The sequence below is a fragment of the Paenibacillus taihuensis genome, assembly GCF_003386535.1.
Taxonomy (GTDB): Bacteria; Bacillota; Bacilli; order Paenibacillales; family Paenibacillaceae; genus Paenibacillus_Z; species Paenibacillus_Z taihuensis.
In genome coordinates, this window is sequence record NZ_QTTN01000009.1 from 1 (window position 1) to 211565 (window position 211565).

General features: G+C 52.2%; 166 protein-coding genes and 1 pseudogene. 43 read left to right on the forward strand and 124 right to left on the reverse strand.

The window, feature by feature from the left end:
- Positions 1 to 357 precede the first annotated feature (357 nt).
- The 8 genes from A8990_RS09615 to A8990_RS09650 form a co-directional block, all read right to left on the reverse strand.
- Positions 358 to 1803, reverse strand: coding sequence for a polysaccharide-degrading enzyme (locus tag A8990_RS09615; RefSeq protein ID WP_116188815.1), 1446 nt, complete (start codon positions 1801 to 1803; stop codon positions 358 to 360).
- Positions 1804 to 1997: 194 nt separating this feature from the next.
- Positions 1998 to 4037, reverse strand: a complete 2040-nt coding sequence (locus tag A8990_RS09620; protein WP_116188816.1) for a family 20 glycosylhydrolase — start codon at positions 4035 to 4037, stop codon at positions 1998 to 2000.
- A gap of 30 nt (positions 4038 to 4067) precedes the next feature.
- Complete coding sequence (locus A8990_RS09625) at positions 4068 to 7910, reverse strand: alpha-amylase family protein (RefSeq protein WP_116188817.1); 3843 nt, start codon at positions 7908 to 7910, stop codon at positions 4068 to 4070.
- Between the two features lie 17 nt (positions 7911 to 7927).
- Positions 7928 to 8767, reverse strand: coding sequence for a PIG-L deacetylase family protein (locus A8990_RS09630; protein WP_116188818.1), 840 nt, complete (start codon positions 8765 to 8767; stop codon positions 7928 to 7930).
- The gene (locus tag A8990_RS09635) at positions 8764 to 9087 is read right to left on the reverse strand and encodes a hypothetical protein (protein WP_116188819.1); all 324 of its coding nucleotides are present in this window, start codon (positions 9085 to 9087) and stop codon (positions 8764 to 8766) included. Before A8990_RS09635 ends, A8990_RS09630 begins: the two co-directional genes overlap by 4 nt.
- A complete protein-coding gene (locus tag A8990_RS09640; protein WP_116188820.1) occupies positions 9077 to 10213 on the reverse strand; it encodes a carbohydrate kinase family protein in 1137 nt (378 codons plus the stop codon). The genes A8990_RS09635 and A8990_RS09640 overlap by 11 nt, the downstream gene beginning before the upstream one ends.
- Positions 10210 to 11109 (reverse strand): 6-phosphogluconolactonase, encoded by a 900-nt coding sequence (locus A8990_RS09645; protein ID WP_116188821.1) that lies wholly within the window; start codon positions 11107 to 11109, stop codon positions 10210 to 10212. Before A8990_RS09645 ends, A8990_RS09640 begins: the two co-directional genes overlap by 4 nt.
- A 619-nt stretch (positions 11110 to 11728) precedes the next feature.
- Positions 11729 to 13318, reverse strand: a complete 1590-nt coding sequence (locus A8990_RS09650) for an extracellular solute-binding protein (protein WP_116188822.1) — start codon at positions 13316 to 13318, stop codon at positions 11729 to 11731.
- A 184-nt stretch (positions 13319 to 13502) separates the two neighbouring features.
- On the opposite strand from A8990_RS09650, the gene A8990_RS09655 reads away from it, so the two are divergent.
- Positions 13503 to 15764 carry a helix-turn-helix domain-containing protein gene (locus A8990_RS09655; protein WP_181909489.1) on the forward strand — a complete coding sequence of 754 codons (2262 nt, stop codon included), beginning with the start codon at positions 13503 to 13505 and terminating at the stop codon, positions 15762 to 15764.
- Positions 15765 to 15841: 77 nt separating this feature from the next.
- Here the strand turns inward: A8990_RS09655 and A8990_RS09660 are convergent, their stop codons facing one another.
- The 8 genes from A8990_RS09660 to fba form a co-directional block, all read right to left on the reverse strand.
- On the reverse strand, positions 15842 to 16849 hold the full coding sequence (locus A8990_RS09660) for a Gfo/Idh/MocA family oxidoreductase (RefSeq protein ID WP_245995941.1): 1008 nt from the start codon (positions 16847 to 16849) through the stop codon (positions 15842 to 15844).
- Complete coding sequence (locus A8990_RS09665; RefSeq protein WP_116188825.1) at positions 16837 to 18282, reverse strand: hypothetical protein; 1446 nt, start codon at positions 18280 to 18282, stop codon at positions 16837 to 16839. Before A8990_RS09665 ends, A8990_RS09660 begins: the two co-directional genes overlap by 13 nt.
- 477 nt (positions 18283 to 18759) lie before the next feature.
- Positions 18760 to 19554 (reverse strand): sugar phosphate isomerase/epimerase family protein, encoded by a 795-nt coding sequence (locus A8990_RS09675; RefSeq protein WP_181909490.1) that lies wholly within the window; start codon positions 19552 to 19554, stop codon positions 18760 to 18762.
- A gap of 30 nt (positions 19555 to 19584) precedes the next feature.
- A complete protein-coding gene (locus A8990_RS09680; RefSeq protein ID WP_181909491.1) occupies positions 19585 to 20433 on the reverse strand; it encodes an AraC family transcriptional regulator in 849 nt (282 codons plus the stop codon).
- Between the two features lie 38 nt (positions 20434 to 20471).
- Positions 20472 to 21524, reverse strand: coding sequence for a zinc-dependent alcohol dehydrogenase (locus A8990_RS09685; RefSeq protein ID WP_116188829.1), 1053 nt, complete (start codon positions 21522 to 21524; stop codon positions 20472 to 20474).
- A gap of 233 nt (positions 21525 to 21757) precedes the next feature.
- Entirely contained in the window at positions 21758 to 23008 is a 1251-nt protein-coding gene (locus A8990_RS09690; protein WP_116188830.1) for a Gfo/Idh/MocA family protein, read from the reverse strand.
- A 91-nt stretch (positions 23009 to 23099) separates the two neighbouring features.
- Complete coding sequence (locus tag A8990_RS09695) at positions 23100 to 23825, reverse strand: DeoR/GlpR family DNA-binding transcription regulator (protein ID WP_245995928.1); 726 nt, start codon at positions 23823 to 23825, stop codon at positions 23100 to 23102.
- 27 nt (positions 23826 to 23852) lie between these two features.
- Positions 23853 to 24728, reverse strand: coding sequence for a class II fructose-1,6-bisphosphate aldolase (gene fba / locus A8990_RS09700; RefSeq protein WP_116188831.1), 876 nt, complete (start codon positions 24726 to 24728; stop codon positions 23853 to 23855).
- 208 nt (positions 24729 to 24936) lie between these two features.
- Between fba and A8990_RS09705 the strand changes: the two genes are divergently transcribed.
- A complete protein-coding gene (locus A8990_RS09705) occupies positions 24937 to 25989 on the forward strand; it encodes an SIS domain-containing protein (protein WP_116188832.1) in 1053 nt (350 codons plus the stop codon).
- A gap of 72 nt (positions 25990 to 26061) precedes the next feature.
- On the opposite strand, the gene A8990_RS09710 is transcribed toward A8990_RS09705, so the two are convergent.
- From A8990_RS09710 to A8990_RS09790, 16 genes are all read right to left on the reverse strand, one after another.
- Entirely contained in the window at positions 26062 to 27237 is a 1176-nt protein-coding gene (locus A8990_RS09710) for a hypothetical protein (RefSeq protein WP_116188833.1), read from the reverse strand.
- A 4-nt stretch (positions 27238 to 27241) separates the two neighbouring features.
- The gene (locus A8990_RS09715; RefSeq protein WP_116188834.1) at positions 27242 to 27979 is read right to left on the reverse strand and encodes a hypothetical protein; all 738 of its coding nucleotides are present in this window, start codon (positions 27977 to 27979) and stop codon (positions 27242 to 27244) included.
- Between the two features lie 22 nt (positions 27980 to 28001).
- Complete coding sequence (locus A8990_RS09720) at positions 28002 to 29309, reverse strand: hypothetical protein (protein WP_220376798.1); 1308 nt, start codon at positions 29307 to 29309, stop codon at positions 28002 to 28004.
- A complete protein-coding gene (locus tag A8990_RS09725) occupies positions 29257 to 31773 on the reverse strand; it encodes a hypothetical protein (RefSeq protein WP_116188835.1) in 2517 nt (838 codons plus the stop codon). The genes A8990_RS09720 and A8990_RS09725 overlap by 53 nt, the downstream gene beginning before the upstream one ends.
- Positions 31774 to 32032: 259 nt before the next feature.
- Entirely contained in the window at positions 32033 to 33010 is a 978-nt protein-coding gene (locus tag A8990_RS09730; protein ID WP_116188836.1) for an ABC transporter ATP-binding protein, read from the reverse strand.
- Positions 33007 to 34068, reverse strand: coding sequence for an ABC transporter ATP-binding protein (locus A8990_RS09735; protein WP_116188837.1), 1062 nt, complete (start codon positions 34066 to 34068; stop codon positions 33007 to 33009). Before A8990_RS09735 ends, A8990_RS09730 begins: the two co-directional genes overlap by 4 nt.
- A complete protein-coding gene (locus A8990_RS09740; RefSeq protein ID WP_116188838.1) occupies positions 34035 to 35009 on the reverse strand; it encodes an ABC transporter permease in 975 nt (324 codons plus the stop codon). The genes A8990_RS09735 and A8990_RS09740 overlap by 34 nt, the downstream gene beginning before the upstream one ends.
- Positions 35006 to 35977, reverse strand: a complete 972-nt coding sequence (locus A8990_RS09745; RefSeq protein ID WP_116188839.1) for an ABC transporter permease — start codon at positions 35975 to 35977, stop codon at positions 35006 to 35008. The genes A8990_RS09740 and A8990_RS09745 overlap by 4 nt, the downstream gene beginning before the upstream one ends.
- A gap of 90 nt (positions 35978 to 36067) precedes the next feature.
- Positions 36068 to 37870 carry an ABC transporter substrate-binding protein gene (locus A8990_RS09750; protein ID WP_116188840.1) on the reverse strand — a complete coding sequence of 601 codons (1803 nt, stop codon included), beginning with the start codon at positions 37868 to 37870 and terminating at the stop codon, positions 36068 to 36070.
- Positions 37871 to 38334: 464 nt separating this feature from the next.
- Positions 38335 to 38508, reverse strand: coding sequence for an aspartyl-phosphate phosphatase Spo0E family protein (locus A8990_RS09755; protein WP_116188841.1), 174 nt, complete (start codon positions 38506 to 38508; stop codon positions 38335 to 38337).
- A 195-nt stretch (positions 38509 to 38703) separates the two neighbouring features.
- Positions 38704 to 39015 (reverse strand): MocE family 2Fe-2S type ferredoxin, encoded by a 312-nt coding sequence (locus A8990_RS09760; protein WP_116188842.1) that lies wholly within the window; start codon positions 39013 to 39015, stop codon positions 38704 to 38706.
- Positions 39016 to 40116, reverse strand: coding sequence for a fatty acid desaturase family protein (locus A8990_RS09765; protein WP_116188843.1), 1101 nt, complete (start codon positions 40114 to 40116; stop codon positions 39016 to 39018).
- Positions 40117 to 40190: 74 nt separating this feature from the next.
- The gene (locus A8990_RS09770) at positions 40191 to 41216 is read right to left on the reverse strand and encodes a LacI family DNA-binding transcriptional regulator (RefSeq protein WP_116188844.1); all 1026 of its coding nucleotides are present in this window, start codon (positions 41214 to 41216) and stop codon (positions 40191 to 40193) included.
- Positions 41217 to 41366: 150 nt separating this feature from the next.
- Positions 41367 to 42269, reverse strand: coding sequence for a sugar phosphate isomerase/epimerase family protein (locus A8990_RS09775; RefSeq protein WP_116188845.1), 903 nt, complete (start codon positions 42267 to 42269; stop codon positions 41367 to 41369).
- 22 nt (positions 42270 to 42291) lie between these two features.
- Complete coding sequence (locus A8990_RS32065; protein ID WP_245995929.1) at positions 42292 to 44460, reverse strand: aldose epimerase family protein; 2169 nt, start codon at positions 44458 to 44460, stop codon at positions 42292 to 42294.
- 1084 nt (positions 44461 to 45544) lie between these two features.
- Positions 45545 to 47857, reverse strand: a complete 2313-nt coding sequence (locus A8990_RS09790) for a glycoside hydrolase (RefSeq protein WP_116188846.1) — start codon at positions 47855 to 47857, stop codon at positions 45545 to 45547.
- Positions 47858 to 48051: 194 nt separating this feature from the next.
- Between A8990_RS09790 and araC the strand changes: the two genes are divergently transcribed.
- The 4 genes from araC (at position 48052) to A8990_RS09810 (ending at position 53007) form a co-directional block, all read left to right on the forward strand.
- On the forward strand, positions 48052 to 48888 hold the full coding sequence (araC, locus tag A8990_RS09795; RefSeq protein WP_116188847.1) for an arabinose operon transcriptional regulator AraC: 837 nt from the start codon (positions 48052 to 48054) through the stop codon (positions 48886 to 48888).
- A gap of 140 nt (positions 48889 to 49028) precedes the next feature.
- A complete protein-coding gene (locus A8990_RS09800; protein WP_116188848.1) occupies positions 49029 to 50609 on the forward strand; it encodes a spore germination protein in 1581 nt (526 codons plus the stop codon).
- Positions 50610 to 50643: 34 nt separating this feature from the next.
- On the forward strand, positions 50644 to 51861 hold the full coding sequence (locus A8990_RS09805; RefSeq protein ID WP_116188849.1) for a Ger(x)C family spore germination protein: 1218 nt from the start codon (positions 50644 to 50646) through the stop codon (positions 51859 to 51861).
- A gap of 21 nt (positions 51862 to 51882) precedes the next feature.
- The gene (locus A8990_RS09810; RefSeq protein ID WP_116188850.1) at positions 51883 to 53007 is read left to right on the forward strand and encodes a GerAB/ArcD/ProY family transporter; all 1125 of its coding nucleotides are present in this window, start codon (positions 51883 to 51885) and stop codon (positions 53005 to 53007) included.
- On the opposite strand, the gene A8990_RS31485 is transcribed toward A8990_RS09810, so the two are convergent.
- From A8990_RS31485 to A8990_RS09825, 3 genes are all read right to left on the reverse strand, one after another.
- Positions 52945 to 53433, reverse strand: coding sequence for a YczF family membrane protein (locus A8990_RS31485; RefSeq protein ID WP_181909492.1), 489 nt, complete (start codon positions 53431 to 53433; stop codon positions 52945 to 52947). The two genes, A8990_RS09810 and A8990_RS31485, sit on opposite strands and share 63 nt — an antisense overlap.
- Positions 53434 to 53552: 119 nt before the next feature.
- Complete coding sequence (locus A8990_RS09820; protein WP_116188851.1) at positions 53553 to 55187, reverse strand: response regulator; 1635 nt, start codon at positions 55185 to 55187, stop codon at positions 53553 to 53555.
- A 12-nt stretch (positions 55188 to 55199) separates the two neighbouring features.
- Positions 55200 to 57014 carry a sensor histidine kinase gene (locus A8990_RS09825; protein ID WP_116188852.1) on the reverse strand — a complete coding sequence of 605 codons (1815 nt, stop codon included), beginning with the start codon at positions 57012 to 57014 and terminating at the stop codon, positions 55200 to 55202.
- 178 nt (positions 57015 to 57192) lie between these two features.
- Here A8990_RS09825 and A8990_RS09830 point away from each other — a divergent pair, with 178 nt between their 5' ends.
- From A8990_RS09830 to A8990_RS09855, 6 genes are all read left to right on the forward strand, one after another.
- Positions 57193 to 58593 (forward strand): ABC transporter substrate-binding protein, encoded by a 1401-nt coding sequence (locus A8990_RS09830; protein ID WP_181909493.1) that lies wholly within the window; start codon positions 57193 to 57195, stop codon positions 58591 to 58593.
- A 55-nt stretch (positions 58594 to 58648) separates the two neighbouring features.
- A complete protein-coding gene (locus tag A8990_RS09835) occupies positions 58649 to 59530 on the forward strand; it encodes a carbohydrate ABC transporter permease (protein WP_116188854.1) in 882 nt (293 codons plus the stop codon).
- Between the two features lie 13 nt (positions 59531 to 59543).
- Positions 59544 to 60365: a carbohydrate ABC transporter permease gene (locus tag A8990_RS09840; RefSeq protein WP_116188855.1), complete on the forward strand. Its 822-nt coding sequence runs from the start codon at positions 59544 to 59546 to the stop codon at positions 60363 to 60365.
- Positions 60362 to 62122, forward strand: a complete 1761-nt coding sequence (locus A8990_RS09845) for a glycoside hydrolase family 66 protein (RefSeq protein ID WP_116188856.1) — start codon at positions 60362 to 60364, stop codon at positions 62120 to 62122. The genes A8990_RS09840 and A8990_RS09845 overlap by 4 nt, the downstream gene beginning before the upstream one ends.
- 358 nt (positions 62123 to 62480) lie before the next feature.
- Positions 62481 to 63353, forward strand: coding sequence for a helix-turn-helix transcriptional regulator (locus A8990_RS09850; RefSeq protein ID WP_116188857.1), 873 nt, complete (start codon positions 62481 to 62483; stop codon positions 63351 to 63353).
- Between the two features lie 174 nt (positions 63354 to 63527).
- Positions 63528 to 63932: a CBS domain-containing protein gene (locus A8990_RS09855; protein WP_116188858.1), complete on the forward strand. Its 405-nt coding sequence runs from the start codon at positions 63528 to 63530 to the stop codon at positions 63930 to 63932.
- Between the two features lie 106 nt (positions 63933 to 64038).
- On the opposite strand, the gene A8990_RS09860 is transcribed toward A8990_RS09855, so the two are convergent.
- Positions 64039 to 64842: a sugar phosphate isomerase/epimerase family protein gene (locus tag A8990_RS09860; RefSeq protein WP_116188859.1), complete on the reverse strand. Its 804-nt coding sequence runs from the start codon at positions 64840 to 64842 to the stop codon at positions 64039 to 64041.
- A gap of 269 nt (positions 64843 to 65111) precedes the next feature.
- On the opposite strand from A8990_RS09860, the gene A8990_RS31490 reads away from it, so the two are divergent.
- Positions 65112 to 65276, forward strand: a complete 165-nt coding sequence (locus A8990_RS31490; protein WP_181909494.1) for a hypothetical protein — start codon at positions 65112 to 65114, stop codon at positions 65274 to 65276.
- 86 nt (positions 65277 to 65362) lie between these two features.
- On the opposite strand, the gene A8990_RS09865 is transcribed toward A8990_RS31490, so the two are convergent.
- The 12 genes and pseudogenes from A8990_RS09865 to A8990_RS09920 form a co-directional block, all read right to left on the reverse strand.
- Positions 65363 to 66622: an FAD-binding protein gene (locus A8990_RS09865; RefSeq protein ID WP_116188860.1), complete on the reverse strand. Its 1260-nt coding sequence runs from the start codon at positions 66620 to 66622 to the stop codon at positions 65363 to 65365.
- A gap of 26 nt (positions 66623 to 66648) precedes the next feature.
- Positions 66649 to 68229 (reverse strand): AMP-binding protein, encoded by a 1581-nt coding sequence (locus A8990_RS09870; protein WP_116188861.1) that lies wholly within the window; start codon positions 68227 to 68229, stop codon positions 66649 to 66651.
- A gap of 182 nt (positions 68230 to 68411) precedes the next feature.
- A pseudogene (locus A8990_RS09875) lies at positions 68412 to 68645 on the reverse strand (beta-galactosidase); the annotation flags it as partial.
- A 27-nt stretch (positions 68646 to 68672) separates the two neighbouring features.
- Positions 68673 to 69605 carry a phytanoyl-CoA dioxygenase family protein gene (locus tag A8990_RS09880; protein WP_116188863.1) on the reverse strand — a complete coding sequence of 311 codons (933 nt, stop codon included), beginning with the start codon at positions 69603 to 69605 and terminating at the stop codon, positions 68673 to 68675.
- Between the two features lie 60 nt (positions 69606 to 69665).
- A complete protein-coding gene (locus tag A8990_RS09885; protein ID WP_116188864.1) occupies positions 69666 to 71255 on the reverse strand; it encodes an ABC transporter substrate-binding protein in 1590 nt (529 codons plus the stop codon).
- A 48-nt stretch (positions 71256 to 71303) separates the two neighbouring features.
- A complete protein-coding gene (locus A8990_RS09890) occupies positions 71304 to 72269 on the reverse strand; it encodes a carbohydrate ABC transporter permease (protein WP_245995930.1) in 966 nt (321 codons plus the stop codon).
- 20 nt (positions 72270 to 72289) lie between these two features.
- On the reverse strand, positions 72290 to 73237 hold the full coding sequence (locus tag A8990_RS09895; protein WP_245995931.1) for an ABC transporter permease: 948 nt from the start codon (positions 73235 to 73237) through the stop codon (positions 72290 to 72292).
- Positions 73238 to 73414: 177 nt separating this feature from the next.
- The gene (locus A8990_RS09900; protein WP_116188865.1) at positions 73415 to 75040 is read right to left on the reverse strand and encodes a response regulator transcription factor; all 1626 of its coding nucleotides are present in this window, start codon (positions 75038 to 75040) and stop codon (positions 73415 to 73417) included.
- A gap of 1 nt (position 75041) precedes the next feature.
- Positions 75042 to 76823, reverse strand: coding sequence for a sensor histidine kinase (locus tag A8990_RS09905; protein ID WP_116188866.1), 1782 nt, complete (start codon positions 76821 to 76823; stop codon positions 75042 to 75044).
- 255 nt (positions 76824 to 77078) lie between these two features.
- Positions 77079 to 78764 carry an RICIN domain-containing protein gene (locus tag A8990_RS09910; protein WP_116188867.1) on the reverse strand — a complete coding sequence of 562 codons (1686 nt, stop codon included), beginning with the start codon at positions 78762 to 78764 and terminating at the stop codon, positions 77079 to 77081.
- 570 nt (positions 78765 to 79334) lie between these two features.
- Positions 79335 to 80426 carry an alpha-L-fucosidase gene (locus tag A8990_RS09915; protein ID WP_116188868.1) on the reverse strand — a complete coding sequence of 364 codons (1092 nt, stop codon included), beginning with the start codon at positions 80424 to 80426 and terminating at the stop codon, positions 79335 to 79337.
- Positions 80427 to 80551: 125 nt separating this feature from the next.
- Positions 80552 to 81466, reverse strand: coding sequence for a helix-turn-helix transcriptional regulator (locus tag A8990_RS09920; RefSeq protein WP_245995932.1), 915 nt, complete (start codon positions 81464 to 81466; stop codon positions 80552 to 80554).
- 173 nt (positions 81467 to 81639) lie between these two features.
- Here A8990_RS09920 and A8990_RS09925 point away from each other — a divergent pair, with 173 nt between their 5' ends.
- Positions 81640 to 82797 carry a Gfo/Idh/MocA family protein gene (locus tag A8990_RS09925; RefSeq protein WP_116188869.1) on the forward strand — a complete coding sequence of 386 codons (1158 nt, stop codon included), beginning with the start codon at positions 81640 to 81642 and terminating at the stop codon, positions 82795 to 82797.
- Between the two features lie 419 nt (positions 82798 to 83216).
- On the opposite strand, the gene A8990_RS09930 is transcribed toward A8990_RS09925, so the two are convergent.
- The 15 genes from A8990_RS09930 to A8990_RS10000 form a co-directional block, all read right to left on the reverse strand.
- Positions 83217 to 83540 carry an L-rhamnose mutarotase gene (locus tag A8990_RS09930; protein ID WP_116188870.1) on the reverse strand — a complete coding sequence of 108 codons (324 nt, stop codon included), beginning with the start codon at positions 83538 to 83540 and terminating at the stop codon, positions 83217 to 83219.
- Entirely contained in the window at positions 83537 to 84832 is a 1296-nt protein-coding gene (locus tag A8990_RS09935) for a Gfo/Idh/MocA family protein (RefSeq protein WP_116188871.1), read from the reverse strand. The genes A8990_RS09930 and A8990_RS09935 overlap by 4 nt, the downstream gene beginning before the upstream one ends.
- A gap of 70 nt (positions 84833 to 84902) precedes the next feature.
- On the reverse strand, positions 84903 to 86573 hold the full coding sequence (locus tag A8990_RS09940; RefSeq protein ID WP_116188872.1) for an ABC transporter substrate-binding protein: 1671 nt from the start codon (positions 86571 to 86573) through the stop codon (positions 84903 to 84905).
- A 66-nt stretch (positions 86574 to 86639) separates the two neighbouring features.
- Complete coding sequence (locus tag A8990_RS09945; protein WP_245995933.1) at positions 86640 to 87512, reverse strand: carbohydrate ABC transporter permease; 873 nt, start codon at positions 87510 to 87512, stop codon at positions 86640 to 86642.
- A 15-nt stretch (positions 87513 to 87527) separates the two neighbouring features.
- Entirely contained in the window at positions 87528 to 88475 is a 948-nt protein-coding gene (locus tag A8990_RS09950) for an ABC transporter permease (RefSeq protein ID WP_245995934.1), read from the reverse strand.
- Positions 88476 to 88695: 220 nt separating this feature from the next.
- Positions 88696 to 90918 (reverse strand): AraC family transcriptional regulator, encoded by a 2223-nt coding sequence (locus tag A8990_RS09955; RefSeq protein ID WP_116188873.1) that lies wholly within the window; start codon positions 90916 to 90918, stop codon positions 88696 to 88698.
- Positions 90919 to 91114: 196 nt separating this feature from the next.
- Complete coding sequence (locus A8990_RS09960; protein ID WP_116188874.1) at positions 91115 to 92212, reverse strand: mandelate racemase/muconate lactonizing enzyme family protein; 1098 nt, start codon at positions 92210 to 92212, stop codon at positions 91115 to 91117.
- A gap of 54 nt (positions 92213 to 92266) precedes the next feature.
- Positions 92267 to 93028, reverse strand: coding sequence for an SDR family NAD(P)-dependent oxidoreductase (locus tag A8990_RS09965; protein ID WP_116188875.1), 762 nt, complete (start codon positions 93026 to 93028; stop codon positions 92267 to 92269).
- Between the two features lie 55 nt (positions 93029 to 93083).
- Positions 93084 to 93749, reverse strand: coding sequence for a GntR family transcriptional regulator (locus A8990_RS09970; RefSeq protein WP_116188876.1), 666 nt, complete (start codon positions 93747 to 93749; stop codon positions 93084 to 93086).
- Between the two features lie 122 nt (positions 93750 to 93871).
- Positions 93872 to 94432 carry a TetR/AcrR family transcriptional regulator gene (locus A8990_RS09975; protein WP_116188877.1) on the reverse strand — a complete coding sequence of 187 codons (561 nt, stop codon included), beginning with the start codon at positions 94430 to 94432 and terminating at the stop codon, positions 93872 to 93874.
- Between the two features lie 37 nt (positions 94433 to 94469).
- Positions 94470 to 95606 (reverse strand): cytochrome P450, encoded by a 1137-nt coding sequence (locus A8990_RS09980; protein WP_116188878.1) that lies wholly within the window; start codon positions 95604 to 95606, stop codon positions 94470 to 94472.
- Between the two features lie 130 nt (positions 95607 to 95736).
- On the reverse strand, positions 95737 to 97929 hold the full coding sequence (locus A8990_RS09985) for an MMPL family transporter (RefSeq protein WP_116188879.1): 2193 nt from the start codon (positions 97927 to 97929) through the stop codon (positions 95737 to 95739).
- A 36-nt stretch (positions 97930 to 97965) separates the two neighbouring features.
- Positions 97966 to 98472 carry a MarR family winged helix-turn-helix transcriptional regulator gene (locus A8990_RS09990; protein WP_245995935.1) on the reverse strand — a complete coding sequence of 169 codons (507 nt, stop codon included), beginning with the start codon at positions 98470 to 98472 and terminating at the stop codon, positions 97966 to 97968.
- 183 nt (positions 98473 to 98655) lie between these two features.
- Entirely contained in the window at positions 98656 to 99648 is a 993-nt protein-coding gene (locus A8990_RS09995) for a Gfo/Idh/MocA family protein (protein WP_116188881.1), read from the reverse strand.
- Positions 99645 to 100676: an alcohol dehydrogenase catalytic domain-containing protein gene (locus A8990_RS10000; RefSeq protein ID WP_116188882.1), complete on the reverse strand. Its 1032-nt coding sequence runs from the start codon at positions 100674 to 100676 to the stop codon at positions 99645 to 99647. Before A8990_RS10000 ends, A8990_RS09995 begins: the two co-directional genes overlap by 4 nt.
- Positions 100677 to 100864: 188 nt before the next feature.
- On the opposite strand from A8990_RS10000, the gene A8990_RS10005 reads away from it, so the two are divergent.
- From A8990_RS10005 to A8990_RS31495, 3 genes are all read left to right on the forward strand, one after another.
- Positions 100865 to 101842, forward strand: coding sequence for a LacI family DNA-binding transcriptional regulator (locus tag A8990_RS10005; protein ID WP_116188883.1), 978 nt, complete (start codon positions 100865 to 100867; stop codon positions 101840 to 101842).
- A gap of 123 nt (positions 101843 to 101965) precedes the next feature.
- A complete protein-coding gene (locus tag A8990_RS10010; protein ID WP_116188884.1) occupies positions 101966 to 102745 on the forward strand; it encodes a Cof-type HAD-IIB family hydrolase in 780 nt (259 codons plus the stop codon).
- 136 nt (positions 102746 to 102881) lie between these two features.
- Positions 102882 to 103034, forward strand: coding sequence for a hypothetical protein (locus A8990_RS31495; RefSeq protein WP_181909495.1), 153 nt, complete (start codon positions 102882 to 102884; stop codon positions 103032 to 103034).
- Positions 103035 to 103260: 226 nt separating this feature from the next.
- Here the strand turns inward: A8990_RS31495 and A8990_RS10015 are convergent, their stop codons facing one another.
- Complete coding sequence (locus tag A8990_RS10015; protein ID WP_116188885.1) at positions 103261 to 104199, reverse strand: DUF4380 domain-containing protein; 939 nt, start codon at positions 104197 to 104199, stop codon at positions 103261 to 103263.
- A 27-nt stretch (positions 104200 to 104226) separates the two neighbouring features.
- The gene (locus A8990_RS10020) at positions 104227 to 107577 is read right to left on the reverse strand and encodes a DUF5107 domain-containing protein (RefSeq protein WP_245995936.1); all 3351 of its coding nucleotides are present in this window, start codon (positions 107575 to 107577) and stop codon (positions 104227 to 104229) included.
- A 194-nt stretch (positions 107578 to 107771) separates the two neighbouring features.
- Between A8990_RS10020 and A8990_RS10025 the strand changes: the two genes are divergently transcribed.
- Positions 107772 to 108662 (forward strand): AraC family transcriptional regulator, encoded by an 891-nt coding sequence (locus tag A8990_RS10025; protein ID WP_116188886.1) that lies wholly within the window; start codon positions 107772 to 107774, stop codon positions 108660 to 108662.
- Positions 108663 to 108989: 327 nt separating this feature from the next.
- On the opposite strand, the gene A8990_RS10030 is transcribed toward A8990_RS10025, so the two are convergent.
- From A8990_RS10030 to A8990_RS10060, 7 genes are all read right to left on the reverse strand, one after another.
- Entirely contained in the window at positions 108990 to 111104 is a 2115-nt protein-coding gene (locus A8990_RS10030; protein WP_116188887.1) for an alpha-galactosidase, read from the reverse strand.
- A gap of 35 nt (positions 111105 to 111139) precedes the next feature.
- Complete coding sequence (locus A8990_RS10035) at positions 111140 to 114238, reverse strand: discoidin domain-containing protein (RefSeq protein ID WP_116188888.1); 3099 nt, start codon at positions 114236 to 114238, stop codon at positions 111140 to 111142.
- Between the two features lie 59 nt (positions 114239 to 114297).
- Complete coding sequence (locus tag A8990_RS10040) at positions 114298 to 115116, reverse strand: carbohydrate ABC transporter permease (protein WP_245995937.1); 819 nt, start codon at positions 115114 to 115116, stop codon at positions 114298 to 114300.
- Positions 115116 to 115994, reverse strand: coding sequence for a carbohydrate ABC transporter permease (locus A8990_RS10045; RefSeq protein WP_116188889.1), 879 nt, complete (start codon positions 115992 to 115994; stop codon positions 115116 to 115118). The genes A8990_RS10040 and A8990_RS10045 overlap by 1 nt, the downstream gene beginning before the upstream one ends.
- A gap of 66 nt (positions 115995 to 116060) precedes the next feature.
- Positions 116061 to 117452 (reverse strand): ABC transporter substrate-binding protein, encoded by a 1392-nt coding sequence (locus A8990_RS10050; RefSeq protein ID WP_116188890.1) that lies wholly within the window; start codon positions 117450 to 117452, stop codon positions 116061 to 116063.
- 109 nt (positions 117453 to 117561) lie between these two features.
- Complete coding sequence (locus A8990_RS10055) at positions 117562 to 119166, reverse strand: response regulator (protein ID WP_116188891.1); 1605 nt, start codon at positions 119164 to 119166, stop codon at positions 117562 to 117564.
- A complete protein-coding gene (locus A8990_RS10060) occupies positions 119159 to 120949 on the reverse strand; it encodes a sensor histidine kinase (RefSeq protein WP_116188892.1) in 1791 nt (596 codons plus the stop codon). The genes A8990_RS10055 and A8990_RS10060 overlap by 8 nt, the downstream gene beginning before the upstream one ends.
- Positions 120950 to 121270: 321 nt before the next feature.
- Here A8990_RS10060 and A8990_RS10065 point away from each other — a divergent pair, with 321 nt between their 5' ends.
- Positions 121271 to 122044 (forward strand): phytanoyl-CoA dioxygenase family protein, encoded by a 774-nt coding sequence (locus A8990_RS10065; RefSeq protein ID WP_116188893.1) that lies wholly within the window; start codon positions 121271 to 121273, stop codon positions 122042 to 122044.
- A 58-nt stretch (positions 122045 to 122102) separates the two neighbouring features.
- On the opposite strand, the gene A8990_RS10070 is transcribed toward A8990_RS10065, so the two are convergent.
- Genes A8990_RS10070 through A8990_RS10080 form a run of 3 tightly spaced genes read right to left on the reverse strand, consistent with a single transcriptional unit; the run spans position 122103 to position 124400 of the window.
- A complete protein-coding gene (locus A8990_RS10070; protein WP_116188894.1) occupies positions 122103 to 122939 on the reverse strand; it encodes a M15 family metallopeptidase in 837 nt (278 codons plus the stop codon).
- A gap of 29 nt (positions 122940 to 122968) precedes the next feature.
- Positions 122969 to 123520 carry a VanZ family protein gene (locus A8990_RS10075; RefSeq protein ID WP_116188895.1) on the reverse strand — a complete coding sequence of 184 codons (552 nt, stop codon included), beginning with the start codon at positions 123518 to 123520 and terminating at the stop codon, positions 122969 to 122971.
- Positions 123513 to 124400, reverse strand: coding sequence for an AraC family transcriptional regulator (locus A8990_RS10080; RefSeq protein WP_116188896.1), 888 nt, complete (start codon positions 124398 to 124400; stop codon positions 123513 to 123515). The genes A8990_RS10075 and A8990_RS10080 overlap by 8 nt, the downstream gene beginning before the upstream one ends.
- 103 nt (positions 124401 to 124503) lie before the next feature.
- On the opposite strand from A8990_RS10080, the gene A8990_RS10085 reads away from it, so the two are divergent.
- Positions 124504 to 126039: a sulfatase family protein gene (locus tag A8990_RS10085; protein ID WP_116188897.1), complete on the forward strand. Its 1536-nt coding sequence runs from the start codon at positions 124504 to 124506 to the stop codon at positions 126037 to 126039.
- A 169-nt stretch (positions 126040 to 126208) separates the two neighbouring features.
- Here A8990_RS10085 and A8990_RS10090 read toward each other — a convergent pair whose 3' ends face one another.
- The 8 genes from A8990_RS10090 to A8990_RS10125 all read right to left on the reverse strand — a co-directional run bounded on the left by A8990_RS10090 (position 126209) and on the right by A8990_RS10125 (position 137116).
- A complete protein-coding gene (locus tag A8990_RS10090) occupies positions 126209 to 126985 on the reverse strand; it encodes a class I SAM-dependent methyltransferase (RefSeq protein ID WP_116188898.1) in 777 nt (258 codons plus the stop codon).
- A gap of 19 nt (positions 126986 to 127004) precedes the next feature.
- Positions 127005 to 129098 (reverse strand): DUF5054 domain-containing protein, encoded by a 2094-nt coding sequence (locus tag A8990_RS10095; protein WP_116188899.1) that lies wholly within the window; start codon positions 129096 to 129098, stop codon positions 127005 to 127007.
- 17 nt (positions 129099 to 129115) lie between these two features.
- Entirely contained in the window at positions 129116 to 130009 is an 894-nt protein-coding gene (locus A8990_RS10100; RefSeq protein ID WP_116188900.1) for a carbohydrate ABC transporter permease, read from the reverse strand.
- A gap of 16 nt (positions 130010 to 130025) precedes the next feature.
- A complete protein-coding gene (locus tag A8990_RS10105; protein WP_116188901.1) occupies positions 130026 to 130916 on the reverse strand; it encodes an ABC transporter permease in 891 nt (296 codons plus the stop codon).
- A gap of 93 nt (positions 130917 to 131009) precedes the next feature.
- Complete coding sequence (locus A8990_RS10110; RefSeq protein ID WP_116188902.1) at positions 131010 to 132743, reverse strand: extracellular solute-binding protein; 1734 nt, start codon at positions 132741 to 132743, stop codon at positions 131010 to 131012.
- A gap of 170 nt (positions 132744 to 132913) precedes the next feature.
- Positions 132914 to 134674, reverse strand: a complete 1761-nt coding sequence (locus A8990_RS10115; protein WP_147306792.1) for a sensor histidine kinase — start codon at positions 134672 to 134674, stop codon at positions 132914 to 132916.
- Positions 134671 to 136083 (reverse strand): response regulator transcription factor, encoded by a 1413-nt coding sequence (locus A8990_RS10120; protein WP_181909496.1) that lies wholly within the window; start codon positions 136081 to 136083, stop codon positions 134671 to 134673. The genes A8990_RS10115 and A8990_RS10120 overlap by 4 nt, the downstream gene beginning before the upstream one ends.
- A 196-nt stretch (positions 136084 to 136279) precedes the next feature.
- The gene (locus A8990_RS10125) at positions 136280 to 137116 is read right to left on the reverse strand and encodes a phytanoyl-CoA dioxygenase family protein (RefSeq protein WP_181909497.1); all 837 of its coding nucleotides are present in this window, start codon (positions 137114 to 137116) and stop codon (positions 136280 to 136282) included.
- A 143-nt stretch (positions 137117 to 137259) separates the two neighbouring features.
- Between A8990_RS10125 and A8990_RS10130 the strand changes: the two genes are divergently transcribed.
- A complete protein-coding gene (locus A8990_RS10130) occupies positions 137260 to 138114 on the forward strand; it encodes an AraC family transcriptional regulator (protein WP_116188906.1) in 855 nt (284 codons plus the stop codon).
- Between the two features lie 221 nt (positions 138115 to 138335).
- On the opposite strand, the gene A8990_RS10135 is transcribed toward A8990_RS10130, so the two are convergent.
- From A8990_RS10135 to A8990_RS10145, 3 genes are all read right to left on the reverse strand, one after another.
- Positions 138336 to 139145: an EcsC family protein gene (locus A8990_RS10135; protein ID WP_116188971.1), complete on the reverse strand. Its 810-nt coding sequence runs from the start codon at positions 139143 to 139145 to the stop codon at positions 138336 to 138338.
- A 284-nt stretch (positions 139146 to 139429) separates the two neighbouring features.
- Positions 139430 to 140311 carry an EamA family transporter gene (locus A8990_RS10140; protein WP_116188907.1) on the reverse strand — a complete coding sequence of 294 codons (882 nt, stop codon included), beginning with the start codon at positions 140309 to 140311 and terminating at the stop codon, positions 139430 to 139432.
- Between the two features lie 30 nt (positions 140312 to 140341).
- Positions 140342 to 141325: an SLAC1 anion channel family protein gene (locus A8990_RS10145; protein ID WP_116188908.1), complete on the reverse strand. Its 984-nt coding sequence runs from the start codon at positions 141323 to 141325 to the stop codon at positions 140342 to 140344.
- Between the two features lie 296 nt (positions 141326 to 141621).
- On the opposite strand from A8990_RS10145, the gene A8990_RS10150 reads away from it, so the two are divergent.
- Both A8990_RS10150 and A8990_RS10155 read left to right on the forward strand, forming a co-directional pair.
- A complete protein-coding gene (locus A8990_RS10150; RefSeq protein ID WP_116188909.1) occupies positions 141622 to 142386 on the forward strand; it encodes a pirin family protein in 765 nt (254 codons plus the stop codon).
- A 31-nt stretch (positions 142387 to 142417) separates the two neighbouring features.
- On the forward strand, positions 142418 to 143269 hold the full coding sequence (locus A8990_RS10155; protein ID WP_116188910.1) for an S-layer homology domain-containing protein: 852 nt from the start codon (positions 142418 to 142420) through the stop codon (positions 143267 to 143269).
- 78 nt (positions 143270 to 143347) lie between these two features.
- Here the strand turns inward: A8990_RS10155 and A8990_RS31500 are convergent, their stop codons facing one another.
- Positions 143348 to 143515 (reverse strand): hypothetical protein, encoded by a 168-nt coding sequence (locus A8990_RS31500; RefSeq protein WP_181909498.1) that lies wholly within the window; start codon positions 143513 to 143515, stop codon positions 143348 to 143350.
- A 138-nt stretch (positions 143516 to 143653) separates the two neighbouring features.
- Between A8990_RS31500 and A8990_RS10160 the strand changes: the two genes are divergently transcribed.
- From A8990_RS10160 to A8990_RS10170, 3 genes are all read left to right on the forward strand, one after another.
- A complete protein-coding gene (locus A8990_RS10160) occupies positions 143654 to 144619 on the forward strand; it encodes an SLAC1 anion channel family protein (RefSeq protein WP_116188911.1) in 966 nt (321 codons plus the stop codon).
- Positions 144620 to 145066: 447 nt separating this feature from the next.
- Positions 145067 to 146626, forward strand: coding sequence for a spore germination protein (locus A8990_RS10165; protein WP_116188912.1), 1560 nt, complete (start codon positions 145067 to 145069; stop codon positions 146624 to 146626).
- The gene (locus A8990_RS10170) at positions 146626 to 147843 is read left to right on the forward strand and encodes a Ger(x)C family spore germination protein (RefSeq protein WP_181909499.1); all 1218 of its coding nucleotides are present in this window, start codon (positions 146626 to 146628) and stop codon (positions 147841 to 147843) included. Before A8990_RS10165 ends, A8990_RS10170 begins: the two co-directional genes overlap by 1 nt.
- Before the next feature lie 10 nt (positions 147844 to 147853).
- Here A8990_RS10170 and A8990_RS10175 read toward each other — a convergent pair whose 3' ends face one another.
- Both A8990_RS10175 and A8990_RS10180 read right to left on the reverse strand, forming a co-directional pair.
- Positions 147854 to 148948 carry a GerAB/ArcD/ProY family transporter gene (locus A8990_RS10175; protein ID WP_116188914.1) on the reverse strand — a complete coding sequence of 365 codons (1095 nt, stop codon included), beginning with the start codon at positions 148946 to 148948 and terminating at the stop codon, positions 147854 to 147856.
- A gap of 167 nt (positions 148949 to 149115) precedes the next feature.
- The gene (locus tag A8990_RS10180) at positions 149116 to 151119 is read right to left on the reverse strand and encodes a methyl-accepting chemotaxis protein (RefSeq protein ID WP_116188915.1); all 2004 of its coding nucleotides are present in this window, start codon (positions 151117 to 151119) and stop codon (positions 149116 to 149118) included.
- Positions 151120 to 151339: 220 nt separating this feature from the next.
- Between A8990_RS10180 and A8990_RS10185 the strand changes: the two genes are divergently transcribed.
- On the forward strand, positions 151340 to 152017 hold the full coding sequence (locus A8990_RS10185) for a GntR family transcriptional regulator (protein WP_116188916.1): 678 nt from the start codon (positions 151340 to 151342) through the stop codon (positions 152015 to 152017).
- Positions 152018 to 152098: 81 nt separating this feature from the next.
- On the opposite strand, the gene A8990_RS10190 is transcribed toward A8990_RS10185, so the two are convergent.
- Entirely contained in the window at positions 152099 to 152320 is a 222-nt protein-coding gene (locus tag A8990_RS10190) for a hypothetical protein (protein WP_116188917.1), read from the reverse strand.
- Positions 152321 to 152632: 312 nt separating this feature from the next.
- Here A8990_RS10190 and A8990_RS10195 point away from each other — a divergent pair, with 312 nt between their 5' ends.
- Positions 152633 to 154525, forward strand: a complete 1893-nt coding sequence (locus tag A8990_RS10195; RefSeq protein WP_116188918.1) for a serine hydrolase domain-containing protein — start codon at positions 152633 to 152635, stop codon at positions 154523 to 154525.
- 437 nt (positions 154526 to 154962) lie between these two features.
- Here the strand turns inward: A8990_RS10195 and A8990_RS10200 are convergent, their stop codons facing one another.
- The 11 genes from A8990_RS10200 to A8990_RS10250 form a co-directional block, all read right to left on the reverse strand.
- Positions 154963 to 157443 carry a carbohydrate-binding protein gene (locus tag A8990_RS10200; protein WP_116188919.1) on the reverse strand — a complete coding sequence of 827 codons (2481 nt, stop codon included), beginning with the start codon at positions 157441 to 157443 and terminating at the stop codon, positions 154963 to 154965.
- 123 nt (positions 157444 to 157566) lie between these two features.
- Positions 157567 to 159210, reverse strand: coding sequence for an apiosidase-like domain-containing protein (locus tag A8990_RS10205; protein WP_116188920.1), 1644 nt, complete (start codon positions 159208 to 159210; stop codon positions 157567 to 157569).
- Positions 159211 to 159301: 91 nt separating this feature from the next.
- Positions 159302 to 162106 carry a sugar-binding protein gene (locus tag A8990_RS10210; RefSeq protein ID WP_181909500.1) on the reverse strand — a complete coding sequence of 935 codons (2805 nt, stop codon included), beginning with the start codon at positions 162104 to 162106 and terminating at the stop codon, positions 159302 to 159304.
- 274 nt (positions 162107 to 162380) lie between these two features.
- Entirely contained in the window at positions 162381 to 165092 is a 2712-nt protein-coding gene (locus tag A8990_RS10215) for a sugar-binding protein (protein WP_116188922.1), read from the reverse strand.
- A 123-nt stretch (positions 165093 to 165215) separates the two neighbouring features.
- Entirely contained in the window at positions 165216 to 166529 is a 1314-nt protein-coding gene (locus A8990_RS10220; RefSeq protein ID WP_116188923.1) for a carbohydrate ABC transporter permease, read from the reverse strand.
- A gap of 5 nt (positions 166530 to 166534) precedes the next feature.
- Positions 166535 to 167338, reverse strand: coding sequence for a carbohydrate ABC transporter permease (locus A8990_RS10225; RefSeq protein WP_245995938.1), 804 nt, complete (start codon positions 167336 to 167338; stop codon positions 166535 to 166537).
- 137 nt (positions 167339 to 167475) lie between these two features.
- On the reverse strand, positions 167476 to 168921 hold the full coding sequence (locus A8990_RS10230) for an extracellular solute-binding protein (protein WP_245995939.1): 1446 nt from the start codon (positions 168919 to 168921) through the stop codon (positions 167476 to 167478).
- A 99-nt stretch (positions 168922 to 169020) separates the two neighbouring features.
- The gene (locus A8990_RS10235; RefSeq protein WP_116188925.1) at positions 169021 to 170634 is read right to left on the reverse strand and encodes a response regulator; all 1614 of its coding nucleotides are present in this window, start codon (positions 170632 to 170634) and stop codon (positions 169021 to 169023) included.
- Positions 170631 to 172451 carry a cache domain-containing sensor histidine kinase gene (locus A8990_RS10240; RefSeq protein ID WP_116188926.1) on the reverse strand — a complete coding sequence of 607 codons (1821 nt, stop codon included), beginning with the start codon at positions 172449 to 172451 and terminating at the stop codon, positions 170631 to 170633. Before A8990_RS10240 ends, A8990_RS10235 begins: the two co-directional genes overlap by 4 nt.
- A 561-nt stretch (positions 172452 to 173012) precedes the next feature.
- The gene (locus A8990_RS10245; RefSeq protein ID WP_425463897.1) at positions 173013 to 173807 is read right to left on the reverse strand and encodes a TrmH family RNA methyltransferase; all 795 of its coding nucleotides are present in this window, start codon (positions 173805 to 173807) and stop codon (positions 173013 to 173015) included.
- A gap of 24 nt (positions 173808 to 173831) precedes the next feature.
- On the reverse strand, positions 173832 to 174497 hold the full coding sequence (locus tag A8990_RS10250; RefSeq protein WP_116188927.1) for a potassium channel family protein: 666 nt from the start codon (positions 174495 to 174497) through the stop codon (positions 173832 to 173834).
- Between the two features lie 161 nt (positions 174498 to 174658).
- On the opposite strand from A8990_RS10250, the gene sspI reads away from it, so the two are divergent.
- A complete protein-coding gene (gene sspI / locus A8990_RS10255; protein ID WP_116188928.1) occupies positions 174659 to 174898 on the forward strand; it encodes a small acid-soluble spore protein SspI in 240 nt (79 codons plus the stop codon).
- A gap of 103 nt (positions 174899 to 175001) precedes the next feature.
- Here sspI and A8990_RS10260 read toward each other — a convergent pair whose 3' ends face one another.
- The 11 genes from A8990_RS10260 to A8990_RS10310 form a co-directional block, all read right to left on the reverse strand.
- Positions 175002 to 176102 carry a Gfo/Idh/MocA family protein gene (locus A8990_RS10260; RefSeq protein WP_116188929.1) on the reverse strand — a complete coding sequence of 367 codons (1101 nt, stop codon included), beginning with the start codon at positions 176100 to 176102 and terminating at the stop codon, positions 175002 to 175004.
- 95 nt (positions 176103 to 176197) lie between these two features.
- On the reverse strand, positions 176198 to 177292 hold the full coding sequence (locus A8990_RS10265) for a Gfo/Idh/MocA family protein (RefSeq protein ID WP_116188930.1): 1095 nt from the start codon (positions 177290 to 177292) through the stop codon (positions 176198 to 176200).
- A gap of 37 nt (positions 177293 to 177329) precedes the next feature.
- The gene (locus A8990_RS10270) at positions 177330 to 177953 is read right to left on the reverse strand and encodes a ThuA domain-containing protein (protein ID WP_116188974.1); all 624 of its coding nucleotides are present in this window, start codon (positions 177951 to 177953) and stop codon (positions 177330 to 177332) included.
- A gap of 32 nt (positions 177954 to 177985) precedes the next feature.
- Positions 177986 to 179161, reverse strand: coding sequence for a Gfo/Idh/MocA family protein (locus A8990_RS10275; protein WP_116188931.1), 1176 nt, complete (start codon positions 179159 to 179161; stop codon positions 177986 to 177988).
- Between the two features lie 57 nt (positions 179162 to 179218).
- Positions 179219 to 180256, reverse strand: a complete 1038-nt coding sequence (locus tag A8990_RS10280) for a LacI family DNA-binding transcriptional regulator (protein ID WP_116188932.1) — start codon at positions 180254 to 180256, stop codon at positions 179219 to 179221.
- A 384-nt stretch (positions 180257 to 180640) separates the two neighbouring features.
- Positions 180641 to 180982: a hypothetical protein gene (locus A8990_RS10285; protein WP_116188933.1), complete on the reverse strand. Its 342-nt coding sequence runs from the start codon at positions 180980 to 180982 to the stop codon at positions 180641 to 180643.
- A 37-nt stretch (positions 180983 to 181019) separates the two neighbouring features.
- Positions 181020 to 181475, reverse strand: a complete 456-nt coding sequence (locus A8990_RS10290) for a VOC family protein (protein ID WP_116188934.1) — start codon at positions 181473 to 181475, stop codon at positions 181020 to 181022.
- Positions 181476 to 181595: 120 nt separating this feature from the next.
- Complete coding sequence (locus A8990_RS10295) at positions 181596 to 183185, reverse strand: peptide chain release factor 3 (protein WP_116188935.1); 1590 nt, start codon at positions 183183 to 183185, stop codon at positions 181596 to 181598.
- Positions 183186 to 183203: 18 nt separating this feature from the next.
- Positions 183204 to 183833: a cyclase family protein gene (locus A8990_RS10300; protein WP_116188936.1), complete on the reverse strand. Its 630-nt coding sequence runs from the start codon at positions 183831 to 183833 to the stop codon at positions 183204 to 183206.
- 21 nt (positions 183834 to 183854) lie between these two features.
- Entirely contained in the window at positions 183855 to 185402 is a 1548-nt protein-coding gene (gene zwf, locus A8990_RS10305) for a glucose-6-phosphate dehydrogenase (protein WP_245995940.1), read from the reverse strand.
- A gap of 139 nt (positions 185403 to 185541) precedes the next feature.
- Positions 185542 to 186318, reverse strand: a complete 777-nt coding sequence (locus tag A8990_RS10310) for a YwmB family TATA-box binding protein (RefSeq protein WP_181909501.1) — start codon at positions 186316 to 186318, stop codon at positions 185542 to 185544.
- Positions 186319 to 186439: 121 nt separating this feature from the next.
- Here A8990_RS10310 and A8990_RS10315 point away from each other — a divergent pair, with 121 nt between their 5' ends.
- From A8990_RS10315 to A8990_RS10355, 9 genes are all read left to right on the forward strand, one after another.
- Positions 186440 to 186868 (forward strand): hypothetical protein, encoded by a 429-nt coding sequence (locus A8990_RS10315; protein ID WP_116188939.1) that lies wholly within the window; start codon positions 186440 to 186442, stop codon positions 186866 to 186868.
- A 156-nt stretch (positions 186869 to 187024) separates the two neighbouring features.
- Positions 187025 to 188353 carry a flagellar filament capping protein FliD gene (gene fliD, locus A8990_RS10320; RefSeq protein WP_147306794.1) on the forward strand — a complete coding sequence of 443 codons (1329 nt, stop codon included), beginning with the start codon at positions 187025 to 187027 and terminating at the stop codon, positions 188351 to 188353.
- A 169-nt stretch (positions 188354 to 188522) separates the two neighbouring features.
- Entirely contained in the window at positions 188523 to 189536 is a 1014-nt protein-coding gene (locus tag A8990_RS10325) for a LacI family DNA-binding transcriptional regulator (RefSeq protein ID WP_116188941.1), read from the forward strand.
- Positions 189537 to 189566: 30 nt separating this feature from the next.
- Positions 189567 to 190391 carry an ABC transporter permease gene (locus A8990_RS10330; protein WP_116188942.1) on the forward strand — a complete coding sequence of 275 codons (825 nt, stop codon included), beginning with the start codon at positions 189567 to 189569 and terminating at the stop codon, positions 190389 to 190391.
- Between the two features lie 11 nt (positions 190392 to 190402).
- A complete protein-coding gene (locus A8990_RS10335) occupies positions 190403 to 191431 on the forward strand; it encodes an ABC transporter ATP-binding protein (protein WP_116188943.1) in 1029 nt (342 codons plus the stop codon).
- Positions 191432 to 191458: 27 nt separating this feature from the next.
- Positions 191459 to 192670, forward strand: a complete 1212-nt coding sequence (locus tag A8990_RS10340) for an extracellular solute-binding protein (protein WP_116188944.1) — start codon at positions 191459 to 191461, stop codon at positions 192668 to 192670.
- Positions 192667 to 193521 (forward strand): ABC transporter permease, encoded by an 855-nt coding sequence (locus A8990_RS10345; RefSeq protein ID WP_116188945.1) that lies wholly within the window; start codon positions 192667 to 192669, stop codon positions 193519 to 193521. The genes A8990_RS10340 and A8990_RS10345 overlap by 4 nt, the downstream gene beginning before the upstream one ends.
- Before the next feature lie 19 nt (positions 193522 to 193540).
- On the forward strand, positions 193541 to 194308 hold the full coding sequence (locus tag A8990_RS10350; protein ID WP_116188946.1) for a glycerophosphodiester phosphodiesterase: 768 nt from the start codon (positions 193541 to 193543) through the stop codon (positions 194306 to 194308).
- The gene (locus A8990_RS10355) at positions 194301 to 195230 is read left to right on the forward strand and encodes a hypothetical protein (RefSeq protein ID WP_116188947.1); all 930 of its coding nucleotides are present in this window, start codon (positions 194301 to 194303) and stop codon (positions 195228 to 195230) included. Before A8990_RS10350 ends, A8990_RS10355 begins: the two co-directional genes overlap by 8 nt.
- A gap of 76 nt (positions 195231 to 195306) precedes the next feature.
- On the opposite strand, the gene A8990_RS10360 is transcribed toward A8990_RS10355, so the two are convergent.
- Complete coding sequence (locus A8990_RS10360) at positions 195307 to 196674, reverse strand: molybdopterin molybdotransferase MoeA (protein WP_116188948.1); 1368 nt, start codon at positions 196672 to 196674, stop codon at positions 195307 to 195309.
- Between the two features lie 125 nt (positions 196675 to 196799).
- Here A8990_RS10360 and mobB point away from each other — a divergent pair, with 125 nt between their 5' ends.
- Entirely contained in the window at positions 196800 to 197327 is a 528-nt protein-coding gene (mobB, locus tag A8990_RS10365) for a molybdopterin-guanine dinucleotide biosynthesis protein B (protein WP_116188949.1), read from the forward strand.
- A gap of 124 nt (positions 197328 to 197451) precedes the next feature.
- Here the strand turns inward: mobB and A8990_RS10370 are convergent, their stop codons facing one another.
- The 3 genes from A8990_RS10370 to A8990_RS10375 are packed head-to-tail and all read right to left on the reverse strand — an operon-like array spanning position 197452 to position 198845.
- A complete protein-coding gene (locus A8990_RS10370) occupies positions 197452 to 197769 on the reverse strand; it encodes an L-rhamnose mutarotase (RefSeq protein ID WP_116188950.1) in 318 nt (105 codons plus the stop codon).
- A gap of 24 nt (positions 197770 to 197793) precedes the next feature.
- Positions 197794 to 198126, reverse strand: coding sequence for a hypothetical protein (locus tag A8990_RS31815; RefSeq protein WP_220376799.1), 333 nt, complete (start codon positions 198124 to 198126; stop codon positions 197794 to 197796).
- A complete protein-coding gene (locus A8990_RS10375) occupies positions 198072 to 198845 on the reverse strand; it encodes an L-arabinose isomerase family protein (protein ID WP_220376800.1) in 774 nt (257 codons plus the stop codon). The genes A8990_RS31815 and A8990_RS10375 overlap by 55 nt, the downstream gene beginning before the upstream one ends.
- Before the next feature lie 65 nt (positions 198846 to 198910).
- On the opposite strand from A8990_RS10375, the gene A8990_RS10380 reads away from it, so the two are divergent.
- On the forward strand, positions 198911 to 199657 hold the full coding sequence (locus tag A8990_RS10380; RefSeq protein WP_116188951.1) for a helix-turn-helix transcriptional regulator: 747 nt from the start codon (positions 198911 to 198913) through the stop codon (positions 199655 to 199657).
- A gap of 174 nt (positions 199658 to 199831) precedes the next feature.
- Here A8990_RS10380 and A8990_RS10385 read toward each other — a convergent pair whose 3' ends face one another.
- The 8 genes from A8990_RS10385 to A8990_RS10420 all read right to left on the reverse strand — a co-directional run bounded on the left by A8990_RS10385 (position 199832) and on the right by A8990_RS10420 (position 207858).
- A complete protein-coding gene (locus tag A8990_RS10385; RefSeq protein ID WP_281272497.1) occupies positions 199832 to 200530 on the reverse strand; it encodes a response regulator in 699 nt (232 codons plus the stop codon).
- Entirely contained in the window at positions 200530 to 201678 is a 1149-nt protein-coding gene (locus tag A8990_RS10390) for a sensor histidine kinase (RefSeq protein WP_220376801.1), read from the reverse strand. The genes A8990_RS10385 and A8990_RS10390 overlap by 1 nt, the downstream gene beginning before the upstream one ends.
- Before the next feature lie 102 nt (positions 201679 to 201780).
- Positions 201781 to 202497, reverse strand: coding sequence for a PspA/IM30 family protein (locus A8990_RS10395; RefSeq protein WP_116188952.1), 717 nt, complete (start codon positions 202495 to 202497; stop codon positions 201781 to 201783).
- A 1-nt stretch (position 202498) separates the two neighbouring features.
- The gene (locus tag A8990_RS10400) at positions 202499 to 202984 is read right to left on the reverse strand and encodes a PspC domain-containing protein (protein ID WP_116188953.1); all 486 of its coding nucleotides are present in this window, start codon (positions 202982 to 202984) and stop codon (positions 202499 to 202501) included.
- Positions 202984 to 203673: a PspA/IM30 family protein gene (locus A8990_RS10405; RefSeq protein ID WP_116188954.1), complete on the reverse strand. Its 690-nt coding sequence runs from the start codon at positions 203671 to 203673 to the stop codon at positions 202984 to 202986. Before A8990_RS10405 ends, A8990_RS10400 begins: the two co-directional genes overlap by 1 nt.
- Before the next feature lie 55 nt (positions 203674 to 203728).
- Complete coding sequence (locus tag A8990_RS10410; RefSeq protein WP_116188955.1) at positions 203729 to 204022, reverse strand: LiaF transmembrane domain-containing protein; 294 nt, start codon at positions 204020 to 204022, stop codon at positions 203729 to 203731.
- Positions 204023 to 204379: 357 nt separating this feature from the next.
- Positions 204380 to 206002 (reverse strand): response regulator, encoded by a 1623-nt coding sequence (locus tag A8990_RS10415; protein WP_116188956.1) that lies wholly within the window; start codon positions 206000 to 206002, stop codon positions 204380 to 204382.
- Positions 205999 to 207858, reverse strand: a complete 1860-nt coding sequence (locus tag A8990_RS10420) for a sensor histidine kinase (RefSeq protein WP_116188957.1) — start codon at positions 207856 to 207858, stop codon at positions 205999 to 206001. Before A8990_RS10420 ends, A8990_RS10415 begins: the two co-directional genes overlap by 4 nt.
- Positions 207859 to 208065: 207 nt before the next feature.
- Here A8990_RS10420 and A8990_RS10425 point away from each other — a divergent pair, with 207 nt between their 5' ends.
- From A8990_RS10425 to A8990_RS10435, 3 genes are all read left to right on the forward strand, one after another.
- Positions 208066 to 208947, forward strand: a complete 882-nt coding sequence (locus A8990_RS10425; RefSeq protein WP_116188958.1) for a carbohydrate ABC transporter permease — start codon at positions 208066 to 208068, stop codon at positions 208945 to 208947.
- Positions 208947 to 209786: a carbohydrate ABC transporter permease gene (locus tag A8990_RS10430; protein ID WP_116188959.1), complete on the forward strand. Its 840-nt coding sequence runs from the start codon at positions 208947 to 208949 to the stop codon at positions 209784 to 209786. Before A8990_RS10425 ends, A8990_RS10430 begins: the two co-directional genes overlap by 1 nt.
- Positions 209787 to 209901: 115 nt before the next feature.
- Complete coding sequence (locus A8990_RS10435; protein ID WP_116188960.1) at positions 209902 to 211209, forward strand: ABC transporter substrate-binding protein; 1308 nt, start codon at positions 209902 to 209904, stop codon at positions 211207 to 211209.
- Positions 211210 to 211565 lie beyond the last annotated feature (356 nt).

Sequence of the window (211565 nt, forward strand, 5' to 3'; positions counted from 1 at the left end):
GTTTCCGCCCATTGAGATCAGGAGCTGCATAACCGTTTCAAAGGGTAACTTTTTCTTTCGCGTAAAGTCTTTTTCGGGGTTTTTGACATACAGTGCTGGTGCGGCTGACATTTCTTGAATAAGGGATGTCAGCTTTTGTTTTAGTGAATTCGCGTACGTATTCATGGGCGAAACCTCCTCGTTTTTTCAAGGGGCTTCGCCACACATTTTCAACTGCTTGTCAAGTTCTTTTACTCTTTTTCACGCAAAAAAGGAGCAGGCTATCTTTCGATAACCTGCTCCTTTGCATAGATATTTGGTTCAACACCTTAACTTAATGACATTGGAACCGAAGGATCGGCTCTTCCCGCTATCCTGCTAATTCTCGAATGCGCCGATATCGATCGTGCTGTGTACCGCGCGTGCAATCGATGATTGATCCTTCACATATTCCATGTTGACTGGATAGGAGCTTGCGCCAGTTGACAGCGAGGTGCCTGCGTTAATAAGCGCAGAGCCAGTCGCCGGACGCAAGTCGAGCATAGAGAAGTTAGTGAAGCCTGGGGAGGTGCCGGTAATCGTGCCGGAGTGGGTCACCGTACCGCCGGAGCCGCTCGCGTTGTTCACATAGCCTGTGTTAATCCAGTTGTTGTACAGATTGGCCGTGCCCGTCTGGTCGATAATATTGAGGGTAGAACCGGATACGCTCTTATAAAACACATTGTTCCGCACATCCGCTGTTTCCGAGCTGGTCGATAGGCGCAGCAAGGTCGCCGAAGTCGCACGATTCGAGATGAAGGTGTTGTTGTATAAGTAGAGGGTTCCTTTGCGGTATAGGGAGGTCGTACCGTTGTCGCCGCCGTAGTGGACGAATTGCGGGTTGCGGGTATCGTTCGGCTTAATGAGAACGTTGCCGTAAACATAGGTTTTGTGATAATTCGCATCGCCGCTAATCACGGTTGTGTCGTCGCCTTCGACGAGATCGAGCTGGCGATTGCCGCCTTCAATCCAGTTGTACCGGATGACAGTGCCGGAGGAGCGGTCCTTCAGATTGTTGCCCGTGCAGCCGCTGCATAGGTCGCCGAGCCGGTTGTACTGGAAGGTTATACCGACCGCAGCTGTATAAATGTTATGCTCATACACGCTGCCGCTGTTCCCATTGCCGTAAATATAGTTGCCTTCGACGAGAATGTTACGGGATACGCCCGCATCCGTGCTTGCAACGAACAAGCCATTGCCGCCATCGGTGATGACATTGTTGCGGAACGTCAAATTCTCGCCGTACTCGACGAAGATCGGAGAAGCCGCCTTCAGATAGCTAACCGTCGTGCCCGCATTATTCTTGTAAGTGTAGCTCTGCTTGGCGCCGCGAATTTCCAAGTTCTCGATCGTGATGTACTTCGGCAAATTGCCGGTAGACGGATCGGACGCGCTGCCCGAGAAGCGTGCCCCGCCAATCTTGATGACGGAACGGTTGTCGTTCCAGAAATCAAGCGCGGCGCGGGTCGTTGCGCCATTGCCGTCAATGACAGGCCGCTGCCCGCTCGCGTTCGGCACGCCCGTTACCGTAATCGGCGCAGCCGCCGTTCCCATGCGGGAGATGACGATCTTCTCCTTGTATGGCGTAGAGCGCCAATAAATCTTCACCTGGTCGCCTGCGTTCAGCGATTCCCAAGGCACGTCGCCGATGTTGGCATACGTCTTGCCAGGCCCAACCTCATAGAGCGTTGCTGCGTACGCCTTGCCCGCGCCAGGCGTAAATCCAATCAACCCCAGTACAAGCAGCATTGCCATGAACACATAAACCGTTTGTCTTCTTCTCATCTTCATCCTCCTTAGTTGGAACTTCACCATCATCCGCGTTGCGCATAGCATGATGCAAGCCTACTAACGAACATTTACCACCTCCGTCCGCACTGAAGAATGACCCCAATATAGTGAAAAACCGACGAGAAACCAATCGTCGGTTTTTTATGTCCCTCACCATTTTCATGTTTTCTAACAAACAGACCAACTGACTAATTCGATGCCAAATTCGCCTCGCCCATAATGCGGATCTGCTCCTTCGGTTCCTCGTTCGAAGCCCCCTCGCGATCAGGGACGAACTTCATTTCCTTCACCGTGATGTTCCCTCCAACCGGACTGTCGACGAGCAGTCTGACCGCCGTTACCGTCCGGTCCGAATGCGGGTTCTCAATCAGCCATTTATAGTATGTTTCGTCCCCAATCTGAATCGGCAAAGACGTGAAAGCCGCTTCCATCAGGATGGCATCGACGTCATACTGCGCTGCGGTATGAATCGTTCCTCGAGACAGCTTCCGGTTCCAGAATCGATCCTTGTTCGAGATGTTGAAACCGTACGTGACCGGTACGCTCGCCTTCGATCCGTCCTCGTATTCCAGCACGTATTCGCCAATCCGGTACTCCCGGTTATCCAAGTAGATGCCGTCGATGAACTGGTGGTATTCGCGAAGATGATCGGTCGTGTGCACGACTTCGATATAGGCGGTTCCCTCGGCAGCACCATCGGCCACAGCAGCTCCGGCTTGGCGCAGCGCTTCTCTGTAGCGATATCGGTACAGCTCCTTGAAAGCAAGGCTCGCCGTCTCTTCATGCATCGTGTCATCATAGTTATCCCGCCAGAACAGATAAGCGGCGTAAGCCATCGAGAACAGCACGCCGTTGCGCTGCAGGTTCGCTTCCTTGAGCGCGCTCCAGTTCGAGATGATGCCGCCGAGCGGCTTCTGCCGAAGCCTTGTACTCCAATCGACGAAGGATGGCCCATCGAAATTGCCGTAGACTACAGGCATGCCCCGGTCAAAATATTGCTGTTCGAAATGCCGCTCAATGCCCCAGTACCAGTGCATCATCAGCATATCTCGCGGCACCAGGTCAATCGCTTTGAACGTAGCCGGGATCGTCTCGCCAAAATCGGCTCCCGTATAGTAATCGACCATACGCCGCTCCGCTCCGCCGTATGTTTTGCCATCGGACGTAATCGCGTTCAGCAGCTTCTCGCTCCACAGCATCGTTTGCGCGCCGCGTTCTTGCAAATACGCATAGATGCGGTTAATATCGTCGGCATACAGCTGCTCCGCCGGTTTGCCTTTGCACTTGTCGCACAGTCCTATGGAGTACAGTTCGTCATGACCGATATGAACCGTTCGCGGCTGGAACACATCCAGCACCTCGTCCAGCACATCGAACAGCAGCTCGTAGGAACGCTCGTCGGACGGACAATACGTATCCGGGTACGGATCGTTATGACGCTCTTTGATCTCCGGATGGTTAATGAGCAAGTAATCGCAATGGCTTAGGCTCGGCACCTCCGGGATGACGTCGAGATACCGCTCCTTGCAGTAATCGACCAGCTCACGAACCTGCTGCTGCGACAGATAGCGGCCGCCGCCGTTCTCGGCATGGATGGAATTTTTGTACCAGTTGAAGGTCTGCTCTTGGATGACAATCGTCTTCCCGCTGTACTCGTACATTTCCTCGCAATAGCGCACCCAGCCTTCGTTAATTTCCGGATGCTTCTTATATTCCATCGCCCCGCCGACTTCGATGACGATCGTGTTGTATTTGAAATAGACGAGCATATCGACGAAACGCTTGAAGTAAGGAATGTCTTCCTCCGTCGGCAGGTACACCTTCAACCCTCTGACCGAGCAGACCGGCTCATTGTAGAGCAAGCCTGATGGCAAGTAGCCTAGCCTGCGATCTACCTGCTTCGCCAATGTCTCTGCCCCGTACATGAAGCCTCGCTCATGCGCAGCGTAGATGGTGATCGCGTCGCCATCTGCATAAATGACATAGCTTTCCTCATGCTCGGCATACTCGCATCCCAGCTGCTCGCGGATCGCATGGCGGACCGCCACCGGCACGCCAATCTGGAACGCAACTTCTCGGTACGCCGATTCGCCTTCAGGGATAAGTGTTACTGCAGCTTCTGCTACAATGTCTCTGATGAAAGAAATGTCGCAAGCAATCGCCGTATTCTTCGTTAGCCAGCTTCCCGTGTGCAGCCAAGATGCATGCGCCGTCAAAAAATCGTCCATTTTCGCGTTCCTCCCGTTTCCGAGTTCCAATTAAACGATAGTCACTTCCAGCCGTGCAGAGACGCCAGTCGCGGTATCTTTGGCTGTAATCGTCCACGTCCCTGTCCGTTCATTGCATGGAATAACGAGTTCGTGTAAAAACGCCGAGCCGCCAATCAGAGCAATATTCTCATCATACAGCCATTGCCGCTTTCCATCCGGGTCGGTCAGTTGGAAGCAGATGACGCTTGTAAAATGGTGCTGCTGTGCCTCGTCCTCTAGGAGCAGTGCGATGCTGACAGCTGCCGCCTCGCCGCGCTTCCATTGCAGGCTCGGGGAAGACAGGCCGATGCCCCCGACGCGGCATGGCATCAGCGCGAACAGCTTCGTATCCCCTTCAGCAAGCGCGAAATCCGCCGTATCGGTCAAACCCAGATAGCGCTGCTCGCGGATATCGTACACATGCGCCTGCTTAGCGAATGCGAATCGCAGCTGCTCCGCCTCACCTTGCTGCTTCTTGCCCGCGCCGACGGCAAGACCGTCATGTCCGAGCTCCCGCTTGCCGGACATGCCTCTTATCGTCGCAACGTAAGCTGCGCTGCCGTTACGGTAATAGATGCTCTCGTAGCCCGCGTGAACCGGCGCGCCACTGTCAGGCTCAAGCAGCGAGGCCGGCTTCCCGGCAGCCGACAGGCCAATGAGCTCCCGCAGCAGCGCGCGCATGGAAGCGCCGTCCGGACCTCGATCCCGACGTTCCGCATAGTCGGCCATCGCCATGTTCAGATACACCGCTATGCCTGCGCCAACCGTGTTCACGTGGGCGGCGCTGACCTTGCGCATGAAGTCGTCGCGATAAGCCGGATGCCCGATGGCCGAACGAATGCCGAACTCGGCAAACCGAACGCCATGCATGCCTTCATCCAGCTTGAAGTACGGGAACTCCGCATTCGGCACGAACTCTTCGTTGATATAGAACGGCTCTGCTTCCATCGATAACCTATCGATGCCGAAGAGCGGATCGAGCTGCCCCCGTGCAAGCTTCTCGCAGTGCCGATCCATCAAACCGGTCTGGAAGTCGCCAATGACGACGCCGCCATCGTGGACGAATCTCGTGATTGCTTCCGTTTCTTCCGCGCTAAGCGCGATGGAGTATGGAAGCACAAGCAGCTTGAACCCCCGCTCTTGCAGCTCCCCTGCTTCGATCTGCTGCGACGCGAGAAAGACGTACTGATAACCGCAATCCTCCAGCAGATGAATCCAGCCCCGGCGGTTCTTCTCGAAGCGCGTCTTGTCTCCCGCGATATTCGTTCCTCTAACCGATGCCATCGAATAATGGACAGCTATGCCGCAGTGATCGCGCTCCGAGGCGTGAAGCAGCAGCTTGCCGATGCCCTCTTCGCGGATTTCCTTGAACGGCACGCTGAAATCCAAGGCGCTCGTACTAAATGTATAGTCGGGATTGATAAGGCTGTATTCCCAGAACAGATTACATAGCGTAAGCCCGTGATAAAGCGCATGCCACACACTGTGGCGTGCAGTTACGCCATCGACGCCGTAGCCGAACCAGCCGCCGATAATCGTTCCCGGTCTAGCAAAAGAACGATGGAACTCATACTGGTTGCCGACTCCGTACGCTTCGAAGTAGCCAACATGCTGATGAAGCCGGTAGTAATCGTAGCCGGAATAAGCAGTAGATGCCTGGCAGCCCGACATCCGAATGACGCCGCCCTCGTCAACGCTTCGCACGATAGAAGCAATCCGGCGGTACGATTCGACGAAGGTATGCTCCATGAATCGACGATGATCCGCCCACGGCGCATAGCGCGCTGTTCCCCGGGCTTCCTCCCGCGTGTATGGAATCGCCTCCTCCCATTCAGCGAAGGAGCTGCCCCATGACTGGTTCAGCGCCGCAATGCTGCCGCCATACTCCAGCTTCAGCCATCCCTGCATTTCCCGCATGCAGTATGGGCAGAAGCATAGATCGAGCTCGTCAGTGTAGCAGGTCAGCGAGCCCTCGTCGTTCGCGAAATAAGCGATCGGGCCAAAATGCTTAAACATCGACACTTTGCTCGTTATCTTCTGCTCCATTCCCTCCCAGAACGCAGGATCATTCAAGCAAGGGACGCGAACCAGGTATTGCTTATTCTTCGTTCGGTAGTACTTCTCCTTGCGCTCCGCATAGGGCGCACGATGATACCAGTAGATGCCGAGCCCTTCTGCGCCTGACATCGTGAGGGTCTTCGCGCTGCCGGGATAGAGCCCTGTAATGCCAAGTTCTCGGAAGAGATCGCCGACCAGCCCGAGAAAATCGCCATGTCCGCGGTTTTGCGGTGCCGTGAACACCTCGAAGTCGTCGATGCGGCGCTGCTCCGGCGTCACGACGATTGGACTTCCGCTCCAGTGCTGGATGCGCGTGCCGCCGACCCGCAAGTCAGCCTGCACCGTGACGTGCATCGATTTCAACGAAGCGCCAACCCGATAAGGCTCGGCCTTCACAAGCTTAACGCCGTCGCCGCTGAATTCATGCTCCGACTGCTGCAGCACCTGGCCGTAATCGTCGACGGCCTGCACCGTTAAGCTGCCGGGACCTCCTTGCAGCTGGAAGCTCGCTTCGATCAGATCGCCGCTTACAGCGGTTTGATGGCTGACTTCAGCTTCAGTGATGCTTGCTGCGAGCGGTGCCGAGAAGCCGTACGTGGCGAAGTCCAGCAATTCCCCAGCCGCCGCATAAGCGTTCAGCTCGACGCGGAATTCCCCGCCAGCGGCGATTCCAGGCTTCGACGCCAGTTCCAGCAAGCCGTCGCTCCCACAGACACCCGTGTCAACAACGTCGTCATAGCCGTTCTTGATCGTATAGCGAATCTCATCCGGAGCCACCGCGCCTGATGTGCGGATATGCCAAGCCGACGGCTGATGTTCTGCCTTATGCTTTGGCTGATCCGACACCAACTCAAGCTCCAGCACACAATCGGGCTCGCGCCGGGCAGTCCACACGACGCTGCGAAGCATCAGCTCATAGAACGACTCCAGAAACGCGAAGCTGCAGCTGCTCCGCACGCCTTGCCATCGGTCAATAACGGCATCGAACGTCGACTCTTTGCCGGTATAATCCTTATGCTGCGGCAGGATGTCGCGGGGAAAATAACCGAAGGCGATAACTCTGCCGCGGCCATACTCGCGTGCAGCCGCGATCGGCGCGCCATTCGCGCCGGCAATCAGCACTTCCGCTCCGTCAGCTGCTTCATAAGGATAATAAGCCAGCTCCTCGCATGGCAGCAGCTCAAGCGGCACGCCTTTTGTTACATAATGCCCCTCCGCCGGCGCTACCCATTTATCCGACCGCAGCAGGTCGAATCGAACCCTCGGATAGCCCTCGCCCGCATTGTTGTCGACGGCAAAGCCTTCCTCGAACAGATTGACGAGAGGCGACAACGCTACTAGTTCCGGCGACTTCGGTTTGTCTTCCCCATGGAACGGACGAATAAGCACAAGTCCCGCTCCGTTCTCCACTCTGCGAAGGATGGCGGCTCTCGTTGCCGCAGTGAAATGCGCCCAGCCGTTCACGCCGGGAATGACGAGCACATCGTAATGCTCCTCGCTCGCGAGCGCCTTTTCCAAGTTGTCGTACATGATATGCTGGTCGTCCACCGAGGCACGGATGTCGTAGAAGTCGCCGAAGCCCCATTTGTTGAGATCCCATGCCCGGTCGATCGTCACCGTCTCGTATAGAACGCCCGTGCGGCGGATGAACTCTACGATTTCACGTCCATATTTGACGCTCGGCACGAAGAACAGCTTGGGCTTGCTGCCGCTTCCGCCTGCCGCAGAGAGCAGCCTTTCCGGAAAAGCTTCGCCAACACTTGTGTCGTACCTGATGTCGTATTGGTAACTCATCCTCTACCACGCCTCCTTCAAATTTCGTAACGGTATAATTGATCGCACGGGAATGCTGTTCCATACTGGCTGCGCAGCGCGTTCGCCCGGTTCAAAACGCCGACGCGGTACACATCATCCACTTGGCTCACATAATGCTTGAACGCCAGCTGAACGACCGTTTCCGGGTGATGACGATAGACGCGCTTCTCGAGCGGATGACTGCCGATCCAGGCCTCCGTTCTCGCCATTTCCTCTTCCGTCGCGATGCCCCCATAAGGCTTATCCTCTTGAAAATAAATCGCAGCCGATGCCTCGCCGCCAAGCTCCCCGGCAACCTGAACCGCAGCCTCGCGAACGATAAAATGGTCGATATGCTCCTTGAACGCCAGCGGAAACACAAGCGCCGTATCCGGAAGCGTCGCCCACGCCTTCGTTCTGGCCACCATCCGCGCGAAGATCTCATGATCCTGTTCGGTGAAATCCGGATACATCCCATGCGGAAATTCCATCTCGCTGTCCGCCAGCTGCTTGCCCCTTGTGAAGCATTCGTTCTCGCCAAGCAGCTCGTAGCCATAGTTGTGCGGACCGAGCAGCTCGTCGATGCAGCTTAAATCCTCAAGCAGCCTCCGACCCGTAGCGAGCTTCACCCGATCCAGACTCGCGTCGAAGTTGCCGCATCCCGTATGTGCCAAGTAATTGCTGCGCGAGAAGACATTCACGATGCGAAACCGCTTCGTATGGAGAAGCCCTTGCTCCGCAAGCTCCTTCACATAACCGCCCAGGAAGAACAGGAAGTCGTCGTAATGCGGGGAGATCACGACGATGTTTCGCTCCGGAATGACCGCTTCAATCGGCATAGGCAGTAGGTTCGTCATTCGGACTCCTCCAACTCCAGCAGCTTATAAATTTCCGTGTACGAATCTTGGAAATACGGCAGCTGCAGCCGTGCCAGCTCCTCGTGCCTCGCATCCTGCTCGAGGAAAGCGACCGCCTGCTTCGCTGCCTCAAGTGTCTCGAACTCGCATTCCCAGACGAGCGTGTTCATCGCTTCCCTGCCGCTGTAGGGCAGGTATCTTCTGCCCTTCGGGAAAGCGTCAATCTTACGCTCCAGCTTCGCGAACTGCTGCTCCAGCTCCAGAAATTCCGCCCTGCTGGCGGCATGAAACCGCTGCACGAGCCGTAATTTATAGGCCACTTCCGCTCTCCTCCTCTACTTGTTCCTCATGCAGCAGCATGCGGTGAAATGCAGCATCAAGCCCAAGTCCGTGCTCGCTTGCGAACTGCCCGAGCAGCCCCGCGTCCGCATCCAGATGAATCGAATGCGGCGATGTAACGGCTAGCGCGGCGAGCAGCACGCCAAGCTCTACCGCACTCGACAGCGGCGTCTCGCCGAAGACAGCGTCAGCGCGCTCCTTCATGAGAGGCAGCCCGCAGCATAAGCCGCTAATGACGCCGCCGAGCAGAGCATCGCCCGCGCCTGCGGTGCTGACCGCCGCAACTCGCAATGCCGGCGTATGGACGCCGATCCCCGCTGCATAGCTGTAGCAGCCGTCCGCGCCGTCCGTCATGATGAGTCGAATGTCCGGCTGCTCGGCTCTCAATAACTCGTAGCAGCGCTCGGCGATTTCACGGCCGCCGTCCTCGCATGTCTCATCCAAGCCGGCGATGCAGCGCGCCTCTTCCCGGTTGACCGCGAGCAAGTCGGTCAGCCCGCAGCCGCCTAACCGGCGGAATGCATCCGCCTCGGAAGCCAGCGCCGAGGCGACATTAAAGCTGCCCCTTGCGCGTCCTTCCGCAAGGAGCGCTATTCGCGCTTCCAGCGGCACTTCCGGCGCCGCCAGCATAAGCTCGCCGCCGGCAGCTGGCGGCAGCCCCGCCAGAGCGCGGCCGATATCGCTCGCCGTCACCAGCCCGCTCGCGCTGTTCGACGTCGTTATATTCCCGCCGGAGAGGTCGGGATATTGGAAGCAGACGCTGAATAAGGTTCGCGCGTCCTCGACCATGTCCACGTAAGCAGCCGACATGCCGGTATCCTCCAGCTGCGCGAGCAGCGCATAGCCTTCAGCGTCTTTCCCTAGCTTGCCGATGGGATAGAGATCAATGCCGTCTCCGAGCAGCACCGCCGGATAGTGGCAAATAATATGCAGCTTGCAGTAATCCCAGTTGCCTGTCAGCTCGCCGAGCCGACTCTCATTTCTGCCGAGCGTATGCGCATCTGCAAGCTGGAATAGAATGCCGGAGCCGATTCCCCCGGTTCCGATTACCCTCGTAAACCGAAATCCATCCCCGCCGCTCGCCGACCTAAGCACCTTCACCCTCATACGTTCACCTCGTTAAACGCCCACTCCGGATGCTCGGAGATCGGATGCGTCGCCGTCTCCAGCGTTGCGGTGATGAGGGCGTCGGGATGCGATTGCAGCAGCGTCATCGGATACTCCGCCGTCTCCTCCGCGAATAGCACGACCCGAAGCGCCGTCTGCTTCCAAGCACCGGTATCGCTGTATATCCGCACCTTTCGTGCCGACAAGCATTCCTTCATCCCAAGCGTAATGGACATCGGCGGCACGAACTGGTACGCGCCTCCGTATGTTCGCTGCGCAAGCGCGATGATCGTATCGGGATTGTTGTCCTGCACACGAATCTCAGAGCTCCGCAGCTGTTCTACCGTAATCGCGCTGTACGGATGTCTGCGCGCCTGATTATAGGCGAGATGGCCGTCTTGTCCCCAGCCGCCGAGCGTCAGATCGATTTCGGCTTCGGCAATCTTTGCCTTGATCAGCTCAATCGAGGATGGCACCGGAAAATACCGCTGCTCCGCAGAAACCGCAAGCTCGGGATCAACGCCGCCATAGAAATGCGTTTCCATAAATGATCTGAAATTGTACGGATCATCGGGATGCAGCGGTCTGCCCTGCCAATCCAGACATTCGTCCATATGAAACACGGTCACGCGGGCTAGCGAGATCCGCTCCTCATTCACGATACGAACGAACGGCTCATACCAAGCCTTCGGCCCGCAAGGCACGATGGCACGAAACGGCCGCTCCTCTCCATTTGCACGCTTTATATCATCTGCGAACTCTCTTGCCATGAGCAGCCCCATCGCAGCGGAGTCGCTCACTATCCGCAGCGGGATCTTCCGAAGCGGATGCCCGCTCAGCTCAGATGCCGGCAGCTTGCACCATGCGTACAATTGTTTGGCTTCTATGTGGCTCATCGACTTGTGTCCTCCTCCAGTGATGGACGGCATAACAGGCTGACCGCCTCCATCTTAGCTTAGAAGAACAGGCCCGGGATGAACATCGGCTGTTCTTTGACTTCCTGGGCGATATGTTACATCAGGTGAAAAATGATGAAGGTGTTAGAAAATCGACCAGTTGAGCAGGATAACCTGACTAGACTAGTTTTTCAAGTGCGATCTCGGTCAGCCACCATCTTGCTGGGCATCGCTCTCGCAAACTGCCAAGAAGAGGAGCTGTGTTGGATTAATCCAACATAGAAAGCGATCTTGTCGGAAATAGACGAGCTATATTGGAAAAATCCATTCATTTCAGCTCGATTTCATCGAAATGGGCCTTTCCGCCCGAAAATGAGTGGAGAAATCCAACATAGCGCCAAATACAGCTTAATATCTGGATCTTTGAGTGGAAAAATCCAACATAGCTCCGTCCCACCTGCTGAGAATCATACGAGTGGACAAAACGGCCGCAATTCGGGCACCATCTTGCTAGGGTTACTTGGGCAGCTTCTCGAGAATCACGCGATTGCTATCAAAAAAGTCCGAGGCGCTTAGCACCTCGGACACGAACTCGATCTAGTTGCGATTCTCTCTCATTCTATTCCCAACCCGGCTCGATGCCCTTCTTCTTCAGCAGCTTATTGACCTCGTCAATAATCGCCTGTCCGCCGTTTTGCAAATACTCTTCGGCAGCGGCATCCCAGTTCGCCATGGGCTCTTCGCCAATAATCATCCGCGTCACATGATCGGTGAAAGCTTTCTCCAGCTCTGACTCCTTCTCATTGCGCAGCGGTGAATCGATATAATCCACCGGGTTTTTGTACATTTTCACATGCTCCAGCGTCTCTACCGCATCCGTCACAAATTGCTTCGCCAGCGGATCGGTAACCGCGTTCTGCGGCTGCAGCACTTCCTCGCTTGGCGCCCAATAGCGGCTGATTAAGTAGTTCTTGGGACGCAGGCTTTGCGCGTCTATCTTCTCGACCGGCTTGCCTTCCTTCATCTCGTAGCCTACGCCTACGCCGCCGTATTGCCAATCGAAGTCCGGATTTCCCGGCACCCGCTTCTCCCACGGAATCCAGGTGCTCATATAATCCAGCATGCCGAGGATCGTATCCGCCTTCTTCGGGTCATGCACTAATTTCGCATTCAGCGTTATCAGCTGGTAGATTCCATTGCCGGAGGAGATATAACCGCTCTGACCGTCATCCTGCACGAAAGGAGGAATGATGGCTAGAACAGCGGAAGGCTGCAGCTGTCTTAGTCCGGCGAAACGTTTCTCATTGAAATCGTATGGCTGCTCGAAGTACATCCCGATTTGTCCGGTGAAGAAGGCATCGCGAACGTCGCTCATTTTCGAGACCGGCCAATCCTTCGCAATCGCCCCAGCCTTGTACAGCTCCGCAAGGAACTGCACATGCTCTTTATTGCTGCTGGTGATCGTGCCCGGAATGAGCTGCCCCGCACTGTTGCGATAGTACCATGCTGAGGAGTCGTAGCCTACGCTCATTGCCGCGCCGTACAGGATGCCCGTCCCCACCGATGACATGCCAAGCCCAAGCGTGTCGTTCTTCCCGTTCCGGTCGGGATCGTCGTTCGTGAAGGCAATAAGCACATCCTTGAGCTCTTTATAGTTCGTCGGCATCTTCAGTCCGAGATTATCGAGCCAATCCTTGTGGATCACCGGCCGCTTGCCGTATTTCTTCGTGAACCAGCGCGGAATCGCATAGATGCTGCCATCGACGGAGACGGAGCTCCAAGCGCTTTGCGGAATTTGGGACAGTGTCGGATAACGCGCGATAAGATCGTTCAGCCTCAGAAAAGCACCCTGCCGCGCCCATTTCACGAAACGGCTGTCCGGAAACTCGAAGCCGATCATGTCCGGCAGCTCGCCGCTAGCCATCGTCACCGTCAGCTTGTCCGGATATTCTTGCATATAATAAAATTGCGGCTTGAAGTCGATGCCGAATTTAGCATCAATCGCTTGTACGGCGGCACCGTCCGGTGCAGGAATCTGGGAATCCCACGTACCGTCTATGTAACTGATCCGCGGCACTGCATCCGAAGCATAAAGGGGAGCAGGGGCATTCCCCTCATCGGGCACATTAGACATCGCATTATCGCCGCTGCAGCCTGCAATGGCGGCGAGCATGAAAGCGGCAAGCAAGCACGAAACCCCTCTTATCATGGCGCGATCTCCTTTCACAGCTGCTGGCGTTTGCTTCTAATTATCGTATAGACCGTCCTCCAAAACTAGCAGCAATTGTGAAAATATCCTTTTCATATCTAAATTTCTTCTATCTTGCCAATTCGGATGCTTAGGTGCTACGATGGTTTCATCTCATGTATTCCACATGAAACGGAGGAAAACAATGGGAAAAACCGAGCGTCTCAGGCGAGCGTCCAATTCCTTGTTTCTGCAGCTGCTGCTCAGCTTTCTAGCTATACTCGTTCCACTCATCTCATTCTTTTTCTTCTCCTTCACCCTTCTCAACAACCATGCCACTGATGAAGTGATCAAATACAACACCTTAAGCATGAACAAAACGATCGACAAATACGAGAACCACTTTAACCACATCCGTAATATTGGACTTGATCTGCTGCTCGATGAGAAGCTGGAGACGCTGAACCGTCCCACCGTCGATTATTTGAATGCCCGTGCGCTCATGCGAACGATTAACGGCTATCTTAGCCATAAAGAGATCGCGGTACAGAACATTCTGATCTATCTGAAGAAGAGCAACTTCGTTATTTCCGGCGATCGCGGCGTCCGAGCGGACGAGCTGTTCTCGAAGTACTATAAGAGTGATTCGTATCCGCCGAGCTTCTGGACGAAGCAGTTCACGGGCAGCGGCAGCCTCAGCATCCTGCCTGCCTCCGACTTCAAGGAGAAGGCCGGCAGCGTCATGTCTGCCAAAGGTCGGTTTATACCCGTTGTCGTACGCAATAACTTCTTCCCGGATTATCAAGTGATCGTTATGCTCGATGAGAATCTCATGCTGCAGGAGTTCCATGATTCGCCAGACGAGCCGTTCCTCATGTTCGCTGCAAGCGGCTTGCAGCTCGCGGCAGATAACGTCAGCGACAAAGAGCTTCAATCCGTGCCGCGAACAACTTCAACGAGCCATACTAGCTTCGTGAAGAAAGACGGCATCTACTACTTCCACAAGACCGGTTCTATTACCGGCATTCGCTATATGAGGATCGTTCCGGACAATCTCATCTCGGCGCAGATTAGCCAGGTGAATACGATTCTGCTTACACTGCTCATTCTGTTCGCGGCGGTCAGCGTCTGTGCTGCTTGGTTCTTCACGAAACGGTTCCATAATCCGGTTAAAAGCATCATGCGATCCATCCAGCAGCTGAATGCCCCGTCCCCTCGATCGGAGAGCAGCATCCATGAGTTCAAATACATCCACGACCAAGTCCGCCAGCTTGTGGAGACAAGCAATACCACTCACCATGCCGATGCCCGCAAAAACTCGCTGCTGCGCTATTATGCTTTTCTGAATAAAATCAAGAACATTAACGTCAAGGATCAGGAATACTACGATTTCAACGTGCAGGAGCCGTACCGACTGCTGCTGTTCCAGCTTCAATTCACGCCGCGCTTCTCCCGTGAAATTGATGCCGACGAGGGCAAGGCTTCCCTCTTCGTGCGAGAATATTTGGACACTCATCTGAAAGAGCATGTGGAGACGCAGACGATACAGCTTGAGCAAGACCTTATTCTGTCGCTCGTTATCGGCGGTCAGGTGCAGGAGGAACCGCCAGCTTTTCTTACCAGCTTGAAAGCCGTCTTCGATCTGGATCAACGCTATTGGTCTATGACGATTGGCGTCGGCAATTTGTATCGGAGCTCCGCTGACTTAACTCGTGCCTATGAGCAGGTGCAGTCGATTATGGAATACCGCAAGCTCGGAGGCGCTGCACAGATCCTGACTTCAGCAGACGCACCGCCGGACTACCAGGCGGTCATGAGCGGGCTTCAAGAACAGGAGCTGCAAGCGAATCTATCGGCGGGTAACGAGGATGCAGTCCTTCGGCTCATAGCCAAGGTGCTCGGTGTGATGGACAAGAAGGGCGCGACTGCGAATCAATTCTATGATTTTGCTGAGAGTATCGTTCAATTGTCGGCGAAGACCGCTTCTTCCATGCAGCTGGACTTGCTGGGATATAAGGGGTATCTCACTTCGCTTGGCAAGCTCAGATGCAGCTGTACGATGCAGGAGCTGCAATCGTACTTAACCTCGCTGCTAACCTATGTTATTGGTCGCATTCACGAGAAGAAGGCAGAGAAGGACAACATTATTACATTCGTGAAGAGCTATACGGAGCAGCATTATCAACATGACATCACGCTTGATATTCTCTCCGACAAGCTCGGTATCTCGGCGAGCTACTTATCGACGTATTTTAAGACGAAGACGGGCATGAACTTCATCGACTACATTAACAACTACCGGATTGAGCTGGCCAAGTCGCTTCTGAAGGCCGATGACATGCGCATTCAGGACGTCGCCTTGCAGGTCGGCTACCAGAATATAAATTCGTTCAACCGGATGTTTAAGAAGATCAGCGGCGTCACGCCGAGCGAATTCCGCAAGCAGCAATATCTTATTGAAGGCTGAGAAGAGCCGCGAGTCCCTGACCCAGTCGGTGGATTAAGCGGCTCTTCTCGCGTTTTGGCTGCGTGGTTAGTTGGCTTTTATGCGTAATAGGCCTCTGCCCGGCCGCGAATGGCTTCCATGATCTCGACCGATTGGATCGAAGAGCGGAGGTCCTGATCGAGCGGATCAGCACTAGTGAGAAGAGCGTTCAGGAATGAGGCATTCTCATCGTAGAAACCGAACGCACGCTGCCAATCTTCTTCTGCGGCAATTGTCTCCACGCGGCCCTGTTCCGAACAGATCAACCCCGTGAAGCTGCCCGCGTTCTCCATAAGAGGCATATACAGCTCATACGTGAACCCTTCGCCTCGCACCGTCACCAGCTCCCGCGCCATGCCCGAATGCGGATAGCAATTCAGCTGCACACGGATGCCATTCCGGAACGTGCCTTCCGCTGCAATATTCACGAGCCCGCCGGCTATTCCGGAGAGGTCGTCGTAGCGGAAGCGCAGACTCTCGTAATCAGCGCCTGCAATCCATTTCGCCGCGTCAATCGCGTGTATTGCCGTCGTGGAGAAGTCTGGGTCCGTTCGCCTCACGCGAATCATGTCATACGTCATGCTGTAGATATGTTTGCCCTGCTTCTCCTGTTCTTGCAGCTTAGCGATCAGCGCGCGTACGAGCGGAACATGCCGTCGATTGAACGCTACACGATGCTTGATGTCCTTCTCCTTCGCATACTCGGCGAGCTGAATGACCTCCGCCGTGTTCACCCCCGGCGGCTTCTCCAGCAGCAGGGCGATGCCCGCGTCCATCACCTTCATGGAAACCGACGCCGTCAGATGCTCGGGGACGAGAACCCAGACCGCATCGAGCTGCTCTTCCCCAAGCATCGCTTCGAAGCTGGTATAGGCCCGATCAAAACCATAGTCGGCGCGGTACGACTCCGCCGATTCTGCGTTGATGTCACAGCAGGCGGCGAGCCCGAGCTCTGGATACGCCGATTTGAGCTGCTTCAAGCTAGGACCGTGCGCTGCCCGGGAATGCCAGCCGCAGCCGATGACGCCGATTCGAATTCCGCCCGCGCTCATCATCAGACGCCGCACCGCCAATCCTGATCCTCGTGCGCCTTCAGCTGAATCGTCAGCGTGCCGTCTTCATTGATCGCTTGCGCGCAAGCCCAGTTCAGCAGCTTAATGACGCCAGGTCTTACTTCCAGCTGGATGGCGAGCTGAATCGCCTCCCCCCGCCAGTGCTGCGGCAATGTCATCGACACGAGACTTACCTTGCCCGGGATTGGGCAGCCGGGAGCGAGCTTCCCGCGCAGCTTCTCGCCGTCTTGCCCGGTCGCTTCCAGCCACAGCGTGCCCGGAGCGCTGGCGGAGCCGTCGTTGATCATCGCAAACACGAGCTCATCCGTGCCGAGCCGCTTGCGCTGCCACACCCATGCCGGACGAAGCCGATAGCCTAGCTTGCGCTGCAGCGTATGAAGGCCTTCCGGGTACTGTTCGTTGTACACCGCAATCGCTTCGGCTTCTGTCCATAAACCCCAGTAGCTGCCGCTAATATCGAGCGCATGCAGCATCGAATTCGCGATCACATCGACGTTCGCGCTATCGAACGATAGCTTCTCCAGCCGGAAATGACGGTAATAGCCGTCTTCGATAATAGCCGCCGTATGCGGTGCCCGGTTCGCAATGACTTCGATCTGCTCCGGCTCATCAAGGATGATGCTGTCCGTCCTTACCCAGCAGCCTTCGCCCATCGCATATTCTCTCACCGTGCGATTGCCCGTCCGGCTAATGTCCGGCTGCGTATTCACCGCTAGCGGCGTATGCTTCCAGCGTTCGATTTGCTGCCGGGTCATCGCCATGAACGTGTGCTCGGCGATGGCGTAGTTCGGGAACGGATTCGGCAAGTCGTTCGTATGCCCCTCGCCCCAGAAGCCGTACATCATGAGATCAACGAACTCGATTAGGGGATCGCCGTCGAAGCGCGCGGCGAGCAGCTCATTCAAGTCGCCAAATGCAGCCTGAAACGCCGGATGGTCATAGCGAGGCTCGAAATAATCGAAGTCCGCGCCATCCTTGAACTGGCCAATATTGACGAGCGGCACTTGACCAAGCAGAAAGTCCGGCATCGCGAGCCGCTCCGGCTGAATATTCGGGCTCGACAGCTGGATGCGGAAAGCGACCCGCAGCCCGTGGCGCTTCGCGGCGTTCAGCGTAATGTCCCAGATCGGATGCAGGTTCAGCTCGCCTGGCTGCGACTGCACATCCCGCCAATCGCAGCGAATGTAGAGGACGTCGACGAATGGCAGCGAAGCCAGCTTCTCCACATGCTCTTCCAGCGTCTCCTCCCCTTTCCTTGCTTTCAGCGACGGACCGTTCTCTTCCCAAGCGTACGCGATTAGCCCCATGCCCGGATTGCGGACAGGCTCCTGCGAAGGCGTTGTCATATAGATCGTGTACCAGCCGTCATCTTGTTCAATTTGAAAGGGACCTTGATAGAGACGTCCCACATTGGTCTCGTTTCCCACCGCGTCATCGCTCCTTATGTGAAAGGCTGTATCGAACTTACTCCCAACATAAAAGAAGCCTACCGGAAAAGCTATGAGCGGAATTATCGCTTGTTCATCATTTTATAGATTTGCAAAAATGTTGCGGGAAAACAAAAAAGCGACCCTTTTGAAGGATCGCTGAGATTTCCGAGGAGGAGGATATCATTTCGCCAGTTGTCTCGTATCTATATTGGAAAAATCCACTCTAGAACGACCTCAAACACCTAAAATGCAGCCGATGTTGGATAAGTCCACTCACTTTTGCTCAAAAACAGCCGAATCGAATTCGCCCATTCAGCCGAAAATGAGTGGAGAAATCCATTATAGCCGAGCAAAATCGTTAAATCTGAGCAAAATGAGTGGATTTATCCATTATAGCCTTGGCGGTCAGAGCGGTTGGACGCCTACAATGCTTGCGTACTACACAAAGCTTGCGTTCTACACCATGCTTGCGAACTAAACTTGCGCGCTAACCTTCAAATAATGAAGCGCACCCGCCAAGCTCGTGCTTCTCTCTCCCGACAAACCGCACTCCAGCGATAGGAAGCCGTCATAACGCAATTCTTGTAGTTTGGCAAAAGGCTGCCGGAAGTCCGTATGTCCTGTCCCCGGCTCCTTCCTCGCGCTATCCGCAAGGTGGAAATAGCCGATGTGATTGTAGTGCTGCTCGATTGTTGCAGTGAGGTCAGCTTCCTCAATATTCATATGGAAGAAGTCAGCCATCACTTTAATGCGCGAGCTTCCCGTACGCTCGATGAGTGAGACAGCCTGCTCGACTCGATTAATCATATGATCCTCGTAGCGATTAAGCGGCTCCAGCAATAGATAGACACCGATCTGCTCGGCCTTCTCCGCGATTCTCGATAAGGAATCGAGCAAAGCTTCCTGATCGCCTGCGGCATCGCGAGACAGCGGGACGCCTCTGGAGATAATGCCGAAGGCTGCTGGTGCGATAAGGCCTTGCGCGCCGATTCGCTTGATCTGCTCCATCGATTGGGCGATGCCAGCTACCGCTTCGAGCCGCTGGTCGCGGTTAAAATCGCCAATCCAATGGCGGTAACCGCCGCATACAGCGCTGGCTGCAACGCCTGATCGCTCGGAAGCGACGATGATGTCATCTGCTGCCTCTTGCGTGAGCGGGGCTCCGTGATGCGTAATTTCTACGCCGTCATATCCCAGTTGCCCAGCCTCTTCAAAAATATCCTTGTAGCCGCTCTTGCCGATCAATCTGTCCTGCAATGCGAAGCGCACTGGCATGACTCCTTTTCGTCATAAAGTTGGTTAGGTTTCGAAGCCGATCGGTTTATTAAGCTCACGATATTGGGAAGGCGGAACGCCTACATAGGCTCTGAATAATCGGCTGAAGGTCGGGATTCCGCTGAAGCCTGCCGCAAGCGCGATTTCGCCGATCGATAAGTCGCTGGTCGTGAGCAGCGTCTTCGCCTTCAGCACTCTCATCTCGCGATGAACCTGGAGCGGAGACTTCCCGAACAATTCCTTGAAGCGGTTGCTGACATACGTCGGATGCATCTGGATTTTCTGCGCTAATTTGCTTAGAGACAGCTCCTGCTCCGGATGCTGAATAATTTCCGCCAAAATGTCCAGAAAGCTGCTCGCATGCGAATCGGGTTGGTTAACCGCATTCTCATTCATCGCCGAAACGAGGATATGGTACAGCAGCTCCAGCGATTTGGCCTTCTCCAGAATGCGGGTCGGGAGAAATCCCGGTGACGCCTTACGGGAGGTCGCGGAATTTTGAAACTGAAGAAACGCCTGCTCGAACTCCGACGTATTCTCGAGCCGGAAGACGAGCGGAAGCTGGAACAGACGGAACACATCGATTAAACCGGCGATTTGGAACGTAAAATGCCACCAGAGAAACACCGATTCCTCATTCGTATCCTTGTAATGATCATGCTCGCAATTCGGAGGAATGAGTACGACATGCCCCTTCTCGATTGGATAGATGGTATCTCCAAGCCGCAAAGTTGCCTTGCCTTCTTTATGATAAGACATCACATAACAGGGAAGGACGCGACCCAACACTTTCAGCTCTCTGCGGCTATGAATGTCAAACCCATGGATATGCAGCGATGCATGCTCGAGCAGCAGATTCAAGCTGTCACTCACGTTGTTCCCTCCCTTACAGCATGCAATGGCGATAAAATTTAGAAGCGTACGCCCAGCTTGACGCTTCGTTCCGGATGCTGATCGACGAACTCCTCGTAGCCCTCCGCGCATTCCGCGAATGGGATGACCGGATCGATAATTTCCTCGCAATTGACTCTAGTCGTCTGCAAAATCGCCCAGCACTCGTTCTCGATCCGTCTCCAGCTCCATCTCGGATGGTCAGGGTTCGGCTCGCTGCATGCGCGGGAGAACACGATCTTGGCATTGTTGAAATGCGCTTCTCGGCCGAAGTCGAGGCCGCCCTTGAACGCGCGAGCCCAGCCGACATAAGCGATCGTCCCGCCGTACGCTAAACCGCGCAGCGAAGATTGAAGCGCGCCTCCATTCGCGCTTGTTTCGATGATGACATCGACGCCGAGCTTGCCGGTTGCCTTCTTCAGCTCGAGTCCAATATCTTGCGACAGCGGATCGAACGCCGCATCCGCTCCTGCGCGAAGTGCCGCTTCCCGGCGTCTGGCAATCGGGTCGATGACCGCAACGTAGCTGGCTCCCGCCAGTCGAGCGAATTGAGCGGCAAGCGCGCCAATCGCGCCAAGCCCGAAGATCGCTACCGTATCGCCGATCCGCAAGCCGCTGTCCCGGATACCGCCAAGCGCGAACTGAGCGGGATCGAAGCACAGCGCATTTTTCCAAGGCATCGTATCCGGCATCTTGAGCAAATAGTAGTTATCGACCGCGTTCACGATATGCGTCTCCCGAATGCCTCCGTATCCGCATACAAGGTCGCCAACTTTGTAATCCGTCACGTCGCTGCCTGCTTCAACAATGATGCCAACCCACTGGTTACCCAAGTTCCATTTGCCGAATTTATCGGACTTGTTCGTATCGTCCCGCGGAATAAACGCATGCCATTCTTCGTTGTAGTAATCGTTCACATGCGGGCTTTCTCCGCGGAACTCGGCAAGCTCGGAGCCATGCTTCGGCGAAGCATACTGGATCTGAACCTTCACTTGATGCGCCTGGACGGCTTCATCCTCATATTCGAACAATGCTGCTTTTCTAGGAGAGACCGCGATTAATTTTTGCGTCATTTTCATGCTCCTTTGCATTGGATTCGTAGTAAGCGCTTACGACTTAGCCTAATTATAAGGACATCCGCAGAGCCCGTATATAGCGGTAATAAATTGATATATAACACTTTTACAGGTCATCCGATTGGTGCGTGCAACTGCAAAGTACAATGAGTACAACTCCAATAACAAAAAGACCCGCAAGACAGACATCGCGATCAAATGTCCGTCTTACAGGTCTTTGTTCAGTGGCGTTACGGCTGCTGCTTCAGCTCTTCAATATAGCTCTCGAAGCATACGGTCTGGCCGGTTAAGCGTGACTTCTCAGCGGCGAAAACAAGCAGGTGGCTGTGCGCGGATTCCATGCCCGAGCTGACGCCCGACGTTTCCGTCTCTACTTGTCGGACGAAGCTCTGCATCAGCACCGAATCGGCTCCGCTGTGCGAGCCCTCCTGCTGCTCTGGCCGAATAATCTCCGTCTTGCCGGAGAAGTGGCGGATCTCGATCTCATTCGTACCGGAATGGCCGAGCAGCTCGCCGGTCGTGCCCATGATCTTGAAGGAACGGCTCGTATCGCGCGTGAATGCCGTCATCGTAAAAGCCACCGTCACGTCGTTATCGAACAGCAGGTTCACGACTTGGTGATCGACGACATCGTTATCGCACCGGAACACGCATCTGCCGTACGGCCCGTGCTTGAGAGCATGCAGCCGCGCTTCGATCGTCGGTTCGAGCGAGACGACATTTTGCGGCCACTCGTCCTTCTCGTTCAGGTAGAGCTTGATCGCCGACACCGGACATTCATGTTCCACCTTACAGCCATCCGTACAGCGGGCGGTTGATCCTTCCGGTGCGTTCTCCTCGCGGAAATACGACAGACTACCGTAGGACGACACACTCTTGCAGCTGCCGCCGATGATCCACTTCAAGTAATCGAGATCATGGCAGCACTTCTGCAGCAGCATCGGGCTGGACAAGGTGCTGTTGCGCCAGTTGCCCCGGACAAAGCTGTGCGCTTGGTGTGCGAAGCCGACGTTCTCCGTCCACTGGATCGTCATCAGCTTGCCGACAGCGCCTTGATCGAGCAGCTGTTTCACAGTGCGGAAGTAGTTCGAGTACCGCATGCTATGGCAAATGGTGAGAATCCGGCCCCGACGCTCCGCCTCCTCCGCCATCAGCAGCGCTTCCTTCGGATTCGGCGACATTGGCTTCTCCAGCAGAATATGATAGCCGACCTCCAGCGCTTTCATCGTCGGTTCATAATGCTCCTGGTCCATGGTGCAAATGAGCAGCGCCTCGCATAGCTTGGGCTGATTCAGCAGTTCCTCCCAGCTCTCGAACTGCATCTCCGGCGCGATGCCGTACATCTTCGCGAACTTCAGCCTGCGTTCCTCGTTCGGTTCCGCTACGGCAATGAACTTGATCTCATGCGGCTTGCGCAGCGCATAGGAGCCGAGGCCGAACATCCCCCGACTGCCTGCGCCGATTACGGCGGCGTGAATCATGGCTTCATCCATCCTCCCCATGAAAAGATTAATGATTAGAGATTAATGATTAGAGATTAAAGATTAGAGATTCGAGATTCGAGACTAAAGATTAAAGGTCCGTAATAACGCCCGTTACGCCATCGTACGGAATAATCGTGAACAGCGCCGACTTGTGCAGCTTCGTCTGGTCATAGACCGCATACACCTGGCTGGACCGGGCGATGAACAGCTGGGCAATCCGCGCTTCCAGCTCGGAATGCGTCGTGAAGCCATGCTCCTTCGAGACGCCATCGACGCCGAGGAACATCTTCGTAATGTTCAGCTTCTCGATGACGCTCTCCGCCAGCGGTCCGATCAGCTCATAGCTCTTGTGCCGCATGACGCCGCCCGATACGACGACCTGAACGCCCTCCGCATCGAACAGCTCTGCCGCAATATTGACGGCGTTCGTGACGACCGTTATGTTCTGATGAGCTTTCAGCGCCTTCGCAATGAGGAACGTCGTCGTCCCGCCTGTTAAGCAGATGACATCGCCCTCTTCGACCATTGCCGCAGCGGCCGCCGCGATGCGCTCCTTGCCTTCCTTGCTGACCGAACGTTTATCGGCAAATGCAAGCTCCGCCGCATTGCTGCGACTGCCGCTGTTGCCCTCATCATAGACCGCCCCGCCAATCGTGCGGATGATGTAATTCTCTTGCTCCAGCGCTTCCAGATCACGGCGGACCGTAGCGATCGAGCTCTCAGTAATGTCCATTAGCTCGCTAACGGTTGCTTTACCGGATTGCTTAATATGCTCCAGCATTTTCGTTCTGCGCAGTTCGCCCTTTGATTGCATAATAAGTCTTGCCTCCACCTGCCCAGTTTAACGTTGTTGTATGCTGGCAGCCGCCTTGCCGATACAGCCGCAAAGCTGCATTTTCTCGATGGCGAGCTGCTTGACTGCTTTCTTTGCCGGTACCATGTAGGTTCGGGGATCGTTCTCGCTTGGCTGCTCCGCAAACACCTGCTTGATTGCATCCGAGAACGCGATACGAAGCTCTGTCGCGATGTTCATCTTCGCCATGCCGAGCGAGACGGCGAGCTTCACCTGCTCGGCCGGAATGCCTGAGCCGCCATGAAGCACCAGCGGTACGGCTACAAGCTCCGCAATCGCGGCGATTCGCTTGAAATCGATGTTCGGCGTTCCCTTGTAGATGCCATGCGCCGTGCCAATTGCAGGCGCCAGCGTATGGACGCCCGTACGGGCCATGAACGCAAAACACTCGTCCGGGTCGGCAAGCAACGCGTCCTGATCCTCGACGACAATGTCGTCTTCGACGCCGCCGACTTTGCCAAGCTCGGCTTCGACGTTAACGCCGGCTGCGGCCGCCACTTCCATGACCTTCTTCGTGCGAGCGATATTTTCCTCAAAAGGATGCATCGAAGCATCAATCATAACAGAGGTATAGCCTGCGCGAATACATTTGACGATGAGATCGAAGTCCGTGCAGTGATCAAGATGCAAGGCAATCGGCAAGCCGGTCCGGTTCGCCGCGACTGTCGCGGCAGCGGCGATGTAGTCCGGCCCCAGGTGCTTCACGGTTCCAACTGTCGATTGGATGATAAGCGGCGACTGCGTCTCCTCGGCAGCCTCTGTTACGGCTTGAAGCATTTCTAACGTGTGAACATTGAATGCGGCGACGGCGTAACGGCCTTCCCTTGCGCTTTGAAGCATGTTCGTAGATGAAATGAGCGGCATACTTTGCTTCTCCTCCCCATGCTGAACCTGATAGCTTCATCATAGCTTGAGTGCATGATGTTTACAATCATAATTTGATCGATTAGATCAAATTATGATTGATCGCATCACGGGAACGATCTATGATAGAGATACAAGAAACTGGAAGCTGAAGTGATGGATAAAGTGATGGAGTAAGTGAGTGACCATTCGGAGGAGGCGTTCAATAATGAGCTTGACCTATGAGGAAATCAAGAAGCAGTACGCCGCATTGCAGCTGACGTACGACTATATGCTAGAGCATCGCGATGCCATTACCGCATTCATCCGCGCGCAGGGGAAGCGCTCGGTAACGTTCATTGGCTGCGGCTCCAGCTACACGCTAAGCTTATCGGCGGCATTCTCCTTCCGCCTGCGCACCGAGTTCCCCGCATCCGCACTCGCCGGCGGCGATCTGCTGCTGAATGCCGACGCCTACGAGCCGCTGCTTCGCGATACGCTGCTCATTGCACCATCCCGCTCGGGCTCGACAAGTGAAATTGTCGAAGCCGTTCGGCTGCTCAAAGCTCGCGGTGACGAGGCTTCCGTCCCCGTGCTAGCGCTCTCCTGCGTCGCGGACTCTGCGCTGTCCGAAATCGCCGACTTCACATTGACGCTGCCATGGGCATTCGATCATAGCGTCTGCCAGACTCGAACGGTGACGAACCTGTTTACCGCAGGTCTCTTGCTCGCCGCATTTCTAGGCGATGACGAAGCGGTCATCGAAGATATCGGCCTCGCGATTGCACAAGGCGAGGCGTTCATGAGCCGCGTCGAATCCGCTATTCGCGCGGTCAGCGACTACAACTGGACGAACGCGGTCATTCTCGCCGACGGGGAGCTGAACGGACTCGCCGCCGAAGGCGCGATCGCGCTGACGGAAATCGCCAAAGTGCAGGCGCATGCGTATCATCTGCTGGACGTCCGTCACGGCCCGATGGTGACGATCGGTCCTGATACGCTCGTCATCTCGCATCTGACACACAGCGGCGCGGAGCATCAGCGTAAGCTTATGCAGGACATCCGCTCCCGCGGCGCCAAAGTCATCGCGTTCGGCAATGCGTCGATGCCGATTGGGCAGCCGGATGTTGATCTTGCCGTTTCAACGGAGTCGCCGCTCGCACTGCCTGCGCAGGGCATTCCGTTCATCTTCATCCCGCAGATCGTCGCCTTGTGCAGCGCGGAGCGGCAGGGCTTCAACCCGGATCAGCCGGATGGGCTGACCGCTTGGGTGAAGCTGTAATATAGGCAAGAGGCATCCTCCCTTAGCTTGAGGGAGAATGCCTCTTTTCTTTTTCCCTTGAATCTAGCTCGTTTAAGTCAATTTTACCTTTGTTGCCTTCAAATCCGCACCTGTTGCAAGCGACCAATGATTGATAATGATCTTCATATCGTTCGAGAAGTAATTATCGATTCCATCCGCTATATACATCAATTTCACATTCCCTTGATCGAAGAAGCCGGATTCGATCGCGATCAGGATTCTTGAGAGCGGTTCAGCCATTTCGAGCATGTTGTCCGCCTTGGAAGCAGGCATTGGAAACCTTGCCCGTTCGCGCAGCTTGCGCAGCCGTTCTCCTGGGCTCGTAGCTGTCGCTTTGAGCGCAGAGACAATCGGAGAATTGTAATGAATCGTGAGATGGAACCATGACATAGCTGCAACCGCCGAGAATTCCTCCCGAGTCAGGTTCCCCCCTTGGCGTCTCAAGGTCAGCATATCCTGCAGCTTCTGAACCAGATAGAAGATTTTCCCCTCGTCCGTCGGGTTTGGTCCGCTTTTATTATTCGTATTCATAAGACCGATCCACACTTCTCTTAGCAGCTCCACGAATGCAGGAACGAATTCATTATTAGAAGCTTCCGCTTTGTGATAAGGATACGGAGTCTTCGCATCTGTTCCGTGATTCAAATCCATGCCGAACATACGATAATAAGCATTTCTACGCACGGAACGAAGCTGCGGTCTAACCTCGCTTGTTAAGGAAGTAATATAGAAAGGCGATGTATCACGGAAGAATAGCTCTTCCGACGCTCTTATCCATTGATGCGCAGCTGATTCCAGCTCCGAAAATGTGCCGAGCGTTTCTCCATGCGTAAACTCAAAGATAACGTTTCTAAAAATCTCCAAGATCCCTGTATTCTCGATCATATACGCATAGATCAAATGATTCCAATCCATGAACTTTTGCAAGTTGCAATATGAGGGAGCTGTATAACCATCCTTGGTGAAAGTAACCCCATCCTGCAAGCATAGATCGCTATAGATCGGGTTCTGGCTGCGAGGTAGCATAAATGGCGCAGGAATGCCCTCGATCGGACTATTTCGAAACCCGTTCGGGCGATTCCTGCCTGAATTCCAAGCATCCTCTAGGAAAGAGGTCAGTACAAGCGGGTGATATTGAAACACTTTGCCTGCAATGATGTGATCTGATTCTCCCGTATTCGCACTGCGAAACTTCGATATGAGTTGGTCAGCCAATGTATGGAACATGGAATCACCTCATTCCTTTCGGGCCTTGGAGATTGAGCATCATTTCGCGGTAAATTTCCAGAAGACCTCTATTCTGTTCGAGTAACAATTGGTTATTGTCTTTGTTACCGGAGATAATGGAGGTGATTCCGGAAGCGAGCAATTTCAAATCTGCTACAACAGCTTGCTCCTGCTGGGTTGGAGCTGGCGTCGATGCAGGTATGTGCGCTGGCTTAATTTTGGTTAATTCGGCTTGGTCTTTCAAGATTGTTATCGTTTCTTCTACCAGCTTCTTCTTTTCCTCCGCCCTCCGTTTGATCAGGTCTTGATCACCAAGCTCACTCTCAGCATCATCTATGGTTCGATTAGCTTCTTCAATCCTGTTTCTTAATTCTTGAATTCTACAATCTGCATGGGTGATCGCTTCGCCCAAAGAATCCCTTTGAGCGGCAAGTTTAGCAAGCTTGTTCCGTTCGACTAGCTCTGCCTCCCGCTCTTTCGCCCTAATCATGCTGTCCGCGATTCGGATGATGAATTGCTCTTCCAACTCTGGATTGAACCGCATCTCCACGTTCTGCATGATCGTTTTTTTCACATGCTCATGCTCCACGACTTCATGCTGCACATGAGCATGCTTCACGACTTCTTTGTGGACGATCTCAGTCTGCACGTCTACAACTTCCGTTTCCTGATCCTTTTCTCTGGACTTCGGAGCTCCGTACTGATCATAATTGTCATCTGGATTTTTGCCTTTTGTCGCCACGCGCTTCCCTCCCAATGGCTTATCAGATTGGTTCGGCCATCATGCCGAGCCGGATCATCCAATCGTCTTGCTCCCTCAATACTTCTCTCATCCCCGCGGAATCATGGCTTAGCCGCATACCGGAGAGCGCCAGCAGCCTCAAGCACTCCGTACCGACCCAGTGCGTGGACGTAAACAATGCGCTGCCTGCTTGTTTCACGAGCGCATCGAGTGCCTGCGGGCTGACTCGGCCGGGATTGACAAGCGCTTGCAACGGTCTACCGCCGAATGCCTTCATCGGCATGGTCAAGCAAATTTCTGCGATGTCTGGCAGTATCTTCATCGATTTCTCCAGCAAGGGCCGTTCGAGCGCACTCACCTGATGAATGGGATAGCTTCGCTGCCAAGCGAGCGCCAGATCGTCCCATGGGCCTCTTCCGAAGTAAAGCCGGCACATCTCCACATTCATGAGCACGCGCAAGAAGCTGATCGGATGCGGATCGCCGAGCCGATTCTGATAAACGAAATTCGCGTTGCCTGCCAGTACGTCATGAATGCCTGCAACAGCTGCATAGCCGGTATGCGCGAATGCGATCGCATCTGCGGCGATTTCGGAGGACCAGCTTGCCCACATATCCGCCACTTCCGGCGACCGGAGGGAGAGCCGCTGCCGAAAAGCCAGCGCCAGTTCTTCATTCCAGCCTGTCAAACCAGCAATCTGATGCCCTGCCTCGTGTATGAGCGAGGTGGGTCTTAGCAGATTGTGCCAGACAATCTTGATCGCGGCTACAGCGCTATAAGTCGTACCATCCCATAACCGCAGCCCCGCTTTCAAAATAGAAGCGCCAAGTCCACTGTGGATATAAGTGAGGACGAGTGGAACCGGCTTTCCTAGCGGCTCCAGAATCGCCTCCATGCTCTTGCGCGCCATCGTGTCACAAGCTCGTAAGATTGCAGCTACCTTCGGATTCGTCCTTGTATTAACGGCTTGTCCGTAGAAGTCCAGCACCATTTCCGTTTGCATGTATCGGTTGCGAAAAGTAACGACATCTTGACGAACGAGCTCAAACTCTTCCTCCGTACGTGCACGCCTCGCTCTTGAGTCTAGCCGCTCCGCGTCCTTCATTAAAGCTTCAACAGCGGTCAGCAGACTTCTCCTCAAGGAGACACCAAGATATCGTTCAAGCCGCTGCCAAGCTTCTGCCGCAGCAAAATTGTCTAAATCGCCGATTCGTGATGCGGCTTCCCTCCAATGCGTACATTGCCTCAGCACCTGCTCACGCAGAGCATCCGAAGCCCTAATGGAAACGGTATCCGGGTATAACCTTGATGCTGTAGTTGGGAATACCACTTGGAAGCCCTCCCAACATGCTCTTCATATTTCCTTTCAATGCAGACTGAACGAGCCCCAACCCAGGCGGATTCATGATGGTAATCATAATCGTCACGCCATCGGCGTCTTTGGCCGCAGCGGCAGCAAATTCAGCGGACTTCGTCTTGAAGTATTCTTGCAAATATTTCTCCAGCCAGATCCACAGATTTTCCCCAAGCTTCTGGAGCAAGAACGTGCCTGCTTTCTTGGCAAGACCACCAACAAATTGTTCCTGTGCTTCGTATTCCTGAACAATCTTGACATGCTGTCTCCACTCGCCGGAAAAAGCGGATTTAATCGTTCCCTTCAAGAACGACTTTAGGACCATAACGGCGGAAGTCGCCGGCATTCCTTGCCTTATCTTCGCAGAGATCTGCTGGGAATCTGCCTCACTGACGAATAGAAAGACTCTAACTTGTTTTCGCGGGAAATCAATCGTTACGTTTGCTTGATTCGATCTCCGCGTTCGCGGAGCCGGAGTCAAAGTCGAAGTCGGAGTCGGCGAAACAACGCCGGGCTTGGATACCGCTCGCGGCATTACTTTGGGGACCACTTGCACGCGGGCGCCGGCGATTTCCAAGTAATAGAACCTTTTGCCTGCGGCGATTTTCCGGCGGAAGGTGCGGAAGCGACGAGAAGCTTTACGACCTAGCCCCGGTTCTCGAAACAGAATTCCTGCCGACTCCGGTGTCAAAGGATGAAGCTGCGACCAAGCCTGCTTACCGGCAACGCCCAGTCCGGGAACGTGTTTCTCCATTCTAGCTATTCGAGACAAAGTCGTGCCCATAATGGCTTCATAGAGATGTAAGCGAGCCTTGACTGATTTATTCGGAACGATGCCTTGGTGGTCGCGCAGGAAGTCAGATAAAGGCCGATTGCCGAAGGTATGGATGGCCTTCATCATTTGGGGAGTAAGCGTAATTTCAATCACTTTTGAATACTTCTTATAGAACTTCTTGCTGCTCTGGGAAGGCATCATCATCCAAGTGCCGTTCAGCCCGCTCGTCTCACGCAACTCAGGACGCAGCATGGCAGGGGGGAAGTTCGCCGAGGACGCCGCCTCGAACGCAGATTGGATATAACCTTGAAGAAGCTCTTCATTCTCCAATACGGTCTCTGGCAGCATCGCCACTTCCCGTACTGTATCTTCAACGGCTGCCGCGACGGCATTTGCTCCTGCCTGTGCTTCACTCTGCGCGGATGTTTCAAGCGAGGCAAACTTCAGTCCGATATCAACCATTGGGAGAGCGAGCATACGCGCCAACGGCTGTTTAACAACAGGCTCAATTAACGTGGCCAGGCAGCCTGCCAGAAATTTCACGACCTTCGGACGGCCAATTATCGATATTCCCAGTTTCAGGAGCGGCAGCACTGCCGGGATAAATTGCTCCAGAACCGGCCCTGGATTCTCGCCGTCTCTAAGCTCCCCAATCTGCCGAACCAAAGTCTCCCGCGCATCATGAAGCCGTTGCAGCGGATCTTCTTGCTCAAATTCGTTCTCCTGCTCGCCCCATTCTTGCTCGAATTCATGTTCAAACTCCCCTGCTCCGAATGCATGCAGTGCAATTGAGCTGTCGAACTCGTGCTGCAGACGGCCGATATCCGGAACGGTCTCCATCTCCTGCTCTGCTTCCGACTCATTTTCTGCTTCGGCTTCCATCTCCAATTCGCCAATGAATGCTTCAGCTTCAGCTTCATTAAGAAATTTTGCTTGCAGCATCCGAGCCGGCCCTTGCAGCGAAGCCGGGAGCTTGCTAATCGCAAAGCGAAGAACTTTACTTAATAACGGCCGGACTAAAGCTTTTAATTTGCTGAGAATAGAACCGATCGGGAGCATGCTGATACCCTTTTTCGCGAGATCGACCGCCCCTTTGGCAATGCTCTTTACTTTGTTGAACACCTTACCAAGAAAGTTCTCAAACTGCGGCGACAAATGAGCTGTCTCCGGTTCAAATTGTTGTATGACGGCTTCCATTTCGCCTTCCTGCATGGAGGCAAAATTGCGGGAGCCGATGCCCTGATTAATCCGATCGAGCATTTGTTCCGCCTCGAAGGCAAGCTGCTCAAAATGCCCTGTCGGCTGAAAGCCTTGCTCATCATGGAATTGTTCCGCTTCCGCATATAGCTCGTACAACGCCTCGTTAAACTGATGATCGTGAAGCTCGCTAAGAAATTGCATGACATGCCCCGGTGCAGAAGGCGACGCCTGCTCGCTTTGAACACTCTCGCCTGCAAACTCCCGAAAGACGAACGGGCTTTCGAAGCTTTCCGCCTCCGGTTCAATTTGGTATTGATTCTGCTCATACATTTGCTCGAATTCGTACGCTTCCTGTGCCTCATTCTGCTCGTAGGAGGACATTTCCGACAAGTTGAGGAAAGGAGATTCGACTTTGTACCCGCTTGTATTCGCTTTGCTGACAGCAGCCGCACCCGATGGAGTCATATCGATACATTCCTCCTAAATTTGCTATATGAAATCACCCTCATTATGGATGAAAATGGAACGTAACTTAAATAGGGATAAATTACCAAAAGTAAATTAGGGAGAATAGGCTAACTCCATTCACCATTCGTTGCGTAATATCAGCATTCGCGCGGAATCGACGGCACGAGCAAAAACCTTCCCGAACAAACGGAGAAGGTTGCTAGATTGCACGAAAAATCCCTCTCAACATTTGTTAAGAGGGATCCTATTCTAACTATTATTGCAGCGGGAAATGACAAGCAACCTGCCTCTCATCGGACACGGTCTGCAGCTGCGGCTCTTCCGTCTTGCAGCGATCCTGCGCGAACGGGCAGCGCGGATGGAACCGGCAGCCGGACGGCGGGTTCGCCGGTGACGGCACATCGCCCTGCAGGATAATTCGCTCGTCCCGATGTTCTGTCGTCGGCTTCGGAATCGCTGACAGCAGCACTGAAGTGTATGGATGAAGCGGCTTCGCGAACAACTCTTCGGTCTTGCCCACTTCGACCATTTTCCCCAAATACATGACGCCTACTCGATCCGAAATATGTCGAACGACGTTCAGACCATGCGCGATGAACAAATACGTTAAGCCGAGCTCCTTCTGCAGCTTCATCATCAGGTTAAGCACCTGGGACTGCACCGAAACGTCCAGCGCTGACACGGCTTCGTCCGCTACGATGAATTTCGGATTAAGCGCTATTGCCCGGGCAATACCGATACGCTGACGCTGGCCGCCCGAGAATTCATGCGGATATCGGTTGCGACGACTGGCATCAAGTCCGACCATCTCCATCAATTCGACAACACGATTATCCATCTCCTGTTCGCTCATTCGACGATGTACGCGCAGCGGTTCACTGATCAAATCCTTCACAAGAAACCGCGGATTAAGCGAACCGAACGGATCTTGGAAAATAATTTGCATCTCCTCGCGCAGCTTGCGAAGCTCCCGGTTTCCCGCGGTATGGATGTTTCTGCCGGCATACTTGATCTCGCCGCCCGTAGCGCTCTTCAGGTTCAGCAGCACCCGAGCGAGCGTCGACTTCCCGCAGCCGGATTCGCCGACAAGCCCGAACGTCTCCCCTGCTCGAATGCCGAACGAGACATCATCGACAGCCTTCACCTGACCGATGACTCGGTTAAGCAGCCCCGTCTTGATCGGAAAATACTTCTTCACATTGTTTACTTCCACTAAATAGCTGCTGCTGCTCATAACGCCACCTCCGTCTTGCTGCTGATCGTCACTTTCGGCGTCTGGCTGCTTGCAGACGCAGCCGAAGCGCCGGTGCCTTTCAGCTCCGACTCGTCGAGCCAGCATGCTGCTTTATGGCCTGACGGCGACGCGATAAGCGCCGGCTCCTGCTGTCTGCACACATCCATCGCATGCGGGCAGCGCGGATGGAAGCGGCAGCCTCTCGGCAGCTGACTGATCGGCGGGATGGCTCCCTTGATCGTATACAACTCGCCGCCGCGCTCGCCTTCGAGGCCCGGAATCGACTTCAGCAGCCCGATCGTATACGGATGTCGCGGCTGTTCGAAGATCTCCTTCACGGTCCCTTCTTCCACGACTGCGCCGGCATACATAACGGCAATGCGGTCGGCGACTTCCGCCGCAACGCCCATATCATGCGTGATAAGCAGCATCGACATGCCGAACTCCTGCTTCAGCTGCCGCAGCAAATCGAGAATTTGCGCCTGCACCGTCACGTCTAGCGCTGTCGTCGGCTCATCGGCGATCAGCAGCTCCGGGTTACAAGCGAGCGCCATCGCGATAACGACCCGCTGGCACATCCCGCCTGACATCTCGTGCGGATACTGCTTCGCACGCATCTCAGGGGCGGGGATGCCGACACGGCGAAGCATCTCGACGCTCGTCTGCCAAGCTTCCTTCTTGCTCAGCTTCTTATGAATGCGAAGCGCTTCGGCAATCTGATCTCCGACCGTGAAGACGGGATTGAGCGCCGACATCGGGTCTTGGAAAATCATCGTAATGCGGTTGCCGCGAATCTTCAGCATCTCCTGCTGCTTCTTCTTCACGAGGTCGCTGCCGCTGAACAGCACCTCTCCGGTTTCAATGAAGCCGCCCGCGTAGTCGATAAGCCGCATCACCGACATGGCGGTAACGCTCTTGCCGCTGCCGGACTCGCCGACGACGCACAGCGTCTGTCCGCGGTCGAGCTCCAGGGAGACATGGTCCGTTGCACGCACGAACCCTTTTTCCGTCACGAAGCCTGCCGTTAAATTTCGGATTTGGAGAACTTTTTCCGCCATTGTGCGAGCCTCCTTCTAGGAATTGTCGTCATCCTTGGATCGAGACCGTCGCGAATACCGTCACCAATAAAGTTCACCGCGAGCACGACAGTAAGGATACATACACCTGGGTAAAGCGCCTGCAGCGGATCGGTCAGCATGAACTCCTGCGCGTTGCTCAGCATTAGTCCCCAGCTCGTATCCGGCGTCTGAACGCCAAGTCCCAGGTAGGACAATGCAGATTCGCTCAGGATCGCGCCGCCGACCATCAACGTCGCCGTTACGATAATCGGAGCTGTCGCATTGCGCAGCAGATGGCGGAAGATGATGCCGAAGTGAGAGACGCCGGTCGCCTTCGCCGCTTCCACATACTGCATCTCGCGCAGCTGCAGATACGTTCCGCGGACGAGCCGCGCGACGCCCATCCAGCTCGTGAAGGCGAGAACAAGAATCATATAAGATATTTTGGAGCCGAAGATCGCTAGAATGAGAATGTTCAAGAACAGCGACGGAATCGAGTTCATCACATCGACGAAACGCATCGCAATGGTGTCTACCCAGCCGCCGAAATAGCCTGCGAATGCGCCGACGATCGTCCCGATGAAGACGGAGACGAAGGCGACAAGGAAGCCGACCGTGAGCGAGATCCGGCTGCTGTACAGCAAGCGGGACAAAATGTCGCGGCCGAGCTCATCGGTGCCGAGCGGATGTCCGTCCGTGCCGGCATGAAGATTCGGGAACATCATATCAATGCGCGTCGGGTCATACGGCGAGATCCACTTCGCGCATACAGCTGCAATGATGAAGATCGCTAGAATAATAAGCCCTGCGACGGCGAACGGGTTCTGCACGAACTTCTTCCATGCCGTGCGCCAAGGACCCGGCGGACGCTTATCTGCAGGCGGCTTCACTTCAGCCGAAGAGACTGTCACGGCCCTTTGTTCCAGTTTCAGCTCGCTCATCGTGCTGCGCCTCCTTTGCTGCCAAGCTGTACCCGAGGATCAACGATCGCGTACAGAATGTCCGCCACCAAGTTGCCGACAACAACGATTACCGAAACGACAAGCGTAATCGACATCAATACGGAGTACTCACGGGCGACCGCCATATCGACGAACAGCCGTCCCATTCCCGGCCAGTTGAACACCCGCTCGGTGAGCGCGGCGCCGCCGACAAGAATCGGCAGGTCGAGTCCGAGAATCGTAATGATCGGAATCAGTGCGTTGCGCAGCGCATGGCGGAAGATTACCCGGCCTTCACGCAAGCCTTTTGCCCGAGCGGTACGAATGTAGTCCTGCCCCAGCACCTCGAGCATGCTCGCCTTCGCATACTTCGTATAGGAAGCGAGGAAGCCGAGTGTCAGCACCGAAACAGGTAAGATGAGATGCATGAACAGGTCCCCCATATTCCCCTCCTTGCCCATCGTATACATGTCGGATAAGGGTAACCAGTCATGCTTGAGAGAGAAGTATTCCTGCAATATGATACCGAACCAGAACGTCGGCATCGCGAACCCGATATAGGAAACGAAGGATGACGTCTGATCCGAGAAACCGTACTGAGACGTACTGTTGTAAATCCCCCATGGAATCGCAATAAGTAGAGAGAACAGCCACGCGGCGCCCATCAGCACCATCGTGTTCTTCACTGTCGGCCACAGAATGTCACCGACCGGGATATGGTTCTTGAACGTGTAGCCAAGGTCGCCTGTTACCAGATGACCGAGCCAGATCGAATATTGAACGAGGACAGGACGATCGAGTCCGAGGTTATGCGCTTGCACCTTCGCTGCTTCCGGAGACAATCCAGGAGCGAGAAAGACTTGCGTCGGTCCACCGGGAGCCGCGTGGATCATTGCAAAAGTAAGGATCGAGATCAGGAATAGAACGAGTACGGACTGAAATAATCGGCGAACTAAATATTCTGTCATCGGAATTAGACCCCCCTTATTCCTGAATACAGGAGAAGAGCCGGTCGGCTCTTCTCCTGATCAGATATTGCACTATGGAATTGAGAATGATTACTTCTTGTCAGACCACCAGTTGATCGCGTGGAACAGATAGCCATAACCAAGGGACGATTCCGGCTTATCCGCATCCGCCCAGTGCAGCGTCGATTGGTCGACGACTTGCGGCAGACCGTATTGATACAAGAATACATAAGGAAGGTCAGTGGAAATTTCTTTGCCGATTTGGTGATATACATCTGCGCGCGCAGATTGATCGGTCGTTAATTGACCTTTCGTCCAGAGCGCGTCGATCGATTCGTTCTTATACCAGCCGCCGTTTTGACCTGCAGGCGGGAAGTACTTGGAGGAGAAGATGCTCTCTGCATCCGGATCCGGGTTAGACAAGGACCAGGAGAGCAGAATGGCCGGGAATTTACCTGGCGTAATGTTCTGGTCAATCCATGTCGCGAAGTCGATGCCCTTCGGCGTTACTTCAATGCCAACATCCTTCAGGTTCTGTTGAATGATCGCAGCTACCTGTTCGCGGCGGCTGTTGCCTGCGTTGTATTGCAGTTCGAACGAGAAGCGGTGGCCGTCCTTCGCGAGGATGCCGTCTTTGCCGGCTACCCATCCGTCTTCCGCGAGCAAGCTCTTCGCTTTCTCTGGATCGAATGCATAGTTGACCGCTTGGTCGCCTGGATCTGCCCATGAGCCTGGCAGGAATGGAGAGTTCATCAGCTTGCCCGTACCCTTCAGCACGTTGTCTACCATGCCTTGGCGGTTCAGTGCGTAAGCGATCGCTTGACGCGTCTTCTGGCCTTTGAACGGCGACACTTTATCCGGGAAGTTCTCGTCCTTGAAGTTGAACTGTACGTATTCGTATTGCGGTCCTGGCGCGAGGATCGTGCTCAGCTTATCATTCGCTTTAACCGCGTCCATCGAAGTGACCGGAATCGCTTCGGACATTTGGATATCGCCTTTGATCAGCGCTTGAACCTCTGTGTTTTGGTCCGCATAGATTTTGTAGATGATTTTGCCCAAGTGAGGCTTCACGTCACCCCAGTAGTTCGGGTTCGTCTCCAGCGTAATGTACTGGCCTTGCTTCCATTCGGAGAATTTCCAAGGGCCGCTTGTAACGGTCTTCGTAGGATCAACGCCATATGCGTTCTTGCTCAGTTCCTTCACAGGCACGTCTTTCAGGACATGCGCTGGAACGAGAGAGCTGTATAGCGAGTATTGGAACGGCGCGTACACTTGCTTCAGCTTAAATTCAACCGTGTAGTCGTCGATTTTCGTAATGGAATCGATTTTGTCGAACGCGCTGATGCCTGGTGCACCTGCGTCCGGATTACGAACGGTGTTGTATGTAAACAGAACGTCATCTGCATTAAGCGGTTGGCCGTCATTCCATTTCACCGTATTCTTCAGCTTCACGGTATAAGTTTTGCCGTCTGCGCTGATCTGTGGAAGCTCTGCTGCAATCGACCATGGCTCTACAGCCAGATTCGCATTGCGGTCAACATCATAGAGTCTAGCATTAATGAGGTTCTCAATATCACCGGATGAAGTATCGTTGATGTAGATCGGGTTGACGGAGACGATATCGGAGAAGGTACCGACTGTTAATGTTCCGCCTTCTACTGGTGCGTTTGGATCAGGGGTAGCCGTGTCGTTCGTAGTAGTAGAGTCGTCTGTGGTAGCGGTGTTCGTTGTGCTGCTGTTCGAAGAGTTAGAAGTGGTGTTTGAATTCGCGCTGCTGTTACTAGTACCATTGTTACTGCTGCTGTTGTTGTCGGACCCTCCGCAACCGCTGAGTATAACTCCGACTAGCGCGATGACTGATAAGCAGGATAATACTCTGAATCTTTTGCTCATCTTTCTCTTCCTCCCTCATCATTAAAGCTTCGAAAGTTTAAATATCTCTACTTTTTAGAATTTACCAGATATTTAGCAATTGTACAAAGCATTTTTTTGAAAGTTAGCGCAATTCAGACTATTATTTAAGAAATCTTTAATTGACACTTTTATGGAAATCTTATATAACCCCTTTCATCTCTCTGTAGTAGGTATGTACGGCCATGGAACCATTGTAAACGATTTCAACATTTCGTATATTGGGGGAATTTATGCAGGAGTTTACGCGAAAATGCTGATCATTCTGGAAATGTACTGGTTTGGGCTGATTCAAAAATGGGGGAATTCGGAGAGGTAAAAGGGCAGGAATAAGAGAATTCCGTCGAACATTGCAGGTTTGCACCGGTAACGCTGGACAGAAAAAGACCTGCTATTTCAACCGGAATTATCCAGTTAGCAGGTCCCCACGTTCTATATTTACTCTCTTATCCTACCCGGTGCAGCTTCTTCTTCTTAAGCTTCTGATACACAACGATGTAACGATCTAACCGCTGGCTGATGGAAACGACTTTCTCATGAGTGAAACTCCCGTACGTCGAAGCCTTGTCAATCATCTCGCATCTCATTGCCTCAATACGCTGCGCAAGAAATGATTCCATTTGACCACTCCGTTCTTCGTATGGTTGTTTACAAGTCTCATTATAGGTGCGAGATTTTAGGAAAATATTAGAAGTTTATTAGAGATATAAAAAACAATAAATTATATAAAAAACGGCCGCCTTCGGCTAGGTGCTTAAGCCGTAAGACGAGCCGTCATTGAATTAGTGCAATATACCTGCTTGCAACGCTTGTTCCTACTCAATATTAATATATACTCTGCCTGCTTCGACTTTTACCGGGTATGTCTGCAAGTCTTTGCAAGCCGGCACACGTACTGCAGCGCCGCTCGTAATATCGAATCGACCGTTATGCTTCGGGCACTCGATCAATTTCCCCATTACAAGCCCGTCCGCGAGATGAAAGCGGCCATGCGTGCAGAAACCGTCTGTCGCGTAATAATCACCTTTGTCGGAACGATACACCGCGAAGGAGCGATCCTCTTGATCGAATCGAATAACATCCTCCACATCAACTTCGCCTGCTTCACACACTTCAACCCATGCCACTTAAGCTTCACTCCTTGTCAGTTCTAGATCATCATTAAGTTCCGGTCCATAGCGGTATGGCAGCGCCGTTACCGGCAGCGGCTTCACGACGACATAAGCCGGATCATGCTTCTGTTTGCGCAATGCGCCGATTACTTCGCGAAGTGCTGCCCACAAGCTAGGCCGCGCTTCCGGACAGTCGTACTTCATCTCCTCATGCAGCTTCGGCAGCGCATGGTACGGAACCATCGGGAACATGTGGTGCTCCACATGATAGTTCATGTTCCAGTAGAGGAACCGGAAGACAGGATTAAAGTAGACCGTCCGGGTGTTAAGCCGGTGATCCAGCACGTCCTCGTAGAGTCCGAGATGCTGTGTAATACCGAACGTCAGCACAAGCAGCCCGCCGTAAAAAGTAGGCAGAATAATAAACATCGCTGGCAAAACGCTGCCTGTTACGATACATGCGGCAATGACTGCCAGGAAGATCAGCATGTAGATGCGAGCTTCGCGAAATACCTTATCATACTCCGAAGCCGGGATATATTCCTTCTCCTGCTCCTCCAACTTGCCGAATGTGTGCAAAATGAACCTTTTTATCTCAATTGGTCCCCCATACAGATGGAAAATTTGCATGTAGAGGATCTTCCAGATCGGAGGTCTTGCGGTGATAATCTCTGGATCCCGGCCAACAATAATCGTATCGGTATGATGGCGGGAGTGGCTCCAGCGCCAGGGCGTTGCGGAACGAAGCACGCAGAACGAACCGATATGGTAGACGACATCGTTCATCCATGGCGTCTTGAACGCCGTTCCGTGTCCGCACTCATGCCATCTTGAGTCGCCAGGCGATGCATAGAGCGTGCCATAGAGGAAGAAAGCCGGCACCGCCCACCATGTTCCCCAAGATAGGTATGCAAGGTACCCCAGAATGATCAAGCCGCCGAGCCAGATCAGCGTATCCCGGATTGCAGGACCGTCCTTACGTTTCATAAGCTCCTTCATTCTCGCACGCGGAATTGGCGTAGCATGCCATTGCGCAGATGCCAGCCCCTTCTCGTCAGCCTGCTTGCTCTCAGGCCCTAACAAACTATAATCTCTTCGCTGTACAACGATGGCCATCCGAATCTCCTCCTCAACTTATTTTAGTCGGACAAGCTTGTGCTCGGGCACAATGTACTGTAAAAAAGAATCCCCTACAGGCTCTCGGGGATGTAAATATGGGTTTCCGTAAAATAATGCTCCGTCTCCGGCTGCTTCCCCGCAAAGACGAGATCAAACAGCAGGCGCAGCGATAAGTAGCCTTGTCTCTCCGGGTTCTGAACAATGGTGAAATCGATGATCCGCTCGCGCAGCCCATGCTCCGCCTCGGGCATTAAGTCGTTGCAGATGACCCGCAGCTTCCCTTCCAGGCGCTGAAGCTTGATCACTTCGAGACAAGCGGCGATATCGCCGGTCGCCATGTAGATCCCGCTAATATCCGTGTGCTCGCTCAAGGTCTGATTCAGCAACGCGAACGTATCCTCGTATCGGTCGAACCCTTCGATGACGCGCGCTACTTGCAGACGGCTGCCGCTATTCGCCAGCCCTTGCTTGAATCCTTCCACCCGCGAGCGATGCGCGTGGAACTTCAAGCTGCCTGTAACGATAATGACCTTCGCTTCCGCAGGCAGCACCCTGTTCATCAGTCCTGCTGCGACGACGCCGCTCTTGTGCAAATCTTGGCCGACGAAACAGACACGCTTGCTGCCCTCGACGTCCGAATTGAACGTGACGACAGGTACGTTCTTCTGCGCCGCGGCATCGATGCTCTCGCGGATGAGCTCATCGTCCATCACAGAGAACATAATGCCGCTGACGCCTGCCTCCACGAGCTCGTGGATCGCGCCTGCCCCTTCTTCGGGACGTTTATTGTCCACATACCGATATTCCAGCCGGACGCCGAGGTCCTTCAGTTCCTCCGCCGCGCTAGTAATTCCGCTCCGAATGGATTCGAAGAATCGAATATCTTTGGGCGGCATGACGATGCCGAATGTGACGGGCTTCTTCTGGTAAGCCAGCGCTTTGGCCGCAATATTCGGTACATAATTTAGTTCATTCACAATCTCCAGGATTCTGTCGCGCACCTCAGGCTTCACGCCTGGGCGGTCATTCAGCACCCGATCGACCGTTCCTCTTGATACGCCTGCATGCTTGGCGATTTCTCTTATCGTAACAGTCATAATTCACTCCTGTGATAGCCTGCAATATAACTCTATGTGCCATTAGCCTTATCAATTATAGAGCGAATCGATCGTTCCTATCAAGAGGAGCAGTTAGCAAAAGTTGACATCTATTAACTTCTGCTAACGCCGAGCTATTTAGACGCCTATTTAGACGCCGACTGATTTCAGCTTGCCGTCCAGGAACCGCTTCGCCCGTGGAATGTCTTCCTCTTCCAAGTGTTCGATAATGATAGGCACGTTCGGATGAAGCTTCGCGAGACGCTCAAGGTACAGATCATAGTTCAGGATGCCAAGCCCCGGAGCAGGCAGCTCAACGGCACCGGCGCCGCGGAACGAATGCGACTCGGATGCGTCGATGTTGGCGTGCTTCTCACCTGTATCTTCTGCAGGCTTGCAGTCTTTGGCGTGCGCGATTTTGATTTTGTCGCCGAGCGTGTTGAAAATGCGGTGCAGCGTTTCATCGATATGGTCGATGTTCGTGTCCGTGTAGTAATTCGTTGGGTCCATCAGCAAGCCGAGGCCGGGATGATTCACGTCCGAGAAGAGACGCGCAACTTGATCGACGGAGCCGATAACGTTGTTCACGTAGTTCTCGACGAGGAACATCGCGCCGTGATCATAAGCGAACTTCGAGAGCTCTTCAATTTGCTTGCATACCTCTTCGTAAGCTTCTTCCGTACCGTTCTTCGGATCCCATACCCAGTCGCTCTCCGTATTGAACGTGCCTGTCTCGCTAACCACATACGGGCTGCCGAGGTCACGCGCGAATTGGATGATTTTCTTAAGGCCGTAGATATTCTCTTGGCGTTTCACTGGATCGCTATGAATAATATTCGTGTAACCCGAGATGCAGACGATTGGAAGATTCGCATCACGGAACGCATCGCGGATCGTGCGGCATTTCTCTCTCGTGAGCGCATCCGCCGACAGATCCATCCCTTTGAACGATAGGTCGAGCTGTACGCAGGAGAAGCCGTCCTTCTTCATTCGAGCGATGGATTCCTCAAGAGAATACGGATAGTATGCATTAAAAATACCAACGGATAACATGTCAGATGACCTCCAATAAAAGTTATAGTACTTCCTTGAACTGCACCGTTCTGCCTTCGGCAATCGACTTGTAGCATGCGTCAATCGCTGCCATCGTCCGCAAATTGTCGCGGCCGCCAATCTCCGGCTCGCTGCCGGATTCCACGGCGCGGAGCAGCTGCGCCATCGTTCCCTGGAACGCATCCGGGAACCATACCGAATCCCACTGCGGGCGATGCCATTCGCCAGACGCTTGCCGCGTCGTGAAAGCGAGTGTGCTCGGCGTGCGCTCCGGGTAGGTCGGCCAGCCGATCGTGCCAGTCGCCATGCCATCCAGCCCTTCTACCCGCCACTTGATATAAATATCTTTCTCGGTTCCTTCACCCGGCCATGCCCATACATCGTCAAGGCTCGTCGCCATCAGCTCGCTCGCATATTGGAACGTATATTGCGAGATGCCGTCGATGTGCGGGAACTGCGTGCGCGGATCTCTGCGGGCAACCGCGGTCACCTTCTCCGGGTCTCCGAACAGATAGCGGAAGGAATCGATATGATGAATGCCCATGTTCAGGATCTCAATCTGATCGTACTGCTGCAGAAAAGCTTGCCAGTGCGGAATCGCCCGCATCTCGATCGTCGCAAGCACCGGCTGCCCGAGCAGACCGCGATCGAGGATGGCTTTGAGCGCGCGAATCGACTGGTCGTAGCGCATATTCGAGTTAACCGCGACTTTGATGCCGGCGGCTTCGCACAGGTCGACGATTTCACGCGCTTCGCGCGAATTCATCGCGAGCGGCTTCTGGCACAGAATGCCTCGGATATGTGGCTGCTTCACCGCTTCGCGGACGACTTCGAGCTGCCGGTCAGGCGGGAAGGCGATATCGAGAATTTCGATCTCGGGATCGCGGACGAGCTCCTCCCAGGTGCGGTGCACCTTCGGAATGCCGCGCAGCTCCGCGACTTCCTTGGCATTGTCATAGGTGCGCGATGCGATCGCAACCGGATTGAAGCCAGCGTCACGGTAGGCAACGAGATGGCAGTCCCGCATAATAAAGCCGGAGCCGATGCAGCCGATCCGGTAGTCTTTGCGCTGCGGCATCTCTGGCTTGATTACAGTGGAGAAATCAATGCCGAGCTTCTCAGCGATGCCGGAGTTGCTGTTGCTCGTATTGCTGTTGTTGCTGTCGGTGCTTTGCTGCATAATGCGATCCTCCTCTATTTTAAGATTCGATTGCTCTGTCCACAGAGTCGTCGTCAAACGGCGTTCTTCGCCGGGGCGAATGCCCTGTGCGCCTGTCCGTTCAGATGGATATGGCAAATTAAACGCGTCAGTCACGTAGGTGTATGGTTCAATGGAGAACGCATCGTCCCAGTCCGGGCGGAACAGCAGAACGTAAGGGAACGAATCATCCAATTGGTATGCAATGGTGTAGCCTCGCTGCGGGATCGCTATGCGGCAAATCGGTTTCGCTGCTTGATCCATCGTCAGTAAGGAGCAGCCCAGAACGGGATAGTTCACAAGGTCGATGCCATCGCGAATGCTCAGGCTAAGCCCCGTTACAGATGGCTGTTCGATGACAAAAGCTTGATTCGTAACCGGCCACTCATCCTTCGCTGGAACTTGCAGCATCACATTGTTACCGCTTTCATACGGTACCGAAAAATAAGGATGCAAGCCATACGCGAACGGTGCCTCATCAGCCCCTTCGTTAACGATCGAGCTCTCCATATGAAGCTTTCCGTCAAGCAGCCGATAGGTAATGGTAAAAGAAATCGCATGCGGATAATAATCCATCATGTCCGGATGCTCACTGAAGCTGAAGCGGCTCTTCGCCCATGCGCCTATGCCGTCTAGGGCACCGAACTCTACGAGATGCCAGCCTCTGCTGATGAGCTCCCCATGTAGGTGAAAATGCGGCGGCTCATTTATTGGCAGCTGATAGGTGCGGCCATTAAATGAATAAGTGCCGTTTCGAACCCGGTTGGGCGGAAATAATATCGGTGTTCCATATTTGGAGCACGCGAAAGTTTCGTTCTGTAGCGTCTGCAGGCTGATCGGTGTTCGAATTACCTCGTGTCCGCCTTGCTGGAAGCTGAATAAATTGTTGCCCACTGCGGGAATCAGCTTGGCGATGCTATCGCTGGCCGAGTCCTTGAGCACGATAATGCTAAAGCCGTCTTGATTGCGCAATTCAGCTGAATATCTGCCCATTTTCTCCCCTCCTGGCTATTAAGCAAATAGATGCCAGAGCTTTGAGAGCAGGTAACCATGTGTTTTTGTGCCCGGGCACATTTGATTATATACCTTGCCTCCGAATCGTTCAATAGGATTCGGTGTAAAAATCCCCCTTCGTGATCGGCTAAGCTCGCGATCGCGAAGGGGACTCTGGCAGGGCGGTGTTTTCGAGACGTGAGAGAGCGTATTTGCTCTCTCAGCTTTTTCCTCTCGCAATCTGCGACTACGTGGAGCTGCGAAGGGGAGACTGAGAGTCGAATTTTCCGACTCTCAGCTTCTCTCTTGCCCTGTTTTCCCGCTGACAGTCGGATTTTCCGACTCTCAGCAACCAATAACCCCTAACAGGACCGCTCTTCTACATTCAGAGTCGGAATTTCCGACTCTCGGCTTCCCTCTAGCCCCGTTTTCACTCTGAGAGTCGGATTCTCCGACTCTCAGCAACAAACAAGTTCCAGTTACACTCTCATATTCGTCTCCGAGCTGCACTCGCCCTCTCACTCCAACTCGTCCCGCAGCGCATCACATGCCTTCCCGCCCCCCTTCCATCGCTCGCCTACCTCTCGCACTCCCCTTAGCTCGACTCCCCCACTAACTCAATAAAAACTCCCGTGAGAGAATGAACACTCTCACAGCTGCAGACCGCCAATATTGCAGGCTGAGAGAACGTATCTGCTCTCTCAATTTTGTTTACTCGGGCGGCGCGGCGTTTTCGACGCGTGAGAGAGCGTATTCGCTCTCTCACGGGTGCCAACTGCCTCTTTTGCAGGCTGAGAGAGCGTATTTGCTCTCTCCGCTTCTTTTTCGCGGGCGGCGCGGCGTTTTCGACGCGTGAGAGAGCGTATTCGCTCTCTCACGGGTGCCAACCGCCTCTTTTGCAGGCTGAGAGAGCGTATTTGCTCTCTCCGCTTCTTCCTCTCGCAATCTGCGACTGCTTGGAGCTGCGAGGGGGACCGAGAGTCGGATTCTCCGACTCTCGGCAACCACTCTTGTATTGCGTTTGTGTGGTAGAAGGCGTATGGGTGAGTGCGAGAATTTAAAAAACTAGTGTAGGAGCTCAACCCTACTGCTTATAAAACTCCACATCATCCGCCGCGAGCCAGTTGTTCGCATTCGCGATGGAGTAGAACGCGATCTCCGCCGTCCCGTTCGTGACGTTGATGTTCGGGATCGAAATCTGTGTCCACGTCGACGCCGCCCCGATGTTCGCCGTCAGCTGGCTGCCGCCGTAGTTCTTGGCGACCATCCACGCGGTGGACTGCCCGCCGCTCGATTGCACCCATGCTTTCAGCGTATACAGACCGCTCGGCAACCCAGTCACCACCTGGTACGTGTACACCTGATACGCCGAAGCTTTCCAATGAACCAGCTTCAAATTGCCGGTATGCGGGACGACTTGAGCGCTTGTTTCCACATAGTCCGCATCCGCGTCCGTGCCAGCCGTACCCGGCCATGTGCTCCAGCTCGTAATCGTCTGCGACGAGCTGCCGTTCGCCTCGAAGCCCGGGTTCGTCGCCAAGTTCACCCCCGCCGTCGACACAGTAACCGAGTCCGCCGAAACAAATGTGTTCGAAGAGCTCGCATTCTTCGTGCCGGTCACCGTGACCTTCAGCGTATGCGCACCCGAAGCGAGCGTGCTGCTGGTCCAGAGCGGAATATTATCGACCCTGCTCGCCGAGTAGAGATCGACATTCGTTGCTGTGCCGCCGTCGACGGAGACGGCCATAATGCCGGAGTCGGACGATTTCGGCCCGCTAAGTACGATGTTCGTGCCTGTAAAATTCACCTGAAAATAGCTGTTCGTCGTATTCGAATAATGAACATCATTGTTGTACGCACCCGTCTGGCCGTTGTAGTAGTTCCATGTGCCGTTATACGTGAACGCCGACGCCGTATCGTTAATCGTCTGCTGCGTCGGTGCATATGTAACGCCTGAGATCACATACGTCGTAATCGAGTTCGCGTTCGCCGTTGCCGTGAACTGCTTGCCCGACATCGTCGGCGCTGTCACCGATGCGAGCGATTCTGTATTTGAAGTTCGATACGCGGAAGCCGGCGTACCCACTGTCGTAAAGCCGCTCAGATCATACGTCACGCTGTTGCTCGTACTCGAATTGTTCAGCGTCACAACGACGAGCTTCTGGGAAGCCGGATCCCATGCGGCGAGCGAGTTCGCGTCATTTACGCCTACGATCTTATAACCTTCGCGAATGTACTTGCTGAAATTGCCCATCGCATAATATTGTTTCGTCACGTTATACGTCTGATTCGCATAGTCGGCATGGATCAGCCCCCAGCTTGTGTTGCCGCCGACATCCTCCGATTCCGACTCTAGCGCATCCCACACCGCCCACACGGAAGCGCCGGATTCCTTCATATCCTTCATAATCATCGAAGCGAGCGCGAGCCCAGGCTGCACATCCGTATGCGTATGCCCTGCCGAACCGCCGGTGCCGTACTCCGACATCCACAGCTTCTTGCCGCTCGTCGCAGCTGCCACTTGAATGCCCGAACGGTTGGAGCCGCCGTACGTATGGAAGTTGATTTTCGCCACATCGTTCTTCGTCGTGCTGCTAAAACCGTTCCACTGGCTAACCGCCGTATCGACGCTCTGGAAGTCGCTCGCCGTCACCTTCGTCGTACTCAGCAGCCCTTTCGTATTCAACGAATTGTACGTCTGCTGAATGATCGCCTCTTGACTCGCCGCATCGAAGTGCGCGCCCTCCTGCGGACCGCCTGCCGTCCAAGAACCGTCCGGCTCGTTCAGCGGATCCAGGTACTCGAAGTTCACGCCCCAGCTATCGCGAAAATGCTTCACCACCTCCGTCAAATAATCGACGAACGCACCGTAATTCGAACTAGCCAGATTATCGATATAGCCAGGATTGTTGCCTGCCGAATCGCCTGAAATCGTCATGAAGTACGGCGGCGAATAGTTGACCGCCTCCACATGGTTCGCCCCCCTAGCCATCGCAAGGCTCAGCATCGTCCGCTGATTCGCATCGCGCGTCCAATCATAGACGCCGGCCGATGTCATGTAGCCGGGAACTGCCGCATCCGGACGCAGATGCGTATGCGACGGGTTATCCCCGCCGGAAATATTGTACCGTGCGACATTCAGACCGATGCCGGAAGTCGTCGTGAACAGCAAATCCGCAATCGTACCGCGTGTAGTCGAAGGCCAGCCCCCGACCATATTCGCCCACCAAGACAGCGACGTGCCCCAACCCTCTACCGTCTGGCGCTGATCGCTTGGGGAGACGACTGCAGTATAAGCGGCCGCGTAAGCTCGACCCGTGAAAATTCCTGGAGCTGCAGAAAGCAAGAGCAAGATGGAAAGCGCAAGCGAGACCGGTTTTAATCGCCTAAGTACCATTTCACTTCCTCCACTTCGTTAGTAGTGATGGTTCACTTTCATTCATGGCGCGGCAGCCGCGTCACTTGCATGCCCCCCTTCCTTAAAGCCGAATTAAGCGCTTTCATATTATAAGAAACAGCGCTACTATTAGGAATGTAGAATCATGCCCAATACCCGTACAATACTGCTATTGTGAAGGGAACTGTGAGCGAATGAAGATGGTGCGCGATCATCTTGGCCGGGACGAGACTCCCGCTCCGCAGCCTGGCATTCTGCATATGGATCATTATGATTTGCCCTATGGCTATTCGACCTTCCGTTTGCGAGGGACGAAGGATTGGCTCATCATGTACACCATCTCCGGACAAGGCATCGTCCTGGACGGCGATCATCCTCTCTTTAGCCGCTCAGGCGATATGATCCTCATACCGCCGAACACACCTCACCTCTACTACACGGCGCCAGGAACCAATTGGGAGAAAATGTGGTGCCACTTCCTGCCGAGGCCCGCTTGGACGGACTGGCTTGCCCTGCCCATTCCTTCGAATCCGATTACCCAGCTGTCTATTGAGCAAGATGAATCCAAACAACGAATAGAAACGGCGTTCAAACGTCTTCAGCATTACAGCCACAGCCATTATCAAGTGAGCACGTACCGGGAAGAGCTTGCGCTGAATGCACTGGAAGAGATTTTGCTGCTTACAATTGGCCAGACCGCAAACCCGCGAAGCATCGACAGCCGGATCAGAGAGGTTCAGGTTTACCTCCAGCAGCACTATGCGAAGGAATGTCAGATCGAGCATCTTGCCAAGCTGGTCTGTCTATCGCCCTCCCGCCTCGCCCACCTGTTCAAGGAGCAGGTGGGCGAGACGATTATCGACTGGCTGATCAAGCTGCGCATGAAGCATGCGGAACGGCTCATTCGATTCTCGCCGCGCAACATAACGGAGATCGCGTACGAGGTCGGCTTCCATTCACCGGACTATTTCACACGCAAATTCAAACAGTTCTATTCGGTCAGCCCGACCCAATTTCGCAAGCAGCTCTAACCGGACATACAAACAACCAAGCAAGCCGATGAACCTATTCATCGGTTTTTTCTTTATTTTTAGGTAAAAAAGGAAAAACGAGGCATACTAACCGATGCGATGCTATTTCACCCATGCAGCGAAGGAGGCTCAGACTGTAGATGATCAAACGATCTACGCGTTCCAAGAGCGGTGGCAAAGACAATGGAAACAGCGGTAGCGGCAATCTCTCTGTGCCTCGCGGACATCTCGAAACCGGCCTTAATGACAACATCGACAGGATCAGATCCGAGGTCGCTGCAAGCCCTGACCTTATCGTGCGCCGTTTTACGCTTCGGACAGGACAGAAGCAGCACGTTGCGGCCATCTATCTGGAGACGATCACGGATAAGGAAATGGTGAACGAATTCGTCATGCGTTCATTAATGTCGCCATTTCTGCCAGAGATGCCGCCGGAAAACGATGCGTCGCCTGAAGAAGCGTTCAAATATATTTGCGATAACGCGCTAACGGTCGGACAAGTCGAAGTGCTCGACAACTGGACGACCATGCTGCTGGAGCTGCTGACAGGCAAGACCCTCCTCTTCGTCGACGGCTGGGATCAATGCATCAGCTGCAGCACAATCGGCGGCGAGACGCGAGCGGTATCGGAAGCGAGCACACAAGTCGTTATTCGCGGACCGAAGGACAGCTTCAACGAATCGCTGCCGACGAACATCGCGCTGGTCCGCCGTCGGATACGCAGCGAGAAATTCGGCTTCGAGGCGATTAAGATCGGTAAAGTGACACAGACAAACGTCGCCATGCTGTATATTGAAGGCATCGTCAAGGACGAGATTAAGCAGGAGGTCCGGAAGCGGCTGGAAAAAATCGATACCGACGCCATTCTGGAGTCCGGCTACATCGAGGAGTTCATCGAGGATAATTGGAGCTCCCCCTTTCCGACGATCTATAACACAGAACGACCCGATGTAATTGCGGCGAATCTGATCGAAGGACGCGTTGCCATTCTTGTAGATGGTACTCCGTTCGCGCTGATTGTTCCGACGATTCTGCCTCAATTTTTTGCTTCGGCCGAGGACTATTATCAGCGGTATGATATCGGCACCTTTCTCCGCTTGCTGCGGTATGCCGCCTTTATCGTCTCGTTGTTCGGTCCAGCCGTCTATATTGCTCTAACGTCGTTTCATCAGGAGATGCTGCCAACAACCCTGCTTATTAATTTATCCGGCGCGCGGGAAGGCGTGCCGTTCCCTGCATTGATCGAAGCCTTCTTGATGGAGCTCAGCTTCGAGATCCTGCGGGAAGCAGGCGTCCGGATGCCTCGGGCTGTCGGACAAGCGGTATCGATTGTCGGTGCGCTCGTGCTTGGCGAAGCAGCCGTTCAAGCCGGCATCGTATCGCCGATCATGGTTATTGTCGTGGCCATCACGGCAATCGCGAACTTCTCCATTCCGGCGTACAACTTAGCGATTACCGCACGACTGCTGCGTTTTCTCTTCATGATTGCGGCGGGCATGATCGGCTTCTACGGTATCATTCTCGGTCTTATCATGCTGGTCGCCCACATGAATGCGCTGCGTTCATTCGGCGTCTCGTTCCTGTCTCCGCTCGTTCCGTTCAAGTTCAATCAATTCAAGGACTTCTTCGTCCGTCTCCCGCATTGGAGCAATACAGAGCGGCCGGATGACATGACAGACAATACGACTCGGATGGCGCAGGGGCAGAAGCCTCAAACTTAGAAATCCCTTAAGGCACAAGGAGGTACAGGTTCGGATGAATGCAAGCATTCGCTTCTTGAAGCTTACACTGGCGGCAGCCGTCCTGATCGCTTCCGCGCTGCTCGTCACCGGCTGCTGGAACAGCCGTGAGCTCAATATGCTCGCGATTGTAACCGCAATGTCGATCGATAAAACGGACAATGACGAATATTCATTGGCATTTCAGGTCGTCATGCCCGGCGAGCTCAGCAATTCGGTGAAAGGCGGAGGAGGAGGCGCGCCTTACTCCGTATACACCGTAAAATCGAAGACGCTGTTCGAAGGCATCCGAAAGGCGTCGAAGCAAGTGCCGCGGCAGCTCTTCTTCTCGCACATCCAGGTTGTCATTCTGGGCGAGCGACTCGCCAAGAACGGGATCGAGGAAATTTTCGACTTCTTCGAGCGCTCCCACGAGGTTCGACTGACGTCCATGCTGCTCGTTGCGAGAGGAACGAAGCCGGATCTGCTGGTCAGCACGCTCGTTCCGCTCGCGCCGATTCAGGCGGAAGCCCTGATGGGATCGTCCGAGTTCTCGTCGCGAATTTGGTCAAACTCGCCCAACATCGGCATCGACGATGCGATCCGCAAGCTCATCAATCCGGGCGTTGAGCCGTCCATGAGCGGACTTAGGCTCGTCGGCAACGAGGAGGAGGCTACGAAGAAGAGCAGCCTCGAGACGACAAGGCCGCCCTATCATCTCGAAATTACCGGCGTTGCCCTCTTCCGCGAAGGCAAGCTCGTCGGCTGGCTCGACAATGATAAAGCACGGGGGTACATGTTTGTCGTCAACAAGATGAGCAGCACCATCATGAATCTCAGCTGCCAGGACAAGCCTGATGCGCTCGCGCTCGAAGTCATTAAGAGCAAGACGAAGACGGACGTCTCTGTGCAGAATGACCGCGCCAAAGTGAAGATCACCGTCATGGCTGAAGGCAATATATCCGAGGTGAAATGCGCCGTTCCGCTGGACGATCTTGCCGAGCTGAACAGGATGGAGAAGGAATGGGGCGATACCGCTATCGCGGATATGACAGGAGCGATCAAGCGCGCGCAATCGCTCCATACCGATGTGTTCGGCTTCGGCGAGGTGCTGCAGCGGCAGCATCCGAAGCAGTGGAAGAAAGTGGAGAGCCAGTGGGGGGACAAATTTACCGACGCGGAAATTAGTATTGCGTTCCAGGGTCAGATTTTGCGGACAGGCATGAGAGGCAAATCGCTGATGGAGAAACCTTAGGCTAGCTAGGAGGCATGCGGCATGAAGAAGACGATCGAATATATTGGCCCGATTCATCTTTTTGCATGGATTACCTTATTCCAGCTCGGTACGGCTGTCGTCATTCCCGTCGGCATGGATGCGAAGCAGGACGCCTGGCTCGTCACGCTCACCGGATGCTTGATTGGCATCCTATTCTTCGCCATCGTAAGCGGGGGCTTGTACAGGCTGTATCCCAGCTTGATGTTTACGACTTATACGCGCCGAATTATCGGGCCTTTCCTAGGCTGGCTGCTCGGCTTCGGCTACCTGCTCTATTTCATGTACATCGCGAGCCGGAATACGCGCGACTTCATCGATCTGCTTACGGCCGCTGCCTATGATGCGACCCCTATGTTTGCTCTAGGCGTGTTTATGCTTATCGCGGTCGGCTACATCATTAGCCTGGGAATCGAAGTATATGCCCGTACGGCGTTCATCTTCTTCTTGATGTGCTGCGGCGTGTTTATGTTTATTATCCTCTTGGTCATCTTGTCGGACCTGTCGGATTTCCACCGCATCCAGCCCATTCTAGGAGAAGGCTGGAAGCCGATCTGGAAAGCGCTGCTCCCGACCGGACTCACGTTCCCTTTCGGTGAGATGATCGTCATGACGATGTTTCTGCCCTATCTGAACAAGAAGTATAAAGCAGTGCGGATTACGACGGGGGCTATGGCATTCAGTGCGGTTCTGCTGTGCATCGCGACCTTCGTTAACATCTCTGTGCTCGGCGTCGAGATCGCATCAAGAGCGACCTTCCCGCTATTCACCTCACTAAGCCGGCTAAGGCTTGCCGAAATCGTACAGAGGCTGGACTCCGTCGTGCTGTTCCTGCTCATCATTACGAGCTTCTTCAAGATCGGCACGTTCATGTTCGCCTCCATCCTGGCGGCGAGCGATCTGTTCAAGGTCAGCAACTACAAGACGCTCGTCATGCCGATCGGCGTCATCGTGCTGCTCACTTCGCTGACCATTGCAGGCAACTTGACCGAGCACTTGAAGGAAGGGCTCAAGCTCGTCCCGTACTACATGCACCTTCCCTTGCAATTTGCGATTCCGATCTGCTTATGGCTTATTGGCTTGATTCGACGGGGCATTCGTAACAGACGTTCTGCTGCTTCCTCCTGAACGAGCGCCGGCTTTGGAAGACGTGCCGTCTGAACCGCCTGAACTGCCTGAACCGTCTGGACTGCCTGAACTGCCTGAACCGTCTGGACTGCCTGAACTGCCTGAACTGCCTGAACTGCCTGAACTGCCTGAGCTACCCGAACTGCCTGAACTGCCTGAACGGCCATTGCTAGAACCACCATTGCGATCTGTCTGTTTGCCTGGCAGCATGCGCTGTACCAACAAGTAGAGCGACTTGCGGAAGAACATGAAAATTAAGCCGAGCAAAAGAAATTTCTCAATCGGATCAAGCATCAGAAACGGAAACGTGAAATTGCGAATCATCCGGTGTGTCGACAGGTTCATCAGCATATCCATCGTTAAGTCGACGGCAAGGAGACTTGGCAGAAGCAGCGCAAAAACCGCGTAGGGCTTCACATTTTTCATAACTGGCTCACGCTCCGTTTCTCTTCGTTGAACGTATTATTTCCCAAAATGCCACCGGACACGCATGAACGACAAAGACCGCCAGCTATGCTGACGGCCTTTCCTTGCATCTGTTCCTTTTACGCCTTCTCCTGATATTCACCCGGAGGAATGCCAAAAAACTGTTTAAACACGTGAGAAAAGTGCTTGACGCTGACGTAGCCGACCTTCTCCGAAACGGCATACACTTTATGGGCTGGCTTAACCCGAAGCAGCTTGGCGGCATGCTCCATGCGGACGCGCGTCAAGAACTTAATATACGATTCATTATCGTTCTGCTGGAACAGATTGCTAAGGTACCCCGGAGTAACGCCCGTTTTCTCCGCAATAAGCGCGAGGCTAATCGGTTCCGCATAATGATCCATGATGTAAGCTTTGGCTTTCTTGACGATTTCGTGCTCTTCTTCGCCTGCCGTCTCCGGCCAAGTAAAGCCTGCAAGCGCAAGCGGCTGAAGCATATCGCGGAAAACCGAAGAAACCGTCTCCTGCGATGCCGATGCGGACAATCGCTCCTGCCTGCTGGCCTGCTGCAAGCGCAGCATGGCGCTCTCATAATCGGTCAGCGGCGCATCCTCCTGGCTTCTGCGCAGGCTGCGAAGCAGAAACAGCCCGAACCGGAGCAGATGCTCGGCCGAATAAGCGTCCATGAGCTCGATGTAGGATTTGAGCGCCAACGCAAAAGCGCTGCCATGCGGCTCCGCCATCGCGGATCGAATCCCTGCAACGGCTCTTTCCAATTTCGTAATGTCATGAACACCGGCACCGGCTCCAGCTTCAGCACTGTCGTCCGCGAACAAGCAAGCTGAAGAATAGAAGAGCCTTTTTTTCAAAAGCGAGAGCGCTTTGCGATACGATACATTCAGCTGAAGCGATTCGTTCTCTACGGTACCGATTGCTCCCCAGACCTCAAGCCCTGTCATCGTCCGCATCGTTTCGCTGATGCTCGCGAACAGCCGCCGGCACTTTCCCGCCAGCTCAGCTTCGTTGTCCGCGGTAACGAGGAGACAGGTCCGCTGCTCCCTATCGAAAAATGGCGTCGCGCCCGTCTCAGCAGCGGTAAGCTCGGCCGCAGCCTGATGCATAATATAGTGAAACATCGGCAGATCGCGCGGCGAAATGTCCCTCTTCAGCAGCTGGCCTTCGTCCAGCTCAAGCGCCATAACGACGCCTTCGGCTTCAATCAGGCTGGCTTTCATTCGGTACAGCAAAGGATATAGCGCTTTGATCTCCGCGTAATTCTCGGAAATGACGGCTTGCAGGAAATGGTGAACAACCTGCGTTCTGGTCGTTTCAGACAAGCCGACCATCGTCTCGTGGGCGATCCTTCTGGCATGTTCCAGCTTGAGTTGTTCCGCTAATTTGCTGAGCATGCCGATAAGCTCCGTCTTGACGACCGGCTTGAGCAAATACTCGCAAACGCCATGGCGCATCGCTTCTTGAACGAGGGCGAACTCGTCATATCCCGATAGAATGACGATTTTCAAATTCGGGTACAGCTGCGCCGCGTTGCGAGACAGCTCTAGCCCGTCCATGACCGGCATCTTGATATCCGTAAGGAGCAAGTCAACCTGGCGCCCGTCTCCCAGCAGGTCAAGCGCCTCCTGTCCGTCCCCGGCTTCTCCCTCGAATTGCCACTCGGCATGCAGCTCCGACAGATGATTCCTGATGAATTCGCGCGTCAACGGCTCGTCGTCGACGACAAATAAACGATACATTCGCGTTCCTCCTTAGGCTGCTTCGCCGGGCAGCGTGATGATGACCATCGTTCCTTTGCCAAGCGCGCTATGGATGCTCAAGCCGTAATCGCTCCCGTATTTGGCCTTGATCCGCTTGTTCACGTTGACCAGCCCAATTCCATTATGGGAAGAAGTCCCAGCCCCAGCCGGAGACGCAGCCGGAGACGCAATCTCGGAATCGTCCATTGCGCTTACTTTCGCCTGCAGACGGGCGAGCGCGTTCTCGTCCATGCCGACTCCGTCGTCTTCGACAATCAGCTTGAGGACGCTTCCGTTTCTTTCGGAGCGGATCGAGACGGTCGTCTTCTCCTTCCGCTTCTCGCAGGAGTGATGAATCGAATTCTCGACGATCGGCTGTATCATGAACGAAGGAATTCGCATCGCATGCAAGGATGGCTCGATGTCGACGGAGTAAGCCAATCGGCCGTCGTATCGGCTGCACTGAATGCCCAGGTAAGCATGCAGCAGATCGATTTCCCGCTGCAGGGTGACATCCTTATCTCCCTGCGTCATGCTGCGCATGATGCTGCTCAGCCTGTTGATATGGTCGATCGCCTGCTCCACTTTGCCGGACTGCATGGACAGGCTGATCAAATTCAGCGTATTGAACAGAAAATGCGGACGGATCTGGCTGTGCAGCGCGCTGATCTGGGCTTCCTTCTGCAGCAGCTTCGTCTCATATACTTCCTTGACGAGCTCGGTATTGGCCGACAGCATGTCGCTGATCTTGGACACGAGCCGGTTGAAGGCGAAACCGAGATACCCGATTTCGTCGCGGCGCATGCTTTGAAAGCGAAGATCCAGGTGGCCGTTCTCCACTTCCTTCATAAGCCGGACGATCGCGAGCAGCGGCCGGACGAAGCGGCGGATGATCAGGACGAGCACCAGCAAGGCGAACAAGCAGCTGGCAACCGCGAATATAAACGCCATATTGCGCGTTTTGAGCGCATGCTGGTTCATCTCGGAAACGGAATTCACCGAAACGACTTTCCAGCCTAGCTTCGGTATGGAAGCGGTGTTCACCAAGTAACCGTCCACGATCCGGCTGCCCGTGACGCCCGTATTCGCGGCAGCAAGCGTCTGGAACCGGGAATTGGTCGAATAGATGGACAGATTGCGATCATCGAGGAGATACAGGCCTCCGTTCTGTGTCATCTTCGCTTTGTCGCAGATGGCGACAATCCCTTCATAGTTGGCGTCCGCCTTGATAACGCCGATAATTTTCTGGGTATTGCTTATGCTCCGCAGCTGCTTGACAATAGAGAAAACGCTTACTTTTTCGTTCGCATTCGGCTGCATGTAATTAGGCACGAAGATGTACTCTTGGGTTTTGAGCGCGCGCTTATACCATGTATAGGTTTCAGGCTTGTCGTCAGGCACGATCTTCGTCGGCAGCCTGGCGCTGGAGTAAATTTGGTCCGTCATGATCGAGATGCGCAGGATGTCCTTGCGCGGATAAATCATCATATCGTCGAGAAAGCCTTCGATAAGCCGTCTCTTCTCGAGCTGCCCAAGCTCTGTCGCCGGAGGAGCGTCCTCAAGCGATGCCATGACCGCGGCATTCCGGTACGGAAACAGCGTAAGCCGGTACAAGTCGTCGAGGTACGTGTCTATATTGAGCGAAACCTGCTCGATGATCTGCTGGACACGCTGCGAGGATTGGTTCTCGAAGTCCTTCGTATATTGCACGTAGGAAAGATAGGATTCCAGGAAGACGGAGCCCAGAATAAGCATGCCCGTCATTAGGAGAAGCTTCGTCTTGATGCTCCAGTCGCGGTACCTCATGAAGCCTGCGGCAGTTCTCATGCGAATTCACCTTTCCATCCCCTATTGTATGCGTCTTCATTATACAAGAAGGCGGATGCTTGCCGTAACCGTTTCTAGAAATCCCGTACCAAAAGTCGAATTTTCCGGTGTTTCGTCCACGATCGGGCTGCCGTTATGATGAATGTGCAAGCGACAAGACAAAAGGGAGGAAATGAAAGTGGTACACAAAAAATTGTCTTTGCTTCTGTGCTCGATGCTAATCGTGGGGGGACTGGCCGGTTGCGGAAAAAATAATAACGAAAGGGCAGACGCGCCGTCGGATTCAGGCAGCGCCTCGACTTCGTCTACGAATTCGAACGCGGCTTCCGATTCGTCTTCGAATGATTCGTCTTCTTCCTCGAACGAAGACAGCCCCGCCTCGCAGGAGAAAGTAACGCTCAAATTCTTCACCGGCAAGGTAGAGACGGTAGATCTGATCAATTCCTTCATTCAGCAGTTCGAAGCGGAAAACCCGAACATTCACGTCGAGCAAGAATACCAGAAGGACGCGAGCAGCGTCATCAAGGTGAAATTCGCTTCCGGCGACGTTCCGGACATTACGACGGTTGTCGCGCAAGACTACATCGACCAAGGCAAGTACCTCGATCTGTCGAATGAGTCGTTCTGGTCCCGCATTCTTCCCGCCATCAAGGATCTGTGCACGGACATCAAGACAGGCAAACAGTTCAAGGTCGCAACGAACGTCACGATGGCAGGCATCTTCTATAACAAGAAAATATTTTCGGAGCTGGGCTTGAAAGAAGCTTCAACGTGGACCGAGTTTCAAGGCAACCTGCAAACGATCCACGACAAGAAGCCCGATGTCGTGCCGATGTTCCTCGCCGGCAAAGATTCCTGGACGCTCGGCCACCTGATCGAGTTCATGGCGCACGGCGTCGTCAAGCAGCAGCTCGGCGTAACGGAAGCGCGGAAAGCGTTCATTAACAACGATTCCGGCAAGCTGAAGTTCGATGCGCCAGGCAGCGGCATCGATCTGCTCGCGGGACACCTCCTAGACCTGAAGAAAGCCGGTCTGATCAACAAGGATGCGCTCACGGCAACGTACGACAACCAGAAGGAAGCTTTCACAAGCGGTAAATCCGCACTCTTCACGCAAGGCATGTGGGTGCTGGGCGACCTGCTCAAGCTGAACCCTGACATGGCTGGCGACATCGGTTTCTCTCCGTTCCCTGCGCTCGCTGACAACCTGAAGCCCGTCACGCTGTCCGCCGAAGATTCCGTTTACGCCATTACGTCGGAATCCAAGCATCCCGAAGAAGCGAAGAAGTTTCTGGACTTCCTGTTCAAGCCTGAGAACCTGAAGGCATACAGCGAATTCCTGAAGCAGCCGTCCGCGTTCACCGATGTCAACGCGGATTGGGGTCCGCTGAAGGATCAAGCTTCCGCCGCTCTTGCAGCCGGCGTGAACATCGCATTCACGGATTCGCCTGCCGGCTTCTCCGGCGACGATGCGGGCCGCATGATGCAAGAACTGCTGGCGGGCAAATATAAAACATCGCAAGACTTTGCCAAAGCCTACACGGAAGCATGGAATAAAGGCTGGGGCACGACGAAATAAGACGGCAGATTCGCATTGCTTATTCCGAATATGACTTGTTCAGGAGAGAGAAACCATGCAAACCTTCAGAAAGCTAAGCGCGAATCTGCATCTGTACATGGCGGTTCCCGCCATCCTGCTGTTCGGCGTCTTCTTCATCTATCCGCTGACCAGAGGAATCGGGATCAGCTTGACGGATTCGAACGGGATTACGGCACCGCATTTCATCGGCATCAGAAACTTCATCGATTTCTTTCATGATGATCGCGCCAGGACCGATGTGCGGAATACGATTTTGTTCGCGCTGGGTAGCGCTCCGCTGCTGAATATGTTCGGGTTGCTCTACGCCCTGCTGCTCGACCGGAAGATGGCCGGCAAAGGAATCGTGCGGACGATCGTCTATTTGCCGGCCGTCATCAGCCCGCTCATCATGGGCTATATCTGGTACTTTATCCTCCAGCCCGAGCGCGGCTACATTTCGCATGTGCTCCAACAAGTGGGACTGGAAAGCTGGGACGTAAACTGGCTCGGGGTGAGCTCCTCCGCTCTTGTCGTGCTGATTCTGGTAAACGTATGGCAATACGTCGGCATGACGATGATCATATTCTTGGCCGGCCTGCAATCCATCCCTGCCGAATTGTACGAAGCAGCCCGAATCGATGGAGCGGGCGACCGCTCCTCGTTATGGCATATTACGCTGCCGCTGCTCTATCCGGCGATCAAGATCAACGTCGTCACGAATATTATCGGCTCCTTGTCCGTCTTCGACATTATCGTCTCGCTGACGGACGGCGGGCCCGGCTACGCGACCGAATCGCTCAGCATTTACATCCTTCGCATGCTTTACGGCAATTCCACCGGCTACTCCACGGCGGTAGCACTGATTATGTTCATCATCATCATCATCCCGGTCTTCGTCTTTCTTAAACTGACGAGAAAACGCGAATACGAGCTGTAAGGGGGAGCATCCTGTGAAAACCGTATCCACGGCGTTCAAATACGCCATCGTCGCCTTCATCGTCCTTATCGCGCTCATTCCGTTTTACGTGCTGCTTTACTTGGCTCTGAACGCTCCGTCCAGCCATTCGTTCCGCGGCCTCTTCCTCGTGCCGGAATTCCATTTCGCCAACTTCGCAGAGGCCTGGAAGGGCTCGAAGATCGACAAGTCGATCTTCAATTCGCTGGTGATTACGAGCGGGGCGGTTGCGCTGATCGTGCTTGTCTCAAGCAGCGCCGGCTATTCCATCGCCCGCTTCCGGCATAAGGCGAACGCGCTTATCTTCAACACGCTGCTCCTGTGCTTGACCATTCCGGCGATCATCATAACCGTTCCGCTGTATTCGCTGATGAAATCCATTCACGGCATCAATACGCATTGGGCGATGATTCTGCTCATGGCCGCCAATGCGATGCCCTTATCCGTATTCTTGTATTCGAGCTTCATCCGTACGCTCCCCAAGGAGGTCGAGGAATCGGCCATTATCGACGGCTGCACGTATTTCACCGCGTTCTGGCGAATAACCTTTCACTTCGTAAGACCGGTAACTTCGGCCGTCGTCATCTTGACGGGCCTTGGCATTTGGAATAATTACGGGCAGGCGGTCTTCTTCCTGCAAAAGCAAGAGATGCGCACGGTTCCTCTCGCCGTGTCGATGTTCTTCCAGACCTATGGCGCCGAGTGGAACAAGATGGCCGCAACCGCATTGATCGGCCTGCTGCCCGCCGTCGCCGTGTTTCTCGTCTTTCAGAAATATTTCATTAAAGGCATCATGGCCGGAGCGCTGAAAGGATGAATGCGTTGTCCCTCTATCCCCTTCATTTCACGGACGCCTATCCGTTAAAGGCTCAATTCCGCAGCGGCGAGCGAATCAGGCTCGCTGTGGAGCTGGAAACAGACGGAATAGCTGCATCGGGTACATTCGCGCTGCGCGTGAACGTGTACGAACTGCAAACTCTCCGGGAAACGCGGATCTTCCCGCTCATGATCGACGCCTCCTCCCCGCAGCGCATCGAACTGGAGGCGGAAGCCGGCCCCTACGAGTGCGAATTTACAGGCTTCGGGTGCGACCTTGAACTCATCTGCGGTGATGCGATCATCGATTCGCTCAGCACCGCCTTTGACGTGGTCTCCGATTGGCGGAAGGCGACCCGCTATGGCTTCCTGAGCGAATATGAAGCAGGACGCGAAGAGGAAGATGAGCGAAAAGCCAAATGGCTGACCAAGCTCCATCTGAATCTCACCCAATATTACGATTGGATGTACAGGCACGACGACTTGGTAGCTCAAACCGAAACATACACCGATTTGATGGGCAGACAAGTAAGCCTGTCCGCGATCCGTAACAAGCTCACGCTCGGGCGCAAGTATGGCATGAAATCCATCGCCTATGGAGCCGTCTATGCGGCGAGCAAAGCATTCGCGGAGAGAAATCCGGATTGGGGGCTCTATACGAGCGCAGGAGAGCCGTATGACTTCATCGGCATCTTCCGCATCATGAACATCGAACCGGAAAGTCCCTGGCATGCGCACATCATCGGGGAATACGCGAAATCGGTGGCGTTTGGTTTCGATGGCATTCATCTGGATACGTACGGATTTCCGAAGACGGCCTGGTCCCGGCTTGGCGGCGAACAGCGGCTGATCAAGCTGGAGGAGCAATTTCCGGTGTTCATCGATCACACCCGCGAGAAGCTGTCCCCTCTTAACAGCGAGGCTTGCCTGATCTTCAACAATGTCGGCAACTGGCCGGTAAACTCGGTAGCCAAGGCGGATCAGGACGCCATCTATATCGAGGTATGGAAACCGTACGAGCGATATCAGCATTTGCGTGAAATCATCGCGATGGCCCAGACGCTGAGCGGCGGCAAGAACGTCATCCTGGCCGCCTATCTTCAGCCGTTTCGCCTCGCCAGCGAAACGCTCGGCGTGCAAGGGGCGGAGAACGGCCTGCGCCTGCTGACCGCAACCGTAACCGCGCACGGCGCATACCATCTGCTTCATGGCGAGGACGGCGGCATCTTGACGCAAGGCTACTACGTCGATCATTCCCAGCTGCGCGACAGCTTCCGCAGAACGGTCAGAGACTATGCCGACTTCATTGTCCGTTACGGCCATTTGACGCATGACGTGGCATTGCGGGACGTATCGATGACGCATGCGGATTACGACAATATGGAATATGTATTCAGAGGCTTTGCATTCAGCACGTACGGAGAGCCGGGCAAAGTATGGACGATCGTCCGGGAGAAGACGGACGTCAAGCTCATTCATTTCATCAATCTGGCTGGCGTAACGAATGATCTCTGGAACGAAGCGAAGGAAACGCCTGCTGACGTGCAGGGCAGAGAGGTGCGCGTGCTGTGCGATTCCAGCGTGCGGGCGATATTCCTTGTCACTCCCGACCGGGATCAGGGGCGCCCGCTCGCGCTCGAATACCGCTTGGAGACAAGCGATCGGGGCATGATTGCCGTCATCGCGCTGCCTGACCTGCATTACTGGGATATGCTTGTCATTCAATTCGAGGAAGCTTCCAACGTTTCTATTCCATAAACAGTCGCCATACCGGATGACGCCCATCGTATAGGAGAGAAACCCGCGTTTATTAAAAACGCGGGTTTCTTCAGATTGTCGAGAAAAAGGGCCCTGCTCGTAAGGAATATCGCCATACGGCGTCCAGATCAGATACAATCGCTTCGTGCCTCTGCCTATGAAGGTTTATTTTTTCTTCCGGATTGAGTAATTATTCCTTAACTCACGTTCTACCCGTTTCTTCACACCAGCTGTCTCCACGAACCATTCGTAATGGTGTGGAGTAGTTTAGTTGCATAATTGTAGTCTATAATGAGAGATAACCATATAATCGTGATAGTTATGTAGGAAATATTGCTATCTGCGAGGAAGTGCAACAATGAAGCATCTGTTTACGTCGAACAATTTATACAACGCCATTCGAATTCCTGGCATGGAATACGCCAAGAGAGAGTGTGGCTGGGTATATCACGATCATCGTCATTCGTTCTTCGAGTTTCTGTTCTGCATCTCCGGTGAAATCGAGCAGTGGGTGAACGGCCGAATGTACAGGCTGTATCCGGGCGACGCCATCATCATTCAATCTGAAATGGTCCATCGCACGGAGTCGAGCGCCGGCTGCAGTTACTTCGATTTTCACTTCGAGGTGGAGATTAACGCAATCAATATGATTTTTCAGCTGATGACCGATCCGGTGTTCCGCAGCGAAACGCACGGCAGCGTGTCTGTTTGGGTCACGTTGTTTCTAACCCGCTTCGGCGGGCATCTTCAGCAGATGATGACGCGGGAGAACCTTGCGATCATGGAGGAGATGGCGGCATCCGTAACGCAGCTGCAAATTCATTCGAGCCTGCTCGACTTCATCGGCAACCTCGCCTCGGAGCTGATCGCGACGCAGCACCGCGAGCTGCCCGCTTCCGGCGTGAAGCCGTCGCAGATGAAGCTCGCGCGCGAGGCGGCTTACTGGATGGAATACCATCTGCAGACGCCGCTCAACATTACGACGCTTGCCGAGCAGTTGAGCGTACATCGGACGTATTTGCACGAATGCTTCAAGCTCGTCTACGGCATCTCGCCTTCGGTCTACCTGCAGCGTATCCGTATTCGCGAAGCCAAGAAGCTGCTGCAGAACCGGACGATCAGCGTCGAAGAAATCGCCCACACGCTCTGCTACTCGTCGACGAGCCATTTCAGCCACGCGTTCCGCAGCGCCATGGGCATGTCGCCGCAGCAGTTCCGGCAGTTTAGTTGAGTGATTGCGGGGTTCTGAAACATAATATGGGCATTCATCCAATTACAGCCCATGTCGAATGTTGGCGGTTCAAAAGCTACTTAAATTGTTTAAGTAACTATGTAACCCATCGCAAACGATGCTTCCCAATATAGAAAAGCAATTCGATACTACAGCGCAAAGGAGTGCTCAAAAGTGGAAATCAGATCGTTCTTATTGCCGAAAGAAGAGGTGTCATTCCTCACAACAGCCGCGAACATGAGAACAGCCGTCGAGAAGCTGGAGGCTTGCCATTACACGGCCATCCCGCTCATCGATGAAGAAGGCAAATATGTCGGGACATTGTCCGAAGGAGATTTGCTATGGAAGCTCAAGCGCAATCCTGAGCTCAATTTCGATAACATGCACGAGGTAAACATCACCGACGTCAAGAAGCGCATTTACAATGAATGCGTCGCCGTGAACGCTTTGATGGAGGATATGCTCACGCTCGCAGCAGACCAGAACTTCGTTCCAGTTGTCGACGACGACCGTATATTCCTAGGCATCATCCGCCGTCGCGATATTATCGAGTACTACACGCGCAATATTACGGACTAACGGAGTACATCGCATCGCACTCATAGCTCGCATGTAATGAAAAGCAGCTGCCACTTCAAAAGTGACAGCTGCTTTTCGCTTAAATCCCGTTCCGTTACGACTCTGCTTAGCCAGCAGCAAATCTCTTACGCAGCCGCTCTGCCATCCAGCCGCATACATCCCACAAATCCGCGACGGGCTGATTCGTAAACGGCAGCGTATGCATGTACCCCGGAGGGCCGAACTCCGGTGTAATCGTCGTCGATGTGAAGCCTTGCTCGCTTCGTTCCTTCAGAATCGCCGCCCACCAGGCTTCATGCGCGGCAAGCTCCCGGCTGTATTCCGGCGCCCCCGGATGCGGCACTTGCGGTCCTTCCGCATAGCCCACGCGAGCATGAATATGTATCGTTCGCTTGAATGCCAGCTCCAAGTTCTCTTGCTGATCTTCGAGCAACGTCTCGCAGACACAGCACCAGTGGCTGAAGTCCGCTGTAATCTTCAGCTCAGGCAGCTCCCGAAGCAGTCGTGCCGTCGTCCAAGGCGTAAACATCGCGCGGTGGCGGTGCGTCTCATGCCCGATCGGGATCCCGAATTGCCGTTCCACATCAATCGCTTTCTCGAAGAAGCGCAGCTGCTCCGCATCGCTCATGCAGTCCCTTGCGCTGTGCGAAATAATGAGCTCTGGCTTCAGCGCCGCTGCCGCTTCTACGTTAGCAGCGAAGGTCGCCTCGTGATCGAGACCCGAAGATCCGGTCAGCGCTATATAGGAGAGATTATGCTCCTGCAGCAGCTCCAGAAACTCCGCTTGCTCCTCTTTCGGCGGAACTCCGCCTTCCACGCCGGTATAACCGGCCGCTGCTATTTTCGCGATACTTTCTCTCGTGCTGTACTGCTCCATCCCCCATAATGACTTGAATATTCGGATGTTCAACGCTTCTCCTCCTCAGGCATCTAGCTGTTTGCTTCCTTCCAGCTTAGCACCGCCATTCGGGAGCGACCATAAAGCGATGTAGGGTAAACTTTCATATTTGTCGACGAACATGGACAAGGCTAGCTGCGATAGCTGAGAAATCCGCGAAATATGCCTCACCAAAACTAGACATTTTCCACTCTTTTACACCTCTACACCTGGTTGGAAATTCATGTTACGGTTATACATACCACTTCGCCAAACTAGATGATTAAAGGAGAGAGTTACGCATGAGAATGATTTATGAGAATTACAGAGGCTTTCAAATTTACCAGCACGACGATTCGTACAATGCCGTCGCCCCGAACCTTGTCTTCAGTCACAAGCAATTAAGCCAGCTCTTGAACAAAATCGATCTGTATCTCGACAGTCAAGTCCTGCACATTGCGACGTAGGCTTCTGATTTATCCGCTAAATTGTAAGCGTATACAAAATATGAAGGACATGTAAAGCCAGTTACGGCCTTACATGTCCTCTTCTTTCACCACACGTAACGCTCCAGGAAGGCGTTGCGGAACTTCCCTTGCGGATCGCATTTGACAGCCAGGCTTATGAACGCTAGCCGCTTCTCATACAGCGACTTCACCCGCTCCGGCGCCATTGTGAACAGCTTGCCCCAATGCGGACGCGCCTCGTAAGGCTCGAGCGCGGCTTCGATAAGCGGCAGCACGCGTTCAACGGCTTCACCGAGCGGCTTCCATGTAAAATGAATGCCGACGGAGTCTCGTCCGTAGCTAGGGCTCATCCACAGCTGATCGGCAGCCATCGTGCGCACTTCGGAGATATAAAGCAGCGGCGCGATATGCTCCCGCAGCTTGTGTATCGCTTCTAACGCAGCATAAGCATGCTCACGCGGGACAAAATACTCGCTTTGCAGCTCTTCGCCCGCACTCGGCGTAAACTCCATGCGGAAATGAGGCAGCCGCTCGTGCCAAGGTCCACGCTCGCCAAGCTGCTCGCTGCATGGCTCGGCCGAAATGCCCGGCACCGGATGCAGCTTCACGGCAGCCTTGGTCGCCCCGTAGAACTCGTCCTCGGCGCCAGCCGCATCCTCCTCCGCGCCTGCCAGCTTCTTCAACCATACCTGATTGAAACGATCGCTGCTCCAATCGGTGAACAGGCTGACGCTGTACGCGCTCGAGTACACATCGTCGAACCCGCGCTCCAGCCTAGCGAGCGACAAATTTTCATACAAGTGCTGGCGAATGTCGAAGCTTGGCATAATGTCGAGCGTCAGCTTCGACACGACGCCAAGCGCCCCGAGTCCGACGATTGCTCCGTCCGCCTCGGGCTGCTCTCCCCGCACGAATTGGACCTTTTCCCCGTTCGCCGTAACAATCTCCATGGAACGAACGACTGTCGCAAGGTTACCGTTGCGGTCCCCGGAACCATGCGTCCCCGTCGCACAAGCGCCGGCAATCGTAATATGCGGCAGCGATGCAAGATTGTGCAGCGCGAAGCCGTTCTCATGCAGGAGACCGGCTAGTTCTCCGTACCGAATTCCACCCTCCACGGTGACTGTCCCGTTAGCCCGGTCCAGCTCCAGCACGCGGTTCATCTTCTTGAGCGAAACCAAGCTGCCATGCGTATCGGCAATGCGATTAAAGGAATGGCGCGTACCAAGCCCCCTCACTTGTTCCCGGCCAGCAACCCACTCCTGCAGCTGTTCTTCATGTTCGGGCTCGAACAGCTCTGCAGCGCTAAACTTGAAATTCCCCGCCCAATTGCGTTCCTCTTGCATCGTATGCTTCACTCCAATCATGTTCGTTATCGCGTCAAATATAAGATTTTATCCAAACTTCTCGCCTGCTCGGTCAGCTGGACATAATTCGTCTTTCCGGTACCGAGAATCGGCACTTCGGACAAGTGGTGCACTTGAGCAGGGATATGGAGCGAGGAGACCTGCTGCTCTTTCATATATTTCCTCAACTGGCTGAGGTCCGCATCTTCCTTGGTCGAGAACAGAACGATGCGCTCGCCCTTCTTGCTGTCAGGGATTGCAACCGCGTAGAATCCGGCATGCTCGAAGCAGCTGCTTGCCAGCTTCTCGACACGACCTAATGCGACCATCTCACCGGCAATCTTCGCAAATCGCTTGAGCCGCGATTGAATCGAAATAAACCCTTCATCGTCCACCGTCACCACGTCTCCGCAGTCATGCCAGCCATCACACGGTACGAACCCTTTGCCATGAATGAGATAGCCCTTCATAACGTTCGGCCCTTTCACGACAAGCGTTCCGCCCGTTGCAATGCCCTCGACCGGGTTAATTCGATATTCCATGCCCGGCGCCAATCTGCCCACCGTTCCCGGCTTGCGGACATCCGGCGTATTCGTCGAAATAACGGGAGACGTTTCCGTCACGCCATAGCCTTCGTAGATATGAATGCCGAATCGATCCTGCCACAGCTTCGCGACTTCTTCCTTCAGCTTCTCGGCGCCGGCAATAACGAGGCGAAGTGAAGCAAGGTCGCCGTCATTCGCGTTCGCGCCATAGCCTTCGAAGAACGTGGACGTGCCGCATATAATGGTTGCTTTGGTCTTCCGAATCGAGCTCGGGATCTCTCTGTAGTGCAGCGGGTTCGGGTACAGATAGACCGGCAAATCGTTAACTGCGCCGAGCAATACGAGCAGAAGTCCAAAGCAGTGGAACATCGGAAGCGCGTTAAAAATAATATCATTCGTCGTAAAATGAACAATCGAGAGCATCTGATTCACGTTCGCATACAGATTATCATGCGTTAACACGACGCCCTTCGGCTTGCTCTCCGTACCTGACGTAAACAGAATGATCTCATTCGTTTGGTGCACAGCCCTCTTCTTCAGCGCATACTGAAGCAGCCCGTTCAACTTGTGCATAATGGTGATCTTCTGCTGAAGGTCCTCTAAATAAATAAACTCAATCGATGAGGACAGATGCTTCACGATCCCGTCCAGGCCGCCTTTCTCGATGAAAGCGCGGGAGGTGATGACCTTCTTCACATTCGCTGTCGCACAGCAGTCTGCAATCGACTCGGCACCCATGGAGAAATTAAGCATGCAAGGCGTAACGCCGATTTTGAACAGGGAAAATAAAGTGACGACATTGCCGATGACGTTCGGCATCAGCACGCCGATCTTATGCTGCCCTTCCAGACGCTCCGACAGAAGAGCGCTTACAACTTGAATGGAAATAAGCAGCTTCTTATACGTGACTTTGCCGAGTGGATCTTCAATTATAGTCGTCTTTCTCCCTCTGTCTGCAGCAGCGAGAAGCTCATTGTATAAATTGACGTTGCGCTTGCTTCCCATACGGGCGCGAAACGCGGATTCAATAATAGCTGGATCGGAATAGGAAGCTTGATGCATGTAAGATAACCCCTTCTCTATAAATAAACAATAAACCAAGAACAACGTATTCGCGAAATAGACCGAAAATCCTTCACAAGTTAGACAAAAAAGACTGGAAATGATCGGTTTCGATCTTCCCAGTCTCTCGGCTATCGATTATTGGAGGGAGTCGGATAATAATTGACCGCTCCCAGCGGCCTTTATTCGGCATAATAATGTCCACTGTTCGGCACGATCGGCACATCGATGCCAAGCCGTCTTGCCCTATCGAGCAAGCGCATTATGTACGGCTTGTTCCCATAGCCGAACTCGTTCTCGACCTGCCATAGAATCGTATGCCCGCACTCAGTTATCTGCGCGCCCGCAAGCATGGGTGTAATTTCATCCAGCCACCGCTCCAGGTAAGCGAGATACATAAGGTCGCTCTTTCGCGTCCGCGTCTCTTTGCCTTGCCGTCACGTCTACCCGTCATGAACAATCCCCTTCAATGCCTGACGTACGCTCAGTTCCAGCGGTGAATATCCTCGCTCATCCCCCCGATTCAAGTTCATTCGTTCCTTCAGCGGCGTTGTTCGATTGCACATGAAACGAGGTACGCGGTTATGGTTCTGCGATGCGGTATGGTACAGGAAGGGATGGCAGAGGATGACGTCGCCAGGCGAGCCGGTCGTTTCAACCACGCGCAAGCGTATGCCATCCGCATCGGTGTGCCACGTATCCATAAACCGCTGAACGCGATCGGCCGCCGATGCTTCCCCGCTTCCCGGCTGTTGTCCCGTCAACTCGCTTAAGTAAGGATGCCGGATATTCAGCGCGTCAATAGCGGCTTGAGATTCAAGCCCTTCGGGATGCTCCGCCAAGAACCGTGCGACCAGCTTATGCGAGCCTTCAAGGACAAGCGTGCCGCCGCCCCGCGGAGCAATATCGGAGAAGAGGCAGAGACAGAGCAGCCCCTGATCAGGACTGTCTACATAGTGCCGAAAATGAATGCCGTCCCAATGCCAGCCTTCAGTCGGGACCGTCCAATCCTTCTCGGCGCCAAGGGCGAAGTTGACCGGCCACCAGCCCCACGTCGAGCGAATCTCATCGATGCCGTATATGCCCTTATCCGTCCAGCGGTCCTTGCCGATCAAATCTTCGATCGCACTGGCCATCCGCAGCGTATTGCACTGGTCGAATTCGGGACTCCGGTAAGCCTCTTGGATGTATATCATCGGAGTCATCCAAGTAGACCGATCCGTTTGCGCAATCCCTCTCTCCTCGAGCTTGCTCCATAGAAACTGCTGGCAAGCGAGCGCCAGTTCCCGGGAGAACGCTTGCTCCACCTTCACCCAGCCAAGCTCCTTGAATTGTTCAATCTGCTCATGGCTAAGCACCTGCTCCTCATTACGCATCGAAAACCCTCCTTGGTATGAATAAGGCCAACGCTCAGCAGAGCGTCAGCCTTATTGGAATTATTTATTGTTCGCTTTGACCCACTCGTCGAGCTGCTTCTGCTTCTCGGCGATGATTTTATCCACGCCAATCGACTTCAGCTTATTGATATATTTCGGCAGGAAGTCATTCGGATCTACTGTTCCGCTGAACAGGGCTGGCTCAAATTCCTTCTTCGCATTGTTGAATGCGGCGATTTCATTCTTCACCGGCTCTGGATTGAACACGAACCCAAGTACGCTCGCCTTCTCCGCGGATTCGTTGAACTTCTTGAAGTTATCCCATTTGTTCGGATTCTCATTCGCCCAAAGATAGTCGTTGAACTGGTTGCCGAACATCCAAGCGCCGTTCAGCACATAGCCGGATGAATTCGCATCGACGCCGTCCGGGAAGTCAATGATGTTATCGCTCTTCTTCACGAAATGCTTGCCTTCAATGCCGAATGCAATCAGGTTGACCAAGTATTTGTCCGTATACAGAAGATTCAGGAACATCATCGCGCGATCCGGATCTTTCGACGTTCTGGAGATCGATGTCATCGAGCCTGTCGTATCCGCCGTACGAACGATCGGCTTCGTCAGCTCCACCTGTACCCATTGCACGCCGCTGGCCAAGCTGTCTTCCGCATCTTTGCCCGGCTTCAACTGCTGTACGTACGAAAATGCTTTACCTGCCTTCAGCGCGCCGGAAACATCCGCAGCCGTTGCTGCATCCTTATTCACGTAGCCAGCCAGGAACCATTTGCGAGCCAGATCGAGCTCAGACTTCACTTGCGGCGACTCAATGCTGGATACGACTTTGAAATCATTCGCTCCGCGTACGACCGAGCCCGGACTTGCGTCTCCCAAATCTTCAAAGTTCATCGGATTGAAGATCCAATCTACACTTGTATCTTTGTTCAAGTAGAGCGGAACAACGCCTGGCTCTTTATCCTTAATCATTTGATAGATCGGCTCTAAGTCTTCGACCTTCTTAATCTGCGTAATATCGATCTTGTACTTGTCTACCAAATCCTTGCGCAGCATGACGCCTGCCTGGCTCGCAAGCTCTTTATTGATCGGAATGCCATAGCTGCGGCCATTCACTTTGGAGCCTTCCAGCAGTGCCGGATTAATGATGTTCTTCAGATCCGGCGCGTCTTTTTCGATCAGGTCAGTCAGATCGATAATGTTGCCTTGCTGGATCTTCGTGCCGAAGTTATCCCAGTTCATCGTCTGAAGCAGGTCAAACTGCTCGCTCGAAGCAAACTTCAAGTTCACTTTATCCTGCCAGCTTCCCCAATCAATGACGTCGAGCTCGAATGTCGCGTTGATTTTATCCTGCAAATATTTGCTTATCTCATCGTTAACCAGCTTTAAGTCCTTCGGCACCGCGCCTGCCGGAACGACCATCTTCAACTTGTATGGCGCCAGCTCCGGCTTCGTGTTCTCCGTCGTTGAATTGGCAGCGGCATTATTATTCGTCGTTGCGGCCGCGTTTTGCTGCGTATCATTGGCTGGCTTCTGGTTGCTTGCATTTTGCTCTTTCGAATCGCCGCAGCCCGATAATACGACCGATGCGGATACGAGAGATGCGACAAGGAGTGGAACGGCTTTCTTCATTTTCTTCATGCTAACCCTCCTGATTATATTTATCTATGCTAACTAGCTCTGCTAGATTTAGCCCTTTACGGCACCTACCGTTAATCCTTTGACGAAGTATTTCTGGAAGAACGGATAGGCGAACACCATCGGTCCCGTGCCGACTATGCACATGGCCATGCGAACCGATTCGTTCGGTAAATTGGCTATCTCCGTAGAGCTAGGGCCTGAGCCCGCCTGAGCGTTAGCCAGCAGAAATTGCAGGTTCATCAATACTTTGTACATCATGTACTGGAGGTTGATAATTTCGTCGTTGTTAATAAAGATCAAGCTGTTATACCAGCCGTTCCAGTAGCCAAGCGAGTAGAACAGGCCGATCGTGGCGAAGACCGGAAGCGATAACGGCGCGATAATCTGAACCAGTATTCGCCCCTCGCTCGCCCCTTCCATCGTTGCGGATTCTATGATAGAGGGATGAATCGTCGTTTGGAAGAACGTTCGCATAATAATGACGTAGAAGGCGTTCATTAACAGCCCCGGAACAATCAAGGCGAGAAGCGTATCCTTCATCTGCAGCACGTTCGCGTACATCAAGTACCACGGCACAAGGCCGCCGCTGAAGATCATGGTGAAGAAGATGAAGAACGAGAAGATGCCGCGAAAATGAAAGTCTTTCCTCGATAAGGGATAAGCGAACAGCGCAGTCATGATTAATCCGGCAGCCGTGCCCGCAACCGTCGTGAGGATCGAGATGCCATAGGCCGTTAGGATGCTGTGAATATCGAACCACAAATACTTGTATGCGGACAAGCTGAATTTCAACGGAATTAACTTATAGCCATGCAGCGCGATCGATTTCTCGTCCGAGAACGAGACGCTGATTACGAGCAAGATCGGCAGGAGACAAAGACAACCGTAGATGATGAATAATCCGTTGAGAATAAAATTGGTCTGTGGCGAGACAGCCAGCACGTCTTTCTGCTTCCTTCGTGCGGTAGACGACCGGTCCTGCAGCGGGTAGCTCGCCGAAGTTGTTGTTTCCAAGCTGCTTTCCCTCCTGTTCTTCAAAAGAGTGCGTTCTCTTTATCTATTCTGCGAACGACGAAATTCACGCTGACGACGAGGACGAATCCGACAACCGATTGATACAGGCCTGCTGCCGAGGACATCCCTGTGTCGCCTAACCGAAGCAAAGCCCGGTATACGTAAGTATCAATAACGTTGGTGGTCGAGTATAAGGCGCCTGCATCGAGCGGCAGCTGATAGAACAAGCCGAAATCCGCGTTCAGGATATGGCCGATTGCAAGCAAGGTCAGAATAATCATCATCGGTCTGATCGAAGGCAGCGTGATGTTCCGAATCAACTGCCACTTCGTCGCGCCATCTGTTATGGCCGCTTCATAGTACTCCTTGTCGATGCTGATGATTGCGGCGAGATAGATGACGATGGAGTAGCCGACATTTTTCCAGATATACACGATCGGCAGGATGAACGGCCAGTACTTCGGCTCGCTGTACCAAGAGATCGGGTCGATCCCAAGCGGCGCTAGGATGATCGTATTGATGAAGCCGAACTCTTGGCTGAGCATGGAATAGCCCAGATACCCGACGACGACCGCTGACAGAAAGTAAGGCAGGAACATGACGCTTTGATAGAGATTGGAGAAGAACCGGTTCCTCAGCTCGTTGAGCAGTATCGCGAAGGTCACTGCGCTGACCAGCGTCAGCACGATAAATACGAGATTGTAGAGAATCGTATTGCGCGTAATGACCCATGCGTCGCTCGAGTTAAACAGGAACTTGAAGTTATCGAATCCAACCCAAGGACTCTTCCAGTAGCCCAGCGCATAATTGATGCTCTTGAAGGCGACGACTGATCCAAGCATCGGAATATAGTTATTTATGATTAAATAAATAACTCCAGGTGATAGCATCAACAATAAATAGCGGTTTTGATAGATTTTTCTCATCAGCGACGTTCGATTTCGATTTGTAATGGGTTTATCTCCCATTAAGCACACCTGCTTTCTCGTTGATCTCTTCTGTTAGCTTTATTATAAATTGGCTGAAATGCGCTTTCTACGAAATGGAATGACATCAATACGGTTATTGTGACAGCTATAAAGAAACAAATAAGCCTTCCGATGAGCTGTAATGGCTTCGCTCACCGAAAGGCTTGTAATCCGTGCTTATTTATCCAGCATATGATATCGCTTGCGATATTCTTGCGGATGGACGCCAACTTGCTTCTTGAACACTTTGCTGAAATGCGAGAAATTGTCGTAGCCCATCGCTTCGCAGATTTCGCTGATCTTCATATCGGATTCCACGAGCATAATCTTCGCATGATTCATTTTGGCGCCAATAATATAGTCCATTAACGTCTGTCCGGTCTCCTTCTTGAACAGCCTGGACAGATACGCCGAATTCAGATGGACATGGGAAGCGATCCCTTCGCGCATGACGTCCTTGATATTCGACCCGACATACTGCTTGATTTTCTCGATGATCGCCGAGTTGTCCATCCGCTTCTCCTGCATATAGGCGATGCCGGCGGAAATAACGCGCTCAGCCCACTGCTTGAAATTGGCGATAGAACGGGTTGCGGACGCATCTCCAAGCCACTTTCCTGTCCCCAGCATCTCTGCTGCCGATCGCCCGCGTTTGTGGGAGATCTGATAAAGCATATGTACGATCGAATGGTAGAGCGCGTTGATCGTCTCTACAGCGATGACCTGATCCTCATGCAGCTCAGCCAGGACGGCGTCCAGCCGCTTAAGCAGCTCCTCCTTCTTCCCGAGCTCGAACAGGACGACCCAATCCGCGCTGTCCATGTGTACAGGCGCCTTCGCCGGATTAGCCGACGGAGCGGCCAGCTTCTCTTCCTGGAACTGAACCGCCTTCGTATGAACAATATTGCGCGCCTCCAGCTCCAGCAGCGCATGATAGCTGCCGGGCAGCTCGCCAATATAAACAGGCTTGCCAATGTAGCAGGATAAGCTGCAATAGAATAGACGCGAGCAGGCATCGATATAAGCTTCACAGTTCGCTTGCAATTCTTCTTGCCCGGCCTCGGCATCGTCTGTCAAATAGAGGAGAACGAACAGCAAGCCGTTCCGATCCTGAATGACATCGCCTGCACGGACGTTCAGCAATAGCTCGGCAGCTGCGTTGCGCAGCGCGTACTCCATAATCTCTTCATCGCGCAGATTGAATTCCTTGCTCCACATCTCCACACTAAGCAGGATCGGCAAAATCCATGTATCCGGATCGAACGTGATATTATAAGCCGGGAGCTGCTGCTGCAAATTATGCGCGGTCGGAATAAGCCGCTGTGCGAGTACATCCTGCCAGAAGCGCTCGGTCAGCAGGGGGCGCTGCTTCTCCCACAGCTTCTCATAGGTATGAAACCGCTCGTCGAACTGCTCGACCTTCCGCACCTCTTCCACCCGCTCCTGAACCTTTACCATAACCGTCTTCAGCTGATCATAATTGACCGGCTTCAATAGATATTCAAAGCTGCCGAGGCGTACGGCCTGCTGCGCGTAGGCGAAGTCCGCATGTCCTGTCAGGAATACCGGAACGATCGACGTATTCTGCTCTCTGACCCAGCCGACCAAATCCAGCCCGTTACTGTCCGGCATCTCGATATCGCATAACAGCACATCGATGCTCTGCGCTCGAATAATCTCCATCGCCTCATCTGCATCACAGGCGCTGAACACCTCGCTGTAGCCCAAGCTGCTCCAATCGATCCCTTTCAATAAGGCTTTGATCGCGTACACTTCATCATCCACGATGAGCAACTTATACATGTTAGAGCTCCCCCTGTTCTTCGAACGTCGACTGCTTCGGAATGATTAATCGAACGATGGCCCCTTTCTCGGCACCATTCTCGAACAGAATACGGAACTCGCTACCATACTTCATGCGCAAGCGGTGGTGCACGTTCCATATTCCAAGATGCTTGTCGCCCGAGCCGCGGCCTTCCGCGTATTGACCAGCTTGGAACTGCTGCAGCTTATCAGGAGGGAACCCTTTGCCGGTGTCGCTGATGCCTATTTCATAGCAATCCGGCGACTGGTCTGAATCCTTCACCGTAATATGGATCTGAAATACCGCTTTGCCGCGATCCATACCGTGAATGACCGCATTCTCCACGAACGGCTGAACGATTAACGGGGAAATGCTGCCCCCTTTGTACATATCTGGAATGTCGATCTGATAATCCAATTTATCCGGGAACCGAAGCTTCTGGATCTCCAAGTAGTTTCCTATATGCCCGACCTCTTCCGCAAGCGTGATGGAATCCCGATGGGAACGCGTGATGAAGCGGAAGTAATCGCCCAAGTGCTCGGTCATCTTCTGCACGAGAAAATTCTCCTCCAGCACCGATAGACTAAAAATAATATTTAGAGAGTTCAAGTAGAAATGCGGGTTAATCTGTGCTTGCAAATGATTGAATTCCGCCTTCTGCGCCCGCAGCATTTCCTCGTACACGTTGATTTTCAAGCTTTGAATTTGCGATGCCATCTTGTTGAACGTATCGGACAGGAACGAGAACTCCTTGGTCGAATGATCGCCTATCCTTACGTCCAAATTCCCTCTGCCGATGCTCTGCATCCCTTTGATAAGAATATTCATCGGCTGCAGCAGCACGTTCTTCACAAACAGCAGATAGAACGCGAGAATGACGATCAGGCCAATCGGAAGCAGATAGAGCAAGCGTTGAAAATAGAGCAGCTTCTGCAGGACGACCTTCTCCGGAATGAAGACAGCCAAGCTGATCGGCGCATAATGGAATGGAAGGCCGACGAGCATATATTTGGTCTTGCCGGACGACTTCGTGAACGAAACGTACTTCGTCTCGCTGCGATCCAGCTTCTGTACGATCTCATTCACATTGTCTGCGGATAACGAGGTCTGAATGAGCGATTCTCCCTTGCTCGACATCAGCAGCAGCTCCTTGCCGCTGCTCCCGAAGTTGGATTCCCTGATCGGCTGAATCAAGTTATCGATATCAATTAATGCGCCGACGTAGAGCTCCCGGTTGACTTCCTTCGGGCTGATCTGCATGGCGCGCACCAGATAGTGCTTCTTATTCCACGAAGTGACCGTCCAGTTCTGCGTATCCAAGTCGTCCTTGTGCTGATCGAAGAACGAGAATAAGACGCCGTCGAACTCCTGAGACTCTTCATAGCTCTTCTTCACGCTGATCATGTCGTTATATTTTTTCGAATAGACGAAGAAAGTTTTGATGCCCTTGTACGCGCTGAGGTCGTCATCGAACTTGCGCAGCAGCCACTGCTTCGCCATGAAATAATCGCCGCTGTCCTGCGAATATAAAGTAAGCGGTACCAAATTCGTATAAGAGAAATCGCTGCTTCCCAGCCGGAGAATATAGTTATTCGTTTCCGCAAGCGTCTGATCAATGGCATTCACCTGCGTCTCGAGAAAATTATAGTAGGATTGGGACACCTCGGTCCGAACGACGTTCATCGAATAGAAGTTATTATAGAACAAGAAAAAAATCATAGGAGTCGTGACGATGAAAAAGCCGAGTATGAGCTTGGAACGCATTGTTTTTTTCTGGTTCATTAAGCAACCTCTCTCTGCCGCGAATCAATCGATCAGCATTCCAAATTGTAACCCGACTCCCAAGAGCCTGTCGATACTTGGAAACGGCATTCTCTGGATTCAATTTCCATCATAAAGGAAGAGCATAGCGCCAAAATACGAATTGCCATGACATCATTACGGTTTTTATCACCAGTTTGGCTCGCAGCTTTCCCTGGTGTAAAAAAGCCGCTGTCCTGCTGCATGGAGGCAGCAAAACAACGGCCAAAGTCACGATTATTTTACATAAACGCGGAAGTAATCCAGCGCGAATATGGACGGGAACGGCGTCGTTCCTGCCGTTGGCGCGGAGTTCGGCGAGCCGCCGATCGCGAGGTTAATGAGCACCTCCGGATCTGGACCATACCAAGTGAAATTCGTGAATTTCACCATTGTATTGTCGACCCACTTCTGAATGTTGCCTTCCTTCCAAATAAGCGTATACGTATGATAATTGTTAGCGAAGTCGAAGCCCGGATGCCATACCCACTGGTTCGTCATGATGCTGTAGTAATCCGTGCCGATGCCGTCGCCGTGATCGAATCCGGTCCAGTCGTTCGTATTCTGGGTCGGGGAGTTGAAATACTCGAAAATATCGATTTCCGAAGCCGTCGATCCCGCTCCGCCCGGCGAATACATCCAGAATGCCGGCCAGGTGCCTGCGCCAGTAGGAATCTTCGCACGCAGCTGGAAGATATACGTTTTTCCGTCGCGAGGATAGAACGTATCCTTCGTTACGATTTGTCCGCTGCTGATGCCGCCATTCGAAATACCGCCCATATTCGGAACCGCTGTCAGCTCCAGGGTATTGCCGGTCAAGTGATGGTTCGTGTCGTTAATCGGCTGGTACCTCTGCCACTCATTATTGATTACGGTCGTTCCGGCTACGCCGTACGGTTTGAACGAATTGGACAGCGAAGTTAAGCTGTTTACGCCCCGCTTGGTGCCGAACGAGTAGTCTCTGTACAGGCTGTAGCCGGTCAGATCCGGCCCTGCATACGGATAAACTTCCATTTCATAGAGAGAGTATCCGTATACCGTCGCACGCTGTACGCCTAGCATACGAACGTATCTAGCGCTAACTGCAGGGAAGCTCACTTCCTCGGTGCCGCCCGTGCCTAGCGTCGTCGAGTATACATCCGTCCACGCCGTCGCGTTGTTCGATACTTGGATTTTGTAGCTCGTCGCGTAGGCCGCTTCCCACTTCAGCACGACCCGGTTGACTGTCTGCGCGGAGCCGAGGTCCACATAGACCCATTGATTATCGGAGAAGCTGCTCGACCAGCGCGTGGTCGCATTGCCGTCCGTCACGTTCGAAACCCCATACGTCGCCGCTTCTGTCGAGCTCGCCGTCGCTGTTTTGCCTAAGGCCAGATTATTCGCTTCCGGAGCCGACAAGTTAACGAGCTTCCACTTCTGACCGACGGTTCCCCAGTCCGTCCAGATCTGCACATTCGTTCCATCCGCCTGTCCCCCGCCGTTCACATCAAGCACTTTGCCGCTGTTAGGGTTGATAATCTTCACCGTGCCATCGGAATTCGGGCTGACCGTCCATTTCTGAGCGCCGGTTCCATTATCCGTATAGATATCAACATTGGTGCCGTCTGCCGTGCCGGCGCCTGCTGCATCCAACGCTTTGCCGCTGTTCGCGGCGAGCAGCTTGAACGTTCCATCTCCATTCGTGACGAGCTTCCAGTGTTGTCCCGTCTGCCCGTTGTACGTCTTGATTTGCACATTCGTGCTGTCAGCAGTACCTGAGTTTGCAACGTCGAGCACCTTGCCGCTGTTCGGGTTGACCAGCTTGTAAACCTCGCCGGAAACTACAGGATCTGCTTGTGCTACCGGGAACCCGATGACTGTCATGGCTACGATTAACAAAGAAACAATAAACAGAGATTTCTTGCTGCTCTTCAATTTGCGCATAAATCAATTATCCTCTCCTTTGTTATGTAATCGCTTGCAAAACGTATTATAGAGGAGCACCAATGACGAAGATACGGAAAACTGTGACACGATTAACGTTATTATCACAGATCGTGCGCTGCACGCAAAGAAACCACCGATCAGGTCGGTGGTTTAGGATGTCGGATAAGCTCTGGGCATCGGTTTAGCTATTAACACCTTTTATCGAAAACCAGTGCAGAAGCTGAGAAGCCGAGAGCCGTACCAGGGTATAGTGGAAAAATCCATTATCAGACGGCACCGCGCGGATCCTTATTCAATCCTTCCTGCTCTACCTGCTTTTAACGAATTTGAATAGGTGTAAATAGTCACTTATTGGTAAAGATTGCGAGGTTTCGATTGATATAAGTGCCAATATGCACTTATTCTTTACCCAACTCGGCAAAATCGCCCATGTGGCTCCAAATAAGTGTATTTTCGCACTTATTTACGAGGTTTGAGGTGAATCCGCCTCCGATAAGTGCATATTTGCACTTATGGCGGAACTCTACCCTCTCCCCAAATGGCAACTTTTGCTTGCGGTAAAGTGGGCTATGAAATCACCGCTACCCGCACCACAAAGTTATCTCCATACGGATACCCTGTCGCATGGAAACAGAGCAGACCTGAGTCCGCATCATGCGTGAACGCCAGTTCCTCATTATTATCGAGCCAGCGCACGCTGGAAACCGGTGCAGTCACATCCATGAATACCCTTGGCCCGACTCCGCCTACGGCTGCAGTGACATTCGCATGGCCATCGATCGTTAGATCATGGACGAACAGATACGTCTTGCCGTCATCCGTTTCCAGCGCAAAATTACTACCTTGCCCTTGAACACGGCTTGGCTTGCCATCGTAGATGAGCTGGCCGTACATTTCAATCCAATCCCCGATGACTTCCAGCGTCGCTTCTTGCAGCTTCGATATCCGTCCGCCAGCCTGAGGACCGACATTGAGCAGGTAGTTCGCTCCAACCTTGCGGCAAGCAGCCAGATTGGCGATCAGCTCGCCTGTCGATTTGTTCGAGAAATCATGCCGACCGAAGCCCCAGTGGCCATTGATGGTCTGGCACATTTCGGCGGAGACGTACTTGCTCATGCCTTCGCGGTTCATCGGTTCGGGGCGTCCCTGTTCGAACGTCACGCTAAGTCCGCCGATCTCCCCGTAATGCGTGCACAATACTTCGACGGATGCCCGCAAATATTCCAGGTAGCCGTCGAAATCGTCCTTGAAGCTCGGCTGGTACCAATCGAGTGTCGTATGGTAGAAGAACGGCGTGATGCCCTCTTCCCTGCAGCCCTTCACAAACTCCGCAATCAAGTCCCGTTTCGCCGCGCTGTGCGGCGCATCATAATCGGATAGCCCGCGCGTGTCATATAGCGAGAATCCATCATGGTGTCTCGTCGTCAATACGATGTACTTCATGCCGGCACGCTTGGCCATTCTCGCAATTTGCCCTGCATCGAATTCATCTGCCGTAAACGTATCCTTTAACCGGGCATACTCTTCCATCGGGATATTCTTCAAATGCTGCACCCATTCGCCCTGCCCAAGCTGGGAATAGAGCCCCCAATGAATGAACATCCCGAACGCTTGCTTCTCGAACTTCGCCACTCGTGCCGATGGGACCGGAATCGCCATAATGGAATGCATCTCCTCTATACTTGTTTTCCATCTCCCATTTGAAAACGCTTCAAGGAGTAGCTTAGCAGAGTATGCGGGGTTCGTCACCAGTATTTTACATAGCTGCTAGTCAGTATTAGCTGCTAGTCAGCATTCGTGCTAGCCAGCCTTGCCTTCACCGTCCTCGCATACTCTGTCGGCGTCATGTTCGTCTGTTTCTTGAATGCTTTGGAGAAATAATGAATGCTGCTGAACCCGAGCTTCTCGGCGATCTCGGTTATATTGTCGGTACGCTCGCGGATCATCAGCTTGGCGCGCTCCACTCTGGCGTTCGCCGCGTAGCCCATGACCGTATGGCCGGTCGCCCGCTTGAACAGCTCCTTGAGCCGCGTCTTCCCAATCATGAACGCACGGCTGACCTCATCCAGCGACAGCTCGGTGTCCAGATGGTCTTCCAAGTACTTGGCAATATGCCGTGCAAGCTCATCGTTCGAACGTTCCTTCGCCGCCGAAGATAGCGCCGACTTGCGCGCATGCATCGTTTGCTTGCGCAGCAGCCGAAGCAAGAACATCTCCAAGTAACATTTGATCAGCTGCTCGCTGCCCAGCTTCGCATCTTCGCGGCGCTTCAGCGGATGCCGGAACGGGAACTCGAACGCATTCATGCCTTCTTTTACGATATCGGCGAGCAGGTTTCGTTCTTCGTCCTCGAGCTGGATGACGAGGTCTCGGAAATGTCCAATCGCCTCCGACGCACATTCGAATGTCATGACGATGACGTTCGGCGCCTTGCCGCCGACGGCGCCAAACCTGTGATACTCGTTCGGCTTATGGAAAATCATCATGCCTTGCGTAAGCAGATGCCGCTGCTCATCCGCCAGCACTTCAATTTCGCCTCGATCAACGTACAGAAACTCCCAGAAATTATGGCTTTCCCCGCTGAACACGTAATTTTGGCCGAATTCGAAATAGAACATCGTAATCATCTGGTCGATCACGATCGTCTGCTCAAGTCGTGTTCGCTGATAGGGGTCCAGCACCGATTGCGATTGTTCCACTGCCTTCCCCTCCGGAATTACGGAATGATAACCCGTTTCATCTATGTGACTAGCTTATCATGTTCTCTATCAGACATGAATGATAAAAAATACGGCTTCCAGTACAAAGAAATCATGAAGAGGGACGGATTATACTGATACCATCAAAGGCTCTATAGGAGGCTGCTGCGAAAATGAAAATTGGCATTATTGGATTCGGCGGGCGCATTCAGGGCATCGCCAAAGATACGTTGAAACAAGACTCGGCTTGTCAAATCGCCGCTATCGTCGATCCCCGGAGCGATGCAATTCGGGCGGATCGGGAGCGTCTCGGGCTTCGCGAGGACGTCCGCTATTACGAGACGGCGGAACAGATGCTGGATGCGGAGCAGTTGGACGGCGTCATGATCGGCACAAGATGCTCCCTCCATACGGAACAAGCGGTGAAGGTGCTGCCAACGGGGCTGCCTCTGTTCCTGGAAAAGCCCGTCTCGACCAATATGGCGGATCTATTGAAGCTGCGAGATTGCTATGCAGCCAACCCAAGTCCGGTCATCGTCTCGTTCCCGCTGCGTGTAACGTCCATCGTGCAGCTGGTCAAGGAGATCATCGACTCGGGCAAAATCGGCACAATCGAGCATGTACAAGCGATCAATAATGTCCCTTATGGCGGCGTATATTTTCAGAATTGGTACCGCGACGAGAACGAGACGGGCGGCCTCTTCCTGCAGAAAGCGACGCATGATTTCGACTATATCAACTATGTTCTCGGCATGAAGCCGGTTACCGTCTGTGCGATGACTTCCAAGCAGATCTTCAAAGGCGACAAGCCGGCTGGGCTAAAATGTGTAGATTGCGATCGCTATCGCACATGCCCGGACAGCACCTTGCAGACGAAGGTGGACAGCTGGCAATATTGCGCCTATGCCGAGGATACAGGCAACGAGGATTCCGGCAGCGCCTTGATCCGCTACGAGAGCGGCATGCACGCTTCGTATTCGCAGAACTTCTTCGTCCGGAACGAAGCCGGCGCTCGCGGCGCTCGGTTCATGGGCTACAAGGGAACGGTCGAGTTCGACTTCAATACCGCCGTTGTGACGGTGTACATGCACCATACCCCTCGCGTGGAAACGTATAAGGTCGGTGCGGGCGAGAATCACTTCGGCGGAGACGCGGCGCTCGCTGCTAACTTCGCAGAGCTGATGCGGGGCGAGACGAAGAAGTCGGTGTCGACGCTGGACGATGGCCTTAATAGCGCGCTGCTGTGCTTGAAGGCGAAGGAATCGGCACAGACGGGACAGTTCTGCGCGGTGGAGTTTGATAGTAGTCCGGTTGTTGGAATGAACCGTTAGGAAGACGATGGCTGAACATGAAATCGAGTAGGAGGAGGCGGCTAGCCTCCGTCCTCTCACACCACCGTACATGCGGGTCCGCATGTTTCGAGACATTTCCCATGCCCCTCTTCTGGAATTAGCCATTACTGGAGTTTACAAGGATAGCTTTTGGCGACTTGAGATTTCGTCATGTATGGGTGACTCATCCAGCTAACCCTGCCTCGGATCCAGTTCGTGTACCTTGGCTCGTGCATTTGCCTTAAGCTTCCTTCAGATTCCGCCTCGCGGCGGACACCCTTGCTCTTAGCTAACGGTAGGCGTTCGCCAGCCAACGTTCGGGACTTTCACCCTAGAGATGACGCCCATGCTGGGCGTATCATGATAAAAGCCAACCCGGCAAACTCGGGATGGCTTTTTCTTTCAATCCGCATAGGGCTCTAACCGAAATGAAATACCTCCTCCATCGATGCCCACCACTCGCCGTCCTGCCTACTTTCCAGCGGCTCTTGGCAGGGCTTGCAAACGGCCCACCATTCTTGCGTCATCGGATCTGCGGCCATCTTGGCCATGTCCTGCTCGTAATTCTCGCCAACATACTCATAGTAACTGAACAGTAGTCCATCTTTGTAGTAGATGGAATAGTTTCGAATGTTGCACGCGGCAATCATGCGCAGAACTTCCGGCCAGGTACTCGCATGCAATTGCTTATACTCCTCAAGCTTGTCAGGCTTTACTCTGATCACGCTGCCATATCGCTTCATGTTTCCGCTCCTCTCTTCTGCATCTCCGCCTGCAGTTCATCTACATATTTCTGCATCAAAATGGTTTCCCCTTCAACCCTCGACTTCTCCGCCGCGAACGCGATCAAATGGCTCTGCACCGAGGTCTTCGCGCCAGTAAGTCCCTTCTCCTTGCCGTCGCTTCGAACAAGCCGCACGAAATCGCGCATGATATTGGTGTCGCCTCCTCCATGCCCAGCCGCATCTGTCTCCAGGTGGACCGTCTTCGTCTCGCGTGTCTTGAAGCTCGTCACTTCAATAACGTTCTTCTCCATATCCGCCCGAATTTGCCCAAGCGTCCCCATCAGCTTGACCGAACGGCCGCCTTCGTGCGTGAAGGCGCTCATCGTGAAGGACGCGGTCGCGCCGCTCGCAAACTCAAGATTCACGACTTGATGATCCACCACGTCGTTGTCGCAATGGTACACGCATCGCCCGTATGGTCCATCCTTCAACGAATTCAGCACGCCCTCGTCGCTGGTATCGTTGCTAACGACCGAACGCAGCACTGCCCCGACCCAATCATCCCTCTCCATATACATACGCGGCGCATAATACGGACATGTCTCTTGAACCGGGCAACCATCCAAGCAGCGCTTCGGCGCGCCGTCCGGCGCACTCTCCTTGCGAAAATGCATCAGCGATCCGAACGAGGATACCTTTGTGCACGGTTCATCAACGATCCATTGCAGGATATCCATATCGTGGCAGCTCTTCGCCAGAATCATCGGGCACGACACTTCCGATTTGCTCCAATTGCCGCGGACGAAGCTATGTGCTTGGTGCCGATGCTCGACGTTCTCGACATGCACGATCGATACGAGGCTTCCGATCGTGCCGTCCGAGACAATCTGCTTGATCTGGGCGAAGAAGTCCGTATAGCGCAGCACATGGCAGATCGACAGCACAAGGCCGAACTTCTCCGCATACTCGCCTATCATGAAGCATTCCAACGGATCGGGAGACATCGGTTTCTCTAGCAGAACGTGATAACCCATCTCCAGCGCCTTAATCGTCGGCTCAAAATGCAGTTTATCCTGCGTACAGATGAGAACGGCATCCGCCAGCTTAGGACGTGCCAACAGTTCTTCCCATCCTGCAAACGTCTCCGTTTCAGGTATGCCATAGGTCTCTGCGAACCGCTCCCGCCGTTCTTGGTCGCCATCGGCGACAGCGACGAAACGAATTTCCTCCGGATGATTCCACGCATATGGAGCGTACGCCCCTGCTCCTCGTTGACCGGCCCCGATCAACGCCGCTGTTATTGGTTTCATATTTCGCTCTCCCTTATCTAGTAAAAAAGGCTCTCTCCTCAGAGAAAGCCTTCTTCCGTCTCGTGTCATGCTACTGATTCGCCGCTCTCCACTCATCCAATTGCTTCTGTTTCTCGGCGATGATTTTGTCCGCGCCGGCTTTCTTCATCCGGTCGATGAATTGCGGCAAGTATTTGTCCGGATCAACGGAGCCGGAAGCGATCGCGTAGTACAATTCGTCGATAACCGCATCGCAGTTCGCTTTCTCCGTCTTCACAGGCGTGAAGTCGAATACGAAGCCGAGTGCGCTCGAAGGTGTTGCATTGCGGTTTAGATCTGCCCATAGTTTCGTGCCAACGCCATTCACTTCAGCGCCTTGCGGGTCCCCTTCAAAGTAAAGCGTCTGCGTCATGTTGCCGAATTCCCATGGAGACAGCGTCTGGTAGCCGCCATCCTTAATCGTCTCAATCCGGTTGTCCGCTACTTTCTTATAGTGCTTGCCTTCGACCCCCCATGTAATCGTGTTGTAGATTTCCGGATCGGTGTTCAATAGGTTAATGAACATCATTGCGCGCTCTTTGTTCGGCGAGTTCGCGGAAATCGCAGTGATCGTCGCGGCAGCCTTATCCGTTGTCAGGAGCGGCTTCACGAATTGCAGGTCATAGGACTGCACATCTTTGTTGAAGTTGCTCATCCGGCCGCCAGGTTTCAAGCCTGCTGCTTCGAACGTCGGCGTATCGATATCGATTTGACCCATTGCAATCGCATCCTTGCCTGCCTTGGCATCCGCCGTATTATCCTTCAGCGTCGCGGCATCTTTACGCAGATAGCCCTTCGTATACCAGTCTCTCATCATGTGGATGTAATCGCTGAACGCTTTGGTTTCATATTGATTAATGACCTTGCTGCCGTCTTGCAGCGAGAGCCAGCCCGGTGTCTTCGTGTCGCCAAGCGCTTCGTAACCGAACATCGGCGTTGCGAGCAGGAACGGATCCTGCACCTGGTTGTAGCCGAACGGAATGAGCGACTTCTCATTCGCCTTGATCGTTTCGAGGAATGGCGTCAGATCGTTCAGGCTCTTCACCGATTTCCAATCGAGCTTATATTTGTCCGCGATCGTCTTCTGGATCAGATAGCCATAGCCTGCCGTCGCTTGCTGGAAGTTCGGCACGCCGTATGTTTTGCCCTTTACCTTCACCGTCTTCCAGAACATATCCGGTACGCCGGCCTTCGTGTCAGGCGCATATTTGTCAATGAGGTCATCGATCGGCGCGAAAGCGCCGTTCGCCACGTTCTGGTAGAAGTTATTCGTCCATGTCGCGGTGAAAGCCAAGTCGTACGGCTCGCCGGATGCGTTCACGAGCTTCATCTTCTCATCATACGCGCCCCAGTCGACCAGCTTCAGGTGGATCGTTGCATTGATCTTCGGCTCGACGAGCTTGTTCAGCGCCGCCTCCACGGAAGCGATATCCGCCTGCGGGGAGTTCACAAAATAATACGTGAGATCGACGTGATCCAGCTTCGCCGGCTCTGACGCGTTGTCGCTTGCATTGCTCGAAGCGTTGCCGGAAGAATCCGCAGTCGCGTTATTCGTGGAATTCGCGCTATCCGCGGATGCTGCCGAGTTATTCGTCTTTGCGGCATCACTCGAGCCGTTGGCAGACGATGTATTGTCATTCGACGACCCGCAGCCTTGCAGAAGAACGGTTGATAACAAGCATACGGCAGACAGCTTACTAAGCTTACTCTTCACATTGCTCATCCCTATGACCTCCGTTTTTTTTGTATCTATGCTGTAACAGGCACTGGATTTGGCCCGATATAGCCATTACGATTTGACTGCGCCAAGCGTGAGCCCCTTCACGAAATACCGCTGCAAGTACGGATAAGCGATAACGATCGGCCCAACCGCGAGCACGCAGGTCGCCATCCGCGCGGTCTCGTCCGGCAAATTCGCCGCAATATCTTCAACGAGCGAGTTGCCCTGCAAATAGGCAATGTTGTTCATGATCGATTGCAGCAGGAATTGCAGCGTGTACAGCTTGTTGTTCTCGATCAGAATCGCGGCGGTGAACCAGTCGTTCCAGAAGAACACGCCGACGAAGAGCGCGATCGTCGCGAGCACCGGCGTCGAGAGCGGCACGACCAGCTTCACGAAGGTGTTAAATTCGCCCGAACCGTCAATCCGTGCCGACTCGATGATTTCATCCGGAATTCCTTTGAAGAAGTTGCGCATAATGAGCACATTGACCGACGAGACGAGGTACGGAAAGATGAGCACGAAGAATGTATCTTTCAGGTGCAAATACTTGGATAACAGAATGTACCAAGGCACCAAACCTCCGTTAAAGAGCAGACAGAAGACAACTAGAAACGAGACGATATGGCGGTACTTCACTTCATTTCTCGAGAGCGTATAAGCAAACATCGATGAGATAATCAGATGCAGCACCGTCCCCGCAATCGTCGCCGCGATGGTGACCAGATATGCGTGAAGAATCGGCGTGTTGCCGCCGAGGATATACTCGTAAGCCTTCAAGCTGAACGCCCTCGGCAGTATGCTGTAGCCGCCTTGGAAGATCGATTGCTCCTTCGAGAACGAGATGGACAGCACGACGAGCATCGGAATGATGCAGAGCGCCGAGTAAATCATGAATCCGGCATTAACTACGAGCTTGGATATCGATAATGATGGTCTCACTGTCCCTGCTCCCCCCTAGAATAACGCGCTGTCCCGGTCGTACAAGCGGATGATGGCATTCGATATAAGCACGAGCACGAATCCGACGAGCGACTGGTACAAGCCTGCCGCGGACGACATCCCGAAGTCGCCCATTTGCTTAAGCGAACGATAGATGTACGTGTCGATGACATCGGTTGCGCCGTACAGCACCCCGGATTGCATCGGAAGATTGTAGAACATCCCCCAGTCGCCGAAAGCGCCAAAGAACATTTTGCCTGCTTGCAGCAGAACAAGAATGAGCGTAATCGGCATCAGCATCGGAACCGTAATCCGAATCGCTTGCTGGAACTTCGTGGCTCCATCCAGCTCGGCCGCCTCATAATACTCCGATGAGATGCCTGCGATGCCTGCTGCGTAGATAACCGCGAAATACCCGACATTCTTCCAGATGTAAGCCGCGGGGAGGATGAACCTCCAATAGAAGGGCTCGGAATACCACTGGACCGGTTCGATGCCAAAGGAACCGAGCAGCTGGTTCAAGATTCCCTTATCCATACTGAGAAAAGAGAACAGCAGATACTCCCCAACGACCCAGGACAGCAAGTACGGCAGCAGCAGAATGCTCTTGTAAGCACCCGCTAACAGCCGGTTGCCGATGCTGTTAATGAGAATAGCGGCGATCAGCGCAAATCCAATCCCGGTTACCAGGAATACGAGATTGTATAAGATCGTATTTAAAGTCACTTGCAGAACGGTGTCCGACTGGAACATAAATTTGAAGTTCTCGAACCCGATCCACTTGCTCCCGCCGATCCCTTTGAACGGATTGAATTGTTGAAAGGCGATCACGACTCCCGCCATCGGAATGTAGTACATGATGATGATGTATAAGAGACCCGGCAGCATCATCAAATAGAAAACTCTGTTCTTCAATAGCTCGCTTAGGACCGGTATCGTTCGACGTGCCTTAGCTCCCTGCATGGGAATCCTCCTTCGCTGCGTCATAGCGGTTGATGGGCTTATCATACGGTTTGGGCGGACGGATCGCATACAATAAAAAACCGTAAATTCACCGATTTCTCCGTTGATTGCGTCTCCAAAAAAGCGATTTTTCTTCTAAAAGCGGTTCAAACGGCCCGAGCGGAACAAAAAAGGCGATCGCAGCTGACTATAATCAGCTGACGGTCGCCTTCATAACAGGCTATGGAGAGGCCGGGGGCTTCTTCACGATGTTCAAGCGGTACTCCGTAAGCGAAACGCCGAAATACTTTTTGAAGGTGGTATAGAAGTAATTCGATTTCTCAATCCCGCACTTCTCCAAAATATCGTTAATCGGCAGGCTCGTAGATTCCAGATAATATCGGATCTTCTCCATTCGAACCATCGTTATATACTCGGCGACTGACTTGCCCGTTGTCGTCTTAAACAATTTGCCAAGGTACATGGAGGAGATGGATAGCTGTTCCGCGCAGCTGCTTAGCGATAGATTCATGTTCGGATAATGCTCCTCAATCAGCTCGATGGCCGATTGTACGATCTCGTTCTTCTTCTTGTCCTTGTTGCCATCCTTCAACTGCATAATCTCATCAATCAATTCGCCGAAGGAACGCTCGATTTGCTCCAAAGTCTCAAACGAAGAGAAGTGGTTGAGAAACTCCAGCGTAATTCGGTTGATTCTGGCACTTGTATCCTCGTGAAGATGCTGAAGCGAATTGTAGATGGAGAAGGACAGATAGAGTATCGATCTCACGATGTTATCGTACGACGTAAGCGCAAGACTCTGCATGATGTCGCTATAGATTTCCTTCGCCGAGTCTCCGTTTCCAAGCCTGAGTGCATCGAGCAGCTGCTTCTCTTTGGACACTGGAAAATAGTACGGCCCCTCATCCACCTGCTTCAACACTTCCGGCGTAATGAGGCTCTCGTGCCCATAGATCAACCGATACATGGAGAGCTGCAGCGTTTCCTCATAGATCAGCTTCATCTGCTCATACGATTCGATCCTGTAGCCGAGCGTCCCGGAGACAGAGGTGCGGACGTACTTCTTGATGCTTGCTTGAATGTCCGCGACAATCGACCGGAATTTATCGTAGAGTTCTTCTTGATTGAGCTCCGATTGATGCAAATCGGCCAGGACCGTAACTTGATCGGAACCGTTGCCCACAACCTCGCACTTGAACTGAGCCGACGTAATTTCTTTGGCAATATTCTCGATGGAGTACTTGAACAGTCCGCGGTCCTGCTCGCTATGCTTGCTAACGAAGGCCGGATAATCATCGATGCGTAGAATAAAGAGAAACAGCTTGTGCGTGAACGAAATATCGAAATGGAGTTCGCGCTCCTTCGCATGCACTTTCGCGAGCGGCAGCTGGGCGGAGGCGGAGATCATCTTATGAATAAATTCATTCCTCAAGACTGCCGCGCTGTCCCGCTTCTGAGTTTCGAGCATCGTCGTTCGATCCTGCAGCACGGCAAATGGCCGGTAGAGCTTCTTCGAGGCGATAATTGCAGCGATGAGACCCAGCATCAGTACGAGCAGGCAGAATATGAGCGTGATCCAGCCATTTCGCTGAACGCTTGAAAATACGGCACGGTACGGGGTCAAGCTGACAAACTTCCATTTCAATGCGGAAGAGGAAACATACGAAACCAGGTACTTCTTGCCGTCGATCTCATCTAGAATGGTGCCGGAAGGCGAAGCAGAGCCGGCGATTTCATCGGTATAAGCAGGCATGGAGACAGGCTGCATGAACATGCTTGAAGAAGGATGGCTGACGATTGTCCCTTTCTCGTCAATGACGAGAATATCGCCGCTGTCCTTGTTTGTTTTCTCATCCAGCGAAGAAATCGTAAGACGCAGCCAGTCCGCATCGACGTTCACAACGATGGCGTTGATGAGCTTCCCGGAGTTGTCGTTGGTGTCCACTAAAATGTACGTATACACGTTGTGGTTCTTGATTTTGCGCGGGATGGGGTACAGGATTGGTGCTTTCTTCGCCTGCACCTCATGAATGAGCCGCAGCGCTTCTTGATCTTCAAACACAGGTCCGTCGAAGAACGTGCTCGGCGGCGAGGAAATGACCGTATCGATCTTGCTATTGTAGATGTAGGCGGAATAAATGTACGTATTGGGAATCGTTAAGGAATCCAGCGTCCGTATGGCATTGCCCGTCACAATAATATCCAGGTCATTGCTGTTGGCAAAGGCGATAATGTAGTTGTTTAAGGAGAGCGATTGGCTGAATTTCTTCGCGATGTTGTCCATGTAGACGGAGCTGTAGCTGATCTTGGAGAGCACATTCACATTCGCTTCCTTGAGCAGCGAGATCGACGAGCTCTTGTAATTGTAGAAAAGCACGGAGGTAAGGATGACAATTAATGAAGTGATACAGACAACAAAGGACAGAAGCAGCTTCTTGTACATGTCGATCCCTCCTCGATCTAAAGTTCTCTATCAATTTTAGTAATGAATCCGGAAGGATGTAAAATATATAATCAGCTATATTATATAGCCCGCACGGCATGCAAGAGTTCTTTGAATTGTAGCCATTTCTCTAAAAAGTAGAACTTTACCGGCAGAACGAAAAAAAAGCTCCAGAACGGAGCTCTTTTCTAGCTTCTTATCTCACCCGATACTCCTCAAAGTACCTCGGAAGAACGGTTGTCGACGCGCCCGGCATCTCAGGCAGCACATAGTGACCGTCCTTCACAGTAGCCGGTTCTTCGAAAATATGACGAATCCACGGGATATACTCCAGCATGATCGCGTTCTGCGTCGACGCGACGAGATGCTGATGGATCTGCCCCATATCCCCGACATGCGGGCAAATCGGCACATCGTAGGATGCAGCCAATCCCGCGACCTGCAGCCATTCCGTAATGCCGGCGACACGAGTTACGTCGACTTGGCAGTACTCGACTGCACCTTGATGAATGTAATCGCGGAAAGCATATTTGTTGTACACATGCTCGCCCAGCGCGATCGGAACGTTCAGCTCATCCGCCAGTTTCTTGTGACCCATGATGTCGTCCGGGTTCAGCGGCTCCTCGAGCCAGAAGAGATCGAACTCTTCAAGCTTCTTGCCCCAAGTCATCGCCGTATTGATGTTCCATTGCTGGTTGACGTCGATCATGAAGATAACGTCGTCGCCGATCGCCTTGCGCACTGCTTTGCAGCGGTCGTAATCTTCACGCGGGTCTTGTTTGCCCACCTTGATCTTCACGCCGGTAAAGCCCGACTCCACGATCTCCGTCACGTCCTTGAGCAGGCGCTCCTTCGACCAGTTCAGCCAGCCGCCGTTCGTGTTGTACGCTTTGATCGGCTTGGACTTCGCACCGCCGAGCAGCTGCCAGAGCGGCTTGTTCGATGCCTTCGCCATGATGTCCCACAGCGCGATGTCGACTGCAGCAAGCGCCATATGCGTCACGCCGGCTCTGCCGATCCAATGCATCTTGCCGAAACGCATGTCATCCCACAGCGCTTTGACCATGAATGGATCTTTGCCAATAAGCAGCGGCGCGTAGTATTTCTCAATCGTATCGACGATCATGTCGTCGCCGTGCGCGCATGTACCCGTATAGCCATACCCGACGTAGCCTTCATCGGTATAGATCCGAACACCGGCAAGCCCCCAATGCGTAGCGACGTTAATGGCATCTGTAATTGGCGGCGTGATCGGCACGTGCAGGGCAAACGGTTCGACTTTCGTAATTTTCATGAGTGATATCTCCCTTTTATGTAGTTATAAATATTGGATTGCTATTAATAGCTATTAATAACCAAGCGATGCTCCGCCATCAACGGGAAGAGCAACGCCGGTAACGAAACCTGCTGCATCACTAGCCAGGAACAGAGTAGCCTGCGCGATTTCTTCCGAAGTCGCCGGTCTTCCCAGCGCGTGCATATCATTGAGGTCTTGAACCGTCCGGGCTGGGTTATCCTGCTGCTGAATCCACTGCTCCAGTAACGGCGTCGTAACGCCGGCCGGACAAATGCTGTTCACTCTGACTCCGAATGGCGCGTAATCCAATGCCAGTGCCTTGGTCATGGCGTTCATGCCGCCTTTGGTCGCTGCATAGACCGGGTTCATCTTCTGGCCGATCAAGCCATTCAATGAAGACATGTTCACGATGGATCCGCGCGTCTTCTTGAGCTCCCCGATGGAGTGCTTGATCATCAGGAACACGCTCTTCAGATTCACATCGAAGATCCGGTCCCACTCTTCCACCTCGAATTCTTCCAGATATTTAGACATAATGGCGGCTGCGTTATTGACCACGATATCGATCTGTCCAAAAGTCTGCAGCGTCTCCTGAATCAGATGGCGGATATCCGCTTCCTTCGCCACGTCGGTCTTCACCGCAATGACGCTGAATCCGTCGGATTGCAACTGGTCAGCAACCCGGGCACCTTCCTTTTCACTGCGATTCGCAATGGCCACATTGGCCCCTTGCGCAGCGAACAAACGGACGATTGCTTCACCGATACCGGATGAGCCTCCGGTTACGATGGCTGTTTTCCCCTTCAAAATCATCCTCTCGCGCCCCTCTCAAATAATGTATCATACATGATTTATGCGAAGGAAAAGCTTATACAAAGAACGCACGCGTTCGTTTGTACGAGTTTTCCAAGTGATTCTTCAATGCTTGTTCGGCCGCCGCCACATCTCCCGACGACAAGCTGCTGACAATTTGCATATGTTCGTCCCACTCGGCCTGAATCAACTGATGATCCAGATCCGTGTGACTCACCGTCAAATAGCGTTGGATTTTCTCGATATACATTTGGATCAGCTGTCTTAACGAATGGTTGCCGCAATAGTTCAGAATCAAGCCATGAAGGCTCTCGTTCATCTCTGCAACGATCTGAATCTTCTGCTCGCTTGTCGCGACTTCAGGAAGCGAGCAGCTATTCATCTCCACCTTCAGCTGCTCCAAGCTCGCAGACGGAATCTGTTGTGCGGCCTTTCGGATCGCCAAGCACTCCAATTCCATCCGGATCTCGAACATCTCGTCCAGCTCCTGCAGCGACATCTTCGCGACATACATGCCTTTGAACGGTACCGTATCCACCAAGCCTTCCGCCGCTAAGCGGGATAACGCCTCGCGAATCGGAATATTGCTGACCTCGAGGTCGCGGGCAAGCTGATCGATGTTGATCTTCTCGCCGGATGCAATCTCGTGATTCAGAATCCGCGCCTTAATAATGGCATAGACTTCATCCGTTAATACATAGCGATTTAAACCTTTGGACATTCTGCATCTCCACCACAATTTCATATATCGTACATGATTTTAATTTAGCAAAAAGGGCTTTAATGTGCAAGACGCAGTATAAAAAAAAGCTGGCGCTACAGCGTCCAGCTCATTTCGTATAATCACATCGGTCGCAATCCCGTCGTAACCGCGGCGTACAGCAGACGATCGATCTGCTCGCGTTTCGCTTCACTGGGATGACGCAGATAATAGCTGCATAAACCGTCCATCATCGATAGAATGCCTGCCGCGGCCATAGGTCCGTCTTCGGGCGGAATGCCTGCATCGATGAGAATATCAGCAATGAATTGATTATACGCGCTCCGTTCTTTCCGTACGGCCAGCAGCACGTCTTCCTCGATGCCGTTCGATATTTCATTAAAGAAAATATGGGCCAGCTCGCTGTATTCCAGGAAAAGATCCACGTTCAGCCGAATAACCGTCTCGATCTGCTCCCGAAGCGAACGATCGCGGTCAATCTCCGCCTTGATCGTTTCGGTGATCATCTGCAGCCCTTCCGTAATGAGCGCCTGGAACATCTGCGCCTTCCCCGGGAAATGATAGTACAGCGTCCCCTTGGCAACGCCGGCCTCCAGCGCGATCTCATCCATGCTCGACCGATGATAGCCGCTGCGCGAGAACATCCGTGCGGCCGCATCTAATATTTTGTCTCTGCTCATCATCCGTTACCCCCATAATCAAACTGACTAGTCAGCTTGATTATACCTGAATTCTCATCCGCTTGACGCCGAACATCATATCGCTATTCAATCTCTCAAGCGGTCCGTCCTCGAGACGCTGTATACGCTCTAACCGATCGACGATAACATGGAGCGCCACCTTCGCTTCCAGCCGTGCCAGCATCGCCCCCAAGCAGAAATGAATGCCTTGACCGAAAGCCAGATGCGGGTTAGGGCTGCGCGTGACGTCGAATCGCTCCGGATCGGCGAACACTCCTTCATCATGGTTTGCCGCTCCGATGAAGGCATATACTCGTTGCCCGGCTTGCATCGCATGCCCGTTCCAATCCATATCCGCCTTTACCCTGCGCTCCATGACCTGAACGGGCGAGCAGAAACGGAGTGTTTCCTCGATCGTTCCGGGAATCAGTCCCCGATCCCGGCGAAGTTCTCCGTAAGTTTCGGGGCTTCTCTCGAGGCACATGATCATCGACGAAATCAGATTAGTCGTCGTTTCATTCCCGGCGACAAGCAGCAGGATGCACATTCCGATCACTTCCAGCTCGCTAAGCCCGTTCTCATCCGCCATGCAGGACTGCATGAGCGCCGTAATCAAATCGTCCGTCGGCTGCTTGCTGCGGTCTTCGATCTGGATGCGGAAGTATGCTGCCATCTCCTTCTGACATTGCAAGTAACGTGCATAATCGTTCCCAACGAGATCGTCGGACCAGCCCTTGAACAGCTCCCGGTCCTCCGATGGCACGCCGAGCAGCTCCGCGATAACGATAACCGGCAGCGGACTCGCGAATTCGCTGACGACTTCGAGGCTGCCCGAGGATGCGGCACGATCCAGCAATTCCTCCGCGATCTTCCGGATTTGCGGTTCCATGCCTTCTACGACCTTCGCGGAAAAGGCTTTCGCGATGAGCGATCTCATCTGCTTGTGTTTCGGCGGATCCCGCCGCAGGATGCTGCCTTCGATTGGTTCGTCCTCGCTCGGATTCTCTTGCATCTGTGAAGAGAAATGCTCGTAATCGGCAAGAATCCGCTTAACGCTGTCATGCGTGTAGACGGACCATGATCCGCTATCGGAGTCGTACACCGCCGCTCCTGCCGCTCGTTGTTGTCTGTACCGTTCTAGAGGAAGCAAATCGTATTGGTTCAACCCACTCTTCATAACAACCCTCCATTTTTGTACTGACTAGTCAGTTTAATTATGGAGTACGAGTAAATCCAGAGTCAAGAAAAACCTTCCAACGAATTTGTTGGAAGGTTTGGGACAGCTTGCGTTAATTTAGAATGAAACTTTACGCACTCTTCTTCTTCGTTTTCTCCACCTCATGCAGAATGCTCTCGCCTTCCACATCGATATTCGGCAGGATGCGATCGAGCCAGCGCGGCATGTACCATGCGGATTTGCCCATCAGGCTCATGACCGCTGGAACTAGCGTCATCCGTACGACGAAGGCGTCGAACAATACGCCGAAAGCAAGCGCGAGGCCCATCGACTTGATAATCGCATCAGGTGCCAGCATGAAGCCGATAAAGACGGAGATCATGATCAAGCCCGCTGCTGTTACGACTTTGCCGCTGTCACGGACGCCATCGAGGATGGCTTTGCGAGCATCGCCAGTGTGGGCGTATACCTCGCGCATCTTGCTCACCAGGAAGATCTCATAGTCCATCGCCAATCCGAACAGGATGCCGATCAGAATAACTGGCATGAACGCCAGAATCGGACTGGTCGCCGGGAAGCCGAAGAAACTGTTCAGGTGTCCGTCCTGCACGACGAAGACGACGAAACCGAGCGTCGCTCCGAGCGAGAGCAGGAACCCGAGAACGGCTTTGAGCGGGATGAAGATCGATCGGAATACGAGCACCAGAATCACATAAGCAAGTACGACGATAAGCGCTGCGAACACTGGCAAAGCATCGTTCAGCTTGTTCGCGATATCAATATTCATCGCCGTCGTACCTGTAACGAGCAGCTCGATTCCATTCTCAGCTTGCGTACGGCTCGAGAGATCGCGAATCGCTTTGACCAGATCCTTCGTCTTCGTATCATCCGGTCCGGACTTCGGCATAACCGTCATCAGATACAGCTTGCCGGATGGTCCCGGGAATGGCGGCGTGATCGTCTGAACATCAGCAAGTCCGCTGATCTCATCCTTAATCTTCGCAATATCACCTGCCGTAGCTTCAGTTGGATTAGCCACCTGCGCTCCGATAACCAAGGATGCGTTGACGCCAACGCCGTAGCCTTCCGTCAGCAAGTCGAACGCTCTTCTCTCGGTCATGTCTGTCGACTTCATTGTACCGTCCGAAGGCAAACCGAGGTTGATATGGGTAAACGGCACCGTAATCGTTGCAAGAAGCGCAATGCTTACGAAGGATACGAGCAGCGGACGCTTCGTAACGAAGGTCCCCCACTTGCTGGACGATTGCTTCTTGCTCGAACCCGACTTGCGGCTCGAACCCGCCTTTTTTCCTTTGGCCGGGGAAATCTTATGCCCCATCCAGCCCAGCAGTGCCGGCAAAACAATAATCGATACAAGAACCGTCGTAATGACGCATAACGCCGAAGCCACGCCCATCATGGTCAGGAACGGAATGCCCGCAACGGACAATCCAAGAAGTCCGATGACAACCGTGACGCCTGCGAAGAGGACCGCACTTCCGGCCGTACCGTTCGCGATCGCAACAGACTCTTGAACCGTGTATCCTTGAGCCATCTGCTGTCTGAAGCGTGTGATGATGAACAAGGCGTAGTCGATACCTACTGCAAGCCCAAGCATCGCGGCCAAGGAGAGCGAAACGCTCTGAACTTCAATGAAGCTGGATGCAATAACGATACCCAGCATCCCAACACCAAGGCCGACCGCTGCCGAAACAATCGGCAAACCGGCCGCAAGGAAGGATGCGAACGTAATCGCCAAAATAACGAATGCTGCGATAATCCCGATTACTTCAACCGGGAATTCTCCGCCCTCTGTAATCTGGATGTCCCCACGCGCTTCCGTCTGGAGACCGGCCGCTCTCGCCGCATCCAACTGATGCACGATAACGTCCTTCGTCTCGGCCGAAACGTCTAACGCCGCTGCTTTAAACGTGACTTCTCCGTATCCGATCTGCTTGGTCATGTTCAAATTCTTGAGCTGCATCGGCGTCGTGGCAAGCGCGACATCCGGCGCTTTGCTCATTCCGGTAATCGTATCTTCCATCACCTTCTGCCACTTCTCGGACTCCAGCGTTTCGCCATCCGGGGCTTTGAAGACGACCTGAATCTTGGCTGCTTGAACTCCTGGCTGGGAGAACTCTTGGCTAATAATCTTCGCGGCTTTGTCCGCCGGCGTATTCGGAATGGTCAATTCATTGCTGAACGACGGCCCCAGCGTTAAGCCGATTGCGCCTAGTGCGACCAAGATAATAATCGCGCCGAGCAGCACCTTCTTGCCGCCTCTCGCTGCCCACAACCCTAGCCTGTACAAATATTTTGCCATTTGAACTTCTGCCTCCTACCCCATGCTGCCTCTTCATTATTTATCTGTAGATAGGTTTTCTTTGGGTAAAAATAAAATATCGAAATAACGATCGTCCTCCATGCCGTCTGCCTTCGCCTTCTCCTTCACTGCGGTGACGAATAGCCGAATGCCTTCTTCCACAATCTGTTGCTCGTTCGGCTGCAGCTGGCTCAGGACATCTCTGACATATTGGTTGAGCGGCTCCGGCGTTCGATTGTTGATCTCTTTCCGAACAGGATCCGTCAGCGAGATCTTCACCGCTCTCTTGTCATTCGGGTCCGTCTTCTTCATGAGTATGCCTCTTGCGGTCAGCCGTTCCACGATGTCCGAAACGGTGCTTTGCGTCATCCGGAGATTCTGCGTCAGCTGCTTGATGCTGATCGATTCGTTCATCAGCACTTCCGCGATCACCCGCGTCTGAGGAACCGTGACACCTTGCTGTTCAGCATGTCGCTGCAAATTCTTCATCATTAATCGGTGCAAATAATCAATGGATTCTCGTATAAACTCCGCTCGTTCCAAGCTCGTTCTCCTTCCCTTACGAAACTGCATCCCATAAGATACATCGTGTGCGATATATCGTGTTGGATTTATATTAGCTCTACCAAATAGGGAAGTCAAATGGCGGAATTGTGGCGACTCTAAAATAAAAGCCGAACCCTCCATTACGGATGGCTCGGCTTCGTCCTATAGGTATACGGAATCTTATTCGATCTCATCGACGCGTACCCGGCGACCGGTCTCATAAGAACGAATCGCTGCATAAGCCAGCTGTAAGGCGCGGCGTCCAGCGGAGGCGTGAATCGGCGGCTGCCTGCCTTCACGGAATGCACGTAGCATATCGTCCATGTGCTTGTCGAACGTGCGATGGAATTCCCTGTCCATATCGTTGAAATAACCGGCTTCCCACGTTTCGCCGAGCTCGCTGCCCGAAGGATGGTACGTGTAGCGTTTGACCGTATCATGAATGACCGCGCGGCCTCCCGTTCCATCCAGCTCTACCCGGTGCGTATCCGGGTAGGCGTAAGAGGAATCATAGGTTCCGATGATGCTGCCGACGGCTCCATTCGCGAATTTAAGCGCGATGGACATCGTCCGCAAGCCGCCGCCCGTCTTATCGGTCATCTCAGCCATGACCGATTCAACCTGTCCGCACAGATGCTCCAGCATATCGAAGCCATGGCACTGCGTTTCAATGAGATTCGCGTGAGCATGGTCGCTTGCTCCGTCTCCGCCGAACCGCCACGAGGCCAAGGTCAGCTCGCCAAGCTTGCCCGCGCGGATCGCTTCATACGCCAGCTGAACCGGCTTGGCGTAGCGGTGATTGAAGTTGATCGCGAAGAACAGCTCCCGCTTCGCCGCCTCGGCGAGCAGCGTATCCGCCTCCTTCAAGTCGAAAACAAGCGGCTTCTCGACCAGAAGCGGATAGCCGTCCTGAATGACTTTCAGCGTAGCTTCGAAATGGTTCTGATTGGGCAGGCATAAGCTGACCAGCTCAGGACGTTCCTTATCCAGCATGTCGCCAATATCCGTGTAGGCGTTCACGCCGAACTTCGCGGCCCTTGCCTGCGTCTTCTCCGAGTTGCGCCCGACGATGGCGCAGAAATCAATGTCTTCCCGCGACTGAAAGATTCGCGCATGCTGCAGTCCCCATCCACCGGCGCCGATCAGCGCTACTTTTACCTTGTTCGCGCTCATTGTTCAATAATCACCTTTCCGGTATCGCCTTTGAAGAACAACTCATACGCTTCTTGAATCCGGTCAGCTCCGCAGCGATGCGTAATGATCTGGCTCAAATACGGCAAATGCTCTCGTATAAGCTCGTGATTCTCCTGCAGCTCGCCGAACTGGAAGTACTCGCTTCCGAGCACAGCCCGTTCAGCAGCGATTAGATCAGACGAAACCTGCAGATTCAGCTCCTGCCCGTGGCCGACGCACACGAGCACGCCCCGTTTGTCCAGCGCTTGCAGCGCCGTTTGTCGTCCTGCCGTCTTGCCGCTCGTGTCGATAGCGACATCGAAGCCCGCGAGACCAGCTTGCTGCATCGCCTCTTGAAGCGAGGTCTCAGCCAAATTGACGGGCACAGCTCCCATACGCTGCGCAAGCTCCAAGCGATACGCCACGAAATCCATGATGAACACGGGCGTCTCCATGCCGAGCATGAGCTTGGCCATAGCCAGCACGCCAAGCCCGATCGGACCGGCACCTGCTACGAGGACAGCGCGAATGTCAGGATGGACAAGCTTGGCGCGTTTGATCGAATGGCCGCCCGTACCCATAATGTCCAGCAGCAGCGTCGCTTCCGTCAACGGCAGCGAAGGATCGATCGCGAAGAATACGTTCTCATTCACGACCATATAGGGTCCGTATCCGCCGTCGTGCGAGAAACCGTAATCGGCTCTTTTGCCAAGGCATTGATTCGTTAGTCCAAGCTTGCAGCTCCGGCACTCGCCGCAGAAGTCCATCAGGAACACGACGCCTGGCGTCCCCACTGCGGTCTTCGTACCGCTGCCTGCCGCTGCCACGATTCCCGAAGCTTCGTGCCCCGGAGTCGTATCCGTCCCGTCGTAGAACTGCCCTCGGTCCGAGCCGCACAGCGCGTTCGCCTTCACCTCGATAAGCAGCTGTCCCGGACCTGGAACCGGCACCTCTTTATCGCCGTATTGAATTTGCCCTCCGCCGATAAATTTCGGCACATTCATCGTTTGTGGAATCGTTCTCAACATCGTTGAACCTTCCTCCTCTTTGTCCCTTCGCTTGCGCGACCGCCTAAGGTTTCGTTCATACCGATTCATTTTCGCCAAGCAACAGCCGTTTCCTTCTCCCGTGCGCTCGTTTGCGCGCAGCATTCGGATTGCGATATCCTTATGAAAATGCTTGTGCTCGCGCCGAGAGAGGGGGAGACATAGACTGCGTGGCCAACATTAAACAAATCGCCAAGATGGCTGGCGTGTCCATCTCGACCGTATCGCGCGTGCTGAACGACCATCCCTATGTCCGTGAAGAGAAGCGTCAAGCTGTGCTTGATGCAATCGAGCAGATTCAGTATACGCGCAACATGAATGCCGTCAATCTGATCAAAGGAACGACGGGCAACATTGCGATTATGCTTCCTTTTATTAACCACGCCTACTTCTCCCAGCTTATTGAAGGAGCCGCTAATGAGGCGCTGAAGAGCGGATTTCACTTAATGCTGTGCCAGACGAATTACTCGGAGGTTGAAGAGACTAAAGTTCTTGAGATGCTGAAGCTGAGGCAAATTGACGGAACAATCATCGCTTCCAAGTCACTTCCGCTGGAACAGATCGAACCCTACACCCAATATGGTCCTATCGTTGCGTGTGAGAATACGAGCGATTCGTCGGTTTCTTCCGTATATCTGGATCACGATCGTTGTTTCCGCAAGGCACTGCAGCTTCTTACGGACAAAGGGCATAACCGGATCGGTTTCTGCGTTGGTCGAAGCGATGGCAATAGCACGGTGATTCGAAGAAGAGCCTATATGGAGCACATGGAACTGATTCGCCAGCCTGTGCAAGAGCAATGGATGTTTCATGACTGTTATACGATCGAGGACGGAGCCGGGGTCTTTCATAAGTTAACCGCAATGTCTGAACGCCCTACCGCCATGCTCGTGACCGGCGACCAAGCTGCTGCCGGACTGTTAATGGAAGCGCGTTCGGCAGGCGTGCGCGTACCGGAGGAGCTTGCGATTATCGGGTTCGACAACCAGCCGATTGCCAAGGTCATGCAGCTGACGACTATCGATAACCACCTGTTCGAGATGGGAACGACCGCGTTTAGTATGCTTCACGACCGTATTGCAGTCGTTAACAAGGAGCCGGAACATCGAGCTCTAGCGTTCGAAATCATAGAACGCGACACCGTTTAGCTTCCTTCCGGGTGGTGTTAAAAAATTTTTCACTTGACCTGAAAAGCTTTTCATAAATTATGCTCTTTTGTGTAAGCAATTCGTGCGAGATGAAAGCGAAAGCTGCACATGGGAGGTTTTACGATGCTGCAAACGGATAAAATTGTGTTCTTCGACTTGGACGGAACGCTTCTGGGTGAAGATAAAGAAATTCTTGCTTCGACGAAGGAAGCCATTCGCACCCTTCAACAGAAAGGCATTTATACGGCAATTGCTACGGGGCGGACACCGAACTCGTTCGATTGGATTCGCCGCGAGACGAATATCGATACTTTCGTTTCTATTAATGGACAATATGTGGTGTTTGAAGGCGAGGAGCTTCTCTCTTCATCGCTTCCAGGCGGCATGCTGCGGGAAATATCCGAATTGACGCTGGAGAACGGGCATGGCCTGGCCTACTGCAACCATCAAGGAATTACAGTCAATCAGCCTGACCATCCGCTCATTTGGGACGGATTCAAAGCGTGGAAAGCGAGCTATCCGGCAATCGATCCCCATTACCATACACACTCCGCCGTTCATCAGCTCGGCCTCTTCTGCTCGAATGAAGAGAAGCGCATGTATGCGGACCAATTTCCCGACTACAGCTTCATCCAATGGCACACGACGGCATGGGATGTGCTGCCGCGAAATGCGTCCAAAGCAGCTGGAATTGCCAAGGTTCTGGAGAAAATGGGGCTGGAAACCGAGAACGCATATGCATTCGGCGACGGTCTGAACGATATCGAAATGTTCAAATACGTGGGCACGGCTGTAGCGATGGGCAACGCCGCGGACGAGGTCAAACAAGCGGCGGATATCGTGACTTCGTCGAATTCAGATGATGGAATCCTGAACGGGTTGATTCGTTTGGGGCTGCTGTAGGAAAACCACTCTTCTTATCGAGCTCGGCGCGGACTAAGCCGGCCGTATCGTATTCACATTGTTCGCACCGCTGGAAAGCGGCTGCGACTAACCCGGTCCACTCGACGGCGGCGAAGGATGGTCCGGCGGCATCTGCATGTTCGACCGCCCGGTTAACCTGCGTCATCTATCCAAGTTCTGTATCTCCGACTCATCGTCCGCGCAATTTCTTCAATCGGCCATTCTATTCGGCGAAGCGATCGGGCTTCCTGCCGGGAAAGAGCTGCTTCACCGATACGGCCACGTATGATGGATTTTTCCATCATAGAACGCCAATTTTGAGCGAAACTGCTATCTATATTGGATTTTCCCACTCATTTTCTCTGGAAATCGCCAACTTAGCTCCTTCTGCCGAAAAATGAGTGGATTTTTCTGATTTTTCCAACATAGCCCTCTCAGTTCGCAATTAGGGCGATTCCTGAAGTGAGAGTCGGAAAATCCGACTCTCGGAGGCGCAGAGTCCCAAGTTTGTGCGCTTAGACATGCTGAGAGGCGGGAAATAAGGCTGCGGCAACAACGTCAAGCTCCCATCGTATCGCAAAAGAAGCACTTTCTCCAGGCCGCAGCGTGCACGCGGGACTATGCACTTCAAGCTCGTAATACGCATACTTGCTCGCATTATAGACTTCAACGACCGTGCCGTGCGGATATGCAGCGACATCTGCTTTTGCCTCGAATCGCTTGGTCAGCGTGTACATCTGACCATTACCTGCTTCATGACGAGCCGATGCGCAGCCCGCGTCTGTTGCAAACCCGAGCTTATACTCCAGCTCCTCCTGAAGCTGAAGCTCCATCTGCCAGCCGCCTTCGACCTGTTGAAACGAAGCATTCTCGCCGTAATAGATCGGAATCGGTTCTTCGCCGCGCAGCAGCGGTCCATCCGGAATCAGTGCTGTACCGGGACGATTCAGCATCGTCACCTGCCAGAGCCCTTTCGTTACCGGAACGGCGCTATGGTTGATCAGCTTCTGCTCCATATCCATGTATGGTTCGCCATCGATGCACGTTATCGTGCGCACGAGCTGCAGCCCTGTCTCTCGGCAGATCGGACTTGTCAGAACCAGCTCTACCGTACGGTCGTCTTTCTTCAGCAGGCTGCATTCATAGTCTCCATGATCGAGATCGGCATAAGCATTGCTGCCCCAATCGCTCTGCGGGGCGAGCCATGTTTTCTCGCCGCCGTACAGCAGCAGCGGTCCTTCTATTCGCTGTCTGCGCATTTCTTCAGCGCTGTCCGCGTCATATACAGGTCGGAATCCAGCCAACGCTTCGTTCTGATAAAGCAGATTGATTCCGTCTGCGCCGAACCCCATAATACGTCCCCCAATTCCGGGAACGACGGTTACTTCATAGCATGCCGTAGCTACGGTGATGGACGGAAAACCTAATACACTACCTTTTCTCACTTGAATCATATGATCCCACCGCCTCTTCTGCTCACATCACAAAGAGATAGCTCTGGAATGAAGGAATGCACCAAGATGATTCGCGTCCAGTCGCAGCACCGAAGCAAACTCTTCGGCTGCTTCCCCATGGCGTCCGAGTCCGAGCAACCCAAGTCCTCTCATATAACGGCAGTGAATTTCATTCCTGCCGTTCAAGTCATCCTCGAAGACGAGGAAGTCCGGCAGCGAAATCGCGAAGTAATCGATTTTGACATCGTCGAAAATATGCTTCTCCGCGTAGTCGATCAGCTTGTAGAAACGTCTCTTGGCTTCCTTCTCATTCCCCAGCTTCAGCCATGCCAAGCCTTGATAATAGATCATATCCGGCGGCTGATCGTTATAAAACATCGCGCTGGCTGGTTCCTCGAGCCCGACTGATGCGATGCGGTACGCAGCCTCGGCCTCTTCCGCATGACCTAATCCCTCATAGGCATTGCCGAGATAATAGTAAATATTGTTTTCTTGCGCTCCCGTGAGTTTGCCTTCGCCAAGGTTTACAGGATAGACGAGCGCTTTCTTCAGCCAATCGATCGCTTCGGCGTATTTGCCACCGGACAAGCATGCTTGAGCCAATTCAACGTGGGAGAGAACATATTGGCCAGTCGCTTTCCCTTCCCCGCCTTCCCACGGATGGAACTGGCGTGCAGCGAGATGTCCGGCAGCAATCCCGTTGCGGCCCAGGCGATTATGAAGCGTGACGTACTCCAAGTAGAGATCGTCTCTGCGCTCCACGAGATTGACGTGTGCGGACAATCGGTCGAGTCGTTCCTCCGGAGAGACCCCGATCTTCTTGTACAACTGATCCAGCTCATAGAACACCCTTGCATCCTCTTGATTGCAAGCAAAAGCCCGCTCCAATGCTTGAAGTGCCTTATCTTGATCGCCAAGCTTATTGTAGTAAGCGAGCGCCAAGTTCCGGCTTACGGTCGGGAATGACGGATCAATCGACAGCGACGTCTCCCAATGACTGATCGCTCTGTCAGCGACTTTCTTGTCGTAGTACAAGTTGCCAATGTAATAGTGCGCCTTGGCATCGCTCTGCACCATACGCGTGGCGAATCTTAGAACCGTTAAGTCGAACAAGGTGTTCGGGAAGCAATAGTCCGGAGATGCCGCCCCCCCAGCTTCGAGATGCTTCAGCGAAAGTTCATTTTGACCTGTTCTGCCATACAAATAACCGAGCGTGTAATGAATCATCGGATACGTGCTGCCCGATGGGTTGTCCGCGATCATATTCAGAACTTCAATAGCCTCAAGGTATAGCCCCGCGTCGGCATAGTCAGAAGCCAAGGACAAGTAATTATGGGCGTCCTCCCGGAGCAGGAACAGGAATTCCTCGTACTTCGACTCCGCTTTCTCTATATCCCCCGCCGATTCCAAAGCCAGTCTCAGCTCGTTGTTCGCACCGAAGTCTGCAATGTCCGATCGTATCGTTTCGTCGCTGAACGCGATGGCTTCCTCAAGCCGGCCGAGCTTGCGAAGGAGCGCCGCCTTCAAGTTTCTTGCTTTGTAGTTATGCGAGTTGCGAATGAGCGAACGCTCGACAAGCTCCAGTGCTTCGGTCAGCCGGCCTTGCTCGGCTGCGATTTGCGCCAAGGAGAAGTAGCCGCTGTCCTGCCATGCCGCCGACCATACGGACTTGTAGAACGCTGCGAACGCTTCTTCTTGCCGGCCTTGAAGCTTCAGAGTAACGCCCAACTGGTAATAAGCTTCGCTGTCGTAAGGGTTCGGATTGCGCCAATTCAGACTCTTGATCGCTGCGCGGAAATGAGCTTCGCACTCTTCTAACCGCCCTCTGCGAAGCAGCAGTGTTCCATATGCGACGTTTATGCGAATATCGCTGGAATCCCGCTTCAACCCTTCGAGGTAATAAGCCTCCGGCTCAAAAGTCGCGTGCCGGTACTGTTCCAAGTGAAGACCTGCTAGATACAATTGCTCGTTCGTCTTCAATTCCTCCGGCTCCGGCAAAGGCTTCGCCGCCTCTGGAATTTCTTCGATCTGCGGCTTCTTCGGTGTATAGTCCACAAGCGCCCGACCCGATGCATCCCTTACCGTCAACGTTAATTCATGTGCGAGAACATGCGAATCCAACTTGACTTCAGTCTGATATCCCTTCAACGGGGAGAGAGTGAGTTGCTCGCTGAAGTACGATTTTCCGCTAATACCGCTGCCTGTAAGCTCTATAGTTGCCCCTTCTATCACCGATGTCGCGTACACATAAATGCTAGCCGCCGCTAGATTCTCGTCGACTTCCAGGTTAATCGCAGCTTCAGTAGTCGCGTTCTTAACGACACCGATATCTTTGTAAGGCATGAAGTATTGTTTGAAGGACTTCTCTTCGTAAGGCTGCAGCCATGTAAAATCTGGTTGGTTGTCCGTGTAAACCCCTGTCATAAGCTCGATGTACGGTCCGTCTTCATCCGTCAAATTGCGGTCCCACGCTTGCCCGAATTCCCCATTGCCCCATGTCCACTGCTTCTTGCCGGGCGAAATATGGTGGTTCGCGACGTGCAGCAAGCCTGCTTGCAGCGCGTGATCGTAGCCGCCGACGAAGTTGTAATCGGATTTGTATGCCATGTATGACGTCGGCACGGGAATGTTCTTGTATCGGGAGATATCCACGCCCTCGGAATAGTCCATCTTGTAGTAGGTGCCCGTAGCAATCGGGAATTTGGACACGTCACGTTTACCGTGGTCGAATACGGCATTCACATCCGGCGGGAACACCGATTGCGTATGATCGTTGACCGCTACTGCAGGGTTCGCCCACCACAGGAACGTCTGCGGCCCCGGTGTACGGTTGTAGAGCTGGGCAGCGATTTCCAAATACGCTTTGTCCGGGTACAAGGTGAAACCTGCCGTAACCTTCGTCCCGTACATGCGGTCAATCTCGCTCACCCATACGGTAGCGCTGCCGTCTTCATTTTCCTCCAGACGGTATTCAACAGGACCGTACGTGTTCGGACGGTGATGCTGCGGCCAGTTGAATTCGATGCCTCCCGAAATCCACGGTCCCGCTAGCCCGACAAGCGCAGGCTTGATGACCTGATTATAGTAAACGAAATCATAGTTGTTCGTGCGATCGACCGCGCGATAGATCCGGCCACCGAGCTCGGGCATGATCTCGATGTGCAAGTAATCGTTCTCCAAAATAACCATCCGATAAGGATGCGGCTTCTTCTCGTCTTCTATTTTATCAATGACGGGATGCGGGTACACTTTGCCGGAACTGCCCTGATAGACGCGCTTTTCCAGAAACATTGGATTTTTGTCGGGTTTCCCTACACCGTATGTCGGAATTTCGACGATCTCTTCCCAAACGCGGGAACGCCCTACTGGCTGAGTCAATTGCAGTCACTCCCTAATAAAGTATTGAATCTTATCTCTACTTTATCGAAGAGCGAGTGGGAGAACAATTGAACATCCCCTGATAATGATGGATTATATTCTGATTTATTTGACCTTGCGTGCCATTACTACAGTTTATACAATAGCAGTAACATACACTGCCTCCGAGACCCATAATGAAGGGAAATGATTCTATGAACGCCACGAAAAAAATGGAAGGATTCCGAGAGCAGCGACTATTCGTCCTTCCCGAATACATGCAGCGCGAGCTTGCCGGAACCGAGTTGACCCGGCAGCTGTTCGTGAGCGATATCGGCTTCTTCCCGCATGCCAAATACCACTACAGGGAGCGGCCGGAAGGCACTGACGCTCATATCTTTATCTATTGCATCGATGGTCACGGACATGTGGAGTTGGACGGCGGTGAGCCTCTCGATACCGGACCTGGCAGCCTTATTGTGATTCCTGCATACCTACCCCACCGCTATTGGGCATCCGAACATGAACCATGGAGCATCTACTGGTTTCATCTTAAAGGAGACCATGCCAGGGAATTGACCCAAATATACGGATTGGAGTCCAAGCTTGTCCCTCTTCCCCGCACCATTGTCTCGGAATTCGTCGCGAACATCGACCAATCGCTCGCGATCATCTTGGACAGGCCCTATTCCATTCATGCTCATGTCTATGTGTCTCAGACGATACGCTGGGTATTGAGCGGCGTTGGGCAAGAGCTCATGCATGCAAACCAGGACCATAAACGGGATCAGTATCTAGAGAAAGCGATGCGCTATATGAACGAGCACGTCGGGACAACCGTTCGGCTTCCCGAGCTTGCCAGATCTACCGGGCTTTCGACGCAGCACCTCATCTACCTCTTCAAGAAAGAAACCGGCTTCTCGCCAATCGATTACTTCCTGCGAATGAAGATGCAGCATGCAGCGAGTATGCTCGACCTAACGGACTTAAACGTAAGAGAGATTGCTGCGGCCGTTGGCCTCGCCGATCCCTACTATTTCTCCCGCATATTCAAGAAGCTCATGGGTCACTCGCCAACCGAATATCGGAAAATTCCTAAGGGTTAGCGCTATTGCGCGCTGCTGGAAATCGCAAAAAAGCAGGCTGCATGATACGCAGCCTGCTTGGATTATAAAGAAAGATTGTAAAGAACGTTCGTTCCCTATAGTGGAAAAATCCACTCATTTTCGCCGAAATTAACGATTTTTATTGGCTATATTGGATATTTCCACTTATTTTAGGCAGAGCGGGCGGAATAGCGGGCTTTTGGGTTGAAATGAGTGGATTTATCCAACATAGGCTGAGTTTTTGTTCTTTTGGGCCACTTTTTAGTGGATTTTTCCACTATAGCCGGGAATGGTGAACCGCCCCCTGGCTTTCGAATTGACCCATTCTCAATTCTCCACTCGAGCGATGCGGATCATTCGGCTCTGGAAATCACCTGATAATCCTACTGCAACGCCAACCTGCATGAGGAAGCTTCCATGCTGGGTAACCGTTCGTCCATCTCCGGCATCCACCTTATACACGGCATCCGGATCCAATCCTTGCAAAGTAAGACGGGACTCCCATGCGCCGAAGTGCTGCGCCTGACGAAGGGCGAACACGACGGATTCCTTGCCGTCTCTAGCGACATACTGGCATGCCGCAACGTTCGAATGCCGCAATGACGATAAGCGATATAGATCGCCATGCATCGTAATCGAGCGGATTCGTTTATATTGCTCCACGTAGTCCTTCGCTTCGGCCAGCTCTTCCTCTGACCAGCGGTCGATGTTCGCGCCTATCCCGAGACCGCCCATCATGGCGCTATGGAAACGGAAGGAAAGCGGAAGCCTTCTTCCATTCATGCCATGCGGGGATTCCGTAACCCAGCACATCATGACGGATGGGTCATATGCGTAAGTGAAGCCTTCCTGAATATGCAGCCGATCGAGCGCGTCCGTGTTGTCGCTGATCCACGCTTGATCCGCATACCGCAGAATGCCAAGGTCAATTCGTGCGCCGCCGCCTGCACAGGTCTCGAACTCGACGTTCGGGAACCGTAAGCGGAGTTTGTGCCATATGTCATACAGGTTGTTCACATGGCGAATCCAGTCCGAATGTTCACTCTGCTGCTGCTCACCGGCGATTCCAGGTTCCGTAACCGTTCGGTTCATATCCCACTTGATGAAGGAAATGTCATACGTGCCGAGCAGCTCCGTCATGAAATCGAGCACATACTGTTTGACTTCCGGCAGCCCAAGATTCAGCAGCAATTGATTCCGAAGCTGAGAACCGGTACGCGCCTTGAATTGATATACCCATTCCGGATGCGCGCGGTATAAGTCGCTGTCGGGATTGACCGATTCTGGCTCAACCCAGATCCCGAAGTCCATGCCGAGCGAGTTCACCTCGTCGATCAACTCGTTCAAGCCGTTCGGGAACTTCTCCGGGTTCACCTGCCAGTCGCCAAGCCCTGCCCGATCGCTATTGCGTGCACCGAACCAGCCATCATCGACGACGAATAGTTCGACGCCGATACCCGCCGCTTTGCGCGCAAGCGCCTTCTGGTCCTGCACGTTCACGGCGAATTCCGTCGCCTCCCAGGAATTGTACAGCACTTTGCGTACGCGGGAACCCGGAAGTACCGTTTCTTTCTGATAGCGGTGAAGATTGCGGCTCATCCCTCCGAATCCGCCTGTGCTGTAGCCCCCTGTAAATACAGGCGAAGTAAAGGTTTCGCCTGGTGCCAGCAAGAAGCTTCCGTCGAAATCATTAATGCCACCGGTCACTCTCAGATGCCCGAACGTCGTCTTCTCGGCTGCAATCTTCCAGTTGCCGCTCCAGCCGAGCGCGCCGAACCAGACGCTGCCGTGCGTTTCACTGGCGGTTCCATCGTCAATCGCAAACCACGGATTGGCATGCGGGCCTGTGAAGCCTCTTCGCGATTCCAACACTTTCTTGCCTTCCGAGAGCACATCCGACCGCAGCTGATATTCTCCAGCCCAGCGTCCCGTGACATGCGTCATACGGTATGCAGGCAGGGAAAGCACCGACCAGATGGCAGACATCACTTGCTCGATGCGGACGGCAGACGACTCGCCGTTCGTTACCGTTACATACCGCTCGATCAAGTCATACTCCGGAAACACGTGATAATGCAGATTCACCTTCAGCGCGTAATGCTCGTCAGCAAGGCGAATAACAAGCTCCTCCGGCTTATCTATCGAGAAGCCTTCGTATCGCAGCTTCAGATCGCGCACGCCATCGCCGAATGTCGCCTTCAGCGCCGGTTCCGCGTACAAGTAACCGCCCCAGCCGCCGTACTCTTCCGTTTCGCGGTCTACCGCCGCATCGAAGGAGCTGTGATGCTTCTTCCTCAGCAGATCGGAGCAATCCCCGGCATGCACCGGGAACCCCCAATAGAGGTGCTGAATCGTTCCGCTGTCGTTGATGCCAAACAGATAGGAGGACCGCTCCGTGCGGATGGCGAAAATACGGGATTCTTCCAAATAGCCGATCGGCACATCGAGCACTCCTTTTTCGTTGTTAATTTGCTGCTTTATTGATAGATCGTGAAGATCAAGTCCGTATCCGTCTGAGGTGACCAGGTCTTCCCTCCGTCACCGGAGTACTGGGCGATCCCGCCGGAATAAACGTCGCTGCTGTAGCCGAAGCCGTATTTGTTATTCGTCGAGCCGTCGTCCAGCGTATTCGGCGATCGCAGAATAAATCCGTACTTCTTCGTCGTATCGAGTCCGCTCAATCGCGGGTAAATCGAATACGGCTGCGGTGAGCCCATCAGATTGTAAGGCGGAACAGCCGCAGTAAACAGCTTCTTCACCGGCTTCAGGCTGCTATCCAGCTCCACGATGTCGATATACAGATTGTCTTCCGGTACTTTGCTGACATAGCTTTCGTAGTAATAGACGTCCATTTTAGGAAGAGATCCGCTCGTTAGCGTGAAGGTCTGCATCCTCTGAGTCGTTCCTCTGATGTCCGAATAGCTCGAGAACGAACCGTTGCTGTCATCCTGCGCGATAACGGAGCCCGTGTTGCCCGGTACGTTGTACGCTTCGATCTCGTTAACCGAGTCCAGCCAGTGGCTGGTCTTCATCTGAAGACGGAGCTTCGAGGTTGTGACCGTCTTGAAGTCCAGCACTCTCCGATCTCCAAGCGTCAGCCCTTTGGTCAGGTCGACATACCGCGATGCGGCGTCATCCCAATACTGGAGCGCATAACTCCATGTTTCATACTCCTGCTTGCCGTAGCCATACTCGCTGACAACGACGCGATTGACGCTCGTCTTGGCACCGAAATTGATTTCCAGCCACTGGTTGCTGAAGTCGTTATTCGATGGCCAGCCTGCGCTCCAGCGTGTCGCAAGATCACCGTCGATGACTTTCGAGGCTTCGGTACCGGCGCCGTAGTAGGAGGATGCCGTAGCCGTAACGCCTGCGCCGAGCGCAAAATTGACCGGAGCTTCCGGATTGCCGCGGAAGCCTTTGGCCGAGATCCGAACCATAATGGATTCGCCCGGTCTTAGCACCCGTGAGTAGCTGCCCGTGTAAGACCCAAGCGTCGTCTGGCTGTAAATCTCGGAGAGCGTGTAAGCTTTGTCCGATCTGAGCTGCAGATCACCAAAGGGGACAGTGATCGACTGGCTATTGTTCATATCCCAGTTCGAAATGCCGACAATGATGTCCCCGTTCTTATCGTTCAAATACGTAACCGCCGGCGAATGCTCGCCTTTCGAATAGAAGTTCGTCATGCTCAGCGGTCTCGCCGCTTTGCCCAGATTAGCAACCTCCAGCAGATCCTTGTTCATGACGAGTGTCTTCATCCGGTCATCCGAGAGGAACGGAACATCGTCGCCAAGCAGCAAATGCCCGCCGCCCATAACAATCGCGGTCGTCAGCAATGTGGCTTGATTCAGCGTGTTCTTGCCATAGACCCCTTGCACGATATTCTCAGGCATCGACATGTCCCCATCGTTGTACGGGTATAACGTGCCGTTAGTCCACCATGATGCCGCCGCATTGAACGCTTGACGCTCGATGCCGGAATAATGGATGCCCGCATTATCGTCGAGACCGATGGCCGTGTCGCATCCGGTTCTTCTGCCATGGGCGTACCCCGAAGGCAGCAGCGGCGCGATCGATTCGTCGATGAAGATCTTCTGCCGCGCACCGAGCAGCGTATCGCGCATGACCTTCATGCCGATCCGGTAAGCCTGCATCCCGTTCATGCTCTTGTCGTAGAAGCTGCCTTCGAACATGCCGAGATCCAGGAAGTCGAGCTTGACGTAGTCGAAGCCCGGTTCGACATGGTAGGTGTTCATCAGCCACTTCAAGTACGCCTGAGCGCCCGGATGCGTCGCATCCACAATCGGCGTGTTCAGATAGGACATGATTGGATTGCCGTTCGCATCCTTCAGCGCGATCTCGCCGAACGTATAGTTCGTCGTCGGTACAAGATCGGTCAGCTTATTCCATATCGCAAAAGGTGCTTCGTAAGAGCCAGCCTTCATCCCCTTGCTATGTACATAAGAAACATAATCCTTGAAATTCTGGACTTGCTCCTGCCCTTTGACGCCCTGATAGCTAGCGTCCAAGTTCATATAGTTGTAGCCAAGCGACTTCAGATGCGCGACAAAATAATCCGTCATGGAAAACATCGCGTCTGCTGTGGCGTATTGGCTATAGAAGTTGTACCACGTGTTATAGCCCTTCGGAACGTCGCCGTTCCACTGCAGCATCGGCTCCCCTACAGCATATGCTTGCCCGAACGTCTCGAGACCCGTCTCATAGTCGTTGAAATACCCGACGAAGAAGGCATCCGACGACACGGATGTACCGCTCTGTTGTCCGCCGGCATTGTAGACGGAGAAGCCGGTCAGCGGACCGTTCGGCGTTGCCGCCTGGCCTAAGTGCTGCATGCTCTTCCAAGCCTTCGCCGTTGCTGCGCCGGCTACGATACCGTTCTTCGACGCATTATCGAATACCGACGTAACCCAATAACTTGTTCCGTTAAACGCACTCCACTGATCCGAGGCGCCAGCAGGCAGGTCATAGCCATTCTGGCTCTTGCCGAAATCATTTACCGGAGCCACGCTGAAATCATAGTTATTCGTATATGGCGTCGTGTACACTCTCTCGTCAGTGCCGGCTCCGATATCCAAATTGTCCGATGCGATCGGCTCCAGCACGTCAATGGTCTGGCTTGCGGCATTGCTCACTGTCATGTCGGACAGGAAATACGGCTGATCCTCATACATCGTCAGCCGCAGCACGATGGCCGAGCCCGAGTCAAGCACGCTCTTGATCGTAATCCGCTCGCCGTGCTTGCCGTATTTGTCATTTCCGATGGCCTCCCACGTCGCCGAACGCGTACCGGGATCGTAGGAATGAATCCGGCCGCTCGCCCCGTACAGCTCATAATCGGAATAGAAATCCGAGATCAGCGTCGTGTCGCCTTGCTTGAAGCTGCCTCGCCCCGTCGCCAAATCGTACGTGAGCGATATCGAGCCATTATCGGCCGTTACAACAGATCCCGTCTGTCCTACATTTACTTTAGTCGGTTTAGCTTCAACCACACTTACAGGTCCAATCATCGTAAACAAGAGCAGCAAAACGAATAATCCTTGAAAGCTTCGTTTCATCTGGTGCGTCCCTCCATTATGGATGATGATGATCCTTCACTAACCTTTTCTAACTTGATCTAACCTTTAATCGCTCCTGCCGCGATGCCTTTAATAATGAACCTCTGCATGAACAGGAAGAACGCGATAATCGGAATTAGCCCCATAACCGCATAGGCGAATGCCAAATTCAAATCGCTGCTGTACTGTCCGAAGAAGTAGTACTGCTGCAGCGGAATGGTACGAAACGCTTTGTCCTGCAGATAAAGCAGCGGGAGCAGGAAGTCGTTCCAAATATACAGCGCATTCAGCACCACGACGGTAGCTGTGACCGGCTTGAGCAGCGGAAGTATGATCCGTGCAAAAATACCCGGCGTCGAGCAGCCGTCAATCCGCGCCGCTTCCTCGATCTCAAGCGAAATGCCACGGATGAAGCCTGCGTAGAACAGCACCCCCATCTGAACGCCGAAGCCGCCGTATATCAAAGCGATGCCCCAGTGAGTGTTGATCATGTGCGTCATCTTGCCCATCTTATACAGCGGAAGCATGATGACCTGGAACGGAACCATTAGCCCGGAAAGAAACAGCACATAGATGAATTTATACATCGGTTTATTCCGACGGGCGATCGAGTACCCCGCCAGCGCAGACACGAATACGATCAGCGCGACGGAGATGAGATTCACCCAGAGGCTGTTTCGTATTGCGGACGGATACTTCGACGTCTTCCAGGCATGCACGAAATTATCCAGATGCAAGCCCGACGGCAGCGCATAGAAGGAATCGAACGTTTCCTTCGCGGATTTCAGCGCCATGAGCACTGCGACGTACAAGGGGAAAACGAATATGAGTGCTAATAAGGTAATCAATGTGAGGACAACTGCATGCGTCAGCTTCATTACAGGTCCACCTCCCGCCTTCTAAAGATTGCCAGCTGCACGATGGTGACGATGACGAGAATGAGGAAGAACAGCATCGATAAGGCCGTACCGTACCCGGCTTTAGCGGAATTGAAGGATACGTTGTAAATAAACGTCGAGATCACCTGCGTCGAGAATGCCGGACCGCCGCCGGTTGTCAGGAAGACGAGATCGAACACTTTGAGCGAGCCTGTCAGCACGAGCAGCAAATTGATCGTGACCGAAGGGGCAAGCAGCGGCAATGTAATATGCCGGAACGCTCCGAATGCTCCTGCGCCGTCGATGCGCGCGCTCTCGGTCAGTTCGCCCGGTATGCCCTGCAAACCGGCGATGTAGATGATCATCGGAGATCCGACCCCTTGCCAGATCGAGATGACGATAAGCGCCATCATGGCATGATCCGGATTGCCGAGCGGGCTCGTCATATCGACGCCGAAATAGCTCAGCAGCTTCGGCAGGCCGTTGCTGTAGTTGTAGCTCCAAATATAAGCTGCCAGCACCGTGGAGATCGCAACAGGCATGAAGAATACCGTTCGGAACACCTTTCTGAATTTCAAATACGAGTCTAGCAATACCGCTAGCAGCAGCGACACGAGGTTCACAAGTACCGTTACCAGTATCGCGTATTTAAACGTGTTGCGAAGCGCCGCCCACAGGTCAGAATCGCTCAATGCCTGCGTATAGTTATCCCACCCGATATATTTCGCGGTAGGTGCGACGCCGTCCCAATTCGTGAACGAGTATTTCGCGCCAATAACTAAGGGGACGACGACCGCAAACACAAACAGACACAACCCTGGGAGAATAAACAGCACGTACCACATCTCGCTGCGGATCGACCGCTTCAAGTTACTCATGGACGAATTCCTTTCCGAAAGGTAACGGCATAGGCGCCGCCTATGCCGTTACCGTCTGAGATCAAATTATTTGTGGTTCTTGGATACCCAGTCATCCAATGCGGTAACGACTTGGTCCGGCGTATCTTTCTTGAAGAACATTTTCTGCAGACTTTGAATGAGCTGCGTCGTCCAGTCGATCGTCGTTTTCGACATATACGCCTGCGAGTTGTACAGCTGTCCGTTATCGAAGTAAGGCTTCAGATCGTTCAGCGCCGGCGCGATGTCTGTCGTTGCGCCTTTCACATAGCTCAGCGTGTTCGTATTCTTAACCCAAGCGTCTCCGCCTTCCTTGCTCGCCATAAACGCAAGGAATTTCATCGCCGCTTCTTTGTGCTGGGACTTGCTGCCGACCGCGAGCGAAGCATCCGGGTTGAACTCCAGTTTGTTCAAGGTCTCGTCATTGCTGAACGGATACGGGAAGTAGCCGATGCCGGTATTGTAGAGGTCCGGATTCTTCTTCTGAATATCTGCCAGCGGCCAAGTGCCCATGTACATCATGCCGACATCGCCTTTGGCGAACAGGTCGACGATATCGTTGTAGCCGAGGCCAAGCTGGTCCTTGTTGCCGAGATCGAAGATTTGCTGCGCGTGATCGAGCGTTGTTTTGACCGCTGGATTATCAGCAAATTTGGAACCGCCTGTCTCGAGCTTATCGAAGAAGTCCGGTTGATTCGCTACAAGCGCCGTGTTGCTCGGCAGATCGCGGCCGATCCACATGCCAAGCGTCCAAGCGTCTTTCCAGCCGAGCGCGAACGGTGTTTTTCCCGCTTCTTTGATCTTCTTCGCATCTTCGATCATCGCGTCGAACGTTCTTGGTACTTCGAGATTCAATTCTTTAAAAATATTTTTGTTATAGAACACCGCAATCGGTCCTGCGTTCAGCGGCATAATGTAGTTCTTGCCATCCGTCGCCTGCGATGTCAGCACATCCGTATCGAAGCTGCTCAGGAACTCCTGACCGGTCAGATCCTCGACATAACCGCCGTCCACGAACAACTTAGCTTGCGAGCCGGCATTCAGCGTGAACACGTCCACGACGTCTCCGCCCGCTAATTTTGTTTTGAGAATCGTGTAATAGTCATCATATTTTACAGGTTGAACATCGACTTTAATGTTCGGGTTCTCTGCTTCGAACTGGTCGACGATCTTCTGAATGCCGTCCGTTACATCGCTCTTGAAGTGCATGAACGAAATCGTTACCGGCTCTGCGTCCCCATTCGATGCATTAGTCGACGTCGTGTTGTTCGTTGTTGTATTAGAAGAAGTATTCGCATTGCTCTCCGAAGACGCGGATGTATTCGAAGATGAGTTTGAAGATGAATTCGCGGCATTTGACGCATCATTGCCCGAATTACCGCATGCCGACAGAGACAGCATCGCAATAACGGCGCTCAGACCGATCAAGCTCTTTTTCATTTTCTATTGGCCCCTTTTCCTGTATTGTCCGAGACGATTGTTTCGTCCTTAAATCTATCTTATCGGCCAGCCGGTTTTGTCGTAATAAAGGTTTTTGTGTTTGCGATGTTCAATATTTTGTTCTCTCGGCTGTTCCAACCGTTGCTCCATCCCGGTATTCGGAAGGCGTCTGCCCGGTAAACCGCTTGAATACTTGGCTGAAATAGCGCTGATTCTCATAGCCGACGAGCTCGGATATTTCGTTGATTTTGTTCTCGGACGATTTCAGCAGCTCGCAAGCTTTCTCCATCCGTTTGCGGGTGACGTATTCGGTGAAGTTCTCGTTCGTTATGCTCTTGAACAGTTTGCTTAAATAGGCGGCATCCATATGGAACCGTGTCGCAACATCAATGAGACTGAAATCTTCAAAATAATGCTCGTCCAGGAACATCGTAATTTTGCGAACCGAGCGAACATTGTCCGCCTCCGAGGCGGTCGCGCAATAAGCTTCAATCGCTTGCGTAAGCAGGCTAAGGAACGTCTGCAGCTCCTTCACGTCCAATATTCGGGACACTTCGTCCGCGTCGAAGAGAGCGGACTGCGCCGCCTCAATACCCTTCATCTCAGAGAGCAAGAGCTCGATAATCTGTCTCAGATCACGCCCGATCTGGCGAATCGAGGCATCCGGCTGCTTGCGGGCTTTCTCGTAATATTCATTCAGCAGCCGCTTGAAGTCTTTCGCATTATTGGCGCCGATCGCTTGCCTGAGCGATTTCAGACCGAAGGTGCTCAGCAGCTCCACTGGCGATGCCGCTTCCGGATGCTCTGCCGACGAGAATGCGAAGGACTCCCTTAGCAGTCGATTATTACGGAGCGCATCATTCGCCGATTGATACGCGGCAGGGAGCTCTTCGAGCCTTGCGTATGCGCGGCTAAGCCCAGCTACAACACCGACGAGCAGCATTCTGCTGACGGCTTCATGATAGTCATGCAATAGCTGCTGCACTCGGGCCTCGTCATAGGAGGCCACCGGGAAGAGCAGACAAATCCGAGTGCGGTCATCCGATTTATAGACCTGCAGCTTATCCTCCCGCATCACTTCGTATAAAATATTTTCCAGACTGAACAAGAATAGATCGGCGTTACCGTGAAACTTCGTCCGAGTCACCTCGCTAAATTGCCGGAACATGCATACCGCAACCCGATAATCACCATGGGCGGTAATGCCGAGCTCTCCAGCCTCTCGCTGTATATCCGCCGTATTCGTAATCCGCTGGCTTGTCACGGTTTGCAGAAACGTCTCCCGCTTGAGATGAAGGGCCTCCTGATTAAACCTCTTCTGCTGCTGAAGACTCGTATAGGTCTTGCAGGCTTGGATCGCCTTGTTCAGTGCTTGTTCGAGCTCCTTAACCGCTACCGGCTTCATCACATACTCGCAGGCTTGATAGGTGACGGCAGCCTTCATGTATTCAAATTGCGAATAGCCGCTGATGACGATGACCTTGATTTCCCCGAACCGCTCATGAAGCGCTTCCAAGAATTTCCCGCCGTCCAACACCGGCATATTCATGTCGGTCACAATGATATGCGGCCGCCGGATGGGGATAAGCGCAAGCGCCTCTTCGCCATTCCTTGCTTCCGCAATAACTTCCACGTCCAGAGCAAGCTCGCTGATCATTTTGCTGATTGATTTACGGCTCCATTGCTCATCGTCCACTACCATAACCCTATACATGCTGCATACCTCGATTCTTGTACGGGATTGTTACGATCACTTCAGTACCTTCGCCCTGTTTGCTTTCAATCCGCAGTCCGTAGGCGGACCCGTAATACATGCGAATTCTCTCATTCACGTTCTTAAGGCCGATCGATATGCCGCTGAACACTTCGGTGTTCTTCTGCTCCAGAACGGCTCTCAGCCTAGCCAGTTGTTCAGCCTCTATACCAGGACCGTTATCCCGTACGGTAATGATGATCTGATCCGACTGCTGCGCCGCTGTGATCTGCAGACGAAGCTGACTGTCCTGGGATTTGCCCAGCACGTGAACAATCGCATTCTCCACAATCGGCTGCAGCACGAACCGGATGACGCTGCAATCGAGCAGCGAATGCTCCACCTGGAACTCCGTTACGAGCGATTCTTCGAACCGAAGCTGTTGGATGTACAGATAATTCTTCAGATGCACCATTTCCAGCCCGATCGTAGATTCGCTATTCCCTTCGTAGAAGCTGTAGCGGAACATGTCGCCCAGCGCCCTGCACATTTCATGGATTTCATACTCCCCGATCAGTACGGCTTTGCCTCCGATGGTTTGAAGCGTATTGTACAGAAAGTGCGGGTTAATCTGCATTTGCAGCGCTATGATTTGCGCCTCCTTGTTACGAATGAGCAGCTGATATTCCTGTTCGATCAGCTCCTGAATCTTGTTGGTCATGTAGTTGAAGTTTCTCGTCAGCTCGGACAGATCGTCGCGCCACGGGCTCGGCTTCAGCGTCACATGGAAATCGCCTTTGCGGACCGTCCGCATCGCCTTGCTTAACTGCTGAACAGGCCGCGTAATAAACTGCTGCGCCATAAACGAGAATAACGCGATTACAAGCATCACGAGAGCAAACGCGCCAACCGTCAGCCGGAGCGTATATTTGCGGTTCTGCACGAGCTCGCTGCTCGAGTATAGAATCGTTAACCCGACGTTGGCATTATCAAGCACCGAGGTGCTGACTAATGCTTGATGGTCCTCCATGAATTGAAGCTCATGCTTGCCGTAAGTCGCGGGATCATCCGAGCGTATATAGGGCTTAACCGCTTCGCTGAACGTATCGTTCGTTTGATAGAAGATTTCGCCTTTATCGTTCTGCAGGACGATATTGTTCGGAGCGCGATTGTAGGTTTCGATCTGCTTCACGAAGTCTCTCATTCGAATATAGAAAACCAACGTGCCGTATTTATGCCGATAGAACGGGTCATAAATGGTGAGCGCATAGACGAAGAACCGCTCCCCCTGCCCCTTATCCATATAGGTGAACATCAAAGCGTGCTGAAACGGCAAATCTAGCAATTGATTCGCGTGGGGAACCGCATCATCGAGATGAATCGAATCGTAGCTCGCCGCTCTCGACCATGAATCCCTTAGCTTATTGTCCTTGCCGAACATCATAATCTTGATCACATCCTTGTTCTTGCTCTGAACAAGGCGATAGTAGCTGCCCAGCGCGTCTTTCGTTTGAAATATATCCGCATTGTTGTAATTCGCGCCGCTCACCATGAAATTGACCAGCTCATTAGAGCCGTAGACCTGTAAGGCAGACGAAGAGAGACTGCGGAAGAACTGATCCATGTCGTCGGACAAATACTCGGCGTTCTGGTCCGCGCTCCTGACCATCGTACGCTCTAGCGAGAGCGAGCTGGACCTGTAGAACAAGAAGGAAAGAATCAGCATCGGGATAAGGGAGATGACCACGCTGCTCAAGACGATTTTGGTACGGATGCTCCGGTTGATAAACAGCCACTTGATCATGCGTGTCTCCTTTGTTCGCGCTTGTTTTGTTTAGGTCATGCATAGCCTGTTTGCACTAAATTCTTATTTATTTTACCACCATGATTCGACAGCACAAGAAAAGAAATCGTGTAGATGATGTTTAAAATTTTGTTGGAAGGTTGTCCAATTTCTTGCTTCCGTCTTACCGTCAAATCAAACAATTAATAGTCTGCAATAATTCTCATGTCCTCATTGTACAAAAACTAGTCCTTCATCTCTAAATACACTTGAGCGGTAAATTCATTATGATTACTAGTATAAAAGCGGATTTATCCAACTCATACAACGGAGGAAAGAGCTATGATTACGGAGAGAGATGTAGAATTTTACAAAAGTCAGGGGTATCTATTAGTCAAAGGCGTCTTCAATTCAGAGGAAGTCGAACGGATGCGAGATGGGGTCGAGAAGATCATTAAACGCGCCGCGGCAGCGAAAGCAGATACGAATGCGGCCTGGCAAGGGGACTTCATGCCTCCTGAAGAGCTTAAGAAGCTCGTACTGAAGGGATTCCACGACGTGCATTATCATGATGCGGCTTTCACCCAAGCTGCCACCCATCCGAACATGGTTGCCGTGCTCTCCCAGATTATCGGTCCAAACGTACAGCTCCATCATTCCAAAATGCTCGTGAAGCCGCCTGCAGTCGGGGCTGCCTTCCCGATGCACCAAGATAAGCCCTACTTCCCGCACTTGAACGACACCATGCTCGCGGCAAGCGTCCACCTGGATTATGCGGATGAGCAGAACGGCTGCTTGCGCGTCATTCCGGGCTCTCATCTTGGCGGCGACCTGCCTCATGTCGGGACTCATTATCTCAACCATAAGGAATATCCGATTACGGATGGCACCGCTTGTCCGGCCGAAGCAGGCGACGTGTTGTTCTTCAACTATATGACGATCCATGGTTCGGAGAATAACCGGAGCGAGCGCACGCGGCGTAACGTCTTGTTCCAATACAGGGACGCAAGCGATATCCCGACGGAAAACGTTCATTTTGACTGGGGCATGGGGCTGATGGTTTGCGGGGAGAATCCCGATTTCAATCGTGCTGCGCCGAAGTTTCAGATTAGCTAAAATGCAAAGAAGAGGACTATCTCTCGGGATAGTCCTCCATCTTTCTATTGCTCATTGCTCATTGCTCCTCCAAATACTGCTCCAGCGTTATTCCCTTGCTCATAATGATTACCGCATCTGCCTTCCCTACATAGCGGTAATGCCACGGTTCAAACGGATAACCCGTCACTTTCTCCATGCCCTTCGGATAGCGGATGATGAACCCGTACTCCGCGCAATGCTTCGAGAGCCACTTGAACTGTGGCGTCAATTCAAAGCTCTCATTCCCCATCGCTGCCACGTCAAAGGCAATCCCGGCTTCATGCTCGCTCTCGCCGGGTTTTGCCGCTGTTCCGTCTGTGGTCGTGGAGAAGATCTCTTTCTGTTCCTTGTCCGAACGGTAACCGCTCGTAATGATGAAGCCTTTGACACCGTCTTTGCGTGCCGCTGCAAACATTTTGTCCATGGCCTCGAAGACCGTTTGGCTAATCTTAATGTCTGCCTTCGCCAATTGGAAATGCCTGTTCTTCTGGTCGTACAGCTTCACCAGATGTTCGAGGCGAAAATCCTTCGGCAGAGGATGCTCAGCATTCACAAGCAAAATGTCTCTCGATGGAAGAGTTTCTGTTGGCGGCTTGCTTGCTGGTGGAACGTCTGTCGCTGGCTCTGGTTTGCTCGCAGGTGGAGCGTCCGTAGCTGGTTCTGACTTGCTCGCAGGCGGGACGTCTGTCGCTGGTTCTGGCTTGCTCACAGGTGGCGCGCTCATAGGAGGCTTGCTCGTCTGCAGCTCGCCACTTTGTTGTACGCTGTCCTCTGGCTTGTTCTCGTCGCTTGCCGAGTTCACATCTCTCATCAAGTAAACGGCTGCCGCGCACAATAGGACGAGTGTCCCTACGGTAAACATAAAACGTTTCAAAATAGCGGACTCCTTTATATGTTAGAGATTCAAAATCTCATTTTGATCATAAACAAATAATAGTAGATCACTGGTAATCCAATAATAACAGATAGTAAGGCGACTGCAGTACGTACATTCTTCTCGTCTCGTAACAGGAATCGTAGAGACTTATACACTAAGATACCAATCCATCCGCCTAAACCATTGAGAATAATATCATCGATATCCGCTGTTCCGATGCCTAATCCGCCTTGAATAACCTCAACCAATATGCTCGCAATAAATAGAATAAGCAGATTGCCTCTTACTCTTTTATTAACTCTTAATAACGGCAAATATACGCCAACTGGAATAAAAATGAGTATATTGCCAGCCACGTTGCCGAAAGCGAATCGCTTTAAATTGTCCGAGCCGCCAGCTATGAAGTCGCTTATGGTCTTAAAAGGAATGAGATTGACTGTTCTAACTACATTCCTATGACTATTAAACAGCTCCGTAATCGAAATTCTCGATAAAAATAATATTTTGATCAACACAACTAGGTAACAGATGAACACACCATATAAAACAACGGTTTCTACTCGTTCTCGTTTACTCATACAATCTCCTTTGCTGGTCGCTTGAATCCCGGTATGCCGTCGGCGTTATGGAAAAGCGGTTTTTGAACGTGCGGGTGAACGCATACAAGGAAGAATATCCAGTCGTATAGGCGACTTCCGTTATCGACGCGTCCGTCTCTGCTAGTAGCCGCTTGGCCTTGTCCAGCCGTACCTGCGTAATGTAATCACTAGGCGACTTTCCGGTCTTCTCGGCAAAAGCAACGGAATAATACGTGCGGTTCATTCCCGCTGCTTTCGCCGCTTGCTGGACGGTGATTCCCTCGAAAGCATGGTATTGAATATAAGCCATGCTCCGTTTGACCCAATCCGAGGTCTCCTGCGGCCGCGCATTCGGAACCGACCCGCATACAGCCGCGAAGAGTCGGTATAGAAGGCTCTGCATCTCGAGCGTCAGGACAACAGCATCGGTCTCGCCGCCGCGCATCAATCCTAATAAGCCATTAATCGCACGCTCTGCCTCCGGCTTCCATTTCTGAGACGAGAATGGCCTCGCACAGCTTAACCCGGCCAGCGCGAGCAGCCGTTCCGCGCCTGGACCGTCTATGACGATCCAGCTCATTTGCGGCAGCGGCTCACCTTCGATCGCGCGGTATGTATATGTCCGCATTGGAAATAGGCAAAAGACATCACCTGCCTTCAACGTCGCGCTCTTTCCGTCATCGTACTCCAGGAGGATCGATCCCTCCCGCACGGCGTGCAAGCTGTAGCTCTCGATGCTCTTCGGTCCGGCGGAGTATCCTCGCCTCGTCTCGGTTACGCCTCCCCTTACAGGCCAAATGGCATTTTCCTTATCCAGATCGTTCGGTGTGTAATACAGAAATTCGGCGTTTTCGCATCCGCCCCCAGCGATTATTTCCATCTGCCCCCTCCTAACCTAACAATATGTTAAATCATACAAACATCATGCTATTACGCTATTACTTACCCTATATTACAATATACTTCATGGAGGGGATTTCACAATGAAAAAACCAAACATATTGTTAATAACAAGTGATCAGCAGCATTGGAATACGCTAGGCGCTTTCAACGGCGAGATACATACACCGCACCTGGATCGGCTTGTTCGCTCGGGCACAACATTTACGAGAGCCTATTGCCCGAATCCCACTTGCACACCGAGCCGCGCATCGATTATCACCGGGCAATATCCAAGCCAGCACGGCGCTTGGACGCTAGGAACGAAGCTTCTGGAAAACCGCCATTGCGTAGGAGAAGATTTTAGCGCGGCCGGTTACCAAACCGCTTTGGTTGGCAAAGCGCACTTTCAGCCGCTGTGCTCAACCGAGTTATACCCGTCCTTGGAAGCCTACCCGGTCTTGCAGGACTTAGAGAAATGGAAACACTTCGACAGTCCGTTCTATGGCTTCGACCATGTCGAGCTTGCCCGCAACCATACGAACGAAGCCCATGTAGGCCAGCACTACGCCTTATGGATGGAGGAGAAGGGCTGCGTGAACTGGAGAGATTACTTCCTTGCGCCAACGGGCACAATGGATCCTGCCATTACGTACAAATGGTCGATTCCTGAGGAGTACCACTACAATACATGGATCGCAGAGCGCACGAACGCGCTTATGGAGAAGTATATCGACGCCGAACAGCCATTTTTCCTCTGGTCGAGCTTCTTCGATCCGCATCCCGAATATTTGGCGCCGGAGCCATGGGATACGATGTACGATCCGGATGCGCTCACGATTCCGTCCATCGTGCCGGGCGAACACGACAATAACCCCCCTCATTTTGGAAAAACGCAAGAGGATCACCCGGACTATTCCGCCTGGAAAGAAACCGGGCAAGGCATCCACGGCTACCGCTCGCACCTTTATTACGAGTACGGGGAGCGAAAGAAGCTTACCGAATATGACAAGAAGAAGCTCGTCGCCATCTACTACGGCATGATTTCGTTGATGGATAAATATATCGGCCGCATACTCGATAAGCTGGACGAGCTCGGCATCGCGGAGAATACGATCGTCGTGTTCACGACGGACCACGGCCATTTCTTCGGCCAGCATGGCCTGCAAGCGAAAGGCGGCTTCCATTACGAGGACTTGATTCGACTGCCGTTCATCGTGCGCTACCCCGGGCACGTCCCTGCCGGAGCCACGTCGGACGCGATTCAATCGCTCGTCGATCTTGCGCCGACATTCTTGTCGCTCTGCGGTATCCCCGTGCCGCACGCAATGACGGGCGTGAATCAAAGTCAAGTCTGGAGAGGCATCGATTCGTCAGTAAGAGACCATGCGATTTGCGAATTCCGCCACGAACCTACGACGATTCACCAGAAAACATACGTCGATCACAGGTACAAAATTACCGTATATTACAACCAGACGTACGGCGAAGTATTCGATTTGCATGAAGATCCGAACGAGTTGAACAATTTATGGGACGATCCCGGCCATGCGGCGCTCAAATCCGAACTGCTGCTCAAATACATCTGGGCCGAGCTAGGCAAAGAACCGATGCCGATGCCGCGTATTTCGGGCGCCTGATCGTGCTATTCCTAGATTCAAATTGGCAACGAACGAAAAACAAGAGATTTGACGACAAAGGACCGGGCAGGCACGCCGCTAGGTCCTTTAGTGCTTATCTTGTATTCAAGTTCCTACATCAGTACGGAAAAATAAAAGCCCGCGATTTCTCGCGGGCCGTAAACTGAAACTACACGTTCTTCCAAGCAGTCACAATGGGCTGGTAATAACCTGATTCTGCCGGCATCGTCCATTCGATATCCACGAACCCGACCGAACGCAATATCTGTTGAAGCTCCTCTCTTAATAAAGCCCGGTATCTCGTTCTGTTATGCTTGGTTACCCACTGCCCATTCATTTCTTGTACGATGAAATGGTTGGTCTGATAGGTTCTCGCGTCATCAGCCCAGTCCCAAACCTGAAATACGATTCGTTTGCCTTGATCAAATACGCGCGGCTCCGTAGCTCTGGGCTTTTCCTTCAGCAACTCGTCATAATCCCTTATCGTAAGGAGAAGAAGGCCGCCATCCTTGACTTTCTCATACATGCTGCTTGCGGCCGCAACCAAATCTTCATCTGTCAGAAGGTGCGGGACTGCATTGTCTGCGGTAAGAACGACATCATAAACGCCGGAAACCTCCTGCGCTAGTATACGAAAATCAGCTACCCCAAAGTTGATTTCAACTCCGAGAGATTCTGCCTCTTTCGCCGCTCTTTCTATCGATACTGGACTTAAATCAGTTCCCGTAACGATAAATCCGCGTTCAGCGAGCCCTATTGCTTGCGTGCCAATGCCACAGGAACAGTCTAAGAGCGAGATGCCTTCTCCATGAGCGCTCGCGAGCTTGGAATGAATGAATTTGCTCAGAATCTCGCCCTGCCAAGAAACGGCATGATGCCAATCCACGAAGATATGATGGTAATCCTTAGCCAGGTCATCATAGAAATCGATAACAGACTCATCCACTCCACTCACCGCCTATTCCTTATTTCAACCGAATGACGAATCTGAATTTGGCGTTCTCTTCGTACCACATCCGGAAGTTCGTTCCCCAAACATTATTGTGCAGGTTGAAATGCATCCCGCCATCAAGAGGCGCGAAGGCTTGATTAAATTGCAGCATCCGCTTCTCCCCAGGAGAAAGCACCGGAGCATCCAACGTCTCCAGATGAACAATCCCATCGCTTCCGCGGTAATGCACGCCTGATTGAACGGCATGGAGACTGCGGTTACCGTTCTTCACAACCTCCAGGGGCGATACATGCTCTCCGAGCTTATCCATTTTCCAAAGGTTCGGATTGTCTACCTTTAAAGCAAACGAAAACCAGCTTGCCTCCGGCAGTCGATAAGCCTGCTTATTGAACCAACTCATTTCGACTTCGATTTGCTTCTCCTGTTTGAAGAACCGATACAGGATATGAAGCTTCTGCGGAGCACCGTGCGTCCGCGAAGCTTCTTCGCTCATATGAAGCTGCAAGCTAACTTCGTCAAACTGCTCGTCTTCTCGAATAATTGCCCTGCTTACCCGTGGCGTTAGCCGCTTATGCTCCGGTCTAGGCTCCGCAAACTCCATGCCTGGCTTGCCGAAGTCCGGCTCTGACCAGAAATACGTTTCTGCCCAATTCACGACATAATCTCTGTACCATTCTTGATAGCGATCCATGCCGAACGTTTCGTATTCGAATACACCTAACCGATGTTGATCGTCAGCCCAAACTTTGCCCCGCTCGTCAACAAGACTAGGGATTGATCCGTCACTTCCAAATTCAACGTTGAAGCAGCCTAGACGCTGCTGCTGCCCCTGTCCCAGGGAGATTTCACGCCCATTCGCAAGATAAGATTCATCAGGAGTTAACTTCGACAGCGCTTGGCGTGCTTCGTCCCGCAGGTCTGAAGATAACACGGATATCGCCTTCTGGATGTAATTCCGTTGTTCCTCCCATGAGCTCTCCAGCAGGCTGAAGCTCTTCCCGGAATCCGATTCGAATCTTTCTGAATGGTCTCCGCCATAAATACCGAAATAGCTATAACGAGGAGGAATCGCATCCTTCGAGACGAGATCTGCTTTCCTTGCCGCATGAAAGTCAGCGACCGAATAATGCTTGAAGTCGGTCAAGTGCGTCTTCTCGTCCATGCCCCATGTATGCTCGGGAATGAGCATGAGCTGTTCGCAGAAGTCGGCATATCGCTGGCTGTTTGCATCCAATCGACCTTCGGCCACCCACTTGCTGCGCATCCTTAGAAGCTCCCGATAGTGGGCGATTTTGAGCGGATCCGAGGCCGTTCCGTGAATCCATGAATCGCCAATCTCCTCGGTAACGACGGGAAATTGATCTTTCATTGCCAACAATTTCTCGGCGAACGCATCCATTGTCGAGGCTTCTACGATCGCTCCCGGGAATTGTTCGGCAAGCTGTGCGAACGTATTTCGAATATCCTCCGCCTTCGGCGGCCCCATATTATCATTCGTATGCGCGAACACCAGCACTTCATCCAACCTGTCGATCATGGTCATATTGCCATAGCTGCCGGCATAATTGACGACGATTTCCGATCCGTCCTGCGCTCGCCATATGAATACATCCGGAACGCTCGGCTTCGTCGAAGCATAGTTGACGCCAAGGTGCAAATATTGAATGCCGTGCTTCGCCATATAGGGAACCATGCCAATCGTATGTCCAGGTACGTCGGTCATCTTAGCCGCGATCGTTCGTTTGCCATACTTCTCATCCAGCTTGCGCCCGATCGACAAGCCATGCTCGAATAAAGCCGGGTCCATTAATTCCGTGTGCGTCGTGAACGGCAGCCCATGCCACACGATACTGCCCGCTGCAATCCCTTCTTCCATCCGTTTCTTCTGCTCAGGCTCTGCTGTTTTTAGAAACTCATGAATAAGCCACGATCCGGTTGTCCATACAAACTTTGCCGCGCCTTGTTCCCGATTGAATGCCTCCGCCAGATCGAGCGCACCTGGTATAAAGGAGTGAAAATATTGTTCAACCACATTGCTTGCCAAGTCCGTAAACCCGATATCCAGATGCGTCTTAAATACAACATGAACCTTGCGAATCGTATTCACCCTAACCACTCACTCTCCTATTCTTTCACAGAGCCGAGCACAATGCCGTGCACAAAATACTTCTGCAGAAACGGATAAATCGCTAGCAGCGGTATCATCGCCACGATCAGCTTAGCGGAATTGAGCGTCTTGTCCGAAGCTTTCGACAGCTCGATTAGTTGTTCCGACGTCAATGTCTTCATCAGCTCCGGATCGATGCGCACGACAAGCTGTTGAATGTAGGTTTGGAGCGGATACATACTCGGCTTGTTCATGTAGATGAGACCGTCGAAGAAGGAATTCCAATGACCGACGATACTGAACAACGTGACCGTCGCCAAGGCCGGCATCGAAACCGGTATGAAAATGCGCAATAACGTATACAAGGGGCCGGCGCCGTCGACGACTGCCGCTTCTTCCAGCTCCTTCGGCAGGTTTCTGAAGAAATTCATAATGAGAATGACGTTAAAAACAGGTACGGCGCCCGGCAATACAAGCGACCACAGCGTGTTCTGCAGATGCAGATTCGTCACTGTCATATAGAGCGGAATAAGCCCGCCGGAGAACAGCATGCAGAACACCAGGTACCAAATATAAATCGTTCTGCCGGGGAACTTCTTGTTGTCTCTGGCTAACGGATAAGCCATGATGACGGTTAATACGAAGTTAATCGCACCGCCAAGCAGAACCCTCTTCACGGAAATGATGAAGGCTGCAAAAAACTTATGATCCTGCAAAATAATTTTGTACGATGTCAGGTTGAAGCCAACTGGCCATGCAAATACGCGTCCCGCATTTACCGCAGCTTTGTCGCTAAAGGATAAAGCAATCGTGTACCAGAGCGGAAACAGCGAAATGAATGCAATCAGCGTTAATGCGAAATAGATGAATACATCAGCGCTGCGGCTGCCCCATGATTTCGATAGAACCATGACTATACCCCATTTCTCAGAAGATACGATAGCCCGCAAATTTATCGGCCAGTTTATTCGAAATCGAGATTAATATAATAGCGATCACCGACTTCAGAAGACCAACGGAGGTGGCGAGTCCGTATTGCTGATCAACAAGTCCCATCCGATATACGTAGGTATCGATAATATCGCCGGACGAATAAACAAGCGGATTGTACAGATTGAACACCTGGTCGAAGCCGGCATTCAAGATGTTGCCAAGGCTCAGCGTCGACAGCAATACGATCGTCGGCATAATGCCTGGAATTGTCACATGCCGTAATTTTCCGAACCGTGTCGCTCCGTCGATCTCGGCAGCTTCATACAGCGAAGGGTTAATGCCGGCAAGCGCAGCCAAATACACGATCGCACTAAAGCCGAACTCCTTCAGTACATCGCTCCATACGATAATTTGACGAAAATAGGTATTGCTTGCCAAGAACATAACAGGCTCTGCGTGAAACAAGTGCGTGATCTGGTTAACAATTCCGTCTATGGACAGCATCGCAATCAGTATCCCCGAAAGAATAACCCAGGACATAAAGTGCGGCAAATATACGATGGTTTGTACGATACGCTTATAGGAACGCGCACGAATTTCATTCAGCAGCAAGGCGAACGTAATCGGAATGATAATACCGAGGACCATCTTCATGGATGCGATCGTAATAGTGTTGATGAATACCTGTCTACTGTCAGGAAGCTGAATCATGAACTTGAAGTTATCTAACCCGCTCCATGTCTGCTTTAAGATCGGAATGCCCGGAATAAAATCTTGAAACGCGATAACGGTGCCGAATAACGGAACCGTGCTGAAAATGATGAGCAGCAGAATGCCCGGAAGCAGCATTAAGTGATAGCTTAGCAGCCATTTCTTCGAAGTCATCGGTTTTCCACCTATCCTATGGAATGATAGAAGGAAAGCGCCAGCATTCAGCACCGGCGCTCTCCCATCGTACTCTCTCGGTCTACTATCAGATTACTTGCTGTTGATTTCGTCCGTAACTTCTTTCGTAATTTGTTTGCCGCCAAGACTATTCCATTGGTCTACAAACTTATCGAAGCTGTCGAGCGGCTGCTCGCCCATAATAATCTTGAGGAAGGTCTCGTCCTCAAGCTTCTGCAGAATCGACCACTTCGTTTGCATCGACTTGGTCTTGCCAAAGTACAAATTGTGCGACAGGACGACTTTGTTGTCATTCATCAATGCTGCGCCTTCGAACCGAGCTGAAGCATTCGCCCATACGGCAACGTCCTTCTTCGGATTAGCTTGATTTGTAAAGTAATCCTTATACCAGCCTTTAAGCTCGACGTCTAGTTTCGAATCGTCTTTCGCATCGACAGCGGCTTGAGCTTGTGCATGCGTATCATAAACGGTTGTTTCAGGACCAACCTGAAGCGTATAAGGCCACAGCTCCCAATGCTGCAGAACTTCTGGATGATCGGCGTACAGCTGAGCTGCTTCCGGATCAATCTTACGAATACCTTGATACTCCTCGTTCAGTACGCGAACAACGGCATCCGGATGCTCGTAGCCTTTTCTAACGACAAGGAATTGATTGGTTGGATCCTGGTCGCCCGTGTAGAATTTGCCTTCGCCGTCAAGCGGCGCTATATATGGCTTCCACTCTGCCTTCGGATCATTCTTGACCGAATCTTCCAGCGGCCAATATGGAATCCACCAAGGGCCAAACGCGATGCCGACCTGATTGTTCGCTACCACTTCAGCCGGATCCTTGCGGATCGCGAATTGCTTATCGATGATGCCTTGATCGTACATTTCGTGCAATTTGCCAAGCGCTGCCTTCATTTCAGGCAATGTCGAGCTGTACACGACGTTGCCGTCAGCATCCTTGACCCATTGGTCAAACGTTGCGTGGTAAGCGCCCATGATCGGGTCAAAGCCAGCGAAATTGTTCCAGCCTGCAAGTGAAGGAACGCCGGAAATACCAAGCGTATCATGCTTGCCATGTCCGTCAGCATCGTTATCAATGAATGTTTTCGCTACATTAATGAGCTCATCCACTGTCGTCGGCGCTTTCAAGCCGTATTTATCTAGCCAGTCCTGGCGAATCCACATAATATTGTATTGCTGGCCGATATTCGTGTTAGGAAGCGCCATCAATTTGCCGTCGAACGTTGCTCTGCCGAGCACGCGATCATCGTAGGAATCGTAGTAGCCTTTAATGAGATCGCTGGCATTGTCTTTGTAAGCTTGCGTCAAATCTTCGATCAGATCCGCTTGTACAAGCTGCTTGAGCTGCTGCTCATTGACGATGAAGGCATCCGGAAGATCACGGCTCGCGATCGATACCCCCATCTTCTGATCATACGCATCCGCTGTTTCCACCTGCCACGCATTCTTTACCTGGACGTTCAGCTTCTTCTCGATCCAACGATAAAATTCATTGTTATCGACCGAGTCCCCATTCGGGAAAGTGATGCTTTTGGTGTTAATCGCTTTCGCGATATTCAGTACTACGGGCTGATCGAATTTACCGAAGGGATCAGGCTTTGCTGCATCAGATGTATTCGTAGCCGCCGATTGATTCGATGATGTATTTGAAGATGTGCTGCCAGAATTGGATGCATTGCCGCTGGAATTGGATGCATTGCTGCTTGTGTTGTCACTTGTGCTGTTGTTGTTCCCACCGCAAGCGCTTACAAGTAATGTTAGCGTTATTAAGCTTGCCGCCGCCAATCTTTTCTTCATCTGTCATCCCCCATAGAATCCAGTTTGAATACGCTTTAATCATACCTGCAACGAGGCTGCTGCCGGGAGAGAAGCCCGATGTTCATCGTTAGAATATCGTTCGGCCTGCGGCGGCTCTACGAATGCAAAATCTCATTTTCTCACCTCGAGTAACGAAATTCTCACCTTTCCTATTTCTCGGAATCCATGACTGCAAGCGGGATCATAAGTTTGACAATCGTCCCTTGTCCAAGCTGACTATCGATCGAGAACGAACAGTCATTCCCGTACAACGACCCAAGGACGCGCTTCACATAATCAAGTCCGATTCCGAGCCCCGACTTCTGCAGCGGATTCTTCTCTTCAAGCATCACTTTGGCGATTTCCTCTGGCGTCATGCCATTTCCGTTATCCTGAACCTCGATCACCAGCTTCGATTCGGGCATTCTCGTATAAATGCGAAGCGTAATTTGCCCATCTTCCTCACTGAGGCCGTGATAGAGCGCATTCTCAACGATAGGCTGAAGGATAAACCTCGGAACATCGATATCCAGCAGCTGGTTCTCGATATCCGTCTCGATCCGGAACTCGCAATCATATCTGACTCGCTGCAGCGCGACATAATCCTGCATGGAACTTAATTCATCGCGCAGTGCAACGATCTCGCCCTTCTTGCCTAAGTTATAGTGAAGGATACGGGTAAAAACAGATACAAACTGATCGATCTCTGTATGCCCCTTCTTTCTGGCAAGCCATTGGATCGTATTCAGCGTATTATGGATAAAATGCGGATTGAGCTGATAAAGAAGCTTCTCCACCTCCAGCTGTCTCTTGTTATGCTCCCTTTGCTCGACTTCCCCGATCAGCTCCTGTATGCGCGTTCGCATCTGATAATACTTTTGCATGAGAAAGTCGAACTCGACAATGTCGGTATACGACTCCGGCGTATCGAACTTGCTCATGGATAGCAATTGAATCTCGTTGCCGACCTTTCGAAGCGGCCGATAGACCGTTCTCCACAGCACATAGGCAAATATCAAACTGATGAATAAGCTCCCCGATACGATCAATATATATTTGAGAATCCACTTATTGAATTCTTTCTCGAAATCCTTCCTCGGGATAACGACCATTAACGTCCAGCCCTGCTCATCATGCTGACCGAATAAATAATAATCCCCCCGCTTCTCCTTAAACGTATCTGCTGCCGCAGTTCCGGCGTAGTTGGCATAGTTGCCCAGCTGAAAGGTCTTCGGAAGATCGCTGTATACGATCCCCCCTTGCTCGTTGATCAACACGTTATAGGCATTCATGCCGTACTGCTGCTTGTCCATAATTTGACCGAACAATTTATCATTCGTCTCGATGTACAGATACACGGGGTCCGCTCCGGATAAATTCAAGGGCCTGACCAAGGAGAAGACTTGATTCTTCGTGCCGTACCGATATAACGAAGCATGCGGCCCGTAAAATTGAACGCCGTTCCTCTCCGTCAGCTTCGGCAGCTCATTGAAGTTGAACCCGGGTTCGATCGCCAAGTTCTCAAACTTCACCTCTCGCGTCTTCGGCAAATAATAGAACGTCACGCCAAGATTGGGGTTCGTGAAATTAACCAAATTCAAATTTTGCTGAATACTCTGCCCAAGCTCCAGCTTTTGATAGATGCTGTCCGTTGTCAAATATTCGCTCATTCGCTGTCCGACGCTGCCTTCGTTCGTTAGCTGCAGGGAAGCGTAATCCATATTGTTCAAGGTGCTGCTTAGGTTGAAGCTGCCTTGGTTCAACGAGTTGAATAAACCGCTTTCGATTTTTTTGCTCGTGATTTCTTCGATCGATAAATAGGAAACCCATCCTAGCAGTGCAAGTGGAATTAATCCGCTGAGCAGCAAAATCCAGATTAAGCGACTCTTTAATGACTTTGCTTTTCTTATGCGCAATGAAATTGCATTCACCGTGTCCACCCGCTTCTTCGGCCATGTTGTTTGCGATGCTCTTGCGGGTTTTTGCCGAACTGCTTGAAGAACACCCTGCTGAAATACTTCTCGTCCTGGAACCCTGTTTTCTCGGCGATCATGTAGATCGGCAGCTCTGAGGATTCGACGAGCGTGAGTGCTTTCTTGAGTCGCAGGTTCTTCGTATACTCGCTGTAGGATTGGCCTATGATGTCTTTGAAGCAGCGGCTGAAATAACTCCCGCTCATAAGCAGCTTTGCAGCAAGCTCGTCCCGGTTAAAATCATAATTGTCGCTCTCGTGAATAAGCTGCACGGATTTCATAATCATAAGAATAATATCCGTCGAGTAAGGCACCGTCCCTGTGTGCTTATGCACAGCCTCTCGGAAATGTGCCAGCCAAGCCGCAAGTTGATGCCAGAAGTAGCAAGTGTGCATGCGAGAAGCGAGCTCGTCATATCCAGCCTCGCTTAACCAGGAGAGCCAATGCACCAATTTCTCTTCATTCAACTGCATCGTTGCATGGTGATCAGGCTGTAGATACTCGATCATGCTTAGGAGCTCTCGAAAAGAAGCGTCATCATAAATCCATCCCATATCGCTCCACCGGGCCAGCAGCTGCATCCACTCGCCCGTTTCGAGATGCGAATGGGCTGATGCTGTGTTCGTTAACGAAATCATGCCCATCTTCTGCCCGGATTTATGGCTGTAGTAAATCTGCTTCAGTGCCGCTGGATCTGCAACTCTAGCGATTGTTGCATGAACCGATTGTTCATGGCTGTCTTCAATATCCACCCAAATCCAATGATCACGCCCAGTGATGAATTGCTGAATGGTTCGATCCGGCTCATGATGATCCTTGCAGAACAGCCACTTCCCATTTCCTGCATCAAATACAAGCTCTGATCTCGTAAGCTCTTCGGGAAAAGCTCTAGGTTCGTTCGTATAAGCAGCTGCAACATCGATAAGCAAGGAATAGTGATAATGCTGCCGAGTTGCTACTTTCTCGCTTCTATGCAAGCTTGAATCCTCATTCTGAAACCGCTCTACGATACGGACCAATATATCATCGATCTTCTCCGTGTCGAGCTGCGTCTTGACGATGTAATCCAGTGCTCCTAAACGCAACGCTTCTTGAATATAATCAAAGTCTTGATGACAAGTCAGAACGACCATCTTCGTGGATGGAGATGTCCGTTTGACTTCCTTCATCAGTTCTATTCCATTCATCACCGGCATTGTCAAATCGACAAAAAGCAGGTCGACCTTATGCTGCTGCATGAACTCGAGGGCGAGCTTCCCATTGGCCGCCTCGCCTGTAACCTGAATCTGGAATTGCTCCCACGGAACGATGGATATAAAGCCCTTCCTGGCAAGTTTTTCGTCGTCTACAATGAGTGCTCTTATCACCTGAAAGTCTCCTTTCAATGTATGAAGCTTCGCCATAGCTCGAATCTCATGGCAATAAAACGCTTACAAGTCATTAGATGACTCCATTATAGATATAATCTTCAAGATGTAAAATACACAGAAAGTCATATTAAATGGCTTTCATTCTATGCAGGAACAGTAAAAAGCCCGAAGCTAAGCGCTTCGGGTTCCTTGTCTATCGATGATAAACGACTGGAAACATCTCCCCTTGGATAAGGTCGCCATCCTTGCCGCCTGCGGCCACAAACTGCTGAATTTCCTTGTAATCGTCGTTGTATCCCGCCCGATATCGAGTCTCTCCGGTTACATAGTGAAGTGCGGATGAACGGCGAACCCGGTCCGAGACATTCGGCCCGCTGCCATGCAGCGTCAAACTATGGTGGAAGCTTATCTGTCCCGCTTTCATGATAATCGGCACCGGACTGCCGGTGTTGCCTTTTACCGTAATCATATTCGTTAATTGCTTGTTAAGGTCCTGTTCATAGAAGTCGCTATACTGCAGCACTCCCCATTGATGGCTGCCCGGCACCATCTGCATGCATCCGTTAGCCTCATCAACGTCGTCATACGCGACCCACGCCGTAATTAAGGTCTCGGGATTCTGGAAGCAGGGCCAATAATGGTAATCCTGATGCCAGCCGACATTCGAGGCACCGCCTCCTGAGTTTGCAGGCTTTAGCAGCAGCTGATCTTCCCAGAAGCGGATCGTGTCCGTTTCATGCAAAGCAGCGGCAATCTTGCCGATTAGCGGATTGTAAGCCAGAGCGCGGATCGTCAAATCCGACCAATGCGCATTGTCTGTCTTGCGAAGCGAGTTCGGGCGTGCAGTCTCATAACTCCAAGCCGACGAAGGCGGCATGCCTGTCTCGAATTCATGCCGATAAACCTTCTCCATCCGGTCGCGAAGCTTCTCGAGCCACTCGTCGCTAATGATTTTCGGCGAGATCCAGTATCCGTTCTCCTTAAAAAAAGCGATATCCTCAGGCGCAGGCATCCCATTGGCATATGGCATTTCAATCTTCTCCCCTTCATGCAAGGTTGACATCTCCGAGATAAGTATGGCACCTGGGAGGAACTCTCGTCTTTATCGGGAAGTATTATATTTAACTTTTTGTCTGGTTATTTCAATAAACAGAACTGGAGGCATAACGATTCATGCTACCGATCAGTCCGTTTGTACGATTCGCAATACGAGTGCCCCTAGAGCCGGGTGAGCGTCACGGACCTCGGTACTGCTATGTCCCATCGATCTATTTGATTGAATTCGGCTCTGCCACTATCGTATATGAGGATGGACACGAAGTCTCCTTGCGCACCGGTTCTCTTCTTTACATAAACGCAGGCATCAAACATACCTGGATTGTCGATAAAAGCGAACCTTGCACATTCCGATGCGTGTTCTTTGATTGGTTTTACAGTCCGAAGCCAGCTTTAAAGCTGTCCGGCGACTACCTTGGCGATCGCCTCGATGAAGGCATGTTAGATGAAACACTTGATCTTGGTTTGATCGAATGTCTTACGATACCTTCCCTTTCAACTTGGCGGAGATGGTTTGAAGCGGTGGATACCGATTATCACGTGCTTCTGGGAGATGACCAGCTTCGTTCGCTTTCGATTAATGGGAATTTCAATTTGCTGCTGCACCAGCTGCTACTGCTAGTGGAACGCCAGAACGATCGGAGGGATCCGCGGATTGCCAAATTGATGTCAGCGATGGAGCAAAGCGCCGCTGGAGAATATCAGGATATCAGCGGTTGGGCCGAGAAGCTTAATTTAAGCCGCAGTCATTTCCATGCCCTGTTTCGCAGTCAGACCGGTCTGACGCCGAAGAAGTACTGGAACCAATGCCGGATTCAGAAAGCGCAGCATGAGCTTCTTCTCAGCAACGATTCTGTCACGGACATCGCGGAACGATACGGCTATTCCTCGGTGCATGTATTCACCAAGTCGTTTCATCGGTCGACGGGCATGACGCCGACGGCTTACCGCCGGCAGGGAAGGCTTCATTAGCTGTATTTTAGTAATAAGGCAAGCGCTTTATTGAAATACTCTTTATTGAACATAAAGCTGGAGGTGAGCATAATGAGCACGAAAGCGAAACAGGAGAAAAACACTCCGAAGAGCAGCCCGTCACGATCTCACAACCCGAACGATCAAGGAAAACCGAATATGCAGAAATAATCGAGTCAGCTAGACCCGGTCACATGACCGGGTCTTTCATCTGAAGAGCGTTACGCTTCAGCTTCCAACTTCTCGATAATTCTGCGTTTCCGATACATCATTTTGCCCGTTTCAGCGACGTCCTGAAGGGTAGAACGGTTCAAATAAGCGCCGAACAACATGCCTGCGATCGGAATCATCTGAAACATCTTCTTCCATCCGAAGTTGTCCCTGTACGTCAGCATGACCTCGCGCCAGCCCTGCAGCTGAGAGATGACCTGCCCGCTTCTCTCCCCCATATGGAAAACGGCAAGATCTTCAAGAATCGCTTTCTTTCCGACGATGTCGGAGGAGGAAAACTGCAGACACTTGACGATAAAAACTCGTTCCGCTTGCTCGGTTGGGTCATAGCCGTAGCTTAATGCGATATCCTGCAGCGCTTTAAGCGAAATGCCAAGCAGGAGCGGTATATCGATAGCGAGTGTGAACAATCCGCCGAATCCCGTTGTTGCACCTTGCGCCGCTGCCATCTTACTGCTTGAAGCGATAATGCTGCCCGCCATTTCATCCATTCTGCTGAGGGGAAGCTCCCCGATCCGGTTTAGGCCCGCTGCTTCATCCCGCTCATCATGCGGGAAAAATTTGCGGTACATCTGCTCCTTGTTGACTAAATACCGTCCGCCGCTCTGGATGTAGCTCCCGAGCTCATCAAGCGCGGTCCCTATTTTGTCTTGGAGAAACTTCGGGGTGATCCGGTCCAGCATGGCAAAGGGCAGCCTGCCGAGTTTTTCCCAGAAGAAGAGTCCCTTCTGATCTAGCTCCCATTGTTGGATTTGTTTCAATTCCGACCTTAAATAATCTGCTGTATCTGTGTTCGTCATCATGGAAAGAGCTCCTCGTTTGAATGTTACCATTAGACTTTTATACTGAATTATTACCGTATCGTTTCATAAATGGTGTGGGAAGAGGTCTCTTTTGTAAATGAGGCCAGCATCAGCTAGCCCAAGCCCGGAACCTCCGGTATGCACCGAACGCGGTGCAGTGGAACGGGCAGAATTTGTTGCTGCAAAGGCCGTGGCTCCAGTAGCTAGCATTAAAGTTGCAATAGATGCCGTCAGGATTACTTTTTTCATATTATATTTCTCCCTTTGTCCTGATTGTTGTGTCATGGCCTTTTCCATAATTCACTAATCAGAATTCCCAATATAATCATTACAACCCCTAACCACCGAAGAATGGTAACGTGATCATCCAGAATCCACCATGCTGTTACTACAGTAACGGGAAGCTCGGCGGAACCCAAGATCCCAGCCAGTCGTCCCCCAATCCGAGGAATCGCGATCATCATGAAGAGTATGGGAATGAGCTGCCCAATAATAGCAATCAGAATTCCCCACCCGAACAGCCCCTGCCCTAGAACCCCAGAGGTCAAATAAGTGGGAGGGTAAATCGGAAGTAACGTGATCGCTGACACCGTTAATGTGAATGCTGCTTTCCATAAAGGAGTAGCGGACCGATCGATAAACTCCGGTACATATAAACTGATGGCGAAGCAAAGGGCTGCTGCCATACCGAGGAACAGTCCCTTTAAATTTAACTGAGTAGCATGTGCATCCAGTAGTCCAACGGATAGAACGGTTCCCGCCAAGATCGCGGCCATGCCCAGCCATTTTTCCAAGCTAGGGAACTGCCTTCGAACAACGATATCGATAAGCATAATGATCCAGGTGAACTGGAATAAAAGGACGATGCTAAAGGAAACCGACAAATATTTGAGCGATTGAAAGTAAAATACCATGGCCAATGCGCCTGATACACCCGTTACAATTAGTAAAATCCAACTTTTTGTCCCTTTAGGTAAACGCTGAGATTTCCTACTAGGCAGCAGGATTAACCAAACCAGTAAAACGGCGAATCCATACTGGGAATTTGTCAGATCTTCGATGGAATAACCATGTTGATATAAGAAATCCACTAACGTAGCCGTCAGCCCTAAACCACTTGCGGCTAAGATCATTAGAAGCATATACCAAACTGACTTATGCATTGTGCAGCCGCCTCTTTCAAATCTTAATCATTAACCTCTAAGCAGTTTCCCGTTGAACAGGATGATCAACGTACGAAGAAACAGTACTACCAACACGACAGTTAATAAAGCCAGGATGATCGCTGCAACAGCTTTCAATGGCCACCCATCTACAAACAGAGCATACTTCAAGGACGCATTGCTCAGAGCTGCCATCGGAAAGCTGACCGCCCACCATGAAGCTCCAAACGGAATCGTTTTTTTGAACACTTTGAAGAATAGAATGACGAACAAGAATAATCCGAAATAGAACAGTATTGAAGCGAAATTGTCAATGCGCTGCATGAAATTCGTATAGCCGAGAAACCCCACTTCGAACGGGGCAATTAAAATGATTAAAGAAGGCGTAAGTCCAGCGGGCAACGGATCATGGTGAACTAATCTATACACGATCAGCGTGAAGAATACCAACGCTACAACCCCGCCGATGGCAAGACATAACAGATTGAGTTCATGTGCCCAAGGAAAGGGCATCGTGCCTCCAGCAACTGCAACGTCAATCGTGGCAACACCGGGAATCAACCAAGCGGGAACGGCATTTCCTTGGTCCTGCTTGCCTTTCAACAATCGAGTCACAATAACGTAACTTAACATCAAGGTCGTTACCGTACCGATGATCCAGACTGTTTGTCCCAACAGCTTGCTGTAGGGTGCAACAACAGAAGAAAGCAGAAGAACCGCAATGGTGATCGTGCCGAAGAAGTTCCCCGCGATAGGATGCATGAACTCCGCTTTGACTTTCTCGGGATAGTGAATCCATTTGGATACATAAGCAATTGTTAATACGATAAACATCATGATGGCAACCATACCAATACCTTCAGCAATTATCGGAGAACTGCCGAACAAATGGCTCGACTGTTTCCACGCTAATGACAACCCCGATATCCCCATTACGGAACCAAATAAGTTTACGGGCAAAAATTGCAAGGAACCAATACTTCTTCTCTGCTGTACGACAGCTGCTGTCTCCATCGTTCCCACCACTCTCTTTCGTGATATGTTTATTTAACTAGTTGTATGGTTAACCTGTCATTCATATTAATTTTGTTTTTGCCCTTTGTCAATACTCCTCTTATAAACAACTAAAAACCAACCCTTCACAAGGGATGGTTTTGTTTTCTCTCATAGATAATACGCATCATTATCATAGAGACAAACAGATTGATCGGTCTCATCGCCCTCACCTATACTAACGGAGTGTTCCGAGGCAGTGCAGTTCAGACACGAGATAATTTAAAAATTTATTAAAGGGAAAGGGTGAATACCAATTGAAGATTACTGTCTACGAAGCCCATGAACAAGGGATTGGACAATTTGACAACGGAAAAATTATCGAACAAAAGCCGATCGCATTTTCTCATGAGCCAACTGCTGTCAAAAGGATAGGCCCACTGTTTTACTGGGCGTGGGGATACGCTGAAAAGGGTGGTATTGTTCCCCTCCATCCCCATCAAGGGTTTGAAATCATGTCCTATGTCTTGAATGGAAACCTAGCGCACAAAGATACGCTCGGTACAAAAAGCACTGTCGGCCCTGGAGGGATCCAACTGATGCAAACGGGATCTGGGATGTATCATGAGGAAGAATCGTTCGGGGACGATGTGGAAGGATTTCAGATCTGGTTTGAACCTAATCTTCGAGAAACCATGCGACTGTCCCCTTCTTATCAGCAATTTGAAAATCAAGATTTCCCGGTAACGAAAACCGACGGGAATACCGTTAAAACCATCATCGGTCACGACTCGCCGGTCACGTTAATGACTGACGTTAAGATGTGGGATCTAAAACAAGCTCCAAGCTCCTCGTATCGTTATCAAATTCCATCTGGGTATAGTTTGGCCATTCTGGTTATCCGCGGAGACGGGGTCATTATTGATTCGCATACCGTGGTTGCCATTGACCATAAAGACTTTGTCGTCATTGATGCAGAATCGAGGTCAGAGGTCATTTTTCATTCCGGAGGAGAAGGCATGCAAACCATCATCATTGAAGTGCCGACGATTCCAAATTATTCGCTCTACCCGAAAGGCTAAGGTTGTCCAATAAGATTAGGGAGATGATGATATGATTAACAAAAAAGTCATTAGTTCAATAGCAATTACCTCTTTATTTTTCGGCGCTTCATGCGTGTTCGCAGCATCCGGAGACAATGCCGGACCCATTAAAGGAGTAAAACATCAAATTAATGATTCGGGACAGGATGTAAATATTTCGAGCGGACTTATCGGAGAGAAATACGAGGTTAACGATTCAGGACAAGTCGTAAATACTGCCGGAGGCGTTAAACCGATCTTAAATGACATTTCGGGCAATGAGGCAGAAGAAACCATCCGAGATCTGATCGCAAAAGGAATTGTTCATGGCGATAACCATAACCAATTTAACCCTGATAAAATGATTAAACGCGAAGAATTGGCCACTATGGTTGCCACAATGTTCGATTTGCAGCATGTAGGAACCGTCCAAGACTTTGATGATGTTCCAATGAACCGTTGGTCTTATCCATCCATAGAAGCGGCAAAAAACATCTTTGCTACCCTAGAACCCAATAGCGACACGAACTTTCACCCCACTGCAGGAATCAAACGAGAAGAAGCTACTGAAGTCATTATAATGGCCGTGATGAGTAAAAATCCGAACGTGAAATTGCAGGATGCGGATGCAGCGGATCAATTTCTGCGCAGTAAAATATCGGATACGAATGCTATTTCTATTTCATTCCGCCCCTACATTGCCACTGCCATGAAGAATAATTTGATCGAGGCAAGCGACAAGGGTTACTTTTTACCCCAGGACATGCTGAGCCGTGCACAAGCGGCGACGTTCCTTGACCGCTTGTTTACGAACGGACTTATGAGCGATGATCATTCTGCAAGTGATTCATCGGAAGCCGATGCTTCAACAGGCAGCAACTAAATCGCAATAAAAGATCGTCTCCACCGAAACGCCTCATAGAGGCGTTTTCTTTTTATATGGAGGTACCTCTCCTTTCGATCACGAGTTTTCTCTGCGCAGCCAAGTATGAACAATATCAACTCGGCCGCATCCTTCGCAGCTAGTCTGGGCGAATACTTCCCCGGGACTCGGGCCAATATCAATAACCGCCTCAATAACTTGAATGGTTTCTTCCTTGCATGAATCGCATTCTGCTTTTACTTTCATGTTCTTATCTCCATGTTTTAATTAATGTCAATGGCTGCTTATCATCGTTACCATCGCATCCATACTTTATTCTTTGCATACTCGCAGGACAGTTGTCAAACGATAATGATAATTTAATGAATGTAGAGGCGGGTTAGTATGGAAGGCAAAGATAAAGAAAGCACGCTACAGTATTTGCCGGTGAACCTGTTCGGTTCGGTAATGGGGCTGTCAGGATTAGCGCTTGCTTGGAGAGAATCGCATCACATGTTCGGTACTTACCTGTTTATCAGTGATGCAATCGGTTGTTTAGCCATCCTTGTTTTCATTGTGTTAGGAATAACCTATCTATCCAAATTGGTTCTCTTCCCAAAGATAGTCAAAGCAGAATTTCATAATCCCATTGCAGGGAACTTCTTTGGCACGATTACGATTGCCATACTGCTGCTTTCATCCGTAATTAGCGCTTACAGCCAGGCGATGCAACAGGTTGTATGGACAATTGGCGTTATTTTGACGTTACTCATTGCCTGTATCATTATTCGACGTCTGCTTAACGTAAAGCAAGATTTCAAACATGCCGTACCTGCCTGGCTCATTCCAGGGGTCGGCACGCTTGATGTCGTCGTAGCTGGCGGTACGATGCCGCTTACTTGGGCTAGGGAAGTGAACCTATTATGTTTCGGGATTGGCAGTATCCTTGCCCTTGTATTCTTTACGTTGATATTCTCCCGCTTGATGCATCATGACGCTATGCCCGATAAATTGACTCCTTCCCTCATTATTCTGATCGCCCCCTTCGAGGTCGGTTTTCTATCGTATGTAAACTTTACCCAGAGGATCGATGCATTTGCTTCTATCCTGTTCTACTTTGGCCTCTTTATGTTCGTCGTCCTCTTCAGCAAAGTGTTCAAGCGAGGGTTGCCTTTCGGTGCATCGTGGTGGGCGGTAAGCTTCCCAATGGCTGCGCTAAGCAATGCTGCATTTCTATATGCGGATTTCGTAAATAATTGGCCGTTGAAATCCATTGCAGGCCTTATTCTACTCCTGCTGACCTTAGTAATAGCAACGCTTTTCATAAGAACGTTCATTTACTTAACCAAAGGCCAGCTTCTAAAGCCTTGATACGTTATACCCGCCAAATTATAGGAAAACCTAGCTCCCGCTAGGTTTTCCCCTCCATATTCACAGTTAACCAAGCTCGTTCTTAATGTTGTGTACTTCAAGAACAGCTCGACCTCTTTTGTGTTTTTATATCCGCTTGTCTTCAACACATCCATAAATTTCTTCAGCTGACCGGCGTCACTCCCCGAATGTGACTGTGAAGAAAATCAAGCATGCGAGGGAGCGCATCCTGGTATTTGTACAGCAATTCGTACGCGTTGAATAGCTTCTCCGACTTGCTCCGGGTATCAACCGCTTCCGCTCGGAGGGATTTTCCCAATCATAATCATAGATCTTATCAATCTTAATGCCGGACGCAACGATGGAATATTTACGCATTTAATTCAATCGAGCGGGAATAATAATTCCGATTATTTCCGGCATTTCTTGGGAGGGTGTTTTACGTCAATGACACTATTTTATAGGAAGCGCAATAAACGCAAACTCCACCAGACTTCCCTCGTCTCTTCAACCTTACCATCCGAACCGAATAATCTTGGCACTTCGCTTTCCGATAATATTACTCACCTGAAAAATAAATTCAAAAACTGCAGCGAAGTCGTTTTTAGAGATATAACTTTCGGAACGGAACAACAAAATCAAGCGCAAATGATCTGGATGGACGGACTGGTTGAAAGAGAGCAGCTTGAAAATGAAATCCTGAACTCCTTGATACAACGATCAGATATTAAACTTCATCCAGAGTCCGATCCCAAATCATTTCTTGAAGATATGAAAACCAGGGTACTCAAAGCTACTCAAGTCAAAGAACTGCTCACAATGAGCGATGTTGTTGAAGGTATTCTAACAGGCGATACCATTCTTGTTTTTGATCAGACTCCTATAGCTTTATCCATAAGTACCAAAGGCGGACCTGTGCGTGCTATTTCCGAACCGCAAACGGAAGCGGTAGTCCGCGGCCCTAGGCAGGGCTTCACGGAAAGCTTAAGAACCAATACAACGCTTGTTCGCCGAATCATCAAAACAACAGATCTGAAAACTGAAATATTCACGATAGGGAAATTCACAAAAACAGCTGTCGTCGTGGCCTATATCGATGGAATAGCAAGCCTAGACGTACTGGAAGAGGTCAGGGAGCGATTATCGCAGATCGAAGTCGACACCATTCTAGATAGTGCTTATATTGAAGAGTTGATCGAAGATCACTCCTATACATTGTTTCCTCAAATCGCTCATACGGAAAGACCGGACAAAGCTGCAGCCGAGCTTGCCGAGGGAAAGGTTATTCTGTTTGTGGATGGCTCCCCGTTTGTATTGATCGTTCCCACGACCTTCTTTCGTTTTTTTCAATCCAGCGAAGACTATTACGAGCGATTCCCAATGGCTTTCGCGGTTAGATCGATCCGCTTTCTTTTTATCGTGATCGCTCTCTTATTACCATCCGTCTATATTGCGGTTATTACGTACCATCACGAAATGTTACCTGCCCAATTGCTTATTAGTATTGCAGGTTCTCATGAGGGCGTGCCGTTTCCAACCTTGCTTGAGGCGTTATTAATGGAAATTACGTTTGAGGCGCTGCGCGAAGCCGGCATTCGTCTCCCCAAACAGGTAGGACAAGCTGTAAGTATTGTAGGGGCGCTCGTTATAGGGGAAGCTGCCGTTCAGGCAGGAATCGTATCGACGGCCATGGTCATCGTAGTAGCGCTCACAGCCATTGCCTCTTTTACTATACCTGCGTTTAATGTTGGCATTAGTATTCGCATATTGCGGTTCCCCTTGATGATATTGGGGGCCGTCCTTGGATTGTACGGAATTATGCTTGGTTTATTAGCTCTGCTGGTTCATCTTTGTTCGCTCCGTTCATTCGGGGTTCCCTACTTCGCGCCCCTTGCACCTTTCCGCTGGAGAAGCATGAAGGATCTATTCGTAAGGGCACCTATATGGTCGATGAATCGGGCATCCTTAAGAAAACCAGACGAAGGATCCCAGAGAGGAGCAAATTAATGTTTCCAGGTAAAGCAATCAGAATAAGTCTGGTCTTCTTGTGCCTCTTTACGACCTCAGGCTGCTGGGATCGACAAGAAGTTGATAAGCTTGCCATTGTTACTGGACTGGGGATTGATTTGATTTCTGGTCCTGAGCCCTACCTCATTACAGCTCAAGTGGTCAGCCCCGCTTCTCAAACCAATATTCAAGAATCCAGTAAACCGTTTGTCACAACATTGGCTCACGGGAAAACCATTTCGGAGGCCATCCACAATTTCTCCAAAGAATCCCCTAGAAAAATGTTTTTCGCTCATAATAACATCGTTGTAATGAGTGAGAAGCTTGCTCGAAGCGGAATTCAAGATTTCTTGGACTTCTTGGATCGAAGCCCGCAATTTCGGAGAAACGCTTGGCTTATCGTAACGCCTCGAACAGCAAAGGAAGTTCTGCAGACGCAATGCGATATACAGAAATATGCAGCTATCGGCCTCAAAGAAATGATCTATGAACGCTACCATCCGTTCTCCAATAAAATGCAGAGAAAAGACACAATGAGCAGGCTAGAAGGACTTTCCTCCGCCGCTTTAGCATTAAAGATCGATATCAAGAACACAGATAGAATCGAACAGCAAAAATTAGAGGAAGCAGGAAATCCGGTTCACAATTCAAGTCAACAAGCCAGCCAAGAGAAAGATCAGCTGCAAATAAGCGGTTTTTCTATATTGAATAAATATAAATTTGCGGGTTATTTGAACGATTTCGAAACGCAAGGCCTGCTTTGGTTCCTTGGCCAACACAAAGGATATCCGATTAGACTCCCATGCCCGACTTCTGAACAGAAGTATGTTGTTTTTCTTCTAAATCAAAAGTCGAAGCACTTTAAACCAGTCATGGACCAAGAACCTCTCCAAATGATAGTCAAGGTTAGCAATAATGCGACGATGGCCGAGAACAATTGTTCGGAGCTAAGTTTGTTTAACGCTAAAGATAAAGAAAATCTTGAGAAGAAACTCAACGAAGCGGTGAAGCAACAAATGATGGTTTCCCTTGAGAAAGTGCAGCGTTCCGAATCCGATGTCTTGCACTTTGCAGATGCTTTTTACCGAAAGAATCCAGCACAGTGGAAGAAAATCAGAGATGGCTATGGAAAGAAGTTCTCCGAGACAAAAGTTACCATTACGGTGAAATCCGAGATACGACTGAGCGGTATGACATCTGAAGGTCTAAAGCGATAAGCTCTGATTATTATCGTCTATTCCTGCGCATTACTCCTAGCAACCACAGCAGGGTCGGAATGCCAAGAATCAGAATCGGCAATGTGAACATTTCTGTAAAATACTTGGGATAAAAGTAATCCGATTCCATAATGTTCCTTGGCAATAGCGCAAGGATAAATACAATCGGTACATTGACCCATAAAACATGCTTCCAGTTTTTCAGCTTCAGAAACTGTCCCATTCCATAACTGGCAGCAAAAAAGATAACGGAGATTCGAATAAATACACTGGCAAGCCAGGCAACAACGAAAACCACATCGACATTTTGGATAAAATCAACAACCGATATGACGCGCACAAGTTCGAAGTAGGGGTACCACATCTTGGCTGGCATAAAAGGTCCGAAGGTTGTAATAACGAAGACAACCGTAATGGTAACTAACAGACTTGCTGTAGCCGTTCCTGCGACTGCAGCTTTTCTCGCAGAATCAGGATTCGGCGTAAATTTGAACAACATAATAAGGATCACATTTTGCCCGATGATTGCTGCAGGTGCAAGCGCCCCTTCTAGAATAGGTATAGGCGGTATATCCTTGAACACCGGTAATATGAATTCCGTACGCCAATTATTCAGGCTTAACAGTAACGTCAGGATAACGATGAAGATGATGACCGGCCCGATAATCTCAGCACACCTTCCGATCACTTCGATCCCTTGGCTAACCGCATACACGACAACCGCTAAAATTCCGAGGATAATGACCCAAGAAGGCGTACGCGGCATAATTAAATTCATACGATTCGTTAACTCCCGCATGATTACGCCTGTTACCGAATACCACTGTACAAAATAAATCAACACTACAAGCCTGCCGAGCCATTTGCCTAAAATCACTTGCGAGTATTCGATGAAAGATTGTTTCGGGTATAGCTGACTTAACTTTGAAGCCGCAAATACCGCATACGCGCAAATAAAACCGCAGATAATCACGGAGATCCATGCATTCTTATTCGCGATTCCGATTGACTGCCCAATTGTTAATAATAGCGCAACTCCAACAGCCATCGTTGTCATGATCCAGAATATTTGATTAGCGGATAACTGTGTCTTTACAGGCCTCACAAGGTAGACTCCTCTTTTTGTTATCTATCCATTATCGGCGAGATTCGGAGCAAATATAACCTCGCTTCACGTAAGGTGAGTGTTATTCCTGTCTGATAAACTGAACCTCCTGCTCGTAATGAAGCATTCTTCATCCTGATCCGTTAAGAGTTGAGTAAAGGGCTTCTTTAGAGTCTAAAATAATCGATCATCCGTTGCAAATCTGCCGCAAGAGATCGAAGAGATTTAGAGGAACGCCCGACTTCTTCCAGCATAGTCAGCTGCTCGCGGACGGAATCTCGCATCGTTTCCGAGTTGCTTCTGGACATAACGGCAGTATGCGCAACCTCCTCCATGGATGCTGAAACTTGTTCCGTACCGGCTGAGATTTCCTCGGAAACCGCGGATACCTCTTGAATCTGGCTCAGCACATCTTTCACCGATCCGAGGATGACATTCATACTTGCCCCTGTAGATTCCATGAGATAAACTCCTTTTCCTGCTTCGCGGACCCCTTGCCCCATGGATTCTGCGGTTTCGCCAGTAATTTCGAGAACTTGATACATGATGTCTGCGATTTGTATGGAAGATTGCTTCGACTGTTCGGACAATTTCTTAATCTCGCCTGCAACAACGGCAAAGCCGCTCCCTTGCTCGCCAATACGTGCCGCTTCAATAGCTGCATTTAACGAAAGCAGCTGGGTTTGCGTTGAAATTCCGGTGATAATCGCAAGAACCGTTTCAACCTCCTGAGCAAACCCCTCTAAGCGCCGAATCAATGCCGCGGATTGATCCACCTGGTTCGAAATGACCTGCATTTGATGTATCGCCTCGTTAATAGTATGGGAGCCCTTCGTCAGCTCCTCCGAAGCCATATAAGCTAATCCGGAAACGGAAGCAGAAGAATCCGCGATTCTGATAATTCCGGATGCCATTTCTGCCATGGCTAACGATGTTTCTTTCGCGCTCTCCGCCTGTATGGTTGTCCCGGATGATACATCCTGGATAATTCGGTTCATATTGCTGCTAACACCGATCGATTGCAGCACCGATTGCTCCATCTGATTGGAAGAAACCTGGACTTCGCCGGATGCTGCTTGTATTTGTCCGATCATTTCCCTTAGCTTCATGATCATACTATTTACGGACAAAGCAAGGCGGCCAATCTCTCCCTTTCTGACCTTCATATCGAATGAACGCCTAAGATTCCCCCGGGCTACATCGTCCATAATCGAAGTCAAATAGACTAGCGGCTTGACAATTTTTCGGACAACGAAGAAAGAAGCAACTATTATGCATATCGCAGCCAATAGCAGGTAATACCAGGTGGCCTGAATCGTTTCAATAATCTTCCCGTAAACCTCCGATTTGGGAGCAGTCACGACAACACGCCAATTCATGTCCGGAACCTGGTGAAAGGCAGCGATTCTTTCAACTCCTTCCGTATCCACGAACTCAATCCATCCACTTTTCTGGTCGAGGACCGTTTTTTTATACAGCTCCAAGGTTTGAGGATTCGCCGCTTGCCCGATATTTTGGCTGATCAGCTTATGGATGTTATGCGTAATGAATTGTCCGCTGCTAGAAATCAAGTAACCAAAACCGGTGTCGGCAATCCTCACGCCTGCCATCTTATCCTGTAAAAACCCTTGATTGATTAAAGCAAGCATTGCCCCCTTAAACTCGCCTTGCTGATTAAGCTTCGGAGCAGCGATCACGATGGAATCTTCGTTTGTTACCCTGCTTTTCAGTAATTCGGATACGACAGTCTTCTTCGTCCTTTTCAACTCTTTGAAAAAGGGGCGATCCGATATATCAATTTCGACCCCATCTTGGTCGAAAGCACGACCATCCTCGTTGGCAAAGAAATATAATTCCACCTCTTTATTGGTGTCTTTAAGCAGCTTTAACGTAGGCAAGAACGCCTCCTTGTTAAAACTGCCAAGCTCTGGCCGCAGACGAATAGCCTCCTCAAGGACAGATGCTTCCTTATGTATAAAATCTCCCATATTTTGGGCTGCTTCCTGCGCTGCGTTCAGTTCTACGCTTCGAATGGAAGCTGTTGTCGAATCCGCAAATTTAGAAAGCTGATACAACGACATGAGCATCAGCGGAACTAAAGACAGCATTAAACAAGTAAAGATAATCTTGGTCATTAAGGAGGAAAATACGTTCTGCTTGAATACGTTCATTGTCAAATCTCCTCTTGTTTTTTTCAGGCACGTTCTCTTACAGTTATTTAAATAACTAGATATATAGTTAACCAGTTTTCATATTAATTCCAGCCTATCTTTTTGTCAATATATTGATGGCGCTACAAGAGCTTATGGAAACTTGCAACGGGAGCATAAATTGTTTAAGCTTAACGTAACCAATTAACTAGTGATTCGAGAAAGAAAGTCGGTGTCCGCCATGACGGCTAAAGTAGTTGACCTGATAACAATCGACCAACAATCCCCGCTCCCTATCAACATTCAAATCAAGGAACAAATCAAATTTCTTATTGCCAATGAAGTATTGTCCGCAGGTGACGATCTTCCGTCGACAAATTTGCTAGCCGATAATCTTCAGATTAATAGAAACACCATTCAGTGGGTTTACTCACAATTGAAAGAGGAAGGCCTGTTGCTCATCCAGAAAGGCCGGGGCACACGAATTGCGGATGTGGCCAAGATCGAAGATTTTAAACGAAATCACCCTTACTACCCATTCGTTCAAGAAATGATGACTCGTTCCAGCGAGTCGAGTTACAATCCGGAAAACTTGCTGCTGGCCGGATTTGCTTATCTGCAGCTTTACGGAAAATCCGTCAAGATACATCCCACTTATTTGTTCATCGAATGTAAGGTACAGTCATGCTACTTCTACTTAGATGAAGTTATCAAACATACGTCTGCTGAAATCCTAACCATAGATATCGATGCCCCCGAAGATCAGCTCAGCGCTTCGGTCCGACGTGCCGATGTCATCGTTACGACGACAGAACGCAGTGATCGTGTAAGAAACCTCCTTGGAACAGCAGGTAAAACGATTATTACAGTCGGAGACCCTAATGATGTATCCTTGCTTCTTAGGCTCATTCAGCCGTAATTCCTAATAACGCGAAAAACTGCGAACAAAATAAAAACGGAACTGCATTCATATGCAGTTCCGTTTTTATTTTTCCCCCCGTTATTTATTTCTTTTGATAATGATTTCGCCAACTGGCTGATTCAATTTAGTAAGATCCTTCTTTAGTTGATCCGTATCCAGATTCAAATCCACTTTCCCATGCATCTGCTTACCTGAACCGTTCCCTGTGCCAGTGGATTGAACCGTGCAGCCACTAGCTACCATAACGACGATCGCTAGTCCCAGGCTAGTTACCCCTATATTTCTTCTTACTCTTAACATCTATAATATCCTCGCTTTCTACATTTAAAACTCAATTTCTATAGTTCAGTTAACTTAATGACTAGTTATTATATCAATCGATTACTCATAATACAGCGAAAACTCAGTTATGTCAAACAATTCGTCGATTGAATCTTCTCTTGAATAAATAATTCTAGATGCACTTGAACGACAAAGTTACATATCTAACTATGAAGGAAACTAGACCTTAGTCTAGCTCCTCACAAGACCAGAGTCTATTTGCAACCTCTAACAAGTACTGATATATTTTACTGGTTAACTAGTAAGCTAATCATTGAGGAGGAGAAATTCATGTTTACAAAAAAAATCTTTGCGCACGTGGCTGCCGCGCTTATCGCGATGCTCACACTATTAACCTCGAGTCCGAGCATTTCGTCGGCAAGTGCTCAAGCGCTTGATCTTAACGAGGAGGGGCAGTTAAAAAAGTACGTTGATGACTTTTTCAAGAAGGAGATGGAAACTTATCACATTCCTGGCGCGGCGATCACTTTTGTGAAGGATGGGAAAGCACTATTCTCGGAAGGCTATGGTTATGCGGATCTTGAATCGAAGACAAAGGTAGACCCGAAGGATACTGTCTTCCGTATCGGCTCCGTTACCAAGACCTTTACCGCGACCGCAATTATGCAGCTCTACGAGCAAGGCAAAGTAGATCTAAACGCGGATATCAATCAATATCTAAAGGGATTCCAGATTAATGGAAAGAACGGTAAACCCGTTACAATTTACAACTTACTGACTCATACAGCAGGTTTTGATGAATACTATGAGGATCTTGCCGCCAAGCCCGAACCATTGCAGACTTTTCTGGCATCCCATAAACCCGCGATGATCAACGAGCCCGGCTTTGAATCGATTTACAGCAACTACGGGTTTACGCTGCTTGGTTATATCATTGAGACAGCATCAGGCGAACCTTACGATCAATATATACAGAAGCATATTCTAAATCCGTTGGACATGAAATCTGCTTCATTGCATAAGAGGGAGAATGATCATGTTGCAAGCAGTTACGCTTTTGATTCTACAAAGAAACATTATGTAAAACAGCCTTATGTCACCACAGATAATTATGCGCCTGCGGGAAATCTAAGCATGAAGATTCCGGACATGGCCCCTTATATGATGGCCCAGTTGCAATCCGGTACCTATACGAACAAGCTTCTAAATAACTCGACGAGCGATCTGATGCAAGACAAGCATTTCAGCAAGGATCCTCAATTATCTGCCTTCGGATATGGACTCTGGGAGGACATCCCGCGGCAGCATCGGGCTGTCATGCACGGCGGAACCGTTGATGGCTTTCGGACTTGGATGTACTTAATACCTGACGAGAAGCTTGGATTTGCAATTTTCACGAACGGTACGAATGGTCATGCCTTTAACCAAGCTTTCATCAATGATTTCAATAAAACATTTTATCCGATGGCTCCCATTTCCAATTCGGCCAAAATCACTTTGTCTGCGGAGGCATTGAAGCCTTATACCGGGAAGTTTATATCTGAACGATATTTCCATCATGGCGTGGGCAAACTCGCGGCAAAGCTTTCGCCATCGATTCCTTTGCTCATTGAAAAAAACGGACCGAGCGAACTTAAAGTTACAAACGGATCGCATATCCAATACTTTGTTGCTGAGAATGATCATATGTTCGTTGAAAAGGATGGTACAGACCGATTATTTTACTACAACGCACCCAATGGCGATATGCATCTTGCTCTTAGTTCTTATCCGATGAACTCTTATGAGAAGCAATCGCTGGCGAATTCGCCAATCGTGGCGATTGTTCCGGGCTTAGCTATGGTTCTTATCCTTATTATTAGTTTCATTGTTCTCCTTATTCGCACCCTGATTACGCTAGCTAAAAAAGACAGGACTTTCCAAACGAAATCAATTCGACGAACAACTTTACTGGCCAACGTCATTTATCTCGTTACGCTGCCGCTTGCATTTACGAGATTGCTGGATCTATTCGGTCCTGCTCCAATGCCATGGAAGATCGCTTTCTATACCGCAATTCTCGCTTTTATTTTATTTATAAATGCAGCACTCATGTGGGCAAACTTATTCAAGAATGAGGTTATCAACGGTTGGGTAAAAACCGGATATGCATTGACAACGATTGCCGGTCTTCTCTTCACTCCATATATGGTGTATTGGAATATAGTTGGTACATTGTTTTAGCTGATACATGATAAAGTCCCGAGGAATAACTCCTCGGGACTTTATCATTGCCATCTACGAATATATAACATAAATCTAGACATTCCGTAGATTTCCATATCAATATATGAGACAAACTGTGACCCATGAGTCATAGTACCTCACAACCTTGTAATCCTTACATCCTGCCAAAAACATATCGTCTCTCCTTGCTAGGTCGCCTTCGCCAAGAGTGCCTCGCTTGAAGTAATTTAACGAGCAAGCCTAAAAAAAAGAGCTTCCCGAATCGAAATTCGGAAAGCTCTACTCACGAATAGACGAATGCGGTCATCAATCCAGGAGCAGCTTACCATGGAATCTTAATGCCGGACTTTCGGCTGTAGGACGGTAAGAAAATGAGTTGAATCGAGAACGCCATCAGCAGCTGCACCGGCCAAAGTCGGTTAAGCAAACGACCTTTAAAATCCCGTATTCCCATTCAACACTGGTACGACGAGCGAATTCGCGTTCGTGTAGTTGGCAAGCGCGTTTCCGGAGGCAACATTGAAGTTGAATTGCGTTCGGCCTCCGCTGTCTCCGTACGAGGTATTGTCGATGTGAATGCCCTCTGTTTCGCCGTTTGATATCGTATTCAGCTCAATGCGGACATTCTGCATCGGGTTCACATCGAGCCAGAAATGGAGGCTCGCATGATTGTGACCGGTATGCCCGGCTTTGTTAATCGTGTTTCGCTGGAACTTCAGCCCGCTGATCGTATATGAAGGCTTCGTCGGTTCCACTGGCTCCGTCGTAACAATCATGCCGGCATTATACGTACTGTCAATATAGTTGTCTTGATAGATCAGATTGCTGCCTCCGACGTCGGACATGCCGCGTCCCCAGTAGCTTGCGATAATGCTATTGAAACGAGCGATGTTGTTCTGCGCGACAGTAGGGAAGTTCGTCAGATTCACCTGTGCTACGCCGTCGTCGCCAATGCCGCGCATGAAGTTGTTTTGCGCCACATTGCCTGAATTGCCGCCATCGCCCCAGTGAATGCCGTCAAAATACGTATTATACAGCCTTACGTTCTGAATCGTCGAGTTGCTCCAATCCGTCCAGCCTTCCAGGCATCCCATATGCTCCGCCCATAAATTTTGCAGCACATTGTTCGCGCCGGCTCCCGCGTTTGTCAGTACCGCGATGCCATAATGCTGATCCCGCTGCGTATCGACGCTGCTAATGCGAAGATCGGAGATCGTCGTGTTATTGTTCAAGGTAAAGCCGACTTCTCCGCCCCAGATGTTGTTCGTCACCGTGCTATGCAGGTGGGAGTACCAGATCCCTGCACCTTTCACGCTGACACCTGAAGGAACGGTAATTTTGTCGCTTTGGTTGTAGATGCCAGGCGGGAACCATACGTTCTTTCCTTGCGAAGCAGCGGCATTTACCGCATTTTGAATCGCTGTCGTATCGTCCGCAACGCCGTTGCCGGCCGCATTATAAGGCGCCGATTTCACGGAAATATAATTCGCAGGCATCGTAAGGGGCGCTGCCGCCGTCTCCAGGTCCATCAGGTCGATGCCGTACCAAGCAAGGCTGTTGCCGGAATCCTTCTGCAATTTAATCGTATCCCCGGCATTAATATCGATTGCAAAATCTTTATCGTCAAAGCTACGCACGAACGAATTGCCCGGCGCCGTATCGTAGTTAAACGTCGAGATAAGAGACAGGTCTTGGCGCTTCACCCCGTTTACATAGAGCGCAAGCGTGCCGGTCGTATTCTGCGGAATGCTATAGCGCAGGACCAGCCGATTCGCGTCTCTCACATTCGACCACTGCACATACTCGCCAGTGGCATCGAGGTGGACGTAACTTTTTCCGGAGGAAGCTTCCTTCTTCATGGCGGTATCATTGTTCATTGACGCGCCGCCGCCAAGCGTACCGCTCTCCGCTTCATAAGTCTTGAAAGGCATCGTAGCGCCTCTCGCATTGTTGTTTGTCAGCCGGAGCCAGTTGATATTCGCGATGCCGGCGCCTGTAACGCCTTTCACGTATAGATTATGGACGCCTGTCGCAGATCCTGTCATTGCCCAGGTTTGAGTCTCGAACGTGTTCCAGCTGTCCGTGTTCGCCACGAGAAATGTACTGATGACCGGTCCAGTCAGGCTGTCCAGCCTTACCTCGAATTTGCCGCCCGTAGCGGTCGCGGCAACGCGGGCTTCCAGCGTCTTATAGCCGCCGCTCAAATTCACATTATTGAAGACGAGGTAATCATTCGCATCAAAGCTGCCCACCTGCTGTCCGCCGCCTGTATCCGTTGTCGTCGAGGTTGTTACGCCGAACATGGAATCGTAGCTTTCAGCCTCGAGCTTAATTGCGGTTGTCATCGTGATAACCGGCGCCCAATTCGTCTCGTCGAAGTTCATGTTGCCGTTGGCGCCAATAGAGAAGTAAATGGCATCGCCCGCTTCCACATAAATGTCGGAAACGCCGGTTGGCGTCACATTGGCTGCCGAAGTGACCGTAGCGCTCCAAAGCTGAGTCGTATTTTTGAATATTTTCGCGATGACGCCGTTGCTGTTTGGGTCGACCTTGTTCACAATGCCTGTAATTGAGATATTGCCGGCTTGCGGCGCCACCCATTTCTTCACGGCGTCATAGGTCGACTCTGGATGGAAGAACGAATCTCTCACATAAGGATAGCCGGAGGCTTCCTTCCACTTCGCAGGAGCAGCAGGATCGTATGTGCTGAGATAGGAATAGGTGCTGCCGGTCTTCTTCATGTTAAACCAGCTGCCAATTCCTTGCGTATCGCCGAAGGATGAGAGTGAACTGAAATTTACCGTTTCCGGAATCGGGGCTGCCTCGGATTTTCCTGACATCGTGAACAAGCCGCTAGCGACAAGAGTCACTGCCATGGCACCATAGATGCCTTGCTTAAGCCTTTTTATGAACATCGATGCATGTCTCCTTTGTCCTGTTTTCTTCCCTAGTAAACGTTACTTAACTATGAAAGCCAGTCAATTACTGCTTGGACGCATCGCCTCCTTCAAGAACGGACGAGTTGTATGCCCTTTTGCTTATCTCGTCACTGCTGAAATTTGCAAAACCATGTCATTCCTATGGTCAGGGCAAGAGATAGTCAGGATTTCTCCGTTGCTAGCCAGTTCTCTCCGCTCACCGTATACTCCACTTTTCGGATGAAACCAAATCGCTCCATAGCTGCCGGACGCCAGCTTTATGCGAATTTCCTGTCCCACCGGAGAATAAACGATATAAAGTCCGCCTGGGTCGGCTAAGCAATAACAGCCAGGATTGTCTATAAGTGAGTTGTCCGGCGTCGTGCGCCACCATTCGCAGTTTTCGAAGAACGTCACGATCGGGGCATAGTGGTTCAGCAGCGTCATAGAGTCGTCCCCTCGGCCATTGACCCAGCCGCCAAGTCCGCTGCCTGCATATTCACCGCTTGTTTGGTAACAGCCGGCCATATAGATTTCCCAGGCTTTACGTCGTAAAGTGTCGGCACTCCTGGCAGGTGCCTCTTTGCCTCCGAATGACGGGTAATGATCCTCGTAACCATACTCCTCGTTCACTTGGGGAATGATGCGTCCCGTCTCAATCTGCAAGTTGCGATTGTTGATCATGTAGTCGTAGCCGCCGAACTCGTCCCAGCGCTGATACATGGCAAAGTCCGCCCATCCGGACGTCCGGAATTCAAAGGTTTCATGTCCATGGCAGGAAATCAAATGGCGGTACGGGTCGCAGCTGCGCAGGAAATAGCCCATCCGCTCTACCCACTCATGCGGCCGGATAAGACGGTACTCGTTCGTGAGATCCCAGGTGATGTTGGAATAAGCCGACAACCGGGCCGCTGCATACCGGAAGTAGCGCTGCTCATCCTGGCCGCCCATTCGCTCTTTTCCGAAAGGATCGCAGCCTGGCCGGAACGCATCGCCATACATAATGATCGAAATTATCATACTGCGATCACGCGCATATGCAAGTGTCCGTTCAATCTTCTGCCAGTATCCGACATCGAAGCGGGTTTCGTCCCACCCGGGATTCGCGTGATTATCAGGACGTTCTGCGATCCACGGTCCGTAAAGAAACGTGAAATCGTCCGATTCATAGACCGGTTCCGAGTAAAGCATCGCATTCTTCCACCTGCAGGAGTTAATCAGCACGCGGAGACGATTGACTTTGCTGATGTGAAACCGATCGATCGTTCTATTAATCTCTTCATCTCGACGAATACCAAGCAGGTGGTAGGTTGTCATTGCATTATAGAAGAAATGCTCGCCGGTCCCCTCCCATTGAAAATGGAAAGGATGCTCAGGATCTACCCGGAGAGGCCCCCGGCGTCCGGCGTCTCGGACTTCGAACTTCTCTTCGTGCGACCAAACCTTTCCCTGATATTTCAACACGATCGTACCTATGTAGCTTCCCGCGCTGCGAGGCATGAACCGAATCCGGAATACGCTTCCGTCCGGAGAGTCGCAGAACCCGTCGACCGGGATCAGATAATCACTGTTCGAACCTTTCCCTATTTGGTTATCGGGCAAGTCGTACGTCCAAGTAAAAGGTGCCTTATCTTCGCCGAACAAACCGAAGACCTCTACTTCAGTAAAAGGGTTGTGAAACGTCGGATCTACGATATCGATTGTCACCTCATAGAAATCAAAGCATTCGACTACGACATCGTTCGGTTGAAATGTAACACGCATACTAGTCTCTCCTCTCCAAATATTGCACGGTTATAAAATCACCCGCTCGCCACGAATCGCAGCAAGCGGGTGAAGACAAGAATTTCATCTTCTAGAATCCGGTATTCGCATTGCCGCCTGTTCCTAGATGAATGCTTCCCTTCTGGAAGTCGGTAACAGGCGAGGAATTGGTTACTGTATTGCGATTGAAATAAAGGTCTAGAATCGTACCGGCGCCGAGTGACCGGATCCCTCCGTTTACGGCATTCTTGATGATATTATCATTAAAGGTAATTTCATCGATCGACCCTTGTGATGCATAGATCATGACGTTCGCGTGGGGGACGCCGAGACCGCAATGATCAATCGTATTTCGGTTAACCGTCACATTATCCGTATCCAAAATATTATATTCTTGCTCGGTAGCGATATAGATTCCGGCGGCATCGGTATTCGAGATCGAGTTGTCGCTGATTTCCACATTCGTTCCGCCAACGACGGTGATACCGCGGCCCCAGTAATTATAGCCGACATCGTTGTTTAATATTTTGATATTGTAGGATCTGGCGCCATCAGGAACATAGCTGACGACAGCTATCGTATCGTCGCCGTTTCCGCGCACATAATTGTTCTGAACCGTTATATCGTGACTTACTTGCGTCATGTGTATGGCATCTGCCTGTGTATTTTCGATTTTGTTATTCGTAATCGTGCCGTTCGCGCTTCGCGTCAGAATGCCTGCCGTGCTTGCCTGATAGATATATACGTTGTCTATTTTGAAGTTAGTTGCGCTATATACGGTTATGCTGTTCTTGAGGTCGCTGCCATCCCGGGCGCTCATTGTGTTGTAAACATGCTTAAGATTGCTAAGCGTAACCAGATTGCCGCGGATATCGATAGAACCTCTGTCGGGATTCGTAGCCGTCAATATGGCGCAATCCTTGCCCGCTCCGGTCATGCTGACGCCGTTCAGGCTAATCAGATCGCTGTGCCTAAAGTTGCCGGAAGGCACAAATACGGATTTGCCTTGCGATGCTGCCGCGGCAATCGCGTTGTTAATCGCGGTTTGATCATCCAGCGTATCGGCCCCGTTGGCACCGTAAGCCGTGATGGATAGCGAATTCGCTGGCTGGGTGAGACAACCCGATCCTTGCGAAGTACCAACCGTTTCCGAGGATAGAGTCAATTGACCGAATGCGGAAGTATCCGCAGAGTTGTTCAGGGTACCATTCCACATCAGCTGCCCGTCGCGCGTTCCGGCATTGTCGTCGTCATTGTTGCCGACATCGAACCCGATCTGCAGATTGGCTGTCGGAGTGATGCCTAAATTGCTCCATGGAATGGCGTATTCGACGCTGTAACCACCGGTAATCGCAGACCAGCCATGCAGAACGCCCATCGTACTGCCGATAGCCGATAAGGTGCTGTCGTTATAGCCCTTTACGAACTGCCTGTCGGACGAGTCGTACGTTGCCCCGTGGTTATTGTTCGCGTCGATGTAGAGTTCCACCGAGTCGTCGTCCCATATGTTCGTCGAATCATTGTACAAGTTTCCATCAAGTGCCTTAACGCCGACATACAGGTATGTCGCATCCCACAGCGCGCCAAAGGTTACGGCATTATTAGTCGTTCCCAGCACATTTTTGGTTACGCTTTGGGTAACGACGGACCATACTGAATCCGTCAATGCGCCGTCGATAGTTAGGCCTTGCAGCGTATTCTTGGCCGAGTACGCTCCTGGTCCCGGCGATGAACCGATCGTCGAAGAAGAAAGGGTCAAATGGCCGAATGCCGAAGTATCCGCAGAGTTGTTCAGGTTACCGTTCCACATCAGCTGTCCGTCGCGCGTTCCAGCGTTGTCGTCGTCATTGTTGCCGATATCAAACCCGATCTGCATATTGGCGCTCGGAGTGACGCCTAGATTGCTCCATGGAATGGCGTATTCGACGCTGTAGCCGCCGGTAATTGCAGACCAGCCATGCAGAACGCCCGTCGTACTGCCAATAGCAGCTAAGGCGTTGTCGTTATAGCCCTTTACGAACTGCCTGTCTGACGAGTCGTACGTTGTCCCGTGGTTGTTGTTTGCGTCGATGTAAAGTTCAACCGAGTCGTCATCCCATATGTTCGTCGAATCATTGTATAAGTTTCCATCAAGCACCTTAACGCCGACGTACAGGTATGTGGCATCCCACAGCGCGCCAAAGGTTACGATATTATTCGTCGTCCCGAGCACATTTTTGGTTACGCTTTGCGTTACGACGGACCACATCGGTTCCGTCAATGCGCCTTCGATCGTAAGCGGCTGTAGCGTCTTCATAGCCGAGTAATCGCCTGGCGCTGCTCCTGCAGTATAATCAATGCTAGGGTTCCAGGCCGTTTCGTCAAAACTCATCGTGCCGTTCTTATTAACGATAAAGTAGATGGCATCTCCGGCAGCTACGGATATCCCGCTTACTCCCGTCGGATTCACATCCGTCGTCGTTGTGACGGTCGCACTCCACAGCTGCGTGCCGTTCTTCTTTATTGTAGCTACAACGCCATCACCGCCTGTACCGCCTAGTCTTACACCGCCGGTAATGTCGATTGTTCCGTTGCCAGGAGCAACCCATTTTCTTACAGCATCATAAGTCGAATCAGGATGCTGGAAGTCAGACCGAACGTATGGATACCCTGATGACTCCTTCCACTTTGCGGGTGATGCAGCGTCGTAAGTTGTCATGTTTGTATAGGTTGTGCCTGATAATTTCTGGTAATACCATTGGTTCTGCCCCTGCGTTCCGCTAAATCCTGCAGATGCCGAATAGGTTGTAGCAGCATAAACTTTTGCATTCCCGCTGAAAAATCCAAAAACGAGGCTGAACATCATTGTGAAAATGAGCAAAAAAGACGTGGTTTTATACGTTGGCGATTTCAACATAGAAATACCTCCCATATGTCATTCACCTTCGGCATCCGCCGAGTCATTCCGGCAAGGCTTTCCGTACAACCAACCTAACTGTGTTTCCCTCCTATGAATGAGAAATGCAACCTGCGATAGAACTCCCCCCTTTCAAACCAAGCATCAATTGCGCTTGCCCTTTCTTGTGCATGGATGCGCTTTCACCATTGAGAAGAGGCGGATGCTTAGATCTTTATCGATCGTCTATGCTCCGCCTCTTCTGAATCAGCATCTTGCCTCAATGCTTAGGAGATCAATGTTTCTTGGATATCGTTATGGCCTTCCCAGCTTGATCCCAACCTACTGCATAGCCGAGGTTTTCGGCGATGAATCGTAACGGAATCGTTACGGTACCGCCTGAGACTTCAGCCGGAACTGCGAGAGCTATTTTCTTACCGTTCACCTGTGCTGTCGCTGCTCTCAGTTTAAGCACGATTTTCGAAGCGCCCTTGCCAATCGTGATTGTTCCCGAGCGTGTGTCATAAGCGTAGGTTCCGCCGAGCGCTTTGATCAAGGCGTCTGCCTGGACAGCAACGCGTCCATGTACTGCAACCGGCTCCGCAGTGAACTTGATCGCATTCCCTTCAACCGTGACGGTTAGCGGCTTGCCGCCGGATTGCGCGGGAGCTTCGAGCACGACCTCGTTATATACTTTCGTATCCGCCCAATAAGGAAGGTTCTTATCGATCCAGCTGACATAGTTATCGCGTTTCCCGTCTCCATCCGCATCATCGTTGGCGCTTGCATTAAATCCGATCGTACCGCCGGCTTTGGGGTTTAACGCCGTGTATGGAACCGCAAACTCGACGATATAGCTTCCGCTTCCCTGCGTGACGGCACTCTTGATTGCGGAGAGGTCCCAACCTTCCTCGGTGGTGGAGATCGCGTTCTTCAAATCCACTCTCAGTTGATAGTCGCCTGCCGCTCTTGCGCCATGCTTCGCGTTCAACTCATCTACCCATACTTCGACCGAGTCGTTGTTCTCGTTCGTCCCTGCCGCGTTCGGCGTAGCATCCTTCATCTCGAACAAGTAGTACAATGCGTTCTCGTCCCATGCGATTCTGGCCGTTCCGGTCGTTCCTTTATCCGTTTGATCCATTTGAAGTACCGATGCATTCTTCCACAGACCGTCGATCTTCCCGTCGATGACAGGCTTTCCATACACGGCTTTCGGGAGCGAGACCGGCTTCTGATCGATAAGCTGGACTTGATTGTATACCTTCGTGTCCGCCCAGTAAGGGAGATTCTTATCGATCCAGCTCACGTACGTATCTCGTTTGCCGTCTCCGTTCGCATCGTCGTTGGCGCTAGCGTTAAATCCGATCGAATCGCCCGGCTTAGGGCTTAACGCCCGGTATGGAACCGCAAACTCGACCATGTAGCCTCCATCGCTCTTCGTCACGGCGCTCTTAATTGCGGTGAGGTCCCAACCCTCTTCCGTCGAAGAAAGCGCATTCTTCAGATCGGCTCTCAGCTGATAGTCGCCTGTTCCTCTTGCACCATGCTTCGCGTTTAACTCGTCTACCCATACTTCGACCGAGTCGTTGTTCTCGTTCTCCGCCGCCGCGTTCGGCGTGCTGTCCTTCATGTCGAATAGATAATACAAATTGCGGTCGTCCCATGCGATTCTGGCTGTACCGGTCGTCCCGTAGTCGTCCGTATTCAGCTGGAGGGCTGTTGAATTATCCCATAGCGCATCCGCTTTTCCATCGATTACAGGCGTTCCTTTGACGGCAACATAATCGCTGGAATTTCCATTCTCGCTCGCGCCAGGCGCCTCATTCTTCAGGTCGCTGGTTACTTTGGCTGCCGTAGAGAGATTATAGAAGGCTCCGCTCTTAGAGCCCGTTACGACGTTATTCGCAAAGGTGATCTCGCCTTTCACGGTTTTTAAGATATAAATGCCGTAAGCTGCAGCATTCTCTACCGTATTCCCCTTGAATGTCGCGAAGATTTGGTCGCTGCCGATGAGAAGAATGCCGCTGTCTTTCGAGCCGCTTACTTTGTTGTTCTCGAAGATCGCATTCTGAATACCCGGGTCCTTGTACGTGGCTTGCAGGCGGATCCCGCCCTTCTCTGCAACCGAACCGTTTAAGCTCGTGTTGGAGATCGTATTGTTCTTCACCGAGAGATTCGTTACGGCATAGGTCTGCCAGTTGCCTTCGGAAGCGATGAATATGCCTGCGCCGCCGGTTCTATCGATCTTGTTGTTCTCGATCGTCACGTTCTCGCCGCCGGAAACCGTAATTCCGCGGGCATGGCCGCCTGAAACCTCATTATTGCGAATCGTAATGTTCTTGCACCAATCCCCGAACTTCTCATAGGAGACGACTGCGATATGGTCATCGCCATTATCCCGGACCTCATTGCGTTCGACCAAAATATCATTCGAACGCCCCGTCATGTGAATACCGTCGGCTAGCGTATTCTTCACGATGTTGCCGCTAATGACGCCGTGGCTTCCCAAGTTGAATATCCCCGCGGAGGAGCCACCGTCAATTTCAATATCTTTTATCGAATAGTTGGTCGAAGTTTCGGCAGCGATGACTCTTGCGGAAATGTCGGTAGTCAATCTCGTCGCCGCAGGCACCGTCGTCAGCTTAACGCGGCTCAGATCAGAGCCGTTACCGCTTAGCACAACGGCTTGGCGCTCCAAATTCGTGCTCTTCAATATCGATGTCGGTCCTGTTCCGGACAGATCGACGCCATTCAGCGTTATCGAGTCGCTGAATAGAAAGGTACCTTCCGGAACGTATACGGATTTGCCCGTTGCCGCCGCTTCGGAGAGGGCTTTGTTTATGGCAGCCAAATCATCGGTACCATCATTAGGCGTCGCGCCAAATTCCGTGATGGAAATTGCATTTGTGGGCGTGATTCCGGTATTCGCTTCCGCCGCATAAGTGACGGCGGGCATGCTGAGCAGCGCCGTCGACAGCAACGTGCTCAGCGTTCTTCTCATTCTCATCTTCAATTCCTCCTATGGAGATGGTTAAGTGCTCTCAACTATTGTAATTGCATTCGAAAGGCGGAGGATTCGAATATATTAACCTCTCGGTATGAATATCTTAAGAAGTTGTAAAACTGGCGTTTACCCTTTGACGCCTGAGAAGGAGACTCCCTTCTCGATATATTTCTGCGAAAAAAGAAAGATAATCAATAGCGGGGTCATGGACACAAAGGAGCTCGCCATGATCATGTTCTGCTGGACGTTGCTCTGATTCTGCAAATCGTTGAGCGCGACCGTGAATGTCCAGTATTTCGGAAGGTTGTTGACGACGAGAGGCCACACGAATTCATTCCACACCGGAATGAACGTAAGAACGGCAACCGATGCGAAAATCGGGATGGACAACGGAATGACGATTTGAGTGAATGTACGAATTTCCGATGCGCCGTCCACTCGCGCGGCTTGCAGGAGCTCCTTCGAGATCTGGTCGAAGAAACCCTTGAACAGGAAAATGATGATGCCCCATGCAGAATGGGGAAGAATCATCGCCAGCAGCGAGTTCACGAGGTGCAGGTCCTTCATGAGCAGATAAAGCGGAAGCAGCAGAGAAATATCCGGGATCATGATGGTCGCCAGGAAAAACATGATCCAGAAAAATTGCCATCTCTTGCTCCGGATCAAATGCGAAAGCGTATAACCCGCCAAGCCGCCGAGCACCATCTGCATGAATACGCACGAGAGCGTCACGATGCTGCTGTTTAGGAAATATTGAAAGAAACCCATCGGGCCGGCAGCGTCTTTCGCCAGCTTATTCAAGGATAGATAACTGTCGAACAAGCGGCTCCATGCCGATTTCTCGACGATCGACGTCACTTTGCCCTTCACAAACGCCGTCGAGCCATAAAACTCGCCGAACTTCGCGGCAAGCGCCGAATCTGCTATTCCGGCCGTGTCTCCCGCGGCTTTGCCGTTATCGCCGTACCACTTGAATTTCGAAAGCTTCTGCTCTTTGATGATTGGAAGCTTGAGATTCATCAAGGTATCGTTAAACATGGCGGACGGAACGACCATCGGCTGTCCCACATGGAAGGAGGACGATGACGTGATCGCTCTATAAATCATTGTGCCGCCTCGAATACCCGTAATCTCAACCTCGCCGATGTTCTCCCGAAGATTCTTCATCCAAGGATACCAGGTCGCTCTCATCGCATCTTTCTCGTAATATACGTTGTCTTGCGGCTCTTGCCCCGTATAATCGATCGTTACCCGTACGGATTGGGGGATGCTGGGCAACCATTTCGGCGGATACGCATCGATGTCCTTATCCGTCTTGAGAGAGGACGAGATCATCCACAGGACGGGAATCAGAGCCGCGAGCGTGAAGAAGACAGTAACCGCGTAAGCCGTAATGCTTAAGGACCTCTGCCCCTTCTCCTTAACGCCTTTTCGTGCCATAAGCTTCAATCCTTTTCCGCGGAAATTTTATTTTGCAATACGGTCAGTAGCGCGATGATGATAAACATGAACATGGACATGGCGCCCGATATGCCGAAGCGCGATTGTTGGAACGCGGTGTTTACAACGAGCATCGACACGACGGTCGTGCTGCCGGCAGGCCCGCCCTGGGTCATGACGTAAATATTGTCGTAGGCGAGCAGCACGCCGGACATGAAGGCGACGAACTGGATGACAATGATAAACCGGATGTTCGGCAGCAGCATGGTCCATATTCTGCGCCAAGGACCCGCTCCGTCGACTTTGGCCGCTTCCAGAATTTCCGTGGGCACCGACTTGATCGCCGAGTAGTAGAGCAGCAAGGAAATGCCGTTGCCGGCGAACACCGCGGGCAGCACGATCGCAAGCTTCGTCATGTTCAAGTCGTTCAACCATAAGTAAGGACCGAGTCCGACGAAATGCAGCCAATAGTTCAGCAAACCGAAATCGGGATTGTACATCCATTTCCAGACGAGAATGCCCGCGACGGCCGGCACGATGGTCGGCAATTGATACATGAACCGGAAGAAAGCGTTCGCCCGGCGAATGTCGCTCAACAGCAACGCCTGCACGATGGGGATCCAGAATGTCAGCCCTAGATACAGGGCAAAGAAAACGAACGTATTAGACACCGCCTGCCAGAACGTGGCCGAAGACAGGAACTCGGTATAATTGGAGAAGCCGACGAACACGCCGGGCGGATTGACGATGCTATAGCGGAAGAAGCTGACGTAAATCATATTGAGCAGCGGATAGTACTTAAACAGCACGTAACAGAGCACCGAAGGAAACAGAAACAGAACAGGCATCCAACGGATGTTAAGCTTTCGTATACTAATGATTTCCACCCCGGCAATAGGATCGGGATCCCCCACGGCATAGGTTCATGGAGAATCCCGATGGTCATTTATTTTTTGAGCTCGGCGTTGTACTTATCGAACACTTCTTTCTGCGCTAAATCCTGTGCGGCTTTAAGCACCGTCAGCGGATCCGTTTTCTCGTCCAGCAGCACCTGTTGAATCGGTTTCACGATGTATGGGCTCAAGCGTGCTTTCAAGAAGTATTCCAAATGCGTGTTGTTGGCCGCTGCCTGCACGTTCGCGACCAGATCCGCCGGCATGCCTTCAATGTATTTCGAGAGGTCGAGATCGCTGCGAACATACAGCAGATTAGGGAAAATGCCGTTTTCTTTGGCAAACTGCAACGTAGCTTCAAGATATTCTTTGGAAGTGAAGTAGGTCGCGTAGGTGAAGGCAGCCTTCTGCTTCTCTGGAGATGCCTTCGGATTCAAGATCCAGTAGTTGCCTCCAACTTGCGATGGCGATATGCCGGAAGGTCCGGCCGGAAGCGCCGAGAATCCGATGTTGTTTAGGTCCATCCCTTTGGAGACCAGTCCTCCGAACCAATCGGAGCCGGCAATCATGGAAGCCGCATGGCCCGTATAGAAGTCCTTCTGGTTATCGTCCAAGCTTTGAACGACGTTCTTCTGAGTCGCTTGATACTTGAACTTCAAGTCCTTGTAATATTGCAATGCCTTAACGACGGCATCTGAAGTAAAGGCTGGCTTCGCCGTTCCGTCCGCTGCCTTCTCGGTGAGATCGCCGCCGGCTTGCCAAACATAATACTCGAAGAACCAGTCCGCCCAGTCCATGCCAAGAATGGCATATCCGTACGTTCCTTTGCCTGGATTGGTCAGCTTCTGCGCGGCGGCTCCGAATGAATCCCAATCCTTCAGGGCGGCTGCCGGATCGATGCCTGCATCGGCAAACATTTGCTTGTTGTACATCAAACCGGTTACATACATGCTGTTCGGCACGCCATAAATTTTGCCGTCGACGGTAGCCGCGTTGAGCGATGACGGCAAATAGCTGGCTTTATCTTCGAAAGAGTTCCAGAGATCGGTAATATCGGCCGGAATGCCTTGCGCGATATACGATTCCATATCCGGATACGGATTCAGGTAGGCATCCGGCTGTTCGCCGCCGGCTACGGCCGTCATGAACTGCTCCCGTTCTTTCTCTTTCGTTTGCTCGACGTGCTTGACTTTGATGTGCGGATATTTCGCTTCGAACACCGCGAACTGGCTTTCCTTGAACGCCTTGTCTAGATCGTCGGCATGCGGTTTATCCCACACAGTGATTTCGACATCCACTTCGGGAGCGGTTTGCGCAGGCTCGGTTTGCGTCGTATCGTTCGTTGCGGCTGGTTCGGTAGCGTTCGTCGCTACAGGTTCATTCGCGTTCGTTGTCGAAGCTGCGTTCTCCGCGTTGTTTGAGCTCCCGCATGCGGAGACCGTCACGGCAGCGGCCATAATTAATGCGAATGTTGCGGATAACTTGGTTGTTCGATTCAACCTGATTTCCCCCTCGAATGGTTTCTCCTTGCAAGTCTTATTGTAGGCTTGTTGGCGGGATCATTTAAGCGAATATCTTAACCGTTACCTATGAATTTCTTAAGATGTCGAGTTCTCCCGGTATTGCTTCGGCGTCTCCCCGTAGCGCTTGCGAAACACGCTTCCGAAATACGCAGGGTCCTCGAAACCGACTCGTTCTCCGATCTGATGCACTTTAAGTTCGGTGTCCCGGAGGAGCTCCGCCGCTGCCCTCATCCGCACCGATGTCAAATAATCAATGAAGCTCTCGCCATACTTCTCCTTGAAACGCTTGGAGAAATAGTTGGGATGAATGTAGAAGCGCTCGGCTATGGATTGCAGCGACAGCTGTTCCGCGAAGTGGATATCGATATATGCCTTCACGGCCTCGGCGATCTCCTTCCCAGTTGCTTCATCTCTTCTGGAGAGAAGCCCGACGATATTCCTTGCGAAGCCGTTCATCCTTTCCGCAATTTCGTGCCAGTCCGTCACTTGCTGCAGCCAGCGCAGCAAATCGTCCATCTCGCCGATCGTCCATTCGGCATCGGCCGCGTTGGAAAGCAGAAACCGGTTGAAAAACAGATAGAGGTCGACGCAGAACCATTCCGCCTGCACGTAAGCGGAATTCGGATCCTGCACGATAGAGCCGATCCGGCGTTCCAACCAACGGTACACCTTGTCCGTTTCCAGTTTTTTCAGCCAATCCTCCAGCATTTTGATGTCTTCTTTCCCGATGATCGACTTTCGGTTCGCTAGCATCGCGGACATGCCGTTCGCCGAATAGATACGGTTAGCTCCATGCAGAATGGCGTTCTTGGTCAGCTGCTTAGCTTCGCGGTAACTTTCCTGCACCTTCTTCAGCTTGTCATGGTACGGACCGATGCCGACCGTCAAGCCGAGTTTTAAGTAATTCCGGATACCGTACGAAATCACTTCCAGAATCGATGAGACGGCAGACCGCTCTTGCCCCTGCCCGAGACCGAGCACGTAGACGAGCTCGAAGCGATGCAGAGAATGGTGCACGAGCACCCCTTGAATGCCTCCGGTCCCGAACCGTTCCGTCACGATGTTTTTGACCGCGAACCATAGCAAATCCTCCTCACCAGCCCCGAAGGAATGATGGGGCAGCCCGAACGGCTCCAGGCGGAGCACGACCGCGGTGAATGAAACACAGTCTTGAGCAAGCGTATCAAGCGCGCCGTCCTCGACCGATACGTCCTCTTCCTGCAAAAAACGGGTCAATGCTCCTTGTCTGGCCGTCTCGTGGCTCGATTCTGCAAGCGCTTTAAGAGATTCGACCATTTGTACTCGATTGTTCTCCGTTTCCTTGCGCTCTATCAAGCCGGACAACACTTCGAATAGTTCGTTATCCTCCAGCGGCTTGAGTAAATAATGGCTCACGCCGTATTTGATAGCCTGCTTGGCATATTCGAAGTCGTCGTACCCGCTCAGTATGACGTATTCCGCCCGCGCCTCGGTTTCTTTAGCCATACGGATGAATTCGAGACCGTTCAATGCGGGCATTTGAATATCCGTGATTACAATGTCCGGCTGCGCCGTGCGGATGAGTTCCAAGCCCGACAGGCCGTCTCCTGCTTCCCCGACTACAGAAACCGGCAAGCCGGTTTGACGAATTTTATGTACAATGCCTTGACGGATAATCGGCTCGTCGTCCAATACGATGAGTTTCATCATTCGTTCCCTCCTTGGTGCAGGCTGGGTTTGATCGTAATCGTAAAAGAAGTACCGTATTCTTCGTTGCTATGGAATGCAATGCCAAAGTCGTCACCGTATAGCAGCCGGATTCGTGTCTGCACATTCAGGAGGCCGATCGACGACCGTTCTTCCGGCGGCTCTCCGTTAATCGCTTCTTTCTGCAGCAGCGCGCGCAGCCAATGCTGTCTGTCATCGCCGATCGGCTCCCCGTTGTTCCAGATATGGATCTGCACGCAGCCTCGTTCGTCTTTCGTCGCCTCGACCCGGACGGAACCGCCTTCGACGCATCGGCTGATGCCGTGCAGGATGCTATTCTCGACTAACGGCTGAAACAGAAGCTTAGGAATCGCCGTTTGTTCGAGGCCTGGCTCCAAGTAGATGGAATAGTCGAAACGGCTGTCCAAACGAATTTTCTGGATGGACAAATATAAACGGATTTGCTGGATTTCCGCTTCAAGCGTCGAGATGTCTTCTCCGCTGATGTTGTAGCGGAACATCTTCGCAAGCGAACGGCTGATAAATGAAACCCGGCTGTCTCCGTCGATGGACGACAGGCTGTCAATGATGCCTAGCGTATTATAGAGAAAGTGAGGATTGATCTGCGATTGCAAGGATTTGATCTCAGCGTTCTTCTTGACGAGCTCGGTCTCGTAAACTTTAATGATCAGCCGGTTGATTTCCTTCGCCATTCGGTTGAACGACGCGCTTAGGTAGCCGACCTCGTCTTGGCTGCGGACAGGCAAACTGATGGAATAGTTGCCGTATTCGATTGCTTTCATTCCTTTGCTGAGCTCCTTAAGCGGTGTAATCGTGCGCGAGGAAAACAAACTTGCCAGCAGCATGGAGACGAGCAGGCTGAGCGAGCCGATGATGGCGGTCCTTTTCGTGAAATCGTTGACCGGCTTTGTCAGCAGGCTCACGGGAACTTCGCAGACGAGCAGCCAATCGGTGCCTTTGAGCGGCTCGTAGAGGACCAACAGCTCGTCCTTTTGTCGTTTCGTGTAGAAGTGCCCCCCTTCCCCCTGGCCGATCTTCTTCAATTCGCTGGGGGTCAGCAGCACGTCGCCCCTCTCCTCTTCGTCGAGCGAATGAACAATCGTACCGTCCTTCATTTGCACGATGTACGTCTTGTTCGCGCGGTTTCCCTCTACTTCCTCGAACCATCGGTTAATCGTGTCTGGAGACAGATCGTACAGCATGACGCCTACGATCGGTCCCGGCGAAGAAAGCGAAATGCTGCGGATCGCCTGCACGAACGCAAGTGTGTTGACGGGTTGCTTGGAGACCAAGTCGTAGGTTTTCGACGGCACCCAGATCCCTTTGCCGTTGCCTTGCACGGCGATGTCGGTCAGCCGGGGCGTTTCCGCCTGGAATGAGCTCGGTATTGCCGCGCCGACCCTCATCGAGAAGCCGTCCAGCTGGGCAATCATCACGTTCGAAACGATCGGATTCTCGTTGATGAAGTTAAGGAATTTGCCCATGTAACTGCTTTGGGCATTCGGGTCGTTGCCCATATGCATGACAAACTTCTGAAAGTCGAAATCCCCGAAGTAATTCCAGGCAAAGGACCGCACGTTACTCAAGTAAGCGTTAAGGGTGGCCGCAGACTGCTGCGTCAGACGCTCCATCGTTTCTACGGAATCGCGCTTCAGGTTCGCCGAGGTCCGATAATAGAAATCCGCAACGAGCACCGAAACCGTCAGGACGATGATTAGGAAGAAAGATAGGAGCATTTTGCGGTAGATGGACCGACCAAAGTAGCGGAAAACGAACACAAAGATTGACAGCGCTTTCAAAATACTCCTCCTTTCAGGTTTTCGAATGTATATCCGATTTCCATATTATCATGTTTTTCCTGAAACCCGTCTCAGAAACTATGAAAAAACTAACCCTTTTCTATGAAAAATGAAGTTTTAACTCTTCTGCCTTTTTTCCACGGACGTAAGCCAATCGCCTCAACTTGAAAAAATAAAACTCGGCTGAAAAATTAAAAAGGCTGCCTGAAGTAACAGGCAACCTGACTGATTAATCAATCTGATTAAGCATGTGTAGCTTTCTTAGACGTTTAATATTTCCCCCGATATCGTGCATTTTGAGTCCCCTCCACTACACTTTATGTCAATTGTTGTTCTAGGTTTGTGACAACTTGATTTTTAGCTCTAAATTAGCAACTACTAAATAACCGTTTCTATGTAGTGGGATCTGCTTAATTAAAAAGTCCTGATATATCAAGGGTTTCTTGACTATCAGGACTTACTAAGTTGTGCCAAGCTATGTTACAAATCGGTGCCAAACAATGTTACAACTAATAGTGCCAAACTGAATTACAACTCACATGATAACTGGTTTCGTAATTTCTACCCATACCGCCTCTGCCGCATCGCTTCATACAACAGCACCGTCGTCGCCATCGCCACGTTAAGCGACTCCGAGCGACCATGCATCGGAATAATGATTCGCTCGTCAACTTGAGCAAGCGAGTCCGCGGACAGCCCTTGCGACTCGCTGCCCATGAGCAGCCAAGTCGGCCCGCTCCAGTTGTAGCCGTAACAGGTCGAAGTCGCCTGCAGACTTGTCCCGACTAGCGTGATGCCGCGCTCCTTCGCTTCCGGCAGCAGCTGCGCCAAGTCGCCTTCGATGACCGGCAGGTGGAAGAGCGAACCCATCGTCGAGCGCACCGTCTTCGGGTTGTACAGGTCAACGCACCCTTGCCCGAGAATAACGGCATCGGCGCCGACAGCATCCGCGCTGCGGATAATGGTGCCGACATTGCCGGGATCGCGCACGCCATCAAGCACGATGACGAGCGAGTCCGGCTTGAACAGCGCCGACGTACCCGGCATAGGCTTCGCGACCACGCCGAACACCGGCGGCGGCGAGTCCGTCCCTGTGCACTTGGCGATAATGGCCGGCGTGGCCTCAATCAGCTCGCAGTCCGTCTGGCTCAGCAGCGTGCGCAGCTCTGCAGGGATGCCCCGCTCGATGTCGATGACAATCGTCTCGACATCGGCTTCCGCCAGAAGCGCCTCCTGCACCAGATGCACGCCTTCCACGATGAACCGTCCCGTGCGGTCGCGGTGCTTCTTCTCAAGCAGCGCCGCCATCGTTTTCACTTTTTCATTTTGCAACGAAGTAATGCTCGTCATTCGCATGTTATTCATATTTCCCAAGTGGTCTCAGCCTTCCGCATAATCAAGCTCTAGTTTTGAAATATCCTTGCTTCTGCCTGCAATAACAAGCACATCGTCCTTCTCAACCCAGTCATCGTCAAAAGGAGCAATGTTCAAATCCGCGCCGGACTTAATCGCCAGCACATTGCATCTATAATTCGCCCGAATATCGAGCTGCTTTAATGTTTTGCCAACCACTTCAGCCGGAGCCTTCAGCTCCACGATGCTGTACTCCTTGGAGAGCTCAATAAACTCCAGGATGTTCGGGGACACTAAGTTATGCGCAAGCCGAATGCCCATGTCGCGCTCAGGGAAGACGATCTTATCCGCGCCGATCTTGCTCAGCACTTTGCCGTGCAGCTCATTCTGCGCTTTCACGATCACCTGCTTCACGCCAAGCTCCTTCAGGATCAGTGCAGTCAGAATGCTCGCCTGAATATCTGCGCCGATAGCGACAACGACCACGTCGAAATTCCAGATGGCGAGCGAACGAAGCGTATCTTCATCGGTCGTATCTGCTGCAACCGCATGGGTAGCCCAGTCCGACACATCCTGAATGATTTGCTCGCTCCGATCGATGGCAAGCACATCATAGCCGAGCTGCATGAGCGACGTTGCCACGCTGGAGCCGAAACGCCCCATCCCGATTACCGCAAACTGCTTTTTTCCCAAGCTGTCGTTCCTCCCTGACCTGATGTACACTTTCGCTTAGTATAGCACAATTACCGAATTTATCCGAATGAGCAGCCCGCTGCAGCCAGCATGAAATGACGCCTCGCAGGAGATATTAACAGTCGAATCTGCAGTAATGATCTAAAGATGGAGGGATCAGATTGAACAATCTTGATTTGCGGCAGGCAATCGTACGTCGGGTACAAAATAAAACGGGTGAGGAACTGACCGACGTCATCGAAAGCTCCATCGGCAATGATGAAAAAACACTTCCCGGGCTCGGGGTGCTGTTCGAGATGATATGGCAAAACAGCGAGAAGCCTGATCAGGAGCGCATGGTTGGGGTGCTGTACAATGGGCTGAACGGCGCGGATGAGAGCGCACCGCCAAGTCCAAGCTAACTTCAATTCCATTCAAGTTAATTCCATTCAAGTTAAAGCCACACAACAAAAACAGCTTGTCCTTAGGACCCACTTAGGTCCACGGGACAAGCTGTATTTATGGTTACACAGTCGGTTCGCTCTCGAGAACCGGCATTGGAGCCGGACGCTCGCAAGTGCTCTCCATCACGTAGTGCTTACCACCCTTGGAAGCATCGTGGAAGCCATGCATCGCTTCAAGCACGTGGAAAGCCATCGCGCCATTGGCGCGGTGCGTACGGCCTTCAACGATTGCGCGCGCCATGTCCGCTACGCCGATACCGCGGTTGTTATCCGTGTGACCGTGCGTGAGCTCAATTTCTTGCCATTCATCGGAGCCCAGCTTGCGAAGCTTAACCGGACCGCCGAACGTGTTCGGATCTGGTACAAGAATCGAGCCTTCGCTGCCGTGAACTTCGATGTTCGGAAGCGAAGTACCTGCTTTGGTATCGAAGCTTGTAATGAGCGTGCCCACTGCGCCGCTGTGGAAATCAAGTACGCCGGCGATATGCGTAGGCGTCTCAACTGTAATGACTTTGCCGTTCTTCTTCTCGCTTGTAATCGTACGCTCAGGGTACGAGATAACTGCGGAGCCTGTCACTCTGCGGATCGGGCCGAGCAAAGTAACGTAGGCAGTCAAGTAGTATGGACCCATATCGAACATCGGACCGCCGCCAGCTTCGTAGAAGAACTCCGGATCCGGATGCCAGCCCTCAGGGCCGCCGCCGAGCATGAAGCCTGTGATCGAGACAGGCGTACCGATCGCACCGTCATCAATCAGCTTACGGCAAGTTTGGATGCCGCCGCCGAGGAATGTCTCAGGCGCACTCGCAACGCGAAGACCTTTTGCAGCTGCCAGCTCCAGCACTTTCTTGCCTTCTTCGCGAGTAACCGCAAGCGGCTTCTCTACATACACGTGCTTGCCCGCTTCCAGCGCCTGCAAGCAGACCGATGCGTGAGCCTTCGGAATCGTCAGGTTGACGACAATCTCGATCTCAGGGTCAGCCATGAGCTGCTCTACTGTATATGCCTTCTCCAGACCAAACTCTTCCGCACGCTGCTTTGCACGATCCAGATCGATATCCGCCGCAGCAACAAGATCAATTTCCGGGTACTTCTTTAAGTTTGTAAAATAAATTTGGCTGATATTACCGCAGCCTACTACGCCGACCTTGACTCGTTTCATCCTCGTATGCAGCTCCTCTATCTATGTAGTCCTGTATTTGCAAAGAACAGCCTGCCCGGGGCAAGCTGCTCTCGTTTCATTCCTATAGTGTATCGTTATTTGGACTGTGCTTCAAGCGCCGGCATCGGCTCAGGACGCGTGCATGTGCTCTGCATTTCGTAATGCTTGCCTTCACGGGAAGCATCGTGAATGCCGTGCATGGCTTCGAGCACGTGGTACGCCATTGCGCCGTTCGCACGGTGCTCGCCGCCTTCGCGGATCGCGCGCGCCATATCCGCAACGCCGATACCGCGGTTGTTGTCCGTGTAGCCATGCGTCAGCGGAATCTCTTCCCAATCGCCGCCTCTGCGGCGCAGCTTCACGACGCCGCCGAAGCCGTTCGGGTCTGGTACGAGCAGCGTGCCGAGACTGCCGTGAATTTCGATGTTCGGCAGCGAGGTGCCTGCCGCAGCATCGAAGCTCGTCAGCAAGGTGCCGATCGTGCCGTTCTCGAAATCAAGCACGCCGGTAATGTTCGTCGGCGTTTCCACTTCGATGATCTTGCCGCGCTTCTTCTCGCTCGTAATCGTTCTTGTCGGATGCGAGATGCGCGCCGAGCCTGTTACACGCTGAATAGGACCAAGCAGCGTAACGAATGCAGTCAGGTAGTAAGGACCCATATCGAACATCGGACCGCCGCCGACTTCGTAATAGAACTCAGGGTCCGGATGCCAGCTCTCATGACCGCCGCAGAGCATGAAGCCCGTAGCGGACACTGGCGTGCCGATTGCGCCATCATCAATGAGCTTGCGGCAAGTTTGGATGCCGCCGCCGAGGAATGTCTCCGGCGCGCTTGCAACGCGCAGCCCTTTCTCTTCCGCGAGCTTCAGCACTTGCTGGCCTTCCTCGCGCGTTACAACGATCGGCTTCTCTACGTACACGTGCTTCCCGGCTTCAAGCGCCTTCAAGCAGACGGATGCATGCGCCTTCGGAATCGTCAGGTTAACGACGATCTCGATCTCCGGATCGGCGAGCAGCTCATCCACCGTGTACGCCTTCTCCAAACCAAATTCCTCGGCGCGTGCTTTCGCGCGCTCGATATCGATATCCGCAGCAGCGACCAGCTCTACCTCCGGATAGTTCTTCAAGTTCTTGAAATAAATATGGCTGATATTCCCGCAGCCGATAATGCCTACTTTAACGCGATTCATGGACTTTCATTCCTCCTCTATCTCTTTGTTATATCTCTTACTTCGTCGCCCACAGGAAGCCGCGGCGCATCAGCTCAAGCGTTTGCGGCATAGCCACAATGTTCGCCTGATGGCCGAGCGAGTTGTAATACACGCGGCCTTGGCCCCATGTTTTCGTCCAAACGATCGGCATCTTCACATCGTCAAACGATGTCGTCGCGTGTACTTTAACGGCCGGGTCAACGTGCATGTAGTACTTCTCCGTGCGAACCTCGAAGTCGCCAATGCCGCTCGTCAGCGGATCATCTTCGCTCACCATGTTGACGTCGTAGAGCACGCCGTCATTGCCCGGATGCGCAACCCACTGACCGCCAACCATGAATTGATATTCAACTTCGTTGCGGAACGAGTCGCCCATACCGCCGTGGCAGCCTGCGATGCCGCAGCCAGCAGCAACTGTGTCCAGCAATGGACGAAGCTGCTCTTGCGTAATCGTGCCCATCGTCCAGATCGGTACGATCAGATCGAGCGAAGCCATGAGCTCCGCATCCTTATAAGCATCGAGCGTATCGGATACGACGACCTCGAAGCCCTCTTCCTTCAATAAGCCTTCAAAAATTTCTCCGACTTCCTTCGGCTGATGACCGTCCCAGCCGCCCCAAACGATAAGTGCTTTTTTCATAATCACGTTACCATCCTTCTAATCAAATTAGGTTAGCGCAGCTCCGAGATCGAAACCCAGCGGCGTTCTTCAATCGACTTATCGACGGCTTCCAATACGGCTTGGCACTCCACGCCGTCCACGAAGTTCGGCACCGGCTGGCGATCTTCTGCAATCGCAGTCATGAACTCATGAATCTCATGCGTAAACGTGTGCTCGTAGCCAATCGTATGACCAGCTGGCCACCAAGCGTCGCTGTAAGCATGTGCAGCGTCTGTCGCGATAACGCGGCGGAAGCCTTGTACGTCATCCGCATCGTCCGTGAAGTACACTTCAAGCTCATTCACGCGCTCAAAATCAAACTTGATACTGCCCTTGCTGCCGTTAATCTCGAACGAGTTGGTGCAGCGGTGGCCTGGCGCGAAGCGAGTCGCTTCGATGCTGCCAAGCGCGCCATTAGCGAAACGAGCTAGGAACAGCGTTGCATCGTCAACGGTAACTTGGCCGCGCGGTGCGTCTATGTCGCCCTTCTTGCTAAGTCCAGTTGTAAGCTCGCTCGACGCAGCTTGCAGCGGACGCTCCTTGATGAACGTTTCGCTCATGCCGATAACCTCTTTGAAATCGCCAACGAGGAAACGAGCCATATCAATAACGTGTGCGCCGAGGTCGCCGTGCGCGCCGGAACCGGCAACTTCCTTCTGCAAACGCCATACGAGCGGGAACGAAGGATCGACGATCCAGTCCTGCAGGAAGAATCCGCGGAAGTGATAGATCTCGCCAAGGCGGCCTTCAGTAACGAGCTTCTTCGCCAGCTGAACCGCAGGCGCGAAACGGTAGTTGAAGCCGACCATATGCTTCACGCCGCCTTTCTCGGCCGCATTCAGCATCTCGATCGAATCTGCGAGGTTCAGCGCAAGCGGCTTCTCGCAGAAGATATGCTTGCCCGCTTCAGCGGCAGCAATGGCAATCTCTTTATGCGCGTCGCTTGGCGCGTTAATGTCAACCAAATCAATATCGTCACGGGAAACCAGCTTCCGCCAATCTGTCTCCGCTTCCTCCCAGCCGAACTGTGCGCGAGCCTGCTCAAGGCCGACTGCGTCACGTCCGCAAATAACCGCCATCTCCGGGCGAGTAACCTTCGGGAAGAACATCGGAAGAGCACGATAAGCGTTGCTGTGGGCTTTCCCCATAAATTTATAACCAATCATACCGACACGAATTTTGCTCATCTTCTCATTTCCACCTCTCAAGCGAATTTGTTTTACCTTGGACCATTAGTCAGAACATTAGTCGCGAGTTGCCAGAGATACTTGGGATGAAGCACGTTCAATCAGTTTTACAGGCAGCTTGATTTCAAAAGGAGCAGGCGGTTCGTTCTCCGTCATTGCATCGAGCAGCCGTGAAGCCGCTTCGCAGCCGACCTCGTAGAACGGCACGCGGATCGAAGTCAGCGGCGGTTCTGTCATCCGCGACACATCGGAGTCGTCGCAGCCGACAAGCGCTAGATGCTCGCCAATCCGAATGCCAAGCTCCTTCAGGCCTTGCATGAGCCCAATGGCCATTCGATCATTCGCGGCAATAACCGCATCCACTTCGCCGCTCTCCACCAGCTTTGCAACCGCTTCCGCAAGTCCGTATCCGCTCTTCCGGCTATAGTTGCCGACGAGCACATGCTCCGGATTATACGGCAGCCCTGCTTCCTTCAGCGCCTGCTGATAGCCTTTCAGTCGATCTAAGCTGTTCGAATACTCCGCCGGACCGTTCAAGAAACCAATCCGCCGGTAGCCTTGTTTCACAAGATGTTTGCCTGCGTGATAGCTCCCCATTCGCTGATCGGCGTCTACGGTGCAGAATGCTTCGCCTTCGAAACGCTGGTTGACCAGGCAGAACGGATACTCGCCGTCTCTTAATTCCTGCAGCGCCGCCCGTTCGGAAGGAATGTCCTGCGCACCTAAGATGATGCATCCGTCAATCTTCTGCGTTCGAAACAAGCTGGCGTAATCCCTCGGCTCATGGGGTTCGCGGAACAAGAGCAGCAGATCATAGCCCCGCTGTTTAGCCGTCATCCCAATGCCGCTTAACACTTCGGAGAAGTAGTACGTAGAGAAGAGATTCACTTTAGGCAGCATAGGCAGGATGACGCCAAGGTTGCCGCTCTTTCGCAGCGCGAACCGCTGTGCCAGCGCATTCGGAACATACCCCAGCTTGTTCGCCGCTTCGATCACTCGTCTTGCTGTTTCTTCCTTCACGTTATCGGCACCGCTTAATACACGCGATACCGTCGCTTCCGATACGCCCGCAAGCTCCGCAACTTTTCTACGAATAAGCCCTTCCTCCCCTCCGTGTTACTGGAAATGTACACGCGTACATTTTCTCATGCACAAAAGCGCCTGTCAATATGCAACATTGCGACGTACAGGCTCGAGTTGGTGTGTTGTCTTCAGTGGATTTATCCATTACACGACGGCTAAATAAGCCGAAATCGCTCTCTATATTTGATATATCCACTCATTGTCGCTCGAAATTCCCCGTTACTACCCTTCCAGCCGAAATGTATTGGAAAAATCCAACATAGCCTTGAAAAACCGCATGATTCGAGTAAAATAAGTGGATTTCTCCCACATAGCACTCGATATGCCAGCCGCTGGTTTGAGCATAGAAAAACGCGCCAGCTCATGGCGCGTGGCGCGTCTCTATCTTTCTAGAAATCAGAAACTGTTGGGATGCGGAGGGTGAGGCGGGCGAGGAGGCGGAGAGATTACGTCCCTGTCCTTCGCGGCGCTTACCATCAGCAGAATCGCCGTAATGATATGCATAATCATGCCGACAACAGGAATCCAGGCGACAACCGAAGTAATAATGCCGAGGATGCTGCCGTGCTTCGGTTTCTTCTCGATCGAGCAGAAGACAAGCGTGACGATATGGAGCACCAGCATAAAGAACAGCGGCGTCCATGCCATGGAAATAACGAATAGTCCTCCAATGATCGGGATGCCCAGAAAAACCTCAATCCCGCCAGAAACCCATTTTAGAATGCGCGATACCGACATCTGTAACGTTCTCCTCCGCTCTAATCAGTTCAAACATTTATTTATGACCGAGTTGTTCCGCCAACCCGATCAGAAGTCCTTCGCCACCACGAATGTAGCAAAGCTTGTACGAGTCTTCATACCGAACCACTTCCCCAACGAGTTGGGCACCATGCTTCTTGGTCAGCCTGGTAACCAATTCGTCAATGTTCTCAACGGTGAACATGACGCGTAGATAACCGAGGGCATTCACAGGAGCCGTCCGGTGATCGGATATAACAGGCGGGTTGAGAAATCGCGAAAGTTCAAGCCGGCTGTGGCCATCCGGGGTAATCATCATCGCGATCTCTACACATTGTGAACCCAGCCCGGTTACGCGGCCAGCCCATTCGCCTTCGACCGTAGCTCGCCCTTCGAGCTTCAAGCCAATCTCCTCGAAGAATGCGATTGCGCTCTCAAGGGATTCTACAACGATGCCGATATTGTCCATTCTTAGTAATTTATTGTTTTCCATCGTTATTCTCCCTGTATGTACAATTTGGGTTAACATGGCAACATGGCTATTTAAAAAAAGCCGGTCAAGGACGCATCCTTAACCGGCTGTTTGTTCCGTTCATCCGCACAGCAGCGATAATTAAGGTGCCATCTCCAAAAACTTGGAAGTAGGGTTCTTATCCATTGCCGTACGCATCGCGTATTCGTTCTCGAATAGCGCAACGTAATTATCTTTCTTATCCTTCACAAGCGTGGAGTTGATCCGGTACTTGGAAGGATCGATCTTGTCATCCACAATCCAGCGGGCGAACTGGAACGTCATCCGGTGCAGCTGAATTTCTACGCCGTACTCGGCACGCATACGGTGCTCGAATACTTCGAATTGCAGCTGGCCGACAACGCCGAGAATCGTCTCTTCGAAACCGCCTGTCGAGTGGAACACTTGGATCGTGCCTTCCTCGGTCAGCTGGTCGATGCCTTTCTGGTATTGCTTATGCTTCAAGGCGTTCTTCACCGTTACTTTGGCGAAGATCTCCGGCGAGAACGTCGGCAGCTCGTCGAACACGATTTCGCTGCCCTGCGACAACGAATCGCCGATCCGGAAGATGCCCGGATCGAACAAGCCGATAATATCGCCCGGATACGCATTCTCGACGATATCGCGATCCTGTGCGAGGAACTGCTGCGGCTGCGACAGCTTGATGTCTTTGCCGTTGCGCACGTGGCGTACGCTCATGCCGCGCTCGAAGCGTCCGGAGCAAATACGCAGGAATGCGATGCGGTCACGGTGCGCCGGGTTCATGTTCGCCTGAATCTTGAATACGTAGCCCGAGAACTTCTCGCTCATCGGATCGACTTCGCCGGACGTGCTCTGTCTTGGCGTTGGCGACGGTGCCAGCTGCAGGAAGTTCTCCAGGAACGTCTGTACGCCAAAGTTGTTCACCGCACTGCCGAAGAACAGCGGCGTAAGCTCGCCTGCGCGCACTTTATCGTAGTCGAACTGATCGCCCGCAACGTCAAGCAGCTCGAGATCTTGAATCAGCTGATCCGTCAGGTAGTCGCCCGCCATTTCGCGGATATGCGGATCGTTGTAGTCCGCTACCTTCTGTACCTCAATCGTCGAGTGGTCGTTGCCTTGGAACAGCTCAACTTGATTCTTCATCCGGTCGTAAACGCCGCACAGCTCGCGGCCCATGCCGATCGGCCAGTTCATCGGAACGGCGCGAATGCCAAGCACGCGCTCCAGCTCTTCCATCAGCTCGAACGGGCTCTTCCCTTCGCGGTCGAGCTTATTGACGAACGTGAAGATCGGAATGCCGCGCTTGCTGCACACCTGGAACAGCTTGATTGTCTGTGCCTCGACGCCTTTCGCGACGTCGATCAGCATCACCGCGCTGTCCGCTGCAGTGAGCGTACGGTACGTATCTTCGGAGAAGTCCTGGTGACCAGGGGTATCCAGAATGTTGACGCGGTGACCGCTGTAGTCGAACTGCATAACCGAGGACGTAACGGAGATACCCCGCTGCTTCTCGATCTCCATCCAGTCCGATGTCGCGTGGCGGCTCGCCTTACGCGCCTTAACGGAACCCGCTTCGCGGATCGCGCCCCCGAACAGGAGCAGCTTCTCTGTCAATGTTGTTTTACCCGCATCCGGGTGAGAGATAATGGCGAACGTGCGCCGTCTCTCGACTTCTTGCTTTATTTCATCCGCTATCGTAAGTTTGCTCATCGTTATTCCCTTCGTCCTTTACATGCCGCCAATTAAGAAAGCGCGGGCAGGTGCCGCATCAAGACCTTTCAATTTAAGCGGCGCGATCGCCATAAAATAAGTGCCGGCAGGTACTTCCTTCAGGCGCAGCCCTTCCACAATAATGACATTATTGCGCATCAGCGTGCGGTGTGTCGGAAATTCCGGCTGCGCGCGCTCGATGCCGAGTGCATCCGTACCCAAACCTCGGATACCGTGCTCGACCAAGTAGCGTGCGCCGTCTTCCCGCAGGAAGACGAAATCGAAATCAAATTGTTCGGTGAACGAGTTGCGTGTCTTGAACAGGACCCATTCATTCTTCTGAAGCGCCAGCGGCTCCAGGTCCGCACGCGTGATGAACTGTTCGCAGTGCGTCAAGTCAACAACGCGCGCATAGCCGACCAGCTGCTCGAGGCCAATCGTCTCGATCGTTTCGCCATCCTTCAGCATATGCAGCGGCGCATCCACGTGCGTCCCGTTGTGCACATCCATATCGAGGCGCGATTCATACACCGCTTGGCCGTTGTCGTGATTGGAAACGTTCGTGATCTTCGGAACCTTCGATCCGGTGTTGTTAAACACTTGCATCGACGGCTCAATCGTCATCGAGATATCGTAAATTTTAAACATCGCATCTCCGCCTGTCTAAGGTCACTTCGGTCCGCCCGAAATCCAGATGACATTGTCTTCAGCCTGGCCGTTCACCGGCCACCAGTGGAAACCGTCTGCTGCGAGCAGCGCATCGACGCTTGCCGGACCCCACGAGCCTGCAGGATAGAGTTGCAGCGTAGAGCTGTCTTCGCGCCATGCCGATGCGATGCGGTCAACGAACGACCACGCCTCCGCCACTTCGTCCCAACGGGTGAAGTACGTCGATTCGCCGCGAGCCGCGTCATAGATGAGGCGCTCGTAAGCTTCTGGCGTATTGATGCCGATCATGCAGCTTTGGCAGAATTCCATCGATACCGGCTGAACGACGTTGTCGACGCCGGGCTTCTTCGCATTGATTTTGATATAGATGCCTTCCATCGGGTTCACTCGAATAACGAGCAGGTTCGGCGCCAGATCGTGACGCTGCGCGAACAGCATGTTGTCCGGCACGTTCTTGAACTCGATGACAACCTCGGTCGTCTTCACCGGCAGGCGTTTGCCTGTACGGATGTAGAACGGTACGCCCGCCCAGCGGAAGTTATCCAGGTACACGCGCGCGGCAAAATACGTCTCCGTCGTCGATTCCGGATTAACCGAATCCTCTTGACGGTAGCCGCTAAGCGGTTTGTCGTTGTTTGCGCCTTCGCTGTATTGACCGCGAATAACGTGCTGGTTCACCTCGGCAGCCGAATCGAAAGGACGAAGCGAACGAAGCGCTTTGACCTTCTCGTCGCGGAGATCTTCTGCATGAAGTCGGCTAGGCGGCTCCATCGCGATCATCGCCAGCATCTGCATCATATGGTTCTGCACCATGTCGCGCAGAGCGCCCGACTTATCGTAATAGCCGCCGCGCTCTTCGACGCCGACCGTTTCCGACAGCGAGATCTGGACATTGGCAATATGTTTATTGTTCCACAGCGGTTCAAAAAATGCATTCGAGAACCGCAGCACTTGAATGTTCTGCACCATTTCCTTACCAAGGTAATGGTCAATCCGGTAAATTTCCGACTCCTCGAATACTTGGCTCAGCTGCTGATTCAGCTCGCGAGCGGATTCCAGATCGTAGCCGAACGGCTTCTCGATCACAAGGCGATTCCAGCCCGGCGACTCCAGAAGTCCCCCGTCGCGCAGGTTGAACGAGACAGGCCCGAACAGATTCGGCGCAAGCGCCAAGTAGAACAGACGGTTGCCCGGAATATTGAATTTCTCGTCAAGCCCTTTGCTAAGCGCAGCCAGCTCACGGAAGCCGTCGACATTGTTAATGTCGAGCGACATGTAGACAAAATGCTCCGCGAAACGTTCCCACAGCGCAGCGTCGTCAGCTTTGTAACGGCAAAACTCGCCGATCGATTCATGCACGTCAGCGCGGAATTGTTCATTCGTCCGCGGTCTGCGCGCAAGCCCGACGACAGCGAAATTTTCCGCCAGCTTGCCTTCCTTATATAAGCTGAAAAGCGCAGGAAACAGCTTCCTCCGCGCTAAGTCGCCTGTAGCTCCGAACAAATAATAAACCGCACCCTCTGCGGCAATCGTGTCATGTTTGCTCACTTCGGTCTTTTCCCTCATTCTCTGTTATGTATTTTCATACAAGTACTGGTATTCTTCAATTTATGTTAGTTTAGCATATTGAGCCAGTAGATGCTATTCATCCACCGATAAAAAATCGCCCCAACAAAGGCATTATTCCTTATTGTTGCTCCGTATAATCGCCCGTGATTAGTGGCACGCCAATGATGAGTTCCCGAGCCGTTGTGCCAGTCGTCAGCGCGTTCGCAATTTGCAAATTCACCTTCTCCGCTCCGCTCTGCACGCCGCTTTTAAGCGACTCGCTGTAATACGTCAAGCTGGACGTATGGCTGTCATCGTACGCTTCGATTTCCTTCGCTTTAGCTATCGCGGCAAGTCGATCAGGCGCATCTGCCTGCACCATCTCACCCCTTACTGTAAAGCCGCCCTGCACGAGCAAACCAGCATCAATCGCCGCGTGCTCTACCTTCTCAACCTCCTCTGAAATCTCCTTATTGCCTGTACCTCGCACCGTATCCAGCAGCAGCACAAGCTCGTATGGAGAATTAGAGGAATCGCCGTCCAGCTGGCCAGCCGGCTTCGAACGGACCCATAGCTTCAGCCGATCCGCATCATTGGTCGCCGTAATATCAACAGGCGCGTCACCATCCAAGCTGGATGGCAGCGCGAATCCAAGTGAAGCGGCAAGCTGCTCGATCCCCTCCGCCTTTCCCCCGCCGTCCCATCGGAATGACCAGTGTGCCCCTTCCGCTCCGCCTGCATACGAATCACTGCTCCATTGCCACACTTGTTCGAAATCATGCGAGAGCGCAAGGGTTGTACCGCTCGATGCCGGTATGTTTCGGTTATGCCATACGGTGAAGCCAACGAGGATCAGCAGGAAAATGACGACGGCGAGCATGCCGCCTCGCGATTGACGGCGTCGATAAGATTGCATCTGCAAACCCGCTCCCTCCATAGAAACTTATATCCTTACGCGCTGTAGGTAAACATCCATACGCAGCTACCTGTAGGTGAATACACTGTCACAGGAACCCAAAGGGGAGGTGTCATCGAAGTTGCAACCTATATATCCACTTAATGAAGAGACGATTAAACAGTTCTGCGGTATGCCTGTCTGTGTCGTCACGAACGAAGGCACGCGCCATGTCGGTATTCTTAGCCGATGTCACGGCGGCCGCATCATGCTTAATGAATCGGAAGCAGGCACGAAGCAGCAAACTGTGGGCCATACAACGGTAGGTCAGCTAGGCAAAGTAACGAACACGAAGGTGAAGAAGAAAAAAGGCGGCAAGCCGGGCAAAGCGGCGGTAGAGGGCAAGGCACATAAGTCTCAGTCCAAGGAAGCCGCGCAGACGCAAGCTTACTATCCTTACGATCCGTACTACAATGGCGATCCTTACTATGGGGGCGGATTCAATCCATTCTTTGGCGATGCGATTGCGTTCGATCTGGCGTCCCTCGCATTTCTGTTCCTGCTCATATAATTCGGCATCCAAAGCCCATAACCTTCCGCTTAAGGCTTCGCGGCGCGGGTTGAGGGCTTTTTCATTGCACGCTGTCAGCGAGAGGAACAATCGACAGACTGGTAAATTTTATTTAAAATATAGAGTGAATGAACATTGCGATCGGAGGGGATTGCTGTGGTTCTCCCTTACTCTATGCCTGCGATATATGGAACGGTTCGTCCGTCATGGGAGCCGATTCAGCCCGTCGAGCGGTACGCGCTATATCCCCGCTCGGGCCAAGGCTATATGTCACTGTTATCACAAAATGTGAGGAAACAGGCGGCAGCATCGATTCCCGCACGAAACAGCGTGGGCAGCTTTACGCTCCCTAGGCAGGCGCGCGCCGTACTACAGGCCGCCGCGGACAGCTCGGCAGCTTGGCTTGCGCAGAGCAGCAAAGTAAGCGCAGCTTTGTCCGATATTCGAATGAAGAGCAAATCGGCATTCGAGCAGCGGACGGTGAATGTTGAAGGGACAGGCAGTGCTCCTACCCAGGGCGATGCTGCTGCTGGTGCAGCTCGTACGGATTACAACGTCCAAGTCGCTTCGCTAGCGAGGTCGCAGCGCAATCAAGGCTACGAGCTGACCAAGAACGCACCATCCGTTATTAACCCTGACGTGCACCTATTCACGCTAAAGGCTGGCGGGCAGACTCGATCACTGTCTACGGTTATCAGACCCGGAGATACGAATGCGACGGCGCTCGGCCGGCTGCGTGACAGCATCAACAGCGCTAGGCTAGGCGGCGTTACCGCATCCGTGCAGGAAAATCAAACGAACGGTACGGTTAAGCTTGTCGTGGATGCAGGAGGGATAGGAACGGAGCATGCTTTCTCGCTTCAAGATATGCGAGGCAGCATCATTTCTTCGAGCGGCGCAGATCGGGCTGCTGTAAAAGCCTCGAACATGAATGTTCTCGTAGACGGCAAAGCCTATGAATCTGACGATTCGAATGATATTGCGCTTCAGCAAGGCAAAGTGCGAATCTCGCTGGACGAAATGGCCGCGCCTGCTGATTTTACGATCAAGGTGCGAAATAATAACGAGGCACTGAGCGGTCAACTGCACGCTGTACTTAATGAAGTAAACACGCTGCAAGACACGTACAACGAATCAAGCTGCTTGAATCCGATGCTGAAACAGCGTGTGAATGACGTGCTGCGAAGCCCGGAGCTTGAGTCGATCGGCATCTCGCAGACGAAGGATGGCAAGTGGCAGGTCGATGACGAGAAGCTGAGCACGGCTATGGAGGCGGGACCGGACGAGGTCAGCCGGATCATTAACGGACGTCACGGGCTTGCGGCAAAGCTGCAGCAGACGCTTGACGAGCTATCGGAGCTGCCGACGGAATCGCTGATCAGCACGAAGGCAAGCGGCTTTCAGTCATTTACGCTTTACCGCGCTTCTTCGAGCTCCTACTTACAACTTCCGCTCGGCGGATTGTTTGTCAATTCTTTTATGTAACGACTAGAATGCGAACCGTAATGAAGGCTGTCGCTGTTCCTAATGGAACCAGCGGCGGCCTTTCGTCGTTTACATGATCTTATTTTGTAGTTAACAACGGGCAAACAGTAGCACGTTATTTTATTCATGTGGGAACGGTCCCACATCAACGCGGGAAGGGGCAGCAGGATTGGACTATACGATTAAACAGATCGCACAGATGGCCGGTGTTTCCAAGTCCACCGTATCGAGAGTGATATCGGGGAACGGTTATACGAGTCCGGAAGTGCGCGGCAAAGTGCTTCAAATTATTGAAGAGTTGCAGTACAAGCCCAATGCGGTGGCCAGAGCAATGGTCTCGCAGCGGACGAACAACATCGGGGTCATCATCTACCGGAGGGATTATCCGATCGTCTCTCATCCTTTTTACGGGAAGATACTCGATGCCATCATCAAGACGGCCGCCAGCCTCAATTACTCGATCATCGTCACGACCGATTACGATCTGTCGGTGCGGGCCGCGGATTTCATGCTGGAGAAGCGTGTGGATGGACTCATTCTCATCAGCCGGTTTCATCAGAATGTGATCGACTATATCAAGCACTTCAATGTGCCTTACCTCATGGTGAACGGTTCAACGGATGTGGAAGGCGTGATCCATGTGGTCAATCAAGATGAAGCCGGAGGACGGCAGGCTGCTTCTTATCTGTGCGGCTTAGGACACCGGCGCATCTTCACGATTGCCGGTCCCCAGACGCATCGCAGCCACTATTTGAGATTGAAAGGCTTCAGCGAACAGAGGGAAGCAGAGGGCTTGCATCCTGATTCACAATCGATTACCTATGCGGATTCCTCCACGTTTGATGAAGGCTACCGGATGATGCAAGACAACTGGCCGCTATTCGCCGCTGGACAATATACCGCCGTCTTCGCCACCAACGACACCCTTGCGCTCGGCGCGATGAAGTTTCTCATCGAGCATTCCGTGCGCGTTCCGGATGAAGTATCGGTCATGGGATTCGACGACGTTGATCACGCTTCGATGTATTTCCCCTCTCTAACGACCGTCGCAGTCGAGAAAGAAGAGATGGGGAAAAAAGCGATGATCGTGCTCGATAAGCTTATCCGGCAGGAGCCCGTCATGCAGCAGGCTATTGAATTCGAACCGAAGCTGGTTCTTCGGAAGTCCACTTCAAGTAAATGATCCTCTTACGAAAGGAGAGCTGTAACTTTCATGCGCTGGTATTTTAGAGCCGTAGGGGCTAAACGAATTATCGCCTTCATCGTTCTTGCTTTGTTCGTCATATTCTTTCTGGGGCCATTATTGAATCTGCTTATTCTCGCCTTTACCGGTAGATGGAACTATCCTGACGTTCTCCCCCATGAGTGGTCGCTGAAATGGTGGACGTTCGTCTTCCAGCAGGAGGACATCGCGAATTCAATGGGGCTGTCCTTCCTGATTGCTGCAATTGTTACAGGCTTGTCAATCGTGCTCTGCATTCCTGCTGCTTATGCGTTTGCCAGGATACGGTTTCCGCTAAGCCGCTTCTTCTTGTTCTCATTCCTGCTGACGCATGCTTTTCCGAAGATGGGGCTTTATGTATCGATTGCCGTGCTCTTCTACAAGCTCGGGCTAATGAATACGCTGGCTGGCGTCGTGCTGATCCATATGATTAACGTGCTCATGTACATGACCTGGATTCCGACGGCTTCCTTCCGCAACATTCATGCTGCTCAAGAAGAATCCGCTCGTGACGTAGGCGCAGGACCGTTTCTCGTCTTCCGCCGCATCACGCTCCCGATGGCGATGCCCGGCATCTTGGTCGCTTCGATCTTTACCTTTCTGAACTCGCTGGATGAAGCGCAAGGCACGTTCCTCGTCGGTATTCCGAATTACAAAACGATGCCGATCGTCATGTACTCCATCATTAGCGATTATCCGGCTTATGCAGGCGCTGTATTCTCGATCATTCTGACGGCACCTACCGTCATTCTGCTGCTTGCCGCGCAGCGGTTCGTCAGTGCGGACGTCATGGCGAGCGGCTTCCAGGTCAAATAAAGGAGGACATCATGAGCATTCAATTATCGATTCGGCAGTTGAAGAAACGGTACAAGACCGGAGACGGCGTCTCCGATATCTCGCTCGATATTCGCAAAGGCGAGCTCATTACTTTATTAGGTCCGTCCGGCTGCGGCAAGACGACCGTGCTGCGCAGCATTGGAGGGTTTCTCGATCCGGACGCCGGCGACATCCTGATTGAAGGCAAGAGCGTGCTCGGCTCGCCGCCCGAGAAGCGGCCGACGTCGATGGTATTCCAAAGCTATAATCTATGGCCGCATATGACGGTCTACGATAACCTCGCATTCGGCTTGAAAATTAGAAAGATGTCCAAGCCTGCCATCAAACAAGCCATCTCCGAGGTCCTTGAGCTCGTTCGGCTGCCCGGCATGGAGAAGAAGTATCCCGGACAGCTCTCCGGCGGACAGCAGCAGCGTGTTGCCGTCGCAAGATCCTTGCTATTGAAGCCGGCCGTATTGCTGCTCGACGAGCCCTTCTCCGCGCTGGACGCGAAGCTGCGGCATGAGATGCGGGAAGAACTGCGGGAAATTCAGGCCGACTCCGGTCTTACGATGGTTTTCGTTACCCATGACCAAGAGGAGGCGCTCTCGATTTCCGATCGCATCGTCGTCATGAACAAAGGAAACATCGAACAAATCGCTTCGCCGCAGGACATTTACGATCATCCCGAGACGCTGTTTGTCGCGCAATTTATAGGAAAAATGAACTTCGTGAAGGGGGTGGCAGACGATCGAATAAGGATAGGCGGGCTGAGTTTTCCAAATGCACAAGCACATTCAGGGCCTGTAAGCATTGCAATTCGTCCGGAGGACGTCATTCTGAATGATGCAGAAGGACAAGGAATTCCAGGAATCCTGAAGCAGATTATGGTGTTGGGTCATTATGCGGAAGTATCTGTCGAACTTGGCGACCACGGCACGATTCGCGGCTTCCAACCACGTGAAGCCGTAAAGTCCTTGCAGCCAGGGCAGAAGGTTACAGTCCATTTTGCGAAAGTATTAACTTACTCAGAAGGTTAAAAGAGAAACCACTAGGAGGAAGAAACCATGCTTAGAAAGAAAACAACTGTATCGCTATTATCTACTGCTCTTGCATCTGCGCTAATCCTTACAGGATGCGGCTCATCGGGCACCAATGAAAGCTCCGCCAATACCGCGGCTAATTCGGCAGCGGGCACGGCAACGAATGCTTCACCGAATGGAGCGGCGACTAACGCGAACGCGAAGCCTGTTGAATTCAACTTCTACTTCACCGGTTCGCAGAACGTAAAGGAACTGTGGGATACGATCATTCCTGCATTCGAGAAACAGTCGCCTGACGTGAAAGTGAACGAGGTTTACATCCCTTCCGGCACTGGCGCGCAGCCTACGATCGATCGTATTCTTGCTGCCAAGCAAGCGGGCAAAGGCTCAGGCGATATCGACTTGTACGAAGATGGCTTGTCCGTTGTTACGCAAGGACAGAAGGACGACCTCTGGGAAACGCTCGGCACGGATAAAATCGCAAACCTGAGCAACGTCGATCCGCAAACGATGAAAGATGTCTCGAACCTTGCCGTTCCTTATCGTTCGTCTGCCGTTGTACTCGCTTATAATAGCGACAAAGTAAAGACGCCTCCGACAACGCTTGATGCTCTTTACGATTGGATCAAAGGCAACCCAGGCAAATTTGCTTATAACGACCCGTCCACAGGCGGGGCCGGCAATTCTTTCGTTGTGACATCCATCTACAAGTCCCTTCCTGAGGCGGCGATTCACGAGTCCGATCCAAGCATTGAGAAGCAATGGGATCAAGGTTTTGCGCTGTTGAAAGAATTGAACAAGAGCGTATACGGCAACGGTATTTATCCGAAGAAAAACCAAGGCACGCTTGATTTGCTCGCCAATGGCGAAGTCGACATGATCCCGGCTTGGTCCGACATGGTGCTTGAACAAGTTTCAAAAGGACTGCTGCCCGAAACGACGAAGATGACACAGCTGACGCCCGGATTCAATGGCGGCCCAACATATTTGCTGGTACCTAAGCTTTCCGAGAAGAAGGATGCCGTCTATAAATTCTTGAATTACGTTATGTCGCCTGACGCGCAGTCCGTCGTCGTGAACAAAATGCATGGCTTCCCAGGCATCGAGCTTTCCAACATGCCGCAAGACATTCAAGATTCGTTCAAAGGCGTAGCTGAAGGCTTCCGTTCCTTCAACATCGGCGAATTGGGCGATGATATCAACAAACGCTGGCAAAGCGACGTTGCTGCGCAATGAGCAAAAAAATGAAAATGGGGGTTCTGGGATTACTTCTCGTAACCCCCTCTTTCCTGGTGCTGCTCGTCATTGTCGTCCTGCCGATCGTGCTATCCTTCAAAGAAAGCTTGAAGAACAAGTCCGGCGGCTATGATTTGTCCAATTACGAATATTTGTTCACCGACAAGCTGATGCGCTCGAACATTATTTTCACCCTTGAAGTGACCGTCATTTCTTGCGTGCTTGTGCTTATCATCAGCTATGCATTGGCGGCGTTCATGCGCTTCAGCCAGGGGATGGCCGTACGGTGGATCAAACGGCTGTATATGATCCCTCTCTTCATACCGTCCGTAATCGCCACCTACGGATTAATTCAGCTGCTGGGCAACCATGGCTGGGCGAACCGGCTGCTGCTTGCCGCGCATATGGGGCAGCTGCCGCGCATTATTTTCGATATCAAAGGCATCATTATCGCAAGTCTGTGGTTCAATATTCCGTTCACGACGATGCTGCTTGGCTCCGCGCTGACGGCTATTCCGAACTCCATCGTCGAGAGTGCCAAGGATGTCGGCGCCGGCAGGCTGCAAATCTTCTTCCGGTTTATTCTGCCTATGACGTACAAGACGTTGCTCGTCGCTGTAACCTTTGTCTTCATGGGCGTTATCGGTTCTTTCACCGCTCCGTTCCTGCTCGGCCCCAATGCGCCGCAGATGCTCGGCGTGTCCATGGAGCAAGTGTTCAGTGTATTCCATGAGAAAGAACAAGCTGCGGCTCTTGCTTTCTTTACGTTCCTGCTTTGTTCAGGTCTAGGCTACTTCTACATTCGAAGCATGATCGCCGAAGAAAGTGTGAAGAACGCATTACTCGGTTGATGAAAGAGGCTGATTCCCTATGTCCAAACGATTTCCCTTCATTACTGCCCATAGCGGGAGCATGAACACGATTGATCATACGCTGCCGTCTATCATGACGGCGCTGCAAATCGGAGCCGATATCGTGGAAGAGGATATTCGGATAACGAAAGACGGCGTTCTCGTGCTGGCTCATGACGATCTCTTAATGATGAACGAAGGCGTGGAATGCTCTGTTTCCGGTATGAACTATGACGAGTTAAGCCCATTCAGCTTTCAAGGTACGCACGGGGCTGGCAGCCGAGAGTTCCGGATATGTAAGCTCGAGGACATGCTCCAGTTGATACGGCCTACAGGCCAAATCGCGAATTTAGATATTAAGGCGAGTGAATGCATTGCGCCTGTGTCTGCCCTGCTGCGAAAGCTAGAAATGACGGAGCAAGCTTTCCTTTCCGGATGCGGACTGGAGTTGGCCATGTTTGTGCAGCAAACAGATCCGGAGCTGCGAAAATTGTTGAATGTCGATACGGAGCTGTTCCGTTCGATGCCTTATGAACACGCGGCGGATCAGATCTGCCGGGATGCGCTTGCTGCTGGCTGCGTTGGCATCAATATCAATTATCATTTTGTTCGCGAGGAGCTTCTCGCTTATGCCTCATCCCTTCAATTGCCGGTGTATGTGTGGACCGTTAATGAAGAAGACCAAATGCACAAATTCATTGATTGGGGCGTTGCATCCATTACGACCCGCAATTTGCAAGCACTCGTAGATATTAAACGACGTATGCTAGGAGCGCTATATGATTGAAATTTACGCGGGTGAATTCCGCACGGTCAGCGAAGCACTATCCGAGAAACTGCTGAATGGGGAATTAGCCGCGGACAGCAGCTATTTTCAGGCAGTCCTGCCGATTCTGCAGCTATTAGGAGAGACTTGTCCCGAGCGGCCCGAGTTTAGTGCCTGGTATGCGGAGTTTCTGCACCTCGACGGCAATTTGCGCCGTGCAGGCGAAGCTTACAGACGCTTGCTGCAGGCCGTCCCGCCGGAAGCGCCGAGCGATCATGAAATCAGCTTGATGCGCAAGTTTTGCCCGCTGCTGCTGACGAACCCGCTGGAATATTTCCCGCTCAAAGACGTCGCAGTCGTGCACCATCCGGTGAAGCCGCTCATCGGCTATCACTTGTTCTGGGAAGACGACTACGACTTCCCAGACGATTACGAGCCTTGCGATCATGAAGAGATTTGGGTGGAATATGATCCGCAGACGGAAACCGTGACGCGTGTCCTCTCGTTCTTTCACAGCAGAGTCATTGCGTCTGAAGCGGCAATTGCGGAAGCACACGAGAACGGCGGCCGGCCGATTATCCGCGTTGAATGGGGCAAGCATGGCTCGCTGCTGAAAGGCTGGGAGGAAATGTGCATTCCGCTGACTGATCAATCGATCATGGAGTGGATGAAGACCGCCTACGAGAGCATGCGAGCAGGCGGACGCCTCCCTGGTCATCCATTGAAACGGCATTGGCCTAACCGGTTTGATAGGAACTTCGAGGACTATATCGATTTCTCCGTCCCTGTCGACCCGCTGAACTTCTTGCACATGAAGCCGCTGTTCTTCAAGTCGTTATGTGTCAATGCAGTTCTCTACACCGAAGGGCTTCCTTACAATTTCCATCCGAAAATGGAATGGCCGGAGCGGTTTGGGGCGGCTGTGCGGGGAAGCTTGGTTTAATGATAGGCTCAAAATAAAACCCGCTCTCGGAGACTGATGAGCGGGTTTGTTTATTTTTATAAGAGGAACACATTGACTATTGCAGCAGAATAATCTCCACGATTGCACCTGCTTCAGCGCCTTGGGAGCCGGGCTTCAGCCGAATCAGGCAGTCGGCATCTGGGATGGATGCCATCATGCTGGACTTCGCGAACGCCAGCGGATCGGCGTAGAGTACGCCGCCTTCGGTGTGAAGTCGTGCCCGCACGAACCGCTCGTGCGGGCTGCCTTTGGCGAAGCCAGCGGCGAGCTTCGCGGTCGCCAGCTTCAGCATCGCCTCGGCTGCGGCGACGCCTTGCAGCCGGCGCAGCGCTGGCCGCGCGAACAGCTCGAAGCCGACGAAGCAGGCGCCGGGGTTGCCCGACAGCGCGAGCAGCAGCTTGCCGCCGACGATAGCCGCGGAGGTCGGACTGCCCGGACGCATTGCCGCCTTGTTGAACAGGAGGCGGCTGTTTGGGGGCAGGGCTGCGGCGGGAGTTGGCACGGCGTTTGCGCTAGGCGCGGTAGACGAGGCGGTGGTACTCGCCGCAGAAAGCGCGCTAGTCGCGGCGGACAAGCCGCCGAGCAGGCTCGCCATGACATCATAATCACCGACCGACACGCCGCCGGTGGTGATGATGATGTCGCTCTGCTCGAGCGCGGCCGCAATCGCACGAGCCGCTGCCTCCGGCTCGTCCGGCACGCGGCCAAGCAGCAGCGGCACGCCGCCGCTCTGCTGCACGAGCGCGGCGACCATCGCGCTGTTGCTGTCGCGGATGCGCCCCGGCACAAGCGGCGCCTCAACCGGCAGCAGCTCCGTGCCGGTTGCCAGCACCGCTACGCGCGGGCGCGCGAACACCGGCACGTCGGCGCAGCCAAACGTGCCGAGCAAAGCGACGTGGCCCGGCCGCAGCTTCGTGCCGGGCTCCGCCAGCGCGCTTCCGCGGCGGAATTCTTCGCCGCGGGGGGCGATGTTCTGCCCGGGCTCCGCGGTGCGTTTCACGCGCACCGCGGGTCGCCCGTCCACAAGGGCGTCCGCCGTCTGCTCCAGCATGACGACGGCGTCCGCCCCCGGGGGCACCGCGCCGCCGGTCATGATGCGGACGGCGGTGCCCGGTTCCACGGCCGCGGAGGCGAGCTCGCCCGCGCGGGCCGTGGCCACAACGCGCAGCGTCACCGGTTCACTCGGTGACGCCAGCGCCGTATCTGCGCTGCGGACGGCGAAGCCATCCAGCCCGGAACGCGCAAATGGCGGCCAATCTGCCGTCGCAACTAGCGGCTCCGCCAGATAGCGGCCCCCGGCTTCCCATAGCGGCACGATCTCCTGCCGCCCCGGCGCGGCCGCTTCAAGGACAAGTCTGATCGCCTCGTCCACTTTGACCGCGCGCCTGCTAAATCTTGCCTCTCCTTGCAGTTGCACAGCCATCCCCTCCGTCCACCAAATCAATCATCTCTATTTTCCCTATTGTAACAGAAACGCGCCAAGTCGTAACACAAGCTTATGCTATACTTATTGCATCATAGGAACGGATCGAGAGGAGCAGCAACTTCATGTCCACTGATCATTACACCAGCCCGTCTCAGCAACAGAAGCCTTTTGTGCTCCAAATCGTCGGCTACAAGAACAGCGGCAAAACAACGCTGCTCTCCCTGCTGACCCGCAAGCTGAAACAAGCTGGCTTCACGGTCGGTACAGCAAAGCATGACGCACACGAGTTCACAATGGATACGCCTGGCACGGACACGTGGCAGCATCAAGAAGCCTGCGCGGATATTACCGCGATCAGCTCCGCATCCCGCAGCGCCATCATTAGCAACCGGACCGAGCCGCTCTCCGCGCTCCTTGCCCATATGCAGCATGTCGACATCGTGCTTGTCGAAGGCTTCAAGCAAGAGCCTTACCCGAAGCTGGTGCTTCTGCACAACCCTGAGGACGAGCCCCTTCTCCAGCTGCCGAACATCGCTATGCTCGCCACTTGGCCGTCATTTCCCGCTCCTGTGCAGCAAGCCACCCCGACTTTCGCAATCAACGACACCGACGCCATCTACAACGGGATCCTCACTTTTCTCTCCAAATAACAAAGGGACTGCTCCATCAGGAGCAGCCACCTCGTACCTCAATTTCCTTCTAAGGGACACCCGTCCCGCCTTACTTTGCCTGCCTTGTCCTGCCTTGTCCTGCCTTGTCCTGCCTCGCCCCGCACTAGCAGTCCCCCGAATAATAAAACACCTCCGGAATCACCTTCACCGTCCCGCCCTCGTGATGCTTCACCAGCAAATCCTCCATAAACTGCTGCCACCGCAAATTTGCCGGATGCTCCCCCAGCGCAGTCATCGCTTCATTGAAGTTCTCGACTTCCATATATCGGAACAGCCTGCCGCCGTCCATGAAGATACTATACGACTTGATGCCAACCTCGCCGAACGCCTTCAACAGCTCAGGGTCCACGTTCTGATCCCGCTCTATATAAGCATCCCGATTGCTCTCGTCAATTTGCAAAACGAATGAAACACGTTCCATCTTCTTCGCAACCTCCCACCGATACTAGTTTTTACAAAGCGTCACATTACGCATCTGCAGCAGCTCCGCTACCTTCTTGAACTGCCTCGCCTGGCTGCCAACCGCAATCGCACAATGATGCGTCGGTGCTTCAGCAAACCATTGCTCCATATACTCATCAGGATACTGTGCAAATTTCACATGGGTCTGCGTATTGCCGATTTTCATAATTTCGCCGTCCGTCGCTTCGCCTTCGCTGATGATCATCCCCATCCGGCCATCGCCGGTTTGGGTCATGTTAAGCGTCGTAATCGGTCCCCGCTTCACCTTCGCTTCAACGGATACACCGGTTCCCTTCTTGCCATGATAGAGCCCCATCCCCCGCAGGATCGGCTTCCCTTCCGCGATTGCGATATGGAACGGTCGTCATGTCCAAGCAGGATCGTCTTATCCATATAATCCACGACGACAATTTCAGAGAAACTGCCGCCCGTGCCGAGAATATCGCATATTTTCATCCCGATCGCCGTCTTTAGGTCACCTTCACCCGAGCAAGGGATACCGCGCGCTGTCAGGAGAGAATGCCCTACGATGAACCCGGATTGCAGCTTCTCGTAGTCGTTCCCGTTCTGCCCATGATAATAGTACGTCAGCGCATCCAGATCGTAAGCTCGGACGAGCTTCTCCTGCGCCACGGCAACTCTCGCAGACCAGTCTAGCTGCTCCTCGGTCGGCTTGGGGGCAATGGGATCGGACGGTGAATCGCCGCTAACCTCGAACATCTCGTACACTTCCTCGAGCTTCGCCGCGACCTCCTCCTCTGTGACCTCCTGCAGAAAACGATCCAGATCGCACATCTTCAGCACCTCGATATGAAGCCCCAGCTGTGACTGCACCATCGCAAAATCACTATACATATCGAGCATCCCGCTGTACGTATTGCCCAGAAAACCGAATCGCGCGTGGCGCATCGTCCGCATGACGCCAGCCGCTTTAATCCACTCCGTTCTCGCTCCATGCGCGAAGTGGCCCATGGCGCAGCAATATACCGAGAGAGCATCGCATAGCTGGTCGCATAATTCAGTCCGAATTATCACATCGTCAATTCTAGCTGCAAGGTCATCGCTGATGTACGTGCAGGAGGCGGGATACTTCTGGACGGATGCGGCTTATTTTACAGAACGGCAGCATCTCCCCCTCTTATCTGGTCGTCTATACCGTGTCAGGGGAAGGGGTGCTGGATTATGGCGGGCAATCGTACAAGCTGGGCGCAGGCTCGCTCTTCTTCATCGATTGTATGGAATATCAGCACTACCGTACTTTGCGGAGTGGACATTGGGAGTTTGCGTGGGTTCATTTCTACGGAGGCGCCAGCAGTCATTATTACGATCTCTATGCCAAAAAAGGCGACCCTCTTCTGCGGCTGCAGCGAGAATCGCCCGTACTCGGTCTTCTTCGAAGCTTGATAGATGTGCATGAACAGACAACGCCATACACGGAATTGCTCGGGGCCAAGCTGCTAACCGAGCTCGTTACCGAACTCATTGTATCTGCTCATATCGGCGACTCGACTTCTAGCGCGGTGCCTGCCTTCATCTCCACGACCATTCGTGAGATGGAACGCAGCTACGCCGAGCGGATAAGGCTCGATGATTGGGCTCGGGGAGCTGCCGTGAGCAAATATCATTTCATTCGAGAATTCAAGAAGCATGTCGGCATGTCGCCGAACGAATATGTGATCTACCTGCGGATCGTACGGGCGAAGGAGCTGCTCAAGTACACCGGCATGCCGATCGCGACCATCGCCGAAGAGGTCGGGATTGACCATGTGAGCCAATTCATCAACCTGTTCAAAGCCCGCGAAGGAATAACGCCTTTTGCCTTTCGCAAGAAGTGGAACACGCATTAAGCTTTAAGCTTTAAGCTTTAAGCTTTAAGCTTTAAGCTTTAAGCTTTAGGCTTTAGGCTTTAGGCTTTAGGCTTTAGGCTTTAGGCGCAGCCTTGTTCCACTCTTTGATCTTTAGCGCAGCCTTGTTATTCACGCTCTGGACGTTAGGCGCTCCTTGTTTTACACTCTGCCAACCTACTCAGCCACACCATGCTTATGCGCATAGATCGCTGCTTGCGTCCGATCCTCTACACCGAGCTTGGCGAAAATATTCGTGACATGGAATTTGACGGTTTTAATGCCGATGAACAGCTCTTCCGCGATTTCCTGATTCGATAAGCCCTTCGCAACGCATTTCAGTACATCCATCTCCCGGTCCGTCAGCTGCTCATGGAGCTTCTGCGCCGTTTCGGCCTTCGGCTGGCGAAAACGGTTCATCATCTTCGCCGCAACCTGCGACTCCAGCACCGACTGGCCGCGAGCCGCAGCACGAATCGCATCCGCGATCTCTGTCGCGCGCGACGTCTTGAGCAGGTAGCTGAATGCGCCCGCTTCGATGACCGGATACATTTTGCCGTCGTCGAGGTAGCTCGTTAATACAATGACTTTACAATCTGGATAAAGCTCCAGCAGCTTGCGCGTCGTTTCAACGCCGTCCATGCCCTCCATCACGAGGTCCATCAGCACGACATCCGGACGGTACGCTTGCGCAAGGCGGATGCCTTCCATCCCGTTGCTCGCTTCACCGACAACTTCGATGCCGTCCTCTGTGTTGAGCACTGCAGCGAGCCCGATGCGAACCATCTCATGGTCGTCGACGAGCAGCACTTTAATTGGCTGTTCCAAGCTGTCCATACGTTCCATCGCTTCCATCTCCGTTTTTTCCCCTTCCATCAAGAGCCCGCAGGCACCCATATATCGATCAGCACGCCGTTGCCCGGCGATGTAATAAGCTTCATCGATCCGCCCAGCACATTCACTCGCTCTTCCATCGTGAGCAATCCGTACGAGGTTTGTTTCTTCTCTTCCAGGTTAAAGCCAAGACCGTCATCCTGCAACGTTAAGCGGACATGCGCCCCCGCCTGCTGCAGGAATATATTCAGATGCTCCGCCTTCGAATGACGCAGCGAATTGGACAAAGCCTCCTGCGCGATCCGGAACAGATGATCCTCCGCTTCCGTAGCAAGCTTGATCGTCGGATCCGCTTCCAGCGTAATGATCATCGGCACCTTCTGTTTCAGCTCATCGACGAGGCCGCGCAGCGCCATCCCGAGATTTTTGCCGTCGAGGTGGACAGGGCGAAGGTGCAGCAGCAAGGCGCGCATCTCGGATTGGGCAACAGAAGCCATCTCTTCAATGAGCTGTACTTGGCGCTTCGCCCGCTCCCAGTCCTTCTCCATCGTCCGGCTGACCGCCGTCGCCGTCATGGATATCGCGAACAACTGCTGGCTGACTGCATCATGCAGCTCGCGAGCAAGCCGCTGCCGCTCCTCGATAACCGCCGAGAACCGAACCTGCTCGGTCCACGCTTCATCCTCTTCCGTGAACGACTCCGGCGGCACCTGCGCCTCGCCGTCCCCCGAGATCAGCGTCACCCGTTGACGCTTGCGGCGCTGCTGATCGGTCAGCCGCTCTACCGCTGCGCGGAGCTTCACTCCTTGCAAGTAGCTGTACAACGCAGCGAGTGCAAGCGCCAAGGCGATAACGCTGAGCCCAATAAGCGCGGCTTTGCTCTGCAAGGCGAACAGCTTCACATAACCCGTTCCTTGCAGCAGCAGCACGCTGAGTCCCAGAATCACAAGCAGCCACAGCACCGTCTCCGCAGCATTTTTGCGCTTCTCCGTTTGGCTTGGCAGCGGCTCGGTATTTTTCAAATAATCCGGGAAGCGGCGCCCTTCTGCTCGGACCTGCTGCACAGGGTAATCTCCCGCTCCTGCTCCTGTCGTCCCATCGGCTCCATCTGTCTTGGCTAATCCCGCTCCAGTGCCAGCCCCAGCTCCGCTGTCCGCGCTTATTTTCGGCGAAGACGATTCCACTGACATGCTGTTCCCCCTAACTATGTAAACCTGCAAACAAGCCAGAGGTCGATGCCGGCAGTGGCATCGACCAAGTATGGCTACATCTTTTGCAGATTCATTCCTGTTTTATTCAGCAGCCGGCTCTTCTATTGCTGCTGGTGCTGCCGCTTGCGGGTTCAGCTTGTTCTTCAGAAGCTGAAGCTGTTCTTCCACTTGCAGCTGCTTCGCTGTATCCACTGCGCCGATCGTCGGCTGTGCATTCGATACGCCGTAAGGTACGCGCATCACGTCCGCTTCTGCTTCCATCTGCATGATCTTCTCTTCCATGCGGCTGAAGCCGCGGGAAGCATGACCGCTCTCGATGGAGTGTACAGCCGATACTTGCGCCATTTGCTTCTTCGCTTTCGCCATTTGAGCGCGAGCTGCAAGCTCATTGCGCTTATTGCGAAGCTGGTAGTATTCGTCCTTCATACCGTGCAGCTGGTTCATCAGCTCATCCGCCTGCGCTTTCGCGCTTTGGTGCATCTCCGTATATTCTGTCGTCTTCTGATCGAAGAAGATTTTCTCCTCAAGCAGCTTGCGAGCAAGCTCTTCCTGTCCCGCACGAAGGGCTACTTCAGCCTTCGCTTCACGATCCGCTACCCCGCGTACCGCTTCTTCAAGGCGCTGCTTCATGCGGCGCTCGCTAGCCATCTGCTTCGCAACCGTTACTTCTGCCGTATGGATTTCAGCCTCCATATCTCGCAAATATTGATTCAGCATGACGACCGGATCTTCCATACGGTCTAGCAGCTCATGCACCGACGCCTTCGTCATATCCTTCATCCGTTTAAAAATACTCATGTTAAAACTCTCCCTTCTCATGTTTCGCTAATTTAGCACGAAGCTCTTCGATTTCTTTGCGCAGTGCGCGTTTCTCCAGATCATCCATCATCGCGTCTATGTTCGAAGCCGACGTTTGGGACGGAGCCTGCTGCCAGCCAGCAGTACCCGGACCCGGCTGAGGCGGGTTCGTGTAAGGACCGCCGCTGCCAAAGCCGCCAGTACCGCCGAAGCCATGACCGCCTTGGCCACCATGTCCGCCTCCGAAATGGCCGTTATTCCAATTTCCATTGTGACCGGCCTGCCCATAGCCCCCATATTGATACGGGTCTTTCGGAACGACTAGACCGGCCAAGATATAGATCAGAATTAAAGCTCCGCTAGTAAAGACGGTGATGACGATCAGAAGAATCCGCAGCAATGTCGCATCCACATTCAGCATTTCGGCAAGGCCGCCGCATAAGCCAAACAGTTTCTTATCGCGGCGCGACCGGTACAGTTTCTTCATTACGACTTCCATCCTTCCTGCTGTAATTTTCGTTTCAATTGCTCCATCTCACGCTCAATCGTATTTTGCAGTGTGAAGCTTGCTTCACTTAGCAGCTGTCCGCCTGCTTTGCGTAGGTCACGCAGGCTGCGTGCCTCCAGTTCCATGTCGGTAATGCGGTCTTCCAGCTTGCGGAACATGCCGCTCGGCTGCTGACCTGGACCATTCACGCTGCCGCCAGTGAAGCGCTCGTTCATCCGCTGCTGCAGGCGAAGCGACTCCATCCGTGCAGAGAAGTATTCGCGCTTGTCGTACACCGTCTGGTACTCGCTGCGCAGCTCGCGGAGCTGCTGCTCGAGCTCGTTCGTGCCTTGCAGCGCTTGCTCGTACAGCTCGCGGTATTGCGCGGCACGCTCTTCGCTGGATGCTTTCTCGGTCAGCGCAATACGTGCGACATGCTCCTCGCCAGCTTTCAGGGCGATGATCGCTTGCTGCTCGCGCTTCTCTTTCAACTGCTCCGCTTGCAGCCACTGTGCTTTCAAGTGGTTGCTATGTGTCAGACATTGCTGATACAGCCGCTCTGCCCCGATAATTTCTTCTCTTGTCGACCAGAGGAACTGGTCAATCAGTTTGACGGGATCTTCCGCTTTCTCCAGACGCTCATTGAGCGTTGCGACTGTCATATCCCGCACTCTTCGCATGATGCTCATCGGTTAGCCTCCTTTGTTCCCAAGTAGATGTTGTCGATTGGTTCAATGATTCCTGTTATACACGTTTATGACGATTCTTGAATAAGGAGACGCCCCATACGATAACGCCGATTGCGATTAGCAGACCGATCAGTCCAGCCAGCTTGCCAAGCAGCATGATTGCGCCGACGACGATCATGATACCGCCGATCACTTTGCTGTTGTTGCGAATACCGACTGCGCCAAGTCCGATCAGGATGAATGGCATCAGAAGCGAGAAGATCCAGCCAAGGTGAATGCCGACAAATTTCATAACCATGAGTGCGCCGATTACGACCAAAATAGCGCCCAGTGCATTTCTTCCGTTCATTGTTTTAGTCACCGCCTTTCGTTATTTAACTACTGTGTTCTTTCCTTACGTTTTGTTTCTTCGTTTGTTGCACTGACGCAATTGTTACTCTCGCTTTTCACTAGCGCACCAATTCGTCTTTGCTGACGCAATTGCTACTCTCGTTTTTTCCGTTCGTACCAATTCGTCTTTATGTATTCATAATAGGCTTTTTCGGAACTCTTCAAAACGGACCGGGGGCGGTTTTTCATACTGGACCTCAGGCGGGGGACCCTCTGTACCTAAGGCGTAACCCTGGTCCGCCTTCCGGCCAAAACCAGCAAAAAAGGGCGGAAATACGCCCATTAGCGCGCTTCCGCCCTTCCATAGATGTCCCGTTTACAGCTGTTGGCCCTTCCGATACTCGTTCGGCGTCATGCCGGTCAGCTTCTTGAACACTTTGCTAAAATACTTCTCGTCCTGATATCCGACCATCTGCGCAATTTGAACGACGCGCATATTCGGATTCTCCAGCAGCCGCTGCGCCTTGGCGATCCGAATGCGGCCGATATACTCCGATAAGTTCTCGCCGAGCTCCTGCTTGAACTTGCGCGAGATATACTCCCGGCTCAAGTAAAAATGGTTCGCGATATCCTGCAGCGATATCTCCCGTTGATAATGGGTCTCGACGTATTTCTTGATCTCGTAGATGACATTGCCCGTCTGCTGCTTCAGCTCGCGAAGCGACTGTTCGAAGCGGATAAGATCATCCGCCAGTACTTGCTCCAGCTTCTCGAGCGAGAAGCGTCCGTCCGTTTCGTACCGAAGCGCGAACACCTCTTCGCCGATTGCCGGTCCTGGCGGCGCATCGCTGGCCTCCTCGAGCCACGACTTCGACCATTGCGAGCACATCACGCTGTATTCGCTGCGCCAGATTTCCAGCATATCCGGCGTTATTCGTCCAGTTCCGGCTGCCGCTCGCACCCATTCGGCCACCGCTTCGCGAATCCGCTGCGGCTGTCCGCTATGAAAGGCGATCCGAAACGTCTCGTAATGATCGGAGAGGTGGACGTTCTGCATTCTGGCGCGCGATTCCTGCTCCGAGCACAGGTGGATCGTCTGTTCCGCTTCGAGCAAGTTACGGTGATGCAGCGCCGCGCTCGCTTCTTGGTAAGCAGCCTTTAAGCCCGACGGGAACGGATGAATGCCGCCAAGTCCGAAGTGGAACCACGTCCGAAGCGTACGCTTGAAGCCTTCCTGCATCCGGTTCAAGCTGTGCGCGGCCTCCTCCAGTCTGTCCCACAGCAGCACGACGATTTCCCGCCGCTGATTCCAATAAGAGAACGCGTAGCCTTGGCGTGCCTCCTGCACAATCTCGTTACTGATATTCATCATCGTAAAATAGAACAAATCCTCATCCGACGAGAACGAACGCAAGCTCACCGGATTGATGCCTTCGAAGGATAGCACCGCAACCCGTACTCGGTCCGTGCCGACCGGCAAGCCAAATTCCTGTTGAAGCAGCTCCGCTTGCGAGTAATACGACTGCGGCTCCTCGATCATCTGCGAGAACACCTTGTCCCAGTACACCGGCTTGAGCTGGTTCAGCTCCATCACGCGATTTTGCGATAGCTTCCGGTCTTGATTTTCACGGCACCATGTCTCCGTTGCGTGTCTTACAGCCTTGATCAGCTGGTCCGGTTCAATTGGCTTCAATATATAGTCAAGGCCGCCGAAACGAATCGTCTCGCGCGCCAGATGAAAATCATCATAACCGCTAATGACGATCGTCTTGCTCGTCAGATCCTCATTATGAATCCATCGCAGCAGATCGACTCCGTTCATAACCGGCATCATCATATCCGTGAAGATAAGCTCCGGCTTCTCCCGTTCAATCATCTCTTTCGCACTTTGACCGTCAGCCGCCTCAAGGAGCGCCGTAATGCCGAGCTCCGCCCACGGCACCAGCAGTTTGATCGCATCGCGAACATGCTTCTCATCATCTACAATTAACGCTTTCATTGTTCGGTTCCTCCTCTCTGCAGCGGAATGAGTACAGTAACGGACAAGCCAGCCGGCTCCCGGTTGTTCAGTATAATTTGGGCATCTTGGCCGTTATATAGCCTTAGCCTCGCAATTACGTTCATCAGTCCGATGCTTGCAGACTTATCTATTATAGAGCCTTCCGGCTCCTCCGCAATCATTACATCCTGCTCGCCCGTCAGTTTCTCTACAAGCTGCGCCAGCACATCGCTCTCGATGCCTCTGCCGTTGTCCATCACTTCAAGCACGAGCATGTCCTCTTGGATCGCGCTCGTAATCTTGATTTCTCCAGTTTGCACGCCGCCCGTGTATCCATGCTTGAAATAATTTTCGACAATCGGCTGCAGCAGCATTTTCGGAACCACGATGTTCATCGTCTCCGGCGCGAAAGACGTTTCGACGTTTAACTGGTCGCCGAATCGTTCCTTCTGCAAGTCCAGATACGCCAGCACATGCTGGACTTCCCGCTCAAGCCGCACTTCCGTCTCTTCGGTCGTCATGCTGTAACGCATCATCTTGGCCAACAGAGTAATGAGGCTGTAGGTTTTATGCGCGTTGCCTTGAAGCGCCTGTGTACCGATCGACTGCATCGCATTATATAAGAAGTGCGGGTTGATTTGAGCTTGCAGCGCCTTCAGTTGATTGGTCTTATTCGCAAGCTCCAGCCGGTACTCTTGCAGAATGAGCTGATCGATCGTTTCCATCATACTTTGCATTCGCTTCGCAAGCAGACCGATCTCGTCAGTATTGCGAATCTCGATTGGGACCGTCAGATTGCCTGTCTGCACCTTGTTCATATATCCAATCAATCGTTTAATCGGCTCGGTCAGCGTGAACGAGATGAAGACCGTACCAATCAGCGCAATGAGCAAGAAGCCTGCTGCAATAAGCGTATTGATGCGCGTAAGCGTTGTTGCCGTACTGTACAGATCCGAATACGGAATTTGCTTAATAATTGTCGCTTTCATATAAGGCGTGTCGAGATGGTCGTAGAAAATGATCCCCGAGAAGCTTTCGTCCTTCCATATAAAATGCCCGCTCCCCTTCGTTTTCGCCAGCCTCGCAGACCAGTTCTGGTTCAGCTTGGTGCCATAATCCGCAGGTTTAGATGAATACAAGTAGCTGCCTGCATCATCCGTAATGGCCAGACGCTCACGCCCATTCAAGTTGTACAGCTGCTCACAGATCCGATTGAAGCTGTCCATCTTCAGGTCGATGGATAGCATGGCGATAACGACTTTCGTCGGCGTCATGTAGATCGGCCGGTGCAGCGTGATGACCGGTTCCTTGATCGTTTTCGACTCGGGCAGCGAGAACTTCATTCCGTACTGCGTATTTATATGGGTCGGCTCAATGAAGGCGTTCGCTTCACCGTTGCGATCCAGCGGTACCTTATAGTCCGGGTTGTTTTCACGACGGAAAAAACCATTTATCCAAAGATTGGACTGGCTTCCGCTCGGAATAAACAGGTGCAATTGATAAATATCTTTGCTCGCTTGTGACAAACTAAACAGGTGCAGATAAACCAGATCATGGCTTGTTGCAATCACGTTGCTGCTCACAGGCTTAGTCGTGGTCTTCTCCAGGTACGTGTAGAGGGAATCTGCTGCATTGATGCCGCCGTACACGGACAATGACAGCTGGTTGATCGTGTTGAAGTAACTCACGATATTGTTCTTCCCGAGCTCCAAACGGCTGGAGTTTTCATCAATCGTCGCATCCGTCACTGAACGCTTCGTGTACAGGTTGGATACCGCGATTGATGCGCCGATCGGGATTATTGTCGCAGCGAGCAAGAAGAAGATGAGCTTCTTGCGAATGCTGTTTCGAATCATAGTTGTGTCGCCTCCGTAAGCTGCTTAACGATAGCGGCGGCAAAGCTTGTCCGCCATCACTAATTATTGTAACAGGCAGGTCAATATATTCCACCCTACTCTTCACGATCTTCGGTTTTCTGGCAAGTGGGGGTGCTATATACTGTTCCCTAGCGTACCAAAAGATCACGCAAAAACTCACATCTAGAGAGAGGAGCGACTCCATCTATGAAAAACAACCGGCTTAGCGAATGGATGCAGCAAATCGTATTTGTTGGACCTGGCTTGCTGTTCTTCCTGGCTGTCGTGTTTATCCCGTTTTTGCTCGGCTTCTATTATTCCTTTACCGACTGGAACGGACTCGATATGAACAAAGCAAATTGGACGGGTCTTCACAACTTGCATCTGATCGCATCAGATACAAACTTCTGGCACTCGCTTGGCTTCACGCTCAAATTTACAGTGGTGACCGTTATCGGCGCCAACGTGCTCGCTTTCTTGCTTGCGCTTGTGCTGTCCAGACCGCTGAAAACCCGTAATTTTCTGCGGACTGTCTTCTTCCTGCCGAACGTTATCGGAGGAATCCTGCTCGGTTTCATTTGGCAGTTCATTTTCACGAAGGGCTTCACAACGATTGGCGAATTAACGAACCTTCCGTTCTTCAACTTGCCTTGGCTCGGTACACCGACAACTGGCTTCTGGGGAATAGTCATCGTCTTTATTTGGCAAACTGCTGGATATATGATGGTTATCTACATCGCAGCACTTGCTGGCATGCCGAAGGATCTTGAAGAAGCAGCACGCATTGACGGAGCGAACTCCTTCCAGCTGCTTTGGAACGTAGTCGTTCCGCTCATCATGCCGGCGATTACAATCTGCTTGTTCTTGACGACATCGAATGCATTCAAAATGTTCGATCTCAACCTGTCCCTTACAAAAGGCGGTCCAGGTACATCGACTCAATCGCTCGCATTCAACGTATATGCCGAAGCACTGAACAATAACCGTTACGGTCTAGGCACAATGAAAGCCATGCTCTTCTTCTTTGCCGTATCACTTATTACCGTAACGCAAGTTTGGTTTACGAAACGCCGGGAGGTGGAAGCATAATGGAGCGCAAAGCCAATTATTCCTTCCCGCTACTGGTTATGGAGATTGCCGCAGTCTTGCTCGGCCTAATCTTCTTGTCGCCGTTTTACTTCGTCATTTCGAACTCGGTGAAGACACTAGGGGAAATTTTGCTTAACGCGGCCAAATGGCCATCCACTTATCATTGGGATAACTACAAGAAGGTGTGGGAGCAGCTTGATTTCCCGCATGTCTTCATGAATTCACTGCTTATTACGGTGTTCAGCGTTTGCGGTATCGTGCTGATCAGCTCCATGATGGCATACCGCCTCGTTCGTAAGCCGACCGTTTTTAACAAGATCCTGTTCACGGCGCTCGTCGCTTCGATGATCATTCCGTTCCAGTCCGTCATGCTTCAGCTCGTTCGTATTACGTCCTTGCTTGAGCTTCGCGGCCACCTGTACGGAATTATCATTTGTTACTTCGGCTTCGGTTTGGCACTGTCCATGTTCTTGTTCCACGGCTTCATCAAGAGCGTTCCGCTTGAAGTCGAAGAAGCGGCAGTCGTTGACGGATGCACACCTTATGGCGTGTACTTCAAAATCGTCTTCCCACTTCTGACACCAATTATGGTGACTGTCATCATTCTGAATACATTATGGATTTGGAATGACTACTTGCTGCCTGTACTCGTTATCGGCGGTAACAAAGACTTAACGACAATTCCGCTTGGCATTACGAAGTTCTTCGGTGCTTATACGAAGAAATGGGATCTTGCCCTACCTGGACTTGCCATCGGTATCGCACCAATTATCGTGTTCTTCCTCTTTTTACAGAAGTACATCGTCGAAGGTATTACTGCAGGCTCAGTGAAAGGGTAATCAATATGTTCCACCTTTTTGTTCAATGCAATCGGTGTGAGAAATATAGGATTATACCTACAATGAGAATGTAAGCATTTACAAAACAGACAACTTGGAAGGGGTATTTAGACACATGAAAAGAGTTTCCGCTCTAGTCATGACTTCTGCGCTCGTTGCATTACTTGCATCAGGCTGCGGATCGTCAAACAACACAAACAACAACACAGCAGGGAACACAGGAACTAATACAGAAGCAGGCTCGAACGCAGGTACTAACAATGCCGGTGATAAGAAGCCGATTAAAGTATTCCAATTCAAAGTTGAGATCGCTGATCAACTGAATGCAATGGCAGCTGAATATGAGAAAGAGACAGGCGTTCATGTTGAAGTCGAAACGCATGGCGGCGGTGAAGACTACGGCGCGCTTCTGAAAGCAGCGATTGCTTCTGGTTCCGAGCCTGAAATCATCAACAACGGCGGTTACTCCTCGCTCGTTCCTTACATGGACCGTGCTACTGATCTTTCCGATCAGCCTTGGGTAGGCAACCTGCTTGAGACTACGAAAGCTCCTACAACTGTTGACGGCAAACTGTACGGTATGCCAATGAACACTGAGGGCTTCGGTTTGATCTACAACAAAGACCTGTTCCAAAAAGCGGGCATCACAACTGAGCCTAAGACACTTCCTGAGTTGACAGACGCAGTTGCGAAACTGAAAGCTGCAGGTATTACACCGTTTGAAACAACTAACGAGTGGTGGTCGCTTGGTATTCACCTTGCTGACGTAGCACTTGCTAACCAACCAGATCCAGCGAAGTTCATTGAAGACTGGAAAGCTGGCAAAGTAACTGCAAAAGGCAACCCAATCTTCGAGAAATGGGTTAACCTCGTTGACCTGATCTTCAAGAATGCACAAAAAGGCATGCTTACTACTGACTATGCAACTCAAGTAGCAAGCTTCGCAGCTGGTAAAGCAGCTATGATGCAACAAGGTAACTGGACACAAGGCGACATCGATAAAGTAAATGCGAACCTGAATCTTGGTGTTCTTCCTATTCCGATCGATGACCAACCAGGTCACGTATTTGTAGGCGTACCGAACAACTGGATCGTTAACAGCAAGTCTGCAAATGCTGAGGGAGCGAAGAAGTTCCTAGACTGGATGGTTAGCTCCGACACAGGTAAGAAATACCTGACAAAAGAGTTCCACTTCATGCCTGCTGAGACTAACATCGACGCTACCAAAGAAGATATCGGCTCCATCGCAGCATCCATCAAAGATCAAAACTCGACAGCTCTTGGCTGGCACTGGGATCGCTTCCCAGACGGCACAACTCAAGGCTTCGGTGCTGCAATGCAAGAATACCAAGGCGGCAGCATCACTAAAGATCAACTTCTTGAGAAGTTCGACAAAACAGTTTCTGACATGATGAAGAAATAAAATGTTGAAATGAATCGAGTAGGCCCATGCGCAATTGCATGGGCCTCTCACAGATCCGGACGTGCGGGTCATCGCATCCGGCTCCTCCATGATTATCCCCGTTGGGGATGAAGGTCTTTTTGGATCGAGGACAAACTACTTAGACCGATTTCTTCAAACCACTTGTTTGGCATCGCATACTGCGCATACGTCGAGTAGGAGCTGCGCCAAGCGGTCATTCGTAACCCCGGCAGTTCTCTATCCCATCCTCGTTTGCGCATCTCTCGATGAAGTTTCCTTATCTTCCTCCAGCTTCGCAGCTGTACCGACCGGAGTCTTCTTCTTATCCAACCATCGAGATCTCGGAATCGTTTGCT

What these genes read in the sequence shown, in the direction of transcription:
- A8990_RS09765 (WP_116188843.1), bottom strand. Translation starts at nt 40,116, where the DNA reads ATGGCCATCGTTGTACAGCGAAGAGATTATAGTTTGTTAGGGCCTGAG.
- A8990_RS09740 (WP_116188838.1), bottom strand. Translation starts at nt 35,009, where the DNA reads ATGAGCGAGCTGAAACTGGAACAAAGGGCCGTGACAGTCTCTTCGGCT.
- A8990_RS09735 (WP_116188837.1), bottom strand. Translation starts at nt 34,068, where the DNA reads ATGGCGGAAAAAGTTCTCCAAATCCGAAATTTAACGGCAGGCTTCGTG.
- A8990_RS09730 (WP_116188836.1), bottom strand. Translation starts at nt 33,010, where the DNA reads ATGAGCAGCAGCAGCTATTTAGTGGAAGTAAACAATGTGAAGAAGTAT.
- A8990_RS10345 (WP_116188945.1), top strand. Translation starts at nt 192,667, where the DNA reads ATGAGCAAAAAAATGAAAATGGGGGTTCTGGGATTACTTCTCGTAACC.
- A8990_RS10165 (WP_116188912.1), top strand. Translation starts at nt 145,067, where the DNA reads ATGACACTATTTTATAGGAAGCGCAATAAACGCAAACTCCACCAGACT.
- A8990_RS09750 (WP_116188840.1), bottom strand. Translation starts at nt 37,870, where the DNA reads ATGAGCAAAAGATTCAGAGTATTATCCTGCTTATCAGTCATCGCGCTA.
- A8990_RS31490 (WP_181909494.1), top strand. Translation starts at nt 65,112, where the DNA reads ATGAGAATGATTTATGAGAATTACAGAGGCTTTCAAATTTACCAGCAC.
- A8990_RS09850 (WP_116188857.1), top strand. Translation starts at nt 62,481, where the DNA reads ATGAAGCATCTGTTTACGTCGAACAATTTATACAACGCCATTCGAATT.
- A8990_RS09985 (WP_116188879.1), bottom strand. Translation starts at nt 97,929, where the DNA reads ATGGCAAAATATTTGTACAGGCTAGGGTTGTGGGCAGCGAGAGGCGGC.
- A8990_RS10210 (WP_181909500.1), bottom strand. Translation starts at nt 162,106, where the DNA reads ATGTTGAAATCGCCAACGTATAAAACCACGTCTTTTTTGCTCATTTTC.
- A8990_RS10130 (WP_116188906.1), top strand. Translation starts at nt 137,260, where the DNA reads ATGCTACCGATCAGTCCGTTTGTACGATTCGCAATACGAGTGCCCCTA.
- mobB (WP_116188949.1), top strand. Translation starts at nt 196,800, where the DNA reads ATGTCCACTGATCATTACACCAGCCCGTCTCAGCAACAGAAGCCTTTT.
- A8990_RS10380 (WP_116188951.1), top strand. Translation starts at nt 198,911, where the DNA reads ATGCGGCTTATTTTACAGAACGGCAGCATCTCCCCCTCTTATCTGGTC.
- A8990_RS09980 (WP_116188878.1), bottom strand. Translation starts at nt 95,606, where the DNA reads ATGAAGAGTGGGTTGAACCAATACGATTTGCTTCCTCTAGAACGGTAC.
- A8990_RS09725 (WP_116188835.1), bottom strand. Translation starts at nt 31,773, where the DNA reads ATGACTCCATCGGGTGCGGCTGCTGTCAGCAAAGCGAATACAAGCGGG.
- A8990_RS10035 (WP_116188888.1), bottom strand. Translation starts at nt 114,238, where the DNA reads ATGAAACGAAGCTTTCAAGGATTATTCGTTTTGCTGCTCTTGTTTACG.
- A8990_RS09975 (WP_116188877.1), bottom strand. Translation starts at nt 94,432, where the DNA reads ATGATGAGCAGAGACAAAATATTAGATGCGGCCGCACGGATGTTCTCG.
- A8990_RS10420 (WP_116188957.1), bottom strand. Translation starts at nt 207,858, where the DNA reads ATGATTCGAAACAGCATTCGCAAGAAGCTCATCTTCTTCTTGCTCGCT.
- A8990_RS10110 (WP_116188902.1), bottom strand. Translation starts at nt 132,743, where the DNA reads ATGAAGAAAAGATTGGCGGCGGCAAGCTTAATAACGCTAACATTACTT.
- A8990_RS09905 (WP_116188866.1), bottom strand. Translation starts at nt 76,823, where the DNA reads ATGAACCAGAAAAAAACAATGCGTTCCAAGCTCATACTCGGCTTTTTC.
- A8990_RS09655 (WP_181909489.1), top strand. Translation starts at nt 13,503, where the DNA reads ATGGGAAAAACCGAGCGTCTCAGGCGAGCGTCCAATTCCTTGTTTCTG.
- A8990_RS10040 (WP_245995937.1), bottom strand. Translation starts at nt 115,116, where the DNA reads ATGAAGCTGACGCATGCAGTTGTCCTCACATTGATTACCTTATTAGCA.
- A8990_RS10290 (WP_116188934.1), bottom strand. Translation starts at nt 181,475, where the DNA reads ATGGAAAACAATAAATTACTAAGAATGGACAATATCGGCATCGTTGTA.
- A8990_RS09960 (WP_116188874.1), bottom strand. Translation starts at nt 92,212, where the DNA reads ATGAAAATTACGAAAGTCGAACCGTTTGCCCTGCACGTGCCGATCACG.
- A8990_RS10430 (WP_116188959.1), top strand. Translation starts at nt 208,947, where the DNA reads ATGGAGCGCAAAGCCAATTATTCCTTCCCGCTACTGGTTATGGAGATT.
- A8990_RS10100 (WP_116188900.1), bottom strand. Translation starts at nt 130,009, where the DNA reads ATGGTTCTATCGAAATCATGGGGCAGCCGCAGCGCTGATGTATTCATC.
- A8990_RS09625 (WP_116188817.1), bottom strand. Translation starts at nt 7,910, where the DNA reads ATGAGTTACCAATACGACATCAGGTACGACACAAGTGTTGGCGAAGCT.
- A8990_RS09800 (WP_116188848.1), top strand. Translation starts at nt 49,029, where the DNA reads ATGATCAAACGATCTACGCGTTCCAAGAGCGGTGGCAAAGACAATGGA.
- A8990_RS10060 (WP_116188892.1), bottom strand. Translation starts at nt 120,949, where the DNA reads ATGATCAAGTGGCTGTTTATCAACCGGAGCATCCGTACCAAAATCGTC.
- araC (WP_116188847.1), top strand. Translation starts at nt 48,052, where the DNA reads ATGAAGATGGTGCGCGATCATCTTGGCCGGGACGAGACTCCCGCTCCG.
- A8990_RS10395 (WP_116188952.1), bottom strand. Translation starts at nt 202,497, where the DNA reads ATGAGTATTTTTAAACGGATGAAGGATATGACGAAGGCGTCGGTGCAT.
- A8990_RS10285 (WP_116188933.1), bottom strand. Translation starts at nt 180,982, where the DNA reads ATGTCGGTATCGCGCATTCTAAAATGGGTTTCTGGCGGGATTGAGGTT.
- A8990_RS10185 (WP_116188916.1), top strand. Translation starts at nt 151,340, where the DNA reads ATGACGGCTAAAGTAGTTGACCTGATAACAATCGACCAACAATCCCCG.
- A8990_RS09870 (WP_116188861.1), bottom strand. Translation starts at nt 68,229, where the DNA reads ATGCATCAAGCTTCCTATTCCGATCCAGCTATTATTGAATCCGCGTTT.
- A8990_RS09900 (WP_116188865.1), bottom strand. Translation starts at nt 75,040, where the DNA reads ATGTATAAGTTGCTCATCGTGGATGATGAAGTGTACGCGATCAAAGCC.
- A8990_RS09935 (WP_116188871.1), bottom strand. Translation starts at nt 84,832, where the DNA reads ATGAAACCAATAACAGCGGCGTTGATCGGGGCCGGTCAACGAGGAGCA.
- A8990_RS09825 (WP_116188852.1), bottom strand. Translation starts at nt 57,014, where the DNA reads ATGAGAACTGCCGCAGGCTTCATGAGGTACCGCGACTGGAGCATCAAG.
- A8990_RS10300 (WP_116188936.1), bottom strand. Translation starts at nt 183,833, where the DNA reads ATGTTTAAAATTTACGATATCTCGATGACGATTGAGCCGTCGATGCAA.
- A8990_RS09650 (WP_116188822.1), bottom strand. Translation starts at nt 13,318, where the DNA reads ATGATAAGAGGGGTTTCGTGCTTGCTTGCCGCTTTCATGCTCGCCGCC.
- A8990_RS09710 (WP_116188833.1), bottom strand. Translation starts at nt 27,237, where the DNA reads ATGTTCCATACATTGGCTGACCAACTCATATCGAAGTTTCGCAGTGCG.
- A8990_RS10050 (WP_116188890.1), bottom strand. Translation starts at nt 117,452, where the DNA reads ATGAAAAAGAGCTTGATCGGTCTGAGCGCCGTTATTGCGATGCTGTCT.
- A8990_RS10425 (WP_116188958.1), top strand. Translation starts at nt 208,066, where the DNA reads ATGAAAAACAACCGGCTTAGCGAATGGATGCAGCAAATCGTATTTGTT.
- A8990_RS10340 (WP_116188944.1), top strand. Translation starts at nt 191,459, where the DNA reads ATGCTTAGAAAGAAAACAACTGTATCGCTATTATCTACTGCTCTTGCA.
- A8990_RS09895 (WP_245995931.1), bottom strand. Translation starts at nt 73,237, where the DNA reads ATGGGAGATAAACCCATTACAAATCGAAATCGAACGTCGCTGATGAGA.
- A8990_RS10190 (WP_116188917.1), bottom strand. Translation starts at nt 152,320, where the DNA reads ATGTTAAGAGTAAGAAGAAATATAGGGGTAACTAGCCTGGGACTAGCG.
- A8990_RS10355 (WP_116188947.1), top strand. Translation starts at nt 194,301, where the DNA reads ATGATTGAAATTTACGCGGGTGAATTCCGCACGGTCAGCGAAGCACTA.
- A8990_RS09775 (WP_116188845.1), bottom strand. Translation starts at nt 42,269, where the DNA reads ATGTTATCCGTTGGTATTTTTAATGCATACTATCCGTATTCTCTTGAG.
- A8990_RS09835 (WP_116188854.1), top strand. Translation starts at nt 58,649, where the DNA reads ATGCAAACCTTCAGAAAGCTAAGCGCGAATCTGCATCTGTACATGGCG.
- A8990_RS10350 (WP_116188946.1), top strand. Translation starts at nt 193,541, where the DNA reads ATGTCCAAACGATTTCCCTTCATTACTGCCCATAGCGGGAGCATGAAC.
- A8990_RS10010 (WP_116188884.1), top strand. Translation starts at nt 101,966, where the DNA reads ATGCTGCAAACGGATAAAATTGTGTTCTTCGACTTGGACGGAACGCTT.
- A8990_RS09940 (WP_116188872.1), bottom strand. Translation starts at nt 86,573, where the DNA reads ATGAGCAATGTGAAGAGTAAGCTTAGTAAGCTGTCTGCCGTATGCTTG.
- A8990_RS32065 (WP_245995929.1), bottom strand. Translation starts at nt 44,460, where the DNA reads ATGGGCAGATATTCAGCTGAATTGCGCAATCAAGACGGCTTTAGCATT.
- A8990_RS09805 (WP_116188849.1), top strand. Translation starts at nt 50,644, where the DNA reads ATGAATGCAAGCATTCGCTTCTTGAAGCTTACACTGGCGGCAGCCGTC.
- A8990_RS10045 (WP_116188889.1), bottom strand. Translation starts at nt 115,994, where the DNA reads ATGAGTAACTTGAAGCGGTCGATCCGCAGCGAGATGTGGTACGTGCTG.
- A8990_RS10140 (WP_116188907.1), bottom strand. Translation starts at nt 140,311, where the DNA reads ATGCATAAGTCAGTTTGGTATATGCTTCTAATGATCTTAGCCGCAAGT.
- A8990_RS09755 (WP_116188841.1), bottom strand. Translation starts at nt 38,508, where the DNA reads ATGGAATCATTTCTTGCGCAGCGTATTGAGGCAATGAGATGCGAGATG.
- A8990_RS09810 (WP_116188850.1), top strand. Translation starts at nt 51,883, where the DNA reads ATGAAGAAGACGATCGAATATATTGGCCCGATTCATCTTTTTGCATGG.
- A8990_RS10385 (WP_281272497.1), bottom strand. Translation starts at nt 200,530, where the DNA reads ATGGAAGGGGAAAAAACGGAGATGGAAGCGATGGAACGTATGGACAGC.
- A8990_RS09950 (WP_245995934.1), bottom strand. Translation starts at nt 88,475, where the DNA reads ATGCAGGGAGCTAAGGCACGTCGAACGATACCGGTCCTAAGCGAGCTA.
- A8990_RS09620 (WP_116188816.1), bottom strand. Translation starts at nt 4,037, where the DNA reads ATGGACGATTTTTTGACGGCGCATGCATCTTGGCTGCACACGGGAAGC.
- A8990_RS10405 (WP_116188954.1), bottom strand. Translation starts at nt 203,673, where the DNA reads ATGAGCATCATGCGAAGAGTGCGGGATATGACAGTCGCAACGCTCAAT.
- A8990_RS09845 (WP_116188856.1), top strand. Translation starts at nt 60,362, where the DNA reads ATGAATGCGTTGTCCCTCTATCCCCTTCATTTCACGGACGCCTATCCG.
- A8990_RS09705 (WP_116188832.1), top strand. Translation starts at nt 24,937, where the DNA reads ATGAGCTTGACCTATGAGGAAATCAAGAAGCAGTACGCCGCATTGCAG.
- A8990_RS10180 (WP_116188915.1), bottom strand. Translation starts at nt 151,119, where the DNA reads ATGAACGTATTCAAGCAGAACGTATTTTCCTCCTTAATGACCAAGATT.
- A8990_RS09820 (WP_116188851.1), bottom strand. Translation starts at nt 55,187, where the DNA reads ATGTATCGTTTATTTGTCGTCGACGACGAGCCGTTGACGCGCGAATTC.
- A8990_RS09640 (WP_116188820.1), bottom strand. Translation starts at nt 10,213, where the DNA reads ATGAGGGTGAAGGTGCTTAGGTCGGCGAGCGGCGGGGATGGATTTCGG.
- A8990_RS10335 (WP_116188943.1), top strand. Translation starts at nt 190,403, where the DNA reads ATGAGCATTCAATTATCGATTCGGCAGTTGAAGAAACGGTACAAGACC.
- A8990_RS10415 (WP_116188956.1), bottom strand. Translation starts at nt 206,002, where the DNA reads ATGAAAGCGTTAATTGTAGATGATGAGAAGCATGTTCGCGATGCGATC.
- A8990_RS09965 (WP_116188875.1), bottom strand. Translation starts at nt 93,028, where the DNA reads ATGATTTTGAAGGGGAAAACAGCCATCGTAACCGGAGGCTCATCCGGT.
- A8990_RS10015 (WP_116188885.1), bottom strand. Translation starts at nt 104,199, where the DNA reads ATGATTCAAGTGAGAAAAGGTAGTGTATTAGGTTTTCCGTCCATCACC.
- A8990_RS10215 (WP_116188922.1), bottom strand. Translation starts at nt 165,092, where the DNA reads ATGAGAATGAGAAGAACGCTGAGCACGTTGCTGTCGACGGCGCTGCTC.
- A8990_RS10435 (WP_116188960.1), top strand. Translation starts at nt 209,902, where the DNA reads ATGAAAAGAGTTTCCGCTCTAGTCATGACTTCTGCGCTCGTTGCATTA.
- A8990_RS10245 (WP_425463897.1), bottom strand. Translation starts at nt 173,807, where the DNA reads ATGCGAATGACGAGCATTACTTCGTTGCAAAATGAAAAAGTGAAAACG.
- A8990_RS10000 (WP_116188882.1), bottom strand. Translation starts at nt 100,676, where the DNA reads ATGTTGAGAACGATTCCACAAACGATGAATGTGCCGAAATTTATCGGC.
- A8990_RS31485 (WP_181909492.1), bottom strand. Translation starts at nt 53,433, where the DNA reads ATGAAAAATGTGAAGCCCTACGCGGTTTTTGCGCTGCTTCTGCCAAGT.
- A8990_RS10135 (WP_116188971.1), bottom strand. Translation starts at nt 139,145, where the DNA reads ATGACGAACACAGATACAGCAGATTATTTAAGGTCGGAATTGAAACAA.
- A8990_RS31495 (WP_181909495.1), top strand. Translation starts at nt 102,882, where the DNA reads ATGTTCGACCGCCCGGTTAACCTGCGTCATCTATCCAAGTTCTGTATC.
- A8990_RS10410 (WP_116188955.1), bottom strand. Translation starts at nt 204,022, where the DNA reads ATGAACGGAAGAAATGCACTGGGCGCTATTTTGGTCGTAATCGGCGCA.
- A8990_RS09910 (WP_116188867.1), bottom strand. Translation starts at nt 78,764, where the DNA reads ATGCGCAAATTGAAGAGCAGCAAGAAATCTCTGTTTATTGTTTCTTTG.
- A8990_RS09915 (WP_116188868.1), bottom strand. Translation starts at nt 80,426, where the DNA reads ATGGCGATTCCGGTCCCATCGGCACGAGTGGCGAAGTTCGAGAAGCAA.
- A8990_RS10400 (WP_116188953.1), bottom strand. Translation starts at nt 202,984, where the DNA reads ATGAAGAAACTGTACCGGTCGCGCCGCGATAAGAAACTGTTTGGCTTA.
- A8990_RS09955 (WP_116188873.1), bottom strand. Translation starts at nt 90,918, where the DNA reads ATGTACAAGAAGCTGCTTCTGTCCTTTGTTGTCTGTATCACTTCATTA.
- A8990_RS10275 (WP_116188931.1), bottom strand. Translation starts at nt 179,161, where the DNA reads ATGAGCAAAATTCGTGTCGGTATGATTGGTTATAAATTTATGGGGAAA.
- A8990_RS10310 (WP_181909501.1), bottom strand. Translation starts at nt 186,318, where the DNA reads ATGCAATCTTATCGACGCCGTCAATCGCGAGGCGGCATGCTCGCCGTC.
- A8990_RS10360 (WP_116188948.1), bottom strand. Translation starts at nt 196,674, where the DNA reads ATGGCTGTGCAACTGCAAGGAGAGGCAAGATTTAGCAGGCGCGCGGTC.
- A8990_RS10330 (WP_116188942.1), top strand. Translation starts at nt 189,567, where the DNA reads ATGCGCTGGTATTTTAGAGCCGTAGGGGCTAAACGAATTATCGCCTTC.
- fba (WP_116188831.1), bottom strand. Translation starts at nt 24,728, where the DNA reads ATGCCGCTCATTTCATCTACGAACATGCTTCAAAGCGCAAGGGAAGGC.
- A8990_RS10195 (WP_116188918.1), top strand. Translation starts at nt 152,633, where the DNA reads ATGTTTACAAAAAAAATCTTTGCGCACGTGGCTGCCGCGCTTATCGCG.
- A8990_RS31500 (WP_181909498.1), bottom strand. Translation starts at nt 143,515, where the DNA reads ATGAAAGTAAAAGCAGAATGCGATTCATGCAAGGAAGAAACCATTCAA.
- A8990_RS09685 (WP_116188829.1), bottom strand. Translation starts at nt 21,524, where the DNA reads ATGACGCAAAAATTAATCGCGGTCTCTCCTAGAAAAGCAGCATTGTTC.
- A8990_RS09690 (WP_116188830.1), bottom strand. Translation starts at nt 23,008, where the DNA reads ATGATTCACGCCGCCGTAATCGGCGCAGGCAGTCGGGGGATGTTCGGC.
- A8990_RS10160 (WP_116188911.1), top strand. Translation starts at nt 143,654, where the DNA reads ATGGAAGGCAAAGATAAAGAAAGCACGCTACAGTATTTGCCGGTGAAC.
- A8990_RS10205 (WP_116188920.1), bottom strand. Translation starts at nt 159,210, where the DNA reads ATGCGTGTTACATTTCAACCGAACGATGTCGTAGTCGAATGCTTTGAT.
- A8990_RS09925 (WP_116188869.1), top strand. Translation starts at nt 81,640, where the DNA reads ATGAAAATTGGCATTATTGGATTCGGCGGGCGCATTCAGGGCATCGCC.
- A8990_RS10155 (WP_116188910.1), top strand. Translation starts at nt 142,418, where the DNA reads ATGATTAACAAAAAAGTCATTAGTTCAATAGCAATTACCTCTTTATTT.
- A8990_RS09645 (WP_116188821.1), bottom strand. Translation starts at nt 11,109, where the DNA reads ATGAGCCACATAGAAGCCAAACAATTGTACGCATGGTGCAAGCTGCCG.
- A8990_RS09630 (WP_116188818.1), bottom strand. Translation starts at nt 8,767, where the DNA reads ATGACGAACCTACTGCCTATGCCGATTGAAGCGGTCATTCCGGAGCGA.
- A8990_RS09745 (WP_116188839.1), bottom strand. Translation starts at nt 35,977, where the DNA reads ATGACAGAATATTTAGTTCGCCGATTATTTCAGTCCGTACTCGTTCTA.
- A8990_RS31815 (WP_220376799.1), bottom strand. Translation starts at nt 198,126, where the DNA reads ATGGGGCTCTATCATGGCAAGAAGGGAACCGGTGTATCCGTTGAAGCG.
- A8990_RS10080 (WP_116188896.1), bottom strand. Translation starts at nt 124,400, where the DNA reads ATGGAAATAATCGCTGGGGGCGGATGCGAAAACGCCGAATTTCTGTAT.
- A8990_RS10105 (WP_116188901.1), bottom strand. Translation starts at nt 130,916, where the DNA reads ATGACTTCGAAGAAATGGCTGCTAAGCTATCACTTAATGCTGCTTCCG.
- A8990_RS10390 (WP_220376801.1), bottom strand. Translation starts at nt 201,678, where the DNA reads ATGTCAGTGGAATCGTCTTCGCCGAAAATAAGCGCGGACAGCGGAGCT.
- A8990_RS10295 (WP_116188935.1), bottom strand. Translation starts at nt 183,185, where the DNA reads ATGAGCAAACTTACGATAGCGGATGAAATAAAGCAAGAAGTCGAGAGA.
- A8990_RS09790 (WP_116188846.1), bottom strand. Translation starts at nt 47,857, where the DNA reads ATGGTACTTAGGCGATTAAAACCGGTCTCGCTTGCGCTTTCCATCTTG.
- A8990_RS09930 (WP_116188870.1), bottom strand. Translation starts at nt 83,540, where the DNA reads ATGAAGCGATATGGCAGCGTGATCAGAGTAAAGCCTGACAAGCTTGAG.
- A8990_RS09695 (WP_245995928.1), bottom strand. Translation starts at nt 23,825, where the DNA reads ATGCAATCAAAGGGCGAACTGCGCAGAACGAAAATGCTGGAGCATATT.
- A8990_RS10220 (WP_116188923.1), bottom strand. Translation starts at nt 166,529, where the DNA reads ATGGCACGAAAAGGCGTTAAGGAGAAGGGGCAGAGGTCCTTAAGCATT.
- A8990_RS10145 (WP_116188908.1), bottom strand. Translation starts at nt 141,325, where the DNA reads ATGGAGACAGCAGCTGTCGTACAGCAGAGAAGAAGTATTGGTTCCTTG.
- A8990_RS09865 (WP_116188860.1), bottom strand. Translation starts at nt 66,622, where the DNA reads ATGCAAGAGGAACGCAATTGGGCGGGGAATTTCAAGTTTAGCGCTGCA.
- A8990_RS10235 (WP_116188925.1), bottom strand. Translation starts at nt 170,634, where the DNA reads ATGATGAAACTCATCGTATTGGACGACGAGCCGATTATCCGTCAAGGC.
- A8990_RS09880 (WP_116188863.1), bottom strand. Translation starts at nt 69,605, where the DNA reads ATGCGTAATGAGGAGCAGGTGCTTAGCCATGAGCAGATTGAACAATTC.
- A8990_RS10025 (WP_116188886.1), top strand. Translation starts at nt 107,772, where the DNA reads ATGAACGCCACGAAAAAAATGGAAGGATTCCGAGAGCAGCGACTATTC.
- A8990_RS10085 (WP_116188897.1), top strand. Translation starts at nt 124,504, where the DNA reads ATGAAAAAACCAAACATATTGTTAATAACAAGTGATCAGCAGCATTGG.
- A8990_RS10270 (WP_116188974.1), bottom strand. Translation starts at nt 177,953, where the DNA reads ATGAAAAAAGCACTTATCGTTTGGGGCGGCTGGGACGGTCATCAGCCG.
- A8990_RS10170 (WP_181909499.1), top strand. Translation starts at nt 146,626, where the DNA reads ATGTTTCCAGGTAAAGCAATCAGAATAAGTCTGGTCTTCTTGTGCCTC.
- A8990_RS10055 (WP_116188891.1), bottom strand. Translation starts at nt 119,166, where the DNA reads ATGTATAGGGTTATGGTAGTGGACGATGAGCAATGGAGCCGTAAATCA.
- A8990_RS10200 (WP_116188919.1), bottom strand. Translation starts at nt 157,443, where the DNA reads ATGTTCATAAAAAGGCTTAAGCAAGGCATCTATGGTGCCATGGCAGTG.
- A8990_RS09995 (WP_116188881.1), bottom strand. Translation starts at nt 99,648, where the DNA reads ATGAGCGCGAACAAGGTAAAAGTAGCGCTGATCGGCGCCGGTGGATGG.
- A8990_RS09615 (WP_116188815.1), bottom strand. Translation starts at nt 1,803, where the DNA reads ATGAGAAGAAGACAAACGGTTTATGTGTTCATGGCAATGCTGCTTGTA.
- A8990_RS10075 (WP_116188895.1), bottom strand. Translation starts at nt 123,520, where the DNA reads ATGAGTAAACGAGAACGAGTAGAAACCGTTGTTTTATATGGTGTGTTC.
- A8990_RS10065 (WP_116188893.1), top strand. Translation starts at nt 121,271, where the DNA reads ATGATTACGGAGAGAGATGTAGAATTTTACAAAAGTCAGGGGTATCTA.
- A8990_RS10125 (WP_181909497.1), bottom strand. Translation starts at nt 137,116, where the DNA reads ATGCCATATGCCAATGGGATGCCTGCGCCTGAGGATATCGCTTTTTTT.
- A8990_RS09770 (WP_116188844.1), bottom strand. Translation starts at nt 41,216, where the DNA reads ATGACTGTTACGATAAGAGAAATCGCCAAGCATGCAGGCGTATCAAGA.
- A8990_RS10265 (WP_116188930.1), bottom strand. Translation starts at nt 177,292, where the DNA reads ATGAATCGCGTTAAAGTAGGCATTATCGGCTGCGGGAATATCAGCCAT.
- A8990_RS09885 (WP_116188864.1), bottom strand. Translation starts at nt 71,255, where the DNA reads ATGAAGAAAATGAAGAAAGCCGTTCCACTCCTTGTCGCATCTCTCGTA.
- A8990_RS10370 (WP_116188950.1), bottom strand. Translation starts at nt 197,769, where the DNA reads ATGGAACGTGTTTCATTCGTTTTGCAAATTGACGAGAGCAATCGGGAT.
- A8990_RS10260 (WP_116188929.1), bottom strand. Translation starts at nt 176,102, where the DNA reads ATGAAACGAGTCAAGGTCGGCGTAGTAGGCTGCGGTAATATCAGCCAA.
- A8990_RS09970 (WP_116188876.1), bottom strand. Translation starts at nt 93,749, where the DNA reads ATGTCCAAAGGTTTAAATCGCTATGTATTAACGGATGAAGTCTATGCC.